This window comes from Cutibacterium sp. LaCa_286 (assembly GCF_057198075.1).
Genome location: NZ_CP191091.1, coordinates 230,687 through 461,372, shown reverse-complemented (window position 1 = coordinate 461,372; position 230,686 = coordinate 230,687). Strand labels below are relative to the sequence as shown.

The 230,686-nt window shown below is 64.7% G+C and carries 178 protein-coding genes, 2 tRNA genes, 9 pseudogenes, 1 CRISPR repeat array and 4 riboswitches (2 of these 194 cut by a window edge); of the genes and pseudogenes, 78 read left to right on the top strand and 111 right to left on the bottom strand.

The genetic code is table 11. The annotated features are described in order from the left end of the window. Positions 1-469 carry the 3' portion of a cobalt-precorrin-6A reductase gene (locus ACP8JZ_RS01880; RefSeq protein ID WP_484482608.1) on the top strand. Its footprint begins 308 nt before the window's first position, so only the last 469 of its 777 coding nucleotides appear in the window; its start codon lies beyond the left edge, outside the window; the stop codon is at positions 467-469. Positions 470-544: 75 nt separating this feature from the next. On the opposite strand, the gene cobA is transcribed toward ACP8JZ_RS01880, so the two are convergent. Genes cobA through cobO form a run of 3 tightly spaced genes read right to left on the bottom strand, consistent with a single transcriptional unit; the run spans position 545 to position 4,928 of the window. Then, the gene (gene cobA, locus ACP8JZ_RS01875; RefSeq protein WP_484482607.1) at positions 545-1,321 is read right to left on the bottom strand and encodes a uroporphyrinogen-III C-methyltransferase; all 777 of its coding nucleotides are present in this window, start codon (positions 1,319-1,321) and stop codon (positions 545-547) included. 11 nt (positions 1,322-1,332) lie between these two features. Further along, on the bottom strand, positions 1,333-4,299 hold the full coding sequence (locus ACP8JZ_RS01870; RefSeq protein ID WP_484482606.1) for a cobyrinic acid a,c-diamide synthase CobB: 2,967 nt from the start codon (positions 4,297-4,299) through the stop codon (positions 1,333-1,335). Further along, positions 4,299-4,928, bottom strand: a complete 630-nt coding sequence (gene cobO / locus ACP8JZ_RS01865) for a cob(I)yrinic acid a,c-diamide adenosyltransferase (protein ID WP_484482605.1) — start codon at positions 4,926-4,928, stop codon at positions 4,299-4,301. Before cobO ends, ACP8JZ_RS01870 begins: the two co-directional genes overlap by 1 nt. Before the next feature lie 69 nt (positions 4,929-4,997). Further along, positions 4,998-5,083, bottom strand: a riboswitch (cobalamin riboswitch). Positions 5,084-5,153: 70 nt separating this feature from the next. Here cobO and ACP8JZ_RS01860 point away from each other — a divergent pair. The 3 pseudogenes from ACP8JZ_RS01860 to ACP8JZ_RS01850 form a co-directional block, all read left to right on the top strand. Then, positions 5,154-5,339, top strand: a pseudogene (locus ACP8JZ_RS01860) (precorrin-6Y C5,15-methyltransferase (decarboxylating) subunit CbiT); the annotation flags it as partial. A 44-nt stretch (positions 5,340-5,383) separates the two neighbouring features. Beyond that, positions 5,384-6,240 (top strand): annotated as a pseudogene (gene serB / locus ACP8JZ_RS01855) (phosphoserine phosphatase SerB). A 16-nt stretch (positions 6,241-6,256) separates the two neighbouring features. After that, a pseudogene (locus ACP8JZ_RS01850) lies at positions 6,257-6,487 on the top strand (aldose epimerase family protein); the annotation flags it as partial. On the opposite strand, the gene ACP8JZ_RS01845 reads toward ACP8JZ_RS01850, so the two are convergent. The 4 genes from ACP8JZ_RS01845 to ACP8JZ_RS01830 form a co-directional block, all read right to left on the bottom strand. Next, entirely contained in the window at positions 6,402-7,289 is an 888-nt protein-coding gene (locus ACP8JZ_RS01845) for a GNAT family N-acetyltransferase (RefSeq protein WP_484482781.1), read from the bottom strand. The pseudogene ACP8JZ_RS01850 and the gene ACP8JZ_RS01845 sit on opposite strands and share 86 nt — an antisense overlap. A gap of 926 nt (positions 7,290-8,215) precedes the next feature. Further along, the gene (locus ACP8JZ_RS01840) at positions 8,216-8,896 is read right to left on the bottom strand and encodes a DUF5808 domain-containing protein (RefSeq protein ID WP_484482604.1); all 681 of its coding nucleotides are present in this window, start codon (positions 8,894-8,896) and stop codon (positions 8,216-8,218) included. Next, positions 8,893-9,240, bottom strand: coding sequence for a PadR family transcriptional regulator (locus ACP8JZ_RS01835; protein WP_016666247.1), 348 nt, complete (start codon positions 9,238-9,240; stop codon positions 8,893-8,895). Before ACP8JZ_RS01835 ends, ACP8JZ_RS01840 begins: the two co-directional genes overlap by 4 nt. A gap of 123 nt (positions 9,241-9,363) precedes the next feature. Continuing rightward, positions 9,364-10,443, bottom strand: a complete 1,080-nt coding sequence (locus tag ACP8JZ_RS01830) for a nucleoside hydrolase (RefSeq protein WP_462575034.1) — start codon at positions 10,441-10,443, stop codon at positions 9,364-9,366. Between the two features lie 94 nt (positions 10,444-10,537). On the opposite strand from ACP8JZ_RS01830, the gene ACP8JZ_RS01825 reads away from it, so the two are divergent. Together ACP8JZ_RS01825 and ACP8JZ_RS01820 are read left to right on the top strand one after the other, a co-directional pair. Then, positions 10,538-10,705: a hypothetical protein gene (locus tag ACP8JZ_RS01825; protein WP_002550443.1), complete on the top strand. Its 168-nt coding sequence runs from the start codon at positions 10,538-10,540 to the stop codon at positions 10,703-10,705. Between the two features lie 51 nt (positions 10,706-10,756). Continuing rightward, positions 10,757-11,206, top strand: a complete 450-nt coding sequence (locus tag ACP8JZ_RS01820) for a hypothetical protein (RefSeq protein ID WP_484482603.1) — start codon at positions 10,757-10,759, stop codon at positions 11,204-11,206. Here the strand turns inward: ACP8JZ_RS01820 and ACP8JZ_RS01815 are convergent. Then, positions 11,203-11,346: a hypothetical protein gene (locus ACP8JZ_RS01815; RefSeq protein WP_002519491.1), complete on the bottom strand. Its 144-nt coding sequence runs from the start codon at positions 11,344-11,346 to the stop codon at positions 11,203-11,205. The two genes, ACP8JZ_RS01820 and ACP8JZ_RS01815, sit on opposite strands and share 4 nt — an antisense overlap. Before the next feature lie 235 nt (positions 11,347-11,581). On the opposite strand from ACP8JZ_RS01815, the gene ACP8JZ_RS01810 reads away from it, so the two are divergent. After that, positions 11,582-12,058: a cupin domain-containing protein gene (locus ACP8JZ_RS01810; RefSeq protein ID WP_202711837.1), complete on the top strand. Its 477-nt coding sequence runs from the start codon at positions 11,582-11,584 to the stop codon at positions 12,056-12,058. A 112-nt stretch (positions 12,059-12,170) separates the two neighbouring features. Here the strand turns inward: ACP8JZ_RS01810 and ACP8JZ_RS01805 are convergent, their stop codons facing one another. From ACP8JZ_RS01805 to ACP8JZ_RS01795, 3 genes are all read right to left on the bottom strand, one after another. Then, complete coding sequence (locus ACP8JZ_RS01805) at positions 12,171-13,112, bottom strand: Abi family protein (protein WP_484482602.1); 942 nt, start codon at positions 13,110-13,112, stop codon at positions 12,171-12,173. A 316-nt stretch (positions 13,113-13,428) separates the two neighbouring features. Further along, complete coding sequence (locus ACP8JZ_RS01800) at positions 13,429-13,761, bottom strand: hypothetical protein (RefSeq protein WP_484482601.1); 333 nt, start codon at positions 13,759-13,761, stop codon at positions 13,429-13,431. Positions 13,762-13,917: 156 nt separating this feature from the next. Next, positions 13,918-14,481, bottom strand: coding sequence for a GNAT family N-acetyltransferase (locus ACP8JZ_RS01795; RefSeq protein ID WP_484482600.1), 564 nt, complete (start codon positions 14,479-14,481; stop codon positions 13,918-13,920). A gap of 348 nt (positions 14,482-14,829) precedes the next feature. On the opposite strand from ACP8JZ_RS01795, the pseudogene ACP8JZ_RS01790 reads away from it, so the two are divergent. Together ACP8JZ_RS01790 and ACP8JZ_RS01785 are read left to right on the top strand one after the other, a co-directional pair. Then, positions 14,830-14,922: pseudogene (locus ACP8JZ_RS01790) on the top strand (cupin domain-containing protein); the annotation flags it as partial. A 55-nt stretch (positions 14,923-14,977) separates the two neighbouring features. Next, positions 14,978-16,414 (top strand): MFS transporter, encoded by a 1,437-nt coding sequence (locus tag ACP8JZ_RS01785; RefSeq protein WP_484482599.1) that lies wholly within the window; start codon positions 14,978-14,980, stop codon positions 16,412-16,414. 389 nt (positions 16,415-16,803) lie between these two features. Here ACP8JZ_RS01785 and ACP8JZ_RS01780 read toward each other — a convergent pair whose 3' ends face one another. Genes ACP8JZ_RS01780 through ACP8JZ_RS01755 form a run of 6 tightly spaced genes read right to left on the bottom strand, consistent with a single transcriptional unit; the run spans position 16,804 to position 23,881 of the window. Further along, positions 16,804-17,448, bottom strand: coding sequence for a TetR/AcrR family transcriptional regulator (locus ACP8JZ_RS01780; RefSeq protein ID WP_484482598.1), 645 nt, complete (start codon positions 17,446-17,448; stop codon positions 16,804-16,806). Further along, on the bottom strand, positions 17,445-19,238 hold the full coding sequence (locus ACP8JZ_RS01775; protein WP_484482597.1) for an ABC transporter ATP-binding protein: 1,794 nt from the start codon (positions 19,236-19,238) through the stop codon (positions 17,445-17,447). The genes ACP8JZ_RS01780 and ACP8JZ_RS01775 overlap by 4 nt, the downstream gene beginning before the upstream one ends. Continuing rightward, complete coding sequence (locus ACP8JZ_RS01770; RefSeq protein WP_484482596.1) at positions 19,235-21,055, bottom strand: ABC transporter ATP-binding protein; 1,821 nt, start codon at positions 21,053-21,055, stop codon at positions 19,235-19,237. The genes ACP8JZ_RS01775 and ACP8JZ_RS01770 overlap by 4 nt, the downstream gene beginning before the upstream one ends. Next, a complete protein-coding gene (locus tag ACP8JZ_RS01765; RefSeq protein WP_484482595.1) occupies positions 21,052-21,645 on the bottom strand; it encodes an MptD family putative ECF transporter S component in 594 nt (197 codons plus the stop codon). Before ACP8JZ_RS01765 ends, ACP8JZ_RS01770 begins: the two co-directional genes overlap by 4 nt. Next, the gene (locus ACP8JZ_RS01760) at positions 21,642-23,129 is read right to left on the bottom strand and encodes an ABC transporter ATP-binding protein (RefSeq protein ID WP_484482594.1); all 1,488 of its coding nucleotides are present in this window, start codon (positions 23,127-23,129) and stop codon (positions 21,642-21,644) included. Before ACP8JZ_RS01760 ends, ACP8JZ_RS01765 begins: the two co-directional genes overlap by 4 nt. Then, a complete protein-coding gene (locus ACP8JZ_RS01755) occupies positions 23,126-23,881 on the bottom strand; it encodes an energy-coupling factor transporter transmembrane component T (RefSeq protein ID WP_267878863.1) in 756 nt (251 codons plus the stop codon). The genes ACP8JZ_RS01760 and ACP8JZ_RS01755 overlap by 4 nt, the downstream gene beginning before the upstream one ends. A gap of 309 nt (positions 23,882-24,190) precedes the next feature. Between ACP8JZ_RS01755 and ACP8JZ_RS01750 the strand changes: the two genes are divergently transcribed. Then, entirely contained in the window at positions 24,191-24,874 is a 684-nt protein-coding gene (locus ACP8JZ_RS01750) for an EcsC family protein (protein ID WP_484482593.1), read from the top strand. Between the two features lie 106 nt (positions 24,875-24,980). Here the strand turns inward: ACP8JZ_RS01750 and ACP8JZ_RS01745 are convergent. Continuing rightward, a pseudogene (locus tag ACP8JZ_RS01745) lies at positions 24,981-25,235 on the bottom strand (cob(I)yrinic acid a,c-diamide adenosyltransferase); the annotation flags it as partial. A 69-nt stretch (positions 25,236-25,304) separates the two neighbouring features. Beyond that, a riboswitch (cobalamin riboswitch) is annotated at positions 25,305-25,390 on the bottom strand. 70 nt (positions 25,391-25,460) lie between these two features. Between ACP8JZ_RS01745 and cbiT the strand changes: the two are divergent. Next, the gene (cbiT, locus tag ACP8JZ_RS01740) at positions 25,461-26,054 is read left to right on the top strand and encodes a precorrin-6Y C5,15-methyltransferase (decarboxylating) subunit CbiT (RefSeq protein WP_484482592.1); all 594 of its coding nucleotides are present in this window, start codon (positions 25,461-25,463) and stop codon (positions 26,052-26,054) included. A 126-nt stretch (positions 26,055-26,180) separates the two neighbouring features. Here cbiT and ACP8JZ_RS01735 read toward each other — a convergent pair whose 3' ends face one another. The 4 genes from ACP8JZ_RS01735 to ACP8JZ_RS01720 all read right to left on the bottom strand — a co-directional run bounded on the left by ACP8JZ_RS01735 (position 26,181) and on the right by ACP8JZ_RS01720 (position 29,197). Beyond that, a complete protein-coding gene (locus tag ACP8JZ_RS01735) occupies positions 26,181-26,978 on the bottom strand; it encodes an energy-coupling factor ABC transporter ATP-binding protein (protein WP_484482780.1) in 798 nt (265 codons plus the stop codon). Between the two features lie 281 nt (positions 26,979-27,259). After that, positions 27,260-28,078, bottom strand: coding sequence for a cobalt ECF transporter T component CbiQ (gene cbiQ, locus ACP8JZ_RS01730; protein ID WP_021104771.1), 819 nt, complete (start codon positions 28,076-28,078; stop codon positions 27,260-27,262). Further along, positions 28,078-28,500, bottom strand: a complete 423-nt coding sequence (locus ACP8JZ_RS01725; protein WP_021104770.1) for an energy-coupling factor ABC transporter substrate-binding protein — start codon at positions 28,498-28,500, stop codon at positions 28,078-28,080. Before ACP8JZ_RS01725 ends, cbiQ begins: the two co-directional genes overlap by 1 nt. Then, the gene (locus ACP8JZ_RS01720; RefSeq protein WP_021104769.1) at positions 28,493-29,197 is read right to left on the bottom strand and encodes an energy-coupling factor ABC transporter permease; all 705 of its coding nucleotides are present in this window, start codon (positions 29,195-29,197) and stop codon (positions 28,493-28,495) included. Before ACP8JZ_RS01720 ends, ACP8JZ_RS01725 begins: the two co-directional genes overlap by 8 nt. A 382-nt stretch (positions 29,198-29,579) precedes the next feature. Here ACP8JZ_RS01720 and ACP8JZ_RS01715 point away from each other — a divergent pair, with 382 nt between their 5' ends. Next, positions 29,580-30,227, top strand: coding sequence for a precorrin-8X methylmutase (locus ACP8JZ_RS01715; protein ID WP_277101755.1), 648 nt, complete (start codon positions 29,580-29,582; stop codon positions 30,225-30,227). 84 nt (positions 30,228-30,311) lie between these two features. Here ACP8JZ_RS01715 and ACP8JZ_RS01710 read toward each other — a convergent pair whose 3' ends face one another. The 10 genes and pseudogenes from ACP8JZ_RS01710 to ACP8JZ_RS01665 form a co-directional block, all read right to left on the bottom strand. After that, positions 30,312-31,385, bottom strand: coding sequence for an ABC transporter substrate-binding protein (locus ACP8JZ_RS01710; protein ID WP_484482591.1), 1,074 nt, complete (start codon positions 31,383-31,385; stop codon positions 30,312-30,314). 1 nt (position 31,386) lies between these two features. Beyond that, positions 31,387-32,178, bottom strand: coding sequence for an ABC transporter ATP-binding protein (locus ACP8JZ_RS01705; protein ID WP_023034984.1), 792 nt, complete (start codon positions 32,176-32,178; stop codon positions 31,387-31,389). Then, positions 32,175-33,194 (bottom strand): FecCD family ABC transporter permease, encoded by a 1,020-nt coding sequence (locus tag ACP8JZ_RS01700; RefSeq protein ID WP_484482779.1) that lies wholly within the window; start codon positions 33,192-33,194, stop codon positions 32,175-32,177. Before ACP8JZ_RS01700 ends, ACP8JZ_RS01705 begins: the two co-directional genes overlap by 4 nt. A gap of 88 nt (positions 33,195-33,282) precedes the next feature. After that, a riboswitch (cobalamin riboswitch) is annotated at positions 33,283-33,458 on the bottom strand. An 885-nt stretch (positions 33,459-34,343) separates the two neighbouring features. Then, complete coding sequence (locus tag ACP8JZ_RS01695) at positions 34,344-35,204, bottom strand: hypothetical protein (protein ID WP_023034982.1); 861 nt, start codon at positions 35,202-35,204, stop codon at positions 34,344-34,346. 612 nt (positions 35,205-35,816) lie between these two features. Beyond that, positions 35,817-37,091 carry a CbiX/SirB N-terminal domain-containing protein gene (locus ACP8JZ_RS01690; protein ID WP_306516826.1) on the bottom strand — a complete coding sequence of 425 codons (1,275 nt, stop codon included), beginning with the start codon at positions 37,089-37,091 and terminating at the stop codon, positions 35,817-35,819. Between the two features lie 2 nt (positions 37,092-37,093). Further along, positions 37,094-39,709 carry a precorrin-3B C(17)-methyltransferase gene (gene cobJ, locus ACP8JZ_RS01685; protein ID WP_484482590.1) on the bottom strand — a complete coding sequence of 872 codons (2,616 nt, stop codon included), beginning with the start codon at positions 39,707-39,709 and terminating at the stop codon, positions 37,094-37,096. Next, positions 39,706-40,614: a precorrin-4 C(11)-methyltransferase gene (gene cobM, locus ACP8JZ_RS01680; protein WP_231933837.1), complete on the bottom strand. Its 909-nt coding sequence runs from the start codon at positions 40,612-40,614 to the stop codon at positions 39,706-39,708. Before cobM ends, cobJ begins: the two co-directional genes overlap by 4 nt. A gap of 167 nt (positions 40,615-40,781) precedes the next feature. Then, positions 40,782-41,546 (bottom strand): precorrin-2 C(20)-methyltransferase, encoded by a 765-nt coding sequence (gene cobI, locus ACP8JZ_RS01675; RefSeq protein WP_306516828.1) that lies wholly within the window; start codon positions 41,544-41,546, stop codon positions 40,782-40,784. 28 nt (positions 41,547-41,574) lie between these two features. Further along, positions 41,575-41,716: riboswitch (cobalamin riboswitch) on the bottom strand. A gap of 9 nt (positions 41,717-41,725) precedes the next feature. After that, positions 41,726-43,180, bottom strand: coding sequence for a cobyric acid synthase (locus tag ACP8JZ_RS01670; protein ID WP_306516829.1), 1,455 nt, complete (start codon positions 43,178-43,180; stop codon positions 41,726-41,728). 86 nt (positions 43,181-43,266) lie between these two features. Continuing rightward, positions 43,267-44,178: pseudogene (locus ACP8JZ_RS01665) on the bottom strand (cobalamin biosynthesis protein CobD/CbiB); the annotation flags it as partial. 191 nt (positions 44,179-44,369) lie between these two features. Here ACP8JZ_RS01665 and ACP8JZ_RS01660 point away from each other — a divergent pair. Continuing rightward, complete coding sequence (locus tag ACP8JZ_RS01660; protein ID WP_306516830.1) at positions 44,370-44,957, top strand: histidine phosphatase family protein; 588 nt, start codon at positions 44,370-44,372, stop codon at positions 44,955-44,957. Positions 44,958-44,988: 31 nt separating this feature from the next. After that, positions 44,989-45,375, top strand: a complete 387-nt coding sequence (locus ACP8JZ_RS01655; RefSeq protein ID WP_306516831.1) for a hypothetical protein — start codon at positions 44,989-44,991, stop codon at positions 45,373-45,375. 474 nt (positions 45,376-45,849) lie between these two features. Here the strand turns inward: ACP8JZ_RS01655 and ACP8JZ_RS01650 are convergent, their stop codons facing one another. The 5 genes from ACP8JZ_RS01650 to ACP8JZ_RS01630 form a co-directional block, all read right to left on the bottom strand. Then, positions 45,850-48,768, bottom strand: coding sequence for a bifunctional YncE family protein/alkaline phosphatase family protein (locus ACP8JZ_RS01650; RefSeq protein WP_484482589.1), 2,919 nt, complete (start codon positions 48,766-48,768; stop codon positions 45,850-45,852). Positions 48,769-48,991: 223 nt separating this feature from the next. Then, the gene (locus ACP8JZ_RS01645; protein ID WP_306516833.1) at positions 48,992-49,597 is read right to left on the bottom strand and encodes a response regulator transcription factor; all 606 of its coding nucleotides are present in this window, start codon (positions 49,595-49,597) and stop codon (positions 48,992-48,994) included. A gap of 95 nt (positions 49,598-49,692) precedes the next feature. After that, positions 49,693-50,832, bottom strand: coding sequence for a sensor histidine kinase (locus tag ACP8JZ_RS01640; protein WP_023034972.1), 1,140 nt, complete (start codon positions 50,830-50,832; stop codon positions 49,693-49,695). 160 nt (positions 50,833-50,992) lie between these two features. Further along, entirely contained in the window at positions 50,993-51,742 is a 750-nt protein-coding gene (locus ACP8JZ_RS01635; protein WP_306516834.1) for an ABC transporter permease, read from the bottom strand. Continuing rightward, complete coding sequence (locus ACP8JZ_RS01630; RefSeq protein ID WP_484482588.1) at positions 51,739-52,680, bottom strand: ABC transporter ATP-binding protein; 942 nt, start codon at positions 52,678-52,680, stop codon at positions 51,739-51,741. The genes ACP8JZ_RS01635 and ACP8JZ_RS01630 overlap by 4 nt, the downstream gene beginning before the upstream one ends. A gap of 88 nt (positions 52,681-52,768) precedes the next feature. Between ACP8JZ_RS01630 and ACP8JZ_RS01625 the strand changes: the two genes are divergently transcribed. Further along, positions 52,769-53,296 (top strand): O-acetyl-ADP-ribose deacetylase, encoded by a 528-nt coding sequence (locus ACP8JZ_RS01625; RefSeq protein WP_484482587.1) that lies wholly within the window; start codon positions 52,769-52,771, stop codon positions 53,294-53,296. Positions 53,297-53,476: 180 nt separating this feature from the next. Here ACP8JZ_RS01625 and ACP8JZ_RS01620 read toward each other — a convergent pair. Continuing rightward, a pseudogene (locus tag ACP8JZ_RS01620) lies at positions 53,477-54,307 on the bottom strand (DedA family protein); the annotation flags it as partial. 90 nt (positions 54,308-54,397) lie between these two features. Next, a complete protein-coding gene (locus tag ACP8JZ_RS01615; protein WP_277101741.1) occupies positions 54,398-54,763 on the bottom strand; it encodes a DUF488 domain-containing protein in 366 nt (121 codons plus the stop codon). Between the two features lie 327 nt (positions 54,764-55,090). On the opposite strand from ACP8JZ_RS01615, the gene ACP8JZ_RS01610 reads away from it, so the two are divergent. Further along, the gene (locus tag ACP8JZ_RS01610) at positions 55,091-56,542 is read left to right on the top strand and encodes an L-serine ammonia-lyase (RefSeq protein ID WP_323461333.1); all 1,452 of its coding nucleotides are present in this window, start codon (positions 55,091-55,093) and stop codon (positions 56,540-56,542) included. 171 nt (positions 56,543-56,713) lie between these two features. Next, complete coding sequence (locus tag ACP8JZ_RS01605; protein ID WP_277101739.1) at positions 56,714-57,808, top strand: ABC transporter ATP-binding protein; 1,095 nt, start codon at positions 56,714-56,716, stop codon at positions 57,806-57,808. Between the two features lie 163 nt (positions 57,809-57,971). Here ACP8JZ_RS01605 and ACP8JZ_RS01600 read toward each other — a convergent pair whose 3' ends face one another. The 7 genes from ACP8JZ_RS01600 to ACP8JZ_RS01570 form a co-directional block, all read right to left on the bottom strand. After that, the gene (locus ACP8JZ_RS01600; RefSeq protein WP_484482778.1) at positions 57,972-58,388 is read right to left on the bottom strand and encodes a cytidine deaminase; all 417 of its coding nucleotides are present in this window, start codon (positions 58,386-58,388) and stop codon (positions 57,972-57,974) included. Positions 58,389-58,557: 169 nt separating this feature from the next. Further along, positions 58,558-59,886, bottom strand: coding sequence for an ABC transporter permease (locus ACP8JZ_RS01595; protein WP_023034965.1), 1,329 nt, complete (start codon positions 59,884-59,886; stop codon positions 58,558-58,560). Continuing rightward, a complete protein-coding gene (locus ACP8JZ_RS01590) occupies positions 59,883-61,265 on the bottom strand; it encodes an ABC transporter permease (RefSeq protein WP_484482586.1) in 1,383 nt (460 codons plus the stop codon). The genes ACP8JZ_RS01595 and ACP8JZ_RS01590 overlap by 4 nt, the downstream gene beginning before the upstream one ends. Continuing rightward, complete coding sequence (locus ACP8JZ_RS01585; protein ID WP_484482777.1) at positions 61,262-62,899, bottom strand: ABC transporter ATP-binding protein; 1,638 nt, start codon at positions 62,897-62,899, stop codon at positions 61,262-61,264. The genes ACP8JZ_RS01590 and ACP8JZ_RS01585 overlap by 4 nt, the downstream gene beginning before the upstream one ends. Positions 62,900-63,031: 132 nt before the next feature. Beyond that, positions 63,032-64,153 carry a BMP family lipoprotein gene (locus ACP8JZ_RS01580; RefSeq protein WP_484482585.1) on the bottom strand — a complete coding sequence of 374 codons (1,122 nt, stop codon included), beginning with the start codon at positions 64,151-64,153 and terminating at the stop codon, positions 63,032-63,034. 178 nt (positions 64,154-64,331) lie between these two features. After that, on the bottom strand, positions 64,332-65,867 hold the full coding sequence (locus tag ACP8JZ_RS01575) for a hemolysin family protein (RefSeq protein ID WP_484482584.1): 1,536 nt from the start codon (positions 65,865-65,867) through the stop codon (positions 64,332-64,334). A 333-nt stretch (positions 65,868-66,200) separates the two neighbouring features. Beyond that, positions 66,201-68,411, bottom strand: a complete 2,211-nt coding sequence (locus tag ACP8JZ_RS01570; RefSeq protein ID WP_484482583.1) for an NADP-dependent isocitrate dehydrogenase — start codon at positions 68,409-68,411, stop codon at positions 66,201-66,203. Positions 68,412-68,589: 178 nt separating this feature from the next. Between ACP8JZ_RS01570 and purU the strand changes: the two genes are divergently transcribed. The 3 genes from purU (at position 68,590) to ACP8JZ_RS01555 (ending at position 72,483) form a co-directional block, all read left to right on the top strand. Further along, entirely contained in the window at positions 68,590-69,501 is a 912-nt protein-coding gene (gene purU / locus ACP8JZ_RS01565; RefSeq protein WP_021106016.1) for a formyltetrahydrofolate deformylase, read from the top strand. 181 nt (positions 69,502-69,682) lie between these two features. Next, complete coding sequence (locus ACP8JZ_RS01560) at positions 69,683-70,666, top strand: malate dehydrogenase (RefSeq protein WP_484482582.1); 984 nt, start codon at positions 69,683-69,685, stop codon at positions 70,664-70,666. Between the two features lie 371 nt (positions 70,667-71,037). Further along, positions 71,038-72,483: an aldehyde dehydrogenase family protein gene (locus tag ACP8JZ_RS01555; protein WP_484482776.1), complete on the top strand. Its 1,446-nt coding sequence runs from the start codon at positions 71,038-71,040 to the stop codon at positions 72,481-72,483. 321 nt (positions 72,484-72,804) lie between these two features. On the opposite strand, the gene ACP8JZ_RS01550 is transcribed toward ACP8JZ_RS01555, so the two are convergent. Both ACP8JZ_RS01550 and ACP8JZ_RS01545 read right to left on the bottom strand, forming a co-directional pair. Beyond that, positions 72,805-73,149, bottom strand: a complete 345-nt coding sequence (locus ACP8JZ_RS01550) for a DUF3017 domain-containing protein (RefSeq protein WP_371415848.1) — start codon at positions 73,147-73,149, stop codon at positions 72,805-72,807. A 116-nt stretch (positions 73,150-73,265) separates the two neighbouring features. Then, positions 73,266-74,120, bottom strand: a complete 855-nt coding sequence (locus tag ACP8JZ_RS01545) for a bifunctional methylenetetrahydrofolate dehydrogenase/methenyltetrahydrofolate cyclohydrolase (protein ID WP_484482581.1) — start codon at positions 74,118-74,120, stop codon at positions 73,266-73,268. Positions 74,121-74,381: 261 nt separating this feature from the next. On the opposite strand from ACP8JZ_RS01545, the gene ACP8JZ_RS01540 reads away from it, so the two are divergent. The 4 genes from ACP8JZ_RS01540 (at position 74,382) to ACP8JZ_RS01525 (ending at position 79,140) form a co-directional block, all read left to right on the top strand. Then, positions 74,382-75,845, top strand: a complete 1,464-nt coding sequence (locus ACP8JZ_RS01540; RefSeq protein ID WP_484482580.1) for a GuaB1 family IMP dehydrogenase-related protein — start codon at positions 74,382-74,384, stop codon at positions 75,843-75,845. A gap of 188 nt (positions 75,846-76,033) precedes the next feature. Continuing rightward, positions 76,034-77,029 carry a hypothetical protein gene (locus tag ACP8JZ_RS01535; RefSeq protein WP_484482579.1) on the top strand — a complete coding sequence of 332 codons (996 nt, stop codon included), beginning with the start codon at positions 76,034-76,036 and terminating at the stop codon, positions 77,027-77,029. A 149-nt stretch (positions 77,030-77,178) separates the two neighbouring features. Continuing rightward, a complete protein-coding gene (locus ACP8JZ_RS01530) occupies positions 77,179-77,739 on the top strand; it encodes a hypothetical protein (RefSeq protein ID WP_484482578.1) in 561 nt (186 codons plus the stop codon). Between the two features lie 15 nt (positions 77,740-77,754). Beyond that, the gene (locus ACP8JZ_RS01525; RefSeq protein ID WP_484482577.1) at positions 77,755-79,140 is read left to right on the top strand and encodes a DUF4032 domain-containing protein; all 1,386 of its coding nucleotides are present in this window, start codon (positions 77,755-77,757) and stop codon (positions 79,138-79,140) included. Positions 79,141-79,436: 296 nt separating this feature from the next. On the opposite strand, the gene ACP8JZ_RS01520 is transcribed toward ACP8JZ_RS01525, so the two are convergent. Then, the gene (locus ACP8JZ_RS01520) at positions 79,437-79,670 is read right to left on the bottom strand and encodes a hypothetical protein (protein ID WP_306516850.1); all 234 of its coding nucleotides are present in this window, start codon (positions 79,668-79,670) and stop codon (positions 79,437-79,439) included. Positions 79,671-79,830: 160 nt separating this feature from the next. Here ACP8JZ_RS01520 and cysS point away from each other — a divergent pair, with 160 nt between their 5' ends. From cysS to ACP8JZ_RS01505, 3 genes are all read left to right on the top strand, one after another. After that, positions 79,831-81,291: a cysteine--tRNA ligase gene (cysS, locus tag ACP8JZ_RS01515; protein WP_323462944.1), complete on the top strand. Its 1,461-nt coding sequence runs from the start codon at positions 79,831-79,833 to the stop codon at positions 81,289-81,291. A gap of 140 nt (positions 81,292-81,431) precedes the next feature. Continuing rightward, a complete protein-coding gene (rlmB, locus tag ACP8JZ_RS01510) occupies positions 81,432-82,373 on the top strand; it encodes a 23S rRNA (guanosine(2251)-2'-O)-methyltransferase RlmB (RefSeq protein WP_484482576.1) in 942 nt (313 codons plus the stop codon). 261 nt (positions 82,374-82,634) lie between these two features. Continuing rightward, positions 82,635-84,104 carry a glycine hydroxymethyltransferase gene (locus tag ACP8JZ_RS01505; protein WP_323465451.1) on the top strand — a complete coding sequence of 490 codons (1,470 nt, stop codon included), beginning with the start codon at positions 82,635-82,637 and terminating at the stop codon, positions 84,102-84,104. Between the two features lie 246 nt (positions 84,105-84,350). On the opposite strand, the gene ACP8JZ_RS01500 is transcribed toward ACP8JZ_RS01505, so the two are convergent. The 3 genes from ACP8JZ_RS01500 to ispD form a co-directional block, all read right to left on the bottom strand. Further along, on the bottom strand, positions 84,351-85,964 hold the full coding sequence (locus ACP8JZ_RS01500; protein WP_484484260.1) for a glycoside hydrolase family 13 protein: 1,614 nt from the start codon (positions 85,962-85,964) through the stop codon (positions 84,351-84,353). A 40-nt stretch (positions 85,965-86,004) separates the two neighbouring features. Further along, a complete protein-coding gene (gene ispF / locus ACP8JZ_RS01495) occupies positions 86,005-86,493 on the bottom strand; it encodes a 2-C-methyl-D-erythritol 2,4-cyclodiphosphate synthase (protein ID WP_036957759.1) in 489 nt (162 codons plus the stop codon). 145 nt (positions 86,494-86,638) lie between these two features. After that, positions 86,639-87,460: a 2-C-methyl-D-erythritol 4-phosphate cytidylyltransferase gene (ispD, locus tag ACP8JZ_RS01490; RefSeq protein ID WP_484482574.1), complete on the bottom strand. Its 822-nt coding sequence runs from the start codon at positions 87,458-87,460 to the stop codon at positions 86,639-86,641. Between the two features lie 308 nt (positions 87,461-87,768). On the opposite strand from ispD, the gene ACP8JZ_RS01485 reads away from it, so the two are divergent. After that, the gene (locus ACP8JZ_RS01485) at positions 87,769-88,062 is read left to right on the top strand and encodes a PTS sugar transporter subunit IIB (protein WP_323462940.1); all 294 of its coding nucleotides are present in this window, start codon (positions 87,769-87,771) and stop codon (positions 88,060-88,062) included. Between the two features lie 9 nt (positions 88,063-88,071). Then, entirely contained in the window at positions 88,072-88,527 is a 456-nt protein-coding gene (locus ACP8JZ_RS01480; protein WP_484482573.1) for a PTS sugar transporter subunit IIA, read from the top strand. A 164-nt stretch (positions 88,528-88,691) separates the two neighbouring features. Here the strand turns inward: ACP8JZ_RS01480 and ACP8JZ_RS01475 are convergent, their stop codons facing one another. Next, complete coding sequence (locus tag ACP8JZ_RS01475; RefSeq protein ID WP_021103944.1) at positions 88,692-89,177, bottom strand: CarD family transcriptional regulator; 486 nt, start codon at positions 89,175-89,177, stop codon at positions 88,692-88,694. Between the two features lie 331 nt (positions 89,178-89,508). Between ACP8JZ_RS01475 and ACP8JZ_RS01470 the strand changes: the two genes are divergently transcribed. Beyond that, the gene (locus ACP8JZ_RS01470) at positions 89,509-90,696 is read left to right on the top strand and encodes a glycosyltransferase 87 family protein (protein WP_484482572.1); all 1,188 of its coding nucleotides are present in this window, start codon (positions 89,509-89,511) and stop codon (positions 90,694-90,696) included. On the opposite strand, the gene ACP8JZ_RS01465 is transcribed toward ACP8JZ_RS01470, so the two are convergent. Further along, entirely contained in the window at positions 90,678-91,355 is a 678-nt protein-coding gene (locus ACP8JZ_RS01465) for a response regulator transcription factor (RefSeq protein WP_323457423.1), read from the bottom strand. The genes ACP8JZ_RS01470 and ACP8JZ_RS01465 overlap by 19 nt on opposite strands. Beyond that, a complete protein-coding gene (locus ACP8JZ_RS01460) occupies positions 91,352-92,569 on the bottom strand; it encodes a sensor histidine kinase (RefSeq protein WP_484482571.1) in 1,218 nt (405 codons plus the stop codon). The genes ACP8JZ_RS01465 and ACP8JZ_RS01460 overlap by 4 nt, the downstream gene beginning before the upstream one ends. A 186-nt stretch (positions 92,570-92,755) precedes the next feature. On the opposite strand from ACP8JZ_RS01460, the gene phoU reads away from it, so the two are divergent. Next, entirely contained in the window at positions 92,756-93,424 is a 669-nt protein-coding gene (phoU, locus tag ACP8JZ_RS01455) for a phosphate signaling complex protein PhoU (protein ID WP_023034939.1), read from the top strand. 237 nt (positions 93,425-93,661) lie between these two features. Beyond that, on the top strand, positions 93,662-94,813 hold the full coding sequence (locus tag ACP8JZ_RS01450) for a polysaccharide deacetylase family protein (protein ID WP_484482570.1): 1,152 nt from the start codon (positions 93,662-93,664) through the stop codon (positions 94,811-94,813). An 88-nt stretch (positions 94,814-94,901) separates the two neighbouring features. On the opposite strand, the gene ACP8JZ_RS01445 is transcribed toward ACP8JZ_RS01450, so the two are convergent. Then, positions 94,902-95,651 (bottom strand): phosphoglyceromutase, encoded by a 750-nt coding sequence (locus ACP8JZ_RS01445; protein WP_023034937.1) that lies wholly within the window; start codon positions 95,649-95,651, stop codon positions 94,902-94,904. A gap of 359 nt (positions 95,652-96,010) precedes the next feature. On the opposite strand from ACP8JZ_RS01445, the gene ACP8JZ_RS01440 reads away from it, so the two are divergent. Both ACP8JZ_RS01440 and ptsP read left to right on the top strand, forming a co-directional pair. Next, the gene (locus ACP8JZ_RS01440) at positions 96,011-96,274 is read left to right on the top strand and encodes an HPr family phosphocarrier protein (protein WP_023034936.1); all 264 of its coding nucleotides are present in this window, start codon (positions 96,011-96,013) and stop codon (positions 96,272-96,274) included. Positions 96,275-96,279: 5 nt separating this feature from the next. Beyond that, on the top strand, positions 96,280-97,953 hold the full coding sequence (gene ptsP, locus ACP8JZ_RS01435) for a phosphoenolpyruvate--protein phosphotransferase (protein WP_484482569.1): 1,674 nt from the start codon (positions 96,280-96,282) through the stop codon (positions 97,951-97,953). Between the two features lie 306 nt (positions 97,954-98,259). On the opposite strand, the gene ACP8JZ_RS01430 is transcribed toward ptsP, so the two are convergent. From ACP8JZ_RS01430 to ACP8JZ_RS01410, 5 genes are all read right to left on the bottom strand, one after another. Next, positions 98,260-98,625, bottom strand: coding sequence for a biotin/lipoyl-containing protein (locus ACP8JZ_RS01430; protein ID WP_021103933.1), 366 nt, complete (start codon positions 98,623-98,625; stop codon positions 98,260-98,262). A 15-nt stretch (positions 98,626-98,640) separates the two neighbouring features. After that, positions 98,641-98,886: a hypothetical protein gene (locus ACP8JZ_RS01425; protein ID WP_021103932.1), complete on the bottom strand. Its 246-nt coding sequence runs from the start codon at positions 98,884-98,886 to the stop codon at positions 98,641-98,643. A 15-nt stretch (positions 98,887-98,901) separates the two neighbouring features. Next, entirely contained in the window at positions 98,902-100,476 is a 1,575-nt protein-coding gene (locus ACP8JZ_RS01420; RefSeq protein WP_306516863.1) for an acyl-CoA carboxylase subunit beta, read from the bottom strand. Positions 100,477-100,490: 14 nt separating this feature from the next. Further along, positions 100,491-101,984, bottom strand: coding sequence for a methylmalonyl-CoA carboxytransferase subunit 5S (locus ACP8JZ_RS01415; protein ID WP_021103930.1), 1,494 nt, complete (start codon positions 101,982-101,984; stop codon positions 100,491-100,493). A 362-nt stretch (positions 101,985-102,346) separates the two neighbouring features. Then, positions 102,347-103,705, bottom strand: coding sequence for an aerotaxis receptor Aer (locus tag ACP8JZ_RS01410; protein WP_484482568.1), 1,359 nt, complete (start codon positions 103,703-103,705; stop codon positions 102,347-102,349). 891 nt (positions 103,706-104,596) lie between these two features. Here ACP8JZ_RS01410 and ACP8JZ_RS01405 point away from each other — a divergent pair. Next, positions 104,597-105,031: a hypothetical protein gene (locus ACP8JZ_RS01405; RefSeq protein ID WP_036957765.1), complete on the top strand. Its 435-nt coding sequence runs from the start codon at positions 104,597-104,599 to the stop codon at positions 105,029-105,031. A gap of 66 nt (positions 105,032-105,097) precedes the next feature. Here ACP8JZ_RS01405 and fbaA read toward each other — a convergent pair whose 3' ends face one another. From fbaA to ACP8JZ_RS01390, 3 genes are all read right to left on the bottom strand, one after another. Continuing rightward, positions 105,098-106,123 carry a class II fructose-bisphosphate aldolase gene (gene fbaA, locus ACP8JZ_RS01400; RefSeq protein ID WP_277102021.1) on the bottom strand — a complete coding sequence of 342 codons (1,026 nt, stop codon included), beginning with the start codon at positions 106,121-106,123 and terminating at the stop codon, positions 105,098-105,100. Between the two features lie 186 nt (positions 106,124-106,309). Further along, positions 106,310-106,927 carry a hypothetical protein gene (locus ACP8JZ_RS01395; RefSeq protein WP_484482567.1) on the bottom strand — a complete coding sequence of 206 codons (618 nt, stop codon included), beginning with the start codon at positions 106,925-106,927 and terminating at the stop codon, positions 106,310-106,312. Between the two features lie 17 nt (positions 106,928-106,944). Beyond that, complete coding sequence (locus ACP8JZ_RS01390) at positions 106,945-107,541, bottom strand: TrmH family RNA methyltransferase (protein ID WP_286321839.1); 597 nt, start codon at positions 107,539-107,541, stop codon at positions 106,945-106,947. 126 nt (positions 107,542-107,667) lie between these two features. Here ACP8JZ_RS01390 and ACP8JZ_RS01385 point away from each other — a divergent pair, with 126 nt between their 5' ends. Beyond that, positions 107,668-108,414: a DedA family protein gene (locus ACP8JZ_RS01385; protein WP_323458694.1), complete on the top strand. Its 747-nt coding sequence runs from the start codon at positions 107,668-107,670 to the stop codon at positions 108,412-108,414. A 353-nt stretch (positions 108,415-108,767) separates the two neighbouring features. Here the strand turns inward: ACP8JZ_RS01385 and ACP8JZ_RS01380 are convergent, their stop codons facing one another. Next, positions 108,768-109,358, bottom strand: a complete 591-nt coding sequence (locus ACP8JZ_RS01380; RefSeq protein ID WP_484482566.1) for a hypothetical protein — start codon at positions 109,356-109,358, stop codon at positions 108,768-108,770. Positions 109,359-109,455: 97 nt separating this feature from the next. Here ACP8JZ_RS01380 and ACP8JZ_RS01375 point away from each other — a divergent pair, with 97 nt between their 5' ends. Together ACP8JZ_RS01375 and ACP8JZ_RS01370 are read left to right on the top strand one after the other, a co-directional pair. Further along, positions 109,456-109,848, top strand: coding sequence for a YchJ family protein (locus tag ACP8JZ_RS01375; RefSeq protein ID WP_323458692.1), 393 nt, complete (start codon positions 109,456-109,458; stop codon positions 109,846-109,848). Positions 109,849-110,090: 242 nt separating this feature from the next. Continuing rightward, positions 110,091-112,373, top strand: coding sequence for a LamG-like jellyroll fold domain-containing protein (locus tag ACP8JZ_RS01370; RefSeq protein ID WP_484482565.1), 2,283 nt, complete (start codon positions 110,091-110,093; stop codon positions 112,371-112,373). A 145-nt stretch (positions 112,374-112,518) separates the two neighbouring features. Here ACP8JZ_RS01370 and clpB read toward each other — a convergent pair whose 3' ends face one another. Further along, complete coding sequence (gene clpB / locus ACP8JZ_RS01365) at positions 112,519-115,092, bottom strand: ATP-dependent chaperone ClpB (protein ID WP_484482564.1); 2,574 nt, start codon at positions 115,090-115,092, stop codon at positions 112,519-112,521. 283 nt (positions 115,093-115,375) lie between these two features. Here clpB and brnQ point away from each other — a divergent pair. Continuing rightward, positions 115,376-116,710: pseudogene (gene brnQ, locus ACP8JZ_RS01360) on the top strand (branched-chain amino acid transport system II carrier protein); the annotation flags it as partial. 224 nt (positions 116,711-116,934) lie between these two features. Here the strand turns inward: brnQ and ACP8JZ_RS01355 are convergent. The 3 genes from ACP8JZ_RS01355 to ACP8JZ_RS01345 form a co-directional block, all read right to left on the bottom strand. After that, the gene (locus tag ACP8JZ_RS01355) at positions 116,935-117,696 is read right to left on the bottom strand and encodes an HAD-IIB family hydrolase (protein ID WP_021103917.1); all 762 of its coding nucleotides are present in this window, start codon (positions 117,694-117,696) and stop codon (positions 116,935-116,937) included. A 169-nt stretch (positions 117,697-117,865) separates the two neighbouring features. Then, positions 117,866-118,759, bottom strand: coding sequence for a fructose bisphosphate aldolase (locus ACP8JZ_RS01350; RefSeq protein WP_323464572.1), 894 nt, complete (start codon positions 118,757-118,759; stop codon positions 117,866-117,868). A gap of 126 nt (positions 118,760-118,885) precedes the next feature. Next, positions 118,886-119,446 (bottom strand): flavin reductase family protein, encoded by a 561-nt coding sequence (locus tag ACP8JZ_RS01345; protein WP_277101998.1) that lies wholly within the window; start codon positions 119,444-119,446, stop codon positions 118,886-118,888. Between the two features lie 301 nt (positions 119,447-119,747). On the opposite strand from ACP8JZ_RS01345, the gene ACP8JZ_RS01340 reads away from it, so the two are divergent. Continuing rightward, positions 119,748-121,052, top strand: a complete 1,305-nt coding sequence (locus tag ACP8JZ_RS01340) for a sensor histidine kinase (RefSeq protein WP_484482563.1) — start codon at positions 119,748-119,750, stop codon at positions 121,050-121,052. A 56-nt stretch (positions 121,053-121,108) separates the two neighbouring features. Next, complete coding sequence (locus ACP8JZ_RS01335; RefSeq protein ID WP_484482562.1) at positions 121,109-121,795, top strand: response regulator; 687 nt, start codon at positions 121,109-121,111, stop codon at positions 121,793-121,795. 12 nt (positions 121,796-121,807) lie between these two features. On the opposite strand, the gene ACP8JZ_RS01330 is transcribed toward ACP8JZ_RS01335, so the two are convergent. Further along, positions 121,808-122,188, bottom strand: a complete 381-nt coding sequence (locus ACP8JZ_RS01330; RefSeq protein ID WP_286321836.1) for an NUDIX hydrolase — start codon at positions 122,186-122,188, stop codon at positions 121,808-121,810. A gap of 80 nt (positions 122,189-122,268) precedes the next feature. On the opposite strand from ACP8JZ_RS01330, the gene ACP8JZ_RS01325 reads away from it, so the two are divergent. Together ACP8JZ_RS01325 and ACP8JZ_RS01320 are read left to right on the top strand one after the other, a co-directional pair. Then, positions 122,269-123,804 carry an amino acid permease gene (locus ACP8JZ_RS01325; RefSeq protein ID WP_484482561.1) on the top strand — a complete coding sequence of 512 codons (1,536 nt, stop codon included), beginning with the start codon at positions 122,269-122,271 and terminating at the stop codon, positions 123,802-123,804. After that, positions 123,801-125,378, top strand: coding sequence for an aspartate:alanine exchanger family transporter (locus tag ACP8JZ_RS01320; RefSeq protein WP_323455792.1), 1,578 nt, complete (start codon positions 123,801-123,803; stop codon positions 125,376-125,378). Before ACP8JZ_RS01325 ends, ACP8JZ_RS01320 begins: the two co-directional genes overlap by 4 nt. 75 nt (positions 125,379-125,453) lie before the next feature. Here the strand turns inward: ACP8JZ_RS01320 and ACP8JZ_RS01315 are convergent, their stop codons facing one another. The 6 genes from ACP8JZ_RS01315 to ACP8JZ_RS01290 all read right to left on the bottom strand — a co-directional run bounded on the left by ACP8JZ_RS01315 (position 125,454) and on the right by ACP8JZ_RS01290 (position 131,548). Further along, positions 125,454-125,909, bottom strand: a complete 456-nt coding sequence (locus ACP8JZ_RS01315; protein ID WP_306516879.1) for a heat shock protein transcriptional repressor HspR — start codon at positions 125,907-125,909, stop codon at positions 125,454-125,456. Positions 125,910-125,911: 2 nt separating this feature from the next. Beyond that, a complete protein-coding gene (gene dnaJ / locus ACP8JZ_RS01310) occupies positions 125,912-127,057 on the bottom strand; it encodes a molecular chaperone DnaJ (protein WP_484482560.1) in 1,146 nt (381 codons plus the stop codon). Between the two features lie 114 nt (positions 127,058-127,171). Further along, positions 127,172-127,906, bottom strand: a complete 735-nt coding sequence (gene grpE / locus ACP8JZ_RS01305; protein ID WP_023034914.1) for a nucleotide exchange factor GrpE — start codon at positions 127,904-127,906, stop codon at positions 127,172-127,174. Between the two features lie 102 nt (positions 127,907-128,008). Then, complete coding sequence (gene dnaK / locus ACP8JZ_RS01300) at positions 128,009-129,856, bottom strand: molecular chaperone DnaK (RefSeq protein ID WP_306516881.1); 1,848 nt, start codon at positions 129,854-129,856, stop codon at positions 128,009-128,011. Positions 129,857-130,169: 313 nt separating this feature from the next. Beyond that, positions 130,170-130,403: a hypothetical protein gene (locus ACP8JZ_RS01295; protein ID WP_308614347.1), complete on the bottom strand. Its 234-nt coding sequence runs from the start codon at positions 130,401-130,403 to the stop codon at positions 130,170-130,172. Further along, positions 130,400-131,548, bottom strand: a complete 1,149-nt coding sequence (locus tag ACP8JZ_RS01290) for an inorganic phosphate transporter (protein WP_308614346.1) — start codon at positions 131,546-131,548, stop codon at positions 130,400-130,402. The genes ACP8JZ_RS01295 and ACP8JZ_RS01290 overlap by 4 nt, the downstream gene beginning before the upstream one ends. A gap of 270 nt (positions 131,549-131,818) precedes the next feature. Between ACP8JZ_RS01290 and deoC the strand changes: the two genes are divergently transcribed. Beyond that, positions 131,819-132,496, top strand: coding sequence for a deoxyribose-phosphate aldolase (gene deoC, locus ACP8JZ_RS01285; protein WP_484482559.1), 678 nt, complete (start codon positions 131,819-131,821; stop codon positions 132,494-132,496). A 129-nt stretch (positions 132,497-132,625) separates the two neighbouring features. Here the strand turns inward: deoC and ACP8JZ_RS01280 are convergent, their stop codons facing one another. Next, positions 132,626-133,774, bottom strand: coding sequence for an FHA domain-containing protein (locus ACP8JZ_RS01280; protein WP_484482558.1), 1,149 nt, complete (start codon positions 133,772-133,774; stop codon positions 132,626-132,628). Between the two features lie 576 nt (positions 133,775-134,350). Continuing rightward, entirely contained in the window at positions 134,351-137,008 is a 2,658-nt protein-coding gene (gene ppdK / locus ACP8JZ_RS01275) for a pyruvate, phosphate dikinase (protein ID WP_484482557.1), read from the bottom strand. Between the two features lie 994 nt (positions 137,009-138,002). On the opposite strand from ppdK, the gene ACP8JZ_RS01270 reads away from it, so the two are divergent. Together ACP8JZ_RS01270 and ACP8JZ_RS01265 are read left to right on the top strand one after the other, a co-directional pair. Continuing rightward, the gene (locus tag ACP8JZ_RS01270) at positions 138,003-140,189 is read left to right on the top strand and encodes a coiled-coil domain-containing protein (RefSeq protein WP_484482556.1); all 2,187 of its coding nucleotides are present in this window, start codon (positions 138,003-138,005) and stop codon (positions 140,187-140,189) included. A gap of 1,024 nt (positions 140,190-141,213) precedes the next feature. Further along, on the top strand, positions 141,214-143,457 hold the full coding sequence (locus tag ACP8JZ_RS01265) for a coiled-coil domain-containing protein (protein ID WP_484482555.1): 2,244 nt from the start codon (positions 141,214-141,216) through the stop codon (positions 143,455-143,457). 1,355 nt (positions 143,458-144,812) lie between these two features. On the opposite strand, the gene ACP8JZ_RS01260 is transcribed toward ACP8JZ_RS01265, so the two are convergent. Continuing rightward, the gene (locus tag ACP8JZ_RS01260) at positions 144,813-145,601 is read right to left on the bottom strand and encodes a hypothetical protein (protein ID WP_484482554.1); all 789 of its coding nucleotides are present in this window, start codon (positions 145,599-145,601) and stop codon (positions 144,813-144,815) included. A 113-nt stretch (positions 145,602-145,714) separates the two neighbouring features. Beyond that, positions 145,715-146,599 (bottom strand): pyruvate, water dikinase regulatory protein, encoded by an 885-nt coding sequence (locus ACP8JZ_RS01255; protein ID WP_065860806.1) that lies wholly within the window; start codon positions 146,597-146,599, stop codon positions 145,715-145,717. Between the two features lie 719 nt (positions 146,600-147,318). On the opposite strand from ACP8JZ_RS01255, the gene ACP8JZ_RS01250 reads away from it, so the two are divergent. From ACP8JZ_RS01250 to ACP8JZ_RS01235, 4 genes are all read left to right on the top strand, one after another. Then, positions 147,319-148,533, top strand: coding sequence for a class I SAM-dependent methyltransferase (locus tag ACP8JZ_RS01250; protein ID WP_484482553.1), 1,215 nt, complete (start codon positions 147,319-147,321; stop codon positions 148,531-148,533). 332 nt (positions 148,534-148,865) lie between these two features. After that, positions 148,866-149,723 carry a phosphoserine phosphatase SerB gene (serB, locus tag ACP8JZ_RS01245; protein ID WP_484482552.1) on the top strand — a complete coding sequence of 286 codons (858 nt, stop codon included), beginning with the start codon at positions 148,866-148,868 and terminating at the stop codon, positions 149,721-149,723. Between the two features lie 338 nt (positions 149,724-150,061). Further along, complete coding sequence (gene scpC, locus ACP8JZ_RS01240; protein ID WP_323457399.1) at positions 150,062-151,576, top strand: succinyl-CoA:acetate CoA-transferase ScpC; 1,515 nt, start codon at positions 150,062-150,064, stop codon at positions 151,574-151,576. Positions 151,577-152,067: 491 nt separating this feature from the next. Next, positions 152,068-152,829 carry a hypothetical protein gene (locus ACP8JZ_RS01235; RefSeq protein ID WP_484482551.1) on the top strand — a complete coding sequence of 254 codons (762 nt, stop codon included), beginning with the start codon at positions 152,068-152,070 and terminating at the stop codon, positions 152,827-152,829. Between the two features lie 23 nt (positions 152,830-152,852). Here ACP8JZ_RS01235 and ACP8JZ_RS01230 read toward each other — a convergent pair whose 3' ends face one another. Together ACP8JZ_RS01230 and ACP8JZ_RS01225 are read right to left on the bottom strand one after the other, a co-directional pair. Continuing rightward, complete coding sequence (locus ACP8JZ_RS01230; protein WP_323464589.1) at positions 152,853-154,229, bottom strand: amidase; 1,377 nt, start codon at positions 154,227-154,229, stop codon at positions 152,853-152,855. A 210-nt stretch (positions 154,230-154,439) separates the two neighbouring features. Next, on the bottom strand, positions 154,440-155,645 hold the full coding sequence (locus ACP8JZ_RS01225) for a cobalamin-independent methionine synthase II family protein (protein ID WP_323464590.1): 1,206 nt from the start codon (positions 155,643-155,645) through the stop codon (positions 154,440-154,442). 245 nt (positions 155,646-155,890) lie between these two features. On the opposite strand from ACP8JZ_RS01225, the gene ACP8JZ_RS01220 reads away from it, so the two are divergent. Then, positions 155,891-156,556: an SDR family oxidoreductase gene (locus ACP8JZ_RS01220; protein WP_023034891.1), complete on the top strand. Its 666-nt coding sequence runs from the start codon at positions 155,891-155,893 to the stop codon at positions 156,554-156,556. A gap of 154 nt (positions 156,557-156,710) precedes the next feature. Continuing rightward, positions 156,711-156,784: transfer RNA gene (locus tag ACP8JZ_RS01215), tRNA-Gly, on the top strand. Positions 156,785-156,991: 207 nt separating this feature from the next. Here ACP8JZ_RS01215 and ACP8JZ_RS01210 read toward each other — a convergent pair. Together ACP8JZ_RS01210 and ACP8JZ_RS01205 are read right to left on the bottom strand one after the other, a co-directional pair. Beyond that, complete coding sequence (locus ACP8JZ_RS01210) at positions 156,992-158,428, bottom strand: CAP domain-containing protein (RefSeq protein ID WP_484482550.1); 1,437 nt, start codon at positions 158,426-158,428, stop codon at positions 156,992-156,994. A 166-nt stretch (positions 158,429-158,594) separates the two neighbouring features. After that, entirely contained in the window at positions 158,595-160,358 is a 1,764-nt protein-coding gene (locus ACP8JZ_RS01205; protein WP_484482549.1) for a histidine-type phosphatase, read from the bottom strand. Between the two features lie 390 nt (positions 160,359-160,748). Here ACP8JZ_RS01205 and ACP8JZ_RS01200 point away from each other — a divergent pair, with 390 nt between their 5' ends. After that, positions 160,749-161,003 carry a type II toxin-antitoxin system Phd/YefM family antitoxin gene (locus ACP8JZ_RS01200; RefSeq protein WP_286320564.1) on the top strand — a complete coding sequence of 85 codons (255 nt, stop codon included), beginning with the start codon at positions 160,749-160,751 and terminating at the stop codon, positions 161,001-161,003. A gap of 3 nt (positions 161,004-161,006) precedes the next feature. Beyond that, positions 161,007-161,261: a Txe/YoeB family addiction module toxin gene (locus ACP8JZ_RS01195; RefSeq protein ID WP_306517617.1), complete on the top strand. Its 255-nt coding sequence runs from the start codon at positions 161,007-161,009 to the stop codon at positions 161,259-161,261. A 62-nt stretch (positions 161,262-161,323) separates the two neighbouring features. Here the strand turns inward: ACP8JZ_RS01195 and ACP8JZ_RS01190 are convergent, their stop codons facing one another. Beyond that, the gene (locus tag ACP8JZ_RS01190; RefSeq protein ID WP_306517634.1) at positions 161,324-162,130 is read right to left on the bottom strand and encodes a HesA/MoeB/ThiF family protein; all 807 of its coding nucleotides are present in this window, start codon (positions 162,128-162,130) and stop codon (positions 161,324-161,326) included. A 341-nt stretch (positions 162,131-162,471) separates the two neighbouring features. Further along, a complete protein-coding gene (locus ACP8JZ_RS01185) occupies positions 162,472-163,626 on the bottom strand; it encodes an integrase (protein ID WP_323459032.1) in 1,155 nt (384 codons plus the stop codon). A 162-nt stretch (positions 163,627-163,788) separates the two neighbouring features. On the opposite strand from ACP8JZ_RS01185, the gene ACP8JZ_RS01180 reads away from it, so the two are divergent. Genes ACP8JZ_RS01180 through ACP8JZ_RS01160 form a run of 5 tightly spaced genes read left to right on the top strand, consistent with a single transcriptional unit; the run spans position 163,789 to position 172,211 of the window. Continuing rightward, positions 163,789-167,934 (top strand): TIGR03773 family transporter-associated surface protein, encoded by a 4,146-nt coding sequence (locus tag ACP8JZ_RS01180; RefSeq protein WP_484482547.1) that lies wholly within the window; start codon positions 163,789-163,791, stop codon positions 167,932-167,934. After that, positions 167,931-169,457, top strand: a complete 1,527-nt coding sequence (locus ACP8JZ_RS01175; protein ID WP_484482546.1) for an anchored repeat ABC transporter, substrate-binding protein — start codon at positions 167,931-167,933, stop codon at positions 169,455-169,457. Before ACP8JZ_RS01180 ends, ACP8JZ_RS01175 begins: the two co-directional genes overlap by 4 nt. Then, entirely contained in the window at positions 169,454-170,491 is a 1,038-nt protein-coding gene (locus ACP8JZ_RS01170) for a choice-of-anchor M domain-containing protein (protein ID WP_484482545.1), read from the top strand. Before ACP8JZ_RS01175 ends, ACP8JZ_RS01170 begins: the two co-directional genes overlap by 4 nt. Next, a complete protein-coding gene (locus ACP8JZ_RS01165; protein ID WP_484482544.1) occupies positions 170,484-171,311 on the top strand; it encodes an anchored repeat-type ABC transporter ATP-binding subunit in 828 nt (275 codons plus the stop codon). The genes ACP8JZ_RS01170 and ACP8JZ_RS01165 overlap by 8 nt, the downstream gene beginning before the upstream one ends. 18 nt (positions 171,312-171,329) lie before the next feature. Further along, the gene (locus ACP8JZ_RS01160) at positions 171,330-172,211 is read left to right on the top strand and encodes an anchored repeat-type ABC transporter permease subunit (protein WP_484482543.1); all 882 of its coding nucleotides are present in this window, start codon (positions 171,330-171,332) and stop codon (positions 172,209-172,211) included. 158 nt (positions 172,212-172,369) lie between these two features. On the opposite strand, the gene ACP8JZ_RS01155 is transcribed toward ACP8JZ_RS01160, so the two are convergent. The 3 genes from ACP8JZ_RS01155 to ACP8JZ_RS01145 form a co-directional block, all read right to left on the bottom strand. Further along, positions 172,370-175,774, bottom strand: coding sequence for a choice-of-anchor M domain-containing protein (locus ACP8JZ_RS01155; protein WP_484482542.1), 3,405 nt, complete (start codon positions 175,772-175,774; stop codon positions 172,370-172,372). Positions 175,775-176,099: 325 nt separating this feature from the next. Beyond that, positions 176,100-176,915, bottom strand: a complete 816-nt coding sequence (locus ACP8JZ_RS01150) for a cytochrome c biogenesis CcdA family protein (RefSeq protein ID WP_277102050.1) — start codon at positions 176,913-176,915, stop codon at positions 176,100-176,102. Between the two features lie 2 nt (positions 176,916-176,917). Next, a complete protein-coding gene (locus ACP8JZ_RS01145) occupies positions 176,918-177,703 on the bottom strand; it encodes a DsbA family protein (RefSeq protein ID WP_023034877.1) in 786 nt (261 codons plus the stop codon). Between the two features lie 330 nt (positions 177,704-178,033). Here ACP8JZ_RS01145 and ACP8JZ_RS01140 point away from each other — a divergent pair, with 330 nt between their 5' ends. After that, positions 178,034-178,792 (top strand): hypothetical protein, encoded by a 759-nt coding sequence (locus ACP8JZ_RS01140; RefSeq protein ID WP_484482541.1) that lies wholly within the window; start codon positions 178,034-178,036, stop codon positions 178,790-178,792. Here ACP8JZ_RS01140 and ACP8JZ_RS01135 read toward each other — a convergent pair. From ACP8JZ_RS01135 to ACP8JZ_RS01120, 4 genes are all read right to left on the bottom strand, one after another. Continuing rightward, the gene (locus ACP8JZ_RS01135) at positions 178,767-179,387 is read right to left on the bottom strand and encodes a lysophospholipid acyltransferase family protein (RefSeq protein WP_484482540.1); all 621 of its coding nucleotides are present in this window, start codon (positions 179,385-179,387) and stop codon (positions 178,767-178,769) included. The two genes, ACP8JZ_RS01140 and ACP8JZ_RS01135, sit on opposite strands and share 26 nt — an antisense overlap. Positions 179,388-179,608: 221 nt before the next feature. Then, positions 179,609-180,790, bottom strand: a complete 1,182-nt coding sequence (locus ACP8JZ_RS01130) for a glycosyltransferase (RefSeq protein WP_484482539.1) — start codon at positions 180,788-180,790, stop codon at positions 179,609-179,611. Between the two features lie 292 nt (positions 180,791-181,082). After that, entirely contained in the window at positions 181,083-182,783 is a 1,701-nt protein-coding gene (locus tag ACP8JZ_RS01125; protein WP_484482538.1) for a bifunctional hydroxymethylpyrimidine kinase/phosphomethylpyrimidine kinase, read from the bottom strand. Between the two features lie 17 nt (positions 182,784-182,800). Then, on the bottom strand, positions 182,801-183,277 hold the full coding sequence (locus ACP8JZ_RS01120; RefSeq protein WP_323461450.1) for a hypothetical protein: 477 nt from the start codon (positions 183,275-183,277) through the stop codon (positions 182,801-182,803). Here ACP8JZ_RS01120 and ACP8JZ_RS01115 point away from each other — a divergent pair. Then, positions 183,189-183,638, top strand: a complete 450-nt coding sequence (locus ACP8JZ_RS01115; RefSeq protein WP_484482537.1) for a PIN domain-containing protein — start codon at positions 183,189-183,191, stop codon at positions 183,636-183,638. The two genes, ACP8JZ_RS01120 and ACP8JZ_RS01115, sit on opposite strands and share 89 nt — an antisense overlap. Before the next feature lie 53 nt (positions 183,639-183,691). Then, positions 183,692-184,376: a CRISPR direct-repeat array (repeat unit 36 nt; unit sequence GCCTCAACGAAGTTGCCTCGGTAACAAGACCGAGGC). A gap of 178 nt (positions 184,377-184,554) precedes the next feature. On the opposite strand, the gene cas2 is transcribed toward ACP8JZ_RS01115, so the two are convergent. The 6 genes from cas2 to ACP8JZ_RS01085 are packed head-to-tail and all read right to left on the bottom strand — an operon-like array spanning position 184,555 to position 192,834. Next, positions 184,555-184,857: a CRISPR-associated endonuclease Cas2 gene (gene cas2, locus ACP8JZ_RS01110; protein ID WP_316327850.1), complete on the bottom strand. Its 303-nt coding sequence runs from the start codon at positions 184,855-184,857 to the stop codon at positions 184,555-184,557. Further along, complete coding sequence (gene cas1 / locus ACP8JZ_RS01105) at positions 184,854-186,452, bottom strand: CRISPR-associated endonuclease Cas1 (protein ID WP_316327851.1); 1,599 nt, start codon at positions 186,450-186,452, stop codon at positions 184,854-184,856. The genes cas2 and cas1 overlap by 4 nt, the downstream gene beginning before the upstream one ends. Then, complete coding sequence (locus ACP8JZ_RS01100; protein WP_316327852.1) at positions 186,442-187,494, bottom strand: hypothetical protein; 1,053 nt, start codon at positions 187,492-187,494, stop codon at positions 186,442-186,444. The genes cas1 and ACP8JZ_RS01100 overlap by 11 nt, the downstream gene beginning before the upstream one ends. Beyond that, the gene (gene cas3g, locus ACP8JZ_RS01095; RefSeq protein ID WP_484482775.1) at positions 187,491-190,121 is read right to left on the bottom strand and encodes a type I-G CRISPR-associated helicase/endonuclease Cas3g; all 2,631 of its coding nucleotides are present in this window, start codon (positions 190,119-190,121) and stop codon (positions 187,491-187,493) included. Before cas3g ends, ACP8JZ_RS01100 begins: the two co-directional genes overlap by 4 nt. After that, entirely contained in the window at positions 190,121-191,632 is a 1,512-nt protein-coding gene (gene csb2 / locus ACP8JZ_RS01090; protein WP_323460670.1) for a type I-G CRISPR-associated protein Csb2, read from the bottom strand. Before csb2 ends, cas3g begins: the two co-directional genes overlap by 1 nt. A gap of 2 nt (positions 191,633-191,634) precedes the next feature. Next, entirely contained in the window at positions 191,635-192,834 is a 1,200-nt protein-coding gene (locus ACP8JZ_RS01085) for a type I-G CRISPR-associated protein Cas7 (protein ID WP_316327857.1), read from the bottom strand. Positions 192,835-193,188: 354 nt separating this feature from the next. Here ACP8JZ_RS01085 and ACP8JZ_RS01080 point away from each other — a divergent pair, with 354 nt between their 5' ends. The 7 genes and pseudogenes from ACP8JZ_RS01080 (at position 193,189) to ACP8JZ_RS01050 (ending at position 200,739) form a co-directional block, all read left to right on the top strand. Beyond that, on the top strand, positions 193,189-193,677 hold the full coding sequence (locus ACP8JZ_RS01080; RefSeq protein ID WP_323460669.1) for a PH domain-containing protein: 489 nt from the start codon (positions 193,189-193,191) through the stop codon (positions 193,675-193,677). 62 nt (positions 193,678-193,739) lie between these two features. Continuing rightward, positions 193,740-195,422 carry a PH domain-containing protein gene (locus ACP8JZ_RS01075; RefSeq protein ID WP_484482536.1) on the top strand — a complete coding sequence of 561 codons (1,683 nt, stop codon included), beginning with the start codon at positions 193,740-193,742 and terminating at the stop codon, positions 195,420-195,422. 123 nt (positions 195,423-195,545) lie between these two features. Then, positions 195,546-195,899: a DUF4298 domain-containing protein gene (locus tag ACP8JZ_RS01070; RefSeq protein ID WP_065860819.1), complete on the top strand. Its 354-nt coding sequence runs from the start codon at positions 195,546-195,548 to the stop codon at positions 195,897-195,899. Positions 195,900-196,038: 139 nt separating this feature from the next. Further along, on the top strand, positions 196,039-198,219 hold the full coding sequence (locus ACP8JZ_RS01065) for a PHP domain-containing protein (protein ID WP_484482535.1): 2,181 nt from the start codon (positions 196,039-196,041) through the stop codon (positions 198,217-198,219). Between the two features lie 87 nt (positions 198,220-198,306). Further along, the gene (locus tag ACP8JZ_RS01060) at positions 198,307-198,567 is read left to right on the top strand and encodes a CopG family transcriptional regulator (RefSeq protein WP_323460666.1); all 261 of its coding nucleotides are present in this window, start codon (positions 198,307-198,309) and stop codon (positions 198,565-198,567) included. Between the two features lie 94 nt (positions 198,568-198,661). Continuing rightward, positions 198,662-199,480: pseudogene (ppgK, locus tag ACP8JZ_RS01055) on the top strand (polyphosphate--glucose phosphotransferase); the annotation flags it as partial. A 155-nt stretch (positions 199,481-199,635) separates the two neighbouring features. After that, entirely contained in the window at positions 199,636-200,739 is a 1,104-nt protein-coding gene (locus ACP8JZ_RS01050) for a VanZ family protein (protein WP_316328304.1), read from the top strand. A 261-nt stretch (positions 200,740-201,000) separates the two neighbouring features. Here the strand turns inward: ACP8JZ_RS01050 and argS are convergent, their stop codons facing one another. After that, complete coding sequence (argS, locus tag ACP8JZ_RS01045; RefSeq protein WP_484482534.1) at positions 201,001-202,671, bottom strand: arginine--tRNA ligase; 1,671 nt, start codon at positions 202,669-202,671, stop codon at positions 201,001-201,003. 171 nt (positions 202,672-202,842) lie between these two features. Between argS and ACP8JZ_RS01040 the strand changes: the two genes are divergently transcribed. Beyond that, entirely contained in the window at positions 202,843-203,664 is an 822-nt protein-coding gene (locus ACP8JZ_RS01040; RefSeq protein WP_286320513.1) for an aldo/keto reductase, read from the top strand. A 23-nt stretch (positions 203,665-203,687) separates the two neighbouring features. On the opposite strand, the gene ACP8JZ_RS01035 is transcribed toward ACP8JZ_RS01040, so the two are convergent. The 6 genes from ACP8JZ_RS01035 to ACP8JZ_RS01010 all read right to left on the bottom strand — a co-directional run bounded on the left by ACP8JZ_RS01035 (position 203,688) and on the right by ACP8JZ_RS01010 (position 210,982). Beyond that, complete coding sequence (locus ACP8JZ_RS01035) at positions 203,688-205,316, bottom strand: hypothetical protein (protein ID WP_323457374.1); 1,629 nt, start codon at positions 205,314-205,316, stop codon at positions 203,688-203,690. Then, the gene (locus ACP8JZ_RS01030; protein ID WP_323458052.1) at positions 205,316-206,017 is read right to left on the bottom strand and encodes an ATP-binding cassette domain-containing protein; all 702 of its coding nucleotides are present in this window, start codon (positions 206,015-206,017) and stop codon (positions 205,316-205,318) included. The genes ACP8JZ_RS01035 and ACP8JZ_RS01030 overlap by 1 nt, the downstream gene beginning before the upstream one ends. 249 nt (positions 206,018-206,266) lie before the next feature. Then, positions 206,267-206,959, bottom strand: coding sequence for a SanA/YdcF family protein (locus tag ACP8JZ_RS01025; RefSeq protein ID WP_484482533.1), 693 nt, complete (start codon positions 206,957-206,959; stop codon positions 206,267-206,269). Next, on the bottom strand, positions 206,956-208,638 hold the full coding sequence (gene pgi / locus ACP8JZ_RS01020) for a glucose-6-phosphate isomerase (protein WP_484482532.1): 1,683 nt from the start codon (positions 208,636-208,638) through the stop codon (positions 206,956-206,958). The genes ACP8JZ_RS01025 and pgi overlap by 4 nt, the downstream gene beginning before the upstream one ends. A 162-nt stretch (positions 208,639-208,800) precedes the next feature. Further along, on the bottom strand, positions 208,801-210,108 hold the full coding sequence (locus tag ACP8JZ_RS01015) for an ISL3 family transposase (protein WP_484482414.1): 1,308 nt from the start codon (positions 210,106-210,108) through the stop codon (positions 208,801-208,803). A 205-nt stretch (positions 210,109-210,313) separates the two neighbouring features. Continuing rightward, a complete protein-coding gene (locus tag ACP8JZ_RS01010; RefSeq protein ID WP_484482531.1) occupies positions 210,314-210,982 on the bottom strand; it encodes a bifunctional 4-hydroxy-2-oxoglutarate aldolase/2-dehydro-3-deoxy-phosphogluconate aldolase in 669 nt (222 codons plus the stop codon). Between the two features lie 53 nt (positions 210,983-211,035). On the opposite strand from ACP8JZ_RS01010, the gene ACP8JZ_RS01005 reads away from it, so the two are divergent. From ACP8JZ_RS01005 to ACP8JZ_RS00975, 7 genes are all read left to right on the top strand, one after another. Beyond that, positions 211,036-213,645, top strand: coding sequence for a DEAD/DEAH box helicase (locus ACP8JZ_RS01005; RefSeq protein WP_484482530.1), 2,610 nt, complete (start codon positions 211,036-211,038; stop codon positions 213,643-213,645). A gap of 210 nt (positions 213,646-213,855) precedes the next feature. Further along, entirely contained in the window at positions 213,856-214,317 is a 462-nt protein-coding gene (locus ACP8JZ_RS01000; RefSeq protein ID WP_023034856.1) for a YbhB/YbcL family Raf kinase inhibitor-like protein, read from the top strand. Between the two features lie 126 nt (positions 214,318-214,443). Further along, positions 214,444-215,811, top strand: coding sequence for a cutinase family protein (locus ACP8JZ_RS00995; protein WP_484482529.1), 1,368 nt, complete (start codon positions 214,444-214,446; stop codon positions 215,809-215,811). Between the two features lie 96 nt (positions 215,812-215,907). Beyond that, positions 215,908-215,990 (top strand) — tRNA-Leu (locus tag ACP8JZ_RS00990). Between the two features lie 222 nt (positions 215,991-216,212). Next, positions 216,213-216,689: a DUF2599 domain-containing protein gene (locus ACP8JZ_RS00985; RefSeq protein ID WP_484482528.1), complete on the top strand. Its 477-nt coding sequence runs from the start codon at positions 216,213-216,215 to the stop codon at positions 216,687-216,689. A gap of 405 nt (positions 216,690-217,094) precedes the next feature. Next, positions 217,095-218,366, top strand: coding sequence for an ATP-binding protein (locus ACP8JZ_RS00980; RefSeq protein WP_306517463.1), 1,272 nt, complete (start codon positions 217,095-217,097; stop codon positions 218,364-218,366). Between the two features lie 279 nt (positions 218,367-218,645). Further along, complete coding sequence (locus ACP8JZ_RS00975; protein WP_484482527.1) at positions 218,646-220,277, top strand: polysaccharide deacetylase family protein; 1,632 nt, start codon at positions 218,646-218,648, stop codon at positions 220,275-220,277. Between the two features lie 263 nt (positions 220,278-220,540). On the opposite strand, the gene murJ is transcribed toward ACP8JZ_RS00975, so the two are convergent. Further along, positions 220,541-222,553: a murein biosynthesis integral membrane protein MurJ gene (gene murJ / locus ACP8JZ_RS00970; RefSeq protein WP_484482774.1), complete on the bottom strand. Its 2,013-nt coding sequence runs from the start codon at positions 222,551-222,553 to the stop codon at positions 220,541-220,543. 24 nt (positions 222,554-222,577) lie between these two features. Next, positions 222,578-223,861, bottom strand: coding sequence for an aspartate kinase (locus ACP8JZ_RS00965; protein WP_306517460.1), 1,284 nt, complete (start codon positions 223,859-223,861; stop codon positions 222,578-222,580). Positions 223,862-224,067: 206 nt separating this feature from the next. Here ACP8JZ_RS00965 and ACP8JZ_RS00960 point away from each other — a divergent pair, with 206 nt between their 5' ends. After that, on the top strand, positions 224,068-224,379 hold the full coding sequence (locus ACP8JZ_RS00960) for a GNAT family protein (RefSeq protein WP_286320486.1): 312 nt from the start codon (positions 224,068-224,070) through the stop codon (positions 224,377-224,379). Between the two features lie 67 nt (positions 224,380-224,446). Here ACP8JZ_RS00960 and ileS read toward each other — a convergent pair whose 3' ends face one another. From ileS to ACP8JZ_RS00945, 3 genes are all read right to left on the bottom strand, one after another. After that, complete coding sequence (ileS, locus tag ACP8JZ_RS00955; RefSeq protein ID WP_484482526.1) at positions 224,447-227,695, bottom strand: isoleucine--tRNA ligase; 3,249 nt, start codon at positions 227,693-227,695, stop codon at positions 224,447-224,449. Further along, on the bottom strand, positions 227,692-227,868 hold the full coding sequence (locus tag ACP8JZ_RS00950; protein ID WP_155942634.1) for a hypothetical protein: 177 nt from the start codon (positions 227,866-227,868) through the stop codon (positions 227,692-227,694). Before ACP8JZ_RS00950 ends, ileS begins: the two co-directional genes overlap by 4 nt. Positions 227,869-227,972: 104 nt before the next feature. Next, a complete protein-coding gene (locus ACP8JZ_RS00945; protein WP_484482773.1) occupies positions 227,973-228,773 on the bottom strand; it encodes an HAD-IIB family hydrolase in 801 nt (266 codons plus the stop codon). Positions 228,774-229,028: 255 nt separating this feature from the next. On the opposite strand from ACP8JZ_RS00945, the gene ACP8JZ_RS00940 reads away from it, so the two are divergent. After that, positions 229,029-230,686: the 5' portion of a threonine/serine exporter family protein gene (locus ACP8JZ_RS00940; protein WP_484482525.1), read on the top strand. It continues 139 nt past the right edge of the window; the window shows 1,658 of its 1,797 coding nt (coding positions 1-1,658); its start codon is at positions 229,029-229,031; its stop codon lies off the right edge, out of view.

The window sequence follows — 230,686 nt, the reverse complement described above, 5'->3', positions numbered from 1 at the left end:
CCTGCCCGAGGCGGCGTCGTGGACCTGGGTGGCCGATCACGACGAGGCGGCCCGCGTCGTCTCAGGGATCCCGGGACGGGTGGTGCTCACCGTGGGACGTCAGCCCACCGCCCACTACCTGAGCCTGGGTGAGCGCGATCTGCTGCTGCGCTGTGTCGACTCCCCCGCCGAGGAGCTGCCGGACGGCTGGGTGGTGCGCCGGGAGCGCGGGCCGTTCAGCGTCGATCACGAACGTGCCGCACTGGCCGGGGCGTCGGTGCTGGTCTCCAAGGACTCCGGCGGGGTGAAGCCCGATGCCAAACTCGTCGTCGCAGCCGAGTCGGGGATCCGGGTCGTCATGATCTCGCGGGGTGCCCAACCCGCCTGGGACGACGAGGTGAGCAGGGTCGGGGACGCCGAGGCCTGGATACGCGCACGTCTGGCGGGCGGGCAACGAGAACTGGGCACTGGGATCAGCTGGGCAGGATGAGACGCGTCGGAGCAGGGCCGGCAGTCGGCGCCCCCGAATCAGCGGTCAGAAGGGAAGCCGGTAGACGGATGGACGTCAGTGGTCGGAGGGCTCGTGGACGCTGGTGTGCTCGAGGTCGAGCCCGGCGACGTCACCCACGACGGTGATGGCCGGCGGCTTGATCCCGGCCTGCTCCATGTCGTCGGCCACCTCTCCCAGGGTCGAGGTGAGCACCTGCTGGGTGGGCAGGGAGGCGTCACCGATGACGGCCACCGGGGTGTGCGCGGCAAGCCCACCGACCTGCAGCTTCTCGGAGATGCGGCCGATGTTGGCCACCCCCATGAGGATGACGAGCGTGGTGCCCGTCTTGGCGATCTGTGCCCAGTCGAGTTCGGAACGGGTGTCACCGGGGGCGACGTGGCCTGAGACGACGGTGAATCCCTGCACCATGTGACGGTGGGTGAGCGGCACCCCGGCCAGCTCCGGGCCGGCCACGCACGAGGTGACGCCGGGGATGATCCGCACCGGGACGCCAGCTGCCGCGCAGGCCTGCCACTCCTCACCGCCGCGTCCGAAGACGAAGGAGTCGCCACCCTTGAGCCGCACGACCTTCTTGCCCTGCTGGGCGTGCTCGACGAGCAGCAGGTTGGTCTCCTCCTGGGGCACGTACTTTCCGCGCGGCACCTTGCCCACCGGGATCTTCTCGGCATCCGGGTTCTCGTCCATGATGTCCTGGGGCGCGAGACGGTCGTAGAGGATGACGTCGGCCTGTTGCACTGCCTGCAACCCGGCGACGGTGACGAGTCCGGGGTCGCCGGGGCCGCCTCCCACCAGGGTGACGGTGCCGGGAATGAGATCTGCGCTGTGTTTCATGGTTCCTCTCCTCAGGATGTGTGCTGGTCGGGGGCGGCGGGCAGGTCGAAATCACTCGGGCTGGCCTGAATGGCGCCAAGAGCCTCGGCAAGACGGGTGTGGATGCGACAGTCGCGTACTGCCAGTCGAATCCAGGTGGGCCCCAGACCGGGGAATGTCTCCCCCCGTCGCACGGCAATTCCCTGGCTCTCCAGGGCTGGCCGGATCGACTGCGGTGAGATGGATGAGGTGTCCAGCAGCACGAAGGGCGCTCCCGAGTCGATCGGTGGCAGGCCGATGTCGGTGAGACGCCGCACCAGGTCGTCGCGCTGGCCGGGCACGGTACGGGCCAGATCCAGACGGTGGGCTCGTCCCAGGTCTCCGGTGACGGCAACCATCGCCGCTGCCGCCGGGGTGGACACCGACCACGGCGGCTGCTGGGCGGCCAGGCGTTCGATGAGCGCCGGATCACCGACGACATATCCAGCGCGGACACCGGCCAACCCATAGGTCTTGGTGAGTGAGCGCAGCACGAGGACGTCATCCATGTGCGGGCCGATCATGGACTCCGCCTCGTCGGTGGCGTCCATGAAGGCCTCGTCGACGACGAGAATACGCCCGGGACGACGTAGTTGTGCAATAACCTCACGCGGGTGCAGTCGTCCGGTGGGGTTGGTCGGGTTGCCGATGACGACGAGGTCGGCATCGTCGGGGACGGCCTCGGCAGTCATCTGGAACCCGCTGGCCCGGTCCAGGATGAGCCGGGCCACCTGGAACCCCGCCTGGATGAGGGCAGACTCCGGTTCGGTGAACTGGGGGTGGACGACGAGCGGGCGCTCGGGGCGCAGGGCATGGGCGATGAGGGTGAATCCCTCCGCCCCACCGCTGGTGGGCAGCACCATCTGCCGGGGCACCTGGTGCATGGCGGCCAGGGCATTGCGGGCGGCGCTGGGGTCTGGGTAGTGGGCCCAGTTCCCGGTGCTGACGATGGCGTTGATGAGCCAGGCCGGGGTCTGCTGCACACGCACGTTGACGGCCAGGTCGATGAGTCCCTGGCGCACGTCCTGGTCGCCGTGGTGGCGCAGGTCGGGCTCAACGGCGGGCGGAGGTGGCGGTGCAGATTCCTGCACTGCTGGGCTGGCGGCTGTTGGCGCTGCGGGAACCGACTCGTCCCGACTCGCCGAGGTGGCCTCGCCGGGCTGCACCAGCTCGGGGGCTGCCGCCCCGGTCGGCCGGTCCGTACTCACGGTGTCGACGTCGCCAGCGGGGAGAACCTCCCCGCAACGGTGTGCATGCCCATCGGGCCGAGTCGTGGCGTCGGGGCGAGCAGTTCCTGTGTCAGCGGGCGAATGGTCCACGGCGATGGACTCCCCCGCACCCTGGGGACGCTGCGCGTACTGCCAGACAGCCTTCGCGAATCGGGCCGCAACCTGCGGGGTCCCCGCCCAGTGCAGGTGCAGGTAGGAGGCGTGGACACTGCCGCACGCCACGCCGTCCGACACGACGCCGTCTCGTCCCGGGAAGGTCCACGCTGCAGGCAGTGTCTGAGCATGGTCAGTCGTGGACGACGATCGGCCCGCCACGGGACGTGGGTCGGGGTGCGGCCCGGTGGAATGTTGCGAGGAGTCCCGGGGGGCGTCATCACTGGTCCGTGTCGGATCGGTGTCTCGCTGCAGCTCAGTATCCACGACGACCTGCGTGCGGTGGAACTCGTGGCCGACCACCTGGTCGCCAGCCCGCGCCACCAGGGTGTCGGTCGGGGCGGTGGCCGTGCGGTAACCCATCGTGAGACGCTGGTTCATGGCCCCATCCAGGGGCAGCACGGACGCCATGTCGTGTCCGTCGAGGTGCCGGCACAGGTACAGCAGCCCAGCACATTCGGCGATGATCGGCATCCCCTCGGCGGCACGACGGCGAATGTCGTCATGCAGGCTCGTATTGGCCGACAGCTCGGTGGCGTGCACCTCGGGGAACCCTCCCCCCAGGTACAGCCCACAGCAGTCCTGCGGCAGGGCAGGTGCAGTGAGCGGATCGACGTCAACAACCTCGAACCCACTGGCCTCGAGCAGTTCTGCGGTCTCGGGGTATCGGAAGGTGAAGGCGCGTCCCCCGGCCATGGCCACCACGGGCCGGCCGGCCCCTCCGGTGGGTCGAGCCTGCCCTGGTTGGTGAGGGGTCGGCTGCCGGGAGGCGCTCGAGGCCAGCGTCCGATCGGCCGACGTTCGGTCGGGTGACACCCCGGGAATCTCGATGCCGGTACCCGCCAACGCCGCTGCTGGGTCCCAAGGCTGGGCGTCCAGCTGCGGGGCGGCGTCGGCAATGTGCAGCAGGGCCGTCAGGTCGACGTGGTCGCCGATGAACTGCGCCAACTGTTCCACCTGACGGGCCGACTCCTCACGCTCGGCAGCCGGTACCAGCCCCAGGTGGCGTGAGGGCACGAAGATGTCGGGATTGCGAGGAATCTCACCGAGCACGGGCAGTCCCGCCAGATCCAGACCACGTCGAATCTCGGCGGCATGTCGCGGCGAGGCAACCCGATTGAGGATCACCCCGGCTATGCGCACCTGGGGATCGAAATGTGCCAGTCCGGCCGCCACGGCGGCATGGGTGAGGGAAGCATGCGCCGTGTCGATGACGAGCACCACCGGAGATTTGGTGAGGGCCGCAATGTGGGCGCTGGACCCGACGCCGTCTCCCAGACGACCGTCGAACAACCCCATGACGCCCTCGATGAGGGCGACATCGGCCGGCTCGGGGGTGCAGAATCCATGCGCGAGCAGCGGGGCAATGCGGTGCTCCCCACACATCACCGCGTCGAGGTTTCGCCCCGGACGTCCGGCCGCCAGGGTGTGATAGCCCGGATCGATGTAGTCGGGGCCCACCTTGAAGGGAGCCACCGTGTGGCCGGCGGCGCGCAGGGCCGCCAGGAGCCCGGTCGTCACCGTCGTCTTGCCTCCTCCGGACGCCGGAGCAGCCAACAGCACTCGTGGAATCCTCATCACCACTCAATTCCTGCCTGGCCACGCTGGCCGAGATCGAAGGGATGCTTGATCTTCGTCATCTCGGTGACGATGTCGGCCATCTCCACGAGCGCGCGGGGAGCACGCCTCCCGGTAATGACGACCTGCTGCGACCCGGGACGGTGCGTGAGCACCTCGACGACCTCGGAGACGTCGATCCAACCCCAGTCGAGCGGATAGGTGAACTCGTCAAGGAGGTAGAAGTCGAACGCCTCGTCGTCGAGCAGCTCCTTGACGTACCGCCACCCCTCCTGGGCGGCCCGAGCGGGGTCCTCGGCGGCATCGAAGGCGCGGGTCCACGACCATCCGGTGCCCATCGTCTCCCAGGTGACGCGTCCACCGGCACCCGTGCTCTCGTGCAGACTTCCCAGGGCCTGCAGGGCATCCTGCTCGCCGACGTGCCAACGACCGGACTTGACGAATTGGAACACCCCGACGTCCCAGCCGTGATTCCACGCGCGCAGCGCGGTTCCCATGGCGGCAGTGGTCTTGCCCTTGCCCTCACCCGTGTTGACCATGACGACCGGTCTCAGACGCCGTTGTCTGGTGGTGCGGCCATCCTGGACGACATTCGGGTCCTGAGTGATGGGGCTCTGGCCTGCTGGCATGGAAACCTCCTCGCGGGTCCTCGCCCGCATCATGGCAGCGTCGATCTGACTCAGCACCGACCCGGACGACCTGGCTTGCGCATCAAGGCACCTCGGTGGTCGAGGCACGCCCGACGGGGCTCACAGTGGCGGGACCGCTCCGGACTCACACCGGATTCCTCCTGGCCGGTACCGCGATTCTGACACACCGAAGGTGTTTTCGCTCACCCGGCATACCCTTGAGCCGTGACCATTGACCCTGACACCGCAAAACTTGGCCGCACCCCCGGCCTTGACGAGGAACACTTTGCCCATGACGGGCTCATCACGAAGCATCCGGTGCGAGCGGTGGCTCTGGCCGCCCTGCGCCCCATGCCCGGGCAGACGCTGTGGGATCTGGGCACCGGCGCCGGATCGGTCGCCGTGGAGTGGAACCCCCACCCGACGGGCCGAAACCCACCTACCGTGGTGCCATGATGAGTTCTCGCGTCATCCTCGTCAGTGACGATCGCTCCAGCCTCCGCTCCCCGGCACCCTTCTTTGGCCCGGCTCCGCCTGCATGCGCGGCATCCACACCAGTGACTGGGCCGCTCACATCTTCGAGTACGCCATGTCCTTCGAGGGCAACATGACACAGGTACGCGAACTCGCCGCCCAGGCCGGCGCCGGCGTCCTGCATCCCCATGGCGCCCTGGCTGTCGAGCCGCCCGGTCTCATTGTCTGTGACGTCGACTCGACAGTCACGCGCACCGAGGCCATCGACCTACTCGCCGAGTGCGCAGGGAAGGCTGAGGAGGTCAGTGAGGTGACGGCCCGGGCGATGGCCGGAACGCTCGACTTTGCCGAGTCCCTTCACGAGCGCGTCAAGTGCCTGGAGGGTCTGCACGTCGGGGCCCTCGAGGAGGCTCGCAAGGCGACCGTCGTCGCCCCGGGTGCGACGGAACTGGTGGCCGCGGCGCACGAGGTCGGTGCAGCCGTCGGGTTGGTGTCAGGAGGGTTCACGGCCCTGGTCGATCCGCTTGCTGCGGAGATCGGCGCCGATTTCTCAGTCTCCAACGAGCTCGAGATCGTCGACGACCACCTCACTGGCCGGGTTGTCGGGAACATCGTCGATCGGGCAGCCAAGGCCACCTGGCTGCGTCGTTGGGCTGAGGAGCGTGAGGTAGATCTTGAGCGAACGATCGCGGTGGGAGACGGCGCCAACGACCTCGACATGTTTGCCGCCGCCGGGCTGGCCATCGCCTTCTGCGCCAAACCTGTCGTCGTCGAGGCTGCACGAAACACCATCCGTTGTGAGCGGATCGACGCGCTTCGCGCAGTGTGGGAACGATGACCACGATCATGGGGGCATGACCAACCTCCCCGGAACCCTTCACACCGCTCATGACGGCGCATGGCAGGTCGCAGAGCACGGCTGCCAGGTGCTGGCGTGGCAGGCCGACGGCAAGCCCGTCATCTGGTTCGACCCCGAGCACGCCGACGAGTCCGACGCGGTCATCCGGGGAGGTGTCCCGCTGTGTGCCCCATGGTTTGGTCACGGACCGAACAACGACCAAGATCCCCAGCACGGCTTGGCCCGACCGCCGCATCCCTGGCCTGCCGACGATCCACTACGGCTACACCCCCACACAGACTCCAGCGCACAACCTGCAAATCGCTGTGCGATCCAGATCCTTGGCTAAGCACAGAGCTCAGACCATCCGCTTGAATTTTCACAGCTTCAGATCTGCACACATAAGAACCTTCTGAGCGCCTCGCCCCCTCAACTGTGACAGGGTCGCCGGGGCGGCGAAATGTCTCCGGCGTCACCAGTACTCGCCGTTCAGTGACTCCTTGAGCGCCATCCTGAACGTTCTGCACGATCCGACGATGACCATTGTCGACGTAGCCCACCTTGCGGCTGACGGCCGCCGATGCTGCGTTGCCCTCGACATAGCCAGACTCGCACTCGAGCGCACCCAATTCATCGAACGCAAAGCCCACCACCATCTGTCGCATCAGTGTACCGATCCCCTGGCCCTGGTGGTACCGCCCCAACCATGAACCGGTGAGAACGTGACGAGCCTGAGGAAAGTGTCGACCGTGTACGTCTTGCATTCCCACCAGCTCCCCCTTGTGACGGACTGTCAGGGCAAAACGCCACTCTTCGGGAGCGAACGTCGAACGCTGCGACCACCACCACGACAATGAGGTAGCAGGGAACGCATAGGGATCCCCTGGCTGGTAGGGCTGCTGATGCCAATCCCGCAGGAAGGGCATCAGCAAGTCGGGCACTTGGATTCCCCCTCGCACAAGTTCCACCAGCTCGGGAAGGTCCTCGTCACGAAGGACCGCGAGACGGAGGGTCCTGCATGAGATCCGCAGGCCGAAGGGAGGAAACATCTCTTCGAGTGTCGACATATCCCTAGCCCACCACACCGGCCCCGCATCGGGGAACGCAAATCAGGCGAAAGGATCAAAACCCGAGACTCGCGTCAAGCCCCACCCTGCCTCCCGGCCGATTGGTGTTTGAATCACCGGAAGCGCCCGGGCACCAATCCTTCCAACGAAACTAGCGGGTCCGTGAGAACCTTCCCCTACTGGCTTTTCAAGCGGCGGCTGACGCCGCCGAGCTCGACGAACTGCGCAGGGCCCCGCGCGGCATCCGCTTCGCTCCTGCCTTGCACCCCGTCGCACCTCACCCGGCACGCAAGGAACGAAGAACGTGCTCCAGACCCGCCGTCCGAGACCCGCTCAACACTCCCCCGCCAAAGTCACCCCACGCGACCGTCGAGCCACCCCGATTAATCGAACACTCGCCAGGCGTCCGTACCCAATCCATCGGTCGACGTCGGTCACCAACGGGTACGTCGTCGCATCATCAGGCGACCGCGCACGCCTGGATCCCAGTGCGGCCCAGCTTCCCAAGCTGGACACGCGGGTTCGATTCCCGCCGCCCGCTCTCTTCATGCCCTTTTTCCGGTGATGGTCTCACGATCCCGGACGCTCCACGACTGTTACCTTCTCCGCGTGAATCGACGTGCCATCAGTGAACTGCTGGACGCTGATGTGGCAGCGACACGCACCTTCCGCTGACGATTATCGAGTGCGTTGCCCCTCGATGCGCCACTCTCTTGTGTGACCAGGCATGCGAGCGCTCGGTGATGACCTCCACGGCGAGGATGGCGACCATGGTGTTGTTGACCACCGGGATGAACTAGTTGAAGGACCTCGCCACCGCGACTGCGGTGAGCAGGACTGCTGAGATCGCATCCGCGGATCGGAGGTACTTCACGGTGGAATCCTATGTGACGCATTCACACCCCGAACTAACGCGCCTTCCCGCCTTGTGTGAGTGACTGTGCGACCCCGTCCAGCGCGACCTTGACCGTTCCGACCAGCACTCCACCCATGACAACCGGCGCCAGCATTGCTCCGACAACCGCGAGGGGCTGACGGCTCCCGGGACGACGAATCTCCTTGCGGGCAACCAGATTGGCCATGATGATAACGGTCTGGATCCCCATGGCCTGGGCCGTCGCCGCGATGTCAGCTCCATCCTCCTTCCCGACCCAGCGCGGGTAGAGGGCTGCCGCCGTGGTGACTCCGGCAGTGATCAGGGTTGCGATCACACCATCCGTGTATCGGTTGGGTTTACCACCGAGGGACCACGACGTCGCCACCCGGTCAGCCTTGACGAATCCGAGTGTCATGCTGCTGGCGACGCCGGCCCCGATCCACGGCGCTGCAACCAGGCCGCGACGCAGCGTCTCGGGAACGTATTCGTTGAGGTCGGGCAGGGAGTCGTCGGGGCGGATGAGCCCCAGGCGCACGGCGACGGCGCCCAGATTGAGATCCCATCCGATGCCCACAGCGCGAGGCACTAGCAGGTGCGGGTTCTCAGGTTCGAAACCGCGCAGCGCAATGCGGGAGCCGCTCCCCCACGGCGCACCGATGGGGATGCCGAACAGGCGACGCACGCCATCATCGTCTCGAGTCCAGAGGTTCATGATCTCTCCTTGCCAGAAGTGTTGTGGTTATCGTTGGTGGCACGGTCGACGGCGGCTGCGATGCGCGACCACTCATCGATGAGCTCTGTCAGGTAGCCTCGACCGGTGGCAGTCAGGCGATAGATCTTGCGCGGAGGCCCTGACGGCGACTCCTGCCACTCGGTCGAAACCAGATCACCGCGACGCAGTCGGTTGAGCAACGGGTACAGCGTCCCCTGAGACACGCCCAGATCCGTCTCCTTCTCGAGCCTGTCCACGAGTTCCCCTCCGTAGGACGGTTTGCTCGCCAGCAACCCGAGGACGACGAGTTCGAGCGCACCCTTGCGCAGTTGTCGTTCCGCCACGGTTTTCCTCCTCAACCAAGTAGCTTGACTAACAATGTACCTTGCATTGCATAGTAGTTCAATGAGGCATCCCCTGCTCTTACCAGAGGCTCGTCGACCGCTCGTTCCAAACGCCGCCTGATCTCAGCGCCCGGCGCCTAGCCCCTCCCGCAACGTCGAGATGAGGTGCTCAATAAACCGTTCGGCGTCGACGTCACACAGCAGATCGACGTTGGGCTCCTTGCCCCACCGCCCCATCTCGTCACCGACGGTCTGGCCACGGGTGAGCGTCCCGGTCAGCTCGACGTCGACGGCCAGTGGCCGCGTCGTCGCAAATCTCCCGGTCACCGCGTTGGCGACGACGAGCGGGTCGTGCAAGTACGCACACCATCCCAACCCGTCAGCCTCGTGGAACTCGAAGTAGAACCTCAGCGCGTCGGCCAAGACTTTCACAACCGGATGTTCCCCTAGCTCCTTCACAGCCCGACGATCCCTCTCGTCCAGCCTGATGACCTCAGTGGCCTGCAACGCCCCAAGCACGACCCGTTTGGACGCCTTCCCCCATGCCTCGAACACCTCATGGCCGGCCTCCGGGTCCACCGCGATGTTCCACTCGCTCGTCGGGCCGGTGTTGCCACGGTGGTTGATCGCTCCACCCATGACGTGCAGCCCCCGCAACAACTGCGGCAAGTCCGGTTCTTCCCGCAGCGCCAGCGCGAGGTTCGTCAGCGGCCCGGTGACGATGCCGACCAGCTCGCCGGGGTATTTCCGGGCAAGATCCACCCACAGTTGCGCACCGCTGCGCCCATCGGGGTGACGTCCGCAGTCCCCCAGCTGGGCATGCCCCAAACCGTGGGGTCCATGGGTCTCCTCGGCGGTCATCACCGGCTCGAGGAGGGGCGCGTCCGCCCCACGCGCCACCGGGGCATCCATCCCGAGCAGCTCGGTCAGCCCCAGGGCATTGCGCAGCACGTCGTCCTGACCGACATTGCCAGCTGTCGTCACCACCCCGACGGTCTCGACATCGTCGCGGCACGCCAGGTAGGCCAGCGCGAACGCGTCGTCAATCCCAGGGTCGCAATCGAGCAGAACCGGCAAGAAACGTGTGGGCATGGCGTCAGAATAGAGGCCCTCCACCGCACCACTGATCGTTGAGTCGTCCCACCTCACCTTCTGCTGAGGCTGTTCGGGCTGGTCAGAGCGCCTTTGCTCCAGGACTCGCACATCCGCGTGTCCTGCCCCCCTCATTGTCCAACGGGTATGTGCCACACATTTCACTGTCCCCTGGTGCCGCCCTGCCCGAATCTTGGAAGGAATCATGCTCGACTGGGTGGACCTCATCATTCGTATCGGAGTCGGCGTCGGCCCCGGAACCCTCATCGAGATAGGAGCCGACGGATTCGGTGCAACTGATCCCCATACCCTCCATACGGACACGTCTCGTAGCATCCCCAGTCCGGCCTGGAGCCCCTCGGTTTGGTCGTGAGCCTTCCTGGAGGACACTTGGCCTTGTCAGAGCAGGTCGTCAGCCACGTGCGTGACGACGCTGGCGAGCGAGTGTGAGGAAGTCATGACCATCGAGGAGAAGGAACCGTCCCGCGCTGAGAGGATCCTTGCGGGCACCGTCGCGTTTACGATCTGCATGGCCGTGGTGTTCGCGATCGTGGCGATCTTCATCGGTTGGTGCTGGTCGCTGAGGATGTTCGTCGGAGTCCTGCTCATCGGAATCCCCGGCGAGATCCTGCTGGAACTGGTTGGCGAGAACCGAATGTTCCCCCGCGGCGGAGGCAAACCGGGCCAGACACGAGCTGCACGTTTGCTCATCCTGACGCTCATCCTCGCCGCGTGGGCTCTCATCATCCTCGCCCTCATCGCCCTCATCCAACCGTGGTACGGCGCCGTCGGGGAAATGGCGTGGGTCATGGTGATCGGGATCCTCGCGATCCTCATCCAGGGGATCCGGGACACCCGGAAGAAGAAGTCCTAGCCCCTCGCCATGATCACAGCGCCGAGACTCCTCCCTGGCGGCCTTTTGTACCTCTCACGCCAGGTGCTCAGGACGTCGGAGACCGTCGGCTGCTTGTCCGCGGGAACGCCGGACTGGAACTCGTCGTCGTGGATCTCCATGTCGAAGTGGGCCGACACAGCACGTACTCTCCTCTAGAGAGGCCTAGACCCCTTGGAATTGTCGAACATGTCGTCAAGGTGGGTGGGCAGGATAGTCTGGCCACACTGGCCACATAGGCTGGATCCATCGAGATTGTGGGGCAATGGCTGCCTTGCAGATACCAATCCGATCGGCGCGACCGGTCACTGGCCCACACCCGCAGCACGAATCTCACCAGGAAAGGAAGCGTTGACCATGAAGATCAACGACAACGGCCCCAAACCGAACGCCTTCGACATCGAGACCGCAACGAAGGAGAACACGAACTACCGCACCACCGCCTGGACCGGTAAGTACCTGCAGGTGACGCTCATGTCCATCCCGGTGGGAGAGTCCATCGGCCTAGAGGCCCACCCCGACACCGACCAGTTCCTGCGTCTGGACTCCGGCAAGGGGCGCTGCGTCATGGGACCGGCTGAGGATCAGCTCGACTTCCAGCAGGACGTCAGCGACGGCTGGTCCATCCAGGTCCCGGCCGGCACCTGGCACGACGTCATCAACACCGGTGACGAGCCGATGCAGGTCTACGCCATCTACGCCCCGGTCCACCACACCCCGGGCATCGTCCAGGAGACCGCTGCCAAGGCCGAGGAGGACGAAAAGTCCGGAGCCGACGTCCCACCAGAGTGGAGCGTCCAACCCGACAAGACCGCCGACGATCTGCACGCCTGAGAAACACCATCCGTCCAGGGCAGGCGGCGATCACCGCCTGCCCACCCGACTGTGTAGACGGCGGGCCTGTCCGCTGACGACTACTACTGAAAGACCTGAGGGCCGTTAAGAACTAGTGGCCGGGGACGAGTAGCTGCTGCGGCATTTCTCCGTAGCGGGCTGGGGTTGCGATACCTGCTGCGAGAAGCGCGTTCGTGGCAAGGATTGGCTCGACGCGGTTGGCAAGCCAGTCCTGTTGAAGGCCAGTCTTGGTAGCGACTTGGTCAAGCGCTACGAAGATCTTGTAGATCGAGTGATCGCTGAACTGGCGATGGTCTCGCTTGGCTCGCCGGGCAATGTTAGAAAGGATCCCTGGGCGGTCGAGAACAGAGTGGTTCCACAGCTTCGCGCAGTGAGCGTTGCGGTTGCGCAGGTAGACAAATGATCGGACTTGACTTGGCAGCGTCGTTGGAGAGACGTTCATCGAAGTCGCCACGTCTTGCAGCACTCCGGACTTGCTTGAAGCCTCGATGAGCCTGGACAGACTTCCAAACGAGAAGGCCTCCACAGCTACCCAGATGGGCATGCGTGCGTACGCTTCCGTGCTGTAAGCATTACCCGTCTTGATCTCGTCACGGTAGTGAGACACAAAGGTCTCCTTGCTCCGGTCCAGATTCGACAACGCATGTTCTTCTACACGTTCGCCATCACGACCAGGCGATTGCGTGAATCCCTCACCCCGAGCGAATGCTCCAATCGACCCGACTTTCTGTGCGTAGTAGTAGGCGAACCGGGTTCTCAGGAGAACCTCGATCGGGTGGAGGACTTCGTCGCAAACCGCAACTAGGTCTTGCTCCGCTTCGTAGAGACGCTGAATTACTTCGAAGGATGAACCATCGAGGAAACGATCGTCGCCCGCCGTAGGGTCCACTTGCCAGTACCGGAAATATCCCGAGAGCCGGTAGTAGTTCACGCGAGATAGGAAATTAGCTGCTGTTGCGGTATCAGTTACGGTCAAACCGCGTTCTTGAAGCAGTTCAACTTGTTCGTCGTAACTGAGCCAGCGCTTAACCATGAGCTTTCTAGACACTGAAAGGCCCCGGTCATTTGTGCATTGTCCCTCGCGGGACTAGAGGCCTGACCGGGGATCTATCACATCCCATAGTACGTCAACGTAGCCGTCTCGTCAACGCCACGACGAGACTCACGCATGGTCCCCGCATAAACAGGGCCCGTGCCTCACACACTTTTCCGCGTGAAAGCGTCAGGCAACAGCGACGACCAAGGGTATGGATGGTGAGGGGGTGTCAATGCAGGCTTGCTATGAGGTGACCAAGAATTACGCGGCCGCCTATGCGTCGACGTCGACAAAGGACAAAGGGCATCGTGGATCAGGTGGTCAAGGTGACCGGCTGGAACCGCGACCACACCCGCCAGCAACTGTGAGCCAGGATGGGCCAGCCCAAGAGCCGCGCGAGCGCCACCGTCAGGGTCATGGACACACGCCGTACCAAGGGCTGCAAGTACTCCTCCGACGCCCACACAATCCTGCCCACCGTGTGGGCGACCAGTGGCGGGTTGTGCGGCAAGTACTTGGCGGTATCGATGAACGACTTGCTCGACGCGATGGAGGCCGAAGGCTGCCCAACGCGATCACCATCGGCACAGCCGGTGCCCAGGTCGAATCCGAACCCGGGTTCTTCGAGGTCGACATGGTTACTCACTGCGGGTTCACGGTGAAAGGCGAGTTCTGTCAGACGGTGAACGTCACCGGCATCCGCCGCGCCAGTTAACCCCAGATTTCACGGGAAAACTACATGAGGCGAGGGCCCCCATTTCGCGGGGACGTGACAGTGAGGCACCGCAAATCGATCCCAGCCTTAGCCCTGATACCGTGCGATCCTCTCCTCCAGCCCGGCTTCAACACCGGGCCACTCGGCGCGGGTGACGGAGAAGTAGTCAACATCCGCGATGGTTCCGTCAGCCGCCGGACGGAAACTCCGCAGCGTGCCTTCAAACTGTGCCCCAAGCCGGGCAATCGCCGAACGAGAGCGGGTATTGCGATGATCACAGCGCAAGGCGACCCGGTGCATACCAAAGTCCTCAAAGGCACGCCGGAACAACATCAGCTTCGCAGACGGGTTCACCACCGTGCCCCACACGTTACGACCATAAATGGTGTACCCGATCTGGCAGCGAATCCCCGGAACAATGTCATACAGACCGGTCCGGCCAACGAACCGTCCGTCAAGTTCGACGGCATACATCTCGAAATTGTCCGCCTCGATCAGTGACCGGAGATGGTCGCGCATCTGATCGTCAGACGTTGGAAACGGGGTGGAATTGCCCTGCCAACTCTCCTCGTCGACGATGGCGCGCAGCTTAGGCGCGTCGGTCAGTTTGAGAGGACGCAAAGCGACCGGACCCACAGCAAGAGCAGTCATGTCGGCAATCCTAACTCGACACATCTGAGGAGCACCCGATCTCGTCATGCGAGTCAATCAGGAAGCTGCGCATGGCTAGCCTGCGTACATGTTCCCCGGGAAGCATCTCCAGGGACAAAGGATGTTGGACTTCCCACCCACACCGCCTGATATGTGAACAGGCTAGGCTCCTTTCAGATTATTTTTCACGGCACAAGGGCGTCATTTCCTAGTGCGTTGTTCGTCTCTACCACAACGGTTCATCGCCACGGTTCCCGTGTTCGCCTTTTCGTATTTTACCCACCACATAGAATGAATTGGTCGAGATCGTGGGGCAACGACAGCCTCACCGAGGCCGATCCAGCCATCGAGACTGCTGCCAAGGACGAGAAGTCCGGGGTCGACGTCCCGCCGCAATGGAGCGTCCAGCCTGCCAAGAGAGCAAACGATCTGCATACTTGAGTAACCCAGCGTCGACCCAGACCAGGAGCCCCCCGATGACACCCCAGACTCGCCCATGACGATGAAGAAGAACTCCCTCGTCCTGGCGATCTGCATCATCGTCTTGGAACTCATCGGCGGGATGCAGACCTACCTCACCCAGCTCATCCTGCCGATCATGGCAGCCGACCTTGACGCCCAAGACATGTACGGCGTCATCACTGGGGTCGGATCCATCTCAACCATGGTCGGCTTGCCCATCGGTGCCGCCCTTCTCCAGCGCTGTCGACTTCCCCGCCTTCTCCTGACCGCCACCTTTGTCCTCATCATCGGCGCCATCATCAGTGCCACCGCCGTCAACATCTGGATCTTCCTCATTGGCCGCGCGATCAGCGGGCTCGCCGGAGCCTGCCTGGCCATGGCGTCGATCGGCGCTGTTGCCGTCGGACTGACCGGACGAGCCCGCCAGCTCACCCTGGCCTTCAACTCCGCGAGCTGGGTCGTCGCGTCCATCGTCGGCCCGAGCTATGCCGCATGGGTCACCAATCTGCTCTCCTGGCGCTGGGCGATGCTGTGCTACCTGCCCCTCCTGCTCGCCGCGCGGATCATCATCGCCGAGAACTTCGACTCCAACCAGCACCCCGACGACTCCCCTATGCCCCTCAAGGCCACAGTTCTCATCTCGGTCGGCATCATCCTCATGATCATCCCGGCGCCCTCACCGTGGAAATACGTCCTCATGATCGCAGGATTCCTCATCCTGGGCTGGGTGGCCATCATCTCCATGCCGCCGCATACCTTCACCACGGGTGGCATCCGTCTGCACGCCCTGGCAGGTCTGTTCTTCCTCACCGGCGCCTACTACTCGGCCAATGAGTTAGTCACGCTGAGTTACCACGACCTCTTCAGCGGCAGCGCCAAAGACCTCGGCTACATCATTCTCGGAGGTGGACTCGGATGGTCCGTCACCGGAGTCCTTGCCGGCCTCAAACCTGCCAAGAATCCACGTCATTACCTCATCCGAATCGGGACAGGCGTCGGACTCATCATCACCGCCTCGACCCTCATCACCGTCGCCCTGGCCACCCGGATGGCCGGCCTCCCACCCCACCCGACGATGGTCGTGCTGTGGATCAGCGCCGGGATCGGCATGGGGGTCGTCTACCTCGACGTCCTCAGCACCCTCTTCGAGGACCCCATCGTCCCCGACGGCATCCCCATCGAGACCATCGCGGGATCATCCGTCATCGTCGAGAATCTTGCCAGCGCCATGTTCGTCCCGCTACTCACGTCTCTGGTCGCGGTGGCCTTTCCCCAACACGGTACCTCAACGCCGATCACCCCACCACGCTGGCCTTACGCCCTGTCCTGGGGTCTGGTTGCCGTGCTCGCCGTCATCGCACTGAGCTATCTCATCCGCTCCGGGCACAGCGAAAAGGCAGCGTGGCTGGCCAAGCCTGCCGAGGCAGACCAGTCAGATCGCGCGGCCCAGGCTCAGCCCTCAGTCAGGTGAGAACTCCGAACAAACCTGCTCAGCTCCCACTCCGACGAGCTTTCCCAGGAGGACGAGGAGAGCACCAGAACCGCCCTCGCCAAGGACGGGCAGGACGTTTGGGGCCATCTTGACGCAGATACCGGGGGCCAGCACCGCGCACCCGAGAACCAGGGGTGGCCAACTGCACCAGAAGCATGGCACCATGCACGCTCGGCAAGGGTCTGGCCGATGCGACGCGCTGTACCCCCGCCAGCAGCAAAGTGTGGAGTTGCTTGAAGATGTCGCCTCCTGGCCAGGGCCATCAGTGAGCTGGAGACCCCACTGTTTGACATGCACCCCGATGGACGGTGATGAGTCACAACGCGGGATGGGGGAACAGCAGGAGGATTCCCCGTCTGGGAATGCGATCATTTCCGCGTGACCGCGCCAGGGAACAGCCCGTGCTCCATGCCGGCGATGATGAATTCAACCTTGAGATCAAGATTGCCGCGCTCCCCCAGATCCTGCATCCCGAAGATGTCGGGAAGGCCCTCGGTCATGACCCCGATTCTCTCGACGCCGGTGCGTCCGTCCTCGTCAGCCACCAGATAGGGCTGCATCGAGATGAAGGTCTCGAAGGTGGTGTCCCCGACGAAATCGAAGGCGAAAGCGGCCCCCTCGACTCCTCCGGGAATACCAAGTTCTGCCAATCCCTGCACAATCGCCGCGCAGCGAGGCATGACTGCCCCAAAAGTCTCTGGCTGAGTCATGAGCACCAGCGGGGCCTCTGGATATCGCTCACACAACGCCCACTGACGGTCGACAATCTGACGAAGGGCGTCCTGCCAACTCGCGACGTTGGGATCGGGGTCAATGTCCACCATGATCTCCGCAATTGCAGCCACTTGCAGTTCCTGACGAGAACTGAACTCCCGGTACAAGGCGGTGGCCTTCACCCCGAGACGATCAGCGACCGCCCTCAAGGTGAAGGTCTCAATGCCCTCGGCCAGGGCTGCATCAATCGCCTGACGTCGCGTAAACGCAGGCCTGCGCCCTGGCCGTTTGCTGATCATTCACGGCCCACGAGCGACCACCCCTCGGCCCGCTCCCGGGCATGCCACAGATCGGCGTAAGCACCGCCGCTGGCAATGAGGTCGTCATGGGTTCCCACTTGGCAGACTCTACCGGTGTGATCGATGACGACGATGCGATCCGCCGAACGGATGGTGTCGAGCTTGTGAGCGATGACGAGGATCGTCGAGAACTCACGCAGCTGGGCCAGGGCGGCCTCGATGTGGGCCTCGTTCTCCGGGTCGAGAGCAGAGGTGGCCTCGTCGAAGAGCAGGATCGGGGCGCGTTTCAGCAAGGCTCGTGCCACCGACACCCGTTGCCGTTCACCACCCGAGAGACGACGGCCACCTTCACCAACGCCGGCGTCCCATCCACCGGGCAGACGAGCTGCGATCTCATCGACCCCGGCCAGAGACCCCGCCTTCCGGACCTGCTCGTCCGTGGCATCCGGGTCACCGATGCGGATGTTCTCCGCCAAAGTGGAGTCGTAGAGATAAACGTCCTGGAAAACCATGGCGAGCTGACTCATGAGCTGCTCGGTGGTTTGGTCGCGCACGTCCAGTCCGCCGACACGCACCGTCCCGGAGTCGACGTCCCAGAACCTCGCCATGAGCCGGAACAGAGTCGTCTTGCCAGCCCCCGAGGGGCCGACAATGGCCGTCAAACCCCCCGCTGGAGCAGTGAACGTGACGTCATGGACGACCGGGTGCTCCTTGTCATAACCGAAGGAGACGTCTTCGAAGGACACCTCACCGGGAGCTGTCATGTCGCCCGGGGCCTCGGGCTCGGGAAGCACCTCAGCCGAGAGGATCTCGTCGACCTCACTGACCGGCTTGCGCGCGGTCTCGACGGACAGAGCAGCCGAGACGACGTCCTCCAACACCTTGGCGTAGCGCAGCGAGACGCCGACGAAAGCAACCGTCGCGACCGGGGCGAGGGTGCCGTTGCTGCCCATGCGCGCGGCCAGCACGATGAGGACGACCGCGACCGCCTGGGCACCCAGACCCGAGAGGAAGTTCGCCGTCACGCCCAGCCCCAGACACTTACGAGCGGCGCGTTCATTGGCCCGGCGTGCATTCCGAAGCGGCTCGTAGCCCTCGGCTCGGCCGGCGGCCCTCAGCACTGGTTGGGTCTCACAGAACTCGACGATGCGGGCAGCCAGTTCCTGCTCGGTCGGCTGGACCACCGACTCACCGCGAAGCCACAAGGCCCGCGAGGCGATCATGATCAGACACATCGCAGGCATCGAGATGAGCAGGGACAACCCCAACTGCCACGACCAGAACCACGAGAGCACCATCATGACGACGGTGGTCGCGGCACCGCGCACGAGTGGGGCGGTGAAATGTGCCAACCCCTCGCCCAGGTGCATGAGTCCCTGAGTGAGAAGGCGGGACAGGCGGCCGGGGAAACTCGAGCGGAACCATCCCAGTGGCAGGCTCGCCACCTGGTCGCCGATGCGCACGCTGAGTTTTCCCATGACATCCATCGCGGCGAGATAGCCGATCGTCGACTGGAAGTACGTCACGACGGCCCCGGCAACGGCCAGGGCGACGAGCACCCACACCCAGCCCTGCCAGGTCAGTCCCATCGAGGGTCCACCCTCGGCGAATGCCGTGATCGTCGGAATGATGGCGAACAGGCCAACTCCCTCGAGGACTCCCTGGACACCTGCCAGCCACAGGGAGCGACGGAACTTGGCAGCCCCTTCCTCGGTGAGAAGGGGCCTGAAGGTGTTCAGGAGCAGGATGTCGCCCGCCCAGGAAAGGCGGGAGTTCATGGTCGTGGTCATTGAGTGACTCCTTCCATCGCTCGCCCTGCCGACAGACGCGCCCAGTAGGGCTGGTCGGCCAATTCCTCGGACGAACCGCAAGCTACGATGCAACCGCCCTCCATGACGCAGATGACGTCAGCTCCGGCCACCGACTCGGCGTGGTGACCGATGGCGAGCACAGTTCGGCCCCGGGCCAGTGCAGCCAGGGCCTGCTGGATCTCCGCCTCGCAGTCGGGATCGGTGGCGGCCGTCGCCTCGTCGAGCACGAGGATCGGGGCGTCGGCGAGCACAGCGCGGGCGATCGACAGCCGCTGCTTCTGACCACCCGAGAAATCGGTGTCCTCACCCAGGACGGTGTCGAAACCCTTCGGCAGTGCGTCGATGTCGTCAAGAATGTGGGCGGCACGAGCAGCCTCGCACACCTGGTCGTCGGTGGCGTCGGGACGGGCCAGGGTGATGACGTCACGGATGGACCGACGCTGCATGTACGGATCCTGGAGGACGAAGGACACCAACCGGTAGAGGTCGTCCTGGGCGAGGTCCTTGAGGTCGACCCCACCAATGCGCACCACCCCGGAATCAGGGTCGCGGAAGCGGGCGAGCATCGTCGCCAGGGTCGACTTGCCCGACCCAGACGGCCCGACGAGAGCCGTCACCGTCCCCGGACGCAGCGTCAGGTTGACGTGGCTGAGCGCCGGGATGACACCGTCAGGGGTGAGGTAGGAGGCGCTGACGTCGTCAAAGGTGACCGTCATGTCGTCAGGAATCCGCGCGCTCGCGTCAGGATGACTGATCTGCTCGATGGACAGCACGTCCTGCAGTCGCAGAGCCGCATTGCCGGCCTGTTGGTAACCCCATGCCATGGTGCCCAGCACCTCGATGGTGCGCGGCAGGACCAGGGCGATGAGTGAGCAGGTGAGGACGTCGGTGACGCCCACCCAGCCGGCCTTGGCCATGAGCAGGCCGAATCCCAGGTTGATCGCCATGAGGGCGGCCACCGAGATCACCGACAGCGACAGCGCCGACGCCTTGATGAGCGGGCCACACCAGTTCCAGTAGAACTGGGCGAACTCCTCGCACGCACGGGTGAAGCGACGATGGGCCTTACCGGTCTGTCCGAAGTTCTTGACGACATGGATACCCTCCGTCAGCTCGATCGCCGAGGATGAGATGTCGGCCAGTTTGTCGTCCATCTCGGCGGTCTTGGTCGCCATGTCCCGCATCGTCACCCACTGCAACAGCGCGTAGATCGGGAAGGTGGCGATGGAGAGGAGCCCCAGCCGCCAGTCCACCACGAAGGCGTAGACGAGCAGGACGAGCGGAACTCCCACGGCTGCGGTCTGCTCGACCGGCGCATGGGCGACGAGCATGTGGATCTGGACGGTGTCGTCCTGGATGGCCTTGCGCACTCGACCGGTTGACGACGAGCTGAACCAGGCCAGCGGCGCCTTCGAGATGTGGTCGATAATGCGATCCTGCAAGAAGTTGCGCACCTTGATGTCGGCGATGTGAGTGATGAGGAGGGCCACCACGTAGAGCATGACCTGGATGCAGAAAGCCATCCACAGCACATTGGCGGTATGGGTGAGCGCCTCACGGTCGACGTGATCACCCAGCAGGATCGCGCCGAGTCTCGTCAGGGCCACATACGGGGCCAGTGCGACGATGCATGACACCACGACAAGGATCCGCGCAACGATGACGTACCCACGAATGGGCCTCATGATCATCGACAGGGCCTTGCCGCCGGCACGGTGCTTGGCCTGATAGTCCTGAGTTCCTCCCGGCGCGACAGCGTCGGGGCACACCTGCGGGGACGTGGAGATCTCGGTCACTTCGTCAGTCCTGCCCGCTGGAAATGCTTGCGACCCACCTTGATGCCCAACCAGCCACCGGCCAGCCCCAGCAGGAAGAAGATGACGGCACATCCCGCCACCAGGCCAGGTGTGAAGAGTTCCCGCATCTTGTTGGAGTAGTCGGCACCCATCTGCTCGGTGATCATGGCGTAGTACTCGTCGGTATTCACGAGCATCGGGATGAGCGGCACGATCATCCACAGCACGAACACGGCATACCCGAGCATCGCGCGGCTCGTCGTGAGACGGGTGCTGCGGCCGGCATTGGTGATGATGATGTCGGAGAGGAATCCGAGCACTATTCCAGCCGGGATCATCCAGATGGTGTGCCCCGGGCTCAAACCGAGCCCGACGAGCAGACCAGTGATCGTCATGGTGCCAATTTTCGGCACCCGTGCAACTGACAACATGAGGACGATGCCGCCCAGCAGGATGCCCAGGATCCAACCGACGAACATGAAGGCCGGACCGACGAAACCGATCATGCCGCAGGCGTAGAAGACGACGAAGAAGATCACCGCGAAGATGGCGATACTCACCAGGTCACGCGTTGTCAGACGGGGTTTCATGATTGTCCTTTCAGAGTGGTGATGTTGATGAGGTAATCCCCACATCGGGCCATGAGCTCCGGGTCGTGGGTGATGACGATGACGACCTTCCCAGCGGTCGCGAGATCACCGACGAGGTCAGCGATCGAGGTGAGGTGACGAAAATCGACACCCGATGTGGGCTCGTCGAAGATGACGACCTCCTTGTCCTGAGCGATGGTGGCCGCCACGACGAGGCGCTGGGCCTGCCCACCGGACAGTGACAAGGGGTGACGGTCACGTTGGCCGACCAGGTCGAGACGTTCCAGGAGCGCCGGGACGTTGGCGGCATCGCGTTGGCGCGGGTCCAGACCGAGGGTGACTTCCCGCTCCACCGACTCGCTGAACAGCTGACGGCGGACGTCCTGCATGACCATCCCGCACGATTTCTGCCTCCTGCCGGTGCTCCACGGCTCTCCCATGCCGATACGGGCGCTGGGCGGGGACTTTTCGAGCCCGCAGATCAGTCGGGCCAAGGTCGATTTGCCCGCGCCATTGGGGCCGGTGAGGATCGTCACCGCTCCGGCCGGCAGGAAGAGGGAGTCGACGTCGAGAATCGTCGGGCCATGCCCGTAGGAGAAGGACAGGTGCTCGACCATCAGCCCAGTCGGGAGTTTTGGGCCATCGGTGTTGGAGGAGGCTGCGGCGGTCGGCAGCTCGGGTATGTCCACCGGGACGACATCGACGGCGCGGAGGCCACGTTCGGTCCGTTCCATGTCCGTCAGGCTGAAAAGATCATCGCCGGTCATGGTTTCGGCGACCCTGCCGTCAGAAATGCGATGAACGACGTCGACCATCCCACGGAAGAGGTGCAGCCGATGCTCGGCAATGACCAGCGTCTTCCCGGAGGCCTTCAGCTGGGCGACGAGGTGGCGAAAATCGTCGATTCCCTCGGCAGAGAGATTCGAGGTCGGCTCGTCGAAGAGGAGCAGATCGACGTCAGTGACCAGGGCACAGGCACACGCGACGCGCTGCAACTCCCCTCCCGAGAGGGTGTCGAGCCGCCTGTCGAGCAGGTGTGCGATGCCGGTCTGGCCGACTGCCCGAGTCATAGCGTCGCGGATCTCAGACGGGTCGACCCCGTAATTCTCCAGCCCGAAAGCCAGCTCGGTTCGCACGCTGGAGGTGAAGAACTGGGTGCGAGGATTCTGGAAGATCATCGCCGAGGTGCGCCCGACGTCGTGGAGTTCGACCCCGGCCAGATCAGTGCCGTCCACCTCCGCCTTGCCACGCATGGTGCCCTCGAAAAACTTCGGGACAAGGCCATTCATCGTCCGCAGCAGGGTGGACTTCCCCGATCCTGATCCCCCAATGAGCAGGGTCAGGGTCCCGGGCCGGATCGTCATGGTGATGTCCCGGAGCTGGTCCACGGCCTCTCGGTCGGGCGTGGGGCCGTCATCGAACGGGGACCCGTCGAGGTCAGGGACCGGGTAGGCGTAGGAGACGTCGGTCAGGCTGACGCTCATGCGATCACCTCGGTCACGCGCCAGGCAATCAACGCGACCAAAACCGTCAGCACGACGACGTCACCGAGACGGAAACGACTCGGGTCCAGGGTGGACCGGGATTTTTGTGCACCCAGCCCCTTGATGATGGCTGCGGCGGAGAGCTCGTCGGCGATCCGGGCAGCCGAGGCCAGGAAGGGGATGACGACGTATTCCCCCGTACGCAGCGGGTGGCGCATGGTTGAGCGGGCGCCGGGTCTCAGGCCTCGCAGGGTCATGGCCTGGACGATCGCCCGCAGCTCGCGCACTGCCATCGGGAAGAACCTCACCACGACCATCACCGGGACCTGCACGACCCGCGGCGCACGCATCTGGGTGAGGACTGAACCAACCCGGGTGACGTCGAGAACCTTGATCGCAGCCACTGCCGAGCCGAAGACTCCTGCGAAGCGGAACATCCAGAAGGCGATGAAGACCAGAAATGCGGAAACAGCCGAGTGCCATAGGGCTGGAAGGGCGAAACAGCAGAAGACCCACACCAGGACAAAGGCCAGCCACCCGATCCACGTCGTGGGGCGGGTCGTGAGCACGAGTGACACCGCGACGACACCGAGGCAGGCCAGCACCAGAGGCGTCGACCCCGCTCCCATGAGAAGGACGTTGAGAACGATGACATAGAGGAACAGGGTGCGTGGGTCCACAGCACCGTGGAACCCCCGAGTGCGGGGCCGATGGGTGGTGGTCAGCGCGCTTCCGGCCATGGCGCGGGCCATCGGGAGCGGGGGGATGTCACCTTGTCGGGCCACGGTCACCTCGTCACAATTCATAAGGCAACCCTAACTCATTAGTTATCCTCGTTAACAAATAGGGGTCATTCACGCCCTGGCAAGGAGAGACACTCACAGGCCAGACAGGCGGTCCTACTGGTGACGTTGGAGGGCACACCACGTTCGGAGGAATCGCGGCCTCGCGCAGGCGCGATCACCACGGGCATTGCCCGTCACCACCTCAACGCGAACACCACAGGACTCGCCCTGCCCCCACGGCTACCCTTGAAGTGAGTTGATCGAGAGGAGACCCTCGTGGGAATCGGAAGCAACATCGGCAAGGCCCTGCTGGCTCAGGCACCCGACATGGCACCCGGCGCGGCCGTCTCGATGCTGCGCAGCATCCTGGGATTCGCCATCGACGGTGCCTCATCGCTGCCGGGAGCGCGTCAGGCCGCTGGCAAGACCCTCACCAAGCACGACGGTGACGTCGAACAGGCCATCAACTCCCTCGTCAACCAGCACATCGCCATGGCCGGTGCACAGGGATTCGTCTCCAACCTCGGTGGCGTCGTCACCTTGGCCGTGACCATCCCCGCCAACATCTCGGGCGTCGCGATCGTCCAGGCCCGCATGGTGGCTGTCATCGCCCACCTACGCGGCTACGACCTTGACGACCAGCGCGTCCGGACCGCCATCCTCGCCACCCTCATGGGTCAGCGTGAGGTCGACAGCCTCATTCACGAGGAGAAGCTTCCGACGACCCCGATGGGCATCGCCACCGCCCCGGTGGGGGACGCCGATCTGGAGAAGGTCGTCGCCCGTAACCTCGTCAACGTCCTCATGGGCCAGGCTGCGGGCAAGAAACTGCCGGTCTTCGTCTCCAAGCGCGTGCCCGTGTTAGGTGGTGGAGTCGGAGCCACCACCGACGGATTCACCACCTGGAGCGTCGCTCGTTACGCCCGCAAGCAGTTCCCGACCCGCCGCCCGCGCGGCTGAGGCCAGGATCTGTGTTCGGCCCGGGAGGCGTCAGAAGGTTTGCCGACGGCGTGCCCCGGGCCGGCGTGTGCGGCTGCGACGAAGCAGCCCGACAGCCCGCGCAGCCGTCGTGCAGACTTCCCAGGGCCTGCAGGGCATCCTGCTCGCCGACGTGCCAACGACCGGACTTGACGAATTGGAACACCCCGACGTCCCAGCCGTGGTTCCACGCGCGCAGCGCGGTTCCCATGGCGGCAGTGGTCTTGCCCTTGCCCTCACCCGTGTTGACCATGACGACCGGTCTCAGACGTCGTTGTCTGGTGGTGCGGCCATCCTGGACGACATTCGGGTCCTGAGTGATGGGGCTCTGGCCTGCTGGCATGGAAACCTCCTCGCGGGTCCTCGCCCGCATCATGGCAGCGTCGATCTGACTCAGCACCGACCCGGACGACCTGGCTTGCGCATCAAGGCACCTCGGTGGTCGAGGCACGCCCGACGGGGCTCACAGTGGCGGGACCGCTCCGGACTCACACCGGATTCCTCCTGGCCGGTACCGCGATTCTGACACACCGAAGGTGTTTTCGCTCACCCGGCATACCCTTGAGCCGTGACCATTGACCCTGACACCGCAAAACTTGGCCGCACCCCCGGCCTTGACGAGGAACACTTTGCCCATGACGGGCTCATCACGAAGCATCCGGTGCGAGCGGTGGCTCTGGCCGCCCTGCGCCCCATGCCCGGGCAGACGCTGTGGGATCTGGGCACCGGCGCCGGATCGGTCGCCGTGGAGTGGTGCCGCGCCGATCCCACCTGTACCGCAGTCGGGGTGGAGCGGCGGGCCGACCGAGCCGCCAACGCGCGTACCAATGCCGAGAATCTCACCGCACCGGGACAGTTCACGGTGATCGATCACGACCTCACCGAGGGGCTGCCCGACGGGCTGCCCACCCCGGATGCCGTGTTCATCGGTGGCGGGGCGACGGCTGAGCTCGTGGACGCCTGCCTGGCACGGTTGCCGCAGGGTGGAAGGATCGTCGTCCACGGGGTGACGATGGAGGCCGAGACCCTGGTTGCCGACCTGTCGGGGCGGCTGGGCGGTGAGCTCATGCGGTTCTCGGTGGAGAACGCCGACCACATCGGGCGGCTGCGTGGGTGGAAGCCCGCCCGCACCGTCGTCGCATGGAGCTGGGTCAAGGACTGACGACTCCACCTCACCAACGGCCGCCAGCTCCACGGGATGCCCCCATCAGTAGCCGGCGTGAACTGCTTGGGACAACCCTGCGCCGGCTCAGCCCGATCGGGACATCCGGTGCGGGGTGTGCCCAGTTCACCGCGCCTCGAGGGCGGCAACCACCTCATCCATGGTGCGTGGCAGGCTACTCACTCCCATGCGCTGGGCAAGATCCAGCGCCCACGGCAGGTGCAGGTGTGCCCGTTCCACGATGTCGGAGTCGGCGAGCATCTCGTCGATCGGGCCTTGGACGACGCTGTGATCCACCACGACGAGTGCCTCGTCGGCCCAAGCCAGGGCGAGGTCGACGTCATGGGTTGCCATGGCCACCGTCGTGCCGGTCTGGTGCAACCGTCCCAACGCCGCCATCATCCGCGACACACCGTCGGGGTCCAGCCCGGCGGTCGGTTCGTCGAGCATGAGCAGTTTGGGTCGCATGGCCATGGCTCCGGCCACCGCGACACGCTTGCGTTCCCCGTAGGACAGCTGGTGGGTGGCGCGTTCGGCCAGATGATCGGCGCCCAGCAGGGTGAGGGCCTTGGTGACTCGTTCGCGCACCTCGTCCTCGTCGAGTCCCATGTTCATCGGGCCGAACGAGACGTCCTGGAAGACGTCTGCACTGAAGAGCTGGTCGTCGGGATCCTGCAGGACGTGCTGGACGACGCGACGATGCTCCCGCAGCGCCTTCTTGTTGTGCTCCAGACGTTTGCCCTCACGCAGCACCTCACCGGACACCGGTTCGAGGGAGCCGGACAGGCAGCGCAGCAGGGTCGTCTTGCCCGAGCCGTTGGCGCCAAGGATTGCGACGCGCACCCCCTGATGCAGCCGCAGGTCGACGTCCCGCAGCACCATGGGACGCCCGGGATGGGTGGCACACATGGCCCGGGTCTGCATCAGGACGGTAGGGGCACCCTCGGTATCCTGGGTGACATCAGCACTGTGGGCCGCGCCAGCGTCGTCCCCGCCAGCATCGTCGGAGTCATGAACCTCACTGGCCCCAGCACCGTGCGCCGCTGAGCTCGTCTCGGAATTGCCCGGTGGTGTGTGACCTGTCGCGGTGCGGGGTCCTGTCTCGGTGCGGAGGGCATGGGAGACGTTCCCACCCATCTGACCACTGCGGGCCTTGTCCGACCCGGTGTCGCTGGATTCCCCAGTGCCTCTGGATTCGTTGTCGGTCATCGCCACAACCTTCCTGTCGTCGCCCATGTGATCGCCCAGATCGCCACCAGGCTCACCACAGTGGACACCATGAGTTTCGTGCTGGCCCGACGTGGCATGGTCAAGGTCACCAGGGACGACTCGAATCCACGATTCGTCAAGCCGTCATTGAGCCGCTCGGCACGATTCCACGACCGCACGGCCACCGATCCCAGAAGCGCAGCAGTGTTCTCCCAGCGTCGCTTCCGGCTGGGGGCGTCGTCGCTGAGACGGTTGCGCTGGGCCTCCTGGGCCGTGAAGAACGTTCCGAGCAGCACGAAGATGAGCCGGTAGGTGAGCGAGGAGATCTCCAGCAGCGGATCGGGAATGTGGAATGTGCGCAACCAGGTGAGCAGGTCGACCATCGGTGTTGTCACGCCGAGCACCATCACCGCCAGGGTGCCGCCCAGGCCGTGTTCCACCAGGGACGCGGCCTGCGCCGCAGATGCCGGGCCGATGCTCACCCCACCGGCACGCCACCACTCCGGCCCGCCGGTCGAGGTGCCCACGCTGATGAGCACCGAGATACCACCGATGACGAGGAAGACGATCGGGGCCGCCATGGCCTGCCACAGCACTCGGGGCTGGATGTGCGCGAATCTGACGATGACGACCACCGAGACGACTGCCACCATGAGGGCACCCGGCCACACGCCGATGGGTGCGCCATGGACGAGCACCTCCGGGGTGCACAAGGAGGTGAGAAGGAGGCCGGTGCTCAGCGCCACCTTCTCCCCCACACGGCGATGCCGCCAGGGAGAGTCCCAGGCGGCATCGTCAAGAGAGGTGATCTGCATCAGGCAACCGGGTTGGCGGGAGCGGCATTCGTCTTTCCCGCCTCGACGGCCGTGGCGTCGCTCAGGTCAGAGGCAGCCATGGCCTCCTCGGCACCGCGCTTGCGGCCAGACATCCGGCCCAGGGCGTAGCCGACGATTCCAGCACCGAGGGCGGCCTGCATGGCGAACAGACCCGATTCGACCTCGCCGGAGGAGGGCTCGAAGATCGGCTCGATCCACGGCTTGGCACCGGCCTCCTCGGCTGCATCGGCTGCGGCGTCGTCGGTTCCACCGAAACCTTCACCGTCATGGGTGGTCTTGCGGCCACCGAAGACCATGCAGATGACGAAGATCGCGATGAGCAGGATGATGAGGACCGGGGTGACCCACTTGGACCTCTTGGTCAGCGACGTATCAGACTTGTGAACGGACTTCTCAGGCATGGGACACCTCCGCAGCGTCAGCAGACTCGGCCGGCTCGTCGGCAAGCACACCAAGCTTGCGCAGCTGGGGTGCGGCGACGTTGGCCAGGAAACGGAACAGCAGGATGCCGAGGAATCCCTCGGCGATGGCCAACGGCACCTGGGTGGTTGCGAAGATACCGAGGAACTTGGCAGCAGCACCACCGACACCGGACTGCTGGTCGGGGAAGGCAATGCCCAGCTGGACGCTGGTGACGCAGTAGGTGGAGAAGTCGGCTGTGGCCATGGCCAGGAAGATCGCCAAGGCATCTGGCCCGTGGCAAACCTTGGTGAGCTTGTAGAACGCGTATCCGACCCACGGGCCGACGATCGCCATCGAGAAGGTGTTGGCCCCCAACGTCGAGATTCCGCCGTGTGCAAGTAGCAGAGCCTGGAAGATGAGGACGATCATGCCGAGGAAGGCCATGACCGGGGGACGGAAGAGGACGGCACCGGCTCCGGTACCGGTGGGGTGGGAGGACGAACCGGACACACTGGGCAGTTTGATGGCCGACAGCACGAAGGTGAAGGCACCGGCGGTGGCCAGCAGCAGCCGGTTCTCGGGGTGGTGCTTCACCTCCTTGACGACCTCAACGGCACCCCAGACGACGAATGGTGCGCTGACGGCGTACCACACACCGCATTGCGCCGGTGAGAGGATTCCTTCTGCAATGTGCATGAGGGACTTTCTCCTTTCTCGGAATCTTGCGTTCCGTGCTGGAAAGGCTCGTCCACAACGGCGTTCCTGACTCCCACTTGGGCAAAGAGTTGCACGAAGTGTTCACAGTGGCGCGACCGTGCCGGAATTCCCCGGCTTCCGCCCAGATGCGACGAGACTGTTCTGTTGTCGGGCTTCATTGTTTCACATCGGTCTGCACACATGTAATCGGGGACATGCACATTTGACAAACCAGGCCTTGCACGGCACCACCCCTGCCGCCACGTCCTCTCACTCACGATCCGTGGCACCGCGTTCATTGCCTGTACCAGTGACCTGCAGAACTCTCTGCTGGCCAACGAGACGCTAGGCTCGAGGTGTCATCCAGCTGCGAGGAGTGGTCATGTCATACGTCAACAACGGATCCGACATCTACAAGGAGTCATTCCGTATCATCCGCGAGGAAGCGGATCTTGCGCGATTCCCCGCCGATGTCGAGCGAGTCGTCGTGCGAATGATCCACGCCGCAGCAGACCCGGCAATTGCCGGTGACATCGCCTTCACCCCCGGTGTGGTCGAGGCCACGCGTCGTGCGCTGGCGTCTGGCGCGAACATCCTGTGCGACTCCTCCATGACAGCGACCGGCATCATCCGTTCCCGACTGCCCGAAGGGGTGCAGGTCGTCTGTCACATCAAGGAGCCGCGCCTGGCCGAGCTCGCCAAGCGCAACGACACGACCAAGACGTGCGCCGCCGTCGATCTGTGGGCCGCCGAGGATCATCTGGACGGGGCAGTCGTGGCCATCGGCAATGCTCCTACTGCACTGTTCCACCTTCTGGAGGTGTGCGAACAGACTGGGGCGCGTCCGGCTGCCGTCGTCGGCATCCCGGTGGGATTCGTGGGTGCCGCAGAGTCCAAGCAGGCCTTGGCCGACTCCGACCTGGGGCTGGAGTACATCACCCTGCTGGGGCGTCGGGGCGGCTCAGCCATCGCTGTTGCGGCCGTCAACGCCATCGCTTCCACCGCCGAGCTCACCAACGATCACCGCTGAGGATCGCTCACGGGCACCGGGCCTGCGCACTCCCCGGGCAGTGAGCTCCCCTGAAAGGGTGTCGGGGCGGTGCGGGTCTGCCTCTCAGCCCTCGTGTCCGGGCACGGAGGCCGGAATCCTCAGCTGGGGTTTGATCGACGACTTGGGCTCCAACCCCCACTTCTCCAGGCTGACCCGCAGGTGCTCGGCGGCATCGATGTTGAGCGGGCCGGAGGTCCACATGGCGATGGGGAGGTTGAGGTAGCGCTTCTTCTTCACCGCGTCCAGGTTCTTGGTCGCCGGATTCGATTCCAGGATCTTGATCTTCTCGCTGTAGGGCTGGGCGTCGTAGTCGACGAAGGCAATGGCGTCGGGGTTCATCGTCGCCACCTTCTCCCAGCCGATGCGCACCCAGGTGTCGTTGACGTCGTGGGCGCCGTTCTGCGCACCAGCCGCATTGATGATGGCCTGTGGACCGCCCTTGCTTCCGCTGGTGAAGACCGAGTCCTTGGCCGAGTCGAAGAGCAGCACCGTCGGGGTCTTCCTGGCCTTCGGAGCCTTCTGGAGGGCGTCGAGCCGATCGTCCATGTCCTGCACGGCCTTCTTGCCGGTCTGCTCGTTGCCGGTGAGGGTGGCAAGGTTGGTGATGTCGGTCCGCACTGCGTTCCAGGGGTCCATGACACCGCGGACGCTCTGCCCGTCCTTCTGTCGGCATGACTCGGTGAGCAGGTAACTGTTGATGCCCTTGTCGTGCAGGTTGTCGGGGGTGAGGTTGTTCGCCTCGGAGAATCCGTAGTCCCACCCGGCGACGACGACGTCGGGCCTGTTGGCGATGACCGACTCAAGGGTCATGTAACCCTTGACGCCCTCGTGCAGACTGTTGATGGTGTCGGCCCCGTACTTGGCAGTGAGGATCTCCTTGTCCCGATCTGCCGAACTTATCGCGGCGATCTGCTTTTGCGCCCCGGCGCTCAGCGCCATGGCGATGATGCTGCCGTCATTGACGTAGAGTCGCTCGGCCTTCTTGGGGTAGGTGACCTTCTTGCCACAGTTGGTCACGGTGACTTCGTTGGAGTCCTTGGCGGACTCGCCGCTCTTGGAGGCTGATCCACCGCCACAGGCGGTGAGTCCCACAGCCAGGCAGGAGGCCAGGACGACGGGTAGGAGTTTGGTGGACATTTCAGTTTTCCTCTCGGTTGGGATTGGGCAGCGGTGCGGTGCACACGAGTTCCTGGCTGCCGTCGGGAGTGGTGACATGGTGTGCGACAACGTGGAATGCCGTCGCGACGTTCGATGGGCTGAGCGCCTCACGAGCCGGACCTGCGGAGAGCACTCCGCCGTCGGCCAGGACGACCACGTGGTCGAAATGCGAAGCAGCCATGCCGAGGTCGTGGATGGTGGCGACCACCGTCCGACCGCTGGCGCGCAGCGTGTCCAGCAGCATGAGTTGGTGACGCACGTCGAGGTGATTGGTCGGCTCGTCCAACATGATGAGGTCGGCGCCCTGGGCCAGGCCACGGGCGATGACGGCGCGGCGCCGCTCACCGCCCGACAGGTGGTCACAACGACGATCGATGAGGTGGTCCAGTCCCACCAAGGCCAGGGAGTCCCGGATGATCCGTCGCTCGGAACGCTGCCCCACCTGCCACGGCTTGCGGTGCGGGGTACGTCCCAGCGCGACCATCTCACCCAGCAGGAGGTCAGGCGATGGCGACTCCTCCTGCCCGACGAAGGCCATGAGCCGGGCACGTTGCATGGGGGTGTAGTCGGTGACGGAGGTGCCGTCGAGCAGGACGTCGCCGGAATTGAACTGGCGCACCCCGGCGATGGATCGTAGCAGAGTCGACTTGCCGACTCCGTTGACACCGACGATGGCGGTGAGCTTCCCCGGCTCGGCGGTGAAACTCACGTCGTCGACGATGACGCGGTCGTTGATGCGGCACTGGACATTGCAAACTTCGAGACGTGTCATGACTCACTCGAGAATCGGTACTGGCTGCGCCCCATGAGGTACAGGAAGATGGGAGCGCCGATGAACCCGGTGACGACGCCGAGCGGCACCTCCTGTGGTGCCGCGATGACGCGGGCGCCGACGTCCACCCACAGCAGGAAGAGGCTGCCGATGGCGGCGGCGACGGGCACCATCGACCGGTGACTGGCTCCCACGAGCAGCCGGGACATGTGCGGAATGACGAGCCCGACGAATCCGATGCCGCCGGAGACCGCCACGAGCACCCCGACGAGTACCGAGTTGCCGACGAACAACGCCTTGCGCACCCTGGTATCGGGGATGCCGAGGGATCGAGCGACGTCGGTGCCAGCAGCCAGGGCGTCGAGCCAGCCAGAGAACGCGATCATGAGCACGGCGGACAGAGCGGTGACGATGGCAGCCACCCACAAGCTGTCCCAGGTGGCACCGGCCACCGATCCCAGCATCCAGTACAACACCGACTGCGCCGCACGCGGATCCGAGCTGCGAAAGACGAGGAAGCTTGCCAATGCCGAGAACGCCGCAGAGAGCACGACGCCCGAGAGCACCAGCCGCAGCGGTGTCATGCCACCCTGGGCCATGGAGATGAGGTACACCAGACCAGCGGCTCCCAATGCCCCCACCAAGGCTCCGAGGGTGAGCCGGTGAGGACCCCAGGAGGCGAACATCCCCAGGGCGATGACCGCGGTGGCCCCCACACTCGCACCGGCCGAGACACCCAGCAGGTAAGGATCGGCCAGCGGGTTGCGCACCAAGGTCTGCATACCGCTTCCGGCCAGGGCGAGTCCGGCCCCGACGATGATCGCCAGCAGTGCCCTGGGAGCACGCAGATCCCAGACGATGACATCGATCGTCGGGTCGGGGCCCGGCTCGCCAGTGATCCTGGCCCCAACCGTGTCAAGAACGCCACGCATCGGCAATGGTTCCGAACCAATGGTCAGCGAGACGACGGCGCTGACGACGATGAGCACGACGAGGATGATCACCAGGGGTGCCACCGGCAACCGGCGGTCACGCTCGGCCGACCGTCTTAAGGAAGGCATAGCTGTTCCTTCTGGGTGCGAGGACCTTGATGCGAGGCCCGAACGACACAAGTCATGCATGGGGTCTTCGGACTTCGGATCACTCTCGGTCGGCCCTTCCCAGAATCACTCCCAGTGGTCTCGCCGACGTCGTCACCGTCACCGCTGCGCAACAGTCCCGGATTCCCACCGGGTTCACCGCGACCTCATCGGGGCCGCACCATGCACGCGACGCAGATTAGCACCTGTGCACGCAACTCGCGACGTGCCGTTCCGCCAACCCCTTGCCGTAGCCGCCCGCCAGCCCCGTGTCGCAGGCGCGTCGGGCACGTGGAACGCTGCAGCACGTGGACCTGGGGGTGCGGCCGGGGCAGTACCTCGACCCCCGTGGCAATTCGGTTCGACAAGACACCCCGTGCCACGCCACGTGGCAGGCACCACGATCCCCAACACATCTGCCACGGAGACGAACGGGCCACGCCCCGCATTGCAGACAGAATTCACCACGCCGCACCGGGCACGGCAACTGGCTGGCACCACCGATGGGACGTGGACGATCCCAAGAAGCCACCACTGCAAAAACTGTGGACGCCGCCGACGAGAGGATGCGCACCCGTTCAAGGCACCGGAACGTCCCTCGTGACGCGTGGTACTTCGCACCCCCGTGGTATTTCGGTTCGACAAGCCGCCCCGTGCCACACCACGTGGCAAACCCCACGATCCCCAACACATCTGCCACAGGATCGCTGGGCCAAGACCCGCTCGGCAGACCGGACCACCACCTCACCCGGGCCCGCGCACACTCTCACTCACACTGCAAAACTTGCAGTGTGAGTGAGAGTGTGAGCTGCGGTCTTGTGCTCCACTCCCTCCACCCCTAGAGCAGAAGTGGACGACAACGAGACCGGACACAGCCGAGGAGTAACCCTGGGAAAAATGAGGACACCACGGGAGAACCGGATGCATGGGGCAGGAGGCAGCGAGGGAAGGGCTGGGCGCAGAGCTCGGGACCAAGGAAAACAGGGGCGGCACCCTACGCCTCGGGAAACCCACGGGGAAGCGGGGCGCCACAGGAAAAACAGGTGTGCCACGAACGAATGGGCACAGGCCGAGCAGGAGGGCAGTTCAGCCCCAGAGGGCGTCGCCTTCCCACGTGCCCGACGAGATCACTGGGACGACCTGGCCCGAGAGCACCGAGCCCGGATGTGGATCGGTCGGCAGCCCGGCTGGCAGGGCCAGGGTGAGGGGGAATCCAACCTTGCCCATGCATCGCCACCACTGTTCCCCGGTGAGTTCGTTGGTGCGCTTCTCGCACTGATCGACGACCATCGTCATTTCTGCGACCGCACTCACCTCGGCGCGGCTCGCCCGACCCGCCTCCAACTCCATGAGCCACGGGCTGATGAGGTGTCCGGCGGAGAACTGGATGTCGCTGCGAGGACCGAAACCGCCCTCCTCGGAGGCGCCATAGGCCTCCTCGGAGTCGTGGACCCGGATGAATCCGTTGGCGACGGCCCCGACGCGCAGGTGCTGGACGAACGCCGAGGTGTCGTCGCCGGGCTCGGCACACAGTGGGTACTCGACGGGATCGTCGGCATTGGCCAGGAACCGTGCGATCCGCTTGCCATGCACTCCGTCGGAGGCACCGCTCACCGCCAACTGCGACAGCGGCGAACCGCCCTCCACGAGCTCCACCAGGGCCACCGTGGGACGGTAGCGCCGCACCTCGGCGGCGTGGGTCGTTGGGGCGACGAGGGAGGCCATCGTGTCCATCTCACCATCCCGGCTGAGCATGGCGAGACGTGCCCCCGACGGGTCGGTGTAGGCGGCCAACAGATCGAAACCACCGACGTCCTCCACACCGACAGCGCCAGCCTGCGCAGCGGAGTTGACGAGGGAATCGAGATCGGGGGCGTCGAAGCCCAGGGCATGCAGGTCGTGGGAGATCACCCGACGATGATAGGCGCGATTGGCCACGGCTGCCATCGCCGCGATCCCATCGCCGGGGCTGCCATTCATCGGAGCCGGCCTCGGCAGGCCCCGTGTCGATCAGGCCCGTGTCGGTCAGCCTCGAGTGGTGAGGCAGTGTTGATCGGTGGATCGCGACGATCAGTGCATCACAGTCGGCTTGGTATCGGGCCTTGTCATGCCCCACCCTGGCCTGCCCCATCACTGGGCCATCCCCGGTCAGGCGGTGGCCAGCCGGGAACGAAATGACAGACGGTCAGCCCGGGAACAACACGACCGATCCAGTCGGTTTCGCACCAGATCAGCCGCACCCAACCAGCCCCGCAACCCGCCAACTACGGAAGCCCGCAACACCTTGCTGAGAGCTCCAGCTCAGGCATCAAAGATGCAGCCAGCCACACCCGCAGACTCCCGCAACCAGCCAGCTGCAGGAGCTGACACACCTCACTGAGGACTCAGCACAGGTGCCGAAGGGCGGTCAACCCCTGGAACGGCAGACAATCAGCCCGGAAACAACACAGTCGATCCAACCGACTCCACACCCGCAACCAGACACTCCCGTAGAGCCCCGCAATCAACAGCTGCGGGGCCCACAATCTCAGTTCCTCAGCAGAGGAGTCGAAGTGCCGATCAGCCCTGCAGGGCTCGCAACACCTCGTCACGAATCTTGGCAGAACGACGCGGGGTGCGGTCACCAACCACGCTCACCGTCATACCGCCGGCCTGCTGGGTGGCCGGGGTGAAGGCGCTGCCCTTGCGACCGTCGTCACCACGCACGCAGAAGATACCGCGCTTCTCGGCCTCGGCGGTCACCTTGGCGTTGACTTGGGGGTCATTGGTGAGGGCCTGGACGAACCAGACGCCGTCGAGATCATCGTTCTGGAAGGCGCGTCGTTCCAGGTTCACCAGCCCCTTGCGAGCCATCCGGGTAAGTTGGATGCCTGAGTTCGGGGCGACGACGTGGACGTCGGCACCGGCGTCCAGCAGACGGGCGACGCGACGTTCGGCCACGTGCCCGGCCCCGACGACCAGCACCGTGCGTCCCTGCAGCCGCAGCCCGGACATGTAGACCGGGGCCCCCTCGCCGAGCCCGACCTCGTCAAGGGGCTCGCGGTACCGGTCCACCACGACCTCGGCCACCTCGTCACAGTCGCCGATGACCGGGGCGATACGGATCTCGACGCCGGGATGGCTGGCCTGCCACGCCTGGACCTGCTCGGTCATCCACACGTGCAGCAACCCGGGAAACAGGAAGTTGCCCTGCACCACGATCTGCTGGGCACCCTGGGCGTGCAGGGCCGTCAGCGCCTCGGGAACCGAGGGGCGGGTCACCTGGATGAACGCCGGCTCGACGCGGGCCAGATCGTTCTCCTCCCAGAACATTCGCGTGAGGGTGTAGTGCGAGGCGTTGGCGTCAGCCACCAGGGCGCCCCGGCCCACCAGGACGACGGCGGTGTCGCGGGCACGCCATTGCTCGCGCCCCTCCCCCGCGGCCAACGTCTCGGCCAGACGCCGGTCAAGGGCCCTGCGCATCCGCACGTCGGGCAGCAGCGGTGCGGAATAGGCTACTCGAGCGTCCCCACGGCCCTCGTCGATGGCCTCGGGAATGTCCTCACGGACGTGGCCGCCGGTGTTGAACATCAGCGGTACGACGACGGCGGCGACGGGCTGTTCCCCCTCGGTCGTCCCCTCAGAGACGACCGGCGCCTGGGCGACGGCGGCCTGCACCGCCTCGGGAATCTTCGGCTCGGCGAGCTCGACGAACCCCAGTTCCACCGGGACGTCGGGAAGCTTGTTCGCGACCCGTTCGGCCAGGGCGCGGCACTCGGCCACACCCGACTCGTCGCGGGTGCCGTGGGCGGCAATGACCAGCGGGGTTCCGCTGGCGATCTTGGTGTCAGTCATGATCACACATCCTTGTCCGTGTCATTTCCAGTGGTGTGCGCAGGGCGATCGGTGTCAGGCGTCGTCTGTGCTGCAGCGTCCACACGCGTGCTCCGTGCCGGCGGCGTGGCGCTGTAGGTCGTCTCGTCGGCCTTGGGCAGGTCGCGGTGGGAGTAGTTCTTGTGCTTGTCAGATCTGATGGCCCCGTCCATCCAGTGGTAGTCGCGTGGGGTGACGAAGAGTTTGCGGTTATCCCCGGAGGTGACGTACTTCGATGTCGACGACCCGACGACCACCATGCTCGTCATACCGACCCATTCGGGCTGGAACTCAGCCAGGGTCGACATGATGATCTGTTGCTGGCGTCGTTCGGCATGGGAGACGACCGCCACCGGGGTGGAGGGTGGCCGGTGCTCCGCCAGGATCGCCAGGGCATCGGGCAACTGATGGGTACGGGTGCGCGAGCGGGGGTTGTAGAAGGTGGTGACGAGGTCTCCCTCGGCAGCCGCCCTCACCCGCTTGACGATGAGATCCCAGTCGGTGTGCAGGTCGGACAGGCTGATCGTCGCGTGATCATGGCCCAGCGGGGCTCCCAAGATGCCGGAGATGGCGAGTTCCGCGGTGACCCCGGGCACGATCTCCACGTCGATGCCGTCGGTGCCCATCTCCAGGGTCGGGGAGGCCATGGCGTAGATGGCCGGGTCACCGCCACACACGAAGGCGACGTTGCGTCCTTCTCGGGCCGCCTCGATGGCGGCGGCGGTGCGTTCCTCCTCGGTGCCCATCTTCGTCGCAAGGATCGTCGCCCCGGGACGCACCACGTCGCGAATCTGCTTGACGTAGGGGGCGTACCCGGCGATGAAGGTGGCGTCCTGGATGCGTTGGAGGGCACGCGGGGTGAGCAGGTCTCGGGATCCGGGCCCCAGGCCCACCACCGAGAGGTGGCCGCGGGCCGGAACGCGTCCGATGGCAATCGTCGCCTCGGGGGTCTTGTGCTTGGTGACGACGAGCTCGGCCCCCTGGGCCAGCACCGAGGCCTCCGAGACGCTCGGGGTGCCCACCTCACGGGCCACGACGTCGGAGGGGGTCGGCACCTGTTGGGCGGCCAGTTCCTCGGCGGAGTGGGTGAGGTACTCCAACCCGCGTTCGTGGGCGAGTTTGATCATGCCGAGTTCGCCGGCCTTCACCTCGTGGCTGGTGAGGATCGTCACCGATCCGGGGGCCAGCCCGGCCTCGGCGAGGGTGTCGTCGAGCAGGGTCCGCAGGTGGTCGACGTCGGTGCCCTTGTTGCACCCCATGCCCACCACCAGGGAGCGCGGGTGCAGGACGACGGTGGGCAGGTCGGTGCCACCGACGGCTGTGGACGCGGCGTCGGCGGTGCGATCGGAGACGATGATTCGGGCAGCAGGGTCGCTGGCCTCCTCACTGACGTTCTTGGGCAGCGGCGGCAACGGCCACGGGTGTTCGCGCACCACCTGCACCGGACGTCCGGCGATGATCGAACCCGTGACACCGGCGACGTCACCCTCGTAGGCCCAGCCGAGCTGGTCGAGGGCCGGAACGCCGAGCGAGTCGGTGGCGGTGGAGACGACGGCGGTGCCACCCAGGGCGGCCGAGATGGTGCGGGAGAGCTCGTTGGCCCCACCGACGTGACCGCCCACCAGCGGGATGGCGAACCGTCCGGCCTCGTCGACGACGACGACCCCCGGGTCGGTCTTCTTGGACTCCAGCAGCGGGGCGATGAGACGTGTCGTGGCGCCCAGGGCCAGGTGGGAGACGATGAGGTCGCACTCCCCCCAGGCGGCTGCCAGCCCGGTGCGCGAGGGGCCGACGTACTTCTTGGTCTCCCGCTTGAGGGCGTGGTCGATGGCCTCGGCATGGGCTGCTGCGGCGTCGGAGTTGATGACCTGCCCGATGATGGGGTCACGGTCCGAGCCGTCCGGGTTGGTGTCGGTGCCCGGCTGCGGATCATCGGGGGCGTTGACGTTGACGTCCCCGGCGAGCTCGGGGTTGACGCCCACGGCTTGCGGGGAGTCCGGGTGGTGGTCGAGCACCAGGACGACGTTGGGGCTGGCAACATCTTCGTCGGCCACCACGGCCCTGGCGGCATCCTCGTCGAGGACGCGCACCCGCTGGTTCTCCTCGCCGATCTTCTCGGCCAGCACGAACGTCTTACCGCGCCCGGCCAGCCCGTCGGCCAGCTCGGCGAGGCCCCGCCCCGGAGCGGTGAGCACCCCAACCTTGGGATGGATCCTGGCCAGCCGGATCGCGGTCTCGACGCTCTTGGAGTGCGAGGAGACGAACTGGGCGTCGTCCCAGGGCAGGGCGACGGCGGCGAAGGCGGCCTGCAGCGATGTCGGGGCCGTCACCACCTCGACGTTCAGGCCTGCCTGGCGGATGCGACGCACCACGCCGAAGAAGAGGGGGTCTCCCGAGGCGATGACGACCACCCGGGCGTCGTCCGGCAGAGACTGGATGCGCTCGACGGCGGGACCGATGAGGCCGAGTTTCTGGCGTTTGTCGTCGGGGACGTCGAGGGCGTCGAGGTGACGCTGCCCACCGACGACGAGGTCGGCGTGGGCGACGTCGTCACGCATGGCGTCGGTGATGGTGCCGAGGTATCCGTGGACGCGAATCATGAGTTGTCCTTCGGGTCGGGGGTGGTGCTCTGGTCGTAGACGCCCCGGGTGCCGTGGGTCGTGAGGTCGGCGTGGGCGTCGGCGTCGGCTGCGCGGTACTCGTGGCGGAAGCCGGGGTGGTAGAGGTGGCTGCGGGTCTCGATCGGGCCGTCGGCCAGGGCAGGTCCGACGAGGACGACGGCATGCTTCCACAGCTTGTGGTTGCGCATCGTCTCCGACAGGTGGGCCAGGTCGCAGCGGAACATCATCTCCTCGGGCCAAGTGACCGCGTACCCAATGATGCAAGGGGTCTCGGGGGCGTATCCGCCCTCCAGCAGAGCCTGCTGCAGGGCCTTGTTGCGGGCCGCCGACAGGTAGACGGCCATGGTGGCCCCGTGGGCGGCGAAGGAGGCGACGGTCTCACCGTCGGGCATGGGGGTGCGTCCACCCTCCAGCCGGGTGAGGATGAGCGACTGGGAGACCTCCGGCACGGTGATCTCGACGTCCATCCGGGCCGCGGCAGCCGAGAAGGCGGAGATGCCGGGGATCGTCTCGAAGCCGATGCCGATGCGGCGGCACAGGTCACGCTGCTCGGCAGTGGCTCCGTAGATGGAGGGATCCCCGGTGTGCACCCGGGCCACCAACAGACCTTCGTCACGAGCTCGGGTGTAGAGGGGTTCGAGGTCCTCCAGCGGGATGGCGGCGGAGTCGATGAGTTCGGCGTCGGGTTTGTGCCGGGCGACCATGTCGGGATGCACCAGGCTGGAGGCCCAGATGATGATGTCGGCGGTCTCGATGACGCGAGCACCGCGCACGCTCACCAAGTCCGGAGCACCTGGTCCGGCACCGACGAAGACGACCCTGCCCTGCCCCTCGGCGAAGCTGGTGGCCGGGATCGGGGCAGGGTCGATGAGCGAGTGGTCCAGATCCTCCAGGGTCTGCTCCGAGGCGTGCTGGGTGGGACGGGCCGCCTGCGGGGTCGTCGAGCGCGAGCTGGCCTCGGTCGTCGACGGGACGCCGGTCGAGGCCGCAGCGTCGTCTGGTGACGTGAGGTCATCTGGGGGCTCGGGGGTGGACGGCGTGGGTGTGGGGCTCACAGTTTTCCTCCGGTGACGGTGCGTTCGGGCACGGACAGGACGGTCGAGAAGTAGGGGGCCGATTCGTCGGCCTCCACCTGGGCCAGACCGAGCAGGTGCTGGGTCGGCAGGGAGACGTCGGTGCCGATGATGGCGTCACGGCCCCGCTTGCGGATCTGCTCGAGCACCTCGGGCATCTTGCGCCCACCCTTGTAGACGGTGACGGAGTCGACGACGTCGAGCACCTCACCGAGTTTCTCCGAGCCGACGGTGGCCGGCACCAGGGCGAGGATCTCGCGTCCCTCGACCAGTGGGGTGCCGGCGGCGGCGGCGATGGCCTGCATGGCGGTGATTCCGGGCACGAGGGCGATGACGACATCGGGCAGTCGTTCCTCGACGTTGGCACGCAGATAGGTGAACGTCGAGTAGACGGCTGGGTCTCCGACGGTGGCCAGGGCCACACTGTGTGCCCCGTCGTTGAAGGCGTCCACGGCGAAATCGGCCGAGGCCCGCCACGACTCGATCCGTTTGGTGCCCAGACCACGGCGTTGGGCCATGGAGAACGGCACCGGCTGGACACGCCCCGTCATGTGTGGGCAGGCCGCACGAATGATCTCCTCGGCTCGCCCCATACCTCCGGCGGACGCCTCGGTGGACGGCACGAGGACGACGTCCGCCTCCTGCAGAATGCGTTGGGCCCGCAGTGTGACCAGTTCGGGGTCGCCGGGGCCAACCCCGACACCGTACAGGGTGCGGGGTGGGTTCGATGGGGCAGAGTTCACAATGGCCTCCTCAGGTTTCCTCGCCCGATGATGTGCGCTGCGATCGACGGAGTATCTGGCTGCACCGTGCAGATCGACACAATCTGCAGGTTCACAGTGGCGGGACCGCGCCGGACTCACACCGACTTCCTCCCACTTCGACCGCTCACACCGAGCATAGCGGGTGGAACCACGCAGATTCAGCGCCCCAGTGTGAGCAGGGCATCCACGTCGACATGCTCGACGAGGGCGTCGGCCAAGGTGTCGATCATGGCTTCCCGACGAGCCTGGTAGCCCAGTTCGTCGGTGTGCGGACGCCAGGACGAACCGGCCACCTGGGCGGCCTGGGCCAGCCAGGTGCGCCGGAAATCGTCGTGTTCGAAGGCACCGTGCCACATCGTCCCCCACACCGATCCGACGTGGACCCCGTCGAGGAACGGCTCTGAACCGGCATCGGCAGTGGTGGTGCCGTGGTGGATCTCGTACCCACCGACCTCGATGCCCTGCCACGTGCCGTGCGAGAGGGTCAACGTCTTCTCGGCGGCGAAGTCGACATCCACCGGCAGCAGGCCGAGTCCCGGCACCTGCGCTCCCCCGGCAACCTCCTGCCCCTGTGGGTCGTCGATGGTGCGCGCAAGCATTTGGTAGCCTCCGCAGATGCCGACGACGGTGCGACCCTGCGCGGCGCGTTCGGCCACCACCTCGGCAATACCGGTGCTGCGCAACCAGGCCAGGTCGTCGATCGTCGAGCGCGATCCGGGCAGGACGACGATGTCGGCGGCGGCGCAGGTGGCCGGGTTGGTCGTCACCTGCACGTCCACACCGGTCTCACCGGCCAGGGCGTCGACGTCGGTGGCATTGGAGATTCGTGGGAAGCGCACGACGGCCACTCGCAGGGCTGTCGGGTCGACGGCGTCGCCCTCGTGACGCCAGCGTCCGACCTCCAGGGCGTCCTCGCCGTCCAACCACACCCCGGGCACCCACGGCAGCACTCCGAAACTGGGGAGCCCGGTGCGCCGGGTGATCTCAGCCAACCCGGGGGCGAGGACCGAGTCGTCACCACGGAACTTGTTGATGAGGTAGCCGGCCAGCAGAGCACGGTCGGCGTCGTCGAGCAGCCCCCAGGTGCCGTAGATCGAGGCGAGCACCCCGCCACGGTCGATGTCTCCCACGAGCACCACCGGAAGGTTCTTCTGTCTGGCCAGACCCATGTTCGTGTAGTCCCCGGAGCGCAGGTTGATCTCGGCAGGCGACCCGGCACCTTCGCAGATGACAAGGTCGTGTGCTGCGGCGAGCTCGTCGTAGGCCGCCCAGGCCGCCTCGGCAAGGGCCTGCCGCCCGGTGGTGTACTGGCCGGCCTCCAGCACTCCGCCGGGTTGGCCACGCAGCACGATGAACGAGCGCCGGTCGGTGCCGGGTTTGAGCAGCACCGGGTTCATCGCCGAGCTGGGCTGCACCCGGGCAGCGGCGGCCTGCAGGTACTGTGCCCGACCGATCTCCGAGCCGTCGGCGCACACCATGGAGTTGTTGCTCATGTTCTGCGCCTTGAACGGCACGACGTCGATCCCTTGACGCACTGCTGCACGACACAGGGCGGTGACGACGAGTGACTTGCCGGCGTCCGAGGAGGTTCCGGCGACGAGGATTCCGGTCATGGCTGTCTCCTGCCTGCTCGATGGGTCGATCGTGGAACGCTCCTCCGGGGTGCCCGTGCAGTGATCCTGCGGTATGAGCGTGCAGTTCGGTGTGCTGGTCGTGACGCGACGGACCGTGGGACGACGCCACCGTGGAACAGCACATGGGCCAGGCTCGCCAATCCGCCCACGGCGGTGAGGGTGGCTGCCCCGGTCACCAGGTTCACCAGACGGGCGGCGTCATGCACCGCCGCGGCGTCGGGCAGCGGCCCGGATCCCAGCAGTGGCCGGAACTCGACCCGGTTGCCGTAGTAGACGTTTCGCCCGCCCAGCTGCACGGCCAGGGCGGCGGCCCAGGCCGCCTCGCACCAGCCGCCGTTGGGGCTGGGATGGTGGTCGTGCTCGGCGCGCACCGTCGCCCAGGTGTGGCTGCGGTCACCACCCACCTCGGGGGCGCAGAGGGCGGCCAGCGCCCCAGTGAGACGGGCTGGTAGCCAGTTGAGCGCATCGTCGAGCTTGGCTGCGACCTTGCCGAAGTTCTCGTAACGGTCGTTGTGGTGGCCGATCATGGCGTCCAGGGTGTTGGAGCCGCGGTGCACGAGCATGGCGGGCAGTCCGCCCACCGCGCACCAGAGGATCGAGGCGACGGCGGCGTCGGACGTGTTCTCGGCCATGGACTCCACCGTGCCGCGGGCGATCTGGGGGGCATCGAGGGCCTCGGGGTCTCGGCCGCACAGATGTGGTAGACGGTGCCGTGCCGCGTCGAGGTCGCCGCAGGCCAGCACGTCGGACATGGCTCGCCCCTCACGTGAGAGGGACTGGGCTCCCACGACGGCCCAGGTGGCCACGGCGGTGGTGAGCACTCGCCAGCCCGGGTGACGTCGGGTCGCGACGTCGACGACCAGGCCGGTGACGGCCAACGGGGTGAGAGCACCAACGGTGAAGACGGCCCCACGAGGCACCGAGTCGGCGTACCACCGGCGTTCGGCACGGGAGACGGCGTTTCCGTAAACAGCCACCGGGTGATGACGCTCGGGATCGCCGACGATGCGGTCGGCGACGACTCCCGCAGCGATTCCGGCAGCCCTGCCCACCAGCCCCAGGGCGGTGCGACGATGCGGTTTCAACGACATGTGGCCAGCCTACTTGGTGCGCACCGCCGGGTTCCGGTCGCATTCGCTCCACTGCTCGCAGGGGCTACGCTCGGTGCGTGACACACATCGTCCTCGTCCGCCACGGCCAGTCGACCTGGAACCTGGAGCATCGGCTGCAGGGTCAGACCATGCACGTGCCCCTCACCGATCTGGGACGTGCCCAGGCCGAGCAGGCGGCCCGCAGGGTGGTCGAACTCGTCGCGCCGGGTACTGCCGTGATCTCGTCGGACCAGCTGCGTGCCGTGCAGACCGCCGAACCCATCGCGCGTGCCCTCGGGGTGGCCGTGGCAACCGACGCACGACTGCGCGAGCAGGCGCTGGGGCGCATGGAGGGCAAGTTGCCCGAGGAGCTCACCCCCGAGTCTGCCCCACCCGGGATCGACGTCGCCGACGTGCGCTGGGGCGGCGGGGAGTCCTTGGCCGACGTCACGGCACGGACACGCAGTTTCCTCACCGTCGATTCCCCTGCCGACGGCGAGATCGTCCTCGTCACCCACGGCGACACGATGCGCGTCATCCTCGGCGTCCTGGACGGGCGCAGCCACCGTCATCTCGACTGGGACCTCACCATCGGCAACGGGGCCGTCATGGAGCGCGAGGTGGATCTTGCCGCACTGCGTGACGGTGAGTACGACACCGAATGACACAACCAGCATATATATATATGCTGTAGCCATGATGAATTCCAACCGCCCAACCGGTGACTACTCAGTGCTGTCCTCGGGGTTGGTGGTGTTGCTCCTCGTCCTCGTCATCATCATGGCGGCCACCGGGACAAGCTTCGCGACGGCACCGGGCGGATCGGTGCTCCACACCAGTATTTTCGCAGTCGTGGCAGCGGTTGCCTGCATCCTTGGCCTCATCGCTTCAGTCCGCGGTCCCGGATCGCGCGCCTCGCGGATGGTTCACGGCATTGGCTGCGTGGTTCTCGCTGGTGGAATCGTCTCGTTCCTGGCCTTCACCGATCCGACGACGATCAATGTCTTTGGTCTGTGCGCCGTGATCGTGGGATTCATCGCCATGCTGGTGGGAACGGCCATGATTCACTCCACCCGTCGTTGAGCCTCTTGACGGTCGCAGCCTGAACGTGATGGCGCGACCGCCCGGATATCCCGTGGCCGGGGTGCGCCCCGGCCACTCGTTCGGCAGTTCCCGACAAGTACTCAACGAAGCAGGTACCCACAAGGCAGTGGTGACGATGGGCTGTGACCTTGGGCTCTCAGCGTCGGTGGCCTCGGAGCCCCAGCTTCGTGACCTGGACCCCCAGCGTCGGTGGCCTCGAAAACCCAGCTTCGGCGGTCAGCGTCTGACACGCACACCTACCGAGGCGATGAGACCCGTGCCGAGTCAAGCCGTGCCGAGGCCGGTGTGCACGTCGAGTCAAGCCGTGTCGGGTCGATGAGACGGCTCCCACCTGCCGCGCTGCACGTCCGACCAACCCCATGCACACTCCGTCACACGCACTCGGTCACACGCACTCGTGCCCGGGACCAACGGCCCCTGGCACGAATTGACGAGGGTTCGGCTCACGCCTGCTCAGCGCTCCCCCTTCTCCTCCTTCTCGTCATCGTCGTCGGCGTCGTGGTGATCATGGCTGTCGGCCTTGCCGGCCTCGGCCTTCTCCTCCTTCTCGTCGTCATCGTCATCATCCTTGCCGAGCATGACGTCGATGTCGTCCTCGTCCTTGACGTCCTTGCCGGCACCGGGCACCTGGTCAGGGGTGTAGATCGTGGAGTCACCCGGGTAGGGGGTGCGGAAGAAGTGGGCGTTGTACCAGGTGAACCGGTTCATGAGCACCGGATCGACGGAGTCCTCCTCATTTTCAGTGATGAATGGCTGATGGATGCGCCAGTCCTCCCACTTCTTGGCGATGGACTTCATGTTGGCAGGCACCGTCGTGGCAGCCCCGTCGCCCTTGGCCTTGTCAGGCCCGCAGGCCGGGGTGGGCTTGACGTTCTCGGTGAGCGGGATCTCGTTGGGCACGGCCGTGAACGGCGTGTAGTCGGGATCCTTGACGAAGGCGTCGTACATCGGGGTGGCGGCGGCCAGTTTCTGGTTCAGCGGTTCGGCACCGAGGATCTGCTGGATGGTGCGCACCACGTTGATCTGCGAGTAGTAGGTGCTGTTCACCGTGCCGTGGATCGCCCACGGGCTGATCACCTGGGTGGCCGAGCGATGCCCGTCGATGTGGTCGGCGCCATCCTGGGAGTCGTCCTCGACGACGAAGATCACCGAGTCCTTCCAGTACTTGGAGTGGGAGATGGTGTCGACGATCTGGCCAGTGGACAGGTCGGAGTCGGCCACCTGGGCGCGAGCGTTGGGAGTGCCACCGGTGTGGTCACTCGACAGCCACATCATGTTGAGGTTGGCCGGACCGTTCTTCTCGAAGTCCTGCTTCCACAACTGGACGCGGTAAATGTCGGGAATATTGGTGTCAAACTCCGGAAACGTATGCGAAGTCACCTTGTCCAAGGACGGAATCTTGGAATGATTGGAGATCTTGAGCTCAGGCGTCGTCAGCCGAGCCGGATCACTTCCACTCGCTACCGACTTCGCTGCACAATAGTAATCTTGCCATTTGGCCTCCTTGGGTTTGTCCATATCCAAAGTGAACTCCCCAAAATTCTTCACAGTGTTGCCGGCCGACTGCACCGACGTCCACAGGAACCCGGAACGCTGGTGGCCCAGCACGTCGTCCTCAGTCTCGTAGGAACGCTGGTAGGCACCGGAGTTCGTCTCGGTGTATTCCGGATCGTCGCCCTGCATGAGCCAGTTGTGTCCCTCGGCAGAGTTGGTGCCGATGTCGTAGACGTTGTCGTAGAGCCCGAACTGCTTGTTGATGAGGTGCTGGTTGGGACTCACGGCACCACCGAACTGGGCGAGCTTGGGATCGCCGTCGCCGCGGGAGTCGTCACCGTACATCTGGTCGTAGGTGCGATTCTCCTTGACGATGAGGAAGACGTGCTTGATCGTCGACAGGTCACCGACCCGGGCAGGCACCGGCACGGGCTTGGCCTTGGAGTCCTTGGACTTCGCGGTGTTGTCGTTGGTCCAGGCGTTCTGGTGGAAGACGGTGCTGGTCCACTTCTTGCCGATCTCGCTGTCGGCCGGCATACGGAACCAGGTGAGGGAGCCCGTCGTGGAATGGGTTCCGTGACCAATGACGGGTTTGGTATGCCGTCCTTCTGGGAAGAACTGCTTGAAGCCGCGGGCATCGATGCCGCGCCCATTGGTGACGACGACCTCGTCGCCGGCCATCCCCACCTCGCCGGGGAAGTAGTCGGTGGGCAGCAGACCGATGTACTTCACCGGTTCCTGAGGGTCCTTCTCATCCCAGGTGAAGGTGGCCAACGCGTTGGCGCGCCCCAGACTGACGAGGATGTGGCCGTCCTTGGTGGTGGTGACACCGGTCGGCTCGTAGCCCACCTTGGCACCTGAGTAGGGCTGGGTGGCGATCGTCTGGACGACCTTGTCGGAGCGGGTGTCGACCACTGAGACGGTGTCGGAGCCGGTGTTGGCCACCAGCAGGGCGTGGCCGACCGAGTGCATGGCGGTGGGGTGCAGGCCCACCCGGATGCTGCCGACCTTGGCATCGGGCTTGGTGACGTCGATGGTCGACAGGGTTCCGTTGGTGGAGGTACCCAGGTACGGGTCGGCCGGCACGTCGGTGCCGTAGGAATTCATCGTGTTGTCGGTGCCGTTGGCCTGGCGTCCACCCTCGTTGCTCACGTAGAGCTTGTTGCCGACCAGCTGCACTCCGCGCGGGGCGATACCGACCTGCCAGGTGTGGGTCACCTTCTTGGTACCGAGGTCGATCGCGGCAACGCTGTTCTGCCCGTTGACCGGGACGTAGAGGGTCTTGCCGTCGGCGGAGAAGGCTGGTTTGCCGGGCAACGGTTTCTTCTCACCCTGGTTCGCGAGGGTGATGAAGTCGGTACCGGTGGCCTTGCCCCTCTTGCTTAGGGTGACCAGACGTACGCCGGTGTTCTGCCCGAGGGCCACCGTCCGACCGTCGGGCGAGAACGCGGGATCGCCCTGACCGACGCTGGCGTCCTTCACCTTGACCTTGCCGATCTTGCCCACGGTGGAGACGAGCTTGTGGGTGGTCAGGGAGAACACCTGGAGGATCTGGTTGCCATCGGCAGAGGTCGCTGCCAGGACCTTGCCGTCCGGGCTGATCGCTGACCCCATGAACTTGCCGTGCTTGGTGACCAGACGCTCACCGATCGGCTTGATCACCTGGTTGTCGGAGACCTGCAGGCCGTCCTCGTACTCGCTGCCCACGTGGCGCTTGCCCCAGAAGGTGCCATTGGCGGCACCGATGGCTGCCGTCGTCCCCAACGCGAGGACGAGCGCAGCCGAGACACCGATGGTGATGTTGCGGCGCCGATGGGACGGCTTGGTGGGGTTCTGCTGGGTCTTGTCGGTCGTTTCGTCAGTGTCGGGCTTGGACACGCGCTCTGCCTCTCCGCTGCGACGGCCCCGAGGATGCTCCTGTGCAGCTGATGGTCCACGAACCTCGGGCTGGTCACGAATCTAGGAGACGCGGGAGAAGCGGTGGCACATACTCGGTGACGTGCAGATGAACAGTACGTGTCACTGCGGTTCGACAAGTGGGAACGTCGTTCTGGACGTCGGCAGCCCTGCAGATGCCACCTGGTCCTCGGACACCGTCACCTCACAGCCAGCCGCGCCCCCGCGCCGTCACCGCCGCCTCGGTGCGATTGGCGGCCCCCGTCTTGTGGATCGCCGAGGAGACGTGGTTGCGTACCGTGCCCACCGACAGGAAGAGCTCGGAGGCTATGGCCGTCATCGATGCCCCGCCCTCGACCAGCCGCAGCACCTGTTGCTCCCGCTCACTGAGCGGGTTGTGGCCTTGCATGAGGGACTCTGCGGCAAGATCGGGGTCGATGACGCGTTGCCCGGCGTGCACCGTGCGCACCATCTTGGCGAGCTGCTCGGCCGGGGTGTCCTTGACGACGAATCCGCTCACGCCAGCATCCATGGCGCGTCGTAGGTAGCCGGGTCGTCCGAAGGTGGTGACGATGAGCACCCGACAGGTCGGGGCGGTGCTCGCCAGGTGTTCGGCAACGGTGATGCCATCCATCCCGGGCATCTCGATGTCGAGCAGGCAGACATCGGGGTTGGTGCGTTGCACCATGTCGACGACCTCGTCACCCCGACCACAACTACCGACGACCTGCAGGTCGTCCTCCATGTCGAGAAGTGCCGCCAGCGCTCCACGCACCAACGTCTGGTCATCGGCCACGGCAATCCTGATCACGTCGACAAGCTTGCCATGTCCTCCGCTGCCGACCCGAGAACCTCGGGGGCACCGGCACCGAGACTCATCCCAGCAGGGGCTACCGTGCCCAGCGCTCAGCCGATCACGCCGACGCAGGTTCCGTGGCCGTCCGGGCCAGGGCCCACGGTGAGCTCTCCCCCAGCGGCATCGACGCGACGACGCATCCCCGTCAGACCATTGCCCCAGACGGCGTCACCGAGGCCCGATCCGTCGTCGCATATGCACAGCTTCTCGTCGCCGATCCACATCCGGCACTGCGCGGCCCCGGAATGTCGCACGACGTTGGTCACCGCCTCCCGCAGCACCCACCCCCGTACCGAGTCGAAGGTGTCATCCTGGGAGGTGTCCTGGGCAGCCGCACTGCGGTGGTCCTCCACCTTCGGCTCGATCCCGGCTGCCTGCAGCGCGCTACGCGCCACCACCAGCTGGGTGTCCAGGGACACCTCATGCAGTTGACTCACCAGCTCGCGCACCTGGTGCAGGGCAGTGCGCGCCAGGTGCTGCACCTCCTGGGCCTCGGTCACGGCCTTGTCGGGTGAGGTGTGTATCAGTCGTTGCACCAGCTCCGCCTTCATCGCCGTCACGGTGAGGGTCTGGCCGAGCAGATCGTGCATGTCCGAGGCGATTCGTTCCCGTTCGGTGAGCCGGACGACCATCTCCTTGTCGGCGCGCAGCTGGTCCTGCACATGCCTGCGATATCGACTGAGCAGTCCGGTGACGGTGACGATGGCCGCGGAGACCGCGACGCTGAACAGCCACCCGCTCGGCAAGGTGCCCGTCCACCAGATGCCCAGTCCGGCAATCACTCCCGTGGCCCAGTTGAGCGCCGTGACGACGTACGGCAGTGTGTACGCCGCGTAGGCGATGATGAATGGGAAGAGCGCGACGGCGGCTCCCACTCGAACCAGTCCCAGCGCCACCACGAGGACCCACAACAGCCCGAATCCTCCGATCGCCCCACGCCGCACGAACCGCCGTGACGCCCACAACTCCGCACCGTCCGGATTGACGTAGAACATCCACAGATACGTCACGGAGAACGCGGCGACGCACGACAGCCCCAGCGCCAGCTGCCACGTCGGTACCGCTGGCGGCTCGAGCAGACCAGCGACCGCCAGGATCTCGAAGACCATCCAGACTGCCGCGTAGAGCACCGACTGTCGGCGCTCCCGAGCCATCGGCAGGGGAACCTGCTGCGTCGAGACCAGCTTCATGCTTTCCTCTCATGGGTGTGCACCGTGGACCATCTCAGCATGATGGACGGCAGGGCACGCGGCCAAGCGGGGCCCTGCGCCACGACACACCGGGAGCAGGTGCTCCGAGACCGGCGACCTCCACAGCAGCTTGGTCGCCGGTCAGGGCAAGGGGTCACGCTCAGCGGTCCTGATGACGCCTGCTGGCCAGGAAGGCCAGGGCCATGAAGACGACGGCCCATCCCAGCACACCGCCGATTCCCCACCAAACGGAGTCGTGGACGATCTTGTCACCATCGGCGATCCATCCGCCCTCCACCGGCCAGCGTGCCAGCAGATTGGGGCCGTACAGCGGGGTCCAGTGGGCGAATTTCAACAGGCCACCACTCAACGGCGAGAAGGCATTGCCGACGAACGCTGCGGCAACGACGATGAACGACGCCACATTGGACGCGGAGTCGCTGCGCATCGCCATGCCGACGGCCAGACCGAGCATGCTGAACGGCAGGGTGCAGATCCAGCACAGCAGGGGTGAGGTGAGCCATCCCCAGCCGTCGATCCGAGCCCCGGTGAGGGCCCCCGCGATGAAGACCAGGGCGATCGGGGCTATGGCCACCAGCTGGATCGCAATCGTCTTGGCGGCGATGTACCGCCCCGGGGTCATCGGTGTCATGGCGAGTTGCCGGTTCCAGCCACGGCCCTGTTCGTGGGCCGACTCGGCGGCAAGTGCGGTGACGGCCAGCAGCGCGCCGTAACATCCCATCGACGCCATGATGAGTGCACCCACGTTCCCGTGTGCGACCTCCTCGGACGAGTAGTCCTGCAGCGGTCCGAAGAGGAGGTACATGCCCAGGGGCATGATGATGGCAAAGATCACCGTGCCGGGGTCGCGCAGCATACGGCGCAGGTCGAGACGAATGTAGGTCTTCATGATTGCTCCTCATCGCTGGTGAGTTGCACGAACACGTCCTCCAGGCTGTTCGTGCTGATGCGCAGGTCGTGTGCCGTCGTGTCGTCGAGCAGGAAACGGGCGAGCTCGTCGGAATTGCTGGTGCGTACCTCCAGACGGCTGCCCTCCTGGTTCACCTCACTGGTACCGGGGAAGGACCGCACTCGCTCAGCAAGGTCTGCCGCCTCATCGGTCGTGAACTCGACACGCGACCCGGCCACCAAGCCTCGGATCTCGTCGACGGGGCCATCGGCGACGATGCGTCCGTGGGCCATGAGCACGACTCGCTCGGCGAAGACGTCGGCCTCGCGCAGGTAGTGGGTGGCGAAGACGATGGTGCGGCCCTGCTTGGCCTGTTCGCGCATCTTCTGCCAGAAGTGCCGTCGCGCCTCGACGTCCAGACCGGTCGTCGGCTCGTCGAGGATGATGAGCTCTGGCTGGCTGACCAGAGCCATGGCGAAGCGCAGCCGCTGCTGCTGGCCACCGGAGCACTTCTTGACCTTGGTTCCCGCGATGTCGGCTAGATTCCATTCCTCGATCATCTGCGCCACGTGATCACTCGCGCCGTGTGCGGCGGCAATGACCTCGAGGGTCTCGCGCACCGTGAAGTCGGGCAGGAGACCGCCACCCTGGAAGACGACACCGACACGGCCACTGCGTGCCGCGTCCTGCGGAGCGTGGCCGAGGATCGACACCGTGCCGTGGGTCGGTGCGATCATTCCCAGGATCATGTCGATGGTGGTGCTCTTGCCGGCCCCGTTGGGGCCCAGCACTGCGACGATGCTGCCGGTTGGAATGGTCAGGCAGACGTGGTCGACGGCTCGGAGCGGTGAATGGCCCGGACGTCGAAAGGATTTGACGAGGTCATTGACCTCGATCGCGTTGTCCGTGTGCCCAGGACGTGGCGTGGCTGACTTCATGATGTCAATGGTCGTCGGATCCGCGCCGTGACACCATGGTCACACGTCAGGACTTGGGCATGACAATTGTCATGGGAAGGGATCGACCATGAGCGCCGCACAGCTGGACATCGTCGGAGCCGACATCACCACCCTGGCGGTGGACGCCGTCGTCAATGCCGCGAATCGCGCCCTGGCAGGCGGTGGCGGGGTGGACGGCGCGATTCACCGTGCTGCCGGGCCGAGCCTGGCCGCACAGTGCCGGGAACTGCGCACGACCCAGCTACCAGATGGGTTGCCCACCGGCGACGCCGTCGCCACCGACGCCGGAGACCTGCCGTGCCGCTGGGTGATACACACCGTCGGGCCGATCTGGAGTGGAACGGTGCATGATGAGCAGCTGCTGGCCTCGTGCTACACGAGGAGCCTCACCCTGGCCGAGAACCTGGGAGCTCACAGCGTGGCCTTCCCGACGATCTCGGCAGGGGCGTACGGCTGCCCGATGGACGTCGCCACTCGGATCGCGGTTCGGGCGTGCGGCACGTTCGCCGCCGACGTCGTGGCGCGGGTGCTGCTCGTGGCGTTCAATGACGACGCCGCACGAGGCTATCGTGCGGCGCTCGACGAGGTGGAGTGACTCTCAGTCCGGGTTCTGCGCCCGGCGAGGAGCTCGGGACATGACACTATCCTGGGAGTCCCCGACTCCGGAGGCTTCTGCCGCGCGGGCGCTGCCGCCAGCCTGCACCGCGTCGGATCGCCCGGACCCGGGGTCGTCAGCCGTGTGCCCGGTTCCAGCCTTCCGACTGGCTCCGCCCTTGGCGTTCTTGGCGGAGCGTCTCATGATGATGACCACGACGACGGCAACCAAGCCAAGGGCCACCCAGTTGGCGATCTTGGCATAGCCGTTGAGCACGTCCACTGCCGGGTCGCCGATGGCGTAGCCAGCCAGGATGAATCCACCGTTCCACACCGTGGCGGCCACGAAGTCGAGGATGACGAATCTCAGGATCGACATTCCCGACGCCCCGGCAAGGACGAAGATCACGGGCATGAGTGGCAGGGGGATGGGAAGGTAGGCCACGAGGATGCCGAGCCACCCGAGTTTGATGGCCCACCGTTCCATGCGCTCGTAGTTCTTCGCCGATCGTTCCGAGGCACCGGCCCAGACCTCGATCATGCCGCGTCCCCACAGCTTGCCGGCCCACCAGTACACCCAGTCGAGCTTGATGGACATGAGCGAGCCGAGCAGCATCCACCAGTACCAGTGTCTGGCCTTCCCCACCGACACGAGGGCGCCGGTCGCAGCGGCTCCGGTACGCGACCCGGTGACTCCGAGCAGCACCTGGGGGCTCAGGCCGAGCAGCCAGCCACGCAGGGGGAGCATGGCCAAGGAGAACAGCCCCAGGAATCCGATCCAGCCCATGCACCAGTAGTCGGACTTGCCCGGCTTGTGCTTCCACGGCATTCCGGGGTCGTCCCACCAGGGGCTCTCGTCGCCCGGATCGTCATCGGCCCTGCCATGCAGATCATCTGCAGAGGTCGCATCGGTGCACGTCAGGTCGTCACGCGGATCATCGGTGCACGTGTCGTCCCTGTCCTCGCGGATGTCACCGGGCGAGGAGGATGACGGCTCCGGGGCATTCTCCATGAGGCTCAGGGTACCCAACACATGCCCCGTCGCAGTAAATCGGAGTCGTCAGCACATCGACATCGCACGAGGAAAACCGCGGCTGCGGGCTCAGTCGGAAAGTTCGGCCAGGTGGTCGCGCAGCACCAGGGCATGGTTGTGTTCCCGATCAGCGGCTCCGTACAGCAGGACGACGACGTCCTCGTCCTTGACCCGGTCGACGAAGGCGGACGGTTCGTCGGAGTCGTCGAGTTCGGCACGGTACCGCGCGGCGAAGGTGTCGAAGTCCAGCTCCCCGTGATGGAATGCCTGGCGCAGCTCGGTGCTCGGGGTGAGCTCCTTGGCCGTCTCGTCAAGTGCGGCATCCGCCTTGCGCACCCCACGCGGCCAGAGGCGATCGACGAGCACTCGGTATCCCGGCTCCGGGGCAGACCCGGAAAGGTCGTCACGAATGTTGCGAGCAACGAACGTCGTCATGGTCGACATTGTACGTCGGGCCGACCACACCACCCCAACTCCTTGCACTCCCCAAGCGGCACCAGACGCCAGAGTGGGTGAACCTCCGAAAAAGGCCCCACACCACCGCGCAGCTCCACTGCCTCGCGGCGACATCTCCCCCGTCTCCCCATGACCTGTCCTGGAGCGACCGGCCGACATCGAATCTCACCAGCATCTCCCCGGTCTCGCCACGATCTGTCTGCCCACGACCGCACCGATTCGGCAGGCCCCGGAACACGCTGTCCGACGCGAGCCAGGTGGTCGTTGCCGGACACAACGGCGCATAGTCGCCCACGACATGCCGAGATGAGGCAGACTGGTGACGTGGCAGTGAGCGTCTTCGACATCTTCAAGATTGGGATCGGGCCGTCGAGCTCGCACACGGTGGGACCAATGAGGGCCGCCAACGTGTTCGTGACCGACCTGGCGACCGATCCCCGGTTCGACCAGGTGAGCAGGGTACGTGCCGAATTGTTCGGCTCGTTGGGAGCCACCGGACACGGGCACGGGTCGGAGTCTGCCGTCCTGCTCGGGCTGGAGGGCGAGGAACCCGCCACCGTCGACACCGACCGCACCCCGCTCCGCGACGCCGAGATTCGCTCCACCAAGCGGATCGTCCTCAACGCCGCCCACGAGGTGAACCACGAGATCGACTTCTTCGACGAGTCCGATCTCGTCCTGTACCGCACCAAGTCGTTGCCCTTCCACCCCAACGGCATGACCTTCACCGCCTGGATCGGTGACGAGGTGCTGTGCGAACGCACCTTCTACTCGATCGGTGGCGGGTTCGTCGTCGAGCACGGTGAGGACAATCACCCCGCGATCGTCGCGGACTCCCGTGCGGTGCCCCACCCGTTCCGCACCGGCGCCGAGCTGTTGCAGCAGTGCTCGGACAATCGCATGACGATCCCCGAGATCACCATGGCCAATGAGCAGGCACTCAACCCGCAGATGGACGTCGCCCAGGAGCTGCTGCACATCCACGACGTCATGCACTCCTGCATCGAGGCCGGCTGCTCGCACTCCGGTGTGCTGCCTGGCGGGCTGCACGTGCGCCGGCGTGCCAAGCGCGCCTACAGCGACCTCGTCGCCCGTGAGAAGCGCATCGGAACCCGTCAGGACCCGTTCGACTCGATGGACTGGTTGACGGTGTGGGCCCTGGCCGTCAACGAGGAGAACGCCGCCGGGGGGCGTCTGGTCACCGCGCCCACCAACGGAGCCGCCGGGATCGTACCGTCGGCGCTGGAATTCGTCCTCAAGTTCCTCAACCCACACAGCGACACCGACTCGGGCACCCCAGGGGTCGATCAGGGCGATGACGCCGCCATCATCGATTTCCTGCTCGTCGCCGGGGCGATCGGGGCCATCTACCAGCAGTCCGCGTCGATCTCCGGCGCCGAGGTCGGCTGCCAGGGAGAGGTGGGCGTGGCCTGCTCGATGGCTGCCGCCGGCCTGGCACAGGTGATGGGTGGCAACCCGGCGCAGGTGTGCAATGCCGCCGAGATCGGCCTCGAGCACCACCTGGGCCTCACTTGCGATCCGGTGGGAGGTCTGGTGCAGATCCCGTGCATCGAGCGCAATGCCGTCGGAGCCATCAAGGCAGTGACAGCGGCCCGGTTGGCCATGACCGGCGATGGACAGCAGATCGTCAGCCTCGATCAGGTGATGAGGACGATGGTGGAGACCGGCCGGGACATGAAGGACAAGTACAAGGAGACCGCCCGCGGAGGTCTGGCCGTCAACATCGTCGAGTGCTGAGCCCCTGGCAACGAGATCGGCCGCGTTGCCCGGTGTCACCGACTACACTGGGACCAGCTGCACGGTTTTGCAGTGCAACGCCAGACGGTCGTGCAGGAATGGCCCTGCCCCGTCTGAACTTCCACTCGGATCGTCGGGCACGTACCTGCCCGTGGAAAGGAATGTACGGTCATGGCAACCGTTGAGTACAAGGAAGCGACCCGCGTCTACCCGGGCACGGACCACGCCGCCGTCAACAAGCTGGACCTCGAGATCGGCGACGGTGAGTTCATGGTCCTCGTCGGACCCTCCGGCTGCGGCAAGTCCACCTCGCTGCGCATGCTGGCCGGCCTGGAGGAGGTCAACGCCGGGTCCATCTGGATCGGGGATCGTGATGTCACCGATCTGCCGCCCAAGGACCGCGACATTGCCATGGTCTTCCAGAACTACGCCCTGTACCCCCACATGACCGTGGCCGACAACATGGGCTTCGCGCTGAAGATGCAGAACGTTCCCAAGGCCGAACGCCAGCAGCGCGTCCTGGAGGCCGCCAAGCTGCTGGGGCTGGAGGACTTCCTCAATCGCAAGCCCAAGGCCCTCTCCGGTGGTCAACGGCAGCGTGTGGCGATGGGCCGTGCCATCGTGCGCAACCCGCAGGTGTTCCTCATGGACGAGCCGCTGTCGAACCTCGATGCCAAACTGCGTGTGCAGACCCGTACCCAGATCGCCGCCCTGCAGCAGCGGCTGGGCGTCACCACCGTCTACGTCACCCACGACCAGGTCGAGGCCATGACCATGGGTGATCGGGTGGCCGTCATGAGTGACGGCGTCCTGCAGCAGGTCGACTCCCCACTGGCCCTCTACGACACCCCCAAGAACCTCTTCGTCGCCGGATTCATCGGATCGCCGGCCATGAACCTCATTGACGGCACCGTCGTCGACGGTGGTGTCCAGGTGGGCGACTACGTGGTACCGGTGGCCCGTGAGGTGCTCGACAAGGCTCCCAACGAGACCACCCTCACCCTGGGAATTCGTCCCGAGTCCTTCAGCCTGGGCGAGGAGGGCATTGGTTTGGACGTCGCCGTCGTCGAAGAGCTTGGCGCCGACGCCTATCTCTACGGAACCCTCACGGGTGCCGACCATGCCGACGTCGAGGATGCTTCCCGCCAGATCGTGGCCCGCATCTCCTCGCGCCGTCCACCGCAGCACGGTGAGCAGGTGCGTCTGGTCATCGACCCGAGCAATGTCCACGTCTTCAGCCAGGAGACCACCGAGCGAATCTCCTGACCTTCGCCTCCTTGCGACACGGGCCCCACTCCTCATCGGTGTGGGGCCCGTTGCCGTCGGTCGGTGGGATCAATGCACGGTACGCCACCGGGGCAGCCCGGCCCCACGACTCCGGTGACACTCCCGCCTCGGATCCGATCCTCGACGGTGCGGGGCCTCGCCCTCAACCTTCTCCCAGCGTTGCGGGACTGCTCACGGTCTTGCCGAGGTCCGTCGCGTCGAAGGCCTGGGGAAGGACGTCGGCCATCGTCATGACGCCCTTCGGGGTCCAGACGAGCAGATCGGGTCCACCGTGCTCCCACAGCAGCTGGCGGCATCGACCACACGGCATGATCGGCGCGCCGTCGGCGTCGACGCAGACGAAGGCGAGGAGCCTGCCTCCCCCGCCGGCGACCAGATCGCTGACGAGCCCGCACTCCGCACACAGGGCGACGCCGTAGGCGGCGTTCTCCACATTGCAGCCACGCACCACACGCCCGTCGGCAGCCAGACCGGCCGCCCCCACCCGGTAGTGCGAGTAGGGACAGTATGACAGCTGCGTCATGTGGTGGGCGAGGGCAACGAGGTCGTCCCAGTTGATCCTCGGATCACGTGGCGATGCAGTTTCGCTGTGCGGCTCAGGATCGGTGCTCGCCCCAGGGGCTCTCCCAGACGGGGCGTCCCCTGCCAGCGAGCCCTCCTGCCGCGCCCCGGAGCCGTTGCGCAGCCCCGAACTGTCACCTGCCGAGCCGTCACCACGCATCTACGGATCACTCCTTGACGAACGGGGTGCCGTCGGCAGCCGGGGCACGGACCTTGCCGACGAGGCCGGCCACGGCGACGATGGTGGCGATGTAGGGCAGCAGCAGGAGCACCTGGCTGGGCATCGGGGTGCCCAACGGCCCGAGTTCGGTGGACAGCTGGGTGACGAAGCTGAAGAACAACGCCATGAGCGCCGCCTGGCCCGGCTTCCAGCGTCCCATGATGAGCGCCGCCAGGGCGATGAAGCCGTTGCCGACCGTGATGTTCTTGGAGAACGCCCCCACCGTGCCGATGGTGAAGTACGCCCCGCCCAGCCCGGCGAAGACGCCGCCGACCAGGACCGCCGACCAGCGCACCGCCGTCACCGAGATGCCCACCGTGTCGGCGGCCTCCGGGTGCTCCCCCACCGAACGGATTCGCAGCCCCCACCGGGTACGCCACAGCAGGAACCACACCAGTGCGATGCACAGGAACCCGATGTACACCAGAACCGTCTGGTTGAAGAGGATCGGTCCGAGGAACGGGATCCTCGACAGTCCCGGGATGGCGATCGGTTCCATGATCGGTGCCGCATTGTACTTCTCGGCGTCGGTGACGAGCAGCTGGTTGAAGAGGAACCCGGTCAGGCCGCTGGCGAAGAGGTTGACGACGACCCCCATGACCACCTCGTCGACCAGATACTTGATGGTGAACAGGGCCAGCAGGGCACCCATGAGCACACCGGCCAGCACGGCGGCGACGAGGGCCGCTGCGATGGACTGGGTCATCGAGCCGACGAGGGCCGCAGCGAACGCTGCCGTGAGCATCTGCCCCTCGATGGCGACGTTGACGACGCCCGAACGCTCACACATGACGCCGCACAGGGCGCCGAGGATCAACGGAGTGGCCAGCGAGATCGTTCCCTCGAGCTGACTGGAGACCTGGAAGGGCAGGCTGGCCCCGGCAGCGGCCCAGGTGAGCAGCCCGACGACGACCGTGACACCGGCGACGACTCCGGCGATGGTACCGATCCATCCGTGGGAGCGCTTGAAGGCGAAGGCCACGGCGGCGAGGGCGCACAGGATGCCGCTGACGAGCACGGTCGGCAGACCTGGCAGCTTGGCCGTTCCGAGGTCCTTGCCACTCAGGGAATCCAGGAACGAGAACTGCGCGGTTCCCGAGGTGCGAGGTACGAGAGCCAGCATGAGCACGGCCATGATGGCGATGAGGATCGACGTGGAGATGCGGTGGCTGCGGGCCTCCCGCGACTCGATCCTCGCCAGATGCACCTCCTGTGCCGAGTCTGGGGCAGGGGCAGCCTGCCCGGGGGACGAGAGCATCGTGTCACCAGTCGTCATGCCACCGCTCCTGAGTTGGACGTGGTCTGGATGGATGTGTCCTGCGTGTGCCTGCGTTGGCGGCCGGTTCTGAGGAACGGCAGGATCGTCCGGACGAGCATCGGCGCCGCGACGAACATGACGATCACCGCCTGGATGACGCTCACGAGATCCAGAGAGGTCTGCGCCAGGGCCTGCATGCGTAGACCGCCCTGGTTCATCGCACCCCAGAACAGACCGGCCAGGATGATGCCGAACGGGTTGGAGCGCCCCAGCAGGGCCACGGTGATGGCGTCGAAACCGATGGTGCCCACCAACCCGATGGACAGCTGGGTGGGGGTGGCACCCGAGATCGGCCCCAGCGCCACCTCGACCCCGGCCAGGCCGGCCAGGCCACCCGAGATGAGCATCGTGCGGACGACGACCCGGTTGGTGCGCATGCCAGCAGTGGCAGCGGCATGCGGATTCGTCCCCACCGCCTTGATGTGGAAGCCCAACGCGGTGCGCTCCAGCAACCACCAAGTGATGACGGCAGTGAGCAGCGCCAGGAAGAAGCCCAGGTGCAGCTGGGTGCCCTCCACCCGTGGGAAGGTGGCATTCCAGTCAACGATCGGGGCGATCGGGTCGCTGCGTCCGGGCATCTGGAACGCCGTCGTGGTGAGCAGCCAGGCGAGGATGCCGCTGGCGATGTAGTTGAGCATGATGGTGACGATGACCTCGTTGGCTCCAGCACGGGCCTTGAGGGCCCCGGCGATCCCACCCCAGAGGGCACCTGCCACGAATCCGGCAAGGATGGCGAGCAACAGGTGTGGCACCAGCGCCAACCCGTGGAAGTTGAATCCCACCCAGGCAGACATCGTCGCCCCGGCGATGGCCTGGCCCTGGCCACCGATGTTGAACAGGCCGGCCTTGAAGCCCAGTCCGATGGCAAGGCCGGCGCAGATGAGCGGTGCGGCCTGGGCGGTCGTCGCCGTGATGGCCTGCCACGAGCCGAACGCCCCCTCGAACAGGGCGGAGTAGGCGGCGGAGATCTTGTCCCAGGAGTCTCGCAACGCGTCGGGGCGGGAGAACAGGTAGTTCCATTCCCGGTTGATCTCGGAGTCGGAGAACACCATGATGATCGCCGAGACGACGAAGGCCAGCACGAATGCTGCCACCGTCACCCAGAAATCGTTCCACGGAAATCGGCGTCGTGGCGCTGGTTCGACGCCAGCCTGCCCGGCTGTTGACCGGGACTCGGCGGAGTGTGTCCCGCTCTGGGCCACCGGACTCTGTGCCTGGGGCTCGGCCCCCATCGGCACGTGAGCGGTCTCGGTGTTCGTGGAGCCGGCTGGGCTGTCGGCTCCCTGGCCGTCGGCGTGGCGCGACGCCGACTCTGGTGGGATGGGTCGATCGCTCATCGGTTCGACTCCTCTGGTGTCGCGGTGTCGGGTGTCTGCGGGGCGACGGATTCGAGGACGGTCCGGCCGAGCGCCGGATCAGGGATCGAGGCGCCGGTGGACTCGGTGGCCTCCTCGTGGCTGAATCCAGCCATCATGAGGCCCAGGACCTCCCGTGGCGTGCCGGCCGGCACGATGCCGACGATCCTGCCGCGGTACATGACGGCGATCCGATCGGCCAGGGCCCCGATCTCGTCGAGCTCGGTGGAGACGATGAGCACGGCCGTGCCCTTGTCGCGTTCGGTGACGATGCGTTTGTGCAGGAACTCGATGGCCCCGACGTCCACGCCACGGGTGGGTTGGGAGGCCACCAGCACGCTCAGCGGACGGGACAGTTCGCGTGCCAGGACGACCTTCTGCTGGTTGCCACCCGACAGGGACGACACCGGCAGGTTGATCGACGGGGTGCGGATGTCGAACTCCGCGACCCGCTCCCGGGCGTTCTCACGTATCCTGCCCAGCTGCAGGCTGCCGCCCCTGGTGTACTGCTCGACATGGTTGAGCACGAGGTTTTCTGCCACCGAGAATGTGCCGACGAAGCCGTCGCGTTGACGATCCTCCGGCACGAATCCCAGACCTGCCTTGATGGTACTGGCCGGATCGGCGTGCGTGGTCGGTCTGCCGTCGATGCGAATGGTTCCGCCGGTGGGCAGCATCGTCCCGAGCAGGGCGGAGGCCAACTCGGTCTGTCCATTGCCCTGCACTCCTGCCACGCAGAGAATCTCGCCGCCTCGCACCTCGAAGGAGACGTCGTCGACGACGACGGCACCGGTGTCGTCGGCCACGGTGAGACCCTCCACCTGCAGGCGCGGGGTGGTGGTGTGCGCCTCCGGCTTGTCGACGACCAACTGCACGGCACGTCCCACCATCATCTCGGCCAGTTCGGCCTCGGTGTCGTCCGGATGGGCCTGCCCGACGATCCGGCCGCGCCGGATGACGGTGATGTCGTCGGCGATCTCACGCACCTCGCGAAGCTTGTGGGTGATGAAGACGATGGCACGTCCCTCGTCGCGCAGCATGCGCATGACGGCCATGAGCTCGTCGATCTCCTGGGGTGTGAGCACGGCGGTGGGCTCGTCGAAGATGAGGTACTTTGCGTCATTGGTGAGGGCCTTGAGGATCTCGACGCGCTGCTGGATGCCCACCGGCAGGTTCTCGACGACCGAGTCGGGGTTGACGTCGAGGTGATAGCGGTCCGAGAGCTCGGTGACCTTGCGACGGGCTCGTCGCATCGACAGCACCCCGGCCGTGGTCTCCTCACGCCCCAGGACGATGTTCTCGGCAACGGTGAAGACGTCGACGAGCATGAAGTGCTGGTGCACCATGCCGATGCCAGCCGCCATGGCCTGCCTGGGATTGGCGAAGTGCTGCTGCGTCCCGTCGATGAACACCTGCCCCTCGTCGGAGTCGAGCAGGCCGTAGAGGATGTTCATGAGGGTCGACTTGCCGGCCCCGTTCTCACCGAGCAGGCAGTGGATTCGTCCCGGAACCATGTCCAGGTCGATGTGGTCATTGGCCGTGAGGGTGCCGAATCGTTTGGTGACCCCGCGCAGCGACAGGCCGGACTCCAGCGGGGGCTGGGAAGCATCGTGCAGTGAGGACGCAAGGCTCTCATCGGTGGCAGTGGACACGCGTTCATCCTTCCATGTCCGCGCAGCTGTGGTTCCCCCCGGGGGAAGGGTGTCCCGGGGCCCGGTGCCCCGGGCCTCGGGATGGCTGGGGATCGATCACTTCAGGGGCTGGGCCGCCGAGACGATCTTGATCTTGCCGGAGGCGATGTCCTTCTCCACGGTCTTCAGCTCCTTCCTGACGTCGGCAGGAACCTTGGAGTCGAAGGTGTGGAAGTCGGACAGGCCGGTGCCCTTGTCCGCCAGGGAGCCGATGTAGGGGTCGCCGTTGAACTTGCCGTCCTTGACCGCCTTGACGGCGTCGAACACGGCCACGTCCATGCCCTTGTACACCGAGGTGATGATGTTGTCGCAGTAGGACGCCTGGGTCCTGCAGCCATCGGCGTCCACCCAGATGACGTTGGACTTGCCGCCGGAGGCCTTGACCGCCTGCAGAGCACCATTGCCCGCATTGCCGGCGACCGGCAGGATGATGTCGGCGCCCTGGTTGAGCAGGGTCTGCGCAGTGGACTTGCCACCAGCCACGTTCTGGAATGGGTCGGGCTGCGGCACGAACTGGCCGTCCTGGGACTTGGCGTTCCAGCCGAGGACCTTGACGTCCTTGCCCTTCTGCTTGTTGTAGTACTCGACACCCTGGGCGAAGCCGTCCATGAAGATCGTCACGGTCGGGATCTTCATGCCGCCGAAGGTGCCGACCTTGCCGGTCTTGGTGAGGGCGGCTGCCAGGTAGCCCGCTTCGAAGGAGGACTGGGCGGTGTTGAAGATGAGTGGCTTGAGGTTGTTGGGAGCGCCCTGGGGCTGGTCGTCGACGATGGCGAACTTGACGTTCGGGTTCTCCTTGGCAGCAGCGACGGTGGTCTTGTCGAGCAGGAACCCGACCGAGACGATGAGATCACACTTGGTGTCGACGAGGGACTTGATGTTGACGGCGTAGTCCTTGTCGCTCTTGGACTCCACCTTGGCGATCTTCACACCGAGTTCCTTCTCGGCACGCTCCAGGCCCGCCAAGGAGGTCTGGTTGAAGGACTTGTCGGTGAAACCGGCGGTGTCGGAGACCATGCAGGCCTTGACGTCGGACTTGGCCGTCGAGCCGGTGCCGGACGAGGAGCTGGCCGCCGAGGTGTCCTTGGCGGGCTCCTCGTCGGGAGCCTTGGCACAGCCAGTCATGGCCATCGCAGCGCTGACGACGACCGCTGGGATGGCGAGAAACTTCTTCTTCACGGACTGTCTCCTGACTGAGAATGGAGCGATGGAACCGAACCCGAAAAACCACATCGAGCCATCAAATGTTAACCCTTCGATGATTCTTCGGCACCTCTCGGCACCTCATGGCGGCTGAGTCGCCAACAGCGCATCGGCCCGCCGTGCACATCTGGCTGGTCCAGACGTGATCGCTGCATCAGGAGAGGGTTGCCCTGCCGACCTGCCCGGACGATACGCCGTCGTCATCAGCGACCCCACCGGCTGGCCCACCGTCCTCAGGCTGTGCTGGCCCGGTGGTCGGTCCACTCGCCTCGTCGGCACGTGGAGCGCCGCCCCCACTGTGCGGCATCTCGGAGACATGCGGACCTTGCGGACGCGCTGTGACGGTGGGTACCGCTCCTTCCATGGCCGCTCCGTCCAGCCGCTTCAGCCGCAGCCAGGAGGCGCGACGTCCGTCCAGCTCGATGACAGTGAGCTCGACATTGGGGTCCTCGTCCTCGTCGTCGGGCTGGTTGACCGGCGACAGGTGACAGCGCACCTGCTGTCCCACGGCTGGCATCTGCCCGGTCCGTGCCATAAGGAATCCGGCCACCGTGTCGTAGGGCCCCTCGGGCATCACGAGCCCCACTCGGTCGGTGAACTCCTCCAGGGTCATGAGGCCGTCGATGTCCCGGAGTCGGGTGTGCATGGCGTCGGAGGGTTCGATCTCGTCGTACTCGTCGGTGATGTCGCCGACGATCTCCTCGACGATGTCCTCCAGGGTGACGATTCCCGCCGTACCGCCGTACTCGTCGAGAACGATGGCCAGGTGTGAGTTCGCTCGGCGCATCTCCGACATGGCCTTGAGCACCTTGACCGAGTCGGGTATCGACAGCACGGGCCGCACGATCTGACGCACCTTGGCGTGACGCTCGGCCGGATCCATGTCGAGGAGGTCACGGATGTGGATGAACCCGAGGATGTGATCGACGTTGCCATCGGTGACCGGGTAGCGGGAATGGGCCCCGTCCCCGACCACCTGGGCTGCCTGGGAGGCGGTGAGGTCACCGGCGAGGAAGTCCACCTCGGTGCGCGGCACCATGACCTCCCGCAGCGAGGTCTGGCCGGCATCGAAGACGTCGTCCAGGATGTGCCGTTCCTCATCGCCGAGCGTCGACGAGGACGACACCATCGATCGCAGCTCCTCGTCGGTGATGTCCTCACGAGCTGCGTGGGGGTCGCCTCCCAGGATCCTGACGAGCACGTCGGTGGACACACCGAGGAACCAGATCACTGGTCGGAACGCCGTCGCGATACCGCTGACCATGGGGGCCAGGGCGAGGGAGAACGCCTCAGCCCGTTGCATCGCCAGCCGCTTCGAGGTCAATTCGCCGATGACGATGGAGAAGTACGAAATCACCACCGTGATGACGATGAGGGCCAGGGTGTTGGCGAGTCCCGCCGACATTCCCCATCCCACGAACACGGGGGCCAGATGCTGGGAGAGCACCGAGGCACCGAACGCTGCCGAGAGGAAACCGGAAAGGGTCACGCCGATCTGGACGGCCGAGAGGAACAGATTGGGGTTCTCGGTGAGTCGTGCGATCACTCGACCGCGTTTGCCGCGAGTTGCCTCGAGTTGTTTGACCTGGGAGTCCCGCAGGCTCACCAGGGAGATCTCGGCGGCAGCGAAGACACCGCCGATGATGATGAAGACGAAGACCAGAATGATGTTGGTCGCTATGTCAGACATGTCTCGTCACCACCTGCACTGCAGGCTTGGGACTGTCGCCCTCCGAGTCGTCATGGTGCATGTGCCCAACAATAGCGGGATCACGCAACACAGCTCACGCAGCAGGCCGCCGTCACGGCGCGACTGGATGACCCAGCAGGTCTGGGCCCCGCAAGGCTGGGAGGTCGGACGCTGTGAGAACGAATACCACCTGGCCCCATCGAGGACCTCGTGCAAGGAGTCACGTCACCGACAGGACGATGTGTTGCCGCACCGACGCCGCCGTGTCCGCGCCTACGCAGTGACGGACATGGCGGCGGTGCAGAGCCTCGACTCCAGCTTGGGCCACCAGGCTCACAGGGCTTCGATCAACGCATTGAATGTCGCGGAGGGGCGCATGGCCTCGGTGGCCAGATCGTCGTCGACGTCGTAGTAGCCGCCGAGATCCACCGGCTCACCCTGGACCCCGTTGAGCTCGTCGAGGATCTGCGACTCGCGGGCGGCGAGCTCGGTGGCGATGTCACCGAATCGGGCGGCGAGCTCGGGATCCTCATCCTGACGTGCGATCTCCTCGGCCCAGTAGCGGGCCAGCCAGTAGTGCGAGCCACGGTTGTCGATCTGACCCAGTTTGCGTGCCGGGGAACGGTCGTTCTCCAGGAAGGATCCGATGGCACGATCCAGGGTGGATGCCAGCACCAGTGCCGTGGCACTGTCGCCGCTCTGGCCGATGTGTTCCAGGCAGGCGCCCAGGGCGCAGAACTCTCCCAGGGAGTCCCATCGCAGGTAGTTCTCGGCCAGGAACTGGGTGACGTGTTTGGGGGCCGAGCCGCCCGCGCCGGTCTCGAAGAGTCCGCCGCCGGCCAGCAGCGGGACGATGGACAACATCTTGGCGCTGGTGCCCACCTCGAGGATCGGGAAGAGGTCGGTGAGGTAGTCACGCAGGACGTTTCCGGTGACCGCGATGGTGTCCTCACCCTTGCGAATCCGCTCCAAGGTGAACGTCATGGCGTCGACCGGGGCCAGGATGCGGATGTCCAGTCCCTCGGTGTCGTGCTCGGGGAGGTACCTGCGCACCTTCGCAATGACCTCACGGTCGTGGGCCCGGGCCTCGTCCAGCCAGAACACCGCCGGGGTGTGCGACAGACGAGCACGTTCGACGGCCAACCGCACCCAGTCGCGCACCGGAACGTCCTTGACGCGGCTCATCCGCCAGATGTCGCCGGTCTGCACCTGCTGGCTGACGAGCACCTCGTCACCCGCACGCACCTCGACGGCGCCGTCGCTGGGGACGACGAACGTCGTCGGGTGGGATCCGTACTCCTCGGCCTTCTGGGCCATGAGTCCGACATTGGGCACGTCGCCCATGGTGGCCTGGTCGAAGGCACCGTGGGTGCGACAGTCGTCCAGGATGGCCGCGTACATCGTGGCGTAGTTGCGATCCGGGATGACGGCCAAGGTCTCCTGGAGCTCGCCCTCGGGATTCCACATGCGCCCGCCGTCGCGCACGACGGTGGGCATCGAGGCGTCGATGATGACCTTGTTGCCGGCGTGCAGGTTCGTGATGCCCGCATCGGAGTCCACCATCGCCAGCGCGGGGCGTGCCGCGAGCTCCTCGGCGATGGCCATCTGCACCTCCTGGGCCGTGTCGGGGGGCAGCTCCTCCAGCCGCTCCAGAAGGTCTGCCAGGCCCAGGTCGGGGTTGGCTCCCACCTGGGCGAGGTCGTCACCGTAGCGCTCGAAGACGTCGGCGAAGAACGTCTTCACGGCATGGCCGAAGAGCACCGGGTCGGAGACCTTCATCATGGTGGCCTTGAGGTGCAGGGACCACAACAGCCCCTCCTGCTTGGCCTGGTCCAGGGTGTGGGCGTAGAAGTCGTCGAGTTCGGCCACCGACATGTACGTGGCGTCGACGATCTCCCCGTCGGAGGTCTCCAGGCCGGACGTGAGCACGGTACGCGTCCCGTCGTCCGCGACGTGGACGATGTCGAGGCGCTGCCCGCGGGAGACGAAGGATTCCTCGTGGTCGTAGAAGTCGCCGTGCTCCATGTGGGCGACGCGCCCTGCCGACTGTGGCGTCCACTCGGCCATGGTTCGCGGATGGGCCTTGGCGTAGGCCTTGACGGCAGCAGGTGCACGTCGGTCCGAGTTGCCCTGCCGCAGAACCGGGTTGACGGCCGAGCCAAGCACCTTGGCGTAACGAGCGGCGATCTCGCGCTCCTCGTCGGTCTGGGGGGAGTCGGGGTAGGAGGGGATGTCGTAGCCGTGCTGCTGCAGCTCGTCGATGGCCGCCTTGAGCTGGGGCACCGAGGCGGAGATGTTGGGAAGTTTGATGATGCTGGCGTCTGGTGAGCTGGTGAGTTCGGAGAGCTCGGCAAGGTTGTCAGGCACCCGGGCGTCGGCGTCCAGACGCTCGGGGAACTGGGCCAGGATCCGTCCGGTCAGGGAAATGTCGGATGTGACGACGTCAATACCACTGCCGTCGAGGAATCCCCGCACGATGGGCAGCAGTGAGTACGACGCGAGGGCAGGGGCCTCGTCGATCTTGGTCCAGACGATGGTTGGCACGATCTCCTCCTTGAATGTCGGAACCGACGCCATCCAGACTACCCAAGGATCGCAACTATCTCGACATCAAGATAAAATATTCCCCGGTGGATGGTACGCCGCATCGAGCGACCCCACGCCCGCCAGACGCCAGGTGATACTTCCCCACCACAAGTCCGGGGCCAGTATCGTCACTGACATGGCTACAGCGCATCCCACGGACGAATCTGCCCACTGTCACACCGACGGGCTCGACACGAGAACCGACACCGACGAGCTGGTCGTCACCTGGACCTGCCAGGACCGACCCGGAATCGTGCATGCGGTGACGGGGGCCTGCGTTCAGGCGGGCGGCAACCTCACCGAGCTGCAGCAGTTCGCGAGTGCCGACACCGGCAACTTCTTCATGCGTCTGCAGGTGGAGGGCGTGGAATCCGCCACCGTGATCGAGCAGGCGCTGCGCGAGGTGGCCACCCGATTCGACGCCCAGCTCCGAGTGGATCGGCTGGGTCGCCCCATGCGTACCCTCATCTTGGCCACGAGAGCGCCGCACTGCCTGTCCCACCTGCTCTTCAATCGCGACACCGGTCGTCTCCCGATCGACGTCGTCAGGGTCATGGCGAATCACCCCGACCTCGAGCCGATCGCGCAGTTCCACCAGATCCCGTTCGCCTGGCAGCAGGTGACCAGGCAGACCAGGGACGCCTTCGAGACTGCCGTGCTCGACGTCGTCGACGAGTACGACGTCGAGCTCGTCGTCCTGGCGCGCTACATGCAGATCCTCTCGCCGCGGATGTGTGAGGCCCTGTCGGGACGGTGCATCAACATCCATCACTCGTTCCTGCCTGGTTTCAAGGGGGCCAACCCCTATCTGCAGGCCCACGAGCGCGGGGTGAAGCTCATTGGTGCCACGGCACATTTCGTCACGGGTGACCTTGATGAGGGGCCGATCATCGAGCAGCGAGTGGAGCGCGTCGACCACGCGCAGACCGTGCGTCAACTCACGGCCGTGGGTCAGGACACCGAGTCGACGACCCTCGCCGAGGCCGTGCGACTGTTCTGCGAGCACCGTACCTTCTTGGACGGTCGCCGTACCGTGGTGTTCCGCTGACCCTCGAGCGCCGAGCCTCGTGTCGATCGTCCGGCGGAACCGCGCCAGGCCGCAAATCCGCTCATCTCACGTCACGTTTGGTTGACACACCGGTGCAAATACCCTCCCGGCGAGCACCGAGCGAGCCGCTGCGGGTACAGTCGTGGGTACAAGTGTCATCGACGACTCCAAGGAGAACCTCATGAGCACCGCCCCTGTCAAGATTGCCGTCACCGGCGCCGCCGGACAGATCTGCTACAGCCTGCTGTTCCGCATCGCCTCCGGCTCGCTGCTCGGCGACACCCCCATCGAGCTTCGTCTGCTCGAGATCACCCCTGCCCTCAAGGCCCTCGAGGGCGTCGTCATGGAGCTTGACGACTGCGCCTTCGGCAACCTCGTCAACATCGAGATCGGCGACGATCCCAAGAAGATCTTCGACGGCGCCAACGCCGCCTTCCTCGTCGGTGCCATGCCGCGCAAGGCCGGCATGGAGCGTTCCGACCTGCTGTCCAAGAACGGCGCCATCTTCACCGCTCAGGGCAAGGCCCTCAATGAGGTCGCCGCTGACGACGTCAAGGTGCTGGTGACCGGCAACCCGGCCAACACCAACGCCCTCATCGCCGCCACCAACGCCACCGACATCCCCAACGACCACTTCGCCGCCCTGACGCGTCTGGACCACAACCGCGCCAAGACCCAGCTGGCCCGCAAGGTGAATGCCTCGGTCAACGACATCAAGCACATGACCATCTGGGGCAACCACTCCTCCACCCAGTACCCCGACCTGTTCCACACCGAGGTCGGTGGCAAGAAGGCCAGCGAGCTGGTCGAGCAGTCCTGGATCGAGAACGACTTCATCCCGACCGTCGCCAAGCGTGGCGCTGCCATCATCGACGCCCGTGGCGCCTCCTCGGCCGCCTCGGCCGCCAACGCCACCGTCGAGTGCATGCACGACTGGATGCTCGGCACCCCCGAGGGCGACTGGGTCTCCATGTGTATCGAGTCCGACGGCTCCTACGGCGTGCCCGAGGGTCTCATCTCCTCCTTCCCGGTGACCATCGCCGACGGCAAGCCCTCCATCGTTCAGGGCCTGGAGATCGACGACTTCTCCCGCGCCAAGATCGACGCCTCCGCCAAGGAGCTCTCCGACGAGCGCGACGCCGTGCGTGAGCTCGGACTCATCTGAGGAAACCACACCTCGTTGAATTCAGTGGGGAGCGCCTTCCGGGCGCTCCCCACTGCCATGTCCAGAACCTTCACCACCTGGAGCTCCGAGGCTCGCACGTCACATGCCTACTTGGCACATGTCTGCCAGAACGAGGATCTCCTCACAGCGACATCACGCAGCACACCGCCGTGCTGTGACCAGAACCTGCAACACGACATTTCACCGTGAGAAAATCGCTCATTTTTTCATCAGGCGGCATTCTCCTTCGGTGAACTCATGACATGGCCCAGTGGTGCACAAATGGTCTTTCGCTGCACATTTGTTCATGACTTTACGGCAGAAAACTGCACCAACGGCCCAAAACCGCGCAAATCCTAGCTTTGCTTACAATAAATTCGTACTCTTGTGTTCAACAGCATCCACAGGAAGCGGCGCAGTGGCCGTCACCTGACCATCTCAGCAGCACTTGGAGAACTACCATGTCCACCATTGTCGAACCAAAAAACCATACTACTTCTGAATCGCCTTCGACAACTGGTGTTTTCGATGATGTCGACGCAGCAGTTGCCGCTGCACGCAAGGCGTTCGAAACCTACTCGTCGTGCTCCCTCACCCAGCGCAGCACCTTCATCGACGCCATCCGCAAAGCAGCATCCGCAGATGAGGCTCTGAACTTCATGGCCACGTCGGCCGTCGAGGAGACCCAGATGGGCAATGCCCGTCACAAGGTTCTCAAGAACTACTACGCCGCCACCCGCAGCCCCGGCATCGAGGACCTCACCATTCAGGCCCTGCAAGGCGATTCCGGGCTCACCACCTTGGAGTACGCCCCCTACGGCGTCATCGGAGCCATCGCGCCGACGACCAACCCCACCGAGACGATCATCTGCAACACCATCGGCATGCTTGCCGCCGGCAACACCGTCGTCTTCAGCCCGCACCCCCGCGCCAAGAAGATCAGCATCTGGCTGGTCGACGTTCTCAACCGCGCGATGATGGAGGCGGGTGCCCCGGAGAACCTCATCACGATCATCTCGACCCCGTCGGTGGAGAACACCAAGAAGCTCATCAGCCACCGTGACATCTCCATGCTCGTCGCCACTGGCGGCCCGCAGATCGTCAACATGGTGCTCACCAGCGGCAAGAAGGCCATCGGCGCCGGATCGGGCAATCCGCCCGTCCTCGTCGACGAGACTGCAGACCTGGCCAAGGCTGCCCACGACATCGTCACCGGCGCGAGCTTCGACAACAACCTGCCGTGCACCGCGGAGAAGGAGATCATCATCGTCTCCGAGGCCCTGCCGACCTTCATGGCGGAGTTCCGGAAGGCGGGTGCCCAGGTGATCAGCGAGGAGAAGCAGATCGACAAGCTGCGCACCATGATCCTCAATGAGGAGCTGACCCGTCCCAAGACCGAGTGGGTGGGCAAGGATGCCTACGACATCCTCACCGCCGCAGGAATCGAGGCTGAGCCCGACGTCAAGCTCGTCACCATGATCACCGATCCGCAGGATCCGCTGGTGCAGGTGGAGATGCTCATGCCGGTCGTGCCGGTCGTGCCGGTGACCGACTACGAGACCGGAATCGACATGGCCGTCGATCTGGAGCACGGCAACCGACACACCGCCGTCATGCACTCCCGCGACGTGCGCCGGCTGGACGAGATGGCCCGCCGCATCCAGACGACGATCTTCGTGAAGAACGGCCCGTCCTTCGCAGGTATCGGAATCGACGGTGAGGGATTCGCCACCTTCACCATCGCCGGCCCGACCGGTGAGGGGCTGACCTCGGCTCGAAGCTTCGCACGCCGTCGCCGCTGCGTCCTCGAGTCCTGATCCCCACTGCGGGCTCCACCCCCGCCACGGGCTCCACCTGGGGCAGCACCTGCTTGCGTGCGACCCATGGTTGCCGCCTCGAGGGAACTGATCACCACATGTGGGCTGGTGTCATATCGCATGGCACCAGCCCATACATGTCGACAGGTCCGCACGCCTTGGCGCCTGGCGCATTGTGCGCGGAGGCCTGCACCGGGACTGCAGAAGCGTGTCGGGAGCTCTCATGACATCGCCAAGCTCAGCCAGGCGTGGAGCGCCGGCCGTGCCCCCAGCAGGCGGTGAACGGGTCAGCTGGGCGGCACGATCATTTGGGTGATCCGATCAGTTGGGCGGTACGAGGAGGGCGACGAGCATCATCACGGCCCCCAGACCGAGCAGAATCGTCACGTCCACCCATCGGCGCCGTACCACGAGCAACCCCGCACAGTGTGCTGGCAGCACCAACCGCAGCAGTCCAGCGCCCATGACGCTCGCCGCGAAGATCATCGAGCCACCGAGCCAATGGCCGGTGGCCGTGGTGATGATGGCGGCCACGACCCCAGCGAGCACGCACGTCAGCGCCCACGGCGAGTCATACTCCCGTGGGCAGGCCGGGGCGGATCGCCTCGGGGTGCTCACACCGCTCTCGGCCCCATCGCACGCGTCGTGCTGGTCGTCCAGGTTCATGCTCCGGCGCGTTTGGCTGGCGGTACGGGGCACATCGGCGTCAGCCTCTCCCGTGCCCAGTCCACTCGGCGCAGCCCGGTCCCCTGGTGGTGTCTCGTCCGCCCCCTTCACCGGGTTCATCGGGCAAGCTGCTCGGCCCGGTCGACGACGTTGGACAACAGCATGGCGCGTGTCATGGGGCCAACGCCGCCGGGGTTGGGCGAGACCCACGCAGCCTTCTCCCAGACGTCCTTGGCGAAATCGCCCAGGATCTTGCCCTGCGCCGACCGGGAGACGCCGACGTCGACGAGGATCGCACCGTCCTTGATCATGTCGGCGTCGATGAGTCCCGGCTGGCCGGCGGCACCGACGACGATGTCCGCCTGCCTGGTGTGTGCTGCAAGGCCCCGGGTGCCGGTGTGGCACAGGGTGACGGTGCAGTTCTCGATGCGTCGGGTGAGCAGCAGTCCCAGCGGACGCCCCACCGTGGTACCTCGTCCGACGACGCACACGTCCTTGCCGGGAAGTTCGATGCCGTGGCGGGTGAGCAGTTCGACGATGCCTCGCGGGGTGCAGGGCAGCGGGCCAGGCTCGTTGAGCACGAGACGCCCCAGCGAGTTGGGGGCCAGGCCGTCGGCGTCCTTGTCGGGGTCGATGAGCCCCAGAGCCCAGTTGGTGTCGATGTGTTCGGGCAGTGGCAGCTGGACGATGTATCCGGTGCAGGCGGGGTTCTCGTTGAGTCCACGGATCTCGGCCTCGAGTTGGTCTGCGGTGACGTCTGCGGGCAGATCGACGCGAATCGACTCGATACCCACCTGGGCGCAGTCGCGGTGCTTGCCACCGACGTACTGGTGTGAGGCAGGGTCGTCACCCACGAGCACAGTGCCGAGACCGGGCACGACCCCCTTGTCCCGCAGCGCGGTGACCCGTTCGGCCAGTTCTGCCTTGATCGCGGCCGCAGTGGCCTTTCCGTCGAGCTTCTGAGCAGTCATCGGTGTCCTCCTGAGTGCCGTGGCAGGAACAGGCCCATCCTTCCACGTCCGGACAGCGCCGAGCCACCTGGCCACGTTCTGGTCACAGAGCCTTCCATGCCACCTGGGCTGTGCGTCTGCACTCCGACACACCAGAGACTTCGTACCAGGGGGACTTCGCTCCAGGATCACCAGGCCCGAATGACGTCCGGACCGACCGGCAGAACATCGTCGTCGGTGACCACTCGATTCGACGTCCACTCACCGTGTCAAAATGGGTTCGTGCGTTTTCTCAACGATCAACCCACCTACGACCTGACCTACAGCGACGTCTTCATGGCCCCCAACAGGTCGTCGGTCGGATCGAGGATGAATGTCGACCTTTCCTCCACCGATGGCCTGGCCACCCCATTGCCGATCGTCGTGGCCAACATGACGGCCATCTCGGGACGCCGTATGGCCGAGACGGTGGCGCGGCGAGGCGGGGTAGCGGTGCTGCCCCAGGACATCCCGGTGCCCTTCGTGTGCCGATCCATCCGCCGGGTCAAGGACGCCGACACCCGGTTCGACACCCCCATCACCGTCGATCCGCAGATGACGGTGGGGCAGGCCATGAACCTGCTGCAGAAGCGTTCCCACGGTGTGGTGCTCGTCGTGGACGACGACCGGCGTCCGCTGGGGCTGGTGAGCCCCGACGAGGCGGACGGGATCGATCGCTTCGCCCAGGTGGGCGAGGTGATGACCAGTGACATGACGATGGTGGGCCCCGACGCCACTGCCGACGACGTCTTCACCTCCTTGGCCGATCACCACCAGAAGGTGGCCGTCTCGGTGGACCCGGATGGACGACTCATCGGCATCATGACCTCCAAGGGGGCGCTGCGCACCGCGATCTACCCGCCAGCCGTCGATCCGTCCGGCCAGCTCATGATCGGCACCGCGGTGGGCATCAACGGTGATGTCGCCGGGCGCGCCACGGCACTTCTGGAGGCCGGATCCGACCTGCTCGTCATGGACACCGCGCACGGTCACCAGGATCGCATGATCGAGGCCTTGGGCATTGCGCGCAAGGTACGTGACGAGTTCGAGGCCCGTACCGGCCGCCGCATCCTCATCGTGGCGGGCAACATCGTCACCCGACGCGGCACCCTGGACCTGCTGGAGGCCGGTGCCGACATCATCAAGGTGGGTGTGGGGCCGGGAGCCATGTGCACCACCCGCATGCAGACCGGGGTGGGACGTCCACAGTTCAGCGCGGTGCTGGAATGCGCCGATGCCGCTGTCGAGGTGGGCGGGTCCATCTGGGCCGACGGCGGGGTGCGTCACCCCCGCGACGTGGCTCTCGCCCTGGCGGCCGGGGCCGGATCGGTGATGATCGGCTCCTGGTTCGCCGGCACCCACGAGTCCACCGGCGAGATGAAGGTCGATCCGCAGGGGCGGCAGTACAAGGAGTCGTTCGGCATGGCCTCGGCCCGTGCAGTACGGCACCGCACCCGGTCACGCTCGGCCTTCGACCGGGCTCGGGCAGCGCTGTTCGAGGAGGGTATCTCGTCGTCCAAGATGTACCTGGATCCGCAGCGTCCGGGGGTGGAGGACCTGCTGGACTTCATCACCTCGGGAGTGCGCTCCGCCTGCACCTACGCCGGCGCACGAAACCTCGTCGAGTTCCACGAGAAGGCCGTGGTGGGCGTCCAGTCGCCGTCGGGCTACGAGGAAGGCCGTCCGGTGGCATCGTCCTGGGCGTGACCCGGACGACCCGGTGCGAGTCTGGGGAGCGTGATTGAAGGCGATTGGTCTGTCTCACAATGCTCTGAGACTGTCCTGACGCGAGTATCGTTGGGGGCTAGGGATCAAGGCTCGCGTCGGCCACGCCCTCGTCGTGACAACTTTGTACGTCATGACAACCCCGTGCATTCCTTGGCCAAGGACATCCCATGACCTCTCTCACGATTCGTACCCTGACCGCCTCGGCATGCGCCTGTCTCGTGGCGCTCACCGCGTGCAGCTCGTCCGAGACACCGCGGCAGACGTCCGCCCAGACGGCGGGCCCCTCCGTCAGTGCTTCCGCCAGCAACATCACACCGCTGACCTCGGTGTCGCAGGTGAAGCTCCCCCTGCAGAGGTATCAGCCCACCCAGACTGAGCTCACGACCATCTCCACGGCGACCGACATCCTGCGCGCCCAGTGTGCCGCCCGATTCAAGGCCAGCTACGTCCCCAATCCCGAGGAGCAGGACGAGAACACCACCACTGCCCTCGACATTGCGGGGCGGTACAAACCGTTCGACGAGAAACTCATCCGGGCCAAGGCAAGCCCCACCCCACAGGCCGCGAATGCCCCACGCCCAACGACCAGTACCCAGTCAACGACCACCGATGGCACACCGGACAACTGGGACCCCTCCCCCCGGGATTACGCCGTGCTCACCGGCCAGAATCTCGACGGCACCGCCCTGGACCACAACTCCATCAAGGACGACAAGGGCAAGCCACTGCCCAAGGGTGGGTGCACCGCGGAGAGTCTGGCCAGACTCTCCGTCACTGGCGGCACAGCACCTCACCAGCAACTCGGCGACCTCGTCGCCAAGGGGATGGACGACTCCCTCGACCGGGTGGAGCACGACTCCCGGCTCGCCCCGCTCAAGCAGAACTGGGCGCAGTGCATGAAGGACGCCGGTCATCCGGTACCGAACTGGAGCGAACCGCCGAAGACCCCCTCCGAACTCACCAAGGACGGCTCCGACCTCAGCGTGGACCATCAACTCGCCGCCATGACGTGCGCCCGCAAGGACAACATCCCCGCCCTTCAGTACTCTCTGGACACCGAGTACCAGAAGTCCTGGATCGGCAGGAACAAGAACGAACTCGAGAGCCTGCACTCGGATTTCCAGCAGGAAATGGCCAAGGCCACGAAAGTGGTGAAGCGATGAGTGTTGAGCCGCGGTGTTTTTCTCCGGATGTGCAGGGATCGTCGGGGCAGCTGGGGGACGGCCAGGATCGCCCCCGGGAATCGTCTTGGGGCGTGGGTCGTGACCCGGCCCAGCCGCGGATCTTTTCCCAGGCGAGGATTCTGGTTCCTATGGGACTCGTGGGTTCAGCGGGATTGACATGGTCATTCCTGCCGCTACTCATCCGCGACGCCGTTCATGGCACTGCTGACGTCTATGAATACATTGTCCTCATCTTGGGTTCCTTGTCGGGTTACTGGTTGTTGGCTCATGGTCTGTGGCGGCGTTTCGGTGTTGATCGGGACAAGGTCTGGACGCGTTTCGGGCATCTGTTCCACCGTGAGATCCACTTCGACCAGGTCAGCCGAATCGGTACCGGCATGGAGCGCTACAAGATCTGGGCGGGCAGGACCAAGATCAACATCGATTACAACCGTTTCGACTACTCCTTGGTCTACCTGCGTCTGCTCGAGGAACTTCACCGCCGCCGTATCCGCCTACCCGAAGCAGACATCACCGACCCCGACTGGGAGCAGGTAGCCCAACTGTGGCGCAACATCCTGGCCGGGGAAGCCTACGGACACCACCAAGACTTCTACGCCACCCACCCCCAACACCTCGCCCGACTCAACACCCTCGTCCAACCACCAGACAGCATGTCCAACGCGTCCTGCCCAGCCGGCGGTGAATGATGGCAGACTTGACCCGTGCCACGTTTCCTCTCCGCCAAGCCAGACTCACGACTGCTCCCCCTGCCGTGGGACACACCGTTGGCGGACTGGCCTGCCGAGTACCTCGTGGCCCTGCCGCGCGGTATCTCCCGTCACGTCGTGCGATTCATCAAGGTCGGCGACTCGGTGTATGCCGCCAAGGAGGTCATCGAGCACCTGGCCATCCATGAATACCGACTGCTGCACGACCTCATGCGTCTGGACACACCGTCGGTGGAGCCCATCGGCGTGGTGACCGGTCGACGTGATGCCGATGGTCACCCGATGGATCAGATCCTCATCACCCGCCACCTGCAGTTCTCGCTACCCTACCGGTCACTCTTCCAGTCCGGGGTGCGACCGGAAACCGTCATGCGACTGCTGGACGCCCTGGTCGTCCTGCTGGTGCGGCTGCACCTGGTGGGGTTCCTGTGGGGTGACATCTCACTGTCCAACGTGTTGTTCCGTCGGGACGCCGAGGCCTTCGCCGCCTACCTCGTCGACGCCGAGACCGGGGAGCTGCACGACCAGCTCACCACCGGCCAACGGGAACACGACCTGCAGATCGCCCGCACGAACCTGTACGGCGAGTTCCTGGATCTGGAAGCCGGCGACCTGCTCGATCCGAACCTGGATCCGCGGCAGCTCGTCGACACCATCGAGACTCGCTACCACGAGCTGTGGGCCGAGCTCACCGAGCCCCAGGAGTTCCCCGGCGGCGACGTCTCGCAGGTGGAGTCGCGGGTGCGCCGTCTCAATGCGTTGGGATTCGACGTCGCCGAGCTCGACATCCAGACCAGTTCGGACGTCATCCGCATCCAACCCAAGGTGGTCGATGCCGGCCACCACCAGCGCCGTCTGCTGCGTCTCACCGGCCTGGACACCGAGGAGAACCAGGCCAGACGCCTGCTCAACGACCTCGACACCTTCGCGGCCCGGCGGGGACTGCAGTCGGTGGACGAGAGCGTCGTCGCACACAAATGGCTCACCGAGGTGTTCTCACCGGTCGTCGCCCAGATTCCCCCCGAGCTGTCCCGCAAACGTGACATGGCCCAGTTCTTCCACGAGGTGCTCGACTACCGCTGGTACAAGTCACAGCGGGAACAGCGTGAAGTGCCACACGTTGAGGCTGCCCAGGGCTACGTCCACGACGTCCTCTCACACCTGCCCGACGAGGCGATGAGCACCGATTCGGTGATGCCGGTCGATGCCGCCGGAAGCCACCAGCTCGTCAATCCCTACGACCCCTCGATGGGCTACGTGGAGGACGTGGATGAGGAGCCACCGTACGATCCGTGGGAGGACGGGGCCGACGAGGTCGATCTGGACTCGGCACAGGTGCTGGACATTGCGGCTCTCCGGGCGAGGCAGGCGAAAGGGTGATTCTCCACGCCCCCGTACGCAACCCCGCACGCAAAGGCATGGGACCGAGTCACGAGTTCGGCACATCGACGCACCCTGACCTTGCCGAACCCGTGCCCATGCCGAGCCCATGCCGGTGCGTCTGACCCCGCGACGAGGCCCACGAGTACAACCCCGGGAGCACGAACCCCAGAACCACGAGCAGTACGTCGCCCCGACATGTGACAGCTCAGCAGGCGTGTGCTGGAGGGCCGCCATCGGATCCGCCGTGAATCCGGCTGCCGGGCGCACCGGAAACGGGGACGTCCGTGGGAGCTTCAGTCCTCACCGGCAGTAGGAGGCTGCGTGGTGAGGAATCCCTGCCAACTCGTCGAGATCGATCCAGCGGATGGGCCGGTCGGACGTGTCGGAATCCGAGCTCCGTCCACGCTCAGCTCGTCGGTCTCGTGGTCGGGTCCGTCCGCGCCTTGAGACGACCGGGAGGTCATCGCGGCCTCCACCGCCTGACTGATTGCGTTGCTCGACGTCCTGTGCTTCCTGATCTCGGCCATGCACCCATGGTACGAAAGTGCCAAGGGGGGTGCGGCGAAGCACCACTGGGCACCTCGTCGGCAACCATCGGCGATGCCCCGACCCCTTTGATCCCGACGTGCGGGGGATCACCATCCGTCCACAGCAGACGGAACGTCGTACTGCCGGTAGGCTTGAGGCGTGACATTCCAGTTGTACAACACAGCGACCCACCGCATCGAACCCTTCGTGCCCCTCATCGAGGGCAAGGTGTCGATCTACCACTGTGGTATGACGGTGCAGTCTGCGCCACACTTGGGTCACATCCGCAAGGAGGTCGTCTTCGACGTCCTGCGCCGCTGGCTGGAGCACAGTGGTTACGAGGTGACGATCGTCGCCAACGTCACCGATATCGACGACAAGATCCTCGCCAAGTCCGCCGAACGCGGTGTGCCGTGGTGGGCCCATGCCTACGAGTTCGAGAACGAGCTGCACCGGGCCTACTCGCTGCTGGGATGCCGCCCACCCAGCTACGAGCCGCGCGCCACCGGCCACATCCCCGAGATGATCGACCTCATCGGTGAGCTGCTGGACGCCGGGCACGCCTACGTCGCCCCCGACGGCTCCGGTGACGTCTACTTCGACGTGCGATCCTGGCCACGCTACGGAGAGCTGTCGGGAATGAAGGTCGACGAGATGGCTCCTGCCGCCGACTCCGACCCCCGCGGCAAGCGTGACCCCCGCGACTTCGCCCTGTGGAAGGGGCACAAGCCCTCCGAACCCGAGACTGCCTCGTGGAACGCCCCGTGGGGTGCTGGACGCCCCGGCTGGCACCTGGAGTGCTCGGCCATGTCCGGCAAGTATCTGGGCGAGGCCTTCGACATCCACGGTGGCGGCATAGACCTGCGCTTCCCGCACCACGAGAACGAGCTGGCCCAGTCGGCTGCGGCTGGCCGCGCATTCGCCCACTACTGGATGCACAACGCGTGGGTGACGATGTCGGGTGAGAAGATGAGCAAGTCCTTGGGGAACACCGCTCGGGTGTCCGAGGTGACGGCGAACCACGATCCGCGCGCCGTGCGCTACTTCCTGCTGGCGCCGCACTACCGCTCCACCATCGAGTTCTCCCCCTCCGACGAGCACACCCAGGGATCCCTGGACGAGGCCGACAAGGCCATCGCCCGTATCGACGGCTTCCTGGAGCGTGCCGGGCAGGTCTGCGACCGAGCTGGGATCGACCCCACGAATCTGCCCACGGATGCGCAGGTGCCCGAACTCGATGAGCGATTCACCCGTGCCATGGACGACGACCTCGGCACCCCTGCCGCCGTCGCCACGCTCTTCACGACGATCAACGAGGGCAACAAGGCGATCGACGCCTCCGACGCCCCGGCAGTCGCAGCCCATCTGGGCCAGCTGCGCGTCATGCTCGGCGTCCTCGGCCTCGACCCGGACGATCCGGTGTGGGCGTCGAGCAGGTCCACGCAGTCCGACAAGCTCGAGCCGGTCGTCGATGGACTCGTCCAGGCCATGCTCACCCAACGCTCCGAGGCCCGGGCCCGCAAGGACTGGGCCACCGCCGACTCCATCCGCGACGTGCTCACCCACCTCGGTCTGGTGATCGAGGACACCCCTGACGGCGCCCGGTGGTCGCTGGACTGAGGTGGCCCCGGGCCGACGTCTCCTGAAGCGGCCGGGCACCGAACTGATCCGCCCCCGAGCCGAGTCACCACTTGGTGATTTCGGCTCGAGGCAAGGCAGTCATGGGACTGATGGCGTCTCAGCTGATCGAAAGGACAACCATGGCAGGCAACTCCCAACGCCGAGGAGCCACCCGCAAGGCAAGGAACAAGGCTGCCGGTTCCGGCGGACGGATCCGCAAGGGTCTGGCCGGACGCGGCCCTACCCCCAAGGCGGAGGATCGCGTCTACCACAAGGCGTACAAGGCCAAGCAGACCGCCAGACCCAGGCAGCAGGCTAGCCGATCTTCCGAGAAGGGAGCCGGACCGGACTGGGTCATCGGACGCAACTCGGTGCTGGAGGCCCTCAATGCCGGATTGCCGGTGCGGGCCGCCTACGTCGTCGACGGGGCCGAGCACGACTCCCGGCTCCGTGAGATCCTCACCTTCGCCGCCGACCACGGCATCCCACTCATGCAGGCCACCCGCAGCGAACTGGACCGCCAGACCGGCGGCTCCAACCATCAGGGCGTGGCGCTGCGCCTGCAGGACTACGAGTATGCCGGCGCCGACGATCTCATCGCAGCCGGTGCCGAGGCCACGCACGGCGGGCTCGTCGTCGCCCTGGACAAGGTGACCGATCCACGGAACCTGGGGGCGATCGTGCGCTCCGCGGCGGCCTTCGGGGCGCAGGGGGTGCTCATTCCCTCGCGTCGATCCGCGTCCATGACGGCAGCTGCCTGGAAGACCTCGGCAGGGGCCGCGGCGCGCATCCCGGTGGCGATGGCCACCAACCTCAACCAGGCCCTGGCGAAATTCGCCCGAGCGGGCTGGATGGTCGTCGGATTGGCCGGCGAGGGGGACGTCGACATCGCGGACGTGCCCGGTCTGGACGGGCCGACGGTGCTCGTCGTGGGATCGGAGGGCCATGGTCTGGCTCGTCTCACCCGTGAATCGTGCGACGTACTGGCCAGCATTCCCATCACGAGCGAGGTCGAGTCGCTCAACGCGTCGGTGGCGGTTTCCGTTGCTCTCTATGCGGCTGCCCGGGTCCGCACCGCCTGAAGAAGTGCCGGCCGGGTTCCCTGCAACCTGCCATGACGGGGGCAGACTCCCCCACACCCCCGCTGCACGTCTGGTCTGCCAGTCGTGCGAGAGTGCCCTCCGTGACCGGGCTGATCTCACGGGTCACAGGGCAGGGGGCCGCCGAAGATGGTCCGACCGTTCCACCAGAGGTCAAAGCGGTGCTCAAAGTGCGCCCACTCCCCTTTCGGGCCTGCCAAAGACGGATAGATTTGTCATCACCACCGTCTGAAGGGAGACAACGTGTCAGAGTCAACCGCCGCGCACATCGACCCGGAAACCGCGCAGAAGGTCTCGTCGGCCTATCGCAGCATGCTCGACATCATCGGTGAGGTGGAGCCGCGCGTCGCCCAGGCCACCCGCCAGGAGCTGGACGACCAACGTCATTCACTCAAACTCATCGCCTCGGAGAACTATGCCTCCCTGCCCGTGCTGGCGACGATGGGCACCTGGTTCTCCGACAAGTACGCCGAGGGAACCATCGGGCACCGTTTCTACGCCGGCTGCCAGAACGTCGACACCGTTGAATCGGTGGCCGCCGAACATGCCCGGGAGCTCTTCGGCGCCGACCACGCCTACGTCCAGCCGCACTCCGGTATCGACGCCAACCTCACCGCCTACTGGACGATCCTGTCCCACCACGTGGAGACCCCCGGGCTCGAGGAGTTCGGTGCCCGTACCGTCAACGACCTCACCCAGGACGACTGGGACACCCTGCGTCACAGGTTCAACGACCAGCGCGCCATCGGCATGAGCCTGGACGCCGGCGGCCACCTCACCCACGGGTTCCGCCCCAACATCTCCGGCAAGATGTTCGACCAGCGCTCCTACGGCACCGACCCCGAGACCGGGTATCTGGACTACGGCAAGGTTGCCGAGCTGGCCCGCGAGTTCAAGCCGTTGGTCATCGTCGCCGGTTACTCGGCCTACCCGCGTCGGGTGAACTTCGCGAAGATGCGTGAGATCGCCGACGAGGTCGGAGCCGTCCTCATGGTCGACATGGCCCACTTCGCCGGGTTGGTGGCCGGCAAGGTGTTCACCGGCGACGAGGATCCGGTGGCACACGCCGACATCGTCACGACGACGACCCACAAGTCACTGCGCGGGCCGCGTGGCGGCATGGTGCTCACCACCAACGAGTACGCCGGAGACGTCGACCGCGGCTGCCCCATGGTGCTCGGCGGACCATTGGGGCACATCATGGCGGCCAAGGCCGTTGCCCTGGCCGAGGCCCGCACCCAGGCATTCCGCGACTACGCCCAGCGCATCGCCGACAACTCCAAGGCACTGGCCGAAGGTCTCATGAAGCGTGGCGTCAAGCTCGTCACCGACGGCACCGACAACCACATCAACCTGCTTGACGTCTTCTCCAGCTTCGGGCTCACCGGACGCCAGGCCGAGTCGGCGCTGCTGGACTCCGGGGTCGTCACCAACCGCAACTCGATCCCGGCCGATCCCAACGGTGCGTGGTACACCTCCGGCGTGCGCATCGGCACCCCGGCACTCACCTCACGTGGCTTCGGACCCGACGAGTTCGACCGGGTGGCTGAGCTCATCGTCACTGCATTGTCGGCCACCACACCGGCAACGACGGCCTCGGGCAAACGTGGCAAGGCCAAGTACACCATCGCCGACGGAGTCGCCCAACAGGTGCACGACGCCGCCGACGAGCTGCTCGGCAACTTCCCGCTCTACCCCGGTCTGGAGCTGTGAGGCACCCATCCCGGAAAGCTGGCTCCGCACCGCCCGCGGAGCCAGCGTCAACTCCCGCTCACCAGTCGCCGCCCTCCACAGACGGTACGTGACACGGACGGCGCCCCGAGCTGGGCAGACCCGCGGCTGCCGCCCTCTGCGGGTGACACGTGGGCTGCACGTGCCGCCCAGGCTGGGGAGAGCACGGGCCCGGTGTCGCAGGACGCACGGCCCGGGCACGGCTGGCAGGCCACGCCCCCCATGACTTCAGCGCGGACGAAGCCACACTGTGGTGGCCTCGGGAAGCTTGCCACTCACCAGATCCGCAGAGGTGAGGAGCACCTCCCCCGACGGCAGGTCAATGGGTGTTGAGGTGAGGTTGGCCACGCAGACCCAGCCGTCATGCCGTCGCAGCGCCACAGTGCCCTGCGGGCTGTCCAGCCACTCCATGTCCTCACCGTCCTGCAGCTGTGCGCGCAGGCGCAGGGCTCGTCGGTAGACGTTGAGCGGAGAACGCGAATCGGCGTCCTGCCTGCTCACGGCAAGGTCGCGGAACCGGGTGGGCTGCGGGAGGTGTGGCTCACCCGACCCGAACCCCAGCGATGGGCCATCCGGTGTCCACGGCAACGGTACCCGGCAGCCGTCCCGCCCCTTGTCCACACCCGGTGAGCGGAAGAACGTCGGATCCTGACGGTACTCGTCGGCGATGTCGACCACCTGGGGCAGCCCGAGTTCCTCCCCCTGGTACAGATAGGTTGAGCCGGGCAGGGCGAGAATGAGCAGGGTCGCAGCCAGGGCGCGTCGCAGGCCGAGATCGGCATCGCAGGCAATGGTGTGCCCGTCGCCCAGCACGTACTGCCGACCGTCCCGCAGTTCCTCGGGCAGTCCGTAGCGAGTGGCGTGGCGCACGACGTCGTGATTGGAGAGCACCCACGTCGTCGACGATCCGGACCTGGCCGCCAGGGCGAGGTTGTCGTCAATGATGCGCCGCAGCTCCTCGGCCCGGAACGGGGCCTGGAGCAGGTCGAAGTTGAAGGCCTGCCCCAATTCCTCACGAGTTGCGTAGGACGGACGGCGATTGGCCGGCACCCACGCCTCGGCCACGGCCACCCGGGGCGGGTCGTACTCGTTGAAGATCTGCCGCCAGTGACGGTAGATGTCGTGCACCTCGTCGCGGTCCTCCAGGCGACCATTGCCCACGGTCTTGTCGGCGGCGTCAAGCTCCGCCTGGCTGGGCAGCGGTTCGCTGAGATCCTTCTTGAGCAGGTGGGCGACGTCCACCCGGAACCCGTCCACCCCGCGGTCGGCCCAGAACCGCAACGTCTGGTCGAACTCGGCGACGACCTCGGGATGGTCCCAGTTGAGGTCGGGTTGGGTGACGTCGAACATGTGCAGGTACCACTGGCCGTCGTCAACCTGTTGCCATGCAGAGCCGCCAAAGGCGCTTGTCCAGTCGGTGGGTGGCTCGTCCCCGTCGCGGAAGTGGTAGAGCTCACGGGCGGGCGATCCGGGACCATCGGCCAGGGCCTTGCGGAACAGCTCGTGGCCCGATCCGGTGTGGTTGGGGACGATGTCGACGATGAGTCGGATTCCGTGGGAGTGCAGGGCGTCGACGAGCCGGTCGAAGTCCGCCAGGGTCCCCAGTCGCGGGTCGACATTGCGATAGTCGTCGACGTCGTAGCCGCCGTCGGCCAGGGCCGAGGGGTAGAAGGGGCTCAGCCAGACGGCATCCACGCCCAACCTCACCAGGTGATCGACGTGATCGACGATTCCGGCCAGGTCACCGATCCCGTCACCATTGGCGTCGGCGAACGACCGCGGATAGATCTGGTAGACGACAGCCTGTCGGTACCAGTCCGAAGTATTGGTTTCGTTGGTCATGGCACGTCCTTCTGCTGCAGAACTCATCAGCCCTCCATCATCACGTCCGAGGAAGATCCGCACCCTGGATCAGGGCGGTGGCCACCGCAGCGACCCCCTGGCCTGCTCCGGTGAATCCCAGGTGATCGGTGGTGGTGGCGGACACCGACACCGGCGCACCGACGGCAGCTCCAAGCACCTCCTGGGCCTGCGCGCGGCGTTGCGCGATGTGGGGACGCTGCCCGATCACCTGGACGGCAACGTTCACCGGCCGCCAGCCGTGCTCCGTGAGCAACGCCACGGTGGCCCGCAGGAAGTCCACCCCAGCACGTCCGGCCCATTGCGGATCCGACGTGCCGAAGACCGTGCCCAGATCAGCCAGCCCAGCCGCCGAGAGCAGAGCGTCACACATGGCGTGGGCAGCGACGTCACCGTCGGAGTGCCCGGCCAACCCCGCCGGTTCGTCGGGGAACTCCAGACCCGCGACGTGCATCGGTACCCCCGGTGTGAGCTGGTGGACGTCAGTACCGATCCCGGTGCGTAGCTGCACGGCAGCGCAGGATTCGGGGTGATGCTCCTCATGCGGTTCCGGAGCAGTCATCGCATCGGCCATGTCCGTCTGTCCTCCTCGTTGCGTTGCCATGTTGCGCAGGTGGTCTCATTGCCTGCGCTCGGCTGGTGGATACCCGGCGGCCTCACCTGGCTGCTCGGCATGACCACTTCCCGGGAATGGCTCGTCGGACGTGTCGGATGAACATGCCACCCTTCTCACGCACCTTGGTTGCCATGAGCCGGACCCGTTTGCCGCTGTGATTTCCTGCTCCGGCAGCAGCTCGACTGAACACCTCGGCAATGTCGATGTCGATGGGTTCGGTGATCTTCATCGCAGCCCGTGATCCCTCCACCAAGGTGATCTGATGGTCATAGAGTTCACAACAGCTGAGATCGTCGGTGACCTTGACGCCGTCGTCGGCCATACGTCGGTGGCACTGCGTGATGGTGGTCCGGTCGAATCCCTGCGGAGTCTGGATGGCACGCAGGGTGTCACGGTCGACAACCGTGCTGGTGTCCCCGTCGACCTGCCGGATGGTGTCCACCACGGGCATGGCGGGAGCAACTGCAGTGGCTCCGTCGTCCAAGGCCTTGATGACGTCTGCAACGACATAGGCAGGCACCAGCGGACGCACCGCGTCATGGATGAGCACCTTGGAGGCCTTGGACAGCACCGGGTGGGAGTCGACGAACTCCAGGCCCCGCCGTACCGACTCCTGCCGGGAGTTGCCCCCGGTGACGAAGTGCACCGGGATGGGTGCCGCCGCCAGGGCGAATCTCACGTGATTCTCCATGCCCTCCTTGACGACGACGACGGCGCGGGAGCAACCGCCGGCCGCCAGGGACTCCACGGCGACGGCGACGACGGCCTTACCGGCAAGCTCGGTGACCTGTTTGGGGATGGGCCCACCAAATCTGCTACCGATTCCGGCAGCCATGACGATGGCGACAATGGGTTCGTCCATGGGCCATGAGCTTAGCGAGTTCCCACGGTCGGCGCGGGAACCGGCGTCGACAACCGTGGGGCGAGTGTGATCCGGCCGGCACCATGCCACCGTCAGGGCAGGGGGCCACCGTCCGGGCAGGGGCGTACCACGCCAGCATGCACCTTCGGGCAGAACAATCCCCCACCTGACGCACGGTTTCACCATGGCCCATAATTCGATGTCAGCACCGTGTTGGCAGTAGTACCGCTGTCGCGCGGAGGTCACAGCTACCATGGTGTCCACCACGACATGGATATCTCATCCAGCAAACCGCCGAGGAGGCATTGATGCTCAAGAAGAAGATTCTCGTGTGCTGTGGTACCGGGATCGCCACATCCGTCCAGGTCGCCAACAAGTTGCAGCGCATGCTCAAGGAGCGCGACATCGAGGCAATGATGAAGGAGTGCAAGACGGGCGAGCTGTCTGAGCACGCCGAGTCCTTCGAGCCGGACGCCATCGTCTCGACGACGGTCGTCAAGGCTCCTTCAGAGAGCGTCAAGGTGTATCGCGGAGTTGCCTTTCTCACCGGCGTCGGTGATGACGACCTGGCCGACGAGATCGCTGCCGACCTCAAGGCCTGACCTTTCTGCATGACACCCCGACTCATCGTCCTTGACGTCGACACCGACTCATCGGAGGAGTTGTTCCGTCTCGTCAACCACCGCCTCACCCGGGACGCCCTGATTGGCGAGACATTCCTCACCGCCGTGTCCCGGCGCGAGGAGACATATCCCACGGGGTTGGACTTCGGCCACGCGTGCGTCGCCATCCCACACATTGATCCCGACCATGTCAGGTGTCCCGGGATCCTGCTGTGCCGCAATGCCTCCCAGACCATCTTCCACGCCATGGACGATCCGGAGCGCGAGTTGCAGGTCGCACTGTCCATCTGGCCGCTGGTGACCGACCCGAACAACCAGATCGGAATGCTCACGGCCGTGATCGAGCTCATGCAGAGCCACGACGGCTACCATGCTCTGCTGCATGGCAGTGGTGCGGAACTGCGGGATCGGCTCGGACCGGTCCTGGCAGCGATCGATCAGTAGGGCGAGGCAGGCGCCCCTGCCAGCGATCACCCGCAGGGACGGTGGGCAGGTGAGCGATCCACTGGGTTGGACGATCCCTGGGCCTCGGCGTCAATCCGCAGACATGGAAAAGGGGCCTCAGCGGGTTGTCCGCCGGGCCCCTCGTGCCTTCACCACTCAGATGTTCAGGATGCCAGCACCTCTTCGAGCATCTGCTCGGCGCGCTCCTCGTCGACCTTCTCAGCCAGGGCGAGCTCGGAGACGAGGATCTGGCGTGCCTTGGCCAGCATCCGCTTCTCACCGGCAGACAGACCGCGATCACGCTCGCGGCGCCACAGGTCACGGACCACCTCGGCAACCTTGAGCACATTGCCGCTGTGCAGCTTCTCCAGGTTGGCCTTGTACCGACGGGACCAGTTGGCTGGCTCCTCGGTGTGGGGCTGACGCAGAACCTCGAAAACCTTCTTCAACCCCTTCTCGTCAACGACGTCGCGCACGCCCACGAGATCGAGGTTCGCGGCTGGCACCCGCACGACGAGATCGTTCTGACCGATGATCCGAAGAACGAGGTAGAGCTTCTCCTCACCCTTGATGGTGCGCGTCTCGAGATCCTCGATCACCGCAGCCCCGTGATTGGGATAGACAACCGTTTCACCGACATTGAAAGTCATGTATGCAACCCCTTCCACAGGTGATTCTACCACTGAACACACGAAGGGGCATTCTCATGATCACACTCACTGTCACCCTATACCTGGGCCAGGGCAGTGCGTCAAGGGCAGCGCCGCCACCCATCACTCCAGCGGTTCGGGCCACCACAGACCGCCGGAGACCCCGTCCACGCTGGCCCCGACGCCGACGGTCGACGCTCCATCGGGGGGGAGGGCAGCACCACACGTCAGGTACTCTCCCAGACGTTGGTCAAAACCATACCTGGCACATACGATCCGATGTGGTCAGCGACAGCTGCCACCAGAGCACGAATCCGAGAGGCTGGCAGAAATGGAGTCCTCATCCTCCCTGCGGACGACAGCGATCTCAGCAGGCGCGGTGATCATCGTCCTGTTCTGCGTCTTTGCCCTGGGCTCCCCCGTTGAACCGGTGGATTCCAACGTCTACCACGAGGGAGCACAGGCCGTCATCAACGGCACCCCGTTGTACCACTCCGCCCCTGGCCACCTCCTGTTCACCTATCCGCCATTTGCTGCCCTGATCCTCTCGTGGATGGCACCCATGACCGAGCACGGAGCATGGCTCGTCATGACGGCACTGTCCTGTGCAACCGTCACCCTGAGTTGTCAACGCGCATTGCGCCTTGGCCTCCTGCCCACGGCACCGATCGGGAAGGCACGTCGAGTCGCGTTCCACCTGCCGTGCTGGGCCATCGCCCTGGTGATCCTCAATCCGTTCTGGGAGACGATCGCCAAGGGCCAGATCAACATCATCCTCATGGCCGTCTGCCTGTTGGGGCTGACCACTGACCGCCGATTCTGGGGAGGGTTCGCCATTGGTCTGTGCGGCGGGTGCAAGCTCACCCCGTTGGCACTCGGGCTACCTGCCCTGCGTCGCCACAACTGGGCGCACCTGACAGGCATGGCAACCGGATTCCTTGCATCGATCGCCATCGGGTGGCTGCTGCTGCCGGGTACCTCGCAGGAATACTGGACCGATCTCATGTGGGACGCCGGGCGCGTCGGCGGACTCGACTACCCGGCCAACGCTTCCGTGAACGGGGTGCTCTGGCGTCACTGCCCCACGACCGTGCGCAGTGCCCTGTGGGTACTGCTGGGCCTCGCCGTCATCGTCGCCGGCTGGCTGCTGCTGCCCAGGCACCTCGACGAGGCCCGCCGCTCCGACGACCTGGTGACCACGGTTGCCGTGTCGGCGAGCGTGATGCTGCTCATCTCCCCGGTCTCGTGGAACCACCACTGGGTGTGGCTGCCGTTCATCGCGGTGTGGGCAGCTCGGGTGCTACCGCGACGTCCGAGCATCGTCGTGACGTGCCTGGCAGCCCCCGTGGCGCTGGCCGGACCGTTGTACCTGGCTCGCATCATCGCACTCCCACTCGGGTACGATCCACTGTCCCCCGCTGTGGCGTGGACCGGTGACATCCTGCCCGTCCTGGCTCTCGTCGTGCTCGTCGGGGCACTGGTGACCAGGCGCTCGTCGACTCAGTCGTCGTACTTGTAGCCCAGACCGCGCACCGTGATGATGTGCCGGGGGTGGGAGGGGTTGTCCTCGATCTTGGCGCGCAGTCGCTTGACGTGGACGTCAAGGGTCTTGGTGTCGCCCACGTAGTCGACGCCCCAGATGCGATCGATGAGCTGGGCGCGGGTCATGACTCGTCCCACATTGCGCAGCAGCACTTCGAGCAGCTCGAACTCCTTGAGGGCCAACTTCACCGGTTTGCCCGAGACGCTCACCTCGTGACGCTCGACGTCCATGCGCACCCCGGACCCCTGGAGGATGTCGGGGGACTCCTCGGACTCCGACCCGCGACGCAGCACGGCGCGGATGCGGGCCACGAGTTCACGATGGCTGAACGGCTTGGTGACGTAGTCGTCAGCACCGAGCTCCAGCCCGACGACCTTGTCGATCTCGGAGTCACGCGCGGTGACCATGATGATGCCCACCGAACTGCGCTGCCGCAGCTGACGGCACACCTCGGTGCCCGGGATGCCGGGCATCATGAGGTCCAGCAGCACGATGTCGGCACCGTTGTGGTCGAACTCGGACAGGCCGGCTCGTCCGTCCTCGGCCTCGGCAACCTCGAACCCCTCCTGACGGAGCATGAAGGCGGTGGCCTCACGGTAGGACTCCTCGTCCTCGATGATGAGTACTCGGGTCATGACTGATCCTTCTTGCTGGTGATTGATGAGTCGTGAGCGTCGGCGAGGCCATCAGGGTCCTCGTCGTCGAACTCGAGGCTGGGCAGCGGGATGGAGAGGGTGAAGGTGGATCCCTGGCCGACCTTGCTCCACACGTCCACCGAACCGCCGTGCGCCTGGGCAATGTGTTTGACCAACGACAACCCCAGGCCGGTGCCGCCGTTGTCCCTGCTACGGGCGTAGTCGACGCGGTAGAACCGCTCGAAGATGCGTCTCTGGTCCTCGTCGGTGATGCCGATGCCGTTGTCGGCAACCGCGATGTCGGCACGATCGCCGTCCACGTCGTGCACCAGTCGCGAACTCACCGCCACCCTCGCCCGAGGGTTGGAGTAGACGATGGCATTGTGGATGAGGTTGGAGACAGCGTCGGTGAGCTGGGCAGGATCGCCCTGGATCTCCAGATCGGGCTCGGCCTTGACGACGAGGTTGACCTCGCGGCTGTCCGCCAGTTCCCGATTGCGTTCCACGGCATCGGCAAGGACGTGGCAGACGTCAACCTGCTGTGGAGTCATCATCGGCTGATCGGACTGCAGCCGGGAGAGGTTGATGATCTGCGAGACCATCTCGGAGACTCGGGCAGTCTCCTTGTTGAGCCGCCCGGCGAAGTGTCGCACCGCCTCAGGATCATCGGCGGCACCCTCCACGGCCTCCGAGAGGATTGCGATGGCGCCAATGGGGGTCTTGAGTTCGTGACTGATGTTGGCGACGAAGTCCCGTCGGGTCTGTTCCACGCGCAACAACGGGGCACGATCGTCGACGACGAGGACGATGTTGCCGTGTGCGTCCAGCGGGCCGACGCGCACCGTGAGGTGTTGGGCAGTGCGTCCGGTGGCCGTGCTGGGGACGTCGATGTCACGGCACAGCTCCGTTGAGCGCTGCCTGCTCTCCCGCACGATCCCCAGGGCGGTCTCCTCGATGATGCGCGAACCTCGGACGATGTTCATCGACCGGGCCGAGACGGTGGAGTGCAGCACCTCGTCATGTGGGCCGATGACGGCTGCCGCCCCGCCCACCTGGGCCAGGGCTCGTTTGAGTTCTGGGGTGACGACCATGACCTCGATGTCTGTCGCCAAGGTGTCGATCGGGTGACGTGATCGTTCCACCGCATGCAGGATGAGCCATGTGAGGAGCCCGCCCAGCACGAGCCCGACAACCCCTGACAACGCAACGTCCACGGTCCGATCATATGGGAGTCCCCCATCACCACACGACTCCACCGTGCGTGAGGCCGGGCAACGCGGGCAACGTCTCCTCTCGTTAACTGAACATTCATTCATTCCTCAACTGCAGTATGCGAAATGGTTCTCGGACGAACTACGCTTTACGAGGATGGATGTCTCAGAAAGGGAAGGGCCTTCACCATGCGCGACAGTTACCGCGACGAACTCAATGCGACGACTGAGCTGATCGTGACCGTTGCCGGTCTGGTCCGCACTGCCGTCCAGGACGCCACCACTGCCCTCGTCACCGCCGACCTCACCATCGCCGAGCGCGTCATCAGCGGCGACGCCCGCATCGACGAGCTCACCAAGGAGATCGAGCAGCGCTCCTTCCAGCTCCTGGCTCGTCAGGCCCCCGTGGCTGGTGAACTGCGTACCGTCGTCGCCGTGCTGCGCATGAGCTACTCCTTGGACCGCATGGGCGATCTCGCCGCACACATCGCCAAGATCGCCCGGCTGCGTTACCCCGAGGTGGCTGCCCCCGAGCCGGTTGCCGACCAGATCAAGCAGATGGCTGAGACCGCCGACTCCATGATCGCCACGGCCATCACCACCCTGGAGAACCGCGACGCCGAGGCTGCCGCCGGTCTGGCCACCGCCGACTCCAAGATGGACGAACTGCGCAGCGACCAGTTCCACCTGCTGCTGAGCGACGACTGGGAGTACGGCGTGGAGAAGGCCGTGGACACCGCCCTGCTCGGCCGGTACTACGAGCGCATTGCCGATCACGCTGTCGCCATGGGGGCCCGCACCATCTACATCGTCACTGGCGAGGCCCCGGAAGGTGAGAACTGGCCATCCTCCTTCTGAGGTCGTGGCCCCTGCCTTCCGATGGCCCTCTGCTCTCCGATGACGCCGTCCCGGCAGTTCATGGGTCGTGATACCCCGTTCCCGGCAGTTCATGGGTCGTGATACCCCGTTCCCGGCTGATTCATGGCTACGCCCCGCGCGATTCCGCCTGACCAGTGACGGCGAGCCCCAGGGGCTCCGCCGCCTTTCCTGAGTACTGTGACCCCTGACTGTCGATCATCTGGGAAAGGTGCACACATGCCCATCATCAGCAGCGACGGTGACGTCCACACCGCCCACGGCTCGTCCTGCGGACCGGCCAGCGACGCCCCCCGCTCACAGCGGCAGGTCAAGTCGCGGCACGGTTCTCGAGCAACGATCGGCCTGACGATCCTGGCTGGTCTGGCCACCTTCCTGGCGGCATGCGCCTCACCCAACGCTGCTGACGTCACCCATTCTGGGAACAAGCACACCGCGAGTACCTCATCGACAACCCCCGGGGGGACGACCTCGTCAGCCACCACCTCGACGACCCCCACCGCAACTCCCACACCTTCTGCAACCTCCACTCCGGCAACGAAGTACGCCGGGTACCCCGGAGCCGGGAAGGCCGTGACGAAACCCACGTGTGCCGCACCACCCGCCGCCGGCACACCGCTCAAGGCATCCGGTGCCGTGGTCCCCAACCTTCCAGCACTCATCCCGGGGACCAATCACGGCAAGACGGCCGAGGGGCACGTCTATGCGGCGAAGACCGTGCACGACTGGATGCTCAAGCCCCAGACCCAACCCAAGAACAAGAAGATCGCCTTCCTCACCTTTGACGATGGCCCCAGCCAGCGCACCCCGCAGGTGCTCAAGGGCCTCAAGAGCTCCGGAGGCAGGGCAACGTTCTTCACGATCTCCTCCCACATGGGTGAGGTGGACAAGAGCCTGCTCAACCAGATGTTGGAGCAGGGCAATGCCTTGGCGATCCACTCCTACAGCCACGACTACGACTACCTGTACCCGGGCCGGGAAGCCTCGAAGAGCCACATCGGCTGCGACATCGACTACGCGATGGCCCAGATGCGATCGTTCGTGGGTTCCGGGTTCACGACCGGTGCGGTGCGCAACCCCGGTGGCCACATGTCCTGGCGAGGCTGGTCGACGGCAGACCCGGCGATGTCCGAGCGCCACATGTCATGGATCGACTGGAACGCACTGTCCAAGGATGCCGAGGGCAAACCGCTGACCAGTACGGACGAGGCAGTGCAGAACCTCAAGGAGACCGCCGCCGAGTACGGCACCCCCAACGTGCTTCTCATCCTCAATCACGATGCCGAGGACAAGAAGGTCACTGCAAGGTCCGTTCCCGCAATGGTGAAATACCTCAAGAGCAGGGGATACGAGCTGGGCGTCATTGCCTGATCAAACAAGTACACATGAGGGGCCGTGCTGATCAGCACGGCCCCTCTGCCTGTCACGGGCCCTCGAGGGGCCTGTCGTCAGGAACGACTCACTTATTGCCCTGGTTCGCCACGGCCTTGGCGCCGGCAGCAGCGGCCTCCGGGTCCAGGTAACGCCCGCCCTTGGTGACCGGCTTGAAGTCGTCGTCGAGCTCATAGAGCAGCGGAATGCCGGTGGGGATGTTGACGCCGGCGATGTCGTCGTCGCTGATACCGTCAAGGTGCTTGACGAGGGCACGCAGCGAGTTGCCGTGAGCAGCGACGAGGACGGTCCTGCCGGCCTTGAGGTCGTCGGTGATGGCGGACTCGAAGTACGGGATCATGCGAGCGACGACGTCCTTGAGGCACTCGGTCAGCGGACGCTGGGAGGAAGGGATGTCGGCGTAGCGCGGGTCGTTGAACTGGCTCCACTCACCATCCTTCTCGATGACGGGCGGCGGCTGGTCGAAGGAACGACGCCAAGCCATGAACTGGTCGTTGCCGTACTTCTCCTTGGTCTCGGCCTTGTTGAGGCCCTGCAGGGCACCGTAGTGGCGCTCGTTGAGACGCCAGGAACGACGCACCGGGATCCAGTGGCGATCGCAGCCGTCCAGAGCGAGGTAGGCAGTGTGGATGGCGCGACGCAGCAGCGAGGTGTGGACGACGTCGGGCAGCAGGTTCTCCTGCTTGAGCAGCTCGGCTGCGTGACGTGCTTCGCCCGCACCCTTCTCGTTGAGGTCGACGTCCACCCAGCCGGTGAAGAGGTTCTTTGAGTTCCATTCGCTCTCGCCGTGGCGGAGCAGGATGAGCTTGGATGTCATGGTTCCAGCCTACCGCCGCGCACACGTGTTCCCAGCTTGGTCAGGTCGATCGGCTTTTCACCGATCATGCCTACCGCCGCGCACACGTGTTCCCAGCACACCCCTGCACCTTCTGCGGCACTCATCTCCCATGCCCGATGTCTCCACCGCTTGAGCCCTCCCCGGCCACGTCGTCAAGCTCCCTTCCTCCACCAGCTCCACGATTCTGGCCAGAGGCCCTGGGCTGGTCTGTTGCGAGAGCCGGCCTGTTACGTATGTGCAATTTCTTCGGGGGTGGATGCACCTTTTCCAGTGGCTGAGATATCGTCGAGTGTTGAAAAAGTTGTCGGGAACGTCCCGACTTCCAGCAGGAGGTACTCATGCCCAGTCGCACCGCCACCATCGCCGCCGAGTCTGGCCTGCACGCCCGCCCCGCCGCCATGTTCGTCCAAGCTGCCACCAAGTCTGGCCTGGCCGTCACCATTGGCCGCCCCGGTGAGGAGCCCGTGGATGCCCGTTCCATCCTCTCGGTGATGGGTCTGGGTGCCAAGAAGGGTGAGACCGTGGAACTCACGGCCGAGGGCGAGGGCGCTGACGACGTTCTTGCCAACCTGTGCACCGCCCTCGAGACTCCGAGCGCCTGATCATCATGAAGACTTTCTCTGGTCTGGGAGTCTCTGCCGGAATCGGCCAGGCTCCAGCACTACTCGTTGAACCAGCACCTGGCCTACCGGCACGTGATCCCAAGGGCGACACCGACGACGACGTGGCGAGGGTGACCGCTGCACTCAGCAAGGTTGCCGACCGCCTCGACGCACGTGCCCTGGAAGCTGATCCATCCGCCATCGGGGTGCTCATGGCCACTGCCATGATGGCCCGTGACCCCAGTCTGACGAGTTCCGTGCGCACCCACCTCGAGGAGGGCGACGGCCCGGCCCATGCCCTGTGGGGCGCCATTGACGACTTCTGCGCCCAACTCACTGCTGCTGGCGGATACCTGGCCGAGCGGGTCACCGACCTGCACAATGTGCGCGACCGGGCCCTGGCCGTCCTGCAGGGGCTGCCCGAACCGGGCGTTCCCGCCTTCGACTCCCCCGTCATCCTAGTGGCGGAGGATCTGGCCCCGGCCGACACCGCGACCCTCGATCCCGAGCTGGTACGCGGCCTGGTCACTGCTGCAGGTGGCCCGACCAGCCACACCGCAATTCTCGCCGCCCAGATCGGCATCCCCGCCGTGGTGCGCTGCCCGGGGATCCGTGAGGTCGAGTCGGGCACCGAGTTGGCCCTCGACGGAGTCTCGGGCACTGTGCTCGTCGAGCCCGACGAGCAGTCTGTCACCCAGCTCAGCGATCGCGCCGAACAACGTCGTGCCGTGCTCGACGCTGCTCCAGAAGGACCGGCACATCTTGGTGACGACACCCGGGTGTTGGTGCTCGCCAACATCGGCAGCTCGTCCGACGCCCCCACCGCGAAGTCCAAGGGGGCGGAAGGAGTCGGCCTGTTCCGTACCGAGTTCCTCTTCCTGGATCGCCACGACGCGCCCAGTCAGGACGAACAGGTCGAGGCCTACTCGAGTGTTCTCAACACTTTCGACGAGGACGCCAAGGTCGTCTTCCGTACCCTGGACGCCGGTGCCGACAAACCGCTGGCTTTCGCCGATCTGGGTCCGGAGGACAATCCAGCGTTGGGTCGACGTGGTCTGCGGCTGTCCCAGGTACGTACCGACCTCATCGACACCCAGTTGGCAGCCCTGGCGGAGGCCGCTGAGCGGACTGGACGCGACCCCTATGTCATGGCACCGATGGTCGCCACCCCTGCCGAGTCCACCTGGTTCGCCGAACGGGCTCGCGCCGCTGGGATCAAGACTGTCGGCATCATGGTCGAGGTCCCCTCGACCGCACTGCGGTCCGCGCAGGTTCTCGAGCCAGTGGATTTCGCCTCCATCGGCACCAACGACCTCACCCAGTACTGCATGGCAGCCGACCGTCTGCAGGGCGAGCTCGCCGAACTGCTCACCCCGTGGCAGCCGGCGGTGATCCAGCTCATCGGTGCCACCTGTGAGGGCGCCGGGGATCGACTCATCGGCGTGTGCGGGGAGGCGGCCGGAGATCCCCTGCTGGCCTTGGTGCTCGTTGGCCTGGGGGTACGTTCCCTCTCGATGGCGGCTGGCAAGATCACCGCTGTCAAGGCCGCCCTGGCACTGCACTCTGCAGAGCAGTGCCGACGAATCGCCGAGGCTGCGCTGGCAGCTCCCAGTCCGCAGCAGGCACGTCAGGCAGCTCTGGACCTTGCCGACCCGTCCGTGGCGGTACTCATCGGCTGATCCATGCGATGACCTCACTCACGTGGGTGCCGGTTCTCCTGCAGGGCTGGCACCCACTGCTGTGGTCGCAGTGCCGTGCCCGGTGTGTCGCAGCATTGTGTCCGGCAGTCCGTCCTTCGATGCCCCAGCATGGTGGCCCGGATCCGGTTCCCCGTATGGTCTGGTGGACTTGCTACCCACGGTCCGCACAGGCAACCCCAATCAGATCATCATTGTTGCGGGAAACCGTTGACCAACGGCATGAACACACCCGTGGGGTGGGGCAGCTGGCCCCACCCCACGGGTGTGTTGCTATGAACTGTGTGTTCAGCTCTCGAGGGCCACGAGCCCCTGTCCACCCTGAACAGCGTCACCAACGGCAACCAAGATCTTCGTCACCTTGCCGTCGGCAGGGGCGTTGATCTCAGTCTCCATCTTCATGGCCTCCAGGGTGAGGAGGACGTCGCCAGCCTTGACGGCGTCACCCTCAGCACAGAGGATCTTTGCCACGGTGCCGGCCAGCGGGGCGGGAACCTCGCCAGCTCCAGCCTTTCCGCCGCCACCGGCCGAGGCCTTGAGGGCCGGGCCGGAGCCACCACCGAACATGATGGGGGCCAGCGGGGCATTCGGGGTCTTGTCGACATCGACGTCCACGTCGTACGCGACGTCGTTGACGGTCACCTTGAGTTTCATGTCATCTTCTCCGGGTCAACGAATCGAATGGTTCTGCAGAGCCCTGCGACCCTGACGGGTCCAGTTCTCTGACGGGGCGAAGCGGACGGCCTGAACCTTGCCGTCGTTGCCCAGGTATGCCGAAACAGCAGCGCTGATGGCCACCAGGACGTCCTCAGGGATGCCGGGGCTGGAGGCACGCAGGCGACCAACCTCTGCTTCGAGGCAATCCAGTCGCTTGGTGAGCGACTCGATCACGCGGTCCTTGTCGTTGTCAGTCATCTCTTCCTCACTCACTCAGCAGGGCATGACGCCGTGCTTCTTGGCCGGACGGGGCTGACGCTTGGTGGCGTAAGTCTCCAGGGCGACGGCGAGCTTGCGACGGGTGTCTGCCGGATCGATGACGTCGTCAACCTGCCCACGGGCAGCAGCCACGTAAGGCGTGTTGAAGGCGTTCTGGTATTCGTCGATCTTCTCGGCGCGGGTGGCAGCCGGGTCCTCGGAGGCCTTGATCTCGCGACGGAAGATGACGTTGGCAGCGCCAGCGGCACCCATGACGGCGATCTCGGCGGTGGGCCAGGCGTAAACGGCGTCGGCACCCAGGTCACGGTTGCACATGGCCAGGTAGGAGCCGCCGTATGCCTTGCGCAGCACGATCGTGATCTTCGGCACGGTGGCCTCGGAGTAGGCGTACAGCATCTTCGCACCGTGGCGGATGATGCCGCCGTACTCCTGCTGGACGCCCGGCAGGAAGCCGGGGACGTCCACCAGCTGCACCAGCGGGATGTTGAAGGAGTCACAGAAGGTGATGAACTCGGCAGCCTTGTCGGAGGCGTTGATGTCCAGCGACCCGGCCATGACCTTCGGCTGGTTGGCAACGATGCCGACGGTACGACCGTTGACGCGGGCGAAGGCGGTGACGATGTTGGTCGCCCAACCGGCCTTGACCTCCAGGTAGTCTCCCCAGTCGACGATCTTGGCGATGACGTCGCGAATGTCATAGGCCTTGTTGGTGTCCAGCGGGACGACGTCACGCAGGGACTCATCGGGGCTCACGTCATTGTTCGGGTTGACGATCTGGGCGTCCTCGGTGTTGTTCTGCGGCAGGAAGCTCAGCAGCTTCTGCGCGATGAGCATCGCGGCATCGTCGTCCTCGGCAACGAAGTGGATGTTGCCGGAGGTGGACATGTGCGCATCGGCACCACCGAGCTCGTCGGCGGTGACCTCCTCACCGGTGACCGACTTGATGACGCCGGGGCCCGTGATGAACATCTGGGCCTTCTTCGTCATGATGATGAAGTCGGTCAGCGCCGGGGAGTACGAGGCACCACCGGCACACGGGCCGGCGATGACCGCGACCTGCGGCACGACGCCCGACAGCTTGACGTTCGCGTAGAACATCTTGCCGTAGCCGGACAGCGAGTCGATGCCCTCCTGGATTCGGGCGCCGCCCGAGTCGTAGAAGAACACGAACGGGGTGCCGGTGAGCAGGGACTGCTCCATCGTCTCGACGACCTTGGTCGACTGGGTCTCACCAGCCGAACCACCCATGACGGTGAAGTCCTGGGAGGCCACGTGCACCGGACGACCACCGATGGTCGCGCGACCGGTGACCACACCGTCGGCGGGCACCTCGGCGGTGTCCATGCCGAACAGGGTGGTGCGGTGCTTGCGGAAGGCGCCGACCTCGTCGAAGGAGTAGGCGTCTACCAGGTTGTCGATACGCTCGCGAGCGGTCTGCTTGCCCTTGGAACGCTGTTTGTCGAGCCGAGCCTCGCCACCGCCAAGTTCAATGCGGTGACGCTCGTCGGCCAGCTGCTCAACACGACCTTCCATCGTGCTGGCGAGCTTGATTGTCTTCTTCTCAGCCATGATGGACGACTTCCTCACGCGGATTCGACGGTCACGTCGTGGCTACGGCCACCAACCGTCACGGTGTAGTTGATCGGACCGGCAATGGCGGTCGACTCTGCACCTTCTGCCTCAGCCTTGAGCTGAGCCTCCGTCATCGCGACGCTCTTGGGGCCCTGCGAGCGCTCCTTGAGGAACTTCGGGGCAACCCCCGGGAACAGGGCGTTGATGAGAACGTCCTCGTCGGTGCCGTTGAAGCCCTCGAGCTTCTCGGCCTCGGCAACCTGGGTGTCCCACTCGGGGTCGAGCAGGTCGGCCGGACGGCAGTCGATCGACTCCTTGCCGGTCTGCTTCTTGGCCATCTCGACGATGTCGGGGTTGAGGTCGCCAATCGGCTTGCCGTAGTACCCGAGCATGAGGTCAGCGAACTCAGCAGTGAGGTTCTTGTACTCGCCATTGCCCATGAGGACGTTGAAGACGGCCTGGGTCCCGACGATCTGGGACGACGGGGTGACCAGCGGCGGGTAACCAGCATCCTTGCGGACGCGCGGCACCTCCTTCATGACCTCGTCCATGCGGTCGCCAGCGCCCTGGGCCTCGAGCTGGGACTCCATGTTGGAGAGCATTCCGCCCGGGATCTGGGACTGGAAGATGTTGGTGTTGACCAGCGTCTTGGACTCGAACTTCTTGTACTTCGGACGAATCTTCTTGAAGTGATCGCGGATCTTGATGAGGCGATCCATGTCGAGGCCAGTGGTGTACTCGGTGCCCTCGAGCATCTCGACCAGCGACTCGGTGGGGTTGTGGCCCGGACCCAGCGACATCGAGGAGATGGCGGTATCGACGACGTCAACGCCAGCCTCGATGGCCTTCTGCAGGGTCACCATGGTGACGCCCGTGGTGGAGTGGCAGTGCAGGTTGATCTGCACGTCGGGGTGGTTCTCCTTGATGCCCTTGATGATGTCGAAGGCCGGCTGCGGCTTGAGCAGGGCAGCCATGTCCTTGAAGGCGATGGAGTCGGCGCCCATGTCGATGAGGCGGTCGGCCTGCTTGACGAAGCTCTCCGGGGTGTGGATCGGGGAGGTCGTGTAGCAGATCGTGCCCTGGGCGTGCTTGCCGACGCGCTTGACGGCGGCCATTGCGTGCTCGAGGTTGCGGGGATCGTTGAGGGCGTCGAAGACGCGGAAGACGTCCATGCCATTCTCGGCGGACTTCTCGACGAACTTGTCGACGACCTCGTCGTTGTAGTGACGGTAACCCAGCAGGTTCTGCCCACGCAGCAGCATCTGCAGACGGGAGTTGGGCATCAGCTTGCGGAAGGTGCGAAGCCTCTCCCACGGGTCTTCATTGAGGAAACGGATGCAGGAATCGAAGGTAGCTCCACCCCAGCACTCGACGGACCAGTAGCCAGCAGCGTCGATGTCGGCGCAAGCGTCGACCATGTCTTCCAGTGACATTCGGGTGGCAAGCAGGCTCTGATGCGCGTCGCGGAGCGCGAGCTCGGTAACGCCAATCTTTCGCGGACTCATGGGTCAATCCTTGCACCTTCCACAAGGCTTCGCTGACTCGGGGTCAAAGTTCCACAACTTAACAATGTTCAGCCGAGAGGCCGTTCAGACGATGGGCCCTGGAACTGCTCCACAGGCCCATCTCGGACACCTGGAACATGTTTGGGAAATCCTTCTGGGGCTTTGGGCAGTGCACTGGATGACTGGTCGCCACGGTGCGGCAGGCATACCTCACCACTGTCACACCACCAGGACCAGACCGCCTGCGAGCGAACCAGTCATGACCATGCTGAGCACTCTCGACCATCTCAGAGAACTCACGCCCGGCTCAGGGGCGACGCGTCGTCCCACCCAGAACCGATCTGCGGGAACCGACTCACGACTCACTTTCCCGTTGCCACCTCGGCAGCCAGTCGACGAATGTCAGTCACCAGGACGGCATCCCCGTCCTCGAGCCGTGCATCTGCCAGCTTGCGCAATCCTGCAACGACACTGGTGAGTTCGGCTGCCATCTCCTGGCTGGCACCGATCTGCTCCTCCACCTTCGGGGCCAGATCGGCAACTCCCTGCGACAACTCACGTTCACTGGCCATGTGCTGCCAGCTGGTGAGCAGTGCAGTGGGCATGGCCATGAGTTCTGCCAGCTCCCCGGTGCGAGAGGCTGCACTGGCCGCCAAGGAGCGCACCTCGTCCAGTCGGCGTGTGGCCTGCGACATGGCCTCCTCCACCGCGATCGAGAGGTCATCGATGGCAGGTAGCGCACGTTCCCACCCGGGCATCTCTGCCCAGATCTCGGAGATGAAGCTGCGCATCGACTCCACCTGGACGTGGGCAATCGCCAGGCGGAAACTGGTGAGATCGGCACTGGTGGCCAGGGCGTGGAGATCGGCAACGACCTCATCGATGAGCGGTGCAATCTCGGCATCCATACTCGTCCACAGGGTGAGGACGGACACCAGGGGTCGCAGAGCCGGTTCGGTGGACTGGCTTGAATCGGTGATGGCATCGGCAGTCCGCTTGGACTCGGCCATGGCTTCACCCAGGATGTGAGCGGTCCGACCGGCCTTGACCGACAGATCACTGAGATCCTCGAAGGTTGCCAACCAGGTGTCCACGACGTCACCAGCACGATTGGCCTGCGTGGACAGCCGCCCCAGAGCCGATTCGTCCGACATGCCGCGCGAGGGACGGCGCTGCAGACGACGACACGCGACCTCCTGCACCAGGACCTTGCGCATGAACGACCCGTAGTCAGGGAACCCAGCCTGCTCCAGGGCCGTCTGAACAGCGTCGAGCCCGCGGCGGGCGCGCTCCGGAGCACCGCATCCCTGCTCTCCAGCCACCCACTCGGCATCCCGGGCAGCTTGGTACACGGCCTCTGCGGCATTCTGCAGTTCGGAGACTTGCGGAGCGATGCGCACCGACAGATAGCCCTCGTCCAGCGGCACGATGGTGGCGAGCACGGTGTAGGTGGCACCGTCGGCAGCAAGGTTGTGGACGTAGGCGCAGAAGGGTTCGCCACCTTGGATGGTGTTCCACATGGCCAGGAACGCCGCCTTGGGCATCATGGGGTGTCGAATGATGTTGTGCGGCGCACCGATGAGATCATCCCATGGATACCTCGAAATGTCGACAAAGACAGAGTTCGCCTTTTCTATGACGCCCTTGGCGTCGGTGGTGGAGAAAAAGATCTCATCGGTTTCGACGATGCGCTGCTCCCCGGTTGGTTCTGGTCGTGACATGGCCTTCCTGATCTGTGTCGTAGGGATGCTGTGGTGTGGCGCCACAGGGTCTGCTCCGAACCTGCTCGCACATCCATGCCGCACTGTTCGTCACGAGATGAATCGTGACACCTTGGCACCCCGGGGTCAACTCAGAAGGTACCAGATGGTAAAATAAATATTTTTCTTAATTCTCGGAGGTACTGGTGACGGAGCTGTCACATGCAAGAACACCAGCCGCTTCCCACGACGTCGACCAGGACGCGACAACCAGCTGTGGAATCCAGGCCTTCATGGCATTGTCCGGGGAAACCCGGACTCCCACAGGTCTCGACGACATGGGCGCCCGTGGCCCGGATCCGGATCGACATCCCGAGTACGGCCCGTCACAGCGCGGCGAGAGATGCCTGACACCTTCCACGCCATCACAGTGCTGGTAGGTGTCTCCTTCCCAGGTATGCCGCGTACTCACAGGAGATCCTCAATGACGACGGTTTCTTTTGAAAAACAGTCCAGTGACAATAAGCTGAAGATGAAACCCATCCGCCATCCCCAGCCCCTACCATCCCTCACAGCAAGGAACGATCATGACGCTTCGTAGGTGAGTCATGGATCTGATCGGCATCATTCTCGCCCCCCACCATGTCCGCGAAATGCTTGATCGTCTGGCCGTGGGGAACGTCTCGCCTCCGCTGGTCACCTCCCACTGAAGTCAAGGACTGAGAACCGCTCCGAGCCATGTCACACAGTGACGACGCACAACAGGCCCTTCCCCGCCGTGCAGGAAATGGTGAATTTAGAGGGTAGAAAAACTCAAATGGACGATCCGGACGTTTCATCAGACCTGACACCATTCAAGCCTTGGAGATGACAATGCATGTCAAGACCGTTGCCACATATGTTGTCTGTGGCATCCTCTCTGCAGCAGCAGGAGTCGGTGGCACCGTGGTGTGCCTGCACCATGATGACGAACTCGGGGTGGGTGACGTCGGCATGGCAACCTATTTCGCCGAGGCCATCTCGACCCCTGACACCATCGACAACTACCGAGTACAAGATCTCATCGCACCCAACACCGGCTGGGACAGTCACTCCAAGAAAGCCGAAGCGTGGGGTCACGCCATTTACAAGGCCTTCAACACCGACTCGGCCGGGTTGAATGAGGGAATCCTCATCTCCGATGGGCCCCTTCCGACAGGATCGGCGGACATCTACTCACGAGCAACGGCAAAGCCAATCATGACGGTCATCATGACACCCGTCGATGGTAAGGGATGGCTCGTCAACTGGAACGCCACGGTGCGCGCCAACACGACCCCACCGCCACCGCTACCATCACATCGCTGACGCAGGAGCCACATGCATGACCCCGGTTGATTCCGCAAGGAACCGACCGGGGTCGTGCAGTCACATTCAGGCATTCATGGCATTGCCCTCGGAACCCAGACGCTCACAGGCCTCGACGACGCGAGCAGCCATACCGGTCTCGGCCTTCCGACCCCACGAGCGCGGGTCGTACATCTTCTTGTTGCCGACCTCACCGTCGATCTTCAACATGCCGCTGTAGTTGGTCATGACGTGATCGACGACCGGGCGGGAGAAGGCGTACTGGGTGTCGGTGTCGACGTTCATCTTGACGACGCCGTAAGACACCGCGTCGGCGATCTCCTGGGCCGTGGAGCCCGAACCACCGTGGAAGACGAGGTCGAATGGCTTGTCCTTGCCGTACTTCTTGCCGCACTCGTCCTGGATCTCCTTGAGGATCTCCGGACGCAGCTTGACGTGTCCGGGCTTGTAGGCGCCGTGGACGTTGCCGAAGGTAAGGGCCGTGATGTAGCGACCCTTCTCGCCCAGACCGAGCACCTCGAGGGTGCGCATGCCGTCTGCGACGGTGGTGTACAGCTTCTCGTTGATCTCGCCGGTCACACCGTCCTCCTCGCCACCGACGGCACCGACCTCGATCTCGAGGATGATCTTGGCCTTGGCGGTACGGCTGAGCAGCTCCTCGGCGATCTGCAGGTTCTCCTCGACCTCAATGGCCGAGCCGTCCCACATGTGGGAGTTGAACAGCGGGTCCTGGCCCTTGTCGACGCGCTGCTGCGAGATGGCGATGAGCGGGTTGACGTATGTATCCAGCTTCTCCTTCTGGCAGTGGTCGGTGTGCAGGGCGATGTTCACCGGATAGTTCTTGGCCACGACGCGGGCGTACTCCGCCAGGGCAACGGCACCGGTGACCATGTCCTTGACCTTCTGGCCCGAGGCGTACTCGGCACCACCGGTGGAGATCTGGATGATGCCGTCCGAGCCAGCCTCGGAGAACCCTTGCAGGGCCGCATTGAGAGTCTGCGATGAGGTCACGTTGATGGCCGGATACGCAAAGCCCTTCTGCCTTGCGCGATCGAACATTTCAGCATATACCTCAGGAGATGCGATGGGCATGGATATGCACCTTTCTGCGTTGGTAGCTCGCAGCACCTGACTCTATCGTTCATCACTGCGCAGCAGAACCCTATGTGACAACTTGCACGAATGATCATATCAAGTCACATATACCCACATTCCTGGTTGCGCGTCGGGTAGGTTCGTCAGCGAGTCAGAACCCGACGCTCAGCAGGTGCCGCAGAGTCAGGCCGGCCCGACCTGATCAGCGCACTCCAGACGTTGCCGACCGCCAGAACACTGCATGGCAGCCATGTCAATGGTCTGCGGCGCGGCACCGAGCCACGACGTGGGTACCTGCCACCGCTGCAACTGTTCTCCCCGCCCCTGCTCGACGACGAGGATGGGTTCATGATGGGACGGTTCCACGGCAAACCGTGTGAGATCCTGCCAGTTCACCTGGTCGAACCGGGCATCCTCCGGTGCCCCGGCCACCTGCACTGCCAAAGTGGCGTCATCGAAATCGCCATGGTTGCGCAGACTGGTTCGCACGGCGACGCCGGCGCCGTCGACACGCAGTGCAGTCCCCTCGCCAATCCCCAGCAGATCCTTGCGTGCCGAGCGCAGTCGCACGGCCTGCACCGCCCACAACACCGCAAGCAGTACCGCCCACAGGGTGATGATCCACACGACGGTGGTCGTGTCGAAGTCGACCTTGGCGATGGCCAGGACGACGATGACGACGGCAACGGCCAGAAGGGTCTGCACGACGATGCGCAACCGCAACGACTGGAAGCGCGCGACTCGTCCGGCTGTGGGCACCGGGTTGAAGGCCACGAGCAGAGCAGATGATGACGACGCCATGTGTTCAGCCTATCCGGTCAGGGATGGACAGGATGTTGCATGCCCCAGGCCCACATGGCGATGGCGGCGGCAGCACCGGCGTTCATGGACCTGGTGGACCCGTACTGGGTGATGGCGACGAGCTGGCTGCACCCGGCAACCACCTCGTCAGTGAGCCCAGCGCCCTCCGAACCAAAGACCAGGCAGCAGTCCCGCGGCAGGGTGGCCAATTCCAGCGCCACCGATCCGGGCAGATTGTCGACACCGACCGGAGTGATGTCGTGAGCCTCCAGCCAGGTGAGGAAGTCGGGAACGTCGGGATGGTGGTGAATGTGCAGGTAGCGATCGGTGACCATCGCACCGCGTCGATTCCACCGTCGTCGGCCCAGGATGTGCACCCCGGCCACGTTGAACGCATTGGCGGTGCGCACCACCGAACCGATGTTGAAGTCGTGCTCCCAGTTCTGGATGGCGATGTGCAGTGGACGACGACGGGTGTCAAGCTCGGCGACGATCGCCTCGACACTCCAGTACCGATACCGATCAACGACATTGCGCCGGTCACCGTGTTCCAGCAGGTCCGGGTCGAGCCGGGCATCCTCCGGCCACGGTCGCGCAGCAGGACCGACCCCCACCGCCGTGGAACCCGTCGCTGCGTTTGCAGTGGTCAGGCCGCTTCGTCCCGGGATGCACACGGACGGATCGTCGGGCAACTCGCCGTGGTCATGGGCACACACGAATGTAACGGTACTCTGGAAGCCATGCCGAGTCTCCTCATCACGCTGATTCCACTGCTCATGCCAGCTTGGTTGGATCCGCAACACATCATCGAAGCCGCCGGAGCAGCAGCGCTGTGGATCGTTGCCCTCATCGTCTTCGCCGAGTGTGGGCTCGCGGTGTTCTTCATGCCAGGTGACTCCCTGCTCTTCGCGTTGGGCATGTTCGCAGCCGTTGGCGTCAACTCCGAGGTGCCACTGGTGCACTACGGATCACCTGCGTCGACCCTCGTCATCGTCAACATCGTCCTCATCATTGCGGCCATCGCCGGCAACACCGTTGGCTACTGGATCGGCCACGAGGTGGGGCCACGGCTCTTCCGACCTCGGGAGGGAGTCGCTGGCAAGGTGTTCGCCCCCGAGCACGTCGACAAGACCAACGAGTTCTTCGAGAAACACGGCGCCCCGGCACTGATCCTGGCTCGATTCGTGCCAATCGTGCGCACCTTCGTGACGATGGTCGGTGGCGTCGCACAGATGAACTTCCGCAAGTTCATCTCGTACACGGCGATCGGTGGAGTGCTGTGGGTACTCATCGCGGTGCAGGCTGGATACTTCCTGGGCCAGGTGGACGTCATCCGCAACAATTTCGAGGCGGCACTGCTGCTCATCATCGTCGTCTCACTCATTCCCATGGGGGTCGAGTGGCTCAAGGCGCGTCGCAAGGGTGCGGATGAGACCAACGCAGAGGACGCACAGACCGAACCCAAGGCGGCTGCTCGAGCGGAGTGAGCAGAACCTGACTCACCACCAGTCATCTCACCGCCAGTCATGGGAAAAACGATGACGGCCGGACGTGGTGTGGCCAGCCTGGTGGCTGACCGCCCAGCAAGGCTCAGCAGTGGCGTCGCCGTGCCGGGAACGTCTGGTACGCACGGTACCCGTCATCAGCGCGTACATTGAGTGGCGTCCTCGTACCGGGACGTCTGGCACCAGCCCCGCAAGTGGAGCCCGACCATGGCCGTCACGGCAGGTCATGGCCACCAAGGAGGCGACCCGGCGTAGCCTGGCATCAGCCTCCCACGGGGGGCACCCGCACGTTCCTCCGTGCCAATCGGCCCTGCCCACTCACGAGGCCCGCTCATTCACGGGCGAGGAGAGCCCGACGGTGGCGGCCACGACGGAGGATTCGTCATGGTGCGTTGCGCAGGACCGTCCGGCCGACGCGGGACCAGCCCGTACCGTATTGCCAGATTCCGGGGGTCCGCTCCCTCGGCCAACAACTGCTCATAGTCGTGCACCGTCCGGATCCACCGATTCATCGGGGCGGACCATGCCAGGATCATGCAGACGATGACCATGAGCCTCGCGACCGGAATGGTGAGTTCAAGATCAAAGGTGAGGAAATACAGCCAGTAGACGGCCAGGGCTGTGAAGAGGATGCGATCGATGACATGTCCCCTGCCCATCGTCACCGTCAACGTGAATGCCGCAATCGGGACGAGGAAGACCTTCACCCAGTCGCCCGAGGCGATGGCCAGGGCATATGAGTTGAGGAACGCGGCCAGGGCATTGTCCGACAACGATGAGCCAAGGACGAGGGCGCCAAGCAGCAACATCCACCCAGCCACACCGCCTCCGACGATGATGCGTATTGCCGTGAGCACACCTGGCTGACGCAGGGGTGAGCGCTGCTGCAACGCATACGCTCGATGCGGGTCTTTCCATGGATACATCCCGTCCATCCTATGCGGGATACCGTGGGAGCATCGACTCGTGCGCCCCCTGCCGGGCCACCTCTGTGCACTCCAAGAACCACCAGAAGGATCCGTCATGTCTGCCGCACCATCCCTGTCTGCCGATTCCACCTGCCCATGTGGGTCTGACGCACCACTGTCGCGGTGCTGCGGACCAGTTCTGGACGATCCACGCCGGGCCACCACTGCCGAGTCCCTCATGAGGTCGCGCTACACCGCGCACGTCCTGCACCACTGGCAACATCTGTGGGCAACCTGGCATCCGCGCACTCGTCCCGACGTCGTTGACGACCTGCCCATGGCCTGGACCGGGTTGACGATTGTCGACGTCGAGCAGGGACAGCCCGGCGATGAGCAGGGAATCGTGGAGTACGTCGCTCAGCACACCGCCGGGACGTTGCACGAGAAGGCCCGCTTCGAGTATCGAGCGCATCGGTGGCTCTACACCGACGGGGACCTGCTCGACTGACTTCCGCCGCGCAGCCTCCGAGCACATGGAGGCTCCTGACCTGCCCACCGGCGCCCCGCACGCATGGATCCCGTCCGCCCCGCCCGGACATGATCGTGACATCTGAAAGACAGCTGGCGTTCACGATGATGTGACGTCACCGTCTTTCGATCATGGTCTCATGGCATCCGGGGTGGACGGGGCCCATCGAGAGCCTTGCCAACCCGAGCCACGATCAGTTGGGAACACGAGGAGACAGGTTCATGTCGTCGATCAGTCGTCGTCTATTCGTCCAGGCCGGAGCCATGGTGACCCTGGCAGGGGTTGCCGTGCAGAGGGGATGGCCGGCCAATGCTGCCCCCTACACCAAGGACGGGACGGTTGACGGGCACCTCGGAGCACGTGGTTGCATCGCCCTGCTCCCCGACACCCAGTTCTACTCACGATACGGCGTCGAGTCAGCCGACCTGTTCGCCAAGCAGTACCCTGGCCTGCCCAACCCCTACGACTGTCAGACGCAGTGGATCGTCGATCACACCGCGGACTACCACATCGCCATGACCCACCACCTGGGTGACGTCTGCGACCAGTCCGGCGAGGGGCACGAGGACCAGTACGTCGTGGCCGATCGTGCCATGAAAATCCTGGACGACGCCAAGGTGTCCTACTCGGTGATCCCGGGCAACCACGACGTTGCCGACGACTTCCACTACTACCGCACGTGGTTCCCCAAGGATCGTCAGGCCCACTCCCCGAGCTTCCGCGAGATGGGGCCGAGCGGGATGTCGAACTGGCACGAGTTCACCGTCGCCGGCGTACCGATGATGGCCGTCAACGTGCCGTGGGGCTCCGACGGTGCAGACCTCGACTGGGCCGAGTCGGTGCTGAACGCCCACCCGACGGTGCCGACGATCATCACCACCCACCAGATCATCGACATCTCCCCCGACGGCACCGCGCTGTCCACCAGCTTCGGGCAGCGGCTGTGGGACCGGCTCATCAACCATCACAACCAGGTGTTCCTCACCGTCAATGGGCACCACCACGGGGCGACCAACCGCATCGTCACCAATGCTGCCGGTCAGCCGGTGTTCCAGCAGCTGCTCGACTACCAGATGGCCTACCAGGGCGGCAACGGGCTCATGGCGCTCATGGAGTTCGACTTCACCCACAACCAGCTGTGCCAGACCGCCTTCTCACCGTGGGTGCCACTCAAGGGTGAGCGTGCCAACTCGCTGGATCGCGCCCTGCTCACCGGGTCGGGAGACACCTGGGTGACGAGCTTCGACTTCGCCTCCCGGTTCGCCTCGTTCGACGCCGACTTCCACCCCACCGGTGAGGTTCCGGCAGCCACCACCGCCCTTCGCGCCCAGCTGCGCAAGGAGTTCACCCCGATCGCCGCACTGCCCCTCGTCAAGCCGGCGAACGATACGGACTACCCCACGCTTCCCGGAACCGTGGCCCACTGGCGTCCCACCGAGCAGGACGGCACGCTCGTCGAGCGAGACATCAGTGGCAATGGCAACGACATGACCCTGAAGAAGGCCGGGATCCTCACCAATGCGGCGGCTCTCGTCACCGACCACATGACGTACTCCAGTGCCGAGCACGCCGTTCGCTTCACGCCCAGGGCCAAGCACGTGTTCGCCTACTTCGCCACGGCCAAGGACGCCCCCGTCAACCGGGAGCGCTTCGAGCAGGGCTACACCTTCGAGACGTTCATCAAGATCGACAAGGACTACGGTTCGAGCAACTACTGGGGTGCCTTCGTCTGCCGAGGTGGTAGGCGAGGTGATCTGCCGAACTTCAAGGTGGCCGGGGCGGACACCGACGATCTGGAGGAACCGCCGCTGTCCGGGGCCATCTCGAGCCTCAAGGAGGTGCAATGGGCCTTCACCGACACCGCCAAGGTGGGCAATGGGTACTCGGTGTGGTCCGGTGACGTCGACCTCGACAAGTGGTACCACCTCGTCGTCGTCGACGACCCCAGGGAGGGTTCGGTCGTCATGTACATCGACGGCGTGCCCATGCTGCGCAACCAGTACGGCACCGCAGGCCGCGCCCACGGCATCAACGGTTTCGACGATCGCCCGTGGATCATCGGTGGCAGCATCTACGACAACATCATGAGCACCGGCTTCTTCGGGACCATCGGCGAGACACGGCTGGTCGACCATCCGACCACGCCTGCTCAGTGGCTCACTGCTCGGGCCAGCAGTGCACCGAGCCCCTCGGGCACCCCGACCTCTGAGCCCAGCCCCACGGCGAGCCCGTCCGGGTCTGCAGGGCCGAGCACCGGCCCCAGCTCGACGAGTCCCAACAACACGAGCCCCAGTACCACGAAACCCAGCGCCACGAAATCCAGTGCCACGGGGACTCCCGCCACACCAAGTGGCACCGGCTCGTCGGCCACGCCGGGTGCCAGCCCCACCGTTGCAGGCCCAGGGACTGCCGGCCAAGCCACCTCGGGTGGTGGGCACGGTGCGCCCCAGGCCCCGGGGGAAGGCGCCTGGCACCGGCTACGTCTTCCCCGGACCGGACGCTGAGCCTCAAGGCTGACACTGGACTCGACTACGCTGGAGTCCCCGATCCACTGGAGTCCCCGGGTGTGCTGGGGCCCTGGCTGCGCTGTGATCCTCTGCCGAGGGCCACAGGCTGGGCCAGGGCTGGCACGGGACGAGCTGGCGGACCTCAGAGAATTCGCAGGCCGTCGCCGTCCTCGGTGCCGTCGAAGGTCACCGTACTGCCCTCGGTGACCTGCCCGGCCAGGACGCGACGTGCCAGCTGGTCCTCGATCGTCGTCTGGATCTGACGACGCAGTGGACGAGCCCCGTAGACCGGGTCGAACCCGGCTCTGGCAAGCCATTCCTTGCCGGCATCGGTCACCTCGACACGAATCCGACGATCCGCCATCCGCGCATTGAGCTTGGCGATGTTGGTGTCGACGATGCGCGTGAGATCGGCCATCGACAACGGATCGAACATGATGATGTCGTCCAGCCGGTTGAGGAACTCAGGACGGAAGGTGGCACGCACCGTCGTCATCACCGACTCGTGCTTCTGCTCGGCCGACAGACTCGCGTCGGAGAGGAACTGCGATCCCAGGTTGCTGGTGAGCACGAGGATCGTGTTGCGGAAGTCGACCGTGCGCCCCTGGCCGTCGGTGAGACGCCCGTCGTCGAGCACCTGCAGCAGGATGTTGAAGACGTCGGGGTGGGCCTTCTCCACCTCGTCGAGCAGGATGACCGAGTAGGGCCGACGCCGCACGGACTCGGTGAGCTGGCCGCCCTCCTCGTAACCGACGTATCCCGGGGGCGCACCGACCAGCCGTGAGACCGAGTGCTTCTCCATGTACTCGCTCATGTCGATACGCACCATGGCGGTCTCGTCGTCGAAGAGGAACTCGGCCAGGGACTTGGCGAGTTCGGTCTTGCCGACGCCAGTCGGCCCCAGGAAGAGGAACGATCCGGTGGGTCGGTTGGGGTCGGAGATACCTGCCCGGGAGCGCCGTACCGCGTCGGCGACGCTCCGAACCGCACGATCCTGGCCGATGAGGCGCTCATGGATGCGCTCCTCCATGTGCAGCAGCTTCTCCTGTTCACCCTGCATCATGCGTCCCACCGGGATACCGGTCCACGCCGAGACGACCTCGGCGACGTCGGTGCCCGAGACCTCCTCGGAGACCATCCGGGTGGTCTCCTGCTCGTCCTGGGCAGCCTGGGCGAGCTCCTGCTCCAGGGCTGGGATCTGACCGTAGAGGATCTCGGAGGCCTTGCCGAAGTCTCCCTCCCGCTGGTGTTTCTCGGCAGTGGTGCGCAGTGAGTCGATCTGCGTCTTGAGCTCACCGACCTTGTTGAGACCAGCCTTCTCGGCCTGCCAGCGCGCCTCCAGACCGCGCAGGGCCTCCTGCTTGTCGGCCATGTCGGTGCGCAACCGGTCCAGACGTTGCCTGCTGGCCGGGTCGTCTTCCTTCTCGACGGCGAAGATCTCCATCTTCATGCGGTCCACGTCCCGACGCAGCGTGTCGATCTCCTCCGGGGAGGAGTCGATCTCCATGCGCAGCCGTGAGGCAGCCTCGTCGATGAGGTCGATGGCCTTGTCGGGGAGCTGTCGGCTGGTGATGTACCGGTTCGACAGGCTGGCGGCGGCGACGAGGGCGCCATCGGTGATGCGCACCTTGTGGTGGGCCTCGTAGCGTTCCCGCAGGCCGCGCAGGATGGCGATGGTGTCCTCCACCGTGGGCTCACCGACGTAGACCTGCTGGAAACGACGTTCCAGGGCCGGGTCCTTCTCGATGCGCTCGCGGTACTCGTCCAGTGTGGTGGCGCCAATCATGCGCAGTTCACCGCGAGCGAGCATGGGTTTGAGCATGTTCCCGGCATCCATGGCGCCCTCGCCAGAGGCTCCGGCACCCACGACGGTGTGCAGCTCGTCGATGAAGGTGATGACCTTGCCCTCGGCCTCCTTGATCTCGTTGAGGACGGCCTTGAGGCGCTCCTCGAACTCACCGCGGTACTTGGCCCCGGCAACCATCGAGGACAGGTCCAGGGAGACGACCTGCCGCCCCCTGAGGGAGTCCGGCACGTCACCGGCGACGACGCGCTGGGCGAGCCCCTCGACGACTGCGGTCTTGCCGACGCCGGGCTCACCGATGAGCACCGGGTTGTTCTTGGTACGCCTGGCCAGCACCTGGACGACGCGACGGATCTCGGCGTCCCGGCCGATGACCGGATCGAGTTTGCCGGACCGGGCCCGCTCGGTGAGATCGACGGAGTACTTGGCCAGCGCCGACTCCCCACCCTCGGACTCCTCGGAGGTGACACGACGGTCACCGCGAGCCTCGTTGAACGCGGCAGTGAGGGTGTCGGGCTTGAGTCCCAGCCCGGTCAGACCCGTCTGGACGTCGGAGGGTACCGCCGTCAACGAGATGAGCAGGTGTTCGGTGGCGACGAAGGAGTCGCCCAGCGCCTCGGCCCGGTTCTGGGCGTCGGCGACGACCCGGGCGAAAGCACCCGAGAGCTGCGGCTGGGCCACGGAGGCCCCGGAACTGGACGGGAGTTTGGCCATGGCGTCGGTGGCGAGGCCATCCACGGTCTTGGGATCGATGCCCAGTGACGTCACCAACGGCCCGACGGTGTTGTCGGGAATGGTGAACAGGGCGTGCAGCAGGTGCGAGGGCTCCACGGACGGGTTCCCGTGGGCCAACGCGTGCCGAGAGGCGGCGGTGACCGCGTCCCGGCTCATCGTGGTGAGATTTGTGTCCATCTTTCCTCGCTTGGATCATGCTCATCGTGACGGACGACCAGAACCGTCATCAAAGTTGAGCGTCTTCGACTCAACTCTACTCCGAGAGTCAAGAGCGCCTGCGGAATCATCGCGTGGAACCACTCGGGAGAACCCTCCGCCACGAACTGACAAGGGAAAACATCACCCCTGCGCCAGCCCACCCCGCTGCGACAGGCGATCCGGGCCCACATCGCACGCCCCAGACAATCTCACAATGCGTACACATATCTCCGAATACTGATATGTCGGGAAAACTACGCGCATGGCAAAGGACAGTTCATCGCACCGTTCCGACACTCTGGTCATCGGTCTCATGATCTTTGGCCTGTGCTTCGGAGCAGGAAACCTGATTTTCCCTGTCCAACTCGGACGTCTGGCTGGAGGCGCAACCAGCTGGGCCGGGCTGGGCTTCCTGCTGACGGCCGTGGGCCTACCGATACTCGGCGTCGTCGCCACTGCGACATCTGGATCGAGGAGCCTGTACGAGATGACCTCGCACACCTGGCGGGGTTGGGCGACCTTCTTCACCTGCCTGCTCTACCTGACGATCGGTCCGGCATTCGCCATCCCCAGGACGGCAACGGTGTCCTTCGAGATCGGGGTGCGCCCCTTCCTCGCAGAAGGGCCCATGACGATCCCGCTGCTCGTCTTCACCCTCGTCTTCTTCACCCTGGCCTTCCTGGTGGCCCTGCGCCCCGGACGTCTGCTGGACTGGGTGGGACGTTTCCTCACTCCCCTGTTCCTCGTTCTGCTTGCCGTGCTCGTCGTCGCCACGATCGTCAAACCGATGCCCTCGGACGCCTCACGTGCTGCGCAGGCTCCCTACACCCAAATGCCTTTCCTGCAGGGCGTCCTGGACGGCTACAACACGATGGATGCCCTGGCCACACTCGCCTTCGCCATCATCATCGTCGACGCCATCCACCAGGTGGGGCGTACCAGTCGACGCCAGGTGGCCTCCCAGGCCGCCACCTCGGGCATCGTCGCCCTGGTGGCACTGTCGATCGTCTACATCTGCCTCATGTTCCTGGGCCGAACCTCACAGCCAACGGTTCCCGAGGCCGACAACGGTGGCACGGTGCTCGCCGAGACCGCACTGCACTACTACGGTCACCCCGGAGAGATACTCATCGGCGCCATCGTACTCGTCGCCTGCCTCAAGACGGCCATCGGCCTCATCGCCGCCTGCGCCGAGATGTTCGCGACGATGTTCCCGCGCGCCATGTCGGTACGCGCATGGGTGGTGGTCTTCTCGATCGTCTCGACCCTCATCGCCAATGCCGGACTCGACGCCATCATCACCTGGGCTGTTCCGGTGCTCATGTTCGTCTATCCACTGGCCATCAGCACGATCATCCTCGGCCTGCTCACCCCGTGGCTGGGGCACGATCGCACCACGCACCGCTTCGTGACGGTGTTCGTGGCCGTCTCGGCGTTCTTCGACCTCGTCCGTGCCCTACCGGTGAATCTGCCTGGTGCCTCGGTCATCACGTCACTCGGCACGGCTACCCTGCCGGGTTACGAGGCCGGGTTCGGATGGACCGTTCCATTCCTGGTGGGTCTGGCGGCAGGCATCATCGCCTCCAGGGCCAGGCGCAATCGTGACCCCCTGGAAGGTGGCGCAGGCAGAGCGGGGAACAGACGGCAGGATCCAGGGGCCTCACCCGCTCAGGACATCCCCGAGGCCGATCTGGAGAGTGTGCGGTGATGACGGTGGTCCGGGGATGAGACCGTTCCCACCCCGGACCACGCGCCTGCCAGCCCGGATCGGCCCCACACACAACGCCGCAGCAGCGCGGTGAGGAGGGCAGGCTGAGCCGTTCAGCAGGCGTCCAGCATCTCCTGGAGCTTGTTGGCGGTGTCCTGCCAATCGGTGACGGACACGCAGCGAATCCCCATGGCCTTGACCGGGTAGTCATTGCCGTGCTCGTCGAGCCGGTCACCGTAGAAGACGACGTCCTCCTTGGCCAGGCCGGTCACCTCGAGCAACCGGGTGAGGCCGAACGACTTGTCACGTCCCACCCGGGTGATGTCCACTGACGTCGAGCCGCCAGCGCGCACCTCCAGGTCTGGTACTGCGGCGGCCACGTCGGCTGCCAGCCGCAGTTTCCTCTCCCCGGTGGGGTCCCACGTCTTCTTGGCCTCGACCGGGGCCTGCTGTCCCAGGGCGGAGAAGGTGATCTGGGAGGTGCGATCCTCGATACGTGGCCCCCAGGTGTGGTCCTCCCACAGTCCGAGGTCCTTGGCACAGTTCTCCAGGGCAGCGATGGCTCGGGACTTCTCGTCGTCGGTGAGCTCCTCGACGTAGCGGCACACCCACTGGGTGTCGTCGTCCAGCCGGTAGTACTGAGTGCCGCAGGCTGGCATGAGATGCAGCCCTCTCATGGGTGCGTCGACGTCCTCCAGCGCATCGATCACCTGGGTGCGGAACTGGCCGAACTGCCCTCCGGAGATGACGAGCACATCGGTGCGGCCCAGGAGGGCACCGAGGATTCGTGCCATGGGTTCGGGGATACGGGTCTTGGAAGGGGCCAGGGTGTCGTCGAGATCGAAGGCGACAACGGCGGGCAACGAATTGTTCACGCCCCCGACGGTATCAACCGTGCCGAATCCGACAATTCTCGTTCCACACCTGCCGTCCGGTTCCCCGTCCCCCTGAATGCACGTCCCCAGGACAGGTGCCCCACATGCGCGTGAGCCCCACCTACGTGTGAGCAGGTGGGGCATCCGTCAGAGGTTGGGGGAGGTGGACTCAAGCAATCGACGCCTGGTAGATGGAGTCGATGGAGTTCTCCAGTGTCGAGTTGAACTCCTCGTCGGACTGCTTGGCGTCCAGACCCTCGGCGAGAGCACGCGAGAAGCTTGCGATGAGCCGGTGGTTGTGGGTGAGCAGCTCATTGGCCTGCTCACGGGAGTACCCACCGGACAGGGCGACGACACGCACGACCCGCGGATCGTCGATGAAGTCGGCGTACAGGTCGGGCTGGCTGGGAATCGTCAGCTTGAGCATGATCCGGGCGTCGTCGTCAAGGGCGTCGATGTGCTCACGGATGTGCCGGTGCAGCAGCTCCTCGGCCTCCTGCTTGCGTGCGGCGTGGATGTCCACCTCGGGCTCGAGGATCGGCACCAGACCAGCAGCGCACACCTGATCGCCCAGCTCGAACTGCTGATCCACGATCCTGCCGATACCCATCTCGTCGTAATCGACGATGACCGAGCGTTCCTTGGTGCCGAAGATGTGCTTGTCCTCCACGGCGCGGTGCAGCAGCTCGTCCAGACCGGGGATGGGCTTCATCACCTTGACGTGGTTGTCCTCATCGGCCAGGCCCTTGTCGATCTTGAGGAAGGGGACGATCCCCTTGTGCTGCCACAGGAAGTCTGCCGTCGGCATGCCCTCGACCTCACGATCCATCGTCATCTCGAAGAGGATCGCAGCAAGAATGTGCTCACTGGTGAATGCCGGGCTGGTGATGATCCGGGTACGCATCTCGTGCACGAGATCGAACATGCGGTCCTTGTCGTCGCCATAGGCCGACTCCTCGATGCCATAGGCACGCAGGGCCTTGGGGGTCGAACCGCCCGACTGATCCAGTGCTGCGACGAAACCCGGTGCGGTGTGCATGCGCTCCAACTGCTGGGTGTCCATGACGTGTCCTCCAACTCCTCATTGACTCCGGTGACACTGCAAGTCTAGGCCGCGAGACTGCCGGAAACCACGGGAATGGCACCGGACCGAAACGGCGTAGGGCGAACACGGTGGGCCCTGGCGTCATCACCGTCTGAGATGACGCCACCGACGCTCCAGGTACACCAGGGCATCGCTGTCCCGATCGCCCAGATCGATCCGGTCGATCTGCACCGCCCAGACGGCTGAGGGGCCGACATCCATGGCGTCTCGTACCCAGCCGTGCAGATGCGGGCCGCTCACGTCGAGCTCGGGGGCTCCTTCCGACGACATCTGCCACCGGACCCCGGCATAGTGATCGGCTCCCGGGCAGGCGAAGACGTTGGCCAACTCCTCGGCATCGGCATTGAGCATGTGGACGATGACACGCCCCCCGCGGGTGAGTTGCCGGGAGGTGGATGTCGTCCGTCCGGCGGAGAACACGATGATGGCCGGCTCCACCGCCACCGAGATGAGGGAGGATGCCGTGAGCCCCTCCGGACCATTCGCCCCGTTGACGGTGATGATGGCCGCCCCGGCCGGATGGTGTCGAAAGGCCGTGGCCAACTGTTCCTTGAGCTGTTGGGCGTGGTCGAGGGATGGCTGTGCGTCGATCGGGAGTTCGCCTCCGGCAGGGGGCTCACCACTGGCACGGACATCGCGGGACATCGTCACACTCCAAGACTGACACCGACCTGCCCGGAGATTCCACCTGGGCAGGCTCGTCGCCCCATGATCTCGCATCCCGTGAAGTGTGTGGGCCATCGGAGTGAAAATCTTCTCTGGTGAGTCATCCGAGGCATCCCTCACCATGGGGAGGCAATCTTCATCACTGGACTCGGCCATGCACACCCGCTGGCTGATGACAGGGCCACCGGTGGCACCGGTCCTTGACCATCGTCCTCAAGGACTGTTGCGAATCATCCCACGGCATGACGCCACCTTCATGACCTGCCCGTAGGCTGACGGAGTGACTTTCCGGGAGATCAACGAGTGGTTCAACAGACGACCCATGGTCATTGACGGGATCTTCGCGGTACTTCTCGCCCTCATCGTCTTTCCCAGCACCCCGATCAACCACTGCCAGCCTGGCAGCCTGGCCTTCCTGGGCTGCATCCTCTGGGGTCTCCTCCAGGTCCTCGTGCTGGTGTGGCGGCGGACTCGACCCACCATCATGGTGGCCGGCACGGCGGTGTGCAGTGTGCTCACCGTCATCTTCTGCGACTCCTTCCAGCCCTCGGCGATCCTGGTTCCCATCGCGATCTTCGCGAGCGTCACCTACGGCAGGACGCGTCGCGGGGCTCGGGCGTGGCTGGCAGTGGCCATGGTGGGAGCCGCCCTCGCCGGATGGCGATGGGGCTGGTACATCACCCGGCCGTACGGCACCGTCAAGGAGGCCGCCAAGGCATGGGGCACGTTCTCCATCTCGTGCGCCCTGGTGGTGTTGCTGGCATGGTTCGCCGGCAGTTTCGCACGAGCACGACGTCTCAATCTGCTGGCGCTGCGTCAACGTGCCGAGGACCTGGAACGAGAACGTGACCAACGCATCAAACTGGCCACCCAGGAGGAACGCGCCCGGATAGCTCGCGAGATGCACGACATCGTCGCCCACTCCCTGTCCGTCATCGTCGTGCAGGCTGACGGAGGTGCGTACCTTGCCCATCACGAGGAGGTCGGTGATCTGCAAGCCAGACTCGACTCGGCTGCCAGCGCGCTCGACACCATTGCGGAGACGGCCCGGGAAGCGCTCACTCAGACCCGCAGGCTCGTGGGAGTGCTGCGCGACGACTCCGGCGAACCGCTCGTCCTCTCACCTGCGGAAACCCTCGACAGCATCCCCGAACTCATCGAGCGCACCCAGTCCGTCCTGGACGTCGCCCTGAGCATCGAGGGCGCCCCGGACAGCCACCCGCCACTGGAGCGGGGTGCCGAGTTCGCCATCTACCGCGTGGTCCAGGAATCCCTCACGAACATCATCAAGCACGCCGGCCCCCAGGCCCATGCCCTGGTGACGATCATCCATCGACCGAGTGGGGTGCGCGTCGAGATCGTCGACGACGGCTCGGGTGCCCCCGAGGGAGCCTCGTCCAGCGGTGGGGTCGACGGCGGCGGCCACGGCCTGGTGGGAATGCGCGAGCGGATCGGCGCCTGGGGAGGCACGGTGGAGGCCGGCAACCGGGCGGCCGGCGGGTTCCGCGTCTTCGCCTCGGTGCCCGTCACCGCGGCAGAGGGCGAGGAACCGTCAACTGAGGTGGGGGAACACCGTCATTCCTGATGGGGTCTGCCGTACGCACCTGCGATAATGGCCACAGTCTCACCGGGAGGGTATCCATGGAACGTCAGCACGACGACGAGCCCATCCGTCTGTTGCTTGCCGATGATCAGGAGATGGTACGCACGGGGTTCCGTATGGTTCTGGACGCCCAACCCGACATGAGCGTCGTCGCGGAGGCGTCCAACGGCGCCGAAGCCGTCCAGCTGACCACCGACTTGTCCCCCGACGTCGTCCTCATGGACATCCGCATGCCCCTCATGGACGGCTTGGCGGCCACCGAACGAGTCGTCTCGCACACCAATTCCCGCGTCCTGGTGCTCACCACCTTCGACATCGACGAGTACGTGCACCGCGCACTACGCGCCGGGGCATCCGGCTTCCTCCTCAAGGACGCCGGGCCTGCCGATCTGCTCGCCGGGGTACGCACCGTGCACCAGGGCAACGGAGTCGTTGCACCGAGCGCAACGCGCCGTCTCATCGAGAAGTTCCGGGACGATGGTTTCGGCTCCTCGAGCGATCCGTCCATCGTTGCGGCGCTTTCGGAACGGGAGGTCGAGGTGCTCACCTGTGTGGGGCGCGGCCTCACCAACGCCGAGATCGCCGAGGAACTCTACCTGGCCGAGACCACCGTCAAGACGCACATCAGCCACATCCTCACGAAACTGGATCTACGGGACCGAGTCCACATGGTCATCACGGCGTACAACGCCGGCCTGGTGCAGCCCAGCCAGGACCTCGACTGAGCATGGGCGGTGTCACACCAGCCCGCGGGAGCGCAGTGCGGGGATGACCCGGTGCACGAGCAGCGGGGCCTGACGTGGATCGTTCGCAGCGGTGGCCAGAGGTGTCCACTCGTACTCGGCGATCTCGTGGTCCGGCTCCGGATGAGGCCAGGAAGGGTCCCAGTCACGCAGGAACACCGTGCAGCTGATGCCCTCGGCGTCGCCGTTGGCCGCATCGGCCTGGAAGGTTCCGAGCGGTTGCAGGAGGCTCGGGTCGAGCTGGAGCCGTAGCTCCTCGGCCACCTCACGCACCGCCGCGGCACGGGCCGTCTCACCGGGTTCGATCTTTCCACCGGGCAGGATGAAATGGTCCGTACCCGTCTTGCGCACATTGAGACAGCACCCGTTACGCATCAGGCACACTGCGGAAAGATCGAGAATCACGGTGCGAACGTTACCTCGACACCTCGTCGGCGCCGAATAGGATGCTCGTCATGAGCAACACCGCCCCACCTCCGGATTCTGGAGTCGCGAAGGCCAGCACGGCCGAGTCGTGTTCGAGCAAGGACGTGCACCTTCCCCGGCAGGCCGCCACCGATCTGCCCGAGTCCGACAGTGGAACACCTGCCGCTGCCGCGCAGACACCTGAGGTGTCGGACGGGTCCGGGTTGAATCGTGGTCTGCGCAATCGTCACATCCAGCTCATCGCCTTGGGCGGGGCCATCGGCACTGGACTGTTCTACGGGGCCGCCGACTCGATCGGGGCCGCAGGTCCGGCGATCCTCGTGTGTTACCTCATTGGCGGAGCAGTCATCTACCTCATCATGCGTGCCCTGGGCGAGATGAGCGTGCACCGCCCCACCTCGGGGGCCTTCTCCGAGTACGCCCACGACTACTGGGGAGAGCTGCCCGGATTCGTCTCGGGCTGGAACTACTGGTTCAACTACATCGCGGTGTCGATGGCAGAACTGTCGGTGGTGGGCATCTACGTCAACTACTGGTTCCCCTCGGTGCCCAGCTGGCTCTCGGCCGCCGTGCTGCTCGTCGTCGTCACCGTCATCAACCTGCTGCACGTGCGCGCCTACGGGGAGTTCGAGTTCTGGTTCGCCATCGTCAAGGTGGTCGCGATCATTGCCATGGTGCTGTTCGGTGCGTGGGTCATCGTCATCGGTGCACCGTCTGCCGCACCCACCGGGGTGGCCAACCTGCGGAACGATGGCGGGTTCTTCCCCACCGGAATTTCCGGGGTGGCACTGGGATTCGTCGTCGTCATGTTCAGTTTCGGCGGAGTGGAACTCATCGGCATCACCGCCGGGGAGGCCACCGATCCGCGCCGATCCATTCCCAAGGCCATCAATCAGGTGGTGTACCGCATCCTGCTGTTCTACATCGCCGCCCTGTTCGTCATCGTCTCGATCGTTCCGTGGCGCTCCATCGATGGACGTTCCAGCCCATTCGTGCAGATCTTCGACTCCGTCGGCATCCCGGCGGCTGGAACGATACTCAACATCGTCGTGCTCACCGCGGCAGTTTCGGCCTACAACTCCGGTTTGTACTCCAACGGACGCATGCTGCACTCCCTGGCCCACCAGGGCAATGCCCCAGCCGTGCTGGGACGCACCAGCCGTTCGGGTTCGCCGTGGGTGGCGGTGCTCGTCTCCAGTGCCATGACCGCACTCGCCGTCGTCCTGGTGGCCGTGCTGCCAGACCAGGCGTTCGGCTACATCATGTCGATCGCGCTGGCCGCCGGCATCATCAACTGGACGATGATCGTCATCACGCAGATGAAGTTCCGTCACCACATCGATCCCCGGACCCGTGCTGGGTTGACGTTCACCATGCCGGGTGCCCCGGTGACGAACTGGATCGTCCTGGCCATGCTCGCCGTGACGGTCGTCATCATGCTCACCTCCCCGACCTATCGCATCGCGATCCTCGTGGGGGTCATCTGGCTGGCGATACTCATCGCGGCTGGCAGGCTGACACATCGTGATGCGGATTCCCACGACACTGCTGGGGGACAATCATGACCGTGACACTCGATTTCCTCGCAACCCATCAGATCCTCACGATCCTGGTGGTGCTCGCCCTGGGGGCCCTGTTCGGGCAGATCAAGTTCGGACCGCTGCGGTTCGGCGCCGCTGGTGCCCTCTTCATGGGGCTGGCCGTCGGGGCACTGGATCCACGTCTGGGTCAGGGGCTCGGCATGGTCAAGAGCCTGGGTGTGGTGCTGTTCTGCTACACGGTGGGGTTGGCTGCGGGATCGACCTTCCTGTCGGACCTCAAACGCCAGTGGACGCTCATGGTCGCCGGCATCGTCGGGCTCGTCGCAATGGCGGCAGCGGCGCTGGGGATCGGTTCGCTGTGTGGTCTGTCGAACGCTCACGTCGCCGGGTTGTACGCCGGCGCCCTCACCTCGCCGGCGATCGACGCCGCGACGTCGGCGACCCACGGTGCTGGGAACACCCTCGTCGGCTATGCCCTGTCGTATCCCACCGGTGTCGTCGTCGCCATGGTCATGGTGACCTTCATCGCCCGCCGGAAGTGGCCCGCAGCCAAGGACAACACGTCGATGGCCGATGCCGGCATCGCTGCCGTGTCCACCGTCGTGGACCGTCCGACGTCGATGCGTGCGACCCCGGGCTACCAGGACAGTCAGATCCAGATGTCGTACCTGCTGCGCGAGGGTCAGATGTCCCTCGTCTCCCCCGACCAGGACCTGCATCCTGGCGACGAGGTGCTCGTCGTGGGCAATCCCGACGACGTCTCCCGGGCCGTGGCGCACCTGGGTCATGTCTCCACACGACGTCTCACCGACCACCGGCAGGAGATCGACTTTCGCCGATTCCTCGTCTCGAACCCGGCGCTGGTCGGCAGACGACTCGGTGACATCGACGTCCTGGGGCGCACGAACGGCAGGGTGACCCGGGTACGTCGCGGGGATCTCGACATGCTGGCCAGTGACGACACCATCCTCAAGGCCGGGGACCGCGTGCTGTGCGTCGTCCCGTCGTGGCGGATCAATGACGCCGCCGACCTCTTCGGTGACTCCGAGGCGAACGTCTCCCAGGTCGATGCCCTGTCGCTGGGACTCGGCGCCGCTCTCGGACTGGCTCTGGGGGCCTTGTTCGTCGCCCTGCCCGGTGGGCTCGTCTTCGAGCTCGGTGCCGCCGCCGGCCCGCTCGTCATGGGCATGATCCTGGGGGCCCTGCACCGCACGGGCCCTATCCGTTGGGAGCTTCCGCACGCCACCAACGCGGTGCTGCGTCAGCTGGGGCTCATGCTCTTCCTGGCCTGCGTCGGGCTTGCCTCCGGGCCGGCCTTCCTCTCCCAGGCGGCGACGTGGAACGGCCTGGCCGTCATCCTCACCTCGGCAGTCTCGCTGGCCATCGGCGGGGCCATCCTCATCGCCGCAGCATACCTGCTCAAGCTGTCCGCCCCACGGGCCACGGGTGCCTTCGCAGGGTTCGTCGGGCAGCCAGCGATCCTCGGGTACGCCAACAGCCTCGTCAATGACGAACGCATCGAGTCGGCCTACGGTGCCCTGTTCGCACTGGGCACCGTCGTGAAGATCATGGTGGTGCAGGTGATCGCGCTCATCTGAGACGGGGAAGCCTCTTGAACTGGGCCCCAACTCAACTGTGCCCACCAGACGGCCGGGGCAAGCGCTGGGAAGTACTCAGGCGTGGCGCCCCGGCAGGGCCAGTTGGGCGTGAATGACCTTGCGCCCCAGGTGCACTCGCCCGGTGGATTCCGCGGTGAAGACGCGGGGGTCGACCTGGTCCTCGTAGGCCATGGCCTGCATGCGACGCACCGTCGCCGAGAGCTGTTCCACCTGGTCGTCGAGCTGGGCGATGCGTCGTTGCAGCTCGAGGATGCGTTGGATGCCGTTGAGGTTGACCCCCTCCTCCTGGGAGAGGTGTTGGATCATCCGTAGGGCTGCGACATCGGCGGGTGAGTAGCGTCTGCCCCGTCCCCTGGCGCGGGAGGGAACCACCAGCCCGATCCGGTCGTAGGTGCGCAGGGTCTGCGGGTGCATACCAGCCAGTTCCGCCGCCACCGAGATGGGGAAGATCGCGGCATCCCGGTCGATGGTTGCCAGTCCGGTTGCGCCAATCTTGGGGCGCCGACGCATGATCAGTTCACCTCCCAGGAACGTGGATTGGGTTGACGAGCCTCGTCACGGAATCGCGTGAGGAGGTCGCGGGCCGAATCATTCAAGTTCTCGGGCACGACGACCTGGACTGTCGCCAGCAGGTCGCCCCTCGTACCGTTGGAGCGCGGCACGCCACGGCCCCGAATCCGGAAGGTACGTCCGTCGGGAGTGCCGGCGGGAATCTTGAGGCGCACCGTCCCACCGTCGACGCGGGGAACACTCACCTCGGCACCCAGAGCGGCCTCGGGGAAGGTCACCGGGACGTTGACCGTCACCGACGACCCGTCGCGTCCGAAGATGGGGTGGGCACGCACGTGCACCAGCACGTAGAGGTCGCCAGCAGGGCCACCGTTCTCACCGGGTGACCCCTTTCCTCGGATACGGATCTTCTTGCCGTCCTCCACGCCAGCCGGGATGCGCACCTGCATGGTGCGGGTGGAGCGAGCTCGCCCCGATCCGTGACAGATGGGACAGGGATCCTCGACGATCAGGCCGCGACCGTTGCACTGTGGGCATGGCTCGGTGCTGGCGAAGACGTCCCCCGTCGTGTTGGCCCTGATACCCGAGCCCTGACAGGAGGGGCAGGTCGTGGGCAGACTGCCGGCCCGGGCACCCGTGCCACGGCATGCCGAACACGCCTCCTGGGAAACCATCTGCAAGCTCACCGTGGTGCCGTCGATGGCATCGATGAAATCGATCGTCGTCTCGCCGGTGACGTCGGCCCCGCGACGGGACCGACGGGCCGTGGAGCGTGCCGATCCGGCACCGCCGAACAGATTGCTGAAGACGTCTCCCAACCCGTCGCCGTTGCTGGCGGTACGCAGGAAGTCCTCGACGTTGACCGAGCTGGTGCGCCCTCCCCCGCCGGGGAATCGGAATCCACCGCCCGCCCCGAAGAGACTGCGGGCCTGGTCGTACTCCTTGCGCTTGCGGGGGTCCGACAGGACGTCATTGGCCTCCGAGGCCTCCTTGAACCGGGCCTCGGCAGCCTTGTCACCCGGGTGGGAGTCTGGATGGTTGTCGCGGGCGATCTTACGGAATGCCTTCTTGATCTGCTCGGGCTTGGCGTCCTTGGAGACGCCCAACACCTTGTAGTAGTCCTTGTCGGCGAAGTCCTTGGTGCTCACCGTGCGCCTCCTCTCATGTCACGTATTCCTTCATCCAGTGTGCAACGACGGCATCGTCACGGTACTTTCCCGACGCCGCCCCTGAACGCACGACGGCCATCGCGTCACCGCGGCTCAGTCTGTCGGCTTGGTCTCGTCGTCATTCGGAGACTCGTCGGGAGCCGTGTCGGCGGAGGCGACGTCATCGGCATGCTCCGAGTCGTCCTGGGCGGCATGGGGATCAGGCTCGGAGACGGCCACACGGGCTGGGCGCAGCACTCGATCCTCGATGCGGTAGCCGGGTTGCATGACCTGCGAGACGCAGGTGACGCGGGCTCCCTCCAGAGGCATCTGCATGAGGGCCTCGTGCAGCATCGGGTCGAACTCGTCGCCAATCTCACCGAAACTCTCCATGCCGTGGGCACGGCTCACCTTCTCAAGCTCGTCGGCCACCAGCTTGAAACCGCCCTCGAGTTCGCCATGCTGCCGGGCCATAGCCACGGAGTCCAGCACGGGCATGAGATCGGCGAGCACCTTCTCGATCCCGGAGCGCTTGGACAGGTCACGGTCCCGATCGACGCGCCGCTTGTAGTTGACGTACTCGGCCTGCAGACGCTGCAGGTCCTCGGTGCGCTCGGTGAGCATCGTCTCGAGCTGCTGCTCCTTGCTGGGGGCCTCGTCCACGTCGACTCCCTCGACGATCTGCTCGAATGCGTCGTCGACGTCAGCACCGTGGGAGTCGTCCTGTTCGGTTCCGTCCGGCTGTGCGCCGGCGGCGGTCTCGTCGGCGGCCTCCTCGCGCTGAGCGTCCAGCTTCTCCTTGTCGCGGGGATCCTCGGGGTCCGGGGTGAGGTTGTCGTTCTGGCTCATGTCATCCTTTGCGTGGGTGGGGGGTGATGTGAGAGGGCCGCCCGTGTCCGTCTGGGGTCACGAGCGGCCCGTCGCTGGTCAGGTCAACAGACCTGCATCACGTCACTTGTCGGAGTCGTTCTCGTCGTCGACGATCTCGGCATCGACGACGGTGTCCCCATCGTCACCAGCATTGTCGGTGGGAGCCTGCTCGGAGGTCTGGGCCTCCTGCTGGGCAGCGGCATAGATGGCCTGTCCCATGGCCGAGGCCTTCTGGTTGAGGTCCTCCATGGCAGCCTTGATCTCGTCATCGTTGTCGGTGCCCTTGAGGGCCTCCTTCAACTTGTCGATGGACTCGGTCACCGGAGCCTTGGTGTCCTCGGGGATCTTGTCGCCATTCTCCTCGAGCAACTTCTCGGTACGGAAGGCCAGGGCGTCAGCCTCATTGCGCATCTCGACGGCCTCGCGACGCTTCTTGTCGGCATCGGCGTTGGCCTCGGCCTCCTTGACCATGCGGTCGATCTCGTCCTTGCCGAGAGCCGATCCACCAGTCACCGTCATGGACTGCTCCTTGCCGGTGGCCATGTCCTTGGCGTGGACGTGGACGATGCCGTTGGCGTCGATGTCGAAGGAGACCTCGATCTGCGGGATGCCGCGCGGGGCAGGCATGAGGCCCGTGAGCTCGAAGTTGCCCAGCGACTTGTTGTCGTGGACGAACTCGCGCTCACCCTGGTACACCTGAATCATCACCGAGGGCTGGTTGTCCTCGGCGGTGGTGAACACCTCGGAACGCTTGGTCGGGATGGTGGTGTTGCGCTCGATGATCTTCGTCATGACACCACCCTTGGTCTCGATGCCAAGGCTCAGCGGGGTGACGTCGAGCAGCAGCACGTCCTTGACCTCGCCCTTGAGCACACCGGCCTGCAGGGAGGCACCCAGGGCCACGACCTCGTCGGGGTTGACGCCCTTGTGCGGCTCCTTGCCGGCAAGCTCGGTGACCAGATCGGAGACGGCCGGCATACGGGTGGAACCACCCACGAGGATGACCTCGTCGATCTGGGAGACGTTGAGGCCGGCGTCCTTCATGACGGCGTTGAAGGGGGTGCGGCACCGCTCGAGCAGGTCGGAGGTCATGCGCTGGAACTCGGCACGGGTGAGCTTCTCGTCCAGGTGCAGCGGGCCGGCGGAACCAGCAGTGATGTAGGGCAGGTTGATCTGGGTCTCAGAGGTCTGCGAGAGCTCGATCTTGGCGCGCTCGGCAGCCTCCTGCAGACGCTGCTTGGCCATCTTGTCGGCACCCAGGTCGATGCCATTGGCGTCCTTGAAGCGCTTGACGAGCCAGTCGACGATGCGCTGGTCCCAGTCGTCACCACCGAGGTTGTTGTCACCATTGGTGGCCTTCACCTCGAAGACACCTTCGGAGATGTCGAGCAGGGAGACGTCGAAGGTACCGCCACCGAGGTCGAAGACCAGGACGGTCTGATCCTTCTCGGTCTTGTCGAGGCCGTAGGCCAGGGCTGCAGCCGTCGGCTCGTTGACGATACGGTCGACCGTCAACCCGGCAACCTCACCTGCCTCCTTGGTGGCCTGACGCTGGGCGTCGGAGAAGTAGGCCGGCACGGTGATGACGGCATTGGTGACCGGCTCGCCCAGGTAGGCCTCGGCGTCACGCTTGAGCTTCTGCAGCACGTAGGCGCTGATCTGCTGGGGACGGTAGTCCTTCTCGTCGATGGAGACCTTCCAGTCCGTGCCCATGTGGCGCTTGACGGAGCGGATGGTGCGGTCCACGTTGGTGACCGCCTGACGCTTGGCCACCTCACCGACGAGCACCTCACCGGCGTTGGTGAAGGCAACGACGGACGGCGTGGTGCGAGCGCCCTCCGCATTGGCGATCACCGTCGGCTCGCCACCTTCGAGCACAGCCACACACGAGTTGGTGGTTCCCAGGTCAATTCCGACTGCACGAGCCATCTTTGCCATTCCTCCCGGACGTCACGTCCTGTTCGTTGTTCATACCTCGAACCCAGCTCTCGGCATGGATTCGTCGAGCTTTCCGCCACCCAAGAACCCCTTGAGCGGCAACGACTCAAGGCTAGCCATTGAGTCGATCTCTATCAAGGCGACAAGGAGAGTTTTTCGTGATTCTTGAGCTGGGTGGGCTCAAGTGTCGTCAGGAGCCTCGCACCATCAGTACGACGAACGCCGGAGCCGAAGAGCTCCGGCGTCAGATCGGCACAGGACGTTGACCGCACGACGATCGCCGTGCGCAGCACGCTGTGATGACTCAGTGAAAGTATGGGATGAGCAGGTACAGACCGTACAGGACGATGAGCCCGGCAACACCGATGGCCGACCATCCCAGGACGATGAGCCCGGCAGCGCCATCCTTGCCGGCTTCGGTGCGTGCATGGGCACGGTCCAGCATGAGCGCACCGCCGGAAACGATGGAGACGATGAGTACGGTGGCTGCAATGGTGACGATGGCCACCAGTCCGAGGGATGCCCAGTCGATGTTCATGCTGCGGCCTTTCCAGTGGCGGCGGGGGCCTTGCGACGCACGCCCACCTGGGTGGAGTCATTGACGTTCCGGTGGTCAACCTTGTGGTGGTTGGCCTGTCGGACGATGAGGGTGGCCATGATGGCCAGCAGGACGAGGTCTACGATGACACCCCACGTACCCTGACCGGCGATCGCCGAGGTCAGGGCGCCGACGAGCGCAGCAGCCGGCAGGGTGACCAGCCAGGCGACGACCATTTTCCCGGCGGTGGCCCACCGAACCTCGGTGTGACGCCCCAGGCCGGAACCAAGAATTGATCCCGAGCAGACATGGGTGGTCGACAGTGCGAAGCCCAGGTGGGAGGACGCCAGGATGGCAGCGGTGGAAGCCGTCTCGGCGGCAAAACCTTGTGGGGACTCGATGTCGCACAGCCCCTTGCCCATGGTGCGCATGATGCGCCAACCGCCGGAGTAGGTGCCCAGACCGATGGCACAACCGGCTGCCAGGATGACCCACCACATCGGGCCGGTACCAGAACTCTGGTATCCCGCCGCGATGAGGACGAGGGTGATGATTCCCATCGTCTTCTGCCCGTCGGACGTGCCGTGGGCCAGAGCGACCATGGAGGCCGAGACCCGCTGACCATTGAGGAACATCCGCGAGGAGTGGTGTGCGGTGTGGTCGGTGAGACGGTAGGCCAGCCACGTGGCCAGCAGGGATGCGATACCTGCCACGAACGGGGCAACAAGTGCCGGAAGGATGATCTTGCTCATGATCTTGCCGGCGTGGATGCCACTCATTCCGGCCTCCACCAGCACCGCCCCGATGAGACCACCGAACAGCGCGTGGGACGAGCTGGACGGCAGCCCGAACAACCAGGTCCCGAGATTCCAGATGATGGCCCCGATGAGACCGGCGAAGACCATCGGTACGGTGACGAGTTGATCGTTGACGATGCCACCGGAGATCGTCTTGGCGACCTCCGTGGACAGGGACGCCCCGAGGACGTTGAGAACGGCCGCGATGACGACGGCCACCTTGGGCTTGAGTGCGCCGGTGGCCACCGAGGTGGCCATGGCGTTGGCTGAGTCGTGGAAGCCATTGGTGAAGTCGAACGCCAGTGCCGTGACGACGACGATGATGACGATGAGCAGTGTTGAACTCATGTATGTGTTCCTCAGAAGCGCGTTCACCCGGTCGGGAGGGACGTCGGTCGGTGTGATGCTTCCGGTTTCGACATGATCGGTGCAGTCCCGACTCGAAACGCGAAGGCCCCGCAAGACGATAGACCTCAGCGCGATGCGCTCCTAATCGATCTGACGGTCATGTCAAGGTGACATGAAAAGTTCATTTTCAGTTCACCTGTAGCCGCCATATCGTGGAGGGCGACACGTCCGACTTCTTGGTGGACGCCCCATCCCGAAGGATCATTTCACATGACTGCACGACCCTCTGCTGCCGCCTTGGCACGCATCATCGACCACACCCTGCTCAAGCCTGAGTCCACGGCTGACGACGTCGCAGCCCTGGCTCGTCGCGCCGTGCAGCTGGGCACCTGGTCCATCTGCGTCTCGCCCGCGATGCTGCCGATCGAGGATGTGAGCATGGGGCCGGTGAAGGTGTGCACGGTCGTCGGGTTCCCCTCGGGCAAGCACAGTGCCGACATCAAGGCTGCCGAGGCCGCCGAGGCCGTGCGCAACGGGGCCGATGAGGTGGACATGGTCATCAACCTCGGGTTGCTCATCGCCGGTGACGCCGACGCCGTGCAGGCCGAGATCGCCGCCGTGCGCAGAGCCGCCCCGAGCCCCACCGTGCTCAAGGTCATCATCGAGTCCGCCGCGCTCGACGACGATCAGATCGTGCTCGCCTGCCGGGCTGCCGAAGCCGCTGGGGCCGATTTCGTCAAGACCTCCACCGGGTTCCATCCGGCTGGCGGGGCGAGCGTCCATGCCGTCGAGCTCATGGCAACCACCGTCGGCGGGCGTCTGGGGGTCAAGGCCTCCGGCGGTATTCGCGACTACGAGACGGCCTGCACCATGATCGAGGCGGGAGCCACCCGCCTGGGCGTCTCGTCAACCGACGCAATCCTCGCCGGAGCACCGCGCGAGCAATGACATCCCGGCACCCGTCGGGCAGGTGAGCGTCCGGATCCTTCGCTGCACTGGTTCGGCTGCGAACCAGCCGTTGGTCACCTCAGGCAGGACTCTGCTGTCCTCGCGTCGAGGGTGGCGACCAGGCCTGGATCAGTCCCAGTACTCAATGTGCAGGATGACACCGTCGCCGATCTGAATGGTGTCCGCAGCGCTGATGCCCACCGTCCTGCCCGGGTCGACGTAGATCTCCTCGCCATCGGGGTGCTCCACCACAGTGCCATTGGTGGAGTCCATGTCGATGACGTCGAATCCCCATCGGCTCGGGGCGATCATGGCGTGGCTGCGACTGATGTCATGGGCGGGCGAGTGCACCTTCATGAGCGCAATGTCAGCATCATCGTTCTCAGTGCTGGGAGCGCGCCCCACCAGGACCGGGCCATCGAGATCGGCTTGCTCACCGGTGGATGAGATGAGGACGGGGCGTCCACGCGGGGCAGGCTCATCGTCCCACGACTCCTCGTTCGTATTGCCGAACAGCTCGGCAACGTCCTCGTCCGTCGGTACGGTGGATCCTTGCTCGTCGGAGGAGTCACCTGTCACTTCAGACTCCGGCGATGGCGAGGAGTCCATGGACCGTGCCGGCATCGGTGCATCGAGATCGCTCTCATCGGTAGAGGGAAGGGGCGTCAGATGGGTTCCGGTCGACGTCGATGCACCGAGCGAACGTCCAGCCGGGGGCTCGTCATCAAGGATCTGGTCGGCATGGTCAAAGAAGGCATCCGCACCACTCGACGGCTGGCGACCGGCAGCCCCGGTCTGATCGTCAACAATCCTGAGCACCTGGTTGGCGCCGGTGGCGTCGATCGTCACCGTCGAGGCCAGCGCGACGCCGAGCATGAGCGGCATTTCCAGACCCTCAGCACCCTCCTCGTCCATCTCCACGCGGATGACGCTCGGGTCGAGGACGGTTTCGTTCCAGGTGAGGAGCCCCTCACCGCTGTTGACGACGTCACCCTGGGAGTCGCGCACGACGACGTTCCCCCTGGCCAGGGACCACATGTTCCTGCCGCGCCAGAAGAACATCGCCATGCTCGGCATCTGGGAGAGCCCGATGGTGGTCAGGGTGGACACCAGATCCTCGACGTCGACGGCCTGGACCACATGGTCCCAGATCGACGCCACCAGTTCCGCGTGGCGTGGGGCAGCCGGCTGCATGATGACCAGGCTGCTGGCGCCGGCAAGTACCACCCAGGAACCGGGGGTGTAGCTGGCACGCCATGCACCAAAAGACTGGGTCATGAATCCTCCAAAGTGACGAAACTAGCGACAACCTGTGGCCGTCCGATCAACCCCACCCTATTGCAGAGCAGGCCGATGATCCGAGCATGGTGAGCAGCTGGGCAGAAAACTCACCCACTGCAACGACCTGCCGGTGCACGGGGTCAGGCAGTCCTCCGAGCCGCCAGGAAATACGCCGACCCGGCTTCGCTGAAGAATCCGTACGCGTCGTCGAGTCGTGTGAACTCCGCCACAGTTCTGACACAGAACGTCATTCGCGACGCGCAGTTCTGGGCTCACCAGGCCTTTCACCCCGCGGCGCACCACATCATCATGACTCGATCATCACGGCTCGGGGAAAAGGCACGGCCGCTTTTTCACGCTGCCTACCCCTCTCATCACACATCACCATGGCTCGGGGGGAGGCGCACCGTCACCGATACACCTCCCCCGATCTCAGCACTGCGCCATTCTCAGCCGTGACGTGTTGCCGAGCGGCTAAACACCTTTCGAACGAACTCGTCGAGCACATTCGCAGGCACCGCAGCCGGCCCTGCCGCTGATGGGCAGATCTCTGTCAACCGATGGGCAGATCACTCACTTGGCACCATCACGCTGTTCGATGACGGCCTGGGCGGCAGCAAAGCGGGCGATCGGCACGCGGAACGGTGAGCAGGAGACGTAGTCCAGCCCAACCTGGTTGAAGAAGTGCACCGAGTCGGGGTCGCCACCGTGTTCACCGCACACGCCGAGCCCCAGACTCGACTTGGTGGCTCGCCCCTTCTCGACGGCCCCGGAGACCAGCTGGCCCACACCGTCCACGTCGATCGAGGCGAACGGGTTCTGCTTGAGCACCTTGGTGCGCAGGTACTCGGTGAGGAAACCGTTCTCGGCATCGTCGCGGCTGATGCCCAAGGTGGTCTGGGTGAGGTCGTTGGTGCCGAAGCTGAAGAAGTCGGCCACCTCGGCGATCCGGTCGGCGATGAGGGCGGCACGCGGCAGCTCGATCATGGTGCCGATCTCGACGTCGATCCGACGTCCGGCGCGGTCGAACTCCTCGGCCAGGCAGTCCTCGACGATCTTGCGCTGGGTGGCAAGCTCCACCGGGGTGAAGACCAGCGGAATCATGATGTGCAGGTCAACCGTCTCGCCCTCACGCTCCAGGACGGCCAGGGCAGCGCGGATGATGGCACGGGCCTGCATGTCGGGAATCTCCGGGTAGAGCATGGCCAGGCGCACACCACGGGTACCGAGCATCGGGTTCTGCTCGTGCAGCTTCTTCACCTGGGCCAGCAGGCGACGTTCCTTGTCGGTGTGCACCGGATCGGTCGAGGTGAGTTCCATCTCCTGCACCTTGAGGGACTGCTCGACGAGGCTCGGCAGGAACTCGTGCAGCGGTGGGTCGAGCAACCGCACGGTGACCGGCAGTCCCTTCATCGCCGTGAAGACGCCCTCGAAGTCCTCCTGCTGCATCGGCAGGATCTTGTCAACGGCCGCCTTGCGCTCCTCGGGAGTCTCGGCGGTGATCATCTCGTGCATGGCAGGCAGTCGGTCGGCACCGAAGAACATGTGCTCGGTGCGGCACAGACCGATTCCCTCGGCGCCAAGTTCACGTGCCTTGGCGGCGTCGGTGGCGTTGTCGGCATTGGCCCACACACCCAGACGCCGGGTCTCGTCAGCCCAGGAGAGCACCTCCTGGAAGTCCGCGTTGATCTGCGGGGGGATGAGCGGCAGGGCAGCAGCGAACACCTCACCGGTGGAACCGTCCAGGGTGATGGGATCGCCCTCCTTGATGACGGTGTTGCCAACCGTGAGGGTCCTGGCCTCGTAGTCGATCTTGATGCCGCGCGCCCCGGCGACGCACGGTTTGCCCATGCCACGGGCGACGACGGCTGCGTGCGAGGTCATGCCGCCGTGGGCAGTGAGTACGCCCTGGGACTGCAGCACGCCGTGGATGTCGTCGGGGGTCGTCTCGAAACGAATGAGAACAACGCGGTCACCGGCAGCGCCCCGATCGGCAGCGATGTCGGCGTCGAAGACGGCCTCACCGACGGCAGCACCCGGGGAGGCCGGCAGACCTTCGGCGACGGGCTGTTCGCTGTGGTTGGGGTCGATGGCCTCGTGCAGCAGCTGGTCGAGCTGGCCGGGCTCGATGCGCATGAGGGCCTCCTCCTTGGAGATGACCCCTTCGTCGACGAGATCACGGGCCACCTTGAGGGCGGCAGCGGCGGTGCGCTTGCCATTGCGGGTCTGCAGCAGGTAGAGCTTGCCGTTCTCGACGGTGAACTCCATGTCCTGCATGTCGCGGTAGTGCGCCTCCATCTTCTTCATGGTGGCGGTGAGCTGTTCGTAGGCCTCGGGAAGGATCTCCTGCATCTGCGCCAGCGGCTTGGGGGTGCGGATGCCGGCGACGACGTCCTCACCCTGGGCGTTCTGCAGGAACTCACCGTAGAGCTCGTTGGCTCCAGTGGCGGGGTTGCGGGTGAAGCACACGCCGGTGGCGGAGTCGTCACCACGGTTGCCGAAGACCATCTGCATGACGTTGACGGCGGTGCCGAGGTCGTCGGAGATCTTGTTGGCCTTGCGGTAGACGAAGGCGCGCGGGTTGAGCCAGGAACGGAAGACGGCGTCGACGGCGCGCATGAGCTGCTCACGCGGATCGGTGGTCCAATTGCCGCCGAGTTGTTCGTTGGAGAGCTTCTTGAAGGTGCCGACCAGTCCTTTGAGGTCGTCGGCGGACAGGTCGGTGTCGGACTCCACACTCTTGCTCTCCTTGAGAGCTGTGAGGGCGTCCTCGTAGACGTGGGCGTCGATTCCCTCGACGACCTCGCCGTACATCTGGATGAATCGGCGGTAGCAGTCCCAGGCGAACCGTTCGTTGCCCGACTCACGGGCAATCGCAGGGACCGTCTCGTCGGAGATGCCGAGATTGAGGATGGTGTCCATCATGCCCGGCATGGAGATGATGGCGCCGGAACGCACCGAGACCAGCAGCGGTTTGTCGGGGTCACCTAGTTTGCGACCGGTACGTTCCTCCAGACGCTGCAGGCCGGCCCAGGCCTGCTCGTCAAGACCTTCGGGCCACTCACCCTTGCGATTCATGGTCTCCACGCAAGCCTGGGTGGTGATGGTGAAACCGTCTGGTACGGGAACCCCCACCCGCATCATCTCGGCAACGCCAGCTCCCTTGCCACCCAGCAGGGGCTTCATCTCGGCACTGCCCTCGGACAGGTCGTACACGTAACGGTCAGTCATGACGGATCTCCTTCGACCTTTGCCAGTCTGTTCATCGATTGACGGCGCTCGGTCCCGTGCGTTTGCACATCGACACCGCGGGTGCGACCCACCATTGGGCCGCTGTGAGTCATTGTGGCACGGGTACGCCGTATTTTCACGGGTTCCATATTCACGGGTCCTGTGTGCCGGAACACGGGAGACGGTCCTGCCACATGGAGCAGCCAGCATGCTGTGGGAGCACCGCGACAGATGACCTTGCCCGTCATCTGGTTCATGGAACGCGGTCAGGATCAGACTGGCTTCACCCACACAAGGAGCAGGTTCATTGATTGTTCACTCTTGCCAAGAGTTGTCATCGCGGTAGTGGGACATGGACAGCTGGGCGGGCGTCTTCTTGACAGAGAGCCCTACGCCCACAGCGGAAGGGCGGTAGGGAAAGAGTACCAGCTACTTGGCCTTTCTGGATCACCAACACAGTATGGTGTCATCATCTTCCAGCCGAAAGATGACCTGCATGAACAACCTTATGACGTAGTAGGTCCATAAATGGGATACCCCAAGTGCAGGTTCGTCAATGCCACCTCACTTCCAGCGCACCACCACATTGTGCCACCTACCCCAAGACGGCTCACCACCGGGGGCATCCTTGTTGCTTCCATCGCTCAGTATCCTCTCCCAATGCCATCCGACGGGCCTACCCGGTGCACCTGTGACACAGGAGCCCGAACGGCACACGAGGGCTGAAACAGCGTCGGTAGGCTCAGGACCTTCAGTACAAGATGAGAGAATGACAGGTATTTTACCTAGTCAGATTGGCATTTCACTAAGCTGAGAATTACCAGATCATGTGCTGATCCATATTTCTTCATGGGCAATACCATATCGGATTGACACCACATGAGAACCGATGCAGGATTATCCGCGAGTTCCCGAGATGGAACTTGTGCGAAGATCTGACCCATACTTGACGGTCTCTCTTCGCATCCTGGTTACACGAGGAGATAAAACCCACATGGCCACTACAACCCGGCGCTTCGCCAGCGCCCTGACTGCCCTAGCCGTCATGGGGAGCGGAGCCCAGTTCTTCGACCCAGTCGCCAATGCCGTGTCGTCCACCGAGCAGGACAGCAACATCAACTGCGCAGACGCCCGCAAGGCCGTGGACAAGGCCGATGCTGCGCTCAAGATTGCCCAGCGGGCTCTGGCATCGGCACAGGCCAACCGCCAGAACGACCGCGGTGCGGTCGACGCCGCCAAGAAGAATGTCGCCGAGAAGCAGGCTGCTCTCAACGAGGCGAAAGCCACCCTTGCCGCAGCCGAGAAGCGCGCTGCCGAGCTGGAGTCGTCGATCGCCGATCACGAGAAGACCATCACGCATCTGCAGGAGAGTCTGCAGAGCACCAAGAGCAAGGTTGAGTCCGAGCAGACCACCATCACAAAGGCCAACGAGACCATCGATCGTCTCACAGTCAATGTGCAGAAGATCGACGAGGAGATCACCTCGTCCACCACCAAACGTGCCGAGCTCCAGAAGGAGTTGGACACCACCATCACCGACGGTGAGCAGCTGCAGAAGAAGATCGACAACCTCAACACCGAGATCACCAAGCAGCAGAAGCAGCGCGACGAGTACGTCACCGCCATCCAGAGTGCCCAGCACGAGATCACGGACGCCAAGGCCACCATCGAGAAGCTGCGCGTCCAACGCGACAAGATCTCCGAGAAGATCACCACCACCCAGACCTCCCTGGACGAGCTGCACAGCAAGGTTGTCGAGCAGACCGGAGACGTTGACGGCATCGCCAAGTCGATCACCCGCACCGAGAGGGAGATCAAGGCGCTCACAGCTGTCAAGGTGACCAACGAAGCCATCATTGCCAAGAGCGCCAAGGACATCGTCGAGTCGCAGCACAAGATCTCGGTGAGCAAGAAGGAGATCGTCGCCCTCGACCTCAAGATCGACCAGCTGGAACACAGCTTGGCACCCCAGAAGGCCAAGCTCCGCAAACTCAGGGCACTTGCCGCTGGCGCCGGAGTAGTCACCGTTGCTGGCGGCGCAGTGGCCATTGCTGGAGCAGATGAAGCTGCAGCCGGTGCTGCTTGTTGCAACCCATGCTGCGTACCTGTGGATTCCGGACTCGTCGCAGACGGCGACGCCAAGATCGCAGCCGGCGGCGTCACAGCTGCAGCCGGCGGCGCCGGAGTCGCCATCAGCACCGCCAAAATTGCGCATCTGAAGCGTTCGATTTCGGGAACCGAACGCGAGCTCAGGGCCCTCAAAGCCGCGAGGATTGCCAAGAAGGCCATCATCGCCAAGAACGTCAAGAACATCGCTGACGCCAACAAGGTCATTGCCGTGAAGACGGCCGAGACCACCGTGATCACCAAGAAGATCGAGGAGCTCAAGAACTCCCTGCCGGGCAAGCAGACCGAGCTCGACGAGGCCACGAAGAAGCTTGATGAGCTCAAGAAGAGCGAGGCCGAAATCTCGTCCCGCCTGGACGAGCTGACCCAGCAGCGCGACAAGATCGATGCCAGCATCGCGGAGCAGAACGACCGGATCAACGCCGCCGAGAAAAAGATCGAAGAGCTCAAGACCCAGATCACCACGATCGATGGGAAAATCGCCGAACTGACCAAGGACCGTGACGCCGCCCAGGACGAGCTGACCAGGAATCAGCAGCGCGTCAGCGAGCTCAAGAAGGCCATCAGCGATCTCGATGAGCAGATCACGGCCAAGAAGACGGAGCGTCAGCACATTCTCGACAGCATCGCCGAGCAGCGCACCACGATCGCCGAGGCCACCAAGCGCATTGCGGAGCTCAAGAAGGAGATCACCAAGATCTCCACACAGATCGAGGACGAAGAGCGTCAGCTCAACGACGCCAAGGCCGAGCTCGTCTCCGTCACCACGCAGATCGACAAGGCAAAGGCAAAGGTCGCTGAGGCCGAGAAGCAGCTCAAGAAGGCCCAGGACGCCCTCAAGGCTGCCGAGGACAAACTTGCCGCCGATGAGGAGGCTGTCGCCGAGGCAGAGCGAATCGTCAAGGAGAAGCTGGACTCCCTCGCCAACGCCAAGGCAGCCGGGCTGTGCGACATAGACGATGAGGGCAACTCTGTTTCCCTGACCGTCAGCAATGCTCGCCAAGGCACACTCGCCCATGGCAAGCGCATTGCGCTGCCTGGTACCGGCGTCTGAGCGCTGATCTGACGTCCTCCATCACCACGGTCTCGGCCATCTGCGGATGGTCGAGGCCATTTTTCACGCCCGGAAGGTTGACCCTCCCGAGCCCACGGACGCCTCATGTCCGAAACAGCCCACAACGCCCAATGACCCATAGGCCCGCAGATGGACGAGCAGCTCCGGCCTCCCGATGAAACTCTCAACCTGTACTTGACGCCGTATTGTCCACCACTCGTTGCAGATCTTCACACGACACGCCGACGATTTGCCTCATCAGACGTAGATCTGCCACAGGTTTCCCACCTGAACCACGGCTTGCGGTCCTGCATGAATGGCAGGTGAACTTTTCATCCCTGCCGTCACGCGCCGATGAGCCCCGCTCGGAAGGTCTCCGATGTGGGAACCACAGCAATGAGGCGAGCCATGAGAACGATCATGCGAGTGATCCTCTTATCACGTGCACACCGGCATATACGTCAGCTAGGACGACCTTCAGGACAGCATCAGATCGAATGCATCAAATGAACCACACAATGCGTGACAACCTCTTTCAGCAGACTCCAAAGAACCAAAACAGGTAGTCACACCGCTGAATCCAAAATATATGGATTCTATGTATTCTTGCAGAGTCATTCTCTTCTTCGTACGATTTCAAACAGAAAAAATCCATCTGATCCAGGAGTTCATTCCTACAGAGAAAGACTCAAAAACGAGCAAGATCTATGGTTCAGCATACGCTCCACATACAAGGATCTTCATCATTTGTTCACTCGCACAGCCACAGACATCCAGCCACGTGAGACAATCTCACAATGCGAGTTGAATCCTCGTCAAGGCTACAAGACCCCTAGCCAAAATGGATTTTGAAAGTCTTGTGCGGACTCTACGCACGTTCACCACGGCTGCTTTGTTTTCCAGTTGACAGGCCGCGGGGGCAAGTTCACAATCAATTGCAGCCCCTAGGTGGGACTCGAGCGAGAATCGACACAAAAGCGATGGCGATTCTTCGCAAGCCAGCCAGCACAAGGAGACAAGGTCCATGACCAATGTGAACCGGCGCTTCGCCAGCGCTTTGACCGCCCTCGCTGTCATGGGGAGCGGTGCCCAGATTCTCGCCGCCCCAGCCCAGGCAGGGGACAACATCGACCAGAAGAACGACGCCAAGATCAGCTGCGCCGAGGCCCAGGCAGCTGTCGACAAGGCCCAGGCCGATCTCAAGGCCGCCCAGGACAACCTGGCCAAGCTCCAGGAGAACCACAAGGCTGACAAGGACAAGGTCGAGGCCGCCAAGAAGGTCGTCGACGAGAAGCAGTCTGCCCTCTCCGACGCCAAGAATGCTCTTGACGATGCCACCACTGACGAGCACGTCGCCGAGCTCAAGGCCGACCTCGCTGACATCAACGACAAGATCGATGCTCTCACCAAGCACCATGACGAGCACGTCGCCGAACTCAAGGAAGCCCAGGACGTCGTTGCCGATGCCAACGAGGCCATTGAGCGCCTCAACGTCGGACGTCAGAAGGCCGAGGGCCAGCTCGACTCCGACCTCAAGGTTCGCGAGGGCGAGGCGAAGGAACTCAAGGACACCAAGGCCGACGCCGAGAAGCAGCAGAAGGCCATTGACTTCTACTCTGCCCAGCTCGACCAGTGGGAGAACCAGCGCAAGCGTCTCGACGCCCAGCAGGCGAACGCCGAGCAGGAGGCCAAAGACGCCGAGGCCAACATCAAGGGCCTGAAGGATGATCTCAAGGATCTCAACGAGCAGCTTGACGCCGCCAAGGCCAAGGACGCTCCGCAGGATCAGATCGACGCCCAGTCCAAGAAGGTCGAGGACCTCAAGCAGGCCATCGCCGACACCAAGAGCGAGATTGCCGATCTGGAGAGCCAGAAGGATCAGGCCCGTGCCGATCTCGCCAAGAACGAGAAGATCGTTGACGACTCCGCCGCCGCTGCGGACAACGAGAAGAAGATCGCCGAGATCGACGAGCAGATCAACAAGCTCAAGAACAAGCAGAGCGGTCACGAGAACGAGATCGAGGAGCTCAAGTTCCAGATCGCTCGTGCCGAGGAGAAGGTCCACAACGCCAGCCAGGGCATTCCCAGCCTGGAGCGCCAGGTTGATCGGCTGCAGAAGGAGTACGACGCAGCCAAGCTTTCTGTCAGCAAGGATCTCATCAAGAAGAAGCTTGACAAGACCCAGGATCTCCTGAAGCGCGAGAAGGCCAACACTGAGCACGCCCAGGGCCAGCTCGACGACCTCAAGAAGCAGCTTGCTGCCCTTGAGGGTTCCGACGAGGACACCGCCAGCAAGATCAAGGAGCTGGAGGCCGAGAAGGCTGAGCTCATCAAGAGCGGCAAGTCCTCTGACGAGGATGTCGCCCAGGCGAAGAAGGCCATCGCTGCCGACAAGGCCACGATCGGTGATCTCAACAACAAGATCAACGGTCTCAACGGCAAGCTCATGAACCAGCAGTCCGAGTTGGCTCAGGCCAAGAAGAAGCTCTGCGCGCTCAAGAAGGGCGGCGACCCGGCCGAGATCGACCGTCTCAATCAGCGTATCGACGAGACCAACGCCAACATCGCCAAGGAGCAGGACAAGCTCGACGCCGCCAAGCAGGCCGTCGAGGACTGGGGCAAGGCCAGCAAGCAGGCTGACGACCAAGCCTACGACGCCAAGGCCGAGCTCGTTCAGGCCCAGGCCCAGCTGAGCACCGACAACAAGCGGATCGCTGAGCTCAAGGACGCCCTGGCTGACCTCGATGCCCAGATCGCCGCCGACAAGGACGCACGCGACAAGATCCTCGACGACATCGCCGCCCAGGAGTCTCGCGCCGCTGAGGCCAACGAGCGGGTTGCCAAGCTGCAGGTCCACATCGCTGACATCGCAGCTGACATCAAGGCCCAGGAACAGCTGCGCGACGAGGTCCAGAGGCAGCTTGAGGCCGCTGATGAGCCCAGCTCAAAGGTCGCGAAGGCCGAGACTGAGCTCCATGACGCTTCCGCTGCCCTCAAGGCTGCAGAGAACAAGGTAACCACTGACGAGGAGGCAATCCTCGAGGCGGAGGCCATCGTCAAGGGCCGTGAGGCTGCCCTCAACGCAGCCCAGGGCAAGGCCGACAACTGCACCGCCGACGAGCAGAAGCCCTCCGAGGACAAGAAGGATGACCTGGCCAAGAAGGTCGTCATCAGCACCGACAAGGGTAGCGCCGTGACCGCGACGACTGTCAGCAACGACACCCCCACCCACGTCGCTGCCCCGGCCCTGCCGAGCACTGGTGTCTGATCCCGGCGGACAACTGAACACATCTGACAACTGAAAAATGTGTGGGCCTGGCCATCTGATGGCCGGGCCCACCATCGTTTCTGCAGCTCTCTCCCACTCACTGCAGATGAGTCATCGGGGTCGACACAGTTCGTCCGGGTGTGCCCCCGCTGTCCACCTGTGCTGGGCATGATCTGACGTGGTTTCTCGGAGGGCAGTCACTGCACATCTCTGCATCTGGATCAGTATTCAGATGTCGGCGCTGCCTCAATACTGATGAGACATCTCTCCCCCAGGCTGAGCTTCACAACTCCGTGATCTGATGATCACTCACTGGGGGCTGACCCGACGCAGATACCGCACTTACGCTTTTAATTTCAACAGGGTGCCACACAGCAGCTTCATCTCCCTCCTCAGAGGCATGGGAGAGTCGCCAAGGAGCTAGGGGCTCCGAGCTTTCATCACTTTCACGAGTTGCGGAGAGCGGCTCGCCCCATCTGGATGTGACATACCTGTCCCAAGTCTAGGTTCCATTCACGAACAGCCCAACGCCTACCTCTGCCTAGCATCGCCGTTCGCAGGGGTGATACCATTATTTAGGCGCGTCACCTAGCCGAGCGCTGCGGCGTCAGATCACGATCCTCCAGTCTTATGTGTCCCACTCCTATACTGATAGATGAACCTAAACCGAAGAAAAACTCTCTATTTTAATTTTACAAAGATTTCATGTCAAATATTTTAAGGAGTAAAATGAAGAATTGGGGAAAAACGGTAGAAATACCTGTAGATATTTTGAATTTTCTCATACTTGCAGAGGCCACGCGATCTGCGCATGACGAACTTTGCGATCCAGAGACAGGAACATATCATATCTCGAAAGTCGATGACACTTTAGGAGTATTTCTCTCTTGGTTATGGGACTCTGATAAAAAAATCAGTTGCGCAACATTGGCATCAAATTTTCTTTATCAAATACAGATTGGAACTGTTTCTGGGTGCCATCAGAGGGAAGGACTGAGTTTAGAAGACTTTCTTACCATTCTTCCCCTTTCCCTTAGCCCCAGATTATCTGATAGCGAAACAAACGAGTTGATTTCTTTCTTGAGAGAGACAATTCCAGGTCTCCTAGGGGAATCAGAAGGAAGGCTGAATTTTCGATAATTCTCTTGCCAGAAGACAACGGTACTCGTATGCTACATGACAAGCTAGGAACCTTTAGCATTCAAGTAGTATACGTAAGTCATAGTGCACCCAAAGTATTCCTATCATTGGTACACGCTAATATATTCTTAGAAATATAGATCAACAGAACAAATAATCGCAAGCATCGCCGACGTATCCCTGATACCGCTAATCAAAAGGTGAGTTCCTAGTCTCTAGATAGTGGGCGTAATCATTACTGGGCGCGCAAGAACAGTCCGTGATCCGTCTTCATGGTATTTGACATCCACCACGATTGCCAAAATTCTCTGTTGGCGGAGGGTCTCTGTCACCCACCCCCATCCGTTACTACCATGACCTTTCCTAGCCGACTCAGTTATGAGCGCGGCCCTTTCAGCCTTAGCCCCCTCAGGAGGACAACGATCGTACCCCGCTCCGCATGTCTCAGCAGAATAGTCATCCCAATTGATCCCTAACCTTAACTCCTCATTCAAGAGGCTAGCCATAAATCCTGGATCTGAAGGATAATTATATCTACAGTATTTTGCTTCATCCCTGTTAGGAACATCATTTTTAGTCAGATTATCTATCGACCCAACGAGAACTAGATCAGTTTTAGAAAATTTTCTATTTCCATTTTCGGTGGCAAACCCCCAGAATGCTTCGACATTCTTTATGTTTCTCCCTGCAGGGTCTTTAGTTCCCGGAACACGGCTGAATAGCATGGTGCCGACCTGTAAGTCAATTACAGTATACAATAGCTGATCTTTTTCGATTTCTTTGCGAAGCGATTTTGCTATATTTCTTTTTCTTTTTTGTTCCTTTATGAAATCATTAATTTGTTCTTCGAACGTGGTGTCTTCAGATATATCTGAAGAGTTAGTAATCGATGCGCCGAGTATCGAAGATGACAGTGAGAATTTTTTGGATACTTTATGTGTGACATTGCGTCGATCCGGCACGCCGATTTCATCCGCTGCCCGCTTTGACTTATAATATGACATAGCTGGATCATACATGTTGACAGCTACCAGCGGCCTCTCCCCCTAGATTTTCACATCTCCGATGGTCTTCTGTGGTATAAACGCTCGTCCTACACGCCATGATGAAACCTCGTTCACGGAATCGTCCGGTACGATCCCGCCGGCTTGCGCAGCCGAGTGCCAGCCGTCTTCGCCCGCTGATCGACAATGTCGATGACCTTGGTGGCAGACTCCTCGAGGGCCAGACCCGTCGTGTCGATGATCGGGCAACCCAGTCGACGCTGGATCTTGCCCACCTCGTCCAGCTCGTCGTAGATGGCGGCGAGATCTGCATATCCGTCCTCGTTGCCGTACCCACCGAGCCCGCGAACACGTCGACCTCGAATCTCCAACAACTTCTGGGCGTCGATCGTCAGGCCAACGATGCGCCACCGATCCACGGCGGCCAGCTCGGCGGGCGGAGCGATACCGGGCACCAACGGTACGTTGACGGTCTTGTAGCCGAGATAGCCCAAGTAGATCGACAGCGGCGTCTTGCCCGAGCGGCTCACCCCCACCAGGCAGATGTCGGCTTCGGTGAGACGGTCGGGAATGGCGCCGTCGTCGTTGCGCACTGCGAACTCCATCGCCGAGATACGGGTGAAGTAGTCGGCCTCCACCCCTACCGGACGACGCGGAACGGCATCGGCGTCCAGGCCGGAGGCTTCCTCCATCGCCGCGAGCATCGGACCCATGAGGTTCACCTCACGTATCCCCATTTCCTCGCAGGCGTCGGCGACCATCCGGCGCATGTCCGGCAGCACCAGGGTGTGGACCACGCACACCCACTGACCTGCCTCGTGGGCCGCCATGACGGCCTCCAGAGCGGCCATCATCTCCGCAACGGTGCCGATCATCGGGTGACGCACTATGTGCCAGTGGACTCCTTCGAACTGGCTGCGGGCTGCCCGTGCCAGACGGACGGCGGTCTCACCCGTCGAATCGGCGATGACGTGAATTTCCAAGGGCGACTCTGCCATGACGGCATTGTACCGAGCGAGAGATCTGCAGCGGGGCTCAAGGCAAACCCCGGTCAAGGACACCAAAGACACTGAAGACACAATCGTGTGCACAAAAATGTCACCCGGCACGGATCCATCGCACTCACGTGACGTCACCATCGGTCTCATGACAAAAATGTCATCTCCCGAAGAGTCCCGGCACTCGTGTGACCCAAAGGAAGATGCCCTGACAAAAATGTCAGTACCTCGAGCATCCTGACGTTCCCATGACCCTCATGGGCTCGACGTGACAAAAATGTCACGCGAGACAGCCAGGGGGGAGGGGCCGCCCGGAATAGGGGAGGTTCGCCCGGAATCAGGAGTGCTTGTGAGGGGTGGAGGGGAGAAGGCTCACACGAGGTCAGTGAAGATTCGCCCCGAGATTGGGACAGTTCGCACGGGCCAGGAGGGGTCCGCACGAAATCGAGAAGGTTGGCACGGGGTAGGGAAGGTTCCGGCACAGGACGGAGAATGCCTCGACAGAACGGAAGCATCACAACAAAGAGGCCCTGGCCCATTCCCCTACCGTCGTCTGTGACTGAGGATCAAGTCGGGACGAGATATTCCTGCCAGAAGGCTGCAGAAACAGGGGGAGAGTATTCCTGCCAGAACTTTCACCAGTCTGCATTGCCGGCACGAGAAGCCCAGCATCGCGAGCGCGGGGCGACATCTGCACCTCGTTCTGGGAGACTGCCATCATGGATGCTGCCGAGCTCGACCCCGTTGACGCTCTCATCGTCGCTGAATCACCACAGATTGATCCGCAGGATTCGGCACATGTCACGCTCGACGCCGACTCGACGCGAACGCAAGCGCCCCGGGGCAACGCCGTCTGGGTGCTGAACCGACCGCGGCTGGTTCCACTCGCCGGGCACCGGGTCAAGGCGTGGGCCGACGACTGCCGCGATTTCGCTGGGATCCCCAGCACCATCCGGCTCAACCCTCTGACAGCGTCGCCCCAGGACCTTGACTCCCTGACCACCACATCGGCACCTGCTGCATCCCCACCAGCCGAATCCCTGACCGACACACCACTGTCCGAAGGGTCCGAGGAACACCGTCCCGGTCCTCCGCCCGGGCAGCACCGAGTCGCCGGCCATCCAGCCGCCAATCACCAGTTGGTCTGGCTCGATCTTCCCCAGTCGCTCGACGCCCTGGACGAGCTGCTCGGCTGTTTGTGGCACGTGCTGGGCCCCGACGCCCACATCATCGCCGGCGGACGGATCAAACACATGACCCGGTCGATGAACGACGTTGCCGCGCGTTGGTTCGATGAGGTCCATGCGAGCCTCGGAGTGCGCAAGGCCCGCGTGCTGCACATCTCACGGCCGCGGGAACGTCCGGCGATCACCGGCACGTGGCCACGCAGCAACACCGTGGATGGGTTGACGATTCACGCTCACGGTGGCGTGTTCCACACCACTGGTCTGGACGCCGGAACCGCGTTGCTGCTCTCCCACCTGGACGACATTGCTGCAGACGTGCGCACCGACGTCGTCGACCTGGGATGTGGCAACGGCATCATCGCTGCCCAGCTGGCACGCCGACTGCCCACGGCACGGGCGCACGCCACCGATGTGTCGTGGCAGGCCGTCGACTCCACCCGGCGCACCGCCACGGCGAATGGTCTGGACGTCATCACCCACTGGTGTGACGGACTGGCCGACCTGCCCGATGCCAGCATGGACGCCGTCGTCACCAATCCGCCCTTTCATCGGGGCGCTGCCCAGGATCACGCTTCCACCTTTGCGATGCTCACCGACGCCGCACGGGTACTGCGCCCGGGCGGGGCGCTGTGGTGCGTGTACAACAACCATCTGCCGTGGGCCGCACATCTGCGACGCTTCGTCGGTCCGACGCGCCAGGTCACGCGCAATCGTCACTACACGGTCACGCGGACCGTGCGGGAGTGAGCACGTCCACGTCGTGTCGTCGCGGACTCACTCCCACGGTCAGTGCTCCGACTGTCGCGAACACACTACGATGCCCACGAGATCAATCCCTGCGTTGACAGGGTTTCCGATGACCATTGCTTTCAACGGTGGTACGGAGGCGATCAATCCCTGCGTTGACAGAATTTCCCCAACATTTCCCCAGCGCTGTCCGTACGGCGCGACGCCGATCGAGTGCGGGGAGATCCGGATGAGGAGTCATCACGTGAGGAAATTCAGATGGGAGCGGGTTCAAGCTGGATGGAGGCTGAATGGGGTACCGATGTCGTCCAGCCGCGTCTACCGTTGGTGTCATGAGTTCTCGCGTCATCCTCGTCAGCGACGACCGCTCCAGTCTGCGCTCCCCCGGCACCGCACTGTGGCCGCAGGCCGCCCACATGCGCGGCACCCACACCGACGGCTGGACGGCACAGATCTTCGACTACACCACCACCGTCGAGGCAGACATGCATGAGGTGCGCGAGTTGGCTTCGGCCAGTGGCGCGGACGTCATCCATCCACACGGGGCGCTCGCCACCCAACCACCCGGACTGTTGGTGAGCGACGTCGACTCCACCCTCACCCGCACCGAGGCGATCGACCTGTTGGCGCAATGTGCTGGGCGGGCGGATGAGGTGGCCGACGTCACCGCTCGGGCGATGGCCGGTGAGATGGACTTCACCGAGTCGTTGCGGGCCCGGGTCGGATGCCTGGCAGGGTTGCCGGTCGGCGCCGTGGAGGAGGCTCGCCGCGCCATCGTCGTCACCCCCGGCGCCAAGGAGCTGATTGCGGCTGCCCACGAGGCCGGCGCCACCGTGGGTCTGGTGTCGGGCGGATTCACGTCGATGGTGGAACCGCTGGCCGCCGAGCTCGGAGCAGATCATGCCGTGGCCAACGAGTTGGAGGTGGCCGATGGGCACCTCACGGGACGTCTCACTGGGGAGATCGTCGACCGGGCCGCCAAGGCGTCCTGGCTGCGCAGGTGGGCCGCGCAGGCCACCGTCGAGGCTGAGCGAGTGATCGCCATCGGTGATGGTGCCAACGACCTCGACATGTTCGACGCGGCCGGACTGGCCATTGCATTCTGCGCCAAGCCGGTGGCCGTGGCGGCTGCCCGCAACACCGTGAGTTTTGAGCGTCTTGACGCGGTGTCGGCAGTGTGGTGCCGGTGATCCCCATTTCGCCCCATCGGCGCCGACACGCTGCCATCGGCCGAGGGGTCGTGGCCCGTCCGAGCACCTGGTCATGGCTGCAGATCGAACCGGTCGCGAGAATTCACCCTGCTCGACGTGAAAAACATGCACACATTCCCATGCTGGACGGGCACCATGCCGATTCCGACCGCTGAAGAACAGGGGTTCCACACGCCATCCGAGGCTGTGCATATAAAGTGATACCAAGGTTTCGGACCCCTCTGGAATGGGACCCGGAACAGTGTGTTTTCTCGGCGGCTCGCGGAGCGTTCCGTGTGCCGTCATCGACAACCAGCCGCACGACGGCAGGAGGACAGATGTCAGAGCGGATTGCCAATGCAGCCCTGCGTCAGAAAGTGATGAGTGCAGACGACGCTGCCGGCCTCATCAAGGATGGCGACCAGATCGGATTCGGTGGATTCACCGGGTCGGGCTACCCCAAGGTGTTCCCGGGCGCACTCGCCAAGCGCATCGAGGCTGCCCATCAGCGCGGCGAAAAGTTCACTGTCAACACCTTCACCGGTGCCTCGACGGCTCCCGAGCTCGATGGCACCCTGGCCGGTGTGGACGGCATCGGTTGGCGCATGCCCTACCAGTCCGACCCCACGATGCGTTCCAAGATCAACGACGGCACCAGCTACTACACCGACATCCACCTGTCGGAGTCCGGCATGATGGTGCGTCAGGGATTCTTCGGCAAGGTCGACTTCGCCGTCATCGAGGCCACCCGCATCACCGAGGATGGCAAGATCGTCCCCACCTCGTCGGTGGGCAACAACTCCGCCTACTGCGAGGTCGCCGACAAGATCATCATCGAGGTCAACTCGTGGCAGTCCGAGGATCTCGAGGGCATGCACGACGTCTACCAGGGATTCGCGCTGCCCCCCAACCGCAAGCCCATCCCGATCACCCACCCCGGTGACCGCATCGGCACCCCGTTCCTGGAGATCGACGCCAGCAAGGTCGTTGCGATCGTCGAGACCGACGGCCCCGACCGCAACTCGCCGTTCAAGCCGATCGACGACAACTCCCGCAAGATTGCCGGCTTCCTGCTCGACTTCTACGGCAACGAGGTGAAGCAGGGACGCATGCCCAAGAATCTGCTGCCGCTGCAGTCGGGTGTGGGCAACATCCCCAACGCCGTGCTCGACGGCCTGCTGCACTCCGACCTGGAGCACCTCACCTCCTACACCGAGGTGATCCAGGACGGCATGATCGACCTCATTGACGCCGGCAAGCTCGACGTGGCCTCCGCGACGGCCTTCTCGTTGTCGCCGGACTACGCCCACAAGATGAACGAGAACGCGGCCTTTTACCGCGACCACATCATCCTGCGTCCCCAGGAGATCTCGAACCACCCCGAGGTGATCCGTCGTCTGGGCGTCATCGGCGCCAACGGCATGATCGAGGCCGACATTTACGGCAACGTCAACTCGACCCACGTCATGGGCTCGCGCATGATGAACGGCATCGGTGGGTCCGGCGACTTCACCCGCAATGCCTACATCTCGGCCTTCGTCTCCCCGTCGACGGCCAAGAACGGCGCCATTTCGGCAATCGTGCCGATGGTCTCCCACGTGGACCACACCGAGCACGACGGCATGGTCATCATCACCGAGCAGGGCATCGCCGATCTGCGCGGCCTGGCCCCGCGTCAGCGTGCCCCGAAGATCATCGAGAACTGCGCCCACCCGGACTTCCGTCCGATGCTGCAGGACTACTACGAGCGTGCGCTGCGTGACTGCAAGTTCAAGCACACCCCGCACCTGCTCGGCGAGGCCTACAACTGGCACACCCGGTTCCTCGAGACCGGCACCATGCAGCAGGGCTGAACCCGCCAGGGTTGACTCCCAGCCACATTGAACAGGCGCTCCCGGACCGATGGTCCGGGAGCGCCTGGGCGTTGAGACTCCCTACACGGCAAACTCGGGGGTAAGTGCCGATTCCCATTGCCCCGGTTGGGGTCTGCTCGCAACGGCAGGCCCCACCGAGAACAGATTCTTGCCCCACCTCAACCACGAGGCGCAGGGGTGGGGCAAGGTATCTCGTCAGCAGCCCGTACGGGGCAGAGCCAGCAGCTGGTCCCGATCGGGGAGAGGCAACGAGGAGTCGTCATCCGGCTGGGTGGGTGCAGTCGGGGATGCCGGGCTCGAGGACGACACGCCCAGCACCCTGCGCGACGAGCCGATGCTGTGAGAACAGCCGATGGGCACCCTCAGAACATGGGCACCCTCAGAGCAGTGGTCTCATTCCTCGTTCTTCGCCCCTCTCCGTCCCACGCCGTAAGCTGGGTGGGTCCCGTCGCGTCGACACCAGGAGAGCCGTGTTCCCATCATCCCAGCCCCGGCGCGCCATCGACGAGGCACCCGAAGACGTCGGGGCCACGTCCTCGACGAGTGGGCACACCGAAACGACGCGTCCCGGGACCACAGCCCCTTCCCGCGCCGAGGAAGGCGCCTCCCAGCCTCGCAGCGAGCTGACGCACCCCGAGCTGGCCCCCGCTGACTCCCGGGCTGAGGTGAACCACGCTGGTCCACCGGCGGAGCACCCACAGGGGCCAGACGCACAGCGAGCAGTGTGGGACCCCGACGATCCCCGGAACATCCGCACCCTGCCTCCCCTGCCCGGGCCCGCCGAGACCACACCGGGGGCGCGTCCGGGCGCCATCGTTGCCGCCACCGTGTGTTTCGCGTTGGCAGCGGTGTCGGCTGCGGTGGCCCTGGCGTGGGCGTGGTGGGGCTCGATCAACATGACCACTTTCCGCACCGCGACCCGCCTCATGAGATGGACCGATCCTCGACCGGGCTCGCTGGCCTCGGTGCTGTGGGCCACGGCGATGGTGCTCATCGGGGTGGTCATGACGGCGATGCCGGCCCTGCTGGCTGTCAACGGTTGGCTGGGGCACCGGTGGGTGCGCTGGGGTGCCATCGGCGGGCTGGCCGCAGCCTCGCTGGCCGTCACGCTCAACACAGTGGCCTGGGCGAGTGCACCGTTCGCCGTCGCAGGGCTGGTGCTCGTGTGGCTGCCGGTGAGCAGGCGTTGGCTCGACCTCTCCACAGCACAGCAGCGTTCAGCACCCCGCTGACGTTCGTCTCCGCTGACGTGTCGTCACCGCCCCAGTAGCGCACACCCCAGGGCGAGCAGCCGCTCCTCGCTGTACATCGGTCCGCCGATCATGACGCCAATCGGCAGTTCCATGCCGTCGATGATGCTGGTGTGCAGCGGCAGGCTCATGGCTGGCCGACCCGTGATGTTCCACAGACTGGTCCACGGCGTGAACCGGCACTGGGCCGCGAAGTCGGCTGCCGGGTCGTCGTCATCGTGCAGCTGGCCATGTGGCAGCGGCGGCTGGGCCAGAGTGGGGCTGACGATGAGGTCGTAATCTGCCCAGTGTCGCCCGACCGTGCGCGAAATCATCTGAATACCAGCAAGACCTTCGGCAAGTTCCACGCCGGTGCGGCGTCGTCCTTCCTTGCGCAGCCACCGCGTCATCGGCATGGCGTTCCTCTCACACCCCTCGGGCAACGGAATGCTTGCTGCACCGACCTCCCACACGCACTGGAAGGAGGCCCATTCCTGGGCACCGAACGGCGCCGTCGTGGGTTCGACGACGTGGCCCATGGCCTCCAGAGCCGTGACCGTCTGGGCGACGGCGTCCAGACAGGCCGGATGCACGTCCGCCTCGGCAATCACCGGCTCGGTCAACACGCCGATGCGTAGGCGCGGCACCTCGTGGTCACATGCCGCCAGGAAGCTGGTTCGTGCCGACGGCGCACTGAACGGGTCGCCGGGCATGGGCGTGCTGATGACGTCCAGGGCTGCAGCTGTGTCGCGCACGGTACGGGTGAGCACTCCTCCACTCACCAGACCGGGGCCATCCACTCCGAATGGCCCGGCCGAGACCCGTCCCCGGCTGGGTTTGAGGCCGACGACCCCGCAGCACGAGGCGGGAATGCGAATCGAGCCGCCTCCGTCGGAGCCCTGGGCTATCGGTACTTGGCCGTCACCGACGGCGGCGGCTGCCCCGCCGGAGGATCCGCCGGACATGCGCGCGAGATCCCACGGGGTGGCGGTGGGTGCGCGTCCAGCAGGTTCGGTGTAGCAGGGCAGGCCGAACTCCGGGGCGGTGGTGGTGCCGATCGGCACGGTTCCAGCAGCCTTGAGCAGGGCGACGATGCCATCGTCGGCCTCGCTGGGTTGCCCGCCGATGGCGCGGCTGCCAAGGTGGCGTGGCGCTCCGGCCAAGGCGTTGAGATCCTTGATCGGGCAGGGCACCCCGAACAGTGGTCCGGGCTCCACCTCGCCCGCGTCAAGCTTGCGTTGCAGTTCGTGGGCGGTGTGGCGGGCCCCCTCGTCGTCGATCCAGCTCCAGGCGTGGCATTCGTCGGCGTGGGCCCGGTCCAGGGCGTCCTCGACGACCTCGATCACGCTCGTCTGGCCGGTGCGGATGGCCGATGCGGTTTCCAAGGCACTCATCTGGGTCATGGCTTGGTTGTACCACGAGCCGGGACCGTCCCATGACGGCGGGGAGCAGGAACGAGAGGATCACCGCTACCGTGACTCACCTCCTGCGGCCGTGCCGGGGCGCAGAACCGCCGACACCCCGAGGTATCACCTCTGGACTCGACGGTTCTGAACCTCGACAGCGGTGTCTGTCGTCGCACGGGTTTTCAGGTCTCGTGCGGTGGTTTGGTCTCAGTCGACCAGACGCGCCCCCTGTGCCAAGGAATTCAACTTGGCCCAGGCCAGGGACGGATGGATCCGACCGCCGAGACCGCAGTCGGTGGAGGCAATGACCCGGTCGGCGCCGACGATCTGCACGAACCGGCCGATCCGCTGGGCAACGAGCTCGGGATGTTCGACGACATTGGTCGAATGCCCCACGACTCCAGGTATCAGCACACGGTCCTTGGGCAGGTCCACCTCGTCCCACACCGTCCACTCGTGCTCGTGACGGGCATTGGCCGCCTCGAACGACAGGTATTTCGCATTGACGGTGAGCACATTGTCGACGATCTCCCGCAACGGGATGTCCGTGGTGTGGGGACCGTGCCACGAACCCCAACACAGGTGGAGACGCACCTGTGCCGGGTCGATACCCTCGAGCGCGGTGTTGATCGCATCACACCGCACCTGGATGTACCGCCGATAGTCCTCGACACTCGGCGCAGGGTTGATCTGGTCCCAGGACTCCGCCAGGGAGGGGTCGTCGATCTGGACGGTCAGCCCGGCCTGGGTGATCGCCAGGTATTCCTCGCGAAGCACCTGGGCACAGGCCTGCACGACCTCCTCGTCATTGGCGTAGTAGGCATTGTGCAGACGAGCTGCCGATCCGGGCGAGACCGCGGCGATGAATCCGTCCCGACGATCGATTCCGTTGGCGTCCAGGGCAGTGACCAGGCCGTCGATGTCCTGACGTACCGCCTCAGCACCCGTGTAGGTGAGCGGCCCGGTGATGACGGGGAGAACGGGTGCGATGGAGCCTCCGTCATCAGCGTTCCTCTTCCAGGAATGTGGCAGAACTGCAGATGGCGGATCGGCATAGACGTCGGAGAAGTCCTGCCAGTCACGACGATCCTCGAAATCGACGAGTGTGATCTTGGATCCCGGTGCTGGCGGCGCCAACTCAGACGGCTCATCGGTGAGTTCGATGCCGCCGAAGCGGCTGAACGAGTAGCTCCACCAAGAACCGAAATCCAGCGATTCCGTCATGGCGTGGCCGTATTCACCGTCATTGACCCAGTCAATTCCGATCTCGTGCTGACGGGAGACGACGTCATTCACCGATTTCTGGAGGACCTGGGCGAACATCTGCTCCCCCATGTCCTTTCTCCTCGAGTTTGCATCGAGCAGTTCAGCAGTGCGCGGCAGTGAGCCGACATGGGTGGTACGAATCGCCATTTTGCCCTCCTTCAATGGGTGTACGAATTGGGTGAAACTGATTCTATGGACGACATCATGTTGCGAGAATCTTTTTCTCACCATGTGACATTTTCGGGCAGGCATGTGGCACCCGCACCCGTGACATCAGCAATGGGAGTCGACGTGCTGGGAGCTCCTGCACCAAGAGCCACCTGGTTCCGGGAACATCTGCCCAGCCATTCGCGTTCAGATGGGTGAAGGCATCAAGACGGAAAGGATTCCAGATGACTGAGAACATCATGATCATTGGAGGCCACGGCAAGGTTGCCCTCCGTGCAGAGCCGCTGCTGGCCGACGCCGGCCACCACGTCACGGCAATGATTCGCAACCCGCAGCAGCAGGAGGACGTCAAGGCTGCCGGGGCCACTCCCCTCGTCCTGGACATCGAGCACGCCACCCGCGAGCAGCTCGTGGATGCCTTCACCGGGATGGACGCCATCGTCTGGTCCGCCGGTGCTGGTGGCGGCACCACCGCTGAGCGCACCTACGCCGTCGACCGGGACGCGGCGATCCTGTCGATGCAGGCGGCTGCCGAGGCTGGGGTGAAGCGCTACGTCATGGTGTCCTACGACCGCGCCAAGCTGGACCACGGCGTGCCGGAGGACGACTCGTTCTTCGCATATGCCGAGGCCAAGGCCCATGCCGATGAGCACCTTCGCACGTCGGACCTGGACTGGACCATTCTGGGGCCGGGCACGCTCACCCTGGATGATCCCAGCGGCAGGATCACCCTGCGCAAGGAGGGCGAAGAGGTGACCGGTGACCGCAAGACCGCGCGAGGAAATGTGGCCCGTGCCATCGTGGCTGCCCTGGAGCTGGATTCGACCATCGGCCGCAAGCTCGACTTCGCCGATGGTGAGACGCCGATCCGCGAGGCTTTCAGCGCCTGAGTCCGCTGGTGGCAGTCCTCACGCTGCCCCACAGTTTGTGACGTGGCCCCCGACCAGCTCCATCGCTGCGGGGGCCACAATCATGCGCTCGGAATCCGAGGTGACCCACGCGTCACGATGCGCTATGATGTGACGAGTCTCCTCGCGGGGACATGCGGGCGTAGCTCAATGGTAGAGCGCCAGCTTCCCAAGCTGGATACGCGGGTTCGATTCCCGTCGCCCGCTCCACGCTTCCCCTGATCCACGCATGTGTGGGACTCGCCTCGCAGCACGAACGAGCAATAATTCGCAACCCCGCTCATCGCGCAACCAAGCCATTGTTTCGGCGGTGCGGGGCGACTGCGAGTCACCCGCAGCCGCCCCACTTCATCATCCGGCAGATGTTCCCCACAAATCAGAGAACACTGCGCTGGACACGATCCTCGTGTTGGTCAATCACGCGCCCGTTGCCGGCAGACGCGGGGTTCCGGTGCTTTCCGACACCTCGGCTTCGCGAGGATTCTCAGCATCCTGCGGCGTCGTGCCGTCATCCGACGAGGCGCTCTCGGTGGCAGCAGAGGGGGAGGACGGCTGCTGGCCAGGAGTGACGTCGGTGGAAGCCTGGTTCGAGGCCGACGGGGAGGCCGTGTCCTGGCCGGGCGTAGCATCGGCTGACGGGGTTCCGGCACTGGGAGTCGACGGGAGCGCCGACGGCGTGTCTGCGCCCGGGGTGACGTCTGCCGAGGGCGTCACGGACGGCTCACCCGGGGTCGGGGTCTGATCGGGCGTGGGCGTCTGGTCCGGGGTCGGGGACTCGCTCGCAGCCGAGGAGGAGGCGGAGGGCGATTCGTCCGCACCGGGCTTCGTGTCGGCATTGCGCCGGGCGTCCTCCAGAGCCTTCTCGGCGTCTACAACGCCCTTCTTCGCAGCAGCGACGGCGTCCTGGGCGGCGTCAACCTTGGCCTGCAGATCGGCAAGCTGCGGCACTGCCTGGGCAAGGTACTGATCCAGGAGGGCCTGGTAGGCGTCGACGTCGTAGCCGTACTGCAGGGTCGTTGCGTGGATGAGGAGCTGATCGGCGCTCGGGGCCTTGTCACCGGCGGTGTTGAGGCCAAGGCCGGTGAGCGTCAACGTGGGATCGCTGAGGTTGCGGTAGTTGACCGTCTTCTCGGAGTTCTTGTCACCGGCGTCCCACAGCTTCTTCTGCTGGGTGTACCAGCCGTCGAGCGGATCGGACTGCCCGGAGCTCACGTTCTCCTTCCAGCCGAGGCCGAGGTAGTCGTCGATCTCCTGGGTCGGATTGGCCTGACGGGCGTTGGCGTTGACCTGCGCGGAGGCCATGAGCGCGCTGTTGATCTTGAGGGGGTCCAGGCCGTCGGCGGCACGCAGCGTGTTGACGGTGCGGATGAGCTTCACGGCCGACTTGACGTTGTCGACCGAGGTGGCGTCGTTCCTGGCGCCGATCTCGGTTGCCGAGTACGCATTCTCGATGCCGTCGACCTCACCGTTGAGCACCCGCACGGCCTGCTTGGCGTCGGCGACCGCGTCGGCATCCTGTTTGGCATCGATGGCGAGCCAGGTGAAGAAGCCCCGGGCCGATGCATCGCTCTGCGCAGCGGCCTCGTCACGAGCGGCCTGTGCCTCGGTGAGATTCTTCGTGGCCTCGTCAAGCTTGGCATTCGCGGCATCAAGCTGCGCCTGGGCCTTGGCCACCGCGTCCGATGCCGGGCTGGCGGACTGGCTGGTCGGCCCGCTGGGAGACGCGGTCGCCGCAGGAGCGGGCGAGGAGACGGCCCAGCTCGACACGGAGATGAACTGGGGCACGGCGAACGCCACGGCAGCCAGTGAGACGGCTGCAAGACGTGCTGGCAAAGACGTGTGGTCATGGGACATGGGCAGCACCTTTCGACGACGAGACCGGTGACATTGACGGCTCGACAACCACCATCCGTAGTCACAGGCCTTTTGCAGGGTAGCCCTCACGAGTGAACCGCCGGTGACCTCAAGGAGTCATCTCACCCAACTCAACCCGCGGGTGGAAGGCCCACTTTCCGCGCGCTCAATCCCCTGTCCCCGGCAACCCGGGGCGTCCGCCGTCGACGAATCCCGGAACATTGCCAGCGACCGTGTCGGGCATGACGTTCTTTGCGCCGGGAACGCCGGACCCATCAGCGACAGCCCCACCCCGAGAATCTGGGGAGGCCGGTGCCGGACTGCTGACGGACACGCTGGCAGTCGAGATGCTCGTGACCTCATTGCTGGGTGCCGGACTGGGCGTCGGAGTGCCGGTCGCCTGCGCGCTGGGGGTTTGCGTCACCTGACTGTCGGGTGTGTTGTCGCCAGGCTCTGGGGTGGGAGTGCCGGACTGCTGCGGTGTGACGACCTGCCAGGAGTCGGCCGGGACGCTCGCCCCAGTGAGGCAGCGTTTGAGTTCGGGCACGGTGTAGAAGACCGATCCGTCACCGATGGCACGACAGGTTCCGCCGAACGGCACCTCGCGCTCGTTGAGGAGCATCCGTACCACCTGCTGCCCCTGATCGTTGGCGAAGACGTCCCACTGGACGTTGGCGGCCATTCGCCCCTGCGAGGCACCGCGCCAGTCGGTCGCCTTCCAGAAATCAAGGTCGCCGGTGGTGATCTGCGTCTGACTACCCGGGGCCTTGATGAGGGCTTCGAAGGGGATCAGCGTCTCGGCGTGGGCGAACCGCAGGGTTGCCGACCCGTCGGGATGCTCAGCGCTCTGGCGGTCGATACTTGCGAAGAAGTCGTCGAGCAGCGGACGGGAGTTGCGGTAGGAGATGTCGCTGCCAGCGAATCCGGGGCCCTTCTGGACGTAGTCCTCGGCGTCCAGGAGCATGGCGAACCAGTTGGCCTCCTCGGGCGTGAAGTACTGGGAGAAATCCATGCCCAGAGCCGGGGCCACGATGTAGAGGTTGTAGAGCTGAACGGCAGCGTCGACCTCATTGTCGATCTTCTTCCCAGAGGGGATTTCAAAGGTCCATTCCCCAGCGGCAAGACGATCGACGAAGTCCTCGGAGTAGATCCTGGTGAGAACGCTACGAGCGTATTTCTTGGATTTCGGTTGGTTCCAGACGGAGTCGACATAGTTCTTCACCTGGTCGCCGCTGAGGTATTTCTTGTATGCCTTGTAGTCGGCATTGTTCTTGTCCTTGTGGAAGTACAAGGTGGCGGTGTCGGATCGTATCGTCTCCGAAACGTTGCCAGCAGCCTGGGGAGCCGCCTTGAGCAGCCCGGAGCGGAAGTGCCAGCCGGACTCGGCTGCTCGCGGCTCGCCGGAGGACACCAGATCGACCGTCGTACCCGATCCACCGTCGAAGAGCTCGGGCATGCGGTGGGCCAGCCGCTCGCCCATCTGCTCGTGCTCGCGTGCCCCGAGCGGGGTGAGGTTGCCGTAACCGCGCTTGAAATCACCGCCGGTGAGCTGCGCCCGGCCCGCCATCTGCGCCCAGGTGGCCTCGTCCCCCAGGGCTTCGTTGGCCTCATGCATCGCCTCGGTCTGCTGGTGGAGGCTCCTACCAGCAGGCTTGACGGCCCCCAGCTCGTGGGCCTTCTGCCACACCTTCATGGTGAGCGCGTCGTACTTGAAGCCGGACAGGCCACGCGAGCCGTGCCGGGCGACAACCTGAGTGTTGACTGCATGGAAACCCTGCGGCGGAGCCGTGTAGTGGCTCCCCTCAGCTGCATAGGGAGTCTTCGTCGACATGGAATTGTCCACGTCGACGGCCTGGGCTGGCACGGCAGAGAACCCCAGCACCATCCCCAGCGAACCAACGAGCAATTTCCGAACCGGTGAGACGCACATCACTGCCCCTTCGCATGGTCGAGCGGATTCACCCTAGTGGCCAGGAGCGAACAGCAGGTGACAAGCGGTGAACATCCATTTGAACGGCTGGGTGACTGGGCACGAGGGATACGTCCACCGGAGACGTCATCTTGCCCCTGATGGACGATCACGTCAGAAGCGCGTGATAGTCAGGGGGTTGCCATCCAGATAGACTGACGGCGTCAATTGGCGAGCGGAGTTCCACTGAACTTGTTGACTTGCTGGCATCCCATCGACAGCCAGCGACGGACCGCTGGCTTCGTTGATGATCATGCCACTCGGATCGATAGATCACCGCCATGGCCAACCTGTAAATTTGTCTTGATGGACGCCTGAAAAGCACGTACAGTTTTCTGTACGGAGGTAACGATGAAAACACTCAGCTACACCCAGTCCCGGGCTCAGTACGCCAAGATGCTTGACGACGTCGTGGCAGACCGCGAGGAGACCATCGTCACACGATCTGGCCACGATCCCGTAGTAATTGTCTCCTTGGAGGATTACCAGTCACTACGTGAAACTGCGTACCTACTACGGTCACCTGCAAATGCCCGCCATCTTCTGGACTCCATCGAGAGACTCGAGGATGGACACGGCACAGAGCACGGCCTCATCGAAGAATGACCTATGCGTATCATCTGGGACCAATCCGCATGGAATGAATATCTCTGGTGGCAGAGTCATGATCGCAAGGTCCTCAACCGAGTCAACCAACTCATCAAGGATGTGTCACGCAATGGCAACGATGGGATAGGAAAACCGGAAGCGTTGAGATATTCGCTATCAGGATATTGGTCGCGTAGAATCAATGATGAACATCGTTTGGTGTACAAAATTTCCGGTAACGACATATGGATAGCAAGCTGTCGATATCACTATTGAGTTCATTCGTATTTGAGTTTACATCTCTATAGCAATTTCACAAAGTGTCTTCACCATTCCCCTCACCGGCCACCGTCCACGAGCTGGGTCACCGGTGCCCGGTCCGGATCGGGAGCGAAACTGAGGGTTCGAGTGCCAACGCCCAGCGCGTCAAGGAGCACGAGCCTGCCCACGGCGGGAGCTCCGATACCGGTGAGCACCTTGACGGCCTCGGTGGCCATCATCGACCCGGTCTCACCGACGACTGGCCCGAATGTGCCGCCGACAACGGCTGATGGCACCGAGTCGGCAGCCGGAACCTCGGGGAAGAGGTCACGCAGCATCGGCCCACGCCCCGGCCAGAACACCGAGAGCTGCCCTTGGTACTGCAGGATCGTGCCCCAGACCAACGGCGTACCGGTGATCTCGGCAGCGTCGGAGGCCAAGTATCGCGTGGCGAAATTGTCGGTGCAGTCGAGCACCAGATCATGGTCACCACACAACTCGAGCGCATTGTCAGCCGTCAGACGAGCCACCATGGCCTCTGCCGACAGCTGCGGGTCCAGCCGCTGCACAGCCTCCCTGGCCGACAACGCCTTGGGGCGCCCCACATCAGCCTGACGATGAATCACCTGCCGCTGCAAATTCGACTCGTCCACGACGTCGTCGTCGATGATGGTGAGGTGGCCGATCCCGGCGGCAGCCAGATACAGCAGCACCGGTGAGCCGAGCCCACCGGCTCCGACGACGAGCACCCGACTCCCCCGCAGCTTGCGCTGTGCCTCCTCCCCGAACCCGGGCAGCACGATGTGTCGGGCATACCGTGCCTGGTCCCGCTCGCTGAGGACGGTTTCGCCCCGATCCGAGGCTGTGCTGCCCTCACCAGTGATGTTCGGGCTTGGCGTTCCAGTCGGCCGCTCCTCGCCCGAAAACCTGTCCTCGCCCACAAGCTGCTCCCCTCGCACGATCCAGCAACCACTCGATGATGCCGGCACAGCCTCATGCCCCGAACCCCTCACGTCCCGAACCTGCCGATGATCGTTGCTGCGGATCATTGTCGTGCGGGAATCGGCTTCTCAGGATTGCGCAATCTCTGGCCATCTTCCGGCCATCCCGGCGTACCAACGCGTCACCAAGCATCCACGTGGTCGCCAAGTGAACGCGTCGCCAAGTACCAGTGTGCCCACGACCAAGGCCTCGACACCAGTGAGACCTTGCCAGCCTCGGCAGGTCATCTGGCCGAGTTGAGGAGGAGGTCCTGGCAGCGCAGAATCTCTCGGGTCAGGTTCGCAGGATTGATGCCGTTGCGATGCGTGATGAGTTCATCCTGCTGCGCCGGGGAGAGCGTCCCCGATTCCAGCAGCCGGTCGAGAGGCGTGGTGGGGGTGTCGTAGCGACGTCGACGTCGTCCATCGGCGGCATCGCTCCATCCGATGGGTTTGCGGGTGGGAGTGAAATAGTTGAGCTTCAGACGTACAACCTTCCAGAGCTGGGCGAGTGTGTACCGTTGCCAGGCGGTGTCGCACCGATGGGTGAACCCGCAGCGACGCAGGGCGTGGTTGTTCGTGGAATCCACAGTTGGCTGATCGTCCTTCGTACCGGCCCGGCAGCGAGTGAGAAGAATGTCCCGACCCCTCGCCCACGAAGTGACCTCCTCGTTGAGGAAGCCGGGAGCAGTACTGCAGTCCAAACCACAGACGGTGAATGGGATGGTTGCAACGGCTCTCCCCAGAGCAGCAACCATCTGAGCAGGTTTGTCGTCGTCCATGACCTCCAGATGAACCCAGCCGGTGTGAACGTCGGTGAGGATCATCGTGTGGGCAAAACACCCGTCCAAGGAGGAGCCGCAGTGGGCCACGGTGTCGATCTCGAAGAATCCCGGATACCCCTCAGCCTTGTCAGCGGCAGTCCGAATGGTGATTGAGTTGCGCAGCAGGTTCCCGTGACAGACGGCCGAACCTCCTTCGAGCCTCACACAGGACCGTTCGACCTTGAGGTAGCGGTCGATCGTTGCCGGACTCATGTGTTCGAGTTCGGCGCGTACCTCTCGGCTGTATCCCAGGCGTCCCTCGATGAGTTCACCATGCCGGGCCAAGGCGTCCAGCCACTGGCCCATTGCGGCAGCCATGTACTTGCCCGACGGGCAACCCATCAACTTCCACACCCTGGCCAGCACGGTGGCAGCCTGCGCTGAATACTTCGGCTCCCGGGTGGAGCGATGATCTATGCGTTTGGAGTCCTCGGGGCCGGTCAGGCAACGCCGAGCCGTGGACCGCGCCAACCCCGTGAGGTTGCAGAACTCGTCCAGTATCGCCGTCTTCTCGGCCTTGGCCGCCCCTCGATAGGCCTGGCGGAGTCGTCTGGTCACCTCGACACGTTCACCCATTCGGCATCACACCTTCGTTCCCATGACACCACCAGATCAGCTCAAAACATGCGAGGCACGGAGCACTCTCGCGCTCAAAGTACGTGAGGTACGCACTCAATAGTGATAACCACTATCAAACAGTACTATGTGGCTGTCATCAGCCAAAACAAGGGAGGCACCGTGAAGCGGTTAGCATCGCTCCTGGCCATCCTGCTGACGTTCATGACGGTCAACCCGTCACTGGCGAACGCGTCAGCACCGGATCGGGAGCTCCTGCACAATGGCCACGCCGACGTCGCCCACGTGGAGTGGGACCAGGCGAGCGGCAGACCAACCATCAAGATCCTGTGGAACGAGAGCGAGCTCAAGGAGGCCAAGGACGTCTACATCCGCCTCGGGCCGGACGCCGACGCGACCGGCCGGGAGACATCTCGCCTCAGGGTTCCCGACGATCCCCGATTTGGTTTCCTCGGCAAACCCGGCGACATCGTGTGGACCGCCCCGCAGAAGGAGAGCGACAAGTGGGCCCCGGTGGCAGCCGCATTCGGCGCCGGTCACAGCTTCCCCGACGAACTCATGGATCGCATCAAGCCCGAGACGCTGCACCTGGACCTGGTCGACGTCGACGGCCCCGGCGAGTTCAACGCCTTCACCGTCAATCCCCTCGGCGTCTCACACCTGTTCTCCTCGACCGGTACCGATCACCGTCGGCAGGTCGTGCACCCCGGAAGCCACACCCACACCAGCTGGGCCTTCTCCCAACCTGGCCGCTACAACCTGACGTGGCAGGCGGCCGTGGAGACCCGCGACGGGAAGACCATCGAGTCCGACCCCACCGTCGTCTCGTGGCTGGTCGGCACCGACGAGCAGGTGGGCCTCGACAAGGGCTCCACGCAGCCCGCCCACGAGATCACCACCCCGGCCGAGCAGTTCCCCATCGCCAAGGGTCAGGACACCGGATCCGACGATCCGCTGGCATTCAACCCCACCGCGAACATGGCAGGGTGCCTGCACCATGCCAGCGGTCCCGTCACCCTGAAGGCAGACTGGCAGGCCAGCTGGAAGTCCGATGATCCGCAGAAGCCCGCTCGCCCGAAGATGAGCGTCACCTCGGGCGACTCCGGCAAGCAGATCGACGGAGAGGTCGGCGTCATCAACGTGCCCGACTCCCTCAAGGCAGCAGCCCCGCAGGCCGGGGCAGACGAGTTCAACGGCATCTTCGCCGCTGGAACCCAATTCCACCGCATCCCCGCATCTGCGCAGAATGGCCAGCCGAACCAAGTGCTCGACACCACCGGCACCGATTTCGCGAACCTCCACGAGGCCGACATCACGTGGGATCCGATCGAAGGGCCGCAGGGTGGCCAGGTGTCCGTCGTCGACACCACCGATGGCCAGACCCGGACCGTCCTGTCGTCCAGCGAGTCGAGCCTGCGCACCGTGATGCGCGTCAACAAGGCCGAGAAGACCCCCATGGAGATGTGGTTCTCCAAGCCGGGGTTCTACCGAATCAGCGGCTACTACACCATCCACGGCAAGCCCGACGCCAACGGCCGGAAACAGCATCGCTACGTCCCGTTCACGATGCAGTACGCCGTCGGTGACGCCGCGGTGGCCAACGCCTGCCAGGGCAAGGGAGAGGTGCTGAGCGACACGCCGGCCCCCGACCAGGGCAAGCCGGCCAACCCGAAGCCGAGTCCCGAACCCGGCAAGCCGGCATACCCCGCCCCGAAGCCTGATCCGGTTCCCGACAACTCCCACACCGACGGCAACAACGTCGTCCTTGATCGCGGACACCTGGATGCCTTCCGAGTCGGATCCTCAGCTGACGGCGGTATCGACCTCAAGCTCAAGGAGGACGTCACCGGTGAGGGTGTGCTCCGCGAGCCGGAGAACGTGCTGCTCAAGGTGCGGGACTCCGCGCTGACCGACATCCCCTCCGGACTGCCCGGTGCCCCCAAGGGCTACGTGCTGCCGCTGACCCAGAAATCCGGGCTGCTGTGGCCGGGCTGGGAAACCTTCGACGTCAAACGCAACGGCTTCACCACGGTGAAGATCAACGTCAGCGACGTCAAGGGCCCCGGAACTGTCAATCTGTTCTCCCAGGGCACCCTTGGCGACGTACGTTCCCTGCTCGACGGTAACTCCACCACCCTGCCGGGCACCATCACCGTCAAGCAGCCGACTCACGAGCACGCCAACTGGGTGTTCAGCAAGCCGGGCGTGTACACCATGACCGTCCAGGCCAGCGCCGAGAAGGATGGCAAGGCCTTCCAGAGCAAACCGCACACCTACACCTGGGTCGTCGGCGACAAGACCGAGCTGCCCGCCCCGTGGGGCACGGGAGCACCGGCCGACGCCGCCAAGCCGAGTCCAGCGCCGTCGGACGACGCCAAGCCCGACCCCGTGCCCACCGCGCGACCAGGCCAGGACTCAGCCCCCGAGCCGAGCACTGAGCCCACTGCCAAGCAGGACTCTGACAAGAAGCCCGGAACCGACGGCAAGTCGAACGGCGACGCCAAGCCCGGTGCCGACAAGAAGAACCCCTGCTCCCAGAAATTGGTGCTCGACCACGGGCACTCCGACGTCTTCCGAGTCGGTTCGGCCGACAAGAACGGCCTCAACCTCAAGATCAAGGAGGACGTCACCGGTGAAGGTGTGCTCCACACCCCCGAGGACGTGCTGCTGGCCGTCAAGGACTCCGCACTCATGAGCATCCCCAAGGGCTACCCCGGTACCCCCAAGGGCTACGTACTGCCCATCACGCAGAACCCCGACCTGCTGTGGCCGGGTTGGGAGACCTTCGACGTCAAGCGCAACGGCTTCAGCGAGGTGAAGATCAACGTCCGTGACGTCAAGGGCCCGGGCAAGGTGCACCTGTTCACGCAGAACTCCTTCGCAGGCACCAAGGCCCTGCTCGACGGCGGCTCCACCGCCCTGCCGGGCACCATCACCGTCAAGGAACCCTCGCACGTGCACGCCAACTGGGTGTTCACCAAACCGGGCCGCTACGAGATGACGGTCAACGCCACTTCGGTGCGCTACGGCAAGACGGTCAAGACCGCCACCCACACCTACACCTGGGCCGTGGGGTCCAAGGCCATCGCAGAGGCCAAGAGCTGCACTGCAGCCAGTGACAAGGCCGCGACACCGGCTGCAGACCAGTCCGCTGGTGACACCGGTGGCGCAGCACTGGGTGGTCTGAACACCGTGGGCACGTCGCTGGACGGCGCGCCCGAGGCCAGTGGTGACGGTGCGGCTGCTGACGGCGAGACGGCCAATGGTTCCCAGGATGCCGCAGAGGCAGCATCCGGCGCAGCCGCAGCTGCGAAGAAGGAAGTCTGCCGTCCGGTGAAGATCGCGACGAAGAAGGCTTCGCCCGCGTCCAGTGATGGTGCCAAGAAGTCCGCCACCCCGGCGGCCAAGGCGGCCGCTCCGGCTGGTCAGGCCGCCTCGATCGCCACCGAGGGCCACTTCGACTGGGGTGTCCAGCTGGAGTCGGGCAAGCTCATCTCCGCCCTCAAGGACGACCGTTCCGCCCCGGCGAAGTGGGTCAACCCGTCCAGCATCGTGATGTCGGTCGGCGACAAGGCCAACACCACGGCTCCTGGTGGCATGGAGTTCATCGCCAAGAGTGGTACCAAGGTGTGGCTCATCGGCGCCACCCAGGTGCCCGGTGTGCCGTGGCTCGGCGTCAACACGATGCACCCGTCCATCGTCAACGGCACCACCGGCCCGGTGCAGATGCACCTCGACAAGGTGGATGGCCCCGGCAAGATGGCCGTGTTCATGTCTGGCACCTTCGGTGGCGGCGTGGGCCAGCGGGTCTTCGACAACGTCGGTGGCCCCACCAGCTACACCGTTGCGGCGAACACCCACGCCCACCCGAACTGGGTGTTCACCAAGCCGGGTCACTACGCCGTGACCGTCACCCAGACGGCCACCACCAAGGCCGGCAAGAAGGTCAGTGCCACTGGCACCCTGCACTTCGCGGTGGGCACTGACGCCAAGACGGTCGCCTCCTCGGTGGCAGCGACCCCCGCCTCGGCAGATGCAGCCCCGTCCAGTGATTCCGGCAAGGCCGACGATGCCGCCCAGAACGGCGATGCAGCACAGGGTGACAGCCCGGCCTACACCGTCGTGGGGCGCACCCCGGACGGCAAGCCGTGTGACCTCAATGGTCTGCCCGGAACCGGCGCGGACGGCCAGGTGCGCGAGGCCACCATTGCCGCCAGGTCCAACAAGGCCCTGGGCTGTGGCGTCGCCCTCGGCGGATTCGGTCTGCTGCTCGGTACCTCCGTGGTGGCGAGGAGACGGCACGGGTGAGAAAACGCCTGTTGGCCGCCATGACCGCACTCAGCCTGCTGGCTGGGTGCGGTCATGCCCCCGCTGCCCAAGAAGACAAGCTCTCCGTGGTGACGACCACGCCCATCCTCGCCGACCTCACCCGCAATGTGGCCGGCGACCGGGCCGACGTCACCTCCCTGGTTCCCTCCGGCGCCGACCCGCACACCTACGAACCGTCCCTGCGTGACGTACGTACCGTTGTGTACTCGAAGGTCGCGTTGTCGAACTACCTCATGCTCGAACCGCACTCGGTCATCAAGACCATCGACGCCTCCCTGCCCGAGGGGGCCATCAACATGTCCTTGGCCGAGGAGGCCCAGAAGTACGGGGCCGAGGTCATCCCGCTGGTCGAGAATGCGAACCTCGACACGGTCTGGTTGGGTCTGCGCGTCATCGGCAAGGGCACCGCGCATGGGGCCGACCGTTCCTCCTCGGTGCACCTCAGGCTGGAGTCGGTGGATGGCCCCGGAGATCTCACTGCCTACATCACGGGTACCTTCGGACGTCCCCAGATCTACTACTCGACCACCGATGGCATCGACGAACGCGACGACGTGGAGCTTCCCGCCGACGCCCACACCCACATGTCCTGGGCATTCAGCAAGCCCGGCGTGTACCGGGCCAGGTTCGCTGCCACCCTCACGACTTCCCGGGGTGAGACCTCGATCGGTTCGCAGACCCTGACGATCGCCGTCGGCGCCGATCCACGCACCATTCCCGAACTCGCCGACCGCACCGTCGTCGACAAGGGGCACGCCGACTTCTCGGCCGACATCGACAGGGACAGGATGCTCATCCTGTCCGACCCGACTGGTGGCGGGGTGCGTACCCAGAAACGTCTGGATCCGGAGAAATCGGTGATCTGGGTGCCGCCGAAGGCACTCACCGAGATACCTCCCTCACCGGCGTTCCGGTTCCTGGGACGTCCCGGCACCTCCATCCACCAGTTGCCCCAGGCGGTGCTCGGTGCCCACGTCCACGGTGAGATCGACCCCCACCTGTGGATGAGCATCAAGAACACCAAGGCCTACGTTCAGGTGATTCGTGACGCCCTCATCAAGGCCGACCCCGACGGGGCGCAGACCTACCGGGACAACACCAAGGACTACCTGGCCAAGCTCGAGCAGACCTCGCACTACGTCGACAGCCGGATCGCAGGTATTCCCAAGGGGAATCGTCAGCTCATCACCAGTCACGACGCCTACGGCTACCTGGCCCAGGCACACGGCATGCACGTCGCCGGATTCGTCACCGCGAACCCGGGGGTGGAGCCGTCGATGGCCCAGCGTCGCAAGCTCAACCAGACCATCTCCGACCTCAAGGTGCCGGCAGTGTTCCTCGAGCCCAACGTGCTGCGTGCCTCGTCGGTGCTGGTGGCCATGGCGCACGAGAACGACGTGCAGGTCTGCACGATCTACGGTGACACCTTCGATGATCGCGTCACCACCTACATCGACCTCATGAAATTCGACGCCGACTCCCTGGCCCGGTGCCTGGGATGAGGTTCACATCGGAGGAATCCATGACCAAGAAACATCGCCCGTTGGCAGCTCGATGCACAGCCGTCCTGTCTGCCCTCACCCTCGCCCTGAGCGGCGGTCTCGCAGCTGCACCTGCCCAGGCCTCTGACGGCACCCCGCCGCCGGACCCGGCCCTCCAGCAGACCGTCACCGAGGACGAGCAGGTGGCCCAGGGCCCTGCCGAGATCACACGTGGCCATGTCGACGTGGGCCCCCGACTCATCGACGGCAAGTTCGTCCTGCTGGCCCGTGACGACTCCGCCAATCCGCCGGTGTGGCGCAGCACCGACGACGCAGTGCTGAGGGTCGTCGACGCGTCCCGGATCGACGTACCGAACGATGACGCCTACTCCTTCCTGGGTGACATGCGCGGCAGGAAGGCCTACGTCATTCCGCAGACCCAGGACCAGAAGGTCGTGTGGCTGGGATGGAACACCCAGGCCCCGGAGATCGTCAAGAACTTCCCCCGCGGTGCCGAGCTGGTCTTCACCGGACACGAAGGCCCGGGCGAGGCCCACATGTTCATCGAGAATGGGTTCGAGGCCCCGATGTCGCTCTACGACTCCACGAAGTCCGAGCAGCAGCCGGTCCACATGGAGGCCAACACCCACGTGCACGCCAACTGGGTGTTCTCCGAGCCCGGAGCGCAGACGATCTCGATGGAGGTGCGTGGCACCGATGCCAAGGGCGTCAAGCACTCCTACCCCACCAAGCTGAGGTTCGTCATCGGCGACAAGGGTTCGGCGCAGGATGCCCGGTCGATGGGTGCCGCTGCCTCGGCCACCATCGCCGACTCCCCGACGGCCACGGCCAGCTCCGACTCGACGGCGGCATCCTCCGACGCCGCACACGGCAGCTCGTCGCACGGTGTGCTCATCGCGATCATCGCCGGAGTGGTCATCGTCGCCATCGTCGTTGCAGCGCTGATCGGCCGGTCCCGTTCCCGCGCAATGCGTGACGAGGTGTGGCAGGACGGCGGGGCCAGCAAGGGGAACGGGGCCAATCCGCATGAGTGACAGCGATCTCGGATCCATCAGGATCACCAATCTCGCGGTCAACCTGGGCGGCCTGCAGGTGCTCCATGACGTCAACCTCACCGCCGACAGGGGTGACCTGCTGGCCCTGCTGGGGCCCAATGGGGCGGGCAAGACGACGATCCTGCGCACCATGCTGGGGCTCGTCCGCCCGGCCAGGGGATCCGTCACGGTGGCCGGGGCGGCCCCGGGGCGTGGCTGGCGTCACGTCGGCTACGTGCCGCAGCGCCACGAGTTCGCCTGGGACTTCCCGATCAGCGTGGCCGACGTCGTCATGAGTGGACGCACCCACCACATCGGATGGCTGCGTCATCCCGGCAAGGACGATCACGTCGCGGTGCGTGACGCGCTGCGGATCGCTGACATGGCCGATCTGGCCGATCGCACCGTCGGGGAGTTGTCGGGGGGTCAGCGGCAGCGGGTGCTCATCGCCCGTGCCCTGGCGACCCGCCCCTCGGTGTTGTTGCTCGACGAGCCGTTCACCGGGGTGGACATGCCCACCCAGGAGATGCTCACCGAGCTGTTCTGCCGACTCGCCAGCGAAGGCACCACCCTCGTCATGACGACCCACGACCTCGTGCAGGCCATGGCCACCGCCGACCGGGTGTGTCTCATCAACCGCACCGTCATCGCCGACTCCACCCCCGAGGAGTTGCGCGACCCGGCGATGTGGATGAGGACCTTCGGCATCTCGGAGAACTCCCCCCTGCTCACCACGATCGGCGCCGCTGGACCCGTCACCCCCTCCGATGCTGGACGTGCTCCCAGCTCACCGGAGGCGCCCGTCGCCACGTCCGCCTGAGAGAACGAGGAATCATCAATGCTCACTCCCTGGGAGTTTTTCATCGACCTCACCAACCCGCTGTTGGTCTTCCTGCCGAAGGCCCTGTTGGTTGCCGTGGTCTGTTCCATGGTTGCCGGAGTCATCGGGTCGCACGTCGTGCTGCGTGGCATGGCCTTCATCGGTGACGCGGTGGCCCACTCGGTGTTCCCCGGTCTGGCGGTGGCCTTCCTGCTGCAGGGGTCCCTGCTGGTGGGAGGTGCCGTGGCTGGTCTGGTGACCGCGATCCTGGTGGCCGTCGTCTCACAGAATCGACGGCTCAAGGAGGACTCCGTCATCGGGATCCTCTTCGCCGGCGCCTTCGCGCTGGGCATCGTCATCATCTCCCGAGCCCCTGGGTACTCGGGGTCGCTGCAGCAGTTCCTCTTCGGGTCGATCACCGGCATCAGCAATGACGACATCGTCATCGTGTGCGTCGCAGGTGCGCTGATCCTCGCCGCCGAGCGTGCCCTGCACAAGGAGCTGGTGACCGTCGGCCTGGACCTTGAGACGGCGCGCGCCAGTCACATGCCGGTCTTCGCACTCGATCTGGTGCTCTACGTGCTGGTGACCCTCACCGTCGTCATCTCGGTGCAGGTGATCGGAAACATTCTGGTGCTCGCGCTGCTGGTGACCCCGGCGTCCACGGCTCGTCTGTTCACCAATCGGTTGTCGACGATGATGGTGCTGGCACCGGTCATTGGTGCCGTCTGTGCCCTCGTCGGCCTGTACCTGTCGTGGTCGATCGACCTGCCGGCCGGTGGGACGATCGTCCTCGTCGCGACGGTGGTGTTCCTGCTCAGCTGGCTGCTGGCCCCCAGGCACGGCCTGCTGGGTGCCTGGCTGCGGCGTCGCGCGGACTCCCCGGTGGCTGCCTCCTGAGCCAGCCATCATGTTCTGCCGGGCCGGCTCCGGCCAGCCCTGGTGATGAGGGCCGGCGTCGGAACCGTGCTCGTCCGGCAGTGCAGACATGCAAGACATGGAAGAGCCCCAGCCAACATGGCTGGGGCTCGCCGCGTCAGGTGGGAACGCGAGGAAGATCAGTTGCCGGTGCGCGGCAGGGCGATGGTGCCGGCAGTGGCACCGCCGTGGGAGGCGGCAGGAGCGTTGTCGGCAGCCTGCGTGGCCTCCGAGGTGGCGGGAATCGCGGCCTCGTCACCAGTGCTGCCAGAGTCAACGGACTCCTCGTCACTCGGGGTGGCCTCATCGCTCGGGACGGCAGGGATCGTGCCCTCATCACCGGTGTTGTCCGGGTCAACGGACTCCTCGTCACTCGGGGTGGCGCTCGGGTCTGCCGAGGGAGTGTCCTCCGGGTCCACCGACGGATCGGGGAGCGGGGTCACCGTCTCATCATCGGCAGGTGCCGACGGCTCTTCGGAGGCGCTGGGCGACTCGGACGGCTCGGCAGAAGCAGACGACGACGGGGCAGCGGTGGCGTCCCCGCCGATCCGCCACGTGTAGGTCTTGGTGGCCGAGCGCATCGACCCGGACGCGGCGTGGACGGTCATCGTGTAGACGCCGGGTTTGGTGAAGACCCAGTTGGCGTGCACGTGCGTCGGCGACGGCACGGAGATGGTGCCGGGCAGCGCCGTGCCTCCCGAGGTGAGCTGGGAGACGGCCGTACCCGAGATGTCGGTGGCGAACAAGTGCACCTTCCCGGGGCCCTGCACCGAGTCGACGACGAGGTCGACCGGTTTGCCGGTACTCATGGTGTCCCACCCGGGCCACAGCAGATCCTGATTCTGCGTCATGGGAAGCACGTAGGCCCTGGGAGCCCCCGGGAACTGTCGGGGGACGTCGACGAGCGCGGAATCCTTCACCTGCAGGTCGACATCCTGCGGTTCATGGATCACGCCGGAGCCGGTGACATCCTCCTTGAGCTTGAGGTCGAGCTTGCCTCCGGTGAGACCGACATGGAAGACGTCCACGTGGCCGTGATCGAGGACGACCTTGGCGTTCGTCGAGGAACTGGGGGCAGGCGTGCTCGGCCCGTGGGGTGTGGCAGGCGTGCTCTGTCCATCAGGTGTGGCAGGGTTGCTCGACTGGTTCGAGGGGCTGGCCGAGGGGGTACTCGCCTCCGGTGAGGGGTGGGCCGAGGCGGTGGGGCCCGATGCACTGGGTGGGGTCGGCTCGGCCGGCCGACCCGGCGTGGCGGCGTCCCCACCGGGGGTTGGCAGCGCCGTGGCTGCCTCGTCACCCACGACGAACGTCACCTTCTTCTGTGTGACGCTGAACCGTCCGGAGGCGTTCTTTCCGGAGGCCGACACCCCGATGACGTACGTGCCGGGTTTGGTGAACACCCAGTTGTTGTGAATGTGCGCCGGGGCCTTGTTGACGATCTCGTGGGGTTTCTCCGACGATCCGAGCATGGTGACGTCGTTGCTGAGACCAGCGGTGAACGCCCACCAGGCCCCCTTGTCCGGAGCCGAGATGGGGGTCAGGGTGAGATTGACGCCATCGGGGTAGTCCTCGGTGGGCATCCGCTCGGTGGAGAACCCGGGCCAGACCAGTCCGTCGGTCTGGTTCTGGGGCAACACCCACACCGGGGTGCCCTTTGCACCGAGGAAGTCGTATGCCCGGTCGGGGAACACCGGCCGACCGGACAGTCCAGCCTTCCTCACCTCAGCCGCACTCACATCGCCTCGCACATGCTCGGCATGATCGGGCACACTGAGCCTCACCGATTCGGGATCGCGCAGGACGGTCTGCGTGGCATGGGTTCGTGAGTCGTCGACCAAGGCCATGGTTGCTCCACCGTCGGAGCTGACGGGCCCGACGTCGACGTGGCCACGGTCGATGGTCACCGGACTGGTGTCCGACGGATTGGCACCCTGCCCCGGCTCGGTGGGGGCACCGGGCTGGGATCCAGTGGGTGCGGGAACCGTCGGAGCAGGCCGCGCGGGATCCGTCGGGCCGGGCTGGGCTGGAGTGGTCGGCGCAGGTGTGGCCGACGTGGGGTTCACGTCGCCGGTGTTCTCGCCCCATCTCACCTGGGTCGTGGAGTTGAGGCCACCGGACGCCTTCATGTGTGCTGCTGAGCGGTGATCGCGTGGCAGCGGGGTGATGTCGAGCTTGAGGCTCGTCGCATCGCCACCGCAGTACCTCACGTCGGCACGGACACTGCGAGTGTTGGGGCCAGAGACGAAGTCCACGTCACAGTCGGGAATGTCGTCCTTGGGGTTGGTGATGAATCCGCCCTTGACATGGGCGATCATGCGCGGATCGGCCGGAGTGACCGTGACGGTGGCCGATCCGTCCTTGACGCTCGAGGTGACCGTCGCCTCGTCGGATCCACCGGTGAGCTCGTTGGTGTCGAAGGCCGGGGCCGGGTCCTGGCTGGCCTTGGTGGGGAACTGGCCGGGCTGGGAGGTCTGTGCCCGTTGCTGGCCGGTGGTGTAGGCGATCGGGGCGCTCACCCATCGTGGGCTGTGACCCGACCTGGGCACATAGACCACCTGGAAGTTCGACGACTGTGACCCCACCATCTCGGTCCAAGTGGCATGACCGCTGCTCACTGGCACCTCCGCCAGGTGGTAGCCGTCGATGTGGAAGATGGCCGTACCCTGATCGGCCGAGTCGCCCGTGGTGAACTCCAGCTGGCTCAGGTGTTCGTCACCATCCTTGTCACGCCCCGCATGGGGTGCAAGGCTGAGTTTGGGGGCGAAGGACGGCGAGGTCGTCGTCGACGACGCCTGGTAGGCCTTGGCGACGTCACCCAGGCCCTCGGCGCTGGGCTTGGTGCCACCGACCTGCCAGACGAGGGTCTGGGGGGCGGAGTGAATGAGTGTGCCGTTGGTGTCGCGGGCGCTGGCGCGATACGTCATCTCGTAGCGGCCGGGGCGGGTGAAGGTGGTGTCGTTGTGGGTGTGGGAACCAGCGGTGAGGAAGGCGGATCGCAGGCCGACGTCATGGCTGGAGAGCAGACGCGAGGCGGACTCCTTGTGCTCGGTGCCGTAGTTGTTGAACATCTCCATGCGGCCCGGCCCGTCGAATCCCACCATGTCGAGGGTGAATGACTGGTCGCGGAACCGTTCGATGGGCACGTTGGTGTCGGCACCGAACCCGGCCCAGATCGGTGAGCGGGAGAAACCAGGCTGGGCCGGAGCCCGGTAGAGCAGGTCGCCGGGTTTGCCAGCAAAGCCAAGCTCCGGCGCATTGTCCTTGGTGATCGGATGGATGTACTGCTGGTGACCAGCGTCGTTGTAGCCCTTGCCGACCCACAACGCCGTCGTCTCGATGGGCGGAGGGTTCTGACCCACGTTGGTGCGCAGGACGAAGTTTCCGGCCGACTCGTCCCAGAACACCTTCGGCGAGTCGACATGTTCCTGGGTCGCGATGGTCTTGGAGTCATCCGGGCCGGCGCTCGCCAACGTCGGATTCACCCCACCAGCAGCCAGCATGCCAACCGCCAGCACGCTCCCCAGCATCCGTCGCATCTGAACCATGATCGCCTTCCACCCTTAGTGATAATGGATCTCAATCCTATTGGATGGGCGATTGTCAGTCCACTCCCCCGCGGGGCACACGCACACGAATCCTGCTCGGTGGGCACCCATGCAGCACAGCAGAACGGCCCAGCCGGTGAGTTCCTGGTGTGCATCCCGTCGGGCGGTGCGGAGACGTGCCCGTGGCACACCGACCGAGTCAACTGCATTGCTGGGTCAGCTGCACTCGGGCATCAGAGCAGACCCCCTGGCATGGTCGTGATGGAACGTGCTGGCCTGGGGCAGGTGGGGTGATGATCTGGGGCCGGTGAGATGATGGTTCGGATCAAGACCCGCTGCGCCGCAGACGTCGCACTGCCTGTACCGCCACGAGAAGCACCACCGCAGCAATGACGACGACGTAGTCGGGCACTCGCCGTCCGACACGACCGGCCCAGTTCTCCATGGCGAACTGGGTGCGGACCCCGACCGCGCCACCAATGTCGGCAGTGCCACTGGTGAGCAGCAGGAACACCCCGATCGCCACCGAGAGCAGGCCGGAGATGACCATGACGACCGAGTTGTGCCAGCCCCCGATGGACACCGTGCGAGGGCGCAGCCAGTTCATGGCCCCCGATCCGCACTTCTGCCACACCAGGGCAAGGACGAGCAGCGGCACCACCATGCCCAGGGCATAGATGGCCAGGGTGATCGCCCCGTAGATCGCGCTACCACCCAAGGAGGCCATGACGAGGATCGCCCCGAGGATGGGGCCGGCACAGATCCCAGCCACGGCGTAGACGCTGCCCAGGAAGAACACCGAGATGGCCGATCCGCGACTCGCGTCGACCTCGGCGCTGCGTGACAGACCGGGGATGGGAATCCCGAGGAGCTGGATCACCCCGATGACGATGACGATGGCGGCCACCACCGTGATGAGGACGTGCCGGTTGCGCCCCAGCAGGGAGCCCACCGTCCCCGAAAACACCCCGAGCGGCACCAAGGTGACGAGCAGCCCGAGGAAGAACATCCAGGTACGGCTGATGAGCTTGCCCGGGGAGTTGAAGGCGTAGGCGAAGAATGCCGGCAGCAGCATGATGGAGCACGGGCTCAACAGCGACAGCAGACCGCCCAGGAATGCGCTCAGGTATCCGATGTCCATCGTCAGCGCAGCTTGTCGAGTTCGGAGTCGATGGCCTCGCGGAACTGGTCGATCGGCTGGGCGCCCACCACCGCCGTCTGACCGACGATGAAGCTCGGCGTGGAGGTGAACCCGATCTGGTTGGCCTCCGAGGCGTCCTTGGCGACGAGCTCGGCGAGCTGCTTGTCGTCGAAGCCAGCCTGGAAGGTCTTGACGTCCCTCACCCCGGCCTTCTTGGCGAGGTCGGTGATGGTGTTGCGCGGCAGGGACTGATGACCGTTGCCGTCCGAATTGGCGAAGACGTCGCGGTAGTACTCCCAGAACTTGCCCTGTCGACCGGCTGCCTTGCCACCGACGGCGGCGTCGATCGACTCCTTGCCGAACAGCGGCAGGTCGCGCCATTCCAGGCGCAGGTATCCGGTGTCGATGTACTCCTTCTTGATCTGTGGCAGCACGTCACCGGCGAAGACGGTGCAGAACGGGCAGCGGAAGTCGGCGTACTCGATCATCACCAGTGGGGCGTTGACGTCTCCCAGGGCGTAGGGATCCTTGGCGTCACGACGGGCCAGGCCGTGGGCGTCACTGCGCTTCATCGCCGAGATGTCGCCCTTGTCGTGGCGTCCCGCCCGTGCGCCACTGGACTGGCCAGCTCCCGAGGGGGCGGGGTCAGCCGCGTCGGAACCACCCTTGGAACCGTCCGGGGCGACGAACACCCCCACCACGGCCAGGGCGATGAGCAGGACGGCGACGATGACGGCCACCGACACCCGGCGAGACTTGGGCTGGGGATGGTTGCTTGACTGCGCCACCGAGAACTCCTGACATGGCATGTGGGACGGACGGGTGGGGCGAGAAGTCTCCCGACCCTGCCTGTGAACCTAACACCCGGTGTCCCGGGCCACCAACTGCATACCAGGAATTTGGTGTGCAGTGGGGGATTTGGTAGGCAGTCGGGGGATTTGGTGGGCAGTCAGGGTCCGGGGGATTCGCGGGGCTGTCAGAATTGGAAAGATTCGAGGGCAGCCAGGATGCGTGGTTGCCGCGGACGGCCGCCGAGACCCAGGGCTCACCACCCGGCCGGCCAGGGCGTCATGGCAGCCGCCATGCCCTTCCCAAAACCGTGGCGGTATTCTTGCCACGTGCCCAGCCTCACCGCCCGCGCCCGTCACCAGAGCTGGATCTGGGCGCTGCTCGGCGTGGGACTGCTCTTCTACAACTGGTGGATCGCCGTGCTGTTCCTGCCCGACGTCTTTGCGCTGAGCCCGCACCAGATGTATTCCGACCTGCAGGTCGACGGTGCACCACACGCCCGACTCCTCCAGTGGTGTGACCAGATGGCCGGAGCGATCTTGATCGTCGTCGGTACGATCCTCACCAGCCGACTGCGCAACGCCGGGCCAGCACTCGCGGCGGGGACGGCAGCCGCTTCAGGGCAGGCAGGGGAACGCCCAGTCACGACGAGGCACGCCGACCGAGCTCTCACCAGCGGACTCATCGTCGTGGGGGTTGCCGTGCTCAGCGCCGGGACGTTCCCGTTCGTCTGTGCGGAGTCGACGACCCCGGGATGTCGAAAGCGCCAGTGGGCGTGGGAACTGCCGTGGCAGCAGTACGTGCACAGCTTCTCCGGAACTGTCGAGTTCATCGGAATCTGGCTCATCATCATCTCGGCGTGGGTCGGAACCAGCCTGCGGCGTTCTCGGGGACGTTCGCACGTGACCCGTCCTGCCTGGTGGCCCGTGGCGGCTGCCGTGACCGTACTGACGACCGGAGTGGTCGACGGTATCGCGTACATGAGTCACTTCCAGGAGATGCTCATCTCGTCGATATCACTGTTGTGCTGGACGGTGTGCCTCGTCTTTCCCATGCACACGCTCACAGCCGCCAATGGCGACGACTGAGTTCCTCGAACTGCGCGCTGGCCTGGGCCATCATGGCCCGAGCAGCGTGATGACGCGTCATCGCCGGGTCGGGGACGATGGGGTCACCGACCCACACGTCGAGCCGTTCCCGCCGCCACAGCAGGCCGAAGACGTGGCCCGTCCCGACCAGCCGGCACGGAATCACCGGAACCCCCGCTCCGACGGCGAGTTCAAAGGCACCGGGACGCAGCGGCGCCATCCGTCGGGGATCATGGCCACGCTCCCCCTCCGGGAAGATGCCGACGAGGTCGCCAGCAGCCAGGTGACGACGTGCCTGCCGGTGGAACTCCCGCAGGCCGGCGGCGTTCGAGCCCACCGGAATGGTGCCGAAGAATGACAGGATCTGCCCGGCAACGGGAATGTCGAAATTGGCGTCCATGGAAACGAAGTAGGCGATTCGCGGCCACATGGCTCGCACGAGGGCCAGCTCGTCGAAGGGGTGGACGTGGTTCGAGACGATGACCGCCGGGCCCTGGATCGGCTTCTTCTGGTGGACGTCGGTACCCATGCCCACCACGGTGAGTACCTGGCTCGCGGGGAGGATCAGCGTGTGCCAACCCACCTGCCTGGCCACCCGGTGCAGGATGGCTCGACCATCCCCAGCACCACCTGTCGTGCGGTGAGGGGATGTGGCTCGGTCATTCCCAGCGCGACGTTCTCCACCTCCTGCGCTCGCGCCACCCCGCAGGGTCCAGAGGTGACGATCGCGACGTCGGGAACGACACTGCTGGCGCAGACGCTGATACTGCCTGCGCAGGCGGGAGGGTTGAGACCGAAGTGCATGGACTCGTGCCATCATCGCCCTGCCCCGGCGTCGGTGATCGTCTGGTGAAACATCTGCTCCAGCAACTGACCGGATCGGTGAATGGAGTATCGGCGGGCCGATTCGGCGTATCGTGCCCCCATCCGGGCCCGTTCCTGCGGGTGCTCGATCCACCAGTCGAGACGACGGGTGAGCGCATCACGGTCGTTGGTGGGAAACAGGCTGCGTGGGTCGAGGGCGAACTGGCTGGCTGCGCTGCGTGGGGACCGCGCGATCACCGGGACCAGCCCGCAGGCCACCGCCTCCAGGCACGCGACCGCCTCGATCTCGGCGTCTGCCGGATGGACGTAGAGGTCGGCGGCGCGCAGCTCGTCCACCAGCCGCTCCTGGCTGTGGTAGGTGAGACGCAGGGGATGGGCCAGGCCGGCACCGTGGGCCTGCAGGATCGTCCTGCGTGGCCCCTTGCCAGCAATCTGCAGATCGATTCGATCCCGATACCGGGAATGCTTCACCGCGTCGATGAGCAATTCATGACGTTTCTCCGGGCTCAGCCGCCCGACACTCATGATGCGCAGTGGTCGATCGGAGTCCAGCGTCCACACCGGCCTGGGCCCACCGGGGGTGAACACGTCGGTGACACCGTTGGAGATGACGTGGGTCTGAGCGCGGTAACCGTGGTCGGCGAGCTGGTCGGCGATGAACTGTGAGGGGCAGTGTATGTGGCCGATCTCCTCGTAGAAGTACTCCCGCAGCGCGGTGTACACCGCGGATGTCGTCGAGCGGAACCTGCCGAGGCCGATGTTGTAGGTGATGTTCTCGGGTTGGACGTGGAATCCGGCCGAGACGGGGATGCCCATCTCGTGGGCCACCTGCAGTGCCATTCTGCCCATCGGGGTGGCCAACCAGATGTGGACGACGTCGGCGCCCCGGTAGGCACGCTCCAGCAGCTCGCGGCTCGGCGTGGCGAAGGTGAAGCGTTGGGCCTGGGCGAACAGCGAGACCACCGGGATGTGCCACGGCTGGGCCACGTACCGATCCACCTCACGGGGAGCTGCTGCGTCGCTCCAGCCTCGATGTGGACGCCGCACCGATCCGTCGGTGGCCACGACGACGACCTCGTGGCCACGGCCACGCAGGGTTGCAGCAGCGCGTTGGGCCGAGGTGGCCACTCCGTTCGTCGGTTGAACCGTGTCCACGACGAAGACAACTCGCACCGTCAGCTCCTGACCGCAAAAACACCGGGCATGCCGACACAGCGGCGTCGGCATGACAGACCAGACGCTACCAGTGGGGCTGCAGGCACGTCCGTCACGGTCAACGACACTCCTGAGCTCAACCCCTTTGTTGAGTGGGTCCGCGGGTACGTCCGCCACGGGTTTCCGGCCAGCCGTGGCACGCCGTGGCAGGTGATCGTCACGGGAGTGGGTCGCCATGGTGTTGTGGCTCGGCGGACGATTCGGGGAGTGGCGTGTCAGTTGCGCCCCACGGCCGAATCCCAGTGTGGGATCACTCGTCGCACCCGGGATCGTCCGGGTCGACGCGCAGCGCTTGGTCGAAGAACTCCACCTCGTGTCGACAGGCGGTGAGATAGGCCCGAGCCGCCCGGGAGCGCGCCTGGGGAGCAGCGAGCGCAAAGGCACGCTCCACGATGGCCAGAGCCTGGGCGGTGGCCTGGGCGAATTCGTCGTCATGGTAGGTGTGCAGCCAGGCGGCATAGGGGTGCTCGTCGGGAATCCGTGTGATCTGCGCCCCAGTCTGGGCGTAGAGCCAGTAGCAGGGCAGCACGGCTGCCGCACCGACAACGTACGCGTCGACGAAAACACTTGTCAGCAGGAAATTTGTGTAGGCCTGGGTCACCGGGCTCGGCGCGACGGTTGGTTCCCCGGCCAGCCAGGTGCGGTGCAGCTCGGCCTCCTCGACCTGGCTGCCGTAGGCCGAGTACGACCAGTATGTCGTCTCGTCGACGGCGTCGGTGCGCGTCGCCAGTCCGGCCAGCGCCTTGGCGTAGTCCTGGAGGTAACGGGCGTCCTGGCCGAGGTAGAACCGGAAGGCGTGGTCCGGCAGCGTTCCGCCGACCAGCTGGGTGACGAAGTCGTTGCTCGCCACCTGGCGGGTGAGTGCCGAACCTGCCCGCCACAGGGCCTGGGTCCACGGGCCGGGAGCCGGGATCGCAGCCTGGACGGGTTCGGCGGTGGGGGCAAGTTGGTCGGGGGAGTCGAGGTGCCCGGGCAGGCAGTCCTCGGCGAGCCACGGCGTCGCCATGCCGGCGCGGGCCAGGCGACGCGTCCGGTGACCGTGGTCGACGGGGCCGTGACCGGTGCCCACCTGCAGGTCGGCACCGTGGGCGATGGACTCGTGCAGCCAGGCGGTGGTCCACGCCAGGGCCTTGCCGGGGGTGTCGCCAGCGCCCAGCCGGGTGGCCAGGGCCGAGGACAGGGAGCAGCCGGTGCCGTGGGTGTTGGTGGTGTCGATGCGCGTGCTGGGCACGGTGATGGTGTGGCCGTCGGCAGCCACCCAGATGTTGGCAGCCGATGCCCCGTCCAGGTGCCCGGTCTTGACGATGACGGCCGTCTGGGTGCGTCGGGCCCAGTCGGTGGCCTGGGCGATGGCCTCGGTCACGTCCTTGGCCGGCTCGGTGCCGGCGAGGACGGCGAGTTCGGGAATGTTCGGGGTGACGACGTCGGCGGTGGCGCAGTACTCGCACATGGCCTGTTCGGCCTCGGGGGCCAGCAGTCGGTCGCCGCTGGTGGCCACCATGACTGGGTCGACGACGAGCGTGGCAGGGCGGTGCTCCGCCAGCCAGCTGTGGACCGTCTCGATGATCGTCACATCGGCGAGCATCCCGGTCTTGACGGCATCGAGGTGGACGTCGTCGGCCACGGCTGCGAGTTGGTCGCGCAGAAACTCCACTGGTGGGACGTGAATGCTGCGCACTCCCGTCGTGTTCTGGGCAACCAGCGAGGTGACCACCGTCATCCCGTAGCCGCCCGCGGCGGTGATCGACTTCATGTCGGCGGCAGTACCGGCACCGCCGCTGGGATCGGTTCCCGCGATCGACAGCACCCGCGGCACGCGCAGCTCGCCCGTGTCGTGATGCGATTCCGTGCCGTGATCAAGCCCCGGATCATGATCAGGCCCCATGCCGTAATCAGGCCCCATGTCGTGGCGCAGGTGTGCAGAGTCATCGTGGTGTGACGGCGTCGTCATGGTGGACATTCCCTTCGTCAGCTGGATTCATGACCAGGTTCCACGAGTGTCATCTCAGCGCTCTCGCGCACCCCGTGTCCACGGGCCAGTATGGCACGGCGGCTGGCTGGGCAGGGGCTTTGCTGGATGGGGACCTTGTCCACGCGTTCAGGGGGCATCACCTCCACATCCGTAGCACACGCTGCTACATTGGGGTCATGGGTCGCATCATCAGCCAGCGGGAGTTGCGCAACGACAGTGCGCGGGTTCTCCGCGCCGTGGATGAGGGGCAGTCTTTCGTCATCACTCGTCGCGAAAAGCCAGTCGGAGAGCTCATCCCGTTGCACCGTGACCGGTTCGTGGATCGACATGTCGTGGAACGAGTATTTGCTGCCTCCCCCACAATCGACCGGGAATCCTTCCTCCGTGACGTTGACGGTGCTGTTGACCAAGGAATTGAGCCCCGTAACTGACTCAGTCCGCGAAACAGCGTTGCTCGACACGTCCGTCGTCATTGATCTGCCAGTACTCCTGAAAAGGGGATGCCTGCCCGGTAGTCTCGCCATTTCCTCGATCACCATGGCCGAACTGACGGCTGGCCCTGCTGCAACCGACGATCCCCGTGAGCGAGCTCGCCGACAGGATCGGCTCCAGCGAGTCGAGGCAACCTTCGAGCCCATACCCTTCGGAATCTCCGCGGCCCGTGCCTACGGACAGATCTTCGCCACCGTCAGAAGATGCGGACGTCAGCCTCGCAAGCGCTTTGCCGACCTGTTGATCGCATCGATTGCCCTGGCTGAGGAGCTGCCGTTGATCACACGAAACCCGGATGATTTCGTCGGCCTGGACGATCTGGTCGAGGTCATTGCCGTCTGAATTGACGCCTCCTTGTGGGAAAACAACCACATCCGAACATGTTTCAGATGTGCGTCGCAACGAAGTTGCCTCGGCAACAAGACCGAGGCGGCTTGAGCCTCTGTGGACTCGAGCTTCTCATAGTCGCCTCAACGAAGTTGCCTCGGTAACAAGACCGAGGCCGTTCCGCGGGTATCTACATGACGTGGATCACCCAGCCTCAACGAAGTTGCCTCGGCAACAAGACCGAGGCCGGCACTGACACCGGCACGACAGAGAAATGGTCACCGCCTCAACGAAGTTGCCTCGGTAACAAGACCGAGGCTGGCCCGGTGCTGGTGACCTCGGTGAAGTTCGACGTGCCTCAACGAAGTTGCCTCGGTAACAAGACCGAGGCCTTGATCTGATCAGACACAGGTTCTGGCAGGCGCAGGCCTCAACGAAGTTGCCTCGGTAACAAGACCGAGGCCCCATTGCTGCCGCCTGCTCGGCGACGGTCAGCATGCGGCCTCAACGAAGTTGCCTCGGTAACAAGACCGAGGCTGGTGGGACAATTGGTATGTGTCTAATGACGGCACGGCCTCAACGAAGTTGCCTCGGTAACAAGACCGAGGCATGAGACACACGACGGCGAACACGATGTCGGATGCGCCTCAACGAAGTTGCCTCGGTAACAAGACCGAGGCCACCGGAGATGTATGGCACCTCGGAGGGAGCACGCTAGCCTCAACGAAGTTGCCTCGGTAACAAGACCGAGGCTGCGGGACGCATCAAAGGGCCTTCACAAGGGAAGATACTAACCCGTCACGAGACCTTAAGTGCCGCGGGGCGCACCTTCTGCCTCCTTAATCAGGGTTTTTACCACCAAACTCTCGTGACTAGCAGGGATAGTCTCGCGAGAGATCAGCCTGTTTCCAAGGTTCTCCGCCCTCTCGCGTCACACGACGATGGGGGTATCATCCTCAATCACCCGACTCTGGCCGATCCACGACACTGGAAGGCCAGAGGTGCCCTCGTGGCCAAGTGTGGCCACGAGGATTGAATCCTCTTCTCGAGCAATGATCTGAGTCATTTTGCGACGCAACCGCAAAAGTGCCGCCTGGGTGCAGATGACGATGAACACACTGTATTGCACTCGATTTCCATAACCACCAAGCGTTTTCGCAACCATGTCGCGACGTCGGTCATCCACCACATCGTAGGCTATGACATAGGCTCTCTCATCAGGCTGTCTGCTCATCTCACCATCATCCCTCGATATCTCTGTTCCCCTCCCGAAACAGCCTCCAGAACAAGACGAGCCTGCACCTCGATCACTCTGCGCCACGAGACTCTGTACCCAAAGACCGGATGTGTGATTTCGGTGGACATTCGCTTCTCATGAAGAGATATCAATGCTTTTCTTGCACGCTGATCCAAGCAAGGATCGCCTAGATCGGACAGCAACATGGCCGGTTTTATCTGACAATTGTTGATGGCAGAAATCACCACGGAATCGGCAATGACTGGACGGAACTCTTCCATCAGATCGAGGGCCATGGCAGGTTTGTTGCGATTGGCCGAGTGAAGAATACCGGCATGTGGATCCAATCCGCACGCCAACAACGCCCTAATACATTCACTCAGCAGCAATCCGTAACTGTAGTTGAGACAGACATTGAGGGCGTCACCTGCGCCGCGTCCTTGTCGTCCAGGCCATCCCTGCGCCCACGGTTTTCTCCTGTCTGCTTTGAGGAACATCGGAAACATCCCGAAGTACAAGGTCGCAGCACGCCCCTCGACGGCGAATACCTCCGGTAACGATCTGCACCCGTCAACATTCCGCTGCAGCGACCTCAACGACATGGTGTCACCGCATGTCCCATGCCATCGCCGGGCCATGGTTGCCTGGTTCGCGATCTTGGCTCGGATCATGCCCTTTGCGAGCGGTAAGGATCCGTGCAGTGACATCTCATGCTGGTACAGACGCCCCAATCCATTGACTGTCTGGGCCGTGGAGGCCCACCCCATGACTCGGCCCCGGGAGCTGCACCACACAACTGACCTTCTCCGCCACAGAAGTTCACGGATGAGTGCACTCGACACGTCTGCATTGCCGTGGACAATCAAACCGTCCACTTTCTCCAGTGGAAGATCAGCCAATACCTCACCCTTGTGAACGACCTCCACGCGGGAGCGTCGTATCTGGGCCCTGGCCCCCGGTGTCGTGACGTGGATCATGAACCCCCGGTGTCGTGCCACCGATATCCGACGAGCTGGCTGGGAACTCCTGGTCTCATCTGGCAAGCAGACACTGGCATGGGAACACCGATTGCACCTGGGATCATTGAGGAGTGCGGCGGGTGGACGAGGACTCTGCACTATCTGATGAGTGGCGCGAACCCAGCATGTGGCCTCGTCGCGCAACTGCTCGGTGATCTCGACTGGGACGTCCGTATGGTGATTGGTGAACCACACGGACGCCTCGGACACATGCCGACCACTTTCCTCCAAACACATCACCTGCAATGCGAGTTGAACACGAGTGGCAGGTGTGACGGCTGCCCGCTGACGAACCGGGGTGGCCTTGAACTCGGTCACCTTGAGGGTTCCGTCAGGCAACTCGCGGACGCAATCGCATTTGCCACTGATGCCAAGTGTCTTGGAATGGATGGATACCGCACGATACTCATCTGCCCGTGCAGTCGCAGCATCATCCACACCACGATGGGCCTCCACGCCAGCCTGCATCTGATAGGTGTCGGTGACCTCCCCCGACACCTCAAGCCACGTTCGCCTCGGACAGAAGACCGTGTGGATCACCGTACTGATTGGCAGAGGATCTTCACTCGGCATCGTCGATCCTCACGAGAGCCCCACCCTTGAGCCGCCGTTCTGGGGCGCTTTTGCTCCCAGCAACCTCTGTTGCAAAGCGAACAGCATGGTGAATCCCCAGTTTGCTGACCTCGGCACTCATGACGACAGGAAGATTGGACAGGTCCGAAGCAGCGGCGACTCCATCCCACACCTTGCTCCTCAGGACAGCAGACCACCGTGTCAATGACGTTGGCGTTTGGAACACGGGCAAGGTGACATGGCTGGGATGAGTACGGTTGCGTGGATGAAAACCTGACGTCTGTGAGTAGCCATCCGACGCTGTGTCCGACTTGGGTCTGGGCACCAGCGTGGTCGCAGAAATACCCCACAGCATGCACCACGCGGTTGCATTGTCCATGCGGCTGCGATTCCTGAATCCCAGTGGCGTCGTGTGTTTGTGTTTCTTAGAGTCCCTGTCATATTCATCAACCAGTGATGCACCTGTCAGCCCATCAACAACTTCCTGCAGTGCACGACGCTCCGAGACCTTTTTCGCATACACGTACAGCCCACCTGGAACGAAGTTTTTTCCACTATTGCGAGTCGTCATGTCCCATCGCGTTGCCCCGTGATCAGGCTCAAACTTTTTGTCGTTGGTGCTCGACGATCGGTGCCAATAGGCTGGCTCCCCCAAAGCCCCGATCATGGCTCTGTCGATCGGTTTCAGGGAAAGGTCATCCAGTTTGTGTCTCCTGCGCCCCACCCATTCCGATGATTCCTCCGTCGTCGTGGCGGCGGTGATCCTTGGACTGAACCATCCGAGGCGCATCTCCCCCTTGGGTGTCTGCACCACCTCCGACTGCGACACCCAGGAGTCCTTCTGGCAGCACCGACTCGCATGGTCCTTGACGATCTGTCCGACGTCAGCGTCCCCCTCCCAGGTGACCACGGCTCGGGCAGATGGCCCGTTCTCCCAGAAGAGGCGAACGGCGTCAATCCCCGCATCGTTGAGGATCGCCGCCAGCCCGATCTGGGCGAAATGAGTCGATGCGTCGGTGATGTCCCCGCCCAGACGAATCATGATCCCTCCTTCGAGACTTGGCAGTCGGCAGCTCGCAGCACACCTTCGAGAAAGCAGATCGACCAAGCACCTATGTCTCGCTGGGTGGATTCAACCAACTCGTCCCAACCGCCTTCCTCGAACAAGGCGGCAGATACCTGCTTCAAGTCGTCGGAATCAGTGGTCGTGCAGAGTGCACTCACGTCGTACATCGGCAGAACTCTCCCCTCGCCGTGAGTGGTACCCACAAGTCGCGTGACCAGGTTTGCCTCCCCACCCGCCATGGCCATGGCCGCAGATTTGTGTTCATGCCGCCATCCTCGCGGAAGCGGTGAAGCCGCAGCACGCTGCCTGGTTCTCTGAAGACTCATGCCAGTGCTCTTGGCAACCGGTTCCAGAGAGCCGTCATTGCCCAGTATCTGTTGAAATCGTGGATCGGCCTTTCCCGCGTCATGCCACTGCCCGGCGAGCCGCAGGATTCCACACATCTCCTCGGAGAGGCCGATGCGTCGGCCGAACGCCTCAGCGCGATCGGCAACGGCTTTGGAGTGCTGACTCAAGAACACCCGATCTGCCGGTGACCATGTCTGGCGCGAGACATCGTCGTCGAGAACACGACTTGACCTTGTCAGGATGACCCACGAGATGCGGCCATTGTCGTCGAGTGGGGACAAGGTGACGTCCCACTCCCCTCGAGCACCGAGCAACTCCTGTGCAGTCTGCAGATCCTCAGGGTCCAGATCAGCCACCTGGACCCCACCAATCCGATCATGCCCCCAGTAGACCTTGACATCATCGGCAACTCCCCACGCAGTGGGGAAGTCTTCCCCGACAGCATGTTCTGGAGGAACCACGACTCGCTGTTGGGTCAACTCGTGGCCCTTGTCAACGCAGACGACATCGCCGGGTTCGAGATCCTCCGCTGCCTCCACGGATGTCCAGTGGGCCTCGGCCTGCCGTGAGTCGTTTCGCCACACGAAGGCGCGCGATGTGGACGACTCGCCACTGAGAACACTCTCCACCTGAGCGCGAAGGGTCGGCATACTCACCGGGAACACCTCGTCGGTGTGGGGAGGGGTGGCGTGCAACAGGGAGAAAGCCGTCATTTCGTCTTCGGGAAGGTCACGAACCACCAAGCCACATTCCGGCTCGTTCTCCTCGAGGTCCTCGGCAATCCACAACCCGAGATCCTCTTCGGCGAAGGGGATCTCCGAGGTGTGTGACAGCCTCTCCACATCGTGCCACTCAAGCCTCATGGGAATTGGACGTCGTCTCTGAGCCTGTGGAGGCTGGTGTGCCACGAGTTGCCACGGCGACACGCCATTCGGCTCCTCAGCCATGTGTCGCAGCCAGGAACGTGCCTCGACCAGGTCTTCACCACAGTAGGGTGGATAGTCCTTGACCTTCTCGTCACTGGGGAGGATGACCGTGACCAGGCCCTCCTCGCGGTTGCCGCGTCGATTGACACGTCCGACACGCTGGGCGATCGCATCGCCAGACGCCAGCTCCGTCACCAGACCAGCCAGGTCAAGGTCAACGCCGACCTCCACCGTCTGGGTGGCGACCAGGACGTCCATTCTCGGTGGCTTCGAGGAGTCGAGCAGTTCTGGGTTGTCCTGCTGAAGTTCTCGCACATCCATCGGGCGCATCCGCCCCACCCAGCAGCCAACTCCATCGGGGAACTGCTTCTTGAGCATGTCGGCAACCCTGATGGCGGTGTCGACCCTGTTGACGATGCATCCCACGGTTCCCTCGCCCAACCGCTCCTTGAGGGAGATCACTTCGTTGACGAGCTGTGTGACGTGCCTCTTGGTGACTTTGCGACCTGAAGGCCAAGACTTGGCCTCGACCAGTTTCACCGGCTTGGGGCGAACGAGTCGAGCACTCAGCAGCTCGTCGTCCAAGTCTTCCGACGTCACCGACACACGGCCCTCGGAGGCGTCGTTCCTCGGAGTGGCCGTTGTCTCGACCACTTGAAGGTGAGGAATCCCAAGCGGCTTCTCGAAATCGTCCTGGAGCTTCCGGACCCGACGAGCGGTCGCCAGGAGTTGCTGATTGAGATGGGCCTCATCGAGGATCATGACGGCATCCAGCCCCAGGAAACCTGCTTCCCGTGGGCGGGCTCGACGACTCGAGCCATAACCCCTCATGAGAAGCCGGCTTGCCCACATGTCTGGGGTCGCACATATGACGGCACAGGCCGTCGGATCGTCGATCCAGCCACGTTCCGGGGCCAAGGCACCGCGCAATTCGTTGACGATCAGTGGATCCACCGATGTTTCCGCAGAATCCGAGCGCAGTGCCCTGAGTGCCTCGGCGACGTCGAGCAGGATGCCGTCTTCAGCACCCCGAAGGGCGTCGGCAATTCGACGAGCACGTTCGGCGTGATGGTCCACCAAAGCTCGTCGATTGACGACGACGGCCATCCTCCGTGGCAATCTTGGAGCTGCTCCTCGCGCAACCAGAGCATTTGCGAAGACGAAGACGTCAACGACGTTCGACTTGCCTGATCCGGTCGGGGCACCGATGACATCAGGCCACGAACCGTTGTCAAGAACGTATGCCAGAAGGCGCCTCTGCCACACAAATGGGTTGTGGCCATCATTGACAGATGCGAAGAATTCATCGAAATCACAGCGCCCCAACATCATTTCCCACCTCCGAAAAGGTCATCGGGAAGGTCGACCGGAACAAGGAGACCACCTCCCAGATGACGAGACTGACCAATGGCCACCAACGCGGTCTCGGTCGACAGCGATCCCAGATCAAGCAAGGCCTGGTAGGGAAGGCATTGCACATGCTTGGGCATGCGATGTGCATATCGCTCCACTCGCGAGTCAGGGATAATTTGGCTGGAAAGCACCCGAGCTCCCTGGCCAACAACCTGATTGATCAACTCAAGATACCCCTTGGTGCCTTTCGGAACGTGGACCGAGGAATCCTTGAACACGAAACCCAAGGACAACAAGGCTGAATGGCCGAGAGTCCACGTGCCGTTCGGGACCTTCTGCACGCCTGTCTCCGGAACGACAGCTGGCTGGGTTCTCCAAAATCGATGATGCTCCTGTTCGGCTGGAGACCAGAAGTCGTCCAGGCAGACGTCGAAAGGCTCTCCCAGTCGAAGGACTCCAGATCTGCCCAGAACGAGCTTCATATGTGACCCAAGGGCCCCACGAAGCTGCAGCTCATCCGAGGCGTCCATACCGTGTGGGATCAGGAGAGCCAAGCACGGCTGGTCGAGATTCAGCTTCGTCGGGAGGCTTGGGTCCAGATACTGGATGGCCACTCGATTCGGTGGAGGAGTGAATCCGCGAGGATATTTCCCGGTGACCACGGCAGGTGCCTCCGAACCAATTCGTCTGGCGATGGTTCGATGAAGGGCAACCGTCCATGTGACAAGTTCATCATCGTGCAGTCGGCGCTCGATCGGCAGCAGAACTGCTCTGGTCCAGGGCAGGTCAAGATCCGGTTTCGCAGACATGGTGTAGTAGGAGTTGATCACCCGACCGCGAGGGACAGGGGGCTTCTGCAAGTCCTCGCTCGCCTTGCGCCGATCTTCTAGCAGTTTGGTATGGGCTGACTCAAGCTCTGCGAGACGACCTGGCGCTGGTGTCTCGACTCTGATTCCACGACCGTCCAGCTGCCCTCCACTGGAAAGCCTCAGCCCCTCCACGGCTTCACGGGATGTGTCGAGAACCGCGACGCTCTCTCGTTCACCCAGACATGCCACATCGGGGCAGATGGATTCCAGGGCCGTGGCCACTTCCTCGGGCATCTCGATCCATGACCACGCCCAACCAGCTTCGACCGCCACCCCTTGGGAGATGCGTTTTTTGCTTTTCTTCAGAGCATCCTTATCGAAAAAAGCTTCAGGTCGCCAGGACCATGTCTCCACATTGCGACCGAACAGTTCGACGCGCCCAGTGGGCTTCCAGACCGTCGGCGGATTGTTCTCCACCCATGCCAGTGCCTCCTCACTCGACGCCGTCATGCGCAGGTCCTCCCCCCGGGGCTCAGCTGTCGATCCTTTGGCAGCCGCATGGACCAGGCTTGAGAACAACCGTGCAGTCGACGGAAAGTCATCCACTGTCACACCATCAGGTGAATGACCTTGATAGACACCCAGCGGGAACCGAGCTCTGATCGTGAACGCGGTCATGATCAGAGCTCGGCTTCGGAGGTGGCACTGTTGATGACAATGGGATTGCCAACCACGGTGAACTCCTCGCCGTTCCATGACACCCCTGCCAATTCGCGAGCAAGGTCGATTGCCTGTTCCAGAAGGGCATCCGCCTGGTCACGAAGAACCGGGAGCAGCGTCATGATCTTGCCGTTGCGGCAGTCGAGTTCGTACCGAGGCTCCTCGGACTCGCGCAGATCGCAATTGGCTCGAACAACCAGTTCCTCGTTGGACCGTGCAAGGCTTGCCAGCCCCACCGCGGCCAACAGTGCACGACAAGCAACATTCGCTTCGGCGCCAACACCGAAACGAAGTTGGCGAAGAGCGCTGAAACTGAGGACAGTGGAACGAATGATGCGCTTGCACGAAACGAAACCAAGGATCTCCAGTGACGGTGGAAGGGCCCCGAGACCGAGGCCGAATTCTGATCCTGAGAATGTTCCACTCTTAGCATTATTCTTTTTATCAATAATTTTTTTGCTAAGGTCATTTGCTTGCTGATCGACAAGATTTTTCATATCGTCGACTGACAGTCGGACACTTGCAACAATGGGGTCGACACGAGCAGCCCCACGTAGAGGAGTTTCATGGGTCGGGTCCTGATCGGCAAGCACACCGATGATCTCTCCGGTCATGGCAGAACGCACCCTCACTTGATGGGCCTTTCGACTGGAGTCCCATGCCCCAAACAGCAGGCTCACCGGCGATGTCTCGAGCAGTGGTCTCATGTCAACTGCCGTGCAGTCCCGTAGCTCGCGATACCTCGGGTCCTTCGTCACAGGTTTGCCGTCAATTGTGCCAGCTCTGAAGTGACCATCGAATGCACGATGGGGTGCTTCATAGTCTGTCATCGACGAGCCATTTTCGTAGATGACCTTCATGCGCGGTGTGAACTTGAGCGGGCCATCATCGTCAAGGATCGCAGCTCCCAGGGCATCCTCACCCTTGTTGTTGAACCCGCCCTTGCTCTCGATCACAACACACTGTTGAAGCTTGCCGTCGATCCAACGAGGCTCGTATGCATAGACGTCATTCTTGCCACGCACACACCGTGCCGGCGCAATTCCGGCATGTGGCCCTGCTGCTGCCTCCAATTCCGTCGTCACGACAAGGTTGCTTGCCCCACCGGGGCGGCAGGCATCCAGCAACATCTCAAAGGTCAGTTCGGTGTTCTCATCCATCTCGTCACTCTCCCGTGAAGTCAAAAGCGGCCCCATGACCGCTGAATGCAACTGGCATTACAGATTTCCCCGACGCGAAGTACATGAATGATGTTCTTCTCTGCCAGAAGAGAAATCATGTGCCTTGGAACTCACCATACGCTTCTGCACCATCAGTCATGATGATTGGGTTCAGTACCTCGCTGTATCATTCTGATCGGCCCATCAACGACACGTCCCCTCGCCCCGGATGACCGGATACTTCACGGCCCCACCCACCACCGAGGTGATCATTCCGTGATCCTCCATGTCACCTGCAAAACACGCATCCCCCGCACTGGACACTACGCAATGTGCACTCATACAGTCGTCCCCATGCACGACGAGCTCTTCGACCCGCCCGGTGGCACATGGCGTCCCGTCTCGGCAAGGTACGTCAAGGTCAAGCGGCTCTCGGTCGTGCTGACGTGGGGGCTGCTCACCGTGGTCGTCTGCGCCGGACTGGCCTTCTGGACGTGGTGGGCCGCCCTGGCAGCCGCAGTCGTGGGACTGGGCGTGACGATCTGGCGGTGGCTGCGCATGCCTGCCCTCGTGGCCGCGATGGGATGGTGCGAACGTGGCGATGACCTGTGCGTACGCTCGGGACTCATGTTCCGCTCCATGACGATCGTGCCCTATGGGCGGATGCAGTCGGTGGAGATCAACGCCGGGCCGATCAATCGGCACTACGGGCTGGCCTCGGTGGAGCTCGTGACCGCCTCGTCAGGCACCGATGCCACCATTGACGGGCTGGACGCCGAGGAGGCCGTGGTCATCCGTGACCGGATCACCGAGATGGCGCAGACTCGGGACGCGGCACTGTGAAACCGGAACCATCCACCTCCGAACAGGCAGAATCCATCTCTGACCAGCGAGGTGAGCACACCGTGCCACAACAACCCAACACCCACCCCGAGCAGCCCACCTGCTCGAATCAGGCAGCCCCGAACGTCGAACCCACCAGTAAGTCCACGGGACCCCGCGCAGCACAAACGCCTCCCACCGGCCCCGAACGTACTGACGTCGAGCAGCGCCCGCACTGGGCGACTCCCCTGGTGCGTGGCTGGCTCGTCATCGTTGCCGTCCTCGTCTTCGTCGTGAAGCAGATGGGTGACATGGCCAGCAAGAACGAACTCACTGCCGACACCTTCCGCCCCAGAAATCTGGTTTTTCTCCTGGCAATCTTCGTCGGTGTTTTCCTCATCAGCATTGGTGTCGGATTCTTTGAATGGCGCACCACACGATTTCGTATTGACGACACGGAAATACGAATCAATCGCACCTTCATCACTCGACGATCCGATCGTATTCCGTTCGGAAAAATACAATCGGTCGACGTCACTCAACCGTTCGCAGCACGCATTCTGGGGCTGGCCTCCCTCACCATCGACGTGGGGGCCTCCCAGCACAAGAAGATCGAATATCTTTCCCGTCGTGACGCCTATCGCTTCCGCGATCTGCTCATCGCACGATCCGGACGAGGTGCGGCAGCCACACCAGGTGGCTCCCCCACAAGGCAGGATTCGTCCACACCAGCCAACCCGATCACCACTGCCCCGCCAGGTCAGCTTGATCGCCACCCTGCGGGCACAGCCACGCCACCAACCTCCCCAGCTCCTGCGAGCACTCCACGAGAGGGGTTCCGTCCGGGCACGTCTCCTTCACCGCTGGGTGGTTCCCAGTGGCTGGACCGTCGCCGGGACGAGGACGTCATCCTCACCGTGCCGAAGGGACGCTTCGTCCTCTCCCAGGTCACGAGCTCTGCCTTCCTCATGCTCGTGCTGGTGTTCATCATCAGCACCGTCCTCACCGCAGCAGGCGGTGGATCGGTTCTCGGAGTGTGCTTCGCCTACGTCCTCAGTATTGAGGGATACCTGTGGACCAAGCTCTCGAAAAGCTGGGAGCTCACCTTGTACCGCTCAGGTGACGGGTTGAAGTCGGTGCACGGATTCACGAGCCTGGAGACCAGAACCGTTCCGGTCCAGCGCATCCAGGGCGTCGAGATCACCCAGTCGTTGTTGTGGCGCATCTGGGGATATCACAGCATCCACGTCACCGTGCTCGGCAATGATGGGAAAACCGAGTCGGATCTGCTGCCGGTCGGCACCGACAAGGATCTCGACCTCGTCCTTGACGCGATCTGGCCCAGTTTCGCCCTGGACGACGTCCCCCACAACCCGATTCCGAACCGGGCCCGGTGGTTCCACTGGTTCACCCAGCGGTACATCTCCTGGGGAACCGACGGGAACGTCATCACCGTGCGACGCGGACTGCTCACCCGCAAACACATGATCGTGCCACACGCCCGGGTGCAGTCCACCGCACTGACCCAAGGCCCCCTGCAGCGCAAGCTCCGGCTCGCCGACGTGGGAATCGCCATTGCGGAGAAGAGGATCGGCCTGGTCTGCCCCGATCTGGACGCAGGGACGGCCCGGGACCTCGTCATCGCAGAAATGGATCGCAGCTCGCAGGCCCGGCGCGCCGAACTCGCCGACCCATCCACAACCGCTCCTCCCACCATTAGGGCCCCACGTGCGGCCGCACCCCGAGCAGACCACGACGTGCGGTGAGCGCGCGACCAGCGGGGACAAGACGGTTGCACAAGGTGGTTGCAGCACGGAGCCCACAGTGCAGCGGCTGGGTATCGTGGCACCCGTCACAGATTCGGCAGCATTCACTTGTCAGGAGACGTCATGCCGCGTGAGGACGCCAGAACCAGCCAGGGCACTGGAGCCGGTCAGGACGACCGAATCACCCGAGTCACCACGATGGAACAGCGGCTCAATCGCACTCGCGATCTCGTCGACCGTCTCGACGCGCTGCTCGACGAGTTCGAGCGCAACGAGCCTGCCCGTCGTGAGCTCTCGTCGTACTACAGCAGTCAGGAGTGGTTCGACGACGTGGCGGCCCAGGAGGCAGGGCAGATCCCCACCGACGTGCCCTGCGGGGTGCTCAGCGAGGACGCCGCCTTCGACCTCTTCGGCGACCACCTGCGAACGGCCATCCGGATGCTCGAGCTGGGCACCGCGATGGTCAAGGAGCGTTGACGGCACCAGCCCACACCCCGCCTTGTGAGACCAAACTGTAATCGCCCGCCCTCTCACGTGCACTCCTTCTGCATGACACGTTGCCGATGCATTGCGTTCACCTGGACTGGCTAGCCTCTCCGATGACGAGAGGACGACCATGCACCACCACGACGACATCCGCCTGTCCGACGACGACCTCCAGATTCAGAGGGAGGTTGGGGACGCCGAACTCGCAGGGATGGGGATCACCCGGCGTACCGTCCTCCAGACCGGGCTCGCTGCCCTTGCCGCGGCGGGAATCGCCGAGATCGCCCCGAGCCGACCCGCCAACGCGGCAGTACCGCAGTCTGGCCCGGCTGACCCGAGCCCGGACTCGCTGACCTGGCTGGTCGGCGACCACCACGTCCACACCCAGTGGAGCTACGACGCCAAGTACCGCATCGCCGACCAACTCGACGCTGCCCAACACCACGGTTGCGACTGGATCGCCTTCACCGAACATCCCCGCGACTTCCATGCCGACGCCGGCGTCCTCACCAGTCACGATCTCATCGCCGCAGAACGTCGCCGCCGCCCCGACATGCTCATCTTCCAAGGCATCGAGTGGTACATCCCCGCGGCGGAACACGGCACGGTGCTCGTCCACGGCAAGGACGAGGCGGAGATCCTTCGTCAGTTCGAGTTGGTGTTCGACGGCTACCTCAACGGTTGGCAGGACACCCCGGCCAACTCCCCGGAACAGACCGAGCAGACCAGGAAGGCTGCCGCAGCCATTGCATGGCTCGGCCAGATGAAGAAGGACGGACGCATCGACGACGCCCTCGTCCTGGCCAACCACCCGATGCGCAAGGGTATCGACGGCCCCGGCGAGATCCGTCAGTGGAACGACGCCGACCCGGACATCATGATCGGCATGGAGGGCGCGCCCGGAGCGCAGGGATACGGCTATGGTCGCAACGTCGGTGACGGGGACCGCCGCGGTGAGTACGTCAACAAGCCCAAGGCCGATTCCTGGCCCGGGTACACCACCGACATGATGCGCACCTACGGTGGCTGGGACTGGTTGACGGCGACGGTGGGCGGTTTCTGGGACTCCATGCTGGCCGAGGGGCGCCGGTTCTTCATCACGGCGAACTCCGATGCCCACCTCTACGTGTGGCACACGTGGCGTCTGGGGGACTACCCCGACCGTGCACCTTTCAACCAGGACGTCAAGGAGGACGTCAAGATGACGGCACTCGGCGGACGACGTCCCGACCCCATCGACACCAGGACGGAGCAGACGGCTGGCCCACTGCTGGTGCGCGACTCCCACGGACATCCCGCCATTGCCGGCGACATCGTCGGCAACGACCTGGCCGCCAGGGATTGGACGCAAGCCCTCGCCACGCGCGATCAGGGCAGCACGATGGACACCCAGGGCGGGTCAGACTTCTGGCCCGGGCAGTTCACGAGAATCCACACTGGGGTCACCGAGCGCAGCTACCGAGGTGTCATGGAGGCCCTGCGATCGGGTCGGGTATGGGCCGATCACGGGCATCTACTGGCAGGCCTCGATGTGCGAGCAACCGCCCCGGGACAAGATGACGCCGTGACTCTGGGAGGCGAACTCGTCGTGCATCCCGGCGACGACGTCACCATCACCATGACCGTGACACCGACAACCGAGCCGACCCGCCACATCAGGATGGACCCTGCCAGTGCGGAGTCGACGGATCCACGAGTCGGGGTGGACACCATGCCGCAGGTGGCGTTCATCGACATCATCGGCGGACCCATCACCGGGGCAGTCGCCGATCCACAAACGCTGCGCGCACCCCGAACCACGGTGCTGAAGTCCTTCGACACTCGCGGCAGAACTGGTCGGTTCACGCTGACCCACACCTTTGCCCACGTCACCGAATCGTTCTACGTGCGGTTCCGTGGCTCCGATGGACGACAGAACGGTGTGGGCTACCACGGCGCGCAGGTTGACCCACGGGGGCCGGTCATGGGTGGGGAACGGGCTCGTGAGGCCGATCCGTGGAAGGATCTGTGGTTCTACGCCAACCCGATCTTCATCAGCGTCGACACCGAGAGCTCACCGTCACCCTCCCAGCCGGCACGTGGTTCAGCCTCCCCCTCACCCTCAACAGGTGTCTCGCCATCGCCATCTCCTTCGGCCGGCGCTCCGTCTCCTCACACGTCGCCACAACCGACAGCATCAGCCTCACAGGCCTCGTCCCCCGCCACAGACCCCACTCAAGGGGCGAGGAGCACCACATCATCCTCGACCACCAGCGAAGGGAGCACACCCGACGATCAACAGCCACGCCAGCTTCCTGACACCGGGCAGTGAATGGCTGCACCGCAATGAAATCCTCACCATTCTCCAAAGGCGTCACGACAGCTGTGCCACTTCCGAATTACGTAATACAATAATGGTATGAGCAAGCGCATCATCAATGGGGCTGAGGTCTCGGACGCCCAGGTACAGCGCTGGGCCGATGAGGCCGAGGCAGGTTATGACGTGGAGCTGCTGAAGAAGCGTTGGGGACGTCCGCCTCGCGCCGAACAAGCGTCCCATGTGGTGTCCACACGATTCTCGGACGCAGAACTTGCTGACCTGATGGCACGAGCTGAGCAGGAAGGACTTGACCGATCAACGGCGATCCGTACCGCCGTTCGCGAGTGGGTCACCGCGTGATCGTCGCGCCGTCGGCACTCAAAATGCTTGCCGTGCGTGACCCGGAGCGATGACCAAGTCTCCTCCCTCACCCCACCACCTCCAGTAGGGTTGCACCATGAGCACTGTGCTGGGAATCGACGTCGGCGGCTCCGGGATCAAGGGCGCGCCGGTGGACCTCGAGGCGGGCGACTTCGCCGAGCCGCGCCTACGCATCGTCACCCCCCACCCGTCATCCCCCAAGAACGTTGCCGCCGTCATCAGCGAGATCGTGGCCAACTACGCAGACACCATCGGCGACGGGCCGGTCGGCATCTCGTTGCCAGCACCCATCCGCCACGGCGTGGTGGCGTTCATGGCCAACCTCGATCAGAAATGGACCGGGCTCAATGCCGAGGAATACCTCTCCGACAAGCTGGGGCGTCCGGTGACCGTACTCAACGACGCCGACGCCGCCGGTGTGGCCGAGGTGCACTTCGGTGCCGCCAGTGGAGTGCCCGGTGTGGTCATCCTCACCACCTTGGGAACCGGAATCGGATCGGCGATCATCAACGACGGGGTCCTGCTGCCCAACACCGAGCTCGGACACCTGGAGATCGACGGACACGACGCCGAGAAGCGGGCTGCCTCGTCAGTCAAGGATCGCAAACACATGTCCTACAAGGAGTGGGCCACCAAACGTCTGCAGCGCTACTACGAGGTGGTGGAGATGCTCTTCTCCCCCGACCTCCTCGTCGTGGGTGGTGGCGTGTCCAAGGACCACGAGAAGTTCTTCAAGTACCTTGACCTGCAGACCCCGATCGTGCCAGCCACCCTGCTCAACCGGGCTGGAATCATCGGCGCAGCCTGGCAGGCCCAGTGGCGTCTGGAGCACCCCGACGTCACCGAGAAGCAGGTTGTCAAGGCAGCCAGGAAAGCCGAGAACGCCTCCTGACACCCACCTGCCCAAAACCCCAGACGGAAGGATCCATCGACCTCTCCAGTCGCCCTCTCGCACCTGGGTATGACATGGTTTTCATGTCCCGGTATGAGGACACATGTCTCACCTCGGTGGCACAGTGATCGAGGAACACAACCTTGAAAGGACCCATGCTCCACCAAGCGCTCATCTCGATCCTCATCGGCACCGGCATCAGCCTCGTCGCCTTCGTACCGATACTCATCCATCAGTTTCGCCGTTACGGCAAACCATCACCGGGGCGGATGACGCTGATCTTCACGAATTTCGTGTACATCACTGCGGTCATCGCCTACACGATCTTCCCGGTGCCGTCATTGTCGCGGGAGGACTGTGCCGACACCTCGCACATGCTCGTCCTCGACCCCACCGAGTACTTCCGCGACATGGCCCACCAGTTCGCCGGGCAATCCGTGACCACCGTGCTCACCAGCTGGGCGATGCTGCAGATGCTGCTCAACATCGCCCTGTTCGTGCCGTTGGGCTTCTACGCACGTCGTCTGCTGCGGCTGCGTCCCTGGCCGTCGATCCTGCTGGGATTCGGTGCCTCCCTGCTCATCGAAACCACCCAGTACACCGGCAACTGGTTCCTCGCCCGCTGCCAGTACCGGGTGGCCGACGTCAACGACCTGCTCACCAACACCCTCGGAGCCGCCCTCGGCGTCCTGGCCACCAACATCATCCCGCGCCTGTCGGACAGCCCCGAGAAGCTGGAGACCCAGGCCGGCAAGCCTCGCGAGGTGACTCGTGGCCGACGACTGCTGGCCCTGCTCATCGACGTGTGGTGGGTGATCCTCATCAACCTCATCGGACTGGGACTCATCACCGCCGTGTCATTGGTCATCATGGCCGGGGACCCCAGCCTGAAGCCGAGGGTTGAGCAGGCCTTCAACTCCTACGGGTCGATCACTCTGACCGCTCTGACCATCTGCTACGTCATCGTTGCCATGTCCGGCAGGCTCGGCGTGTCCCCCGGTAGCGGCACAGCCCACCTGGCCTGGGTGGACGCGTCGGGCAACCTTGCCGGCCGACGTCACAGCTTCGTCATGGGAGCGTGCCTCATCATCGCTCAGCTCTGGGGAAGCAGGGTGGGCTCCTGGTCGAGCATCGGGGACACAATACTGGTCCTCGAAGCCCTGTCGGTGCTCTTCACACCCCGTGGCCTCATCGGCAAGCTCATGGGCCTGCAGCTGGTCGACTCCCGAACCCTCGAGCCAGCACCGCGGAGGGCGTGACTGGACCGAGGAGGGCGTGGCAGGGCGGTGATCCACGGTGAGGCCACCGAGCCTGGCTCGTTCACCGCACGGGCGTTTCCACCTCGCCCAGCCCCGTCCCACTCGGGTGAGTGATGCCAGCTGGTGAATGATGCCGGCTGGGCGGGCGCCGTCCCACCGTCAGCAGTAGTACGGTGCCGCACCTGTGAGCAAGGCTGGCGCAGCTGAGCAAGGCTGGCACGTCGGCGATGGGCCAGAACCGGCTGTCACAGACAGCCAAGATCACATCCGGTCGGGGGCGTCGATGCCCAACAGTCCCAGCCCCGTCCCCAGTACGCGCCGCACCGCCTCGCACAGGGCGAGCCGGGAGGAGCGTACCTGGCCCTCGCTGCGCAGCACCGGGCACTTCTCGTAGAAACTCGAGTAGGCGCCGGCCAGCTCGTAGAGGTAGGTGCACAGCTTGTGCGGGGTGAGGTCGGCGGCGACGACGTCGACGATCTCACCGAACCGGGACAGCAACAGGGCCAGTTGCTGCTCGGCGGGCTCGTCGAGCACCGTCACCCGACCCCAGGTCATGGCGCCCAGATCGGCCTCGGGATCGACGTGCGGATCGGCCTCGGCGGCCGCCTTGCGCAGGATCTGGCAGACGCGGGCGTGGGCGTACTGCAGGTAGGGGCCGGTGTCCCCGGTGGTCTGCACCATCCGCTCGGCGTCGAAGACGTAGTCCTTCTGCAGCCCGTTGGACAGGTCGGCGTACTTGATGGCGGCCAGGGCGATGTTCGGGGCGGCGTGCTGCTCGGCCTCGTCAAGCAGGCTGGACAGCGAGACCGTACCCCCCTCGCGGGTCTTGAACGGGTGCCCGTCGGGTCCCAGCACCATTCCGTACCCCACGTGCTCGGCCACCACGGATTCGGGAAGGAACTCGGCCTTGCGGGCCACCTGGAAGAGCACCTCGAAGTGGTGCGCCTGGCGCACATCGGTGACGTAGACGATCCGGTCGGCCTTGAGTTTGCCGACTCGGCGGCGGATGGCGGCCAGGTCGGTGGCGTCGTAACCGTACCCACCGTCGCGTTTGCGCACGATCATGGGGGCATCCTGCCCCTCGACGAACACGCACAGCGCACCGCCGTCCTCCACGGCCAGCCCGTCGGCCTCGAGCTCGTCGACGACGCGCGGCAGGTCATCGTTGTAGGTGGACTCACCGGCGAGGTCGTCGTCGGTGAGCAGCACCCCGAGCCGGGCGTAGGTCTCGTTGAATCCGGCCAGGGAGACGTCGATGAGCGCATGCCAGATCTGCAGGGTGCGCTCGTCACCGCCCTGCAGCTTGACGACGCGCAGCCGGGCGCGGTCGGCGAACTCGGGGTCGGCGTCGAACTCCTTCTTGGAGTCCTTGTAGAGCTGCTCCACCTCGGGAAGGTCCATTTCCATGACGTCGATCCGGTGCTCGACGACGTACTGTACGAGCATGCCGAACTGGGTGCCCCAGTCGCCGATGTGGTTCTGCGGGATGACGGTGTGTCCCTGGGCGCTGAGCACCCGGTTGAAGCAGTCACCGATGATCGTGGAGCGCAGATGGCCCACGTGCATCTGCTTGGCGACGTTGGGGGCCGAGTAGTCGATGACGACACGCTGCGGCGAGTCGGCCTGGGCGATGCCGACGTGCGGGTCGGTGACGAGGTCGGAGGCCACCTGGGCGAGGACGTCGGAACGCAGCCGGAAGTTGATGAATCCGGGGCCAGCGACCTCGGGGGTCTCGCACAGGTCTGCGACGTCGACCTTGGCGACGATGTCGGCGGCGACATCGCGGGGCGGGCGGCCTTCCTGCTTGGCCAGTCGCAGGGCGACGTTGGACTGGAAGTGGCCGAACTGAGGCTTGGTCGAGGGGCGAAGTTGCGGGTCGACCCCGGTTGCGGACTCGATTCGGGCAGAGAGCTGGGAAGGCAGTGACGGCATGACTGCATTCTCCCACGATGTCCCGTCACCGTCACAGTCGTGGGATAGCGGCAGCGTGTCAACCAGGTGGAAGGCTGGGTCAATGTCACCGGCGGGGAACAGGAAAGACCGATCTCACGTTGTCACCTGTGAGCGACCACGCACGCGATCACCGACCCACGAGGAGGATCCATGAGCGTTCCCACCATCACCCTCAATGACGGCACCACCATCCCCCAGCTGGGATTCGGCACCTGGCAGGTGTCGAACGACGAGGCCGAGAAGGCCGTGTCCAGCGCCCTTCAGGCGGGCTACCGCCACATCGACACCGCCGCCATCTATGGCAACGAGGAAGGCGTCGGGCGGGCCATCGCCAGCTCCGGCATCTCCCGTGACGAGCTCTTCGTCACCACCAAGCTGTGGAACGACGCCCACGAGCCCGAGAACGCCCGCAAGGCCATCGAGACGAGCCTAGAGAAGCTCGGCCTGGATCACGTCGACCTGTACCTCATCCACTGGCCGGCCCCCGTCAAGTACGGCGATGCCTACGTCAAGGCATGGAACGCCCTGCAGGAGTTCAAGTCGGAGGAGCTGACGCGCTCCATCGGCGTCTCGAACTTCCAGCCGGAGCACCTGGACCATCTGGAGGGTGAGGCCCCGGTGGTCGATCAGGTGGAGATGCACCCCACCTTCAACCAGGCCGAGCTGCGAGACGAGTTGGCCAAGCGTTCCATCACCCCCGAGGCATGGAGTCCGCTGGGCCAGTCAAAGGACCTGCAGGACGCGACGATCACGAAGATCGCCGATGAGCTGGGCGTGGCCCCGGCCCAGGTGATCATCCGCTGGCACCTGCAGATCGGCAACATCGTCATCCCCAAGTCGGTGACCCCCGCACGCATCGAGCAGAACCTCGCCTCCGCGAACGTCGAACTCACCGACGCCCAGGTCCAGGCCATCAACGGCGTCGACGCAGGCAATCGGCTGGGTGGGCACCCGGACACCGCAGACTTCTGATCCTGCCCTGCCGGGGCCGCAACTCAGCCCCGGCAGCGGCCGAGGGCCCGCAGCGTCGTCGGCATGGTCGCAGACTCAGTGTCGGGACTGTTGATCCCCAGAAGGGTCTGGACGTCGCCGAGGTCGGTTCCTGGGCACCAGTCGTGCATGGAGTAGGCCAAGGAATCCCTGGTGTCGAATGACGAAAGGGTTTCCGGTGCGGTGACGGCGCGCGAGACGGCAAGCCCTGTCACCGGAATGGTCGCAGGAGTCTCCGGGACGGCGTGCATCCCCATGTACTGCCCATCGGTGACGACGACGCGTCGGGGAAGCGCCTCGGGGTGGTCCGACTCGGCATAGATCTCACCGATCATTGCCGCAGCTGCCGGCAGGTAACCGCTGTTCGGTGCCGACGTACACACACGGGTGTACCGAGTGTCGGTGCATACCGTGTATCCGTATTCTCGAATGTGGTCGGTTCCGACCGGCTGTACCGGTTTGGGGAGGCCGAGGGCCAGTCCCAGGGCGAGGACGGCAGCCACTGGGGCGACCCACGGCCCGGACAGGAACCATCCGAGTGTCGCCGCGCACCCGCATGTCACCGCCACTGACACCAGGATGAGGGCGAGGGACCCGAGCCCTGCACCGATCTCGCGTCCAATGATTGCAACCGGTACCCCGTCGTGGGCCATACCACCCACTGCCACGCCGGCAGCGATGCCGACTGCCACCAGCACCCCGATGATGCAGGGGATCATGGCAGCCCCCGTGGAACGCCAGAACAGTGCGGTGGGGCCCCGTGGCGAGACGCGCTCCCACACGACGACTCCGGTACGCCACCGAACCTGCGAGGCAACTGCCCCGGAGATTGCGGCACACGTCAGATAGATGAACGGGGCGCTACCGGCAATGGACGCCAGCAGCAGGCGAACGCTTCCGCCCCAGAAGGGCAACGCGGAGAACAGCATCCATACCACGACCACGGCGTTGAAGGCCATGACCGGCCAGAACAGCCGAGCCCGACGCAGACCACGGGCCAAGCCACCGGGGGCGCAGTGCCTCGAGCCTTGGCGAGCACCTGATGATGAATCGGATCGCCGGAACACACCCAGCGCGATCCCGCCGATCCCGATGACGGCGCTGACCAGCCATGCCAGATTCGGTACTCCCGGCGTGAGCTGCCACCCGGACGGCGCACGCAGAAAGCCCCACACCCCGTGCATGATGGTCGGGTCCAGGGGCCATGCGAACAGCGATGATGCAAAGGCCACCAGGAGGGGAACGGCCCAGATGGCTGTCACCGGGAGGAAGACGGTGCTTGCCGCCCCCAGCCCGGCGAGGGCCAAGCTGTCACGCAGCATGGTCTCCATGCCGAATTCTCCCCCATCGGGGTAGCAGGCCACGGCCAGGCAGATGATGACCGCGGCCCCCACGGCCACGAGGACACCACGCCTGGCTGCCAGGGATCGCGAAGAGGTGCGATCCATGTCGTCCTCACCGATGACGACGAACAACATGGGGATGGTCGCCAAGGCTGCACACCACAAAGGAGCAACGTCGGCGATGAAGGCGTCCGATGAGGTGAGGAATCCGCAGACCAGCGTGCCGATGACCGCCACCACCACGCACTGGGGAACATGATGGTGCCGCAGCCACAGAAGGACACCTCGCATCAGGCGACCAGCCTCAGATATGTACGACGCACGGCGTCAAGGGATCGCGTGTCCGAGAAGTCCCCACACGACCCGTCGAAGACGAATCGTCCGGAGTTCATGACGGTGATGGTCTGGGCGTGATCGATGATGTCCTCGACCAGGTGGGTGGAGACAATCGTGATGGCGTGGCCGGCCACCGCACCCAGAATCTTGGTGAGGGCCTCACGCTGACCAATGTCGAGACCGGCCGACGGCTCGTCGAGGACGACGAGGGCGGGATCCCCGACGAGGGCCGAACCGATGGCGACGCGTCGCCGCATACCACCGGACAGGGCGCGAATGCGTTGTCCGGCGCGATCCTCCAGATCGATGATGGACAGGATCCTCGCCACCTCAGCATTGGTGTCGGCCGACGGTATCTTGCGAAGCCAACACATGTACTCCAGATGTTGGGCAACGGTGAAGGAGGACTTCCCGAGATTGTCCTGAGGACAGTAGCCCAGGAATGACCGGATGTCCTTTCCCTCACGACCATCGAGGCTGATCGTCCCCTTGGTCGGTCGGACGAGCGTCGCCAAGGCTGTCAGAAGAGAGGTTTTCCCGGCACCATTGGGCCCCAGGAGCGCATGGAATCCGGGGCCCAGCGACCACGACACGTCATCGACAGCGCAAGTTCTGCCGTACGAGACGGTGAGGTGGGAAACGGTCAAATGTGGCATGAGAAATTCCCGATCGGACGACTTTCGTCATGATTGGCGGATAGAGGATATCCCATACCGAGCTTGCCTCCGAACACGAGCCCCTGCGTGTCCCGGTCCTTGCCGATACCAAGGAATCATCGGGTTGGGTGATGAGGTGGAAGCCCAGTACCGCCAGGTCCGGTGCCGACTCGTGGTCTCAGCCCCGACACCACACTGGGATCCCCACCTCACACAGGTCTGGCTGCGCTGCCCCGGTGTCTGCAGACGTCACCCGTGGCGTTTCACGGCGGTGTGCACCGAGCCGTCCGGTGGGCCGAGGATGGGGTCTCGTCGAGTGGTGACGTCCCACATCATCTTGGCGCGGGAACCGAACTCGCGCAGCCACCCCTTGCGCCACACCGAGTCATGAACCTGGGAGACGTCCGACACACCGTGGGCGTCCACCCCGACCATCCGGCACGTCGTCACGATGCGTGGCTCGTGGTAGTCCTGACTGATGACGGTGGCCGAATTCACCCCAAACACCTTCCGGGCGCGTACGCAGGTGTCGTAGGAGTGCAGACCCGCCTCGTCGCGCACGATGGCCTGCTGGGGAATCCCTCGCTCCTTGACGAGGTAGCGGCGCATCGCGGTGGGTTCGTCATAGTACGGCGACTGGCCATCCCCCGACACGAGGATCACCTTCGTGCGGCCCGCCCGGTACAGGTCGGCGGCCAGGTCCAGACGGGCACGCAGGTACTGCGAGGGCTCACCGGAGGGCAGCACCTGCGCCCCGAAGACGATGGTGACGTCACGTGGCGGCGTCTGGTCGACGGGGTGGACCCGGCCATGACTGAGCGCAGCCGTGATGCCCCACGGCACCAGCAGCACCACGACGACGGCAGCGAGCCCCGCCCAGATGAGGAATCGCCCCACCGTCCTGCTCCAGTGGTGCCCTCGCGACCGGGCTGAGCGCCTCATCCGCGGTGCTCGCGATACCACGTCACCAGACCCTGGGTGGACGGGTCCTGGGTGGCCAGGGCCTTCTCGTCACCGCTGACCGCCGGGGCGATCTGCAGGGCGAGCTTCTTGCCGAGCTCCACACCCCACTGATCGAAGGAGTCAATGCCCCAGACGACACCCTGGACGAAGGTGATGTGCTCGTACAGGGCGATGAGCTCGCCGAGCACCTTCGGGGAGAGTTCGTCGGCCATGATCGACGTCGTCGGACGGTCTCCGGCGAACACCCGTGCCGGCACGATCTCCTCGGCCGTGCCCTCGGCACGCACCTCGTCGGCCGTCTTGCCGAAGGCCAGGGCTGCGGTCTGGGCGAAGAAGTTGCTGAGGAACAGCTCGTGGACGTCGGTCTCGCCGTCGGTGGTGGGGTGGGCCGGGTTGGCCACCGCGATGAAGTCGGCCGGGATGAGGCGAGTGCCCTGGTGGATGAGCTGGTAGAAGGCGTGCTGGCCGTTGGTGCCGGGCTCACCCCAGAAGATCTCGCCGGTGTCGGAGGTGACGGGGCTGCCGTCCCAGCGCACCGACTTGCCGTTGGACTCCATGGTGAGCTGCTGCAGGTAGGCCGGAAAGCGGTGCAGGTACTGGGCGTAGGGCAGCACCGCGTGGGAGTGGGCACCGAGGAAGTTCGTGTACCAGACGTTGAGCAGGCCCATGAGCAGTGGGACGTTCCGGGCCGGCTCGGCGGTGGCGAAGTGCTCGTCCATGGCGTGGAACCCGGCCAGGAAGTCCTCGAATCCCTTCGGCCCGATGGCCACGGCCAGCGAGGTGCCGACGGCCGAGTCGACCGAGTAGCGTCCGCCGACCCAACTCCAGAAGCCGAAGGCGTTGACCGGGTCGATGCCGAACTCGGCCACCTTGTCCAAGGCGGTGGACACGGCGACGAAATGCTTGGCGACGGCCTGGGAGCGCGCCTCGTCGGTGTCGTCGATGGCACCGGCGGCGACCAAACCATCAAGCAGCCAGGCGCGCACGCAGCGGGCATTGGTGAGGGTCTCCAAGGTGGTGAAGGTCTTGGAGGCGATGATGACCAGCGTGGTCTCAGGGTCGAGATCAGCGGTCTTGACGGCGGCATCCGTCGGGTCGATGTTGGAGATGAAACGGCACTCCAGGCCGTCCTTGACGTAGGGCTTGAGTGCTTCGTAGGCCATCACGGGGCCCAGGTCGGAACCACCGATGCCAACGTTGACGACGGTGCGGATCGGCTTGCCGGTGACGCCTTTCCACTGCCCGGAACGTACCTTGCCCGCGAAGTCGTAGATCTTGTCGAGGGTCTCGTGGACGTCGGCGATGGCGTCCTGGCCGTCCACGGTGAGCGTGTCGGTGCGGGGCCGGCGCAGGGCGGTGTGCAGGACGGCACGGTCCTCGGTGACGTTGATGTGCTCCCCGGAGTACATGGCGTCGCGGCGGGCCGCGACGTTGGTCTGTTCGGCGAGCTCGAGCAGGGCGTCACGCACCTCGTCGGTGAGCAGGTTCTTGGACAGGTCGACGTGCAGGTCGACGGCGTCCAGGCTGAACCGTTCGGCACGCGCCGGGTCGGCTTCGAACCACCGACGCATGACGTGCGGACCATCGATGAGGGTGGACTGGAGGTGGGCAAGTGTGGCCCAGGCAGGAGTGTTGGTGGCATCAACCGGTGTCTGCATGGCACCCAGCGTAGTTGGTCGGTGGACCCGATGTGGTCTGCCGTCACACAACCTTCCACGCAGAGGTCTGGGAGCAGTCATGTTCCGGAGAGGACGACGAGCGTGGCGACGGGAGTGGGAGTGCCGTGTGTGCTCGAACTGTCAGGGAACTTTCACGGCTCTTCAGGATCCAAGGTGTAGTCGGGGTCTGAATCCTCCGGTCTCCAGGAGGCTTCGGAGTCGGTAGTGGACCTCGTTGCGGAAGCCCAGGGCGATGCCGCGGAGGTGTTCGAGTCTGCCGTTGATGGCCTCACTAGGCCCGTTCGAGGTCCCGGGGTGGTCGAAGTAGGCCAGAATGTCGGCGGCTCTCTTCTTGAGAGTGTGGCCCAGGGTGACCACTTCGGGCAGGGCCTTCGGGGCTTTGGTGGCGATCGCGTCGATGAGGTGGGCCATGATCTCCCGTCCCTCGGCACGGTTCTCGGCGCGGTAGGCGGCCACGATCTCCTGGTAGACCGCCCAGGTGACCTGGACCGGGGCGTGGGCGTCGGCGGCGAACACCTGTTCCAGGCGTGCGGCCTGACGGTCGGTGAGCAGGTCCCGGCCCGTGTGCAGAGTCAGCCTGACCCCGTAGAGGGGGTCGCCCGCCCGGCCCCGGTGGCCCGTGGTGTCCTGCTGGACCCGGGTGCGGGCCTGGTCCAAGCCGTCGCCGGCGAGCTGGACCACGTGAAAGGGGTCCATGACCTCGACCGCGGCCGGGAGTTCTTCGGCGGCTGCGGTCTTGAAGCCGGTGAACCCGTCCATCGCCACGATCTGGATGCGGTCGCGCCAGGCCTGGTCGCGGCCGGCCAGCCAGGTCTTGAACACCTTCTTGGAACGTCCCGCCACCATGTCGAGCAGCCGGGAGGCCCCGGTGCCGTCGCGAAGCGGTGTCAGGTCGATGATCACGGTGACGTACTTGTCACCACGGCTGGTGTGGCGCCACACGTGCTCGTCGACCCCGATGACCTCCACGCCCTCGAAGCGGTGCGGGTCGTCGATGAGCCGGCGGGTGCCCTCGGCCAGCACCGCATCGTTGGCGGTGGTCCAGTCCACCCCCAGACCAGCGGCGATACGGGAGACCGGAAGGTGATCGAGCACCAGGCCCTCCAGCGCCCAGGCCAGCCCGCCCCGCGACAGTTTCGCCCTCGCCTCGGCGGCCTGGTCAGTGTTCTGGCGCCACACGTGTCCGCAGCCGGTGCACCGGTACCGGCGTACCCGTATCTGAAGGATCGTGGGCCGGTGGCCCATCGGGGTATGGGCCAGGCGCCTGACCACCGTGTCACGTGGGATCCCCTGGCATCCGCACCGGTGGCACCAGTCGTCAGTCTCGACGACCCGGCAGGCCAGGACCGTCTCCTCGTCACTGATCAGCTGGCCGGTGACCTCCAGGCCGAGTTCGTCCAGACGGGCGAATGTGGTCAGGTCGGGGGCGCCGAAGGTAGCGTGGTTCATGGAGGACCTTGCGATTCACGAGGACGGGACTTAAGACACTCCGATCCTCGCGCAGGGTCCTCCCCCCACGCACCCCGGCCTCACAGGCCAACTACAGCAGACTCTCACACAGTCAAGTCACAACTACACCCTGGATCCTGAAGAGCCACTTTCACGGTGAGTGTGACGACGGAACGAGAGGATCCCGGGGCCGCTCGGGAGACGATCACGCCTCGACGTCGTCGACGACGGCGCGCAACCCCCGGCAGCGTTCCCGCAGCGCATTCATGTTGGCGTCCTCGGCGACGTCGCCGACGAGGGAGTCGTCACCACAGACCGCCAACGCCCCAGACTCCAGCCATCGTCGTACGGCGTAGCTGCCGACACCGCCACGGGCTATGACAGGGACCCCCGGCGCGAGCTCGCCCAGTGTCTGCCCGTAGGAGGCCGAGGCCATGTCCGCCGGTATCACCTGGACGGCGTCAAGACCACGTGCCCAGGTGTGCCGTACCTCACCGGGGGTGAGGGCATCGTCGGCCACCGGGACGCCAGCCTCGTGCAGACTGGCGATGGTCTCGTCGTCCAGACCACTTCCCAGCACGAAACCCACCCGGCACTGCCCGTCGTCAGCCAGTTCGGCCGCCTCCTGCGCCTCGAGGTGGCCATGCACCCCGAAACACGCACGGGCTCCGAAGATCGGCAGCAGTGCTCGGCGCAGCTCGACGTCGTGCACCGGCAGGCTGAACGCACGAACCCTCTCCTGGATCATCACCTCGACCGGGGCCATGAGATTGCTCGCCGGCGCTGAGGGCAGTACCGCGATGAGCCGCCCCCGGGCAACCTCGGCAGGAAACTCGAGGCGGGCGTCACCGGGCTGGGCAGGATCGTTGATCATGTGAACATCATGCCAGTTCGATAGGTTGGAGTCCCCGATCAGTGGAGGACGACGTGCGACTGGAAGATGCCCTGGAAGACCTCATCGATGGCCGGGAACCCGTCACCGACGACCGCGCCGAGCGGCCGCGAGACTGGCAGTGGCCGGGGGCGCGCCCCATCGATCCCGACATGGTCATCGACCACATCGAGCGAGCCGTCGCCAAGGATGGGCTGAGCCTGTACGAGCACCAGGAGGAGGCCATCTACCAGATGCTCACCGGGGCGCACGTCGTCGTCACCACCCCGACCGGCTCCGGCAAGTCGCTCATCGCCGCGGCCTGCCAGTTCGCCTGCGTCGGCGGAGGCGGGCGCACGTACTACACCGCCCCGATCAAGGCCCTCGTCTCGGAGAAGTTCTTCGCCCTGTGCGAGATGTTCGGGGCGCAGAACGTGGGGATGGTCACCGGTGACGCCTCGGTCAACGCGTCCGCCCCCATCATCTGCTGCACCGCGGAGATCCTGGCGAACATCGCGCTGCGCGAGGGATCACACGCCCAGGTGGACCAGGTGATCATGGACGAGTTCCACTTCATCGCCGACCCGGATCGCGGCTGGGCCTGGCAGGTGCCCCTCTCCGAACTTCCCCAGGCCCAGATGATCATCATGAGTGCCACCCTGGGAGACGTCAGCTGGCTCACGACCACGCTCGAGGAGCAGACCGGCCGTGACGTCGCGGTGGTCTCAGGAGCAACTCGTCCGGTACCGCTGATGTACGAATGGTCGATGAAGGCCGACCACGACACCATCGCCGACCTCGTCGAGGACGGCAAGGCGCCGATCTACATCGTCCACCCCTCCCAGAAGCAGGCCGTGGAACGCGCCCAGTCGCTCACCTCGATCAAACTGCTGTCCACCGAGGAACGCCACCAGATCGCCGATGAGCTCAAGGGATTCCCGTTCTCACGAGGCTTCGGCACGACGATCCGCAAGTACCTCACCGCTGGTATCGGCGTGCACCACGCCGGAATGCTGCCCAAGTACCGTCGCCTCGTGGAATCGCTGGCCCAACGCGGCCTGCTCAAGGTGATCTGCGGCACGGACACCCTGGGGGTGGGCATCAATGTGCCCATTCGCACCGTCATGTTCACCGCGCTGACGAAATTCGACGGCCACAAGAACCGGGTGCTCAAGTCTCGCGAGTTCCACCAGATCGCCGGACGCGCCGGACGAGCCGGCTTCGACACCGTCGGATACGTCGTCGCCCAAGCCCCCGAGCACGTCGTCGCCAATGCGAAGGCCCTGGCCAAGGCCGGCGACGACCCGAAGAAGAAACGCAAGGTGCAGCGCAAGAAGCCCCCGGAAGGATACGTCGACTACACCGAGGAGACCTTCGACAAACTCATCAACTCCACCCCGGAGACGCTGCACGCCACCATGCGCGTCACCGACGCGATGGTGCTCAACGTGCTGCAACGTGACGAGGACACCGTCACGGCCGTCCAGCACATCATCGACGCCGCGATCACCAACCCGGCGCGGCGACGTCGGCTGTACCGGCGAGGTGTCCAGATCGGGGCGGGTCTGCTGCGCTCCCAGGTGGTGCACCGGCTGCCCGAGCCGACACCGGGCGGGCGCAAGTACGCCATGAACGAGGCCCTGCAGGACGACTTCGCCCTCAATCAGCCGCTGTCGGGGTTCGCCGCCGAGGCCATCGCCACCCTGGACCCCGAATCGCCCACCCATGCCATGGACGTCGTCAGCGTCATCGAGGCCACCCTGGACAACCCCATGGCCGTGCTCTACGCCGAGCAGAGCCATGCCCGCGGCGAGAAGATCGCAGCCATGAAGGCCGACGGCTACGACTACCAGGATCGCATGGACGCCGTCGAGGACGTGGAGTGGCCCCAACCGCTTGCAGAGATGCTCGAGGCACTTTTCGAGATCTTCGCACCGAGCCACCCGTGGGTGTCCCCCGATGCCCTGGCCCCCAAGTCAGTGGTGCGCGACATGTACGAACGGGCCATGACGTTCGGGGAGTTCTGCGCGTTCTACAAGGTGCAACGTTCTGAGGGGCTCGTACTGCGCTACCTCACCGACGCCTACCGTGCCCTGCGCCAGACGGTCCCAGAGTCCGAACGCACCGAGGAGCTGGCGGACGTCATCTCGTGGCTGGGTGAGGTCGTGCGCTCCACCGACTCCTCCCTCATCGACGAGTGGGAGGCCCTCACCCACCCCGACGCTCCCGGAGCCGCGAGCAGGCCCGGAACCACGACCGGGGAGGGGCCACGTCCGGTGCACACCTTCACCTCCAACACGCGGGCGTTCCGGGTGGCAGTGCGCAATGCCATGTTCCGCAGGGTGATCCTTGCCGCCGACGACGACTTCGAAGCCCTGGCTGCCCTGGAACCGACCGGTTCGGCCATGACGAGCGACGTCTGGGAGGACGCCCTGGGCGACTACTGGGACGAGTTCGACGAGATCGACGACGGACCGGACGCCCGCAGCCCGGCATTCTTCGTCGTCGAGGAGTCCAGGAGGGGGCGGCTGTGGACGGTGCGTCAAATCATCAACGATCCCGACGGCGACCACGACTGGTCCATCGCTGCCACCGTGGACCTGGACGAGTGCGACGAGGCGGGCGAACTCGTCGTCCGCACCCGGGCCTTCACCCGACTCGACTGAGCACCGGGCCTTGCCCGCCTTGAGCACTGAGGCTTGCCCGTCGATTGGGTCCCGGACCCTGCTCGCCTTGGACTCGGCCCCCGAATGGGCCCGGAACCCTGTCCGACCGGCTGAGGCGTCCGTGCACACCCTTCCCCAGCCCGACTCGTCGTCGTTGCACAATGGAACCAGACACTTGGAGCCATCACGCGACAACCAGAAGGAGCGACCATGAAACTTGAGACCACGTCGTTCGAGCAGGGAGCTGCGATCCCCCTGCGCTACGCCCATCCCGGGGCCGGCGGTGAGAATGTCGTGCCGGAGCTTTCCTGGACCCCAGGCCCGGAGGGCACCAAGTCCTACGCCATCACCTGCTACGACCCCGATGCCCCCACCGGGTCGGGATTCTGGCACTGGATCGCGGCAGACATCCCGGCCGACGTCACCCACATCGATGCCGGCGGCCCACTGCCACAGGGAGTGCGCGAGTTCGACTCCGACTACCAGGAGCCGGGATACGGTGGCCCCAACCCGCCGGAAGGTCCAGCGCACCGCTACGTCTTCACCGTCCACGCCCTGCCCACCGCGACCCTCGAGGCTCCGCAGGGGGCTGCCAACGTCCAGGCCAGGTTCGCCATCCACACCAGCGCCCTGGACTCCGCCTCGGTCATGGGCACCTTCCAGCAGGGCTGAACCATTCAGCCCGGAGTGGGCCGACGAGGCTTTCAGAGAGCCGGGCGGCCAAATTCGGCAGGAACGCCAGGACCAGTGGAAGCGCCAGGAACAGAACGAGGAGTCATCGGCCATGAGCAGACAGTCATGAACCGCAGCGGGGCGGGGGGCGTGTTGGGCGTCGTCATGGCCATGATCACGACGATGTTCTGCTCACCGGCCGCGCAGGCCGACGCGGCACTCACCCCCGGGGCGCACGTCACCGCGTCAGTGGGCGTGGCGGCAGCCGACTCCCGTCTGCCAGGTACCGTCCACGCGCTGAAGTCGTCCGGCACGAGCGAGGCTGAGGCCGGAGCATCTGCCTCCGCCAGGTGGGCGGGCAAACCGGTTCCCTCCACCAAGGCCAGCAGCCAACCATGTGCATCGCTGCTCTTCGTCGGGGTGCGGGGGTCCGGCGAGAAGGCCCCCTACGGCACCACCGTGTCCAAGGCCCGGGACGCCCTTGCCGCCAGATGGAAGGGGCACGGGAGCGTGCGCGAGGTGTGGTTGGACTACCCTGCCACCGATCCGCACACCCTGGCCGACGAGTCGTTCACCAACCTGTTGCTCGATGACGAGTTCCCGTCGACCAAGTACTTCGACTCGGCCACCGAGGGAGCCGACAAGCTCTCCGACCTGCTCGACTCGGAGGGCAGACGCTGCCCCAAGGAGTGGACGGTGCTTGCCGGCTATTCCCAGGGTGCCCAGGCCATCACCGAGGCGCTGGGACGCACCAGCGTGCCCAACAGGCTGGCCGGAGCCCTGCTCATGGGCAACCCGGACCGCTACCCCACCCAGCACGTCCAGAGCCTTGACGGCACCGCCGATCTGTCCGGCATCGGCATGGCAGCCTTGCTGCACTACTTGCGTGGTCAGGCGCGCCAGGCCGGCTCCGACCCCCAGGAACGTGTGCAGTCCTTGGTGCAGACGACGATCGACCTGCACTCCGGCAACATCGACACCGCCGCCCTGCGCAAGGACCTTGACGAGGCCCAACCTCAGATCACGTCGGAGGCGTACCCACAGACGTACTCCGTGTGCCTCAAGGACGACATCGTCTGCGACTCATCGGGCTACGTCGAGAAGATCATCACCATGAAGCAGACCTGGCAGGACGCCCTGTCAGCGGGCTCGCAGGTACATCACGGATACAACCCCGACGTCATGCCGGAATCCCTCGACGCCATCGCGGCACGCATGAACACGATCGGCACCGCAGACTCCCAGGGCGCGCCGGTGCCCCACGCCGACCAGGAACCACCGAGGGTATGGGGGCCGTGGCAGATTCTCGCCATCGTTGACGGCGTGCTGGTGGGGATCCTCATCGGAGCCGTCCTGGGCCGAGGGAAAGTTCGCGCAGCGCGCCGCCGAGGAACCACACACGGCACACCACCACGGGGCACCCGACGCCCCGCACGACCGCATGGGGGGCGACCGCACAGGGACCGGCGACGACGTCGGAGACGAGCCAAGTGACGTAAATCCGGGTACCGGTGACGCAGTCCTGCCTCGATTTTCCACCGCAGTCATCTTTGTGCTAATCTTCTCGAGTTGGGTTCTTGCGGGCCCGATGCGCGAGTGGCGGAATGGCAGACGCGCTGGCTTCAGGTGCCAGTGCCCTTCGGGGCGTGGAGGTTCAACTCCTCTCTCGCGCACAGCGATCGCAGGCCGGTGACAGAAAATTTCTGTCACCGGCTTTCCCATACCCGAGCTGACCTGTGGACGACCGGTCACGAGCACTGGGTACGAAGCGGCACTGATGACGCCTGCCGATGGCGTGTGCCCGCACCCCGTCTCTGCACGTGACACTGTTCGGCACACTGGCGGATGCACGATTACCCTGCTCGTAGTGCCACCCATGCCAGCAAAGGAACCCCATGAAGAAGACGCTTCTCCTGGCAGTCGTCACCACATGTGCTGTCACTCCCACGATCACATCTGTTTCCCCCGCTCACGCAGCCGTTTCCCCCACTCCTTCAGCAGCCACACCGTCGTCCACCCGCCACACCGGCCATGCGGCAATCGGCGCAGAGACGAACGTCATCGATCATGTCGTCGTGGAGCAGACCGACCAAGGCCTTCGCGCCCACGTCCACCTTCGCAGGGAGGGATTCCGTCCTTCCATGAGGCTGCACCCCCAGATCAGCGGGGACAAGGTCTACCAGGAGTACGAACGCAAGTCACCGTCCTCGGTGCACGGCCGAAAGTTCCGCGACCAGCTCGTGTGCCATCTGGCAACCGTCGGATACTGGAAGAATCCATGGAATCTTGAGGCGTGGCGACCAGACGTCGGCTATGCCAGAACGGTTCTGGCAGCATGCAACCCCGGCGGCGAAAGAACGGTGACCCCATGAACCCCCTGAGCCATCCGGTCATGGGAATGCCCCTCATCATCGTGGGGCCCTCATCACCTGGGGCTCACTGACGACATTGAACCGCGTCCTCGACATGATCGACTACTCGGAACCGGGCAGCACTGCCCTACCGTGGACACCGCTCGCGCTGTTGGGGGGCCACCCTGATCACCGGTGGCTGTCTTCAGCCGTGCTGGCGCCGCTACGCCAAGCAATGACGTTGCCCGTGGCTGAGCACAGCCCCGTGGCCGATCACAGCATGGCGTGATCCGCACTGCCCGTCCGACGGGGTTCATGCTCCAGCGCCTTGCGACCCTGCTACTTGCCTGATTCAGATGCTGCTGTTTGCCTGACAGAAACCCTGCTACCTGCCTGATCGATCGTCGGTCGTCCTATGATCGACGTATGGCCTACCTTCGACGCACCGTCGACACCGAGCTCGACGAACTCTTCGACGACGTCCCTGCCATCGCCATTGACGGCCCCAAAGCCGTCGGAAAGACCACAACTGCTCAGCACCGCGCCGAGGGCACACTGCGTCTTGACGATCCTGCGACACGCAGCGTCACCCAGGCAGACCCCTCCACCATCCTGCTTCGCAACCGTCCACTGCTCGTTGACGAGTGGCAACACGTCCCTGCCGTGTGGGATGTCATTCGACACAGCGTTGACGACGACCCCCACGGTGGGCAATTCCTCCTGGCAGGATCAGCCACACCGTACGAGCAGACACGTCAGCACTCAGGAGCTGGACGTATCGGGCGACTGCGGATGCGCCCGATGACCCTGCAGGAGCGCCAACTGACCGAGCCGACCGTCAGTCTTGCCGATCTTCTCACCGGTCGTCGGCCTGCGCTGCAGGGAGACAGTCGGTTTGGCCTGCCCGAGTACGTCGAGGAGATCGTCGCCTCAGGCTTTCCGGCGATCCGCACCATGCGGGAGCGAGCCAGGCGATTCGCAATCGACTCCTACCTACGCAACGCCGTCGACAAGGACGTCCCGGAACAAGGATTTGCCGTGCGCCGACCCGAAGCCATGATGGCCTGGCTGAGAGCATACGCGGCAGCAACGTCGACCACGGCGAGCTACTCCCAGATCCTCGACGCGGCGACCCCGGGGCAGGCGCAGAAGCCAGCACGTTCCACAGCAGATTCCTACCGCGGGGTGCTCGCCTCACTGTGGCTGCTCGACCCAGTTCCCGCCTGGTTCCCCTCCGGCAGCGTCCTCAACAGGTTGGGAAGTTCCCCCAAACATCATCTGGCCGACCCGGCACTGGCTGCGAATCTGCTTGGTCTGGATGCGTCGAACCTGCTCAACGCGGAAGGCACCCCGCTGGATCCTGCTTCTGGAACGATGCTTGGATCCCTTTTCGAGTCACTCGTCACCCTGTGCGTGCGGGTGCCTGCCCAGGCCCATGAGTGCCAGGTCCATCACCTGCGCACCCGCAACGGTGACCATGAGGTGGATCTCGTCGTGGAACGCCGCGACGGACGGATACTGGCGCTGGAGGTGAAGCTTGCCTCAACCATCACCGACCGCGACGTCAAACACCTGAACTGGCTGCAGGAGGAGCTGGGGCCGAAACTACTCGATACCGTCGTCATCAGCACCGGCCCACAGGCGTACCGGAGGCCAGACGGAATTGGCGTGGTGCCTCTCGTTCTGCTCGGACTGTGATCCTTCTGCTACCTGCCTGATTCAGATGCTGCTACTTGCCTGACAGAAACCCTGCTACTTGCCTGATTCGCTCTGCCACCCGTTGCCAGGACAATGTTGAGGATCTTCTCAGGACTGCCACGAAAAATCCGGGGGACACAGCCAGCCGGCCGGCACTCGCGCCACACGCCGGCAGCGCGGCACATAAACGTCACACTCGCATTGAAAAAATTGCTGAGATTCTCTTGAACTGCAGTGTTCCCGTCGATTCTGCCCAGCCGGTGACATACCCTGTCATTCGTGACCTCGTGCCGAAAACTCACCCGCGCACTCGCTGCGGGGATGATTGTCCTCCTTCCGCTGTCAGCCTGCAGCGGGGGGTCGTCGGGTTCGAACAAGTCTGACGACTCCCCAGCAGCCAAGGCCACGCCGATCGTCGTCAAGGACAGCCTCGTCAACGGGGTCACGAGCACACACTCGACATTCACCACGCCACGAAGCATCGACGTCAAGGTGCCCCAGATCGCTCCGGCCCGCAACCTCTCCCAGGCCATCGAGGTCGTTCGGGAGCGGAGCCTGCGCCAGGCCCAGTGGGACTCGGCGACAAAGGTGACGCAGACGTCGTCCTTCGTCGCCTCATCGGCACAGATCCTCGGAGTCAAGATCTCGACGACGATCGAGGGGCCCAAGCCGCACACATTCGACACCACGCTGTGGTACGACGCCAACTACGGCCAGACCTTCTCCCCCAGCGTCCTCATCTCGTGGCCCGGATGGGCCAAGTTCCGCAACGCCGTCGGCCAAGCTGCCGACGACGCCTCCGTCGACAAGGCCAAGGCCCTGGCTGCCCTCCAGGAATCACCAGCCCCCTACGGCACCGGCCCTGCGATGTCGTTCGGCTCGGAGGGTGAACTGTTGGTGGCGTTCCCCGCCGGGGTGTTGGACAAGGAACAGAAGACGCTCCTGGTGCCCAAGGACAAGGTGGATCCAGTGCTCTCCGACCTGGGGGTCAAAGCCCAGGGGGCATCATTGCACCCCTCGACCTTCTCAGGCACCCCCGATGCCCGCAAGACGTGGTGGAAGCCAGCCAACGACCGTCCTGCCCCGCAGTCCTCCCCCAACCTGCACCCGCTGCCCGGTGACTCCACTGCCGGCAAGGACGCTGCTGCCGCCCAGGCCAGGCCCAGCAAGCAGCCCACCGCCCCCTCAACCACCTCCACCGCCATCGCCGCACCCCCGGTCAAGGACGACAAGCACCCCTCAACTGCCGTGGGCGTCGACTGCATCGCCCAGCAGTGCGTGGCACTCACCTATGACGACGGCCCTGGCAAGCGCACCGGCGAGCTCCTGAAGACCTTCGAGAAGCAGAAGGCTGCCGCCACGTTCTTCGAGATGGGCAATTCCATCGACGCCGCCCCAGACACCACACGCCTGGTCGCTGCGTCCGGATTCGAGATCGGCAACCACTCCTCGACCCATCCCGACCTGGCGACCCTGAGCACCCAGACGCTCAAGACCGAGGTGGGTGGCAACTCCGGCCGGCTGGCCAAACTCACCGGGCGACGCCCCATGCTGCTGCGCCCGCCCTATGGCGATCACAACGACACCGCCGACAAGGTCATCACCGACAACAACATGGCAGTCATCAACTGGAGCATTGACACCAACGACTGGCAGACGCACTCGGCACCGAAGACCTTGGACAAGATCAGCAAGGACGTCAGCATCTACACCGGGCCGATCACCCTCATGCACGACATCCACGACGCCGCCATCGACGCCAGTGCCACAGCCGTCCCGAACCTCACCAGGCGCGGCTACCAACTGGTGACCGTCTCCGAACTCACCCTCAACACCGGCGGAGTGCAGGCTGGTCATGGCTACTGCCGCGGCAACGCCCTGGTGCAGGACGGGTACCTCTGCAAGGGCTGAAGTCCCCACGGCGCAGGGGATGTGCCGTGCTGGTACCAGAGACAGTGTGTGCCGGACCAGACACCGGAGACCGTGTGGGCGGCGGTGCAGGAGGATGTGCCTTCGCACCACCGCCACGCGTTCTGCCGAAGGTGTGGCGCGCCCGTGGCACAGCCCCTTGAACCTCGGAAAAGACTCTGAGCCTCGGAAGGGCGGGCGAGCCTCACAGCCAGCAGGAGCACGGCACGCAGCAGGCGGGCGTCTGCCTGCCATGACGTGCAGGACTATCTGACCACGTGCAGTTTCCGTCCCAGGCCGGCCACGGCGTCGGTGACCTCGGAGATCCGGAAGAGCTTGGACGCCAACACGAAGATTCCGACGAAGGCCACCCCACCGACGATCGTCGCCGCAGCATTGAGGAGCCACCGGCTACCAAGCATCCCGAAGAGCTTGACGATGAACCAGGTCGGCACTGCCGCGAGCACCGACGCCCCGAGCAGACGCAGCCACTGGTCGATGACCGAGATCATGCCCAGCCCATTCATCTGACGAGAGGCGACACGCACCCACACGATCGACACGATGGTGTTGGCAATGGTCTGGGCGGCCGCCACGATGAGCAGCGCCGTGTTCGCCGGAGCGATGAACACGGCCAGCAGGCACATGAGCTGAGCCCCCGACAACACCAACTGCATACGGAAGTTGAGCCGTCCGTCCTCCCGGGCGAAGCAGTAGCGTTGCTGCAGGGTGGAGACGCCGAATGGGAGCAGCCCCAGCCCCATGATGGCCACGGCCCAGGCGAGCACGTCGACCTGGCTGGGTTGCAGCCGGAAGATGGTCTGCACCCCCGGTCTGGCCAGGACGACCATGGCCAGGCTGCACGGGATGATGAGCAGCGCCGGAGCCGAGAGTCCCTTGCGCACCAGACGACGCATCCGCGGTTCATCCCCGTCGGCGAAGGCCTGACTCATCTGGGGAAACAACGCCGTGAGGATCGACGTCGTGATGAAGCTGTGCGGCAGCATGAAGACGAGGAAGGCATTGTCATAGGCCGCCACCGAGCCCGACACCTCCGGGTGCCGCAGCCGCACCCACGACAACAGGCGCTTGGTGAGGATACCCACCAGCTGGGAGACGAGCAGGGCACTGAACGTCCACACCGTGATGCGCGCCGCGGCACCGAGCCCATGGCCACGCAGCCCGAACCTCGGCCGCCAACGGAACCCCCCACGTCGCAGTGGGATGATGAGGAACAGCCCCTGCACGGCAATGCCCAGGGTGGTGAACCCGGCCAGCACCCAGACCATCTCACCGGTCCAGGTGGCCGGGTCGGGGTGGGACCCCCACTGCACGAGGAACCACACCAGACCGGCGATCTGGATGAGGTTGGCCAGTACCGGGCTCCACATGAACGCCGCGAACTGGCTGCGGGCATTGAGCACCTGACCCAGAATCGCGTACAGACCGTAGAAGAAGATCTGCGGCATGACGATGAACCCGAACAGCACCGTCAACTGACGGGTCGCTCCCGACGCCGAGAAGTACAGGTCGAGCAGCCACGGGGAGGTCACCGTGGCGAGCACCGCCACGATGAGGACCACCCCGAAGGAGGCGGTGAGCAGTCGGTCGACGAAGTCCTGGCCCCCATCAGGTTGTTTCATCGCCTTGGTGATCTGGGGGATGAGGATGGCGTTGAGCACTCCTGCCGACAGCAGGATGAAAATGACGTTGGGCAGGGTGTTGGCGGCTTGGAAGGCGTCCAGGGCCAATGACGTACCACCGGCGACGGCCGTCAGCAGGAAGGTGCGCACGAATCCCAGCACCCGCGACACCATGGTGCCGGCCGCCATGACCACACTGGCTCGTCGGATGGAGGGTTCGGCAGGTGTGGCAGCCGTCTCACCCGCGACCCCTGCTGCACCACCAGCCGCCGCATCGACGGCCTCGGACTCCTCAGTCAAGTCCGTGACGGTTGGTTCCTCCCCAACCAGCCCATCATCAGTGGTCCGAGGGTGTCCTTTCGCAGCGCGGCCAGTGGCCGTCGAACCGGATTCGACGCCTGCGCGACGAGCTGTTCGGTGTGGACGAGGGCGGGCGCGTCGATCCTGTCTCTCACGCTGGCGCACTCGTGCCGCGACACCGGTGCCCAGCATCGTCGCATCGACGTCGAGGAAGTCGTAGACGTCGGGTGGGGACAGCGAATCGGGTACGTGGAGCAGATCGTAGACGTCCACCTCGTCTGAGGCCTGGTCTGCCGATCCACGGCGATTCGCCGGGGAGAGCTTGCCGCTGGGCATTCCTCCCACCTTGTCAGACATGGATCAGCGACCCGTGCCCGCGTAGACGACGGCCTCACCTTCAGCATCCAGCCCGAAAGCGGTGTGGGCCGCACGTACGGCGTCGTCCACCTGATCGGCGGACACGACGATGGAGATACGGATCTCGGAGGTGGAGATCATCTGCAGGTTGATTCCCTCACTGGCCATGGCACGGAAGAATGTGCCCGTCACACCGGGATGGGAGCGCATGCCCACACCGACGATCGACACCTCACCGATCTGGTCGTCGTAGAGCAGGTCCTCGAATCCCAGTTCCCCCTGCAGACGACGCAGCGCCTCAATCGCCTTGCGTGAATCGCTCATGGGCAGGGTGAAGGTGATGTCGGTGCGTCCGTTCATCACCTGCGAGACGTTCTGGACGATCATGTCGATGTTGATACCGGCATCGGCGATGGTCTCGAAGATACGCGCAGCACGTCCGACGGAGTCCGGGATGCCGGCAATGGTGATCTTGGCCTCGGAGCGGTCGTGGGCGACCCCCGAGATGATGGCTTCCTCCATGCCTGGCATCTCCTCGTGTTCCTTGGCGAAATCCGGATCACAGACCCAGGTTCCCGGTTTGTGTGAGAACGACGACCGCACGTGGATCGGCACATTCTCCCGCCGCGCGTACTCGACGCAGCGCAGATGCAGGATCTTCGCTCCGCAGGCTGCCATCTCCAGCATTTCCTCGTACGAGATCCGCGGGATGCGGCGAGCACCGGGAGCGATACGTGGATCGGCGGTGAAGACGCCGTCCACGTCACTGTAGATCTCGCAGTAGTCGGCGTCCAAGGCCGACGCGAGGGCCACTGCCGTCGTGTCGGAGGCCCCACGGCCCAAGGTGGTGACGTCCTTGGTCGTCTGGGAGACGCCCTGGAACCCGGCCACGATGACGACGTCCCCCTCGTCCAGGGACTTGACGATGCGACCCGGGGTGAGGTCGATGATACGGGCATTGCCGTGGGCAGCAGTCGTGATGACCCCGGCCTGGGAGCCGGTGTAGCTGCGGGCCGGCACCCCGATGTCGGACAGGGCCATGGCCAGCAGTGCTGCCGATTGACGTTCCCCGGTGGTCAACAGCATGTCGAGCTCACGGGGAGCCGGCTGTGGGGACACGTCGAGGGCCAGGTCCATGAGATCATCGGTGGTGTCTCCCATGGCCGAAATGACGACGACAACCTCGTTCCCGGCCTGTTTGGTGGCCGCGATCCTTCGGGCAACCCTCTTGATGGATTCGGCGTCGGCGACCGAGGACCCGCCAAATTTCTGGACGACTCGCGTCATCGCTCCTCCTGCATGTGCGGACACTGCAGTTTAACCTCTCCTGACGGATGAGACGGGAACCACCTCGCCCAGCACGGATATTGACGGGCAGAATCGTGTTCTCCCACGCAGGGTGTCGGCATCGTGAGCAGTTTGGCCGAACTGGCCTCGAGCGTCGGCCAGCTCACTTAAAGTGTCCCCATGAGCACCGTTGGTAGGAGTTCCCCATGCCTGAGTTCTCAGTGACGTGGCAGCGGGGCAGACACGCCGTCAACGGCGATCGCACCGGTGACTTCTTCCTCATGGTCGACGGACGGATCACCGCCCAGATCACCTGTCAACAGCTGCGCCCGGGCCTCGTGGGTCTGGTGGTGGTGCTGATCCACCCCAGCCTCACCGAGCACCTGCACACATTCCTCATGGAACGTGTGCTCACCCAGCTGCGCTCGGAGGGGTCGAAGGTGCATGCCTCCTCACCACGGGTCGTCGACTGGCTGCTCTCCCACCCCGACTACACCGAGATGTACTACCAGTCCTGAGCGCGCCACGGGAGCCGCCGTGTCCTTCCCGGCAGGGGTTTCTCGGGAAGGACACCAGCCACCCTGCTCAAACCTTGACGACCTGCACCGCAAGATCCAGATCGGGCTCGACGGCCCAGTCGGCCCCGCGTTCAGCGCGCGTGGCGCTCACCGCGAGCACCTCGTCGGTGATCTGGCCGAGGTGTTCCTCAACGGCTTCCGCCAGCTCCCCGGAGGCATCCCAGGCCAGCTCGATACGGTCGGAGACGTCCAGGCCGGCCTGCTTGCGGGTGTCCTGGATGAACCGGATGACGTCACGAGCCAGGCCGGCGCGAGCCAGCTGCGGGGTGATCTCCAGGTCCAGGGCAACCGTCTCACCCTGCTCGTTGAGCACGCTCCACCCCTCCCGCGGACGCTCGGAGATGATGACGTCCTCGGCAGTGATGACGGCCTGGCCGCCCTCGACCTCGGCAACGGGGAGACTGACCGGCCCGGAGGCGAGGTCGGTGGCCAGTTGCGCGGCATCGGCAGCGGCAATCGCGGCAGCCACCTTCGGGGTGGCCTTGGCGAACCGCTTGCCCAGGCTACGGAAGTTCGCCTTGGCCGAGTGGTCCACCAGATCACCGGCGGAGCTGAACGACTCCAGCGCCACGACGTTGAGCTCGGACCTGATCTCGGCCTGCAGGTCGTCGTCCAGCTTGGCCAGGGCGGCACTGGAGATGAGTGCGCGGGCCAGCGGCTGACGGGTCTTCACCCGAGCCTCGGCACGGGCACCACGTCCCAGCTCGACGATGCGCCGAACCACGGCCATGGCCTCGTCCAGCTGCTCGTCGACGACGGACTCCTCGACCGTGGGCCAGGAGGCCAGGTGCACCGACTCCGGCGCGCTGGGATCGGTGGTGACGATGAGGTCCTGCCACACCCGTTCGGTGATGAACGGCACCATCGGGGCCATGAGACGAGTGAGCACCTCGAGCGTCTCATGCAGGGTCCACAGGGCGCTGGGGTCCCCGGCCCAGAACCGGCGCCGGGAGCGACGCACGTACCAGTTGGACAGGTCGTCGATGAAGGCGGCCAGCAGCTGGCCGGTGCGTTGGGTGTCGAAGTTCTCCAGGGCATCGGTGACCTCGCGCACCAGCACATTCGTCGCGCTGACCAGCCAGCGATCCAGGATGTGGCGCGTGTTGATGGCGGGAGGGACGACCTCACCGGGCGTCCAGTCGTTGGCACGGGCGTACAGGGCGTGGAACGACACCGTGTTCCAGTAGGTGAGCAGCACCTTGCGCACGGTCTCCTGCAGCGCCTCGTCCCCCACGCGACGGGCGCTCCACGGCGATCCGTCGGCGGCCATGAACCAGCGCAGGGCATCGGCACCGTGGGCGTCCATGAGGGGGATGGGCAACAGGATGTTGCCCAGGTGCTTGCTCATCTTGCGTCCGTCGGCAGCGAGGATGTGGCCCAGGCACAGCACGTTGCGGTACGGGGACTGCTCGAAGACGAGCGTGCCCACCGCCATGAGGGTGTAGAACCAGCCGCGGGTCTGGTCGATCGCCTCGCAGATGAAGTCGGCCGGGAAGTTCTGCTCGAACTTCTCCTTGGAACCGGGCACGTGCGGGTATCCCCACTGCGCGAACGGCATCGACCCGGAGTCCAGCCAGGCGTCTGCCACCTCCGGCACACGACGGTAGGTGTGGCCGTCGCGGGTGAAGGTCACCTCGTCGATGAACGGACGGTGCGGATCCATGCCGGTGACATCACGCCCGACGTACTGCGAGAGCTCGGCAAGGCTGCCCACACAGATGACGTCGGAGGGGTCGTCCTCGTTGCGCCACAGCGGCAGCGGGGTGCCCCAGTAGCGTGAGCGCGAGACGGCCCAGTCGATGTTGTTCTCCAGCCAGTCGCCGTAACGGCCGTGCTTGATGGTGTCGGGGAACCAGTTGGTCGACTCGTTCTGCGCCAGCAGCTGCTCCTTGAGCTTCGTCGTGCGGATGTACCAGGACGGCTGGGCGTAGTAGATGAGCGGGGTGTCGCAGCGCCAGCAGTGCGGGTAGGAGTGCCAGTGCATCTCCAGACGGAACATGATCTCGCGCTTGTCGAGGTCTTCACAGATCGGCTTGTCGGCGCTCTTGAAGAACATGCCGCCGACCAAGGGGAGGTCCTTGCAGAAGGTGCCGTCCGGCTCGATGGGATTGACCAGCGGCAGGCCGTACTTGCGGCAGGTGAGCAGGTCGTCGGCACCGAATGCCGGGGCCTGGTGCACCAGGCCGGTGCCGTCCGAGGTGGTGACGTAGTCGGCAAGGATGATGAAGTTCGCGTCGGCCGGGGTGGGTCGCCCGTCGGCGGTGACGTGCTCGGTCGTCGGCCAGTCCAGCAGCTCGTAGGGACGCTGGTAGGTCCACAGCTCCATCTCGGAACCCAGGAAGGACTCCCCGGTGAGACTCCACCCCTCACCGAGCACCTGCTCGAAGAGCGGCTCGGCGATGACGAGATCGTCGCTGGTCGGGTCGGCGGAGCTGGCACTCGCCGTCGTGTCGGCGCCCTCGGGGTCGGGATCCTTGTGGGCGACGACGTAGCGCACGTCGGGACGCACGGCCACTGCGGTGTTGGAGACGAGGGTCCACGGTGTGGTCGTCCACACCAGCAGCTGGGCGCGTCCGGCCAGTGGCCCCGAGGTCACCGGGAAACGCACGTAGATCGAGGGGTCACGGTCATCCTGGTAGCCCTGGGCCAGCTCATGGTCGGACAGGGTGGTGCCGCAGCGTGGGCAGTAGGGGGCGACGCGGTGGTCCTCACCCAGCAGCCCCTTGTCGAAGACCTGCTTGAGCCCCCACCACACCGACTCGACGTAGGACGACTTCATCGTCCAGTAGGCGTCGTCCATGTTGACCCAGTAGCCCATCCGCTCGGTGAGTTCGCGGAAGGCGTCGACGTGGCGGGTGACCGATTCGCGGCACTTGGCGTTGAAGGGTTCGACACCGTACTGCTCGATGTCGGGCTTGCCGGAGAACCCCAGTTCCTTCTCCACGGCGAGTTCCACGGGAAGTCCGTGGCAGTCCCAGCCGGCCTTGCGGTCGACGTGGTAGCCGCGCATGGTGCGGTAGCGCGGAAAGACATCCTTGAACACCCGAGCCTCGACGTGGTGGGTACCCGGCTGGCCATTGGCGGTGGGAGGACCCTCGAAGAAGGTCCACGGCTCACCGTCCTTGGTGGCCTCCAAGGTCTTCTCGAAGGTGTGCTGGCGGTGCCACAGGTCGATGATCTCGTGCTCCATCGCGGGCAGGTCCACCTGTGGTGGCACGGCAGCATAGCGGCCGGCTTCGGGGGTCGTCTCGCTCATCGGATGCAGTCCTTCGTCTCGTCGGTGTGACGAGGGACGAGAACCCGGACGTCCGGGGTACCCGCGGTACCACCCTCATTGCGTCCCAACAGATGACCCTGACGATCCTGGATCAGAACGGCTCGACCATGCTGGTGTCGCTCGCCCCGATCGGCACTGGTGACGCCGCTCATTGGCCCACCGCTGCCGGGTCTAGTGAGGCTCGCGCCCGTTCTTCCGGCGGCTCCGGGGTGATGGCCCCATCATCGCTGTGCGGTCCACCACAGTGTAATCCCGTTCAGAGACGCTCCAGCAAACCCTCCACGATCTGGGCAACGCCGTCGTCGTCATTGGACTCGGCAACGTGATCGGCGGCCTCCCTGGCCTGCGCGACGGCATTGCCCACCGCCCAGGAGGTGCCGGCCCAGGTGAGCATCTCGACGTCGTTGGCACCGTCACCGAAGGCGACGACGTCGGCACGATCCACCCCGAGGTGCTCACACAGCAGGGCCAGACCGGAGTCCTTCGTCACCCCGGCAGGGCTGATCTCCAGCATCGGCACCCCCGAGGTCGTGACGTGCACCTGGTCGCCGCCCACCGAGACGGCCAACCGGGCCAGCTCGTCAACCGGCATGCTGGGGTGACGAGCCACGAGTTTGAGGCAGTCCTGGGCCACGACGTCCTCCAACGGCAGGGACGGCATGGTGCGCGGGTCACGATTGTGGTCGGCCACATCGGCCAGCTCGGCATAGCCCGTCTGGGAGACGAACTCCTCCCCGTCGTCCCGAATGGTGGCGAACACGGTACCGGGAGCGACCTCCAGCAGATCCTGGGTGAACCGCTGGCACATCTGGGCGTCCATGAGTTGACGGAACAGGATCGTCTCGTCGGCAAGATTCCAGCAGATGGCACCGTTGGAGCACAGCGCCCAGCTGGTCAGGACGTCTCGCCACCCGGACAGACCATAGATCTGACGGGCGGTCACCGGCACTACCGGCACCCCGGCGCGTGCCGCTGCAGCGAGCATGCGGCGAGTGCGTGAACTGAGCTGCTTGTCGCCGGTGAGTAGGGTTCCGTCCAGATCGGTGGCTATCAACACGAGCATCAGCCTATCGGGACTCCGATCAGCCCGGCTCGGTTCCTCGATCACCCCGAAAGATGCGCCTCGCCCAGGCCCTCGATGAGGCATCCCCGGGGTTCCTGATGAACTGACCGCAGAAATCCCCAATTCTTTGGGAATTCGGCGGCTGGGGCGACACAATGAGAGATGCCGATCAGGGCGGCGGAGCTGCCACGCACCGTGCCGACGCTTCATGATCGCCACTGTTGAACCACGCACCGAGGAAGGACGACGATGGCATCTGATCATGGACAGGGATCTGGCCCCGGCCCCATTGACGACGCCATCTTTCGCCCGAACCAGAAACCCCAGAAGAATCATCCGACGAACTCCGCGGGGTCGGATTCCGCGGGATCAAACTCCACAGACTCCGCCGGGCCGCTGGACGACGAACCCACTGCCGTCGAGATGACCCTGCGGCCTGAGGAGCTCACCGCCATCGAGGCGTCGACGACATGGTCGGTCCCGGCGATGACGACGACCTCCCCCACGATCAACCAACCCAGCCCCACACCCCAGCCGGCAAAACCACCGCCCCGAGCCCGACGCATCTTCGGACTCCCGCTGGATCGCTACCTGCGCGACACCAAACCGCTGCCATTGGCCTCCGACCTGCAGTCCGCCGAGGACGACATGGAGGCCCGCCAGGCCCGTCTCGTCGTCGACCTGGTGGAGCGAGTCACCTCAATGGCCATCTCGGTGGGCGCCTCCGCCTCCGAAGCCGTCGCGATGGCCCTGCGGTTGGCCGCGACGTTCGGTATCACGATTCACGTCGACGTCACCAACACGTCCGTCATCGTCACCCAGCACCGCAGCATGGACGACGACCCCATCACCTCGCTGCGCGTTGTGCGGGGACGCACCTCTGACTACCAGCGTCTGGGGCGACTGCAGAAACTCGTCGACCAGATCTGTAATGGCGAGGTCGATCTGGAGGACGCCCGCGGCCATTTGGAGACCCTCGTCGCTGCACCCCGGCTGTACCGGCCGTGGTTCGTCACCCTCAACATGGGGTTGATGGGGGGCGGCATCTCCTGGCTGTTCAGCGGATCGATCTGGGACATTCTCCTGGCTTTCTTCACGACCTGCCTGGTGGACATGGCGGTGCAGGCCATGGGACGCCGACACGTCACCAGTTTCTTCACCCAGGCGGTGGGCGGTGCCATCCCCACCGTCATGGCACTGCTCGTCATGATCCTGCGGTGGAAGACGAACATGTCTCTGCCGATGTCACCCTCCATGGTCGTCGCGGCAGGGATGATCTCACTGCTGGCCGGCACATCGATGGTGTCCGCCGCGCAGGACGCCATCGACGGCTACGTCGTCACGAGTTCGGGACGGTTCGTCGACGTCTTCGTCCAGACCGGTGGCATCATCCTCGGCGTGATGGGTGTGCTGTGGATCGGCCTCAAGGTGGGCACACCGGCATACATCAACCCGACGGTGTGGGTGTCCGGACCCATCATCACGCAGATGATCGCCGCCGCCATCGTCTCCTGGTCATTCGGGGTGTCCTGCCATGCCGGTCTGCGAGTTCTGGTGACCTGCGCCTTCCTGGGAGCGATTGGCTGGGGGGGCTATGTCCTCGGTGCAGCTCTGGGGATGTCGACCCCGGCTGCCTCGGGGCTGGGTGCGTTCCTGGTGGGTATGGCAGCCACCGCCGCCTCCCGACGATGGGACTTCCCACAGGTCGGGCTGGTCACCTGCGGTGTCGTCACACTCATGCCCGGCATGATGATCTACCGCGGCCTGTACATGATTCTGGGCTCACAACTCGACCAGCCGAGTGCCGCAGGCGGTGGGACGGTCCTCATGCAGGCCCTGCTGGTGGGCATCGCCATCGCCATCGGATCCAGCCTCGGTGCCCTGACGGTGCGCCCCCTCATCGTGCC

What these genes read in the sequence shown, in the direction of transcription:
- cobA (WP_484482607.1), bottom strand. Translation starts at nt 1,321, where the DNA reads ATGAAACACAGCGCAGATCTCATTCCCGGCACCGTCACCCTGGTGGGA.
- ACP8JZ_RS01870 (WP_484482606.1), bottom strand. Translation starts at nt 4,299, where the DNA reads ATGAGGATTCCACGAGTGCTGTTGGCTGCTCCGGCGTCCGGAGGAGGC.
- cobO (WP_484482605.1), bottom strand. Translation starts at nt 4,928, where the DNA reads ATGCCAGCAGGCCAGAGCCCCATCACTCAGGACCCGAATGTCGTCCAG.
- ACP8JZ_RS01845 (WP_484482781.1), bottom strand. Translation starts at nt 7,289, where the DNA reads ATGTTTCCTCCCTTCGGCCTGCGGATCTCATGCAGGACCCTCCGTCTC.
- ACP8JZ_RS01840 (WP_484482604.1), bottom strand. Translation starts at nt 8,896, where the DNA reads ATGAACCTCTGGACTCGAGACGATGATGGCGTGCGTCGCCTGTTCGGC.
- ACP8JZ_RS01825 (WP_002550443.1), top strand. Translation starts at nt 10,538, where the DNA reads ATGCTCGACTGGGTGGACCTCATCATTCGTATCGGAGTCGGCGTCGGC.
- ACP8JZ_RS01815 (WP_002519491.1), bottom strand. Translation starts at nt 11,346, where the DNA reads ATGGAGATCCACGACGACGAGTTCCAGTCCGGCGTTCCCGCGGACAAG.
- ACP8JZ_RS01810 (WP_202711837.1), top strand. Translation starts at nt 11,582, where the DNA reads ATGAAGATCAACGACAACGGCCCCAAACCGAACGCCTTCGACATCGAG.
- ACP8JZ_RS01805 (WP_484482602.1), bottom strand. Translation starts at nt 13,112, where the DNA reads ATGGTTAAGCGCTGGCTCAGTTACGACGAACAAGTTGAACTGCTTCAA.
- ACP8JZ_RS01795 (WP_484482600.1), bottom strand. Translation starts at nt 14,481, where the DNA reads ATGACTGCTCTTGCTGTGGGTCCGGTCGCTTTGCGTCCTCTCAAACTG.
- ACP8JZ_RS01785 (WP_484482599.1), top strand. Translation starts at nt 14,978, where the DNA reads ATGACGATGAAGAAGAACTCCCTCGTCCTGGCGATCTGCATCATCGTC.
- ACP8JZ_RS01780 (WP_484482598.1), bottom strand. Translation starts at nt 17,448, where the DNA reads ATGATCAGCAAACGGCCAGGGCGCAGGCCTGCGTTTACGCGACGTCAG.
- ACP8JZ_RS01775 (WP_484482597.1), bottom strand. Translation starts at nt 19,238, where the DNA reads ATGACCACGACCATGAACTCCCGCCTTTCCTGGGCGGGCGACATCCTG.
- ACP8JZ_RS01765 (WP_484482595.1), bottom strand. Translation starts at nt 21,645, where the DNA reads ATGAAACCCCGTCTGACAACGCGTGACCTGGTGAGTATCGCCATCTTC.
- ACP8JZ_RS01760 (WP_484482594.1), bottom strand. Translation starts at nt 23,129, where the DNA reads ATGAGCGTCAGCCTGACCGACGTCTCCTACGCCTACCCGGTCCCTGAC.
- ACP8JZ_RS01755 (WP_267878863.1), bottom strand. Translation starts at nt 23,881, where the DNA reads ATGGCCCGCGCCATGGCCGGAAGCGCGCTGACCACCACCCATCGGCCC.
- ACP8JZ_RS01735 (WP_484482780.1), bottom strand. Translation starts at nt 26,978, where the DNA reads ATGCAGACCCGGGCCATGTGTGCCACCCATCCCGGGCGTCCCATGGTG.
- cbiQ (WP_021104771.1), bottom strand. Translation starts at nt 28,078, where the DNA reads ATGCAGATCACCTCTCTTGACGATGCCGCCTGGGACTCTCCCTGGCGG.
- ACP8JZ_RS01725 (WP_021104770.1), bottom strand. Translation starts at nt 28,500, where the DNA reads ATGCCTGAGAAGTCCGTTCACAAGTCTGATACGTCGCTGACCAAGAGG.
- ACP8JZ_RS01720 (WP_021104769.1), bottom strand. Translation starts at nt 29,197, where the DNA reads ATGCACATTGCAGAAGGAATCCTCTCACCGGCGCAATGCGGTGTGTGG.
- ACP8JZ_RS01715 (WP_277101755.1), top strand. Translation starts at nt 29,580, where the DNA reads ATGTCATACGTCAACAACGGATCCGACATCTACAAGGAGTCATTCCGT.
- ACP8JZ_RS01710 (WP_484482591.1), bottom strand. Translation starts at nt 31,385, where the DNA reads ATGTCCACCAAACTCCTACCCGTCGTCCTGGCCTCCTGCCTGGCTGTG.
- ACP8JZ_RS01705 (WP_023034984.1), bottom strand. Translation starts at nt 32,178, where the DNA reads ATGACACGTCTCGAAGTTTGCAATGTCCAGTGCCGCATCAACGACCGC.
- ACP8JZ_RS01695 (WP_023034982.1), bottom strand. Translation starts at nt 35,204, where the DNA reads ATGGCAGCCGTGGCCAATCGCGCCTATCATCGTCGGGTGATCTCCCAC.
- ACP8JZ_RS01690 (WP_306516826.1), bottom strand. Translation starts at nt 37,091, where the DNA reads ATGACTGACACCAAGATCGCCAGCGGAACCCCGCTGGTCATTGCCGCC.
- cobJ (WP_484482590.1), bottom strand. Translation starts at nt 39,709, where the DNA reads ATGATTCGCGTCCACGGATACCTCGGCACCATCACCGACGCCATGCGT.
- ACP8JZ_RS01670 (WP_306516829.1), bottom strand. Translation starts at nt 43,180, where the DNA reads ATGACCGGAATCCTCGTCGCCGGAACCTCCTCGGACGCCGGCAAGTCA.
- ACP8JZ_RS01655 (WP_306516831.1), top strand. Translation starts at nt 44,989, where the DNA reads ATGATGAATTCCAACCGCCCAACCGGTGACTACTCAGTGCTGTCCTCG.
- ACP8JZ_RS01640 (WP_023034972.1), bottom strand. Translation starts at nt 50,832, where the DNA reads ATGAAGCTGGTCTCGACGCAGCAGGTTCCCCTGCCGATGGCTCGGGAG.
- ACP8JZ_RS01635 (WP_306516834.1), bottom strand. Translation starts at nt 51,742, where the DNA reads ATGAAGACCTACATTCGTCTCGACCTGCGCCGTATGCTGCGCGACCCC.
- ACP8JZ_RS01630 (WP_484482588.1), bottom strand. Translation starts at nt 52,680, where the DNA reads ATGAAGTCAGCCACGCCACGTCCTGGGCACACGGACAACGCGATCGAG.
- ACP8JZ_RS01625 (WP_484482587.1), top strand. Translation starts at nt 52,769, where the DNA reads ATGAGCGCCGCACAGCTGGACATCGTCGGAGCCGACATCACCACCCTG.
- ACP8JZ_RS01615 (WP_277101741.1), bottom strand. Translation starts at nt 54,763, where the DNA reads ATGACGACGTTCGTTGCTCGCAACATTCGTGACGACCTTTCCGGGTCT.
- ACP8JZ_RS01610 (WP_323461333.1), top strand. Translation starts at nt 55,091, where the DNA reads ATGAGGCAGACTGGTGACGTGGCAGTGAGCGTCTTCGACATCTTCAAG.
- ACP8JZ_RS01605 (WP_277101739.1), top strand. Translation starts at nt 56,714, where the DNA reads ATGGCAACCGTTGAGTACAAGGAAGCGACCCGCGTCTACCCGGGCACG.
- ACP8JZ_RS01595 (WP_023034965.1), bottom strand. Translation starts at nt 59,886, where the DNA reads ATGACGACTGGTGACACGATGCTCTCGTCCCCCGGGCAGGCTGCCCCT.
- ACP8JZ_RS01590 (WP_484482586.1), bottom strand. Translation starts at nt 61,265, where the DNA reads ATGAGCGATCGACCCATCCCACCAGAGTCGGCGTCGCGCCACGCCGAC.
- ACP8JZ_RS01575 (WP_484482584.1), bottom strand. Translation starts at nt 65,867, where the DNA reads ATGTCTGACATAGCGACCAACATCATTCTGGTCTTCGTCTTCATCATC.
- purU (WP_021106016.1), top strand. Translation starts at nt 68,590, where the DNA reads ATGGCTACAGCGCATCCCACGGACGAATCTGCCCACTGTCACACCGAC.
- ACP8JZ_RS01560 (WP_484482582.1), top strand. Translation starts at nt 69,683, where the DNA reads ATGAGCACCGCCCCTGTCAAGATTGCCGTCACCGGCGCCGCCGGACAG.
- ACP8JZ_RS01550 (WP_371415848.1), bottom strand. Translation starts at nt 73,149, where the DNA reads ATGAACCTGGACGACCAGCACGACGCGTGCGATGGGGCCGAGAGCGGT.
- ACP8JZ_RS01545 (WP_484482581.1), bottom strand. Translation starts at nt 74,120, where the DNA reads ATGACTGCTCAGAAGCTCGACGGAAAGGCCACTGCGGCCGCGATCAAG.
- ACP8JZ_RS01535 (WP_484482579.1), top strand. Translation starts at nt 76,034, where the DNA reads ATGACCTCTCTCACGATTCGTACCCTGACCGCCTCGGCATGCGCCTGT.
- ACP8JZ_RS01530 (WP_484482578.1), top strand. Translation starts at nt 77,179, where the DNA reads ATGGGACTCGTGGGTTCAGCGGGATTGACATGGTCATTCCTGCCGCTA.
- ACP8JZ_RS01520 (WP_306516850.1), bottom strand. Translation starts at nt 79,670, where the DNA reads ATGGCCGAGATCAGGAAGCACAGGACGTCGAGCAACGCAATCAGTCAG.
- rlmB (WP_484482576.1), top strand. Translation starts at nt 81,432, where the DNA reads ATGGCAGGCAACTCCCAACGCCGAGGAGCCACCCGCAAGGCAAGGAAC.
- ACP8JZ_RS01500 (WP_484484260.1), bottom strand. Translation starts at nt 85,964, where the DNA reads ATGACCAACGAAACCAATACTTCGGACTGGTACCGACAGGCTGTCGTC.
- ispD (WP_484482574.1), bottom strand. Translation starts at nt 87,460, where the DNA reads ATGGACGAACCCATTGTCGCCATCGTCATGGCTGCCGGAATCGGTAGC.
- ACP8JZ_RS01485 (WP_323462940.1), top strand. Translation starts at nt 87,769, where the DNA reads ATGCTCAAGAAGAAGATTCTCGTGTGCTGTGGTACCGGGATCGCCACA.
- ACP8JZ_RS01480 (WP_484482573.1), top strand. Translation starts at nt 88,072, where the DNA reads ATGACACCCCGACTCATCGTCCTTGACGTCGACACCGACTCATCGGAG.
- ACP8JZ_RS01475 (WP_021103944.1), bottom strand. Translation starts at nt 89,177, where the DNA reads ATGACTTTCAATGTCGGTGAAACGGTTGTCTATCCCAATCACGGGGCT.
- ACP8JZ_RS01470 (WP_484482572.1), top strand. Translation starts at nt 89,509, where the DNA reads ATGGAGTCCTCATCCTCCCTGCGGACGACAGCGATCTCAGCAGGCGCG.
- ACP8JZ_RS01465 (WP_323457423.1), bottom strand. Translation starts at nt 91,355, where the DNA reads ATGACCCGAGTACTCATCATCGAGGACGAGGAGTCCTACCGTGAGGCC.
- phoU (WP_023034939.1), top strand. Translation starts at nt 92,756, where the DNA reads ATGCGCGACAGTTACCGCGACGAACTCAATGCGACGACTGAGCTGATC.
- ACP8JZ_RS01450 (WP_484482570.1), top strand. Translation starts at nt 93,662, where the DNA reads ATGCCCATCATCAGCAGCGACGGTGACGTCCACACCGCCCACGGCTCG.
- ACP8JZ_RS01445 (WP_023034937.1), bottom strand. Translation starts at nt 95,651, where the DNA reads ATGACATCCAAGCTCATCCTGCTCCGCCACGGCGAGAGCGAATGGAAC.
- ACP8JZ_RS01440 (WP_023034936.1), top strand. Translation starts at nt 96,011, where the DNA reads ATGCCCAGTCGCACCGCCACCATCGCCGCCGAGTCTGGCCTGCACGCC.
- ptsP (WP_484482569.1), top strand. Translation starts at nt 96,280, where the DNA reads ATGAAGACTTTCTCTGGTCTGGGAGTCTCTGCCGGAATCGGCCAGGCT.
- ACP8JZ_RS01430 (WP_021103933.1), bottom strand. Translation starts at nt 98,625, where the DNA reads ATGAAACTCAAGGTGACCGTCAACGACGTCGCGTACGACGTGGACGTC.
- ACP8JZ_RS01425 (WP_021103932.1), bottom strand. Translation starts at nt 98,886, where the DNA reads ATGACTGACAACGACAAGGACCGCGTGATCGAGTCGCTCACCAAGCGA.
- ACP8JZ_RS01420 (WP_306516863.1), bottom strand. Translation starts at nt 100,476, where the DNA reads ATGGCTGAGAAGAAGACAATCAAGCTCGCCAGCACGATGGAAGGTCGT.
- ACP8JZ_RS01415 (WP_021103930.1), bottom strand. Translation starts at nt 101,984, where the DNA reads ATGAGTCCGCGAAAGATTGGCGTTACCGAGCTCGCGCTCCGCGACGCG.
- ACP8JZ_RS01410 (WP_484482568.1), bottom strand. Translation starts at nt 103,705, where the DNA reads ATGTCACGACCAGAACCAACCGGGGAGCAGCGCATCGTCGAAACCGAT.
- fbaA (WP_277102021.1), bottom strand. Translation starts at nt 106,123, where the DNA reads ATGCCCATCGCATCTCCTGAGGTATATGCTGAAATGTTCGATCGCGCA.
- ACP8JZ_RS01395 (WP_484482567.1), bottom strand. Translation starts at nt 106,927, where the DNA reads ATGGCGTCGTCATCATCTGCTCTGCTCGTGGCCTTCAACCCGGTGCCC.
- ACP8JZ_RS01385 (WP_323458694.1), top strand. Translation starts at nt 107,668, where the DNA reads ATGCCGAGTCTCCTCATCACGCTGATTCCACTGCTCATGCCAGCTTGG.
- ACP8JZ_RS01380 (WP_484482566.1), bottom strand. Translation starts at nt 109,358, where the DNA reads ATGTATCCATGGAAAGACCCGCATCGAGCGTATGCGTTGCAGCAGCGC.
- ACP8JZ_RS01375 (WP_323458692.1), top strand. Translation starts at nt 109,456, where the DNA reads ATGTCTGCCGCACCATCCCTGTCTGCCGATTCCACCTGCCCATGTGGG.
- ACP8JZ_RS01370 (WP_484482565.1), top strand. Translation starts at nt 110,091, where the DNA reads ATGTCGTCGATCAGTCGTCGTCTATTCGTCCAGGCCGGAGCCATGGTG.
- clpB (WP_484482564.1), bottom strand. Translation starts at nt 115,092, where the DNA reads ATGGACACAAATCTCACCACGATGAGCCGGGACGCGGTCACCGCCGCC.
- ACP8JZ_RS01350 (WP_323464572.1), bottom strand. Translation starts at nt 118,759, where the DNA reads ATGGACACCCAGCAGTTGGAGCGCATGCACACCGCACCGGGTTTCGTC.
- ACP8JZ_RS01345 (WP_277101998.1), bottom strand. Translation starts at nt 119,446, where the DNA reads ATGTCCCGCGATGTCCGTGCCAGTGGTGAGCCCCCTGCCGGAGGCGAA.
- ACP8JZ_RS01335 (WP_484482562.1), top strand. Translation starts at nt 121,109, where the DNA reads ATGGAACGTCAGCACGACGACGAGCCCATCCGTCTGTTGCTTGCCGAT.
- ACP8JZ_RS01330 (WP_286321836.1), bottom strand. Translation starts at nt 122,188, where the DNA reads ATGCGTAACGGGTGCTGTCTCAATGTGCGCAAGACGGGTACGGACCAT.
- ACP8JZ_RS01325 (WP_484482561.1), top strand. Translation starts at nt 122,269, where the DNA reads ATGAGCAACACCGCCCCACCTCCGGATTCTGGAGTCGCGAAGGCCAGC.
- ACP8JZ_RS01320 (WP_323455792.1), top strand. Translation starts at nt 123,801, where the DNA reads ATGACCGTGACACTCGATTTCCTCGCAACCCATCAGATCCTCACGATC.
- ACP8JZ_RS01315 (WP_306516879.1), bottom strand. Translation starts at nt 125,909, where the DNA reads ATGCGTCGGCGCCCCAAGATTGGCGCAACCGGACTGGCAACCATCGAC.
- grpE (WP_023034914.1), bottom strand. Translation starts at nt 127,906, where the DNA reads ATGAGCCAGAACGACAACCTCACCCCGGACCCCGAGGATCCCCGCGAC.
- dnaK (WP_306516881.1), bottom strand. Translation starts at nt 129,856, where the DNA reads ATGGCTCGTGCAGTCGGAATTGACCTGGGAACCACCAACTCGTGTGTG.
- ACP8JZ_RS01295 (WP_308614347.1), bottom strand. Translation starts at nt 130,403, where the DNA reads ATGAACATCGACTGGGCATCCCTCGGACTGGTGGCCATCGTCACCATT.
- ACP8JZ_RS01290 (WP_308614346.1), bottom strand. Translation starts at nt 131,548, where the DNA reads ATGAGTTCAACACTGCTCATCGTCATCATCGTCGTCGTCACGGCACTG.
- deoC (WP_484482559.1), top strand. Translation starts at nt 131,819, where the DNA reads ATGACTGCACGACCCTCTGCTGCCGCCTTGGCACGCATCATCGACCAC.
- ACP8JZ_RS01280 (WP_484482558.1), bottom strand. Translation starts at nt 133,774, where the DNA reads ATGACCCAGTCTTTTGGTGCATGGCGTGCCAGCTACACCCCCGGTTCC.
- ppdK (WP_484482557.1), bottom strand. Translation starts at nt 137,008, where the DNA reads ATGACTGACCGTTACGTGTACGACCTGTCCGAGGGCAGTGCCGAGATG.
- ACP8JZ_RS01270 (WP_484482556.1), top strand. Translation starts at nt 138,003, where the DNA reads ATGGCCACTACAACCCGGCGCTTCGCCAGCGCCCTGACTGCCCTAGCC.
- ACP8JZ_RS01265 (WP_484482555.1), top strand. Translation starts at nt 141,214, where the DNA reads ATGACCAATGTGAACCGGCGCTTCGCCAGCGCTTTGACCGCCCTCGCT.
- ACP8JZ_RS01260 (WP_484482554.1), bottom strand. Translation starts at nt 145,601, where the DNA reads ATGTCATATTATAAGTCAAAGCGGGCAGCGGATGAAATCGGCGTGCCG.
- ACP8JZ_RS01255 (WP_065860806.1), bottom strand. Translation starts at nt 146,599, where the DNA reads ATGGCAGAGTCGCCCTTGGAAATTCACGTCATCGCCGATTCGACGGGT.
- ACP8JZ_RS01250 (WP_484482553.1), top strand. Translation starts at nt 147,319, where the DNA reads ATGGATGCTGCCGAGCTCGACCCCGTTGACGCTCTCATCGTCGCTGAA.
- serB (WP_484482552.1), top strand. Translation starts at nt 148,866, where the DNA reads ATGAGTTCTCGCGTCATCCTCGTCAGCGACGACCGCTCCAGTCTGCGC.
- scpC (WP_323457399.1), top strand. Translation starts at nt 150,062, where the DNA reads ATGTCAGAGCGGATTGCCAATGCAGCCCTGCGTCAGAAAGTGATGAGT.
- ACP8JZ_RS01230 (WP_323464589.1), bottom strand. Translation starts at nt 154,229, where the DNA reads ATGACCCAGATGAGTGCCTTGGAAACCGCATCGGCCATCCGCACCGGC.
- ACP8JZ_RS01225 (WP_323464590.1), bottom strand. Translation starts at nt 155,645, where the DNA reads ATGGCGATTCGTACCACCCATGTCGGCTCACTGCCGCGCACTGCTGAA.
- ACP8JZ_RS01220 (WP_023034891.1), top strand. Translation starts at nt 155,891, where the DNA reads ATGACTGAGAACATCATGATCATTGGAGGCCACGGCAAGGTTGCCCTC.
- ACP8JZ_RS01210 (WP_484482550.1), bottom strand. Translation starts at nt 158,428, where the DNA reads ATGTCCCATGACCACACGTCTTTGCCAGCACGTCTTGCAGCCGTCTCA.
- ACP8JZ_RS01205 (WP_484482549.1), bottom strand. Translation starts at nt 160,358, where the DNA reads ATGTGCGTCTCACCGGTTCGGAAATTGCTCGTTGGTTCGCTGGGGATG.
- ACP8JZ_RS01200 (WP_286320564.1), top strand. Translation starts at nt 160,749, where the DNA reads ATGAAAACACTCAGCTACACCCAGTCCCGGGCTCAGTACGCCAAGATG.
- ACP8JZ_RS01195 (WP_306517617.1), top strand. Translation starts at nt 161,007, where the DNA reads ATGCGTATCATCTGGGACCAATCCGCATGGAATGAATATCTCTGGTGG.
- ACP8JZ_RS01185 (WP_323459032.1), bottom strand. Translation starts at nt 163,626, where the DNA reads ATGGGTGAACGTGTCGAGGTGACCAGACGACTCCGCCAGGCCTATCGA.
- ACP8JZ_RS01170 (WP_484482545.1), top strand. Translation starts at nt 169,454, where the DNA reads ATGAGGTTCACATCGGAGGAATCCATGACCAAGAAACATCGCCCGTTG.
- ACP8JZ_RS01165 (WP_484482544.1), top strand. Translation starts at nt 170,484, where the DNA reads ATGAGTGACAGCGATCTCGGATCCATCAGGATCACCAATCTCGCGGTC.
- ACP8JZ_RS01160 (WP_484482543.1), top strand. Translation starts at nt 171,330, where the DNA reads ATGCTCACTCCCTGGGAGTTTTTCATCGACCTCACCAACCCGCTGTTG.
- ACP8JZ_RS01155 (WP_484482542.1), bottom strand. Translation starts at nt 175,774, where the DNA reads ATGGTTCAGATGCGACGGATGCTGGGGAGCGTGCTGGCGGTTGGCATG.
- ACP8JZ_RS01150 (WP_277102050.1), bottom strand. Translation starts at nt 176,915, where the DNA reads ATGGACATCGGATACCTGAGCGCATTCCTGGGCGGTCTGCTGTCGCTG.
- ACP8JZ_RS01125 (WP_484482538.1), bottom strand. Translation starts at nt 182,783, where the DNA reads ATGACGACGCCGTCACACCACGATGACTCTGCACACCTGCGCCACGAC.
- ACP8JZ_RS01120 (WP_323461450.1), bottom strand. Translation starts at nt 183,277, where the DNA reads ATGACGACGGACGTGTCGAGCAACGCTGTTTCGCGGACTGAGTCAGTT.
- cas2 (WP_316327850.1), bottom strand. Translation starts at nt 184,857, where the DNA reads ATGAGCAGACAGCCTGATGAGAGAGCCTATGTCATAGCCTACGATGTG.
- cas1 (WP_316327851.1), bottom strand. Translation starts at nt 186,452, where the DNA reads ATGCCGAGTGAAGATCCTCTGCCAATCAGTACGGTGATCCACACGGTC.
- ACP8JZ_RS01100 (WP_316327852.1), bottom strand. Translation starts at nt 187,494, where the DNA reads ATGATTCGTCTGGGCGGGGACATCACCGACGCATCGACTCATTTCGCC.
- cas3g (WP_484482775.1), bottom strand. Translation starts at nt 190,121, where the DNA reads ATGTTGGGGCGCTGTGATTTCGATGAATTCTTCGCATCTGTCAATGAT.
- csb2 (WP_323460670.1), bottom strand. Translation starts at nt 191,632, where the DNA reads ATGACCGCGTTCACGATCAGAGCTCGGTTCCCGCTGGGTGTCTATCAA.
- ACP8JZ_RS01085 (WP_316327857.1), bottom strand. Translation starts at nt 192,834, where the DNA reads ATGGATGAGAACACCGAACTGACCTTTGAGATGTTGCTGGATGCCTGC.
- ACP8JZ_RS01080 (WP_323460669.1), top strand. Translation starts at nt 193,189, where the DNA reads ATGCACGACGAGCTCTTCGACCCGCCCGGTGGCACATGGCGTCCCGTC.
- ACP8JZ_RS01070 (WP_065860819.1), top strand. Translation starts at nt 195,546, where the DNA reads ATGCCGCGTGAGGACGCCAGAACCAGCCAGGGCACTGGAGCCGGTCAG.
- ACP8JZ_RS01065 (WP_484482535.1), top strand. Translation starts at nt 196,039, where the DNA reads ATGCACCACCACGACGACATCCGCCTGTCCGACGACGACCTCCAGATT.
- ACP8JZ_RS01060 (WP_323460666.1), top strand. Translation starts at nt 198,307, where the DNA reads ATGAGCAAGCGCATCATCAATGGGGCTGAGGTCTCGGACGCCCAGGTA.
- ACP8JZ_RS01050 (WP_316328304.1), top strand. Translation starts at nt 199,636, where the DNA reads ATGCTCCACCAAGCGCTCATCTCGATCCTCATCGGCACCGGCATCAGC.
- argS (WP_484482534.1), bottom strand. Translation starts at nt 202,671, where the DNA reads ATGCCGTCACTGCCTTCCCAGCTCTCTGCCCGAATCGAGTCCGCAACC.
- ACP8JZ_RS01040 (WP_286320513.1), top strand. Translation starts at nt 202,843, where the DNA reads ATGAGCGTTCCCACCATCACCCTCAATGACGGCACCACCATCCCCCAG.
- ACP8JZ_RS01035 (WP_323457374.1), bottom strand. Translation starts at nt 205,316, where the DNA reads ATGCGAGGTGTCCTTCTGTGGCTGCGGCACCATCATGTTCCCCAGTGC.
- ACP8JZ_RS01030 (WP_323458052.1), bottom strand. Translation starts at nt 206,017, where the DNA reads ATGCCACATTTGACCGTTTCCCACCTCACCGTCTCGTACGGCAGAACT.
- ACP8JZ_RS01025 (WP_484482533.1), bottom strand. Translation starts at nt 206,959, where the DNA reads ATGAGGCGCTCAGCCCGGTCGCGAGGGCACCACTGGAGCAGGACGGTG.
- pgi (WP_484482532.1), bottom strand. Translation starts at nt 208,638, where the DNA reads ATGCAGACACCGGTTGATGCCACCAACACTCCTGCCTGGGCCACACTT.
- ACP8JZ_RS01015 (WP_484482414.1), bottom strand. Translation starts at nt 210,108, where the DNA reads ATGAACCACGCTACCTTCGGCGCCCCCGACCTGACCACATTCGCCCGT.
- ACP8JZ_RS01010 (WP_484482531.1), bottom strand. Translation starts at nt 210,982, where the DNA reads ATGATCAACGATCCTGCCCAGCCCGGTGACGCCCGCCTCGAGTTTCCT.
- ACP8JZ_RS01000 (WP_023034856.1), top strand. Translation starts at nt 213,856, where the DNA reads ATGAAACTTGAGACCACGTCGTTCGAGCAGGGAGCTGCGATCCCCCTG.
- ACP8JZ_RS00995 (WP_484482529.1), top strand. Translation starts at nt 214,444, where the DNA reads ATGAACCGCAGCGGGGCGGGGGGCGTGTTGGGCGTCGTCATGGCCATG.
- ACP8JZ_RS00985 (WP_484482528.1), top strand. Translation starts at nt 216,213, where the DNA reads ATGAAGAAGACGCTTCTCCTGGCAGTCGTCACCACATGTGCTGTCACT.
- ACP8JZ_RS00980 (WP_306517463.1), top strand. Translation starts at nt 217,095, where the DNA reads ATGGCCTACCTTCGACGCACCGTCGACACCGAGCTCGACGAACTCTTC.
- murJ (WP_484482774.1), bottom strand. Translation starts at nt 222,553, where the DNA reads ATGCCCAGCGGCAAGCTCTCCCCGGCGAATCGCCGTGGATCGGCAGAC.
- ACP8JZ_RS00965 (WP_306517460.1), bottom strand. Translation starts at nt 223,861, where the DNA reads ATGACGCGAGTCGTCCAGAAATTTGGCGGGTCCTCGGTCGCCGACGCC.
- ACP8JZ_RS00960 (WP_286320486.1), top strand. Translation starts at nt 224,068, where the DNA reads ATGCCTGAGTTCTCAGTGACGTGGCAGCGGGGCAGACACGCCGTCAAC.
- ileS (WP_484482526.1), bottom strand. Translation starts at nt 227,695, where the DNA reads ATGAGCGAGACGACCCCCGAAGCCGGCCGCTATGCTGCCGTGCCACCA.
- ACP8JZ_RS00950 (WP_155942634.1), bottom strand. Translation starts at nt 227,868, where the DNA reads ATGAGCGGCGTCACCAGTGCCGATCGGGGCGAGCGACACCAGCATGGT.